The organism is Paraburkholderia sp. BGA-UO-ETr-F12 (genome assembly GCF_059567945.1).
The window spans coordinates 288,358-519,043 of record NZ_JCAQOZ010000056.1 but is presented as its reverse complement, the minus strand read 5'-3'; the positions used below and the strand labels follow the sequence as shown (position 1 = coordinate 519,043).

At 62.5% G+C, this 230,686-nt stretch carries 208 protein-coding genes, 2 tRNA genes, 5 pseudogenes and 2 riboswitches (1 of these 217 cut by a window edge); of the genes and pseudogenes, 95 read left to right on the top strand and 120 right to left on the bottom strand.

The annotated features are described in order from the left end of the window. The 3 genes from zigA to AC57B6_RS26325 form a co-directional block, all read left to right on the top strand. A protein-coding gene (zigA, locus tag AC57B6_RS26335; protein WP_028193934.1) for a zinc metallochaperone GTPase ZigA crosses the window boundary here: on the top strand, positions 1–141 show its final stretch. Its footprint begins 1,059 nt before the window's first position; only the last 141 of its 1,200 coding nucleotides appear in the window; the start codon falls outside the window, past its left edge; its stop codon occupies positions 139–141. A 184-nt stretch (positions 142–325) separates the two neighbouring features. Continuing rightward, complete coding sequence (locus AC57B6_RS26330; protein WP_028193935.1) at positions 326–772, top strand: SRPBCC family protein; 447 nt, start codon at positions 326–328, stop codon at positions 770–772. A 397-nt stretch (positions 773–1,169) separates the two neighbouring features. After that, positions 1,170–1,772 (top strand): helix-turn-helix transcriptional regulator, encoded by a 603-nt coding sequence (locus AC57B6_RS26325; protein ID WP_496422402.1) that lies wholly within the window; start codon positions 1,170–1,172, stop codon positions 1,770–1,772. 346 nt (positions 1,773–2,118) lie between these two features. Here the strand turns inward: AC57B6_RS26325 and AC57B6_RS26320 are convergent, their stop codons facing one another. The 9 genes from AC57B6_RS26320 to AC57B6_RS26280 all read right to left on the bottom strand — a co-directional run bounded on the left by AC57B6_RS26320 (position 2,119) and on the right by AC57B6_RS26280 (position 11,194). Then, positions 2,119–3,417, bottom strand: coding sequence for an L-fuconate dehydratase (locus AC57B6_RS26320; RefSeq protein WP_046571375.1), 1,299 nt, complete (start codon positions 3,415–3,417; stop codon positions 2,119–2,121). A 164-nt stretch (positions 3,418–3,581) separates the two neighbouring features. Next, on the bottom strand, positions 3,582–4,523 hold the full coding sequence (locus tag AC57B6_RS26315; protein WP_028193938.1) for an ABC transporter substrate-binding protein: 942 nt from the start codon (positions 4,521–4,523) through the stop codon (positions 3,582–3,584). 102 nt (positions 4,524–4,625) lie between these two features. Beyond that, a complete protein-coding gene (locus AC57B6_RS26310; RefSeq protein ID WP_028193939.1) occupies positions 4,626–5,651 on the bottom strand; it encodes an ABC transporter permease in 1,026 nt (341 codons plus the stop codon). Between the two features lie 19 nt (positions 5,652–5,670). Beyond that, positions 5,671–7,182 carry a sugar ABC transporter ATP-binding protein gene (locus AC57B6_RS26305; protein WP_030098957.1) on the bottom strand — a complete coding sequence of 504 codons (1,512 nt, stop codon included), beginning with the start codon at positions 7,180–7,182 and terminating at the stop codon, positions 5,671–5,673. Positions 7,183–7,502: 320 nt separating this feature from the next. Next, on the bottom strand, positions 7,503–8,144 hold the full coding sequence (locus tag AC57B6_RS26300) for a DsbA family oxidoreductase (protein ID WP_028193941.1): 642 nt from the start codon (positions 8,142–8,144) through the stop codon (positions 7,503–7,505). A gap of 140 nt (positions 8,145–8,284) precedes the next feature. Beyond that, the gene (locus AC57B6_RS26295; protein ID WP_178370303.1) at positions 8,285–8,767 is read right to left on the bottom strand and encodes a cupin domain-containing protein; all 483 of its coding nucleotides are present in this window, start codon (positions 8,765–8,767) and stop codon (positions 8,285–8,287) included. Between the two features lie 129 nt (positions 8,768–8,896). Next, positions 8,897–9,298 carry a cupin domain-containing protein gene (locus AC57B6_RS26290; protein ID WP_496422401.1) on the bottom strand — a complete coding sequence of 134 codons (402 nt, stop codon included), beginning with the start codon at positions 9,296–9,298 and terminating at the stop codon, positions 8,897–8,899. 15 nt (positions 9,299–9,313) lie between these two features. Continuing rightward, a complete protein-coding gene (gene ampC / locus AC57B6_RS26285; RefSeq protein WP_496422400.1) occupies positions 9,314–10,483 on the bottom strand; it encodes a class C beta-lactamase in 1,170 nt (389 codons plus the stop codon). 201 nt (positions 10,484–10,684) lie between these two features. Beyond that, a complete protein-coding gene (locus AC57B6_RS26280; protein WP_106352957.1) occupies positions 10,685–11,194 on the bottom strand; it encodes a DUF1993 domain-containing protein in 510 nt (169 codons plus the stop codon). 255 nt (positions 11,195–11,449) lie between these two features. Here AC57B6_RS26280 and AC57B6_RS26275 point away from each other — a divergent pair, with 255 nt between their 5' ends. Continuing rightward, positions 11,450–12,310, top strand: coding sequence for a class I SAM-dependent methyltransferase (locus AC57B6_RS26275; RefSeq protein WP_030098961.1), 861 nt, complete (start codon positions 11,450–11,452; stop codon positions 12,308–12,310). Positions 12,311–12,528: 218 nt separating this feature from the next. Here AC57B6_RS26275 and AC57B6_RS26270 read toward each other — a convergent pair whose 3' ends face one another. Beyond that, on the bottom strand, positions 12,529–13,308 hold the full coding sequence (locus AC57B6_RS26270; protein ID WP_496422399.1) for an SDR family NAD(P)-dependent oxidoreductase: 780 nt from the start codon (positions 13,306–13,308) through the stop codon (positions 12,529–12,531). A 175-nt stretch (positions 13,309–13,483) separates the two neighbouring features. Between AC57B6_RS26270 and AC57B6_RS26265 the strand changes: the two genes are divergently transcribed. The 3 genes from AC57B6_RS26265 to AC57B6_RS26255 all read left to right on the top strand — a co-directional run bounded on the left by AC57B6_RS26265 (position 13,484) and on the right by AC57B6_RS26255 (position 15,768). Further along, the gene (locus AC57B6_RS26265) at positions 13,484–14,377 is read left to right on the top strand and encodes an AraC family transcriptional regulator (protein WP_106352959.1); all 894 of its coding nucleotides are present in this window, start codon (positions 13,484–13,486) and stop codon (positions 14,375–14,377) included. Positions 14,378–14,789: 412 nt separating this feature from the next. Next, the gene (locus AC57B6_RS26260; protein WP_183796700.1) at positions 14,790–14,999 is read left to right on the top strand and encodes a hypothetical protein; all 210 of its coding nucleotides are present in this window, start codon (positions 14,790–14,792) and stop codon (positions 14,997–14,999) included. Between the two features lie 259 nt (positions 15,000–15,258). Then, a complete protein-coding gene (locus AC57B6_RS26255; RefSeq protein WP_028193950.1) occupies positions 15,259–15,768 on the top strand; it encodes a DUF1269 domain-containing protein in 510 nt (169 codons plus the stop codon). Positions 15,769–15,814: 46 nt separating this feature from the next. Here the strand turns inward: AC57B6_RS26255 and AC57B6_RS26250 are convergent, their stop codons facing one another. Further along, positions 15,815–16,714 (bottom strand): SDR family oxidoreductase, encoded by a 900-nt coding sequence (locus AC57B6_RS26250; RefSeq protein WP_496422398.1) that lies wholly within the window; start codon positions 16,712–16,714, stop codon positions 15,815–15,817. A gap of 102 nt (positions 16,715–16,816) precedes the next feature. Between AC57B6_RS26250 and AC57B6_RS26245 the strand changes: the two genes are divergently transcribed. After that, complete coding sequence (locus tag AC57B6_RS26245) at positions 16,817–17,671, top strand: helix-turn-helix transcriptional regulator (protein WP_496422397.1); 855 nt, start codon at positions 16,817–16,819, stop codon at positions 17,669–17,671. A 73-nt stretch (positions 17,672–17,744) separates the two neighbouring features. On the opposite strand, the gene AC57B6_RS26240 is transcribed toward AC57B6_RS26245, so the two are convergent. Next, complete coding sequence (locus AC57B6_RS26240) at positions 17,745–18,659, bottom strand: LysR family transcriptional regulator (protein WP_183796703.1); 915 nt, start codon at positions 18,657–18,659, stop codon at positions 17,745–17,747. 107 nt (positions 18,660–18,766) lie between these two features. Here AC57B6_RS26240 and metE (AC57B6_RS26235) point away from each other — a divergent pair, with 107 nt between their 5' ends. Beyond that, positions 18,767–21,058, top strand: a complete 2,292-nt coding sequence (metE, locus tag AC57B6_RS26235) for a 5-methyltetrahydropteroyltriglutamate--homocysteine S-methyltransferase (RefSeq protein ID WP_496422396.1) — start codon at positions 18,767–18,769, stop codon at positions 21,056–21,058. Between the two features lie 123 nt (positions 21,059–21,181). Here metE (AC57B6_RS26235) and cobF read toward each other — a convergent pair whose 3' ends face one another. Both cobF and AC57B6_RS26225 read right to left on the bottom strand, forming a co-directional pair. Further along, on the bottom strand, positions 21,182–21,946 hold the full coding sequence (gene cobF / locus AC57B6_RS26230; RefSeq protein WP_106352964.1) for a precorrin-6A synthase (deacetylating): 765 nt from the start codon (positions 21,944–21,946) through the stop codon (positions 21,182–21,184). A gap of 88 nt (positions 21,947–22,034) precedes the next feature. Then, the gene (locus tag AC57B6_RS26225) at positions 22,035–22,958 is read right to left on the bottom strand and encodes a LysR family transcriptional regulator (RefSeq protein ID WP_106353055.1); all 924 of its coding nucleotides are present in this window, start codon (positions 22,956–22,958) and stop codon (positions 22,035–22,037) included. Positions 22,959–23,101: 143 nt separating this feature from the next. On the opposite strand from AC57B6_RS26225, the gene metE (AC57B6_RS26220) reads away from it, so the two are divergent. Continuing rightward, positions 23,102–25,405, top strand: coding sequence for a 5-methyltetrahydropteroyltriglutamate--homocysteine S-methyltransferase (gene metE / locus AC57B6_RS26220; protein WP_496422395.1), 2,304 nt, complete (start codon positions 23,102–23,104; stop codon positions 25,403–25,405). A gap of 68 nt (positions 25,406–25,473) precedes the next feature. After that, positions 25,474–25,674, top strand: a riboswitch (cobalamin riboswitch). 349 nt (positions 25,675–26,023) lie between these two features. Continuing rightward, positions 26,024–27,955 (top strand): TonB-dependent receptor domain-containing protein, encoded by a 1,932-nt coding sequence (locus AC57B6_RS26215; RefSeq protein WP_496422394.1) that lies wholly within the window; start codon positions 26,024–26,026, stop codon positions 27,953–27,955. Positions 27,956–28,033: 78 nt separating this feature from the next. Here AC57B6_RS26215 and lpxA read toward each other — a convergent pair whose 3' ends face one another. Then, positions 28,034–28,828, bottom strand: coding sequence for an acyl-ACP--UDP-N-acetylglucosamine O-acyltransferase (lpxA, locus tag AC57B6_RS26210; RefSeq protein WP_253044835.1), 795 nt, complete (start codon positions 28,826–28,828; stop codon positions 28,034–28,036). A 447-nt stretch (positions 28,829–29,275) separates the two neighbouring features. Here lpxA and AC57B6_RS26205 point away from each other — a divergent pair, with 447 nt between their 5' ends. The 4 genes and pseudogenes from AC57B6_RS26205 to AC57B6_RS26190 all read left to right on the top strand — a co-directional run. After that, positions 29,276–30,781 (top strand): efflux transporter outer membrane subunit, encoded by a 1,506-nt coding sequence (locus AC57B6_RS26205; protein ID WP_281663930.1) that lies wholly within the window; start codon positions 29,276–29,278, stop codon positions 30,779–30,781. Positions 30,782–30,880: 99 nt separating this feature from the next. Next, positions 30,881–32,032 carry an efflux RND transporter periplasmic adaptor subunit gene (locus AC57B6_RS26200; RefSeq protein WP_046573056.1) on the top strand — a complete coding sequence of 384 codons (1,152 nt, stop codon included), beginning with the start codon at positions 30,881–30,883 and terminating at the stop codon, positions 32,030–32,032. Positions 32,033–32,044: 12 nt separating this feature from the next. Continuing rightward, positions 32,045–35,098, top strand: a complete 3,054-nt coding sequence (locus tag AC57B6_RS26195) for an efflux RND transporter permease subunit (RefSeq protein ID WP_496422393.1) — start codon at positions 32,045–32,047, stop codon at positions 35,096–35,098. A gap of 8 nt (positions 35,099–35,106) precedes the next feature. Continuing rightward, a pseudogene (locus tag AC57B6_RS26190) lies at positions 35,107–35,223 on the top strand (DUF296 domain-containing protein); the annotation flags it as partial. A gap of 74 nt (positions 35,224–35,297) precedes the next feature. Here the strand turns inward: AC57B6_RS26190 and AC57B6_RS26185 are convergent. Further along, on the bottom strand, positions 35,298–36,101 hold the full coding sequence (locus AC57B6_RS26185) for a lipid II flippase Amj family protein (RefSeq protein ID WP_046571404.1): 804 nt from the start codon (positions 36,099–36,101) through the stop codon (positions 35,298–35,300). 115 nt (positions 36,102–36,216) lie between these two features. Here AC57B6_RS26185 and AC57B6_RS26180 point away from each other — a divergent pair, with 115 nt between their 5' ends. Then, complete coding sequence (locus AC57B6_RS26180) at positions 36,217–37,518, top strand: UDP-N-acetylglucosamine 1-carboxyvinyltransferase (RefSeq protein WP_046571408.1); 1,302 nt, start codon at positions 36,217–36,219, stop codon at positions 37,516–37,518. Between the two features lie 402 nt (positions 37,519–37,920). Then, positions 37,921–38,169, top strand: coding sequence for a DUF1488 family protein (locus AC57B6_RS26175; protein WP_028193964.1), 249 nt, complete (start codon positions 37,921–37,923; stop codon positions 38,167–38,169). Positions 38,170–38,309: 140 nt separating this feature from the next. Here AC57B6_RS26175 and AC57B6_RS26170 read toward each other — a convergent pair whose 3' ends face one another. From AC57B6_RS26170 to psrA, 3 genes are all read right to left on the bottom strand, one after another. Then, positions 38,310–38,993 carry an MgtC/SapB family protein gene (locus AC57B6_RS26170; RefSeq protein WP_028193965.1) on the bottom strand — a complete coding sequence of 228 codons (684 nt, stop codon included), beginning with the start codon at positions 38,991–38,993 and terminating at the stop codon, positions 38,310–38,312. 101 nt (positions 38,994–39,094) lie between these two features. Beyond that, entirely contained in the window at positions 39,095–40,399 is a 1,305-nt protein-coding gene (locus AC57B6_RS26165) for an MFS transporter (protein WP_454807804.1), read from the bottom strand. 184 nt (positions 40,400–40,583) lie between these two features. Continuing rightward, the gene (gene psrA / locus AC57B6_RS26160; RefSeq protein ID WP_496422392.1) at positions 40,584–41,675 is read right to left on the bottom strand and encodes an iron-containing alcohol dehydrogenase PsrA; all 1,092 of its coding nucleotides are present in this window, start codon (positions 41,673–41,675) and stop codon (positions 40,584–40,586) included. A 101-nt stretch (positions 41,676–41,776) separates the two neighbouring features. On the opposite strand from psrA, the gene AC57B6_RS26155 reads away from it, so the two are divergent. Then, a complete protein-coding gene (locus tag AC57B6_RS26155; RefSeq protein WP_106352971.1) occupies positions 41,777–42,670 on the top strand; it encodes a LysR substrate-binding domain-containing protein in 894 nt (297 codons plus the stop codon). Positions 42,671–42,706: 36 nt separating this feature from the next. Here AC57B6_RS26155 and AC57B6_RS26150 read toward each other — a convergent pair whose 3' ends face one another. Next, positions 42,707–43,069: a translation initiation factor Sui1 gene (locus AC57B6_RS26150; protein WP_028193968.1), complete on the bottom strand. Its 363-nt coding sequence runs from the start codon at positions 43,067–43,069 to the stop codon at positions 42,707–42,709. 144 nt (positions 43,070–43,213) lie between these two features. Beyond that, a riboswitch (SAM-I-IV-variant riboswitch) is annotated at positions 43,214–43,318 on the top strand. Positions 43,319–43,362: 44 nt separating this feature from the next. Here AC57B6_RS26150 and AC57B6_RS26145 point away from each other — a divergent pair. Together AC57B6_RS26145 and AC57B6_RS26140 are read left to right on the top strand one after the other, a co-directional pair. Continuing rightward, positions 43,363–43,752, top strand: a complete 390-nt coding sequence (locus AC57B6_RS26145; protein ID WP_496422391.1) for a hypothetical protein — start codon at positions 43,363–43,365, stop codon at positions 43,750–43,752. A 25-nt stretch (positions 43,753–43,777) separates the two neighbouring features. Further along, positions 43,778–44,866: a helix-turn-helix domain-containing protein gene (locus tag AC57B6_RS26140; protein ID WP_496422390.1), complete on the top strand. Its 1,089-nt coding sequence runs from the start codon at positions 43,778–43,780 to the stop codon at positions 44,864–44,866. Positions 44,867–45,041: 175 nt separating this feature from the next. On the opposite strand, the gene AC57B6_RS26135 is transcribed toward AC57B6_RS26140, so the two are convergent. Further along, complete coding sequence (locus AC57B6_RS26135) at positions 45,042–45,947, bottom strand: NAD(P)-dependent oxidoreductase (RefSeq protein ID WP_046571417.1); 906 nt, start codon at positions 45,945–45,947, stop codon at positions 45,042–45,044. A 270-nt stretch (positions 45,948–46,217) separates the two neighbouring features. Continuing rightward, complete coding sequence (locus AC57B6_RS26130) at positions 46,218–46,844, bottom strand: GntR family transcriptional regulator (RefSeq protein WP_051743170.1); 627 nt, start codon at positions 46,842–46,844, stop codon at positions 46,218–46,220. A 62-nt stretch (positions 46,845–46,906) separates the two neighbouring features. On the opposite strand from AC57B6_RS26130, the gene AC57B6_RS26125 reads away from it, so the two are divergent. After that, positions 46,907–48,064 carry a pyridoxal phosphate-dependent aminotransferase gene (locus AC57B6_RS26125; protein ID WP_496422389.1) on the top strand — a complete coding sequence of 386 codons (1,158 nt, stop codon included), beginning with the start codon at positions 46,907–46,909 and terminating at the stop codon, positions 48,062–48,064. Positions 48,065–48,165: 101 nt separating this feature from the next. Here the strand turns inward: AC57B6_RS26125 and AC57B6_RS26120 are convergent, their stop codons facing one another. Next, positions 48,166–49,098 carry an AraC family transcriptional regulator gene (locus AC57B6_RS26120; RefSeq protein ID WP_178370326.1) on the bottom strand — a complete coding sequence of 311 codons (933 nt, stop codon included), beginning with the start codon at positions 49,096–49,098 and terminating at the stop codon, positions 48,166–48,168. 120 nt (positions 49,099–49,218) lie between these two features. Between AC57B6_RS26120 and AC57B6_RS26115 the strand changes: the two genes are divergently transcribed. After that, positions 49,219–49,968, top strand: a complete 750-nt coding sequence (locus tag AC57B6_RS26115) for an SDR family oxidoreductase (RefSeq protein WP_030098982.1) — start codon at positions 49,219–49,221, stop codon at positions 49,966–49,968. A 98-nt stretch (positions 49,969–50,066) separates the two neighbouring features. After that, positions 50,067–50,825, top strand: coding sequence for an SDR family oxidoreductase (locus AC57B6_RS26110; RefSeq protein ID WP_496422388.1), 759 nt, complete (start codon positions 50,067–50,069; stop codon positions 50,823–50,825). A 107-nt stretch (positions 50,826–50,932) separates the two neighbouring features. Here the strand turns inward: AC57B6_RS26110 and AC57B6_RS26105 are convergent, their stop codons facing one another. Next, positions 50,933–51,295 carry a hypothetical protein gene (locus AC57B6_RS26105; protein WP_496422387.1) on the bottom strand — a complete coding sequence of 121 codons (363 nt, stop codon included), beginning with the start codon at positions 51,293–51,295 and terminating at the stop codon, positions 50,933–50,935. A gap of 213 nt (positions 51,296–51,508) precedes the next feature. Between AC57B6_RS26105 and AC57B6_RS26100 the strand changes: the two genes are divergently transcribed. Both AC57B6_RS26100 and AC57B6_RS26095 read left to right on the top strand, forming a co-directional pair. Beyond that, positions 51,509–52,735, top strand: a complete 1,227-nt coding sequence (locus tag AC57B6_RS26100; RefSeq protein WP_030098985.1) for a hypothetical protein — start codon at positions 51,509–51,511, stop codon at positions 52,733–52,735. A gap of 17 nt (positions 52,736–52,752) precedes the next feature. Then, positions 52,753–55,302 carry an ATP-binding response regulator gene (locus AC57B6_RS26095; RefSeq protein ID WP_496422450.1) on the top strand — a complete coding sequence of 850 codons (2,550 nt, stop codon included), beginning with the start codon at positions 52,753–52,755 and terminating at the stop codon, positions 55,300–55,302. Between the two features lie 48 nt (positions 55,303–55,350). Here the strand turns inward: AC57B6_RS26095 and AC57B6_RS26090 are convergent, their stop codons facing one another. Both AC57B6_RS26090 and pdxR read right to left on the bottom strand, forming a co-directional pair. Beyond that, a complete protein-coding gene (locus tag AC57B6_RS26090) occupies positions 55,351–56,463 on the bottom strand; it encodes a hybrid sensor histidine kinase/response regulator (RefSeq protein WP_496422386.1) in 1,113 nt (370 codons plus the stop codon). A 259-nt stretch (positions 56,464–56,722) separates the two neighbouring features. Next, the gene (pdxR, locus tag AC57B6_RS26085; RefSeq protein ID WP_496422385.1) at positions 56,723–58,258 is read right to left on the bottom strand and encodes a MocR-like pyridoxine biosynthesis transcription factor PdxR; all 1,536 of its coding nucleotides are present in this window, start codon (positions 58,256–58,258) and stop codon (positions 56,723–56,725) included. A gap of 135 nt (positions 58,259–58,393) precedes the next feature. Here pdxR and AC57B6_RS26080 point away from each other — a divergent pair, with 135 nt between their 5' ends. Together AC57B6_RS26080 and AC57B6_RS26075 are read left to right on the top strand one after the other, a co-directional pair. Then, on the top strand, positions 58,394–59,131 hold the full coding sequence (locus tag AC57B6_RS26080) for an NAD-dependent epimerase/dehydratase family protein (protein ID WP_030098989.1): 738 nt from the start codon (positions 58,394–58,396) through the stop codon (positions 59,129–59,131). Beyond that, positions 59,128–59,649 (top strand): cupin domain-containing protein, encoded by a 522-nt coding sequence (locus tag AC57B6_RS26075; RefSeq protein ID WP_496422384.1) that lies wholly within the window; start codon positions 59,128–59,130, stop codon positions 59,647–59,649. The genes AC57B6_RS26080 and AC57B6_RS26075 overlap by 4 nt, the downstream gene beginning before the upstream one ends. A 35-nt stretch (positions 59,650–59,684) precedes the next feature. Here the strand turns inward: AC57B6_RS26075 and AC57B6_RS26070 are convergent, their stop codons facing one another. Next, a complete protein-coding gene (locus tag AC57B6_RS26070) occupies positions 59,685–60,656 on the bottom strand; it encodes a LysR family transcriptional regulator (protein WP_030098991.1) in 972 nt (323 codons plus the stop codon). A gap of 137 nt (positions 60,657–60,793) precedes the next feature. On the opposite strand from AC57B6_RS26070, the gene AC57B6_RS26065 reads away from it, so the two are divergent. Further along, complete coding sequence (locus AC57B6_RS26065) at positions 60,794–63,088, top strand: NADP-dependent malic enzyme (protein ID WP_496422383.1); 2,295 nt, start codon at positions 60,794–60,796, stop codon at positions 63,086–63,088. Positions 63,089–63,150: 62 nt separating this feature from the next. Here AC57B6_RS26065 and prpF read toward each other — a convergent pair whose 3' ends face one another. The 3 genes from prpF to prpC form a co-directional block, all read right to left on the bottom strand. Next, positions 63,151–64,335 (bottom strand): 2-methylaconitate cis-trans isomerase PrpF, encoded by a 1,185-nt coding sequence (prpF, locus tag AC57B6_RS26060; RefSeq protein ID WP_496422382.1) that lies wholly within the window; start codon positions 64,333–64,335, stop codon positions 63,151–63,153. 35 nt (positions 64,336–64,370) lie between these two features. Further along, positions 64,371–66,968, bottom strand: coding sequence for a Fe/S-dependent 2-methylisocitrate dehydratase AcnD (gene acnD, locus AC57B6_RS26055; RefSeq protein WP_496422381.1), 2,598 nt, complete (start codon positions 66,966–66,968; stop codon positions 64,371–64,373). 244 nt (positions 66,969–67,212) lie between these two features. Continuing rightward, a complete protein-coding gene (gene prpC / locus AC57B6_RS26050; RefSeq protein WP_028193986.1) occupies positions 67,213–68,382 on the bottom strand; it encodes a bifunctional 2-methylcitrate synthase/citrate synthase in 1,170 nt (389 codons plus the stop codon). Between the two features lie 287 nt (positions 68,383–68,669). On the opposite strand from prpC, the gene prpR reads away from it, so the two are divergent. Continuing rightward, positions 68,670–70,670, top strand: a complete 2,001-nt coding sequence (gene prpR / locus AC57B6_RS26045; protein WP_278499879.1) for a propionate catabolism operon regulatory protein PrpR — start codon at positions 68,670–68,672, stop codon at positions 70,668–70,670. On the opposite strand, the gene AC57B6_RS26040 is transcribed toward prpR, so the two are convergent. The 11 genes from AC57B6_RS26040 to AC57B6_RS25990 form a co-directional block, all read right to left on the bottom strand. Further along, on the bottom strand, positions 70,627–71,025 hold the full coding sequence (locus AC57B6_RS26040; RefSeq protein WP_046571453.1) for a helix-turn-helix domain-containing protein: 399 nt from the start codon (positions 71,023–71,025) through the stop codon (positions 70,627–70,629). The genes prpR and AC57B6_RS26040 overlap by 44 nt on opposite strands. Next, the gene (locus AC57B6_RS26035; RefSeq protein ID WP_144194050.1) at positions 71,022–72,191 is read right to left on the bottom strand and encodes an NAD(P)/FAD-dependent oxidoreductase; all 1,170 of its coding nucleotides are present in this window, start codon (positions 72,189–72,191) and stop codon (positions 71,022–71,024) included. Before AC57B6_RS26035 ends, AC57B6_RS26040 begins: the two co-directional genes overlap by 4 nt. Continuing rightward, positions 72,188–73,558, bottom strand: coding sequence for an FAD/NAD(P)-dependent oxidoreductase (locus AC57B6_RS26030; protein WP_496422380.1), 1,371 nt, complete (start codon positions 73,556–73,558; stop codon positions 72,188–72,190). Before AC57B6_RS26030 ends, AC57B6_RS26035 begins: the two co-directional genes overlap by 4 nt. Beyond that, on the bottom strand, positions 73,543–73,857 hold the full coding sequence (locus AC57B6_RS26025; protein WP_030098998.1) for a (2Fe-2S)-binding protein: 315 nt from the start codon (positions 73,855–73,857) through the stop codon (positions 73,543–73,545). The genes AC57B6_RS26030 and AC57B6_RS26025 overlap by 16 nt, the downstream gene beginning before the upstream one ends. Next, a complete protein-coding gene (locus AC57B6_RS26020; protein WP_496422449.1) occupies positions 73,854–75,695 on the bottom strand; it encodes an ABC transporter ATP-binding protein in 1,842 nt (613 codons plus the stop codon). The genes AC57B6_RS26025 and AC57B6_RS26020 overlap by 4 nt, the downstream gene beginning before the upstream one ends. 8 nt (positions 75,696–75,703) lie before the next feature. Continuing rightward, positions 75,704–76,660: an ABC transporter permease gene (locus AC57B6_RS26015; protein ID WP_106352988.1), complete on the bottom strand. Its 957-nt coding sequence runs from the start codon at positions 76,658–76,660 to the stop codon at positions 75,704–75,706. Beyond that, positions 76,657–77,610 (bottom strand): ABC transporter permease, encoded by a 954-nt coding sequence (locus AC57B6_RS26010; protein WP_028193994.1) that lies wholly within the window; start codon positions 77,608–77,610, stop codon positions 76,657–76,659. The genes AC57B6_RS26015 and AC57B6_RS26010 overlap by 4 nt, the downstream gene beginning before the upstream one ends. Before the next feature lie 109 nt (positions 77,611–77,719). Further along, positions 77,720–79,336, bottom strand: a complete 1,617-nt coding sequence (locus AC57B6_RS26005) for an ABC transporter substrate-binding protein (RefSeq protein WP_030099001.1) — start codon at positions 79,334–79,336, stop codon at positions 77,720–77,722. A gap of 68 nt (positions 79,337–79,404) precedes the next feature. After that, positions 79,405–80,679, bottom strand: a complete 1,275-nt coding sequence (locus tag AC57B6_RS26000) for an NAD(P)/FAD-dependent oxidoreductase (protein WP_046571461.1) — start codon at positions 80,677–80,679, stop codon at positions 79,405–79,407. Between the two features lie 60 nt (positions 80,680–80,739). Then, positions 80,740–81,408 carry a haloacid dehalogenase type II gene (locus AC57B6_RS25995; RefSeq protein ID WP_030099003.1) on the bottom strand — a complete coding sequence of 223 codons (669 nt, stop codon included), beginning with the start codon at positions 81,406–81,408 and terminating at the stop codon, positions 80,740–80,742. Between the two features lie 208 nt (positions 81,409–81,616). Then, positions 81,617–83,092, bottom strand: coding sequence for an aldehyde dehydrogenase family protein (locus AC57B6_RS25990; RefSeq protein WP_178370343.1), 1,476 nt, complete (start codon positions 83,090–83,092; stop codon positions 81,617–81,619). Between the two features lie 297 nt (positions 83,093–83,389). Between AC57B6_RS25990 and AC57B6_RS25985 the strand changes: the two genes are divergently transcribed. The 4 genes from AC57B6_RS25985 to AC57B6_RS25970 all read left to right on the top strand — a co-directional run bounded on the left by AC57B6_RS25985 (position 83,390) and on the right by AC57B6_RS25970 (position 87,346). Continuing rightward, a complete protein-coding gene (locus tag AC57B6_RS25985) occupies positions 83,390–84,274 on the top strand; it encodes a GNAT family N-acetyltransferase (RefSeq protein WP_252889862.1) in 885 nt (294 codons plus the stop codon). Positions 84,275–84,280: 6 nt separating this feature from the next. Further along, positions 84,281–85,207 (top strand): 2-hydroxyacid dehydrogenase, encoded by a 927-nt coding sequence (locus AC57B6_RS25980; protein WP_252889861.1) that lies wholly within the window; start codon positions 84,281–84,283, stop codon positions 85,205–85,207. Positions 85,208–85,397: 190 nt separating this feature from the next. Continuing rightward, complete coding sequence (locus AC57B6_RS25975; protein WP_028194001.1) at positions 85,398–86,795, top strand: aspartate aminotransferase family protein; 1,398 nt, start codon at positions 85,398–85,400, stop codon at positions 86,793–86,795. A gap of 53 nt (positions 86,796–86,848) precedes the next feature. Further along, positions 86,849–87,346 (top strand): Lrp/AsnC family transcriptional regulator, encoded by a 498-nt coding sequence (locus AC57B6_RS25970; protein ID WP_030099007.1) that lies wholly within the window; start codon positions 86,849–86,851, stop codon positions 87,344–87,346. Between the two features lie 18 nt (positions 87,347–87,364). Here AC57B6_RS25970 and AC57B6_RS25965 read toward each other — a convergent pair whose 3' ends face one another. The 3 genes from AC57B6_RS25965 to AC57B6_RS25955 form a co-directional block, all read right to left on the bottom strand. Beyond that, positions 87,365–89,647, bottom strand: a complete 2,283-nt coding sequence (locus AC57B6_RS25965; protein ID WP_496422379.1) for an LPS-assembly protein LptD — start codon at positions 89,645–89,647, stop codon at positions 87,365–87,367. A 146-nt stretch (positions 89,648–89,793) separates the two neighbouring features. Next, the gene (locus AC57B6_RS25960; RefSeq protein ID WP_144194055.1) at positions 89,794–90,210 is read right to left on the bottom strand and encodes a hypothetical protein; all 417 of its coding nucleotides are present in this window, start codon (positions 90,208–90,210) and stop codon (positions 89,794–89,796) included. Next, positions 90,203–90,400 carry a hypothetical protein gene (locus tag AC57B6_RS25955; RefSeq protein WP_028194005.1) on the bottom strand — a complete coding sequence of 66 codons (198 nt, stop codon included), beginning with the start codon at positions 90,398–90,400 and terminating at the stop codon, positions 90,203–90,205. Before AC57B6_RS25955 ends, AC57B6_RS25960 begins: the two co-directional genes overlap by 8 nt. A 338-nt stretch (positions 90,401–90,738) precedes the next feature. On the opposite strand from AC57B6_RS25955, the pseudogene AC57B6_RS25950 reads away from it, so the two are divergent. Together AC57B6_RS25950 and AC57B6_RS25945 are read left to right on the top strand one after the other, a co-directional pair. Next, positions 90,739–91,098 (top strand): annotated as a pseudogene (locus AC57B6_RS25950) (POTRA domain-containing protein); the annotation flags it as partial. Between the two features lie 17 nt (positions 91,099–91,115). Next, on the top strand, positions 91,116–91,343 hold the full coding sequence (locus AC57B6_RS25945; RefSeq protein WP_081922879.1) for a winged helix-turn-helix domain-containing protein: 228 nt from the start codon (positions 91,116–91,118) through the stop codon (positions 91,341–91,343). Here AC57B6_RS25945 and AC57B6_RS25940 read toward each other — a convergent pair. Together AC57B6_RS25940 and AC57B6_RS25935 are read right to left on the bottom strand one after the other, a co-directional pair. After that, positions 91,317–91,655: a hypothetical protein gene (locus tag AC57B6_RS25940; RefSeq protein ID WP_046571480.1), complete on the bottom strand. Its 339-nt coding sequence runs from the start codon at positions 91,653–91,655 to the stop codon at positions 91,317–91,319. The two genes, AC57B6_RS25945 and AC57B6_RS25940, sit on opposite strands and share 27 nt — an antisense overlap. A gap of 175 nt (positions 91,656–91,830) precedes the next feature. Continuing rightward, positions 91,831–92,187 (bottom strand): DUF2866 domain-containing protein, encoded by a 357-nt coding sequence (locus AC57B6_RS25935; RefSeq protein WP_127838000.1) that lies wholly within the window; start codon positions 92,185–92,187, stop codon positions 91,831–91,833. Between the two features lie 183 nt (positions 92,188–92,370). Between AC57B6_RS25935 and AC57B6_RS25930 the strand changes: the two genes are divergently transcribed. Further along, positions 92,371–94,122 (top strand): ATP-binding protein, encoded by a 1,752-nt coding sequence (locus AC57B6_RS25930; protein ID WP_496422378.1) that lies wholly within the window; start codon positions 92,371–92,373, stop codon positions 94,120–94,122. A gap of 4 nt (positions 94,123–94,126) precedes the next feature. Further along, a complete protein-coding gene (locus AC57B6_RS25925) occupies positions 94,127–94,831 on the top strand; it encodes a response regulator (RefSeq protein ID WP_496422377.1) in 705 nt (234 codons plus the stop codon). 56 nt (positions 94,832–94,887) lie between these two features. On the opposite strand, the gene AC57B6_RS25920 is transcribed toward AC57B6_RS25925, so the two are convergent. Continuing rightward, positions 94,888–95,829 carry a LysR substrate-binding domain-containing protein gene (locus AC57B6_RS25920; protein ID WP_496422376.1) on the bottom strand — a complete coding sequence of 314 codons (942 nt, stop codon included), beginning with the start codon at positions 95,827–95,829 and terminating at the stop codon, positions 94,888–94,890. Positions 95,830–95,952: 123 nt separating this feature from the next. Between AC57B6_RS25920 and AC57B6_RS25915 the strand changes: the two genes are divergently transcribed. From AC57B6_RS25915 to AC57B6_RS25855, 13 genes and pseudogenes are all read left to right on the top strand, one after another. Continuing rightward, positions 95,953–97,035 carry a tartrate dehydrogenase gene (locus tag AC57B6_RS25915; RefSeq protein ID WP_028194011.1) on the top strand — a complete coding sequence of 361 codons (1,083 nt, stop codon included), beginning with the start codon at positions 95,953–95,955 and terminating at the stop codon, positions 97,033–97,035. Between the two features lie 37 nt (positions 97,036–97,072). Beyond that, on the top strand, positions 97,073–98,062 hold the full coding sequence (locus tag AC57B6_RS25910) for a M14 family metallopeptidase (RefSeq protein WP_252889857.1): 990 nt from the start codon (positions 97,073–97,075) through the stop codon (positions 98,060–98,062). Between the two features lie 59 nt (positions 98,063–98,121). Beyond that, positions 98,122–98,466, top strand: coding sequence for a cupin domain-containing protein (locus AC57B6_RS25905; protein ID WP_030099018.1), 345 nt, complete (start codon positions 98,122–98,124; stop codon positions 98,464–98,466). A 315-nt stretch (positions 98,467–98,781) separates the two neighbouring features. Further along, positions 98,782–100,002 (top strand): porin, encoded by a 1,221-nt coding sequence (locus AC57B6_RS25900; RefSeq protein WP_496422375.1) that lies wholly within the window; start codon positions 98,782–98,784, stop codon positions 100,000–100,002. 78 nt (positions 100,003–100,080) lie between these two features. Next, the gene (locus AC57B6_RS25895; protein ID WP_106353003.1) at positions 100,081–101,439 is read left to right on the top strand and encodes an MFS transporter; all 1,359 of its coding nucleotides are present in this window, start codon (positions 100,081–100,083) and stop codon (positions 101,437–101,439) included. Positions 101,440–101,578: 139 nt separating this feature from the next. After that, positions 101,579–101,908: a hypothetical protein gene (locus AC57B6_RS25890; RefSeq protein WP_106353004.1), complete on the top strand. Its 330-nt coding sequence runs from the start codon at positions 101,579–101,581 to the stop codon at positions 101,906–101,908. Between the two features lie 282 nt (positions 101,909–102,190). Beyond that, entirely contained in the window at positions 102,191–103,663 is a 1,473-nt protein-coding gene (locus AC57B6_RS25885; protein ID WP_106353005.1) for an NAD-dependent succinate-semialdehyde dehydrogenase, read from the top strand. 217 nt (positions 103,664–103,880) lie between these two features. Further along, a pseudogene (locus AC57B6_RS25880) lies at positions 103,881–104,391 on the top strand (LysR substrate-binding domain-containing protein); the annotation flags it as partial. Beyond that, a complete protein-coding gene (locus AC57B6_RS25875; RefSeq protein ID WP_028194018.1) occupies positions 104,388–105,287 on the top strand; it encodes a LysR family transcriptional regulator in 900 nt (299 codons plus the stop codon). The pseudogene AC57B6_RS25880 and the gene AC57B6_RS25875, both read left to right, overlap by 4 nt. Before the next feature lie 183 nt (positions 105,288–105,470). Then, complete coding sequence (locus AC57B6_RS25870; RefSeq protein WP_252889855.1) at positions 105,471–106,808, top strand: MFS transporter; 1,338 nt, start codon at positions 105,471–105,473, stop codon at positions 106,806–106,808. A gap of 40 nt (positions 106,809–106,848) precedes the next feature. After that, positions 106,849–107,889 (top strand): amidohydrolase family protein, encoded by a 1,041-nt coding sequence (locus AC57B6_RS25865; RefSeq protein ID WP_496422374.1) that lies wholly within the window; start codon positions 106,849–106,851, stop codon positions 107,887–107,889. A gap of 8 nt (positions 107,890–107,897) precedes the next feature. Next, positions 107,898–108,566, top strand: coding sequence for an RraA family protein (locus AC57B6_RS25860; RefSeq protein WP_216752181.1), 669 nt, complete (start codon positions 107,898–107,900; stop codon positions 108,564–108,566). Positions 108,567–108,669: 103 nt separating this feature from the next. After that, positions 108,670–109,068 carry a hypothetical protein gene (locus AC57B6_RS25855; protein ID WP_496422373.1) on the top strand — a complete coding sequence of 133 codons (399 nt, stop codon included), beginning with the start codon at positions 108,670–108,672 and terminating at the stop codon, positions 109,066–109,068. A gap of 37 nt (positions 109,069–109,105) precedes the next feature. Here AC57B6_RS25855 and AC57B6_RS25850 read toward each other — a convergent pair whose 3' ends face one another. Next, positions 109,106–109,960 (bottom strand): AraC family transcriptional regulator, encoded by an 855-nt coding sequence (locus AC57B6_RS25850; protein WP_252889853.1) that lies wholly within the window; start codon positions 109,958–109,960, stop codon positions 109,106–109,108. Positions 109,961–109,988: 28 nt separating this feature from the next. Beyond that, positions 109,989–110,702, bottom strand: a complete 714-nt coding sequence (locus AC57B6_RS25845; RefSeq protein WP_144194064.1) for an alanyl-tRNA editing protein — start codon at positions 110,700–110,702, stop codon at positions 109,989–109,991. A 504-nt stretch (positions 110,703–111,206) separates the two neighbouring features. On the opposite strand from AC57B6_RS25845, the gene AC57B6_RS25840 reads away from it, so the two are divergent. Both AC57B6_RS25840 and AC57B6_RS25835 read left to right on the top strand, forming a co-directional pair. Beyond that, positions 111,207–111,773 (top strand): chromate transporter, encoded by a 567-nt coding sequence (locus AC57B6_RS25840; protein ID WP_496422372.1) that lies wholly within the window; start codon positions 111,207–111,209, stop codon positions 111,771–111,773. Positions 111,774–111,775: 2 nt separating this feature from the next. Continuing rightward, positions 111,776–112,348: a chromate transporter gene (locus AC57B6_RS25835; protein WP_042273601.1), complete on the top strand. Its 573-nt coding sequence runs from the start codon at positions 111,776–111,778 to the stop codon at positions 112,346–112,348. A gap of 227 nt (positions 112,349–112,575) precedes the next feature. On the opposite strand, the gene AC57B6_RS25830 is transcribed toward AC57B6_RS25835, so the two are convergent. The 4 genes and pseudogenes from AC57B6_RS25830 to AC57B6_RS25815 form a co-directional block, all read right to left on the bottom strand. Continuing rightward, the gene (locus tag AC57B6_RS25830; protein WP_106353011.1) at positions 112,576–113,343 is read right to left on the bottom strand and encodes an SDR family oxidoreductase; all 768 of its coding nucleotides are present in this window, start codon (positions 113,341–113,343) and stop codon (positions 112,576–112,578) included. Between the two features lie 17 nt (positions 113,344–113,360). Then, a complete protein-coding gene (locus tag AC57B6_RS25825; protein ID WP_496422371.1) occupies positions 113,361–113,684 on the bottom strand; it encodes a hypothetical protein in 324 nt (107 codons plus the stop codon). Positions 113,685–113,719: 35 nt separating this feature from the next. Continuing rightward, positions 113,720–113,815: pseudogene (locus tag AC57B6_RS25820) on the bottom strand (DUF1700 domain-containing protein); the annotation flags it as partial. Beyond that, complete coding sequence (locus AC57B6_RS25815; RefSeq protein ID WP_252889850.1) at positions 113,812–114,153, bottom strand: PadR family transcriptional regulator; 342 nt, start codon at positions 114,151–114,153, stop codon at positions 113,812–113,814. The pseudogene AC57B6_RS25820 and the gene AC57B6_RS25815, both read right to left, overlap by 4 nt. Positions 114,154–114,357: 204 nt before the next feature. Here AC57B6_RS25815 and AC57B6_RS25810 point away from each other — a divergent pair, with 204 nt between their 5' ends. From AC57B6_RS25810 to AC57B6_RS25795, 4 genes are all read left to right on the top strand, one after another. Further along, complete coding sequence (locus tag AC57B6_RS25810; protein ID WP_042273603.1) at positions 114,358–115,710, top strand: MFS transporter; 1,353 nt, start codon at positions 114,358–114,360, stop codon at positions 115,708–115,710. Between the two features lie 21 nt (positions 115,711–115,731). Further along, positions 115,732–116,415, top strand: a complete 684-nt coding sequence (locus AC57B6_RS25805; protein ID WP_496422370.1) for an RraA family protein — start codon at positions 115,732–115,734, stop codon at positions 116,413–116,415. Positions 116,416–116,517: 102 nt separating this feature from the next. Then, positions 116,518–117,321, top strand: a complete 804-nt coding sequence (locus AC57B6_RS25800) for a class II aldolase/adducin family protein (RefSeq protein ID WP_491563210.1) — start codon at positions 116,518–116,520, stop codon at positions 117,319–117,321. Positions 117,322–117,343: 22 nt separating this feature from the next. Next, the gene (locus tag AC57B6_RS25795) at positions 117,344–118,270 is read left to right on the top strand and encodes a 2-hydroxyacid dehydrogenase (RefSeq protein WP_178370357.1); all 927 of its coding nucleotides are present in this window, start codon (positions 117,344–117,346) and stop codon (positions 118,268–118,270) included. 58 nt (positions 118,271–118,328) lie between these two features. On the opposite strand, the gene AC57B6_RS25790 is transcribed toward AC57B6_RS25795, so the two are convergent. Then, positions 118,329–119,282, bottom strand: coding sequence for a LysR family transcriptional regulator (locus AC57B6_RS25790; RefSeq protein ID WP_144194070.1), 954 nt, complete (start codon positions 119,280–119,282; stop codon positions 118,329–118,331). 141 nt (positions 119,283–119,423) lie between these two features. Between AC57B6_RS25790 and AC57B6_RS25785 the strand changes: the two genes are divergently transcribed. Genes AC57B6_RS25785 through AC57B6_RS25775 form a run of 3 tightly spaced genes read left to right on the top strand, consistent with a single transcriptional unit; the run spans position 119,424 to position 122,900 of the window. After that, positions 119,424–120,656, top strand: coding sequence for a Zn-dependent hydrolase (locus AC57B6_RS25785; RefSeq protein ID WP_496422369.1), 1,233 nt, complete (start codon positions 119,424–119,426; stop codon positions 120,654–120,656). Continuing rightward, a complete protein-coding gene (locus AC57B6_RS25780) occupies positions 120,653–121,558 on the top strand; it encodes an HpcH/HpaI aldolase/citrate lyase family protein (RefSeq protein WP_496422368.1) in 906 nt (301 codons plus the stop codon). Before AC57B6_RS25785 ends, AC57B6_RS25780 begins: the two co-directional genes overlap by 4 nt. A 31-nt stretch (positions 121,559–121,589) precedes the next feature. Then, positions 121,590–122,900, top strand: a complete 1,311-nt coding sequence (locus tag AC57B6_RS25775; protein WP_028194033.1) for an MFS transporter — start codon at positions 121,590–121,592, stop codon at positions 122,898–122,900. 75 nt (positions 122,901–122,975) lie between these two features. Here the strand turns inward: AC57B6_RS25775 and AC57B6_RS25770 are convergent, their stop codons facing one another. The 8 genes from AC57B6_RS25770 to AC57B6_RS25735 form a co-directional block, all read right to left on the bottom strand. Beyond that, positions 122,976–123,671 carry an SDR family NAD(P)-dependent oxidoreductase gene (locus AC57B6_RS25770; protein WP_496422367.1) on the bottom strand — a complete coding sequence of 232 codons (696 nt, stop codon included), beginning with the start codon at positions 123,669–123,671 and terminating at the stop codon, positions 122,976–122,978. 45 nt (positions 123,672–123,716) lie between these two features. Then, entirely contained in the window at positions 123,717–124,484 is a 768-nt protein-coding gene (locus AC57B6_RS25765; RefSeq protein ID WP_028194035.1) for a DeoR/GlpR family DNA-binding transcription regulator, read from the bottom strand. Positions 124,485–124,633: 149 nt separating this feature from the next. Then, entirely contained in the window at positions 124,634–125,812 is a 1,179-nt protein-coding gene (locus AC57B6_RS25760; RefSeq protein WP_496422448.1) for a sialidase family protein, read from the bottom strand. A 34-nt stretch (positions 125,813–125,846) separates the two neighbouring features. After that, positions 125,847–127,271 carry a sodium:solute symporter family protein gene (locus tag AC57B6_RS25755; protein WP_030099040.1) on the bottom strand — a complete coding sequence of 475 codons (1,425 nt, stop codon included), beginning with the start codon at positions 127,269–127,271 and terminating at the stop codon, positions 125,847–125,849. Positions 127,272–127,414: 143 nt separating this feature from the next. Beyond that, complete coding sequence (gene pdxA, locus AC57B6_RS25750; RefSeq protein WP_496422366.1) at positions 127,415–129,763, bottom strand: 4-hydroxythreonine-4-phosphate dehydrogenase PdxA; 2,349 nt, start codon at positions 129,761–129,763, stop codon at positions 127,415–127,417. Beyond that, positions 129,760–130,929 (bottom strand): iron-containing alcohol dehydrogenase, encoded by a 1,170-nt coding sequence (locus tag AC57B6_RS25745; RefSeq protein WP_496422365.1) that lies wholly within the window; start codon positions 130,927–130,929, stop codon positions 129,760–129,762. The genes pdxA and AC57B6_RS25745 overlap by 4 nt, the downstream gene beginning before the upstream one ends. Positions 130,930–130,971: 42 nt before the next feature. Continuing rightward, the gene (gene dapA / locus AC57B6_RS25740; RefSeq protein ID WP_106353019.1) at positions 130,972–131,862 is read right to left on the bottom strand and encodes a 4-hydroxy-tetrahydrodipicolinate synthase; all 891 of its coding nucleotides are present in this window, start codon (positions 131,860–131,862) and stop codon (positions 130,972–130,974) included. Positions 131,863–131,940: 78 nt separating this feature from the next. Further along, entirely contained in the window at positions 131,941–133,104 is a 1,164-nt protein-coding gene (locus tag AC57B6_RS25735; protein WP_081832895.1) for a porin, read from the bottom strand. 339 nt (positions 133,105–133,443) lie between these two features. Here AC57B6_RS25735 and AC57B6_RS25730 point away from each other — a divergent pair, with 339 nt between their 5' ends. Continuing rightward, the gene (locus AC57B6_RS25730) at positions 133,444–133,737 is read left to right on the top strand and encodes a DUF1330 domain-containing protein (RefSeq protein ID WP_028194042.1); all 294 of its coding nucleotides are present in this window, start codon (positions 133,444–133,446) and stop codon (positions 133,735–133,737) included. 9 nt (positions 133,738–133,746) lie between these two features. Here the strand turns inward: AC57B6_RS25730 and AC57B6_RS25725 are convergent, their stop codons facing one another. Further along, positions 133,747–134,148 carry a DUF302 domain-containing protein gene (locus AC57B6_RS25725; protein WP_028194043.1) on the bottom strand — a complete coding sequence of 134 codons (402 nt, stop codon included), beginning with the start codon at positions 134,146–134,148 and terminating at the stop codon, positions 133,747–133,749. 160 nt (positions 134,149–134,308) lie between these two features. Between AC57B6_RS25725 and AC57B6_RS25720 the strand changes: the two genes are divergently transcribed. Beyond that, on the top strand, positions 134,309–134,686 hold the full coding sequence (locus tag AC57B6_RS25720) for a hypothetical protein (RefSeq protein WP_496422364.1): 378 nt from the start codon (positions 134,309–134,311) through the stop codon (positions 134,684–134,686). A 79-nt stretch (positions 134,687–134,765) separates the two neighbouring features. Beyond that, positions 134,766–135,605 carry a transposase gene (locus tag AC57B6_RS25715; RefSeq protein WP_496422363.1) on the top strand — a complete coding sequence of 280 codons (840 nt, stop codon included), beginning with the start codon at positions 134,766–134,768 and terminating at the stop codon, positions 135,603–135,605. Positions 135,606–135,654: 49 nt separating this feature from the next. Here the strand turns inward: AC57B6_RS25715 and AC57B6_RS25710 are convergent, their stop codons facing one another. The 8 genes from AC57B6_RS25710 to AC57B6_RS25675 all read right to left on the bottom strand — a co-directional run bounded on the left by AC57B6_RS25710 (position 135,655) and on the right by AC57B6_RS25675 (position 142,652). After that, positions 135,655–136,527, bottom strand: coding sequence for a transporter substrate-binding domain-containing protein (locus AC57B6_RS25710; protein WP_216752160.1), 873 nt, complete (start codon positions 136,525–136,527; stop codon positions 135,655–135,657). Positions 136,528–136,684: 157 nt separating this feature from the next. Continuing rightward, the gene (locus tag AC57B6_RS25705) at positions 136,685–136,894 is read right to left on the bottom strand and encodes a hypothetical protein (RefSeq protein ID WP_028194045.1); all 210 of its coding nucleotides are present in this window, start codon (positions 136,892–136,894) and stop codon (positions 136,685–136,687) included. Between the two features lie 30 nt (positions 136,895–136,924). After that, positions 136,925–137,170 carry a hypothetical protein gene (locus AC57B6_RS25700; protein WP_496422362.1) on the bottom strand — a complete coding sequence of 82 codons (246 nt, stop codon included), beginning with the start codon at positions 137,168–137,170 and terminating at the stop codon, positions 136,925–136,927. Between the two features lie 134 nt (positions 137,171–137,304). After that, a complete protein-coding gene (locus AC57B6_RS25695; protein WP_028194046.1) occupies positions 137,305–137,937 on the bottom strand; it encodes a response regulator in 633 nt (210 codons plus the stop codon). Further along, positions 137,934–139,565, bottom strand: coding sequence for a response regulator (locus tag AC57B6_RS25690; RefSeq protein ID WP_144194079.1), 1,632 nt, complete (start codon positions 139,563–139,565; stop codon positions 137,934–137,936). The genes AC57B6_RS25695 and AC57B6_RS25690 overlap by 4 nt, the downstream gene beginning before the upstream one ends. Then, entirely contained in the window at positions 139,562–141,727 is a 2,166-nt protein-coding gene (locus AC57B6_RS25685) for an ATP-binding protein (protein ID WP_496422361.1), read from the bottom strand. The genes AC57B6_RS25690 and AC57B6_RS25685 overlap by 4 nt, the downstream gene beginning before the upstream one ends. A 212-nt stretch (positions 141,728–141,939) precedes the next feature. Beyond that, positions 141,940–142,278, bottom strand: coding sequence for a hypothetical protein (locus AC57B6_RS25680; protein WP_496422360.1), 339 nt, complete (start codon positions 142,276–142,278; stop codon positions 141,940–141,942). Beyond that, positions 142,275–142,652 (bottom strand): hypothetical protein, encoded by a 378-nt coding sequence (locus AC57B6_RS25675; RefSeq protein ID WP_183796755.1) that lies wholly within the window; start codon positions 142,650–142,652, stop codon positions 142,275–142,277. Before AC57B6_RS25675 ends, AC57B6_RS25680 begins: the two co-directional genes overlap by 4 nt. Before the next feature lie 36 nt (positions 142,653–142,688). On the opposite strand from AC57B6_RS25675, the gene AC57B6_RS25670 reads away from it, so the two are divergent. Further along, positions 142,689–143,660, top strand: a complete 972-nt coding sequence (locus tag AC57B6_RS25670; protein ID WP_496422359.1) for a Dyp-type peroxidase — start codon at positions 142,689–142,691, stop codon at positions 143,658–143,660. Positions 143,661–143,730: 70 nt separating this feature from the next. Further along, entirely contained in the window at positions 143,731–144,285 is a 555-nt protein-coding gene (locus AC57B6_RS25665) for a phosphoglycerate mutase family protein (RefSeq protein ID WP_496422358.1), read from the top strand. Between the two features lie 39 nt (positions 144,286–144,324). Here the strand turns inward: AC57B6_RS25665 and lon are convergent, their stop codons facing one another. The 3 genes from lon to AC57B6_RS25650 all read right to left on the bottom strand — a co-directional run bounded on the left by lon (position 144,325) and on the right by AC57B6_RS25650 (position 147,864). Beyond that, the gene (gene lon, locus AC57B6_RS25660) at positions 144,325–146,736 is read right to left on the bottom strand and encodes an endopeptidase La (RefSeq protein ID WP_496422357.1); all 2,412 of its coding nucleotides are present in this window, start codon (positions 146,734–146,736) and stop codon (positions 144,325–144,327) included. A gap of 33 nt (positions 146,737–146,769) precedes the next feature. Then, the gene (locus AC57B6_RS25655) at positions 146,770–147,174 is read right to left on the bottom strand and encodes an Hsp20/alpha crystallin family protein (protein ID WP_244207502.1); all 405 of its coding nucleotides are present in this window, start codon (positions 147,172–147,174) and stop codon (positions 146,770–146,772) included. A 186-nt stretch (positions 147,175–147,360) separates the two neighbouring features. Next, on the bottom strand, positions 147,361–147,864 hold the full coding sequence (locus AC57B6_RS25650) for a DUF1269 domain-containing protein (RefSeq protein ID WP_496422356.1): 504 nt from the start codon (positions 147,862–147,864) through the stop codon (positions 147,361–147,363). Between the two features lie 282 nt (positions 147,865–148,146). On the opposite strand from AC57B6_RS25650, the gene AC57B6_RS25645 reads away from it, so the two are divergent. From AC57B6_RS25645 to bamE, 3 genes are all read left to right on the top strand, one after another. Further along, positions 148,147–148,665 (top strand): YhbY family RNA-binding protein, encoded by a 519-nt coding sequence (locus AC57B6_RS25645; RefSeq protein WP_496422355.1) that lies wholly within the window; start codon positions 148,147–148,149, stop codon positions 148,663–148,665. Between the two features lie 154 nt (positions 148,666–148,819). Continuing rightward, on the top strand, positions 148,820–149,275 hold the full coding sequence (locus AC57B6_RS25640) for a DUF1269 domain-containing protein (protein ID WP_496422354.1): 456 nt from the start codon (positions 148,820–148,822) through the stop codon (positions 149,273–149,275). Between the two features lie 139 nt (positions 149,276–149,414). Continuing rightward, on the top strand, positions 149,415–149,801 hold the full coding sequence (gene bamE / locus AC57B6_RS25635; RefSeq protein ID WP_444514508.1) for an outer membrane protein assembly factor BamE domain-containing protein: 387 nt from the start codon (positions 149,415–149,417) through the stop codon (positions 149,799–149,801). Between the two features lie 169 nt (positions 149,802–149,970). On the opposite strand, the gene AC57B6_RS25630 is transcribed toward bamE, so the two are convergent. The 3 genes from AC57B6_RS25630 to AC57B6_RS25620 are packed head-to-tail and all read right to left on the bottom strand — an operon-like array spanning position 149,971 to position 154,194. Beyond that, a complete protein-coding gene (locus AC57B6_RS25630) occupies positions 149,971–151,455 on the bottom strand; it encodes an efflux transporter outer membrane subunit (protein WP_496422353.1) in 1,485 nt (494 codons plus the stop codon). Further along, positions 151,455–153,074, bottom strand: coding sequence for an MDR family MFS transporter (locus AC57B6_RS25625; RefSeq protein ID WP_281663087.1), 1,620 nt, complete (start codon positions 153,072–153,074; stop codon positions 151,455–151,457). Before AC57B6_RS25625 ends, AC57B6_RS25630 begins: the two co-directional genes overlap by 1 nt. Beyond that, positions 153,052–154,194 (bottom strand): HlyD family secretion protein, encoded by a 1,143-nt coding sequence (locus tag AC57B6_RS25620; protein ID WP_496422352.1) that lies wholly within the window; start codon positions 154,192–154,194, stop codon positions 153,052–153,054. The genes AC57B6_RS25625 and AC57B6_RS25620 overlap by 23 nt, the downstream gene beginning before the upstream one ends. A gap of 191 nt (positions 154,195–154,385) precedes the next feature. Between AC57B6_RS25620 and AC57B6_RS25615 the strand changes: the two genes are divergently transcribed. Together AC57B6_RS25615 and mug are read left to right on the top strand one after the other, a co-directional pair. Next, positions 154,386–155,147, top strand: coding sequence for a CerR family C-terminal domain-containing protein (locus tag AC57B6_RS25615; protein WP_106353032.1), 762 nt, complete (start codon positions 154,386–154,388; stop codon positions 155,145–155,147). 95 nt (positions 155,148–155,242) lie between these two features. After that, a complete protein-coding gene (mug, locus tag AC57B6_RS25610; protein ID WP_106353033.1) occupies positions 155,243–155,821 on the top strand; it encodes a G/U mismatch-specific DNA glycosylase in 579 nt (192 codons plus the stop codon). Between the two features lie 30 nt (positions 155,822–155,851). Here the strand turns inward: mug and AC57B6_RS25605 are convergent, their stop codons facing one another. Continuing rightward, the gene (locus AC57B6_RS25605) at positions 155,852–157,138 is read right to left on the bottom strand and encodes an MFS transporter (RefSeq protein ID WP_496422351.1); all 1,287 of its coding nucleotides are present in this window, start codon (positions 157,136–157,138) and stop codon (positions 155,852–155,854) included. A 95-nt stretch (positions 157,139–157,233) separates the two neighbouring features. Here AC57B6_RS25605 and AC57B6_RS25600 point away from each other — a divergent pair, with 95 nt between their 5' ends. Then, positions 157,234–158,145: a LysR family transcriptional regulator gene (locus AC57B6_RS25600; RefSeq protein WP_496422350.1), complete on the top strand. Its 912-nt coding sequence runs from the start codon at positions 157,234–157,236 to the stop codon at positions 158,143–158,145. 287 nt (positions 158,146–158,432) lie between these two features. Here AC57B6_RS25600 and AC57B6_RS25595 read toward each other — a convergent pair whose 3' ends face one another. The 4 genes and pseudogenes from AC57B6_RS25595 to AC57B6_RS25580 all read right to left on the bottom strand — a co-directional run bounded on the left by AC57B6_RS25595 (position 158,433) and on the right by AC57B6_RS25580 (position 161,602). Then, on the bottom strand, positions 158,433–158,714 hold the full coding sequence (locus AC57B6_RS25595; protein ID WP_178370372.1) for a hypothetical protein: 282 nt from the start codon (positions 158,712–158,714) through the stop codon (positions 158,433–158,435). 115 nt (positions 158,715–158,829) lie between these two features. After that, on the bottom strand, positions 158,830–159,510 hold the full coding sequence (locus tag AC57B6_RS25590) for a hypothetical protein (protein ID WP_496422349.1): 681 nt from the start codon (positions 159,508–159,510) through the stop codon (positions 158,830–158,832). 165 nt (positions 159,511–159,675) lie between these two features. Continuing rightward, positions 159,676–159,838 (bottom strand): annotated as a pseudogene (locus tag AC57B6_RS25585) (transposase domain-containing protein); the annotation flags it as partial. Positions 159,839–159,922: 84 nt separating this feature from the next. Beyond that, entirely contained in the window at positions 159,923–161,602 is a 1,680-nt protein-coding gene (locus tag AC57B6_RS25580; RefSeq protein ID WP_496422348.1) for an ABC-F family ATP-binding cassette domain-containing protein, read from the bottom strand. Between the two features lie 314 nt (positions 161,603–161,916). On the opposite strand from AC57B6_RS25580, the gene AC57B6_RS25575 reads away from it, so the two are divergent. Next, the gene (locus AC57B6_RS25575; RefSeq protein ID WP_030099068.1) at positions 161,917–162,441 is read left to right on the top strand and encodes a thioesterase family protein; all 525 of its coding nucleotides are present in this window, start codon (positions 161,917–161,919) and stop codon (positions 162,439–162,441) included. 55 nt (positions 162,442–162,496) lie between these two features. On the opposite strand, the gene AC57B6_RS25570 is transcribed toward AC57B6_RS25575, so the two are convergent. The 9 genes from AC57B6_RS25570 to AC57B6_RS25530 all read right to left on the bottom strand — a co-directional run bounded on the left by AC57B6_RS25570 (position 162,497) and on the right by AC57B6_RS25530 (position 171,234). Beyond that, positions 162,497–162,883: a BON domain-containing protein gene (locus tag AC57B6_RS25570; protein WP_496422347.1), complete on the bottom strand. Its 387-nt coding sequence runs from the start codon at positions 162,881–162,883 to the stop codon at positions 162,497–162,499. Positions 162,884–162,913: 30 nt separating this feature from the next. Beyond that, a complete protein-coding gene (locus tag AC57B6_RS25565; RefSeq protein WP_028194068.1) occupies positions 162,914–164,059 on the bottom strand; it encodes a porin in 1,146 nt (381 codons plus the stop codon). Between the two features lie 93 nt (positions 164,060–164,152). After that, positions 164,153–165,781, bottom strand: a complete 1,629-nt coding sequence (locus AC57B6_RS25560; protein ID WP_496422346.1) for a 3-(methylthio)propionyl-CoA ligase — start codon at positions 165,779–165,781, stop codon at positions 164,153–164,155. Positions 165,782–165,823: 42 nt separating this feature from the next. Next, positions 165,824–166,186, bottom strand: coding sequence for a Rieske (2Fe-2S) protein (locus AC57B6_RS25555; protein ID WP_496422345.1), 363 nt, complete (start codon positions 166,184–166,186; stop codon positions 165,824–165,826). After that, positions 166,173–166,733 (bottom strand): RBBP9/YdeN family alpha/beta hydrolase, encoded by a 561-nt coding sequence (locus AC57B6_RS25550; protein WP_028194071.1) that lies wholly within the window; start codon positions 166,731–166,733, stop codon positions 166,173–166,175. Before AC57B6_RS25550 ends, AC57B6_RS25555 begins: the two co-directional genes overlap by 14 nt. A gap of 19 nt (positions 166,734–166,752) precedes the next feature. After that, complete coding sequence (locus AC57B6_RS25545; RefSeq protein ID WP_216752174.1) at positions 166,753–167,601, bottom strand: TauD/TfdA dioxygenase family protein; 849 nt, start codon at positions 167,599–167,601, stop codon at positions 166,753–166,755. Positions 167,602–167,611: 10 nt separating this feature from the next. Beyond that, entirely contained in the window at positions 167,612–168,592 is a 981-nt protein-coding gene (locus tag AC57B6_RS25540; RefSeq protein ID WP_028194073.1) for a quinone oxidoreductase family protein, read from the bottom strand. Between the two features lie 113 nt (positions 168,593–168,705). Then, a complete protein-coding gene (locus AC57B6_RS25535) occupies positions 168,706–170,025 on the bottom strand; it encodes an MFS transporter (RefSeq protein WP_106353042.1) in 1,320 nt (439 codons plus the stop codon). A 153-nt stretch (positions 170,026–170,178) separates the two neighbouring features. Further along, complete coding sequence (locus AC57B6_RS25530; RefSeq protein ID WP_252889823.1) at positions 170,179–171,234, bottom strand: beta-keto acid cleavage family enzyme; 1,056 nt, start codon at positions 171,232–171,234, stop codon at positions 170,179–170,181. A gap of 246 nt (positions 171,235–171,480) precedes the next feature. Here AC57B6_RS25530 and AC57B6_RS25525 point away from each other — a divergent pair, with 246 nt between their 5' ends. Continuing rightward, positions 171,481–172,482, top strand: coding sequence for an AraC family transcriptional regulator (locus tag AC57B6_RS25525; protein WP_030099077.1), 1,002 nt, complete (start codon positions 171,481–171,483; stop codon positions 172,480–172,482). Between the two features lie 40 nt (positions 172,483–172,522). Here AC57B6_RS25525 and AC57B6_RS25520 read toward each other — a convergent pair whose 3' ends face one another. Both AC57B6_RS25520 and AC57B6_RS25515 read right to left on the bottom strand, forming a co-directional pair. Beyond that, positions 172,523–173,362, bottom strand: coding sequence for an FkbM family methyltransferase (locus AC57B6_RS25520; RefSeq protein WP_454807907.1), 840 nt, complete (start codon positions 173,360–173,362; stop codon positions 172,523–172,525). A 344-nt stretch (positions 173,363–173,706) separates the two neighbouring features. Next, positions 173,707–174,951, bottom strand: coding sequence for a DUF1479 domain-containing protein (locus AC57B6_RS25515; protein ID WP_496422344.1), 1,245 nt, complete (start codon positions 174,949–174,951; stop codon positions 173,707–173,709). A 93-nt stretch (positions 174,952–175,044) separates the two neighbouring features. Here AC57B6_RS25515 and AC57B6_RS25510 point away from each other — a divergent pair, with 93 nt between their 5' ends. After that, positions 175,045–176,016 (top strand): helix-turn-helix domain-containing protein, encoded by a 972-nt coding sequence (locus AC57B6_RS25510; RefSeq protein WP_496422343.1) that lies wholly within the window; start codon positions 175,045–175,047, stop codon positions 176,014–176,016. A 212-nt stretch (positions 176,017–176,228) separates the two neighbouring features. Here the strand turns inward: AC57B6_RS25510 and AC57B6_RS25505 are convergent, their stop codons facing one another. The 9 genes from AC57B6_RS25505 to AC57B6_RS25465 all read right to left on the bottom strand — a co-directional run bounded on the left by AC57B6_RS25505 (position 176,229) and on the right by AC57B6_RS25465 (position 186,649). Then, on the bottom strand, positions 176,229–177,449 hold the full coding sequence (locus tag AC57B6_RS25505) for a cytochrome-c peroxidase (RefSeq protein WP_496422342.1): 1,221 nt from the start codon (positions 177,447–177,449) through the stop codon (positions 176,229–176,231). A 4-nt stretch (positions 177,450–177,453) separates the two neighbouring features. Further along, positions 177,454–178,686 carry an alkaline phosphatase family protein gene (locus AC57B6_RS25500; RefSeq protein WP_496422341.1) on the bottom strand — a complete coding sequence of 411 codons (1,233 nt, stop codon included), beginning with the start codon at positions 178,684–178,686 and terminating at the stop codon, positions 177,454–177,456. A 494-nt stretch (positions 178,687–179,180) separates the two neighbouring features. After that, complete coding sequence (locus AC57B6_RS25495; protein WP_496422340.1) at positions 179,181–179,678, bottom strand: amidase family protein; 498 nt, start codon at positions 179,676–179,678, stop codon at positions 179,181–179,183. A 272-nt stretch (positions 179,679–179,950) separates the two neighbouring features. Next, positions 179,951–180,670: a phosphonate utilization associated transcriptional regulator gene (locus AC57B6_RS25490; protein WP_028194081.1), complete on the bottom strand. Its 720-nt coding sequence runs from the start codon at positions 180,668–180,670 to the stop codon at positions 179,951–179,953. 209 nt (positions 180,671–180,879) lie between these two features. Further along, positions 180,880–181,887: a putative 2-aminoethylphosphonate ABC transporter substrate-binding protein gene (locus tag AC57B6_RS25485; protein WP_496422447.1), complete on the bottom strand. Its 1,008-nt coding sequence runs from the start codon at positions 181,885–181,887 to the stop codon at positions 180,880–180,882. 250 nt (positions 181,888–182,137) lie between these two features. Then, positions 182,138–182,377: a hypothetical protein gene (locus tag AC57B6_RS25480; RefSeq protein ID WP_406868827.1), complete on the bottom strand. Its 240-nt coding sequence runs from the start codon at positions 182,375–182,377 to the stop codon at positions 182,138–182,140. A 36-nt stretch (positions 182,378–182,413) separates the two neighbouring features. After that, positions 182,414–183,802, bottom strand: coding sequence for an FAD-dependent oxidoreductase (locus tag AC57B6_RS25475; protein ID WP_496422339.1), 1,389 nt, complete (start codon positions 183,800–183,802; stop codon positions 182,414–182,416). Between the two features lie 31 nt (positions 183,803–183,833). Then, positions 183,834–185,561, bottom strand: a complete 1,728-nt coding sequence (locus AC57B6_RS25470; protein ID WP_496422338.1) for a putative 2-aminoethylphosphonate ABC transporter permease subunit — start codon at positions 185,559–185,561, stop codon at positions 183,834–183,836. Next, entirely contained in the window at positions 185,558–186,649 is a 1,092-nt protein-coding gene (locus AC57B6_RS25465) for a putative 2-aminoethylphosphonate ABC transporter ATP-binding protein (protein ID WP_496422337.1), read from the bottom strand. The genes AC57B6_RS25470 and AC57B6_RS25465 overlap by 4 nt, the downstream gene beginning before the upstream one ends. 426 nt (positions 186,650–187,075) lie before the next feature. Here AC57B6_RS25465 and phnA point away from each other — a divergent pair, with 426 nt between their 5' ends. From phnA to AC57B6_RS25450, 3 genes are all read left to right on the top strand, one after another. Continuing rightward, positions 187,076–188,311: a phosphonoacetate hydrolase gene (phnA, locus tag AC57B6_RS25460; RefSeq protein ID WP_028194087.1), complete on the top strand. Its 1,236-nt coding sequence runs from the start codon at positions 187,076–187,078 to the stop codon at positions 188,309–188,311. A gap of 34 nt (positions 188,312–188,345) precedes the next feature. Continuing rightward, positions 188,346–189,803: a phosphonoacetaldehyde dehydrogenase gene (gene phnY / locus AC57B6_RS25455; RefSeq protein ID WP_028194088.1), complete on the top strand. Its 1,458-nt coding sequence runs from the start codon at positions 188,346–188,348 to the stop codon at positions 189,801–189,803. Positions 189,804–190,186: 383 nt separating this feature from the next. Beyond that, entirely contained in the window at positions 190,187–191,350 is a 1,164-nt protein-coding gene (locus tag AC57B6_RS25450; protein ID WP_042273624.1) for a 2-aminoethylphosphonate--pyruvate transaminase, read from the top strand. Between the two features lie 116 nt (positions 191,351–191,466). On the opposite strand, the gene AC57B6_RS25445 is transcribed toward AC57B6_RS25450, so the two are convergent. From AC57B6_RS25445 to coxB, 5 genes are read right to left on the bottom strand one after another with little or no spacing between them, the layout of a single operon-like run. Next, on the bottom strand, positions 191,467–192,897 hold the full coding sequence (locus tag AC57B6_RS25445) for a c-type cytochrome (RefSeq protein ID WP_496422336.1): 1,431 nt from the start codon (positions 192,895–192,897) through the stop codon (positions 191,467–191,469). A gap of 2 nt (positions 192,898–192,899) precedes the next feature. Beyond that, positions 192,900–193,352, bottom strand: coding sequence for a hypothetical protein (locus tag AC57B6_RS25440; protein WP_496422335.1), 453 nt, complete (start codon positions 193,350–193,352; stop codon positions 192,900–192,902). Next, positions 193,349–193,963: a cytochrome c oxidase subunit 3 gene (locus AC57B6_RS25435; protein ID WP_496422334.1), complete on the bottom strand. Its 615-nt coding sequence runs from the start codon at positions 193,961–193,963 to the stop codon at positions 193,349–193,351. Before AC57B6_RS25435 ends, AC57B6_RS25440 begins: the two co-directional genes overlap by 4 nt. Before the next feature lies 1 nt (position 193,964). Next, on the bottom strand, positions 193,965–195,977 hold the full coding sequence (gene ctaD, locus AC57B6_RS25430; RefSeq protein ID WP_106352600.1) for a cytochrome c oxidase subunit I: 2,013 nt from the start codon (positions 195,975–195,977) through the stop codon (positions 193,965–193,967). Positions 195,978–195,993: 16 nt separating this feature from the next. Next, positions 195,994–197,019: a cytochrome c oxidase subunit II gene (gene coxB / locus AC57B6_RS25425; RefSeq protein ID WP_496422333.1), complete on the bottom strand. Its 1,026-nt coding sequence runs from the start codon at positions 197,017–197,019 to the stop codon at positions 195,994–195,996. 412 nt (positions 197,020–197,431) lie between these two features. Between coxB and AC57B6_RS25420 the strand changes: the two genes are divergently transcribed. The 5 genes from AC57B6_RS25420 (at position 197,432) to AC57B6_RS25400 (ending at position 204,820) form a co-directional block, all read left to right on the top strand. Beyond that, positions 197,432–198,613 carry an HlyD family secretion protein gene (locus AC57B6_RS25420; protein WP_496422332.1) on the top strand — a complete coding sequence of 394 codons (1,182 nt, stop codon included), beginning with the start codon at positions 197,432–197,434 and terminating at the stop codon, positions 198,611–198,613. Next, positions 198,610–200,217, top strand: coding sequence for a DHA2 family efflux MFS transporter permease subunit (locus AC57B6_RS25415; protein ID WP_496422331.1), 1,608 nt, complete (start codon positions 198,610–198,612; stop codon positions 200,215–200,217). Before AC57B6_RS25420 ends, AC57B6_RS25415 begins: the two co-directional genes overlap by 4 nt. Before the next feature lies 1 nt (position 200,218). Beyond that, entirely contained in the window at positions 200,219–201,850 is a 1,632-nt protein-coding gene (locus AC57B6_RS25410; protein WP_496422330.1) for an efflux transporter outer membrane subunit, read from the top strand. A 160-nt stretch (positions 201,851–202,010) separates the two neighbouring features. Continuing rightward, entirely contained in the window at positions 202,011–202,718 is a 708-nt protein-coding gene (locus tag AC57B6_RS25405) for an MgtC/SapB family protein (RefSeq protein WP_496422329.1), read from the top strand. Between the two features lie 305 nt (positions 202,719–203,023). After that, positions 203,024–204,820, top strand: coding sequence for a thiamine pyrophosphate-requiring protein (locus AC57B6_RS25400; RefSeq protein WP_454807939.1), 1,797 nt, complete (start codon positions 203,024–203,026; stop codon positions 204,818–204,820). A 198-nt stretch (positions 204,821–205,018) separates the two neighbouring features. Here the strand turns inward: AC57B6_RS25400 and AC57B6_RS25395 are convergent, their stop codons facing one another. Continuing rightward, complete coding sequence (locus AC57B6_RS25395; protein ID WP_496422328.1) at positions 205,019–205,573, bottom strand: type 1 glutamine amidotransferase domain-containing protein; 555 nt, start codon at positions 205,571–205,573, stop codon at positions 205,019–205,021. 179 nt (positions 205,574–205,752) lie between these two features. After that, on the bottom strand, positions 205,753–207,651 hold the full coding sequence (locus AC57B6_RS25390) for an AI-2E family transporter (RefSeq protein WP_496422327.1): 1,899 nt from the start codon (positions 207,649–207,651) through the stop codon (positions 205,753–205,755). 224 nt (positions 207,652–207,875) lie between these two features. On the opposite strand from AC57B6_RS25390, the gene AC57B6_RS25385 reads away from it, so the two are divergent. From AC57B6_RS25385 to AC57B6_RS25370, 4 genes are all read left to right on the top strand, one after another. Next, the gene (locus AC57B6_RS25385; protein WP_082094441.1) at positions 207,876–208,082 is read left to right on the top strand and encodes a hypothetical protein; all 207 of its coding nucleotides are present in this window, start codon (positions 207,876–207,878) and stop codon (positions 208,080–208,082) included. 153 nt (positions 208,083–208,235) lie between these two features. Further along, positions 208,236–208,454, top strand: coding sequence for a hypothetical protein (locus tag AC57B6_RS25380; protein ID WP_030099101.1), 219 nt, complete (start codon positions 208,236–208,238; stop codon positions 208,452–208,454). Positions 208,455–208,555: 101 nt separating this feature from the next. Beyond that, positions 208,556–209,278 (top strand): PIG-L deacetylase family protein, encoded by a 723-nt coding sequence (locus AC57B6_RS25375; protein ID WP_474631306.1) that lies wholly within the window; start codon positions 208,556–208,558, stop codon positions 209,276–209,278. 53 nt (positions 209,279–209,331) lie between these two features. Beyond that, positions 209,332–210,276 carry a glycosyltransferase family 2 protein gene (locus AC57B6_RS25370; RefSeq protein WP_496422326.1) on the top strand — a complete coding sequence of 315 codons (945 nt, stop codon included), beginning with the start codon at positions 209,332–209,334 and terminating at the stop codon, positions 210,274–210,276. Between the two features lie 45 nt (positions 210,277–210,321). Here the strand turns inward: AC57B6_RS25370 and AC57B6_RS25365 are convergent, their stop codons facing one another. Beyond that, the gene (locus AC57B6_RS25365; protein ID WP_496422325.1) at positions 210,322–213,018 is read right to left on the bottom strand and encodes an ATP-binding cassette domain-containing protein; all 2,697 of its coding nucleotides are present in this window, start codon (positions 213,016–213,018) and stop codon (positions 210,322–210,324) included. A 346-nt stretch (positions 213,019–213,364) separates the two neighbouring features. On the opposite strand from AC57B6_RS25365, the gene AC57B6_RS25360 reads away from it, so the two are divergent. Genes AC57B6_RS25360 through AC57B6_RS25325 form a run of 8 tightly spaced genes read left to right on the top strand, consistent with a single transcriptional unit; the run spans position 213,365 to position 222,399 of the window. Further along, a complete protein-coding gene (locus tag AC57B6_RS25360) occupies positions 213,365–214,660 on the top strand; it encodes a glycosyltransferase family 4 protein (RefSeq protein WP_496422324.1) in 1,296 nt (431 codons plus the stop codon). Between the two features lie 7 nt (positions 214,661–214,667). Beyond that, positions 214,668–215,273 (top strand): D-glycero-alpha-D-manno-heptose-1,7-bisphosphate 7-phosphatase, encoded by a 606-nt coding sequence (locus AC57B6_RS25355; protein ID WP_496422323.1) that lies wholly within the window; start codon positions 214,668–214,670, stop codon positions 215,271–215,273. Beyond that, a complete protein-coding gene (gene waaF, locus AC57B6_RS25350; protein ID WP_496422322.1) occupies positions 215,270–216,505 on the top strand; it encodes a lipopolysaccharide heptosyltransferase II in 1,236 nt (411 codons plus the stop codon). Before AC57B6_RS25355 ends, waaF begins: the two co-directional genes overlap by 4 nt. Positions 216,506–216,529: 24 nt before the next feature. Next, positions 216,530–218,275, top strand: a complete 1,746-nt coding sequence (locus AC57B6_RS25345) for a carbamoyltransferase family protein (protein WP_496422321.1) — start codon at positions 216,530–216,532, stop codon at positions 218,273–218,275. Beyond that, a complete protein-coding gene (locus AC57B6_RS25340) occupies positions 218,272–219,288 on the top strand; it encodes a glycosyltransferase family 2 protein (protein ID WP_278495183.1) in 1,017 nt (338 codons plus the stop codon). The genes AC57B6_RS25345 and AC57B6_RS25340 overlap by 4 nt, the downstream gene beginning before the upstream one ends. Then, a complete protein-coding gene (locus AC57B6_RS25335; RefSeq protein ID WP_496422320.1) occupies positions 219,285–220,418 on the top strand; it encodes a glycosyltransferase family 9 protein in 1,134 nt (377 codons plus the stop codon). The genes AC57B6_RS25340 and AC57B6_RS25335 overlap by 4 nt, the downstream gene beginning before the upstream one ends. After that, a complete protein-coding gene (locus AC57B6_RS25330; protein WP_496422319.1) occupies positions 220,408–221,364 on the top strand; it encodes a glycosyltransferase family 4 protein in 957 nt (318 codons plus the stop codon). Before AC57B6_RS25335 ends, AC57B6_RS25330 begins: the two co-directional genes overlap by 11 nt. 39 nt (positions 221,365–221,403) lie before the next feature. Next, positions 221,404–222,399 carry a UDP-glucuronic acid decarboxylase family protein gene (locus AC57B6_RS25325; protein ID WP_028194110.1) on the top strand — a complete coding sequence of 332 codons (996 nt, stop codon included), beginning with the start codon at positions 221,404–221,406 and terminating at the stop codon, positions 222,397–222,399. A 6-nt stretch (positions 222,400–222,405) separates the two neighbouring features. Here the strand turns inward: AC57B6_RS25325 and AC57B6_RS25320 are convergent, their stop codons facing one another. From AC57B6_RS25320 to AC57B6_RS25300, 5 genes are all read right to left on the bottom strand, one after another. Next, a complete protein-coding gene (locus AC57B6_RS25320; protein WP_496422318.1) occupies positions 222,406–222,942 on the bottom strand; it encodes a hemerythrin domain-containing protein in 537 nt (178 codons plus the stop codon). 147 nt (positions 222,943–223,089) lie between these two features. Further along, on the bottom strand, positions 223,090–225,381 hold the full coding sequence (locus tag AC57B6_RS25315) for an FdhF/YdeP family oxidoreductase (RefSeq protein ID WP_496422317.1): 2,292 nt from the start codon (positions 225,379–225,381) through the stop codon (positions 223,090–223,092). Positions 225,382–225,768: 387 nt separating this feature from the next. After that, on the bottom strand, positions 225,769–226,056 hold the full coding sequence (locus AC57B6_RS25310) for a hypothetical protein (RefSeq protein ID WP_028194113.1): 288 nt from the start codon (positions 226,054–226,056) through the stop codon (positions 225,769–225,771). 267 nt (positions 226,057–226,323) lie between these two features. Further along, positions 226,324–226,623 (bottom strand): hypothetical protein, encoded by a 300-nt coding sequence (locus tag AC57B6_RS25305; RefSeq protein WP_496422316.1) that lies wholly within the window; start codon positions 226,621–226,623, stop codon positions 226,324–226,326. 81 nt (positions 226,624–226,704) lie between these two features. Beyond that, complete coding sequence (locus AC57B6_RS25300) at positions 226,705–227,571, bottom strand: glucose 1-dehydrogenase (protein ID WP_028194114.1); 867 nt, start codon at positions 227,569–227,571, stop codon at positions 226,705–226,707. A 179-nt stretch (positions 227,572–227,750) separates the two neighbouring features. Between AC57B6_RS25300 and AC57B6_RS25295 the strand changes: the two genes are divergently transcribed. Then, complete coding sequence (locus AC57B6_RS25295; RefSeq protein ID WP_496422315.1) at positions 227,751–227,981, top strand: hypothetical protein; 231 nt, start codon at positions 227,751–227,753, stop codon at positions 227,979–227,981. Positions 227,982–228,093: 112 nt separating this feature from the next. Here AC57B6_RS25295 and AC57B6_RS25290 read toward each other — a convergent pair whose 3' ends face one another. Further along, entirely contained in the window at positions 228,094–228,567 is a 474-nt protein-coding gene (locus tag AC57B6_RS25290; RefSeq protein WP_028194116.1) for a PRC-barrel domain-containing protein, read from the bottom strand. 232 nt (positions 228,568–228,799) lie between these two features. On the opposite strand from AC57B6_RS25290, the gene AC57B6_RS25285 reads away from it, so the two are divergent. Beyond that, a complete protein-coding gene (locus AC57B6_RS25285) occupies positions 228,800–229,093 on the top strand; it encodes a hypothetical protein (protein WP_144192330.1) in 294 nt (97 codons plus the stop codon). A gap of 25 nt (positions 229,094–229,118) precedes the next feature. Here AC57B6_RS25285 and AC57B6_RS25280 read toward each other — a convergent pair. The 4 genes from AC57B6_RS25280 to AC57B6_RS25265 form a co-directional block, all read right to left on the bottom strand. Further along, positions 229,119–229,194: transfer RNA gene (locus tag AC57B6_RS25280), tRNA-Lys, on the bottom strand. 115 nt (positions 229,195–229,309) lie between these two features. Further along, positions 229,310–229,385 (bottom strand) — tRNA-Lys (locus AC57B6_RS25275). Positions 229,386–229,505: 120 nt separating this feature from the next. Then, positions 229,506–229,913, bottom strand: a complete 408-nt coding sequence (locus AC57B6_RS25270; protein WP_144192331.1) for an Hsp20/alpha crystallin family protein — start codon at positions 229,911–229,913, stop codon at positions 229,506–229,508. 24 nt (positions 229,914–229,937) lie between these two features. Continuing rightward, positions 229,938–230,390, bottom strand: coding sequence for an Hsp20/alpha crystallin family protein (locus AC57B6_RS25265; protein WP_496422314.1), 453 nt, complete (start codon positions 230,388–230,390; stop codon positions 229,938–229,940). Positions 230,391–230,686: the final 296 nt, after the last annotated feature.

Sequence of the window (230,686 nt, the reverse complement as noted above, 5' to 3'; positions counted from 1 at the left end):
ATCGGCACGGGCATGGACGAGGCGTCGTTGCGCGCGTCGTTCGATGTCTGCCTGTTAAGCGATGAAGAACTTGCCCGTTCGGAAACCGCGTGGCGTGACTTTCCCGACCCGTTTCCAGACTGGACACCGCCTCGCGGATGACACGGCACAGACGGGCTCGCCGGGGGCGTTAGGCAGGCGCCGACGGAAGTCCCGGCGGCGTCGCTCAGGAAAGCTCTCGCATTGGCGTCTACGGGTTTTTCCCGATCCCGGCCTATGTCGATACCGGCGTCGCCGAACCGTCGTTGAGGTATGTTCAACCCCTCAACTGAAAGGCAAACACACCATGGCTACTGGAACAGTCCGCCTCCAACGCGTCTTGCGTGCGCCTCCTGAACGCATCTATCGGGCCTTCCTTGAACCCGATGCAATAGTCAGGTGGCTCCCGCCCTATGGGTTCACCTGCCAGGTCCACCACATGGATGCCCGCGTGGGCGGCACCCACAAGATGTCCTTCCGCAACTTCGGCACCGGCAATAGCCACTCATTCGGCGGCGAATACATCGAACTGGTGCCGTTCGAAACGATCCGCTACACGGACCGATTCGACGACTCGAACCTGCCCGGCGAGATGCATGTCACCGTTTCATTGCGGCAGGTGTCCTGCGGAACAGAACTCTCCGTCGTGCAGGAAGGCGTGCCCGAGGTCATTCCTCTGGAGATGTGCTACCTCGGCTGGCAGGAGTCGCTCGTGCAGTTGGCCAAGCTGGTCGAGCCCGTGATTCCTGGTTGACGGAGCCGGCATAGCTGCGCGCCGCCACCGGCGCGCAGCTCATCGATTCGCGCAGTGAACCGGCCATTTCGCGTAATGGCCGGCGGCAGAACAGAATTCCATCATCATCGACCTGTGCACTGCAGAACGGCTCATGCTCGACCGCTGCAATGCATCTTGCCACGATCCGCCGTAATCAAACCGTCACAGTTCGCAGGTAAATAGTCCGGCAACTGGAAATTTTTTCAGCATCCGGACGAATCTGCGCACTCATCAGGCAAAATTGACCGTATAGTTTTATCGCGCTACGCTGTCCGCGCAACCTGATCTGCTTTCTGCTGCTTTCTATCTCCCGAACATCACGCGAAATGGTGATCTCACAAGCGCGATCCGCAGGCGTAGGAGTCAGTACACAGCCATGAAAAGTGAAGTCATCGAAGACCTTGTCACCACGGCGGCGGAGTTTTCGCCCGACGCAATCTTCCTCGTCAGCGAGACGGGCCGTATCCGCCATGCCAGTCGCGCGTGCGAGGATATATTCGGCTACGCGCCGGGCGATTTCGCCGACCAGTTCATCATTGATTTCGTGGTTCCCGCCGATCAGGACGCCACGCGCCGGGAAGCCAAAGAGGTGTTGGCCGGCCGCAAACGGGTAGGGTTTGAAAACCGCTATCGTCATAAGAATGGCAGCGACGTCTACGTCACATGGTCCGCGCAGTGGCTGGAGCATGAGCGTTTGCGTGTCGGTGTCGCCCGCGACGTGACCGAACTCCGTCGCCGTGCGGCCGCGCCATCGGCACTGTTGTCCGTCCTCGCGCCGCACGAACGCAAAGTGGTTGAACTGCTGCTGACGGAGGCGACTGAAAAACAGATCGCCGAGCGGCTTGGCCTCGCCGCCTCGACCACCCATTCCTATATCACCGGGATCTTCCGCAAATACGGCGTGCGAGGCCGGGCGGGTCTGATGAGCCTGTGGCTCAAACATCTCTCCGGCGGCACCGCCCAGTCTGGCGACAGGTAAGCGCGGGGCTTCCTACGCGGCCCGAATGCCCGGGTTGTTCCCGCGCGGCACGAGCGCTCGCAAAAGAGCCGCCCGCTAAGCAAGCGGGCGGGCTCTTCCAAATGACTTTCCATGCGGAGCCCGCCGGTCTTGTACGTATTGTCCGGGCTCTTGCTGGTCTCTCTCAGGTTTCTGGCTTCGAATTTTTTGGCTTAACGATGGCGTCGCTAATACCGCCGACGACACCGAAAACCCATATATTGGAACCGATGCTACCTGAAAGAACTTGCCCAACGAAGCCTGCTAATCAGAGGGGTGTGCCCGATCCAGATGCCGGCGCGGGCCGCGCCGGCCCGCGCGTACCCTTTCATATCCGCCACGCCGGCCCCTCGGGAAAGTCATACTGATCGAGCGACGCCGCATGCATTTCAATGCTGTAGCCCGCGCGTTGCGGCGGCATATACCGGCCGTTTCGAATCACGACCGGGTCGACAAAATGCTCATGCAGATGGTCCACGTATTCGAGCACGCGGTTTTCCAGCGACGCCGACACGCAGATATAGTCGAACAGCGAAATATGCTGCACGTACTCGCACAAACCGACGCCGCCCGCATGCGGACACACGGGCACGCCGAACTTCGCCGCCATCAGCAGCACGACGATCACCTCGTTCAGACCGCCGAGCCGGCAACTATCGACCTGACAGAAGTCGATGGCCTGCGCCTGCAGCAACTGCTTGAACATCACCCGGTTATGGCAGTGCTCGCCCGTCGCGACGCCGACCGGCCGAATCCGCTGCCGGATCGCCGCGTGGCCGAGTATGTCGTCGGGGCTCGTCGGTTCCTCGATCCACCACGGATCGAATTGCGCCAGTTGCCGCATGTTCGCGACCGCTTCGTCGACATCCCATACCTGGTTCGCATCCATCATCAGCTTCAGGTTTTCGCCGATCTCCTCGCGCAGGATGCGAGCCCGGCGCATATCCTCCTCGAGATTGCCGCCCACCTTCTGCTTGAAGTGCGTCCAGCCCTGCGCGACGCCTTCCCGCGCGAGCCGGCGAATCTTGGCGTCGTCGTAACCGAGCCAGCCGGCCGACGTCGTGTAAGCCGGATAGCCGTGCGCCAGCATCTCCTTCTCGCGCTCGCCCCGGGTTTTCGCATGACGGTGCAGCATGGCGATGGCTTCCTGCGGCGTAATCGCATCGGTCACATAGCGGAAGTCGAGACAAGCCACGAGTTCTTCGGGGCTCATGTCGACGAGCAGTTTCCACACCGGCTTGCCTTCGGCTTTGGCCCACAGGTCCCAGGCCGCGTTCACGACCGCCGCCGTCGCGAGGTGAATCGCGCCCTTGTCCGGCCCGATCCAGCGCAGCTGGCTATCCGAGGTCAGCGTGCGCCAGAAAGCGCCCATGTTCGCGGCGATATCCTCGAGCGTTTTGCCGACGATCAGCGGAGCCAGCGCCTGCACCGCCGTCACGCAAATCTCGTTGCCACGGCCGATGGTGAACGTGAGGCCGTGGCCGGTAAAGCCTTTCGGCGAATCGGTTTCGAGCGTCACGTAGGTGGCGGAGTAATCCGGCGCGGCGTTCATCGCGTCGGAGCCGTCGAGCGAACGCGAAGTCGGGAAGCGGATGTCCCGCACGGACAGCCTGGTGATCGTGGGCATCTGAACACCCTCCTGTTGGACAGCGATCGACTTCAGCCTATGAGCAAAGAGACCGGGTGCGCTCACCCGGTCTCTTTGCGGCCACCCTCTCGCCCTGCCATGCAGGACGGAAGACGCAGAGGACGCGTTGCGCCCTCCTCTGTCTTCGCGCCTTGCTGCGACGCTCAGTCGTAGAGCACGGCGGCGATCTTGGGATCGCTGATATTGCTCTTGTCGTACCAGTAGAAGCCCGTGTCGACTTTCTTCGGCAGCTTCTCGCCCTTGAGCGCCTTGACCGCGGAGTCGACCACACACTTGCCGATGCCGATCGGGTTCTGCGTGATCGCGCCGTACATCAAGCCGGACGTGATGTCTTCCTTCTGTTCCTTGCCGGAATCGTAGCCAATCAGGACAAGCTTCTTGCCCGATTCCTTGACACCGATCGCGGCGCCCTCCGCCGAGCCTTCATTCGAGCCGAAAATGCCCTTGAGATTGGGGTTGGCCTGAATCATCGTCTTGGCGATTTCCGCCGACTTCAGATGGTCGCCGCCGCCGTACTGCACCGAGACGATCTTGATGTTCGGGTGCTTTGCTTTCATCTCGTTCAGGAAGCCGTCGCGGCGATCGACGCCGGTACGGCTCGTCTGGTCGTGCACGATCAGCCCCACCTCGCCCGCATCGCCGATCGCCGCGGCCATCTTGTCGGCGGCGAGCGCGGCCGCCGCAATGTTGTCGGTCGCGCAGGTAGTCAGCGGAATGTCGCTGTCGACGCCGGAGTCGAAGGCGATAACCGGTATCTTCGCGGCCTGCGCCCGCTTCAGCAGCGGAATGGCCGCCTTGCTATCGAGCGCCGCAATGCCGAGCGCCTGAGGCTTCTTCGCAAGCGCGGCCGAGAGCATGTCGATCTGCTTGTCGACCATCGCCTCGGTTTCCGGCCCCTCGAAGGTGATCCTGACGTTATGCTCCTTGGCCGACTGCTCCGCGCCGGCCTTCACGGCCTGCCAGAACTGGTGCTGGAAGCCTTTCGAAATCAGCGGGATGTAGGTGTCCTGCGCATACGCAGCATTCGCCCCGCCAACGAGCGCGCCGACGCCGACCACGACACCGATTAGTCTTCTTTTCAACATGGGGTTTCTCCTCCTAAGTGGGCCATCAACCTCCAGCCTGGGGGAGCCTCTGCGCTCCCTTTTCTTGATCTTTGACTTTGTGCCGTGTGGCGTTTGCCTTCGTCAGCTCTTCTTGCGCCGCAAAATATCGGCGTAGACCGCGAGAATGATGATGAGGCCGGTCACCACGATCTGCCATTCCTGCGCGACGGACATGATGCGCAGACCGTTGGTCAGCACGCTCATGATGAACGCGCCGATAATCGTGCCCAGAATCGTGCCCGCGCCGCCGCTCAGCGAGGTCCCGCCGATCACCACGGCCGCGATCGCTTCGAGTTCGTAACCTTGACCTAGCGCCGGCTGGGCCGAATTCAGGCGCGAGGCGATCAACAGTCCGGCAACGCCGCAAATGGCGCCGGCCAGACCATAAATCGCAATCTTCCACCGATCGACATTCACGCCGGAAAGCCGCACGGCTTCTTCGTTGCTGCCGAGCGCAAAGGTGTAGCGGCCGAGCGCCGTGCGGTTAAGCGTGATCGAACTCACGATCGCAAGGAAAAACAGGATCAGCACCGCATTCGGCACAGGCAGGTTCGGCAGCACATAGCCGATCAGCGAATCCTGCGAGATCCGGTAGAAGTTTTCCGTGTCGCTGAAATAGATCGGCTTATCCGCCGAAACGACGAGCGAAAGGCCCTTGAGCAGCAGCATCATGCCCAGGGTCGCAATGAACGGCGGTATTTTCATTTTCGCCGTGAGGGTGCCAGAAATGGTCCCGCAGATCGCCCCCGTGCCAATCGCGGCCAGCACGCCGGTCCACATCGGCAAATGCCAGTAGGTCAGAAATACGCCGCAAATCACCGCCGTGAACGTCATCAGCGTACCGACGGACAGATCGATGCCGCCGGTGATGATCACGAAGGTGCAGGCGATCGCCAGCACGCCGTTGACCGCCGTCGCCTGCAAAATTCCCAGCATGTTGTCCATCTGCATGAACGCGGGCGACGCAAAACTGAAAAAGACCAGCAGGAGAATCAGGCTCCCGAAGGCCAGCAGTTTTTGCACGGCGGTCGGCGCGAAGACGCGGGCTCTCAGGCCCGAGGCTCTCTCCTTGCTACCCAGCGCCGACGTATCCGATGGCAGTGTCATGTCATAGACCTCTCGAGGCTCACGCCGCTTTCAGGGTTTCACGCTGCGTCGCCAGTTGCATGATGCGCTCCTGGGTCGCCTCCCGGGCCAGCAGTTCGCCGGTAACGCGGCCCTCGCACATCACGACGATACGGTCGCTCATGCGCAGGATTTCCGGCAACTCCGACGAGATCATCACGATCGCCTTGCCTTGCCCGGCAAGCGAGCGCAGGAGCTTGTAGATTTCGCTTTTGGCGCCGACGTCGATACCGCGCGTCGGCTCGTCGAAGAAGAGCACGTCGCAGTCGCGCTCGAGCCATTTCGCGACGACAATTTTCTGCTGGTTGCCACCCGAGAGAAGCCGCACCTCCTGCGTCGCGGACGGCGTGCGAATGGCGAGCAGATTGATGAAATGCGCGGCTGTCCGGCGTATCTCGGCACGGCGCAGGAAAAAGTTGAGCGACAGGAATTTGCGCAAGTTGGACATCACGATGTTCGCCTCGACGTTCATGCCGGTCGCAAGACCAAAGCGCTTCCTGTCTTCCGAGAGATAGCCGATCCCGCGCGCGACCGCATCGCTCGGATTCCTGATCGTTACTTTCACGCCGTTCACGACAATCTCGCCCGATTCGCTCGGATCGGCGCCGAACACTGCCCGCGCGACCTCGGTGCGACCGGCGCCCATCAAGCCCGCAAAGCCCAATATCTCGCCTTTGTGAAGCGTGAAACTGACGTCCCTGACGAGCGGGCCGGCGTTCAGATTCCTGACTTCGAGCGCGACCTCGCCTTTATCCGCCGTACCGTGAGAAGGCGCCACGTCGGTCAAGGTTCGCCCGACCATCATGCCGATGATCGCTTCGACGCTGGTGTCTTTCGCGGAGACGGTCGCCACATATTCGCCGTCACGCAGCACGGTAACGCGATCGGCAATCTGCTTGAGCTCATCCATCTTGTGCGAGATATAGACGATGCCCACGCCCCGGCTCTTCAACTCGCGAATGATGCGGAACAGCTCGGCGATCTCGGCTTCGTTGAGCGCCGAGGTCGGCTCGTCCATGATCAGCACGCGCGAATCGAAGGACAAAGCCTTGGCAATCTCGACCATCTGCTGTCTGGCTACCGTCAGGGTGCTGACCACCGCGCGCGGGTCGAGATTCACATGCATGCGGGCAAGAATGTCGCGCGCCTGCGCGTTGAGCTTGTCTTCGTCGAGGAACAGGCCGAAACGGCCGCGCGGCTCCCGGCCGATGAACATGTTCTGGGCGACGCTCAGATGATTCATCAACTGGAGCTCTTGATGAATGATGCCGATGCCCATGGCCTGCGCCTCGCGCGGGCTCGAAAATTCGACCGGCTGGCCGTCACGGAGGATCTCACCGGCGTCGCGGGTGTAGACGCCGGCGAGGATTTTCATCAGCGTCGACTTGCCGGCGCCGTTCTCACCCATCAGCGCGTGGACTTCACCCGCCATGAGTTCGAACTGGACTTCGTGAAGCGCCCGCACACCGGGAAAGTGCTTGCTGAGCCGCTTGACGGAAATGAGCGGGGTCATGGCGCGCAAGGAACGACAATGGCGCCAGCGCCGCCGGCCCCATTGCGAGCAGCGGATTGAAAACGACATGCACGCCGCTGCGCCGGGCGTCGCCGGGTATCGCAGCTGAAATCACGGCGGAAATCGCAACGAGAAGCCAGACGCATTGCCTGGTGCCCTCAAACCGATGTGCGACGATTCTACGCCGCTGGACGGCGGTGGCTCAATTAGGCATTCCCTAATATCGGGTGCGAACGCATTGCACGCCGGAGTCCCACTATTTGAGGTCCGGCGTGAGACTGCCCAGCGCACCGAGAAAGGCGCGCCAGCGTGCCTGTCTGTTACTTTTCGGCCAGAACCTGCTGAATGACCTGCTCGAAGGTTTCCACCGGCTGGCCGCCACTCACCAGATACCGGCCGTTAAAGATGATCGCCGGCACGGACTGGATGCCCTTCGCCTGGTATTCCTGCTCTTCCGCACGAACCTCGTCGGCATAGGCGCCGCTTCGCAGCACCTCACCGGCTTCCCCGGCATCGAGCCCGACGGATCGAGCCGCTTCGGCCAGCACCTCGTGATTGCCCGGATCCTTGCCGTCGGAATGATAGGCCCGCAGCAGCGCCAGTTTGAGCGGCAACTGTTTGCCTTTGAGGCCGGCCCAATGCAGCAGGCGATGGGCATCGAAGGTGTTATAGACATGCGTGCGCGCGCCGAAATCAAACCCGACACTTGCGCCACGCTCGCGGATTGCTGCTTGCGTTTCGGCGATCTGCTCCGGCGTGCGTCCGTACTTTTTGCCGAGATAATTAACGATGCTCTCGCCGTCCGGCCCCATCTCCGGATTCAGTTCGAAGGGATGCACGGTGACCTGGGCGTCGACCGTATCGCCTAAACGCGACAGCGCAAGCTGGAGCGACGAGAGGCCGATCGCGCACCATGGGCAGGCGATATCGGAGACAAAATCGATAGTTAGCGGTTGTTTCATGACTTTCCTGACGGGAATAGGCTGTGACACGGCCGCCTCGGCACCACCCGGAAACGGCCCACAGGGTAGCCTAGCCTGAATCGCCAATATTTGCAGGACCGCGCCGCGGCCCTCAGCCGAAGCACATCCGCGCGCAGGCTTCAGTCCGGCATCCCGTCATGCTCTCCGATTGGCCTCACGGGCCAGTCCACCCAGCGGTCCGCGCGCGAGCGTTCGTACGCTTCGTTGAGCGGGTAACGAATGCGGTTGTCGTCACGCGGACGTTCGCCGATCACCATCAGCCTGACTTCGTCCTGCGTATTGTTGATGAAGGTGTGGCAGATGCCGGTGCCTGCCGGAAACGCGACGGAATCGCCTTCCGCAAGTGCATGAAGCACACCGTCGATCCAGACATGGGGCTTGCCTTCGAGCACGTACACAAACTCCTGCTCGGTGCTCTCGGCGTGCGGATAGGAGGTCCGCCGGCCAGGCAAAAGCCTTACGTGATGAATACCGATACGCGTAATGCCAAGCGCGGCGGAAAGCGGTGCGTCCAGCGCCATTTTCTCGGTATCTCCGCGATAGGAATGCGCATCCGGTTCTTCCAGTTCAGTCCAGTGTTTGATGAAATCCGGACGGCTCATCGCTTGCTCTCCTTAAGGACTACGGTCGATAACAACGGCTCGCACAAAGCACGATACGTCTTCGGTTTCGCAATCAACACTCGCGTCGCGTCGAGGTCGCTTCGAGGTCACTTCGAGGTCGCTTCGAAGTCATTTAGACACGCGGATATTGAACGGTTTCCCCGGCACCCAGGCCCAGGTCGCAATGACCTTCGCGCCTTTCGGTCCGGCCGTGGTGACGTGCACGACTCCGGCAGGCATCCGGTAACTCTCGCCCGCACGAACGACCTGAGTGGGCTGACCGTCGGCCTGCACCGTCACCTCCCCCTCGAGTACGTACGCGACCTCCGGACCGGTCGCCTTATGCCACGGCTTCGACGCGTTCGGCGGAAATTCAGCAATCCCCATGCCCATTTCGCGATCGGTTCCAGGAACGGGAACCCGTTGCAAAACGACCGTGTCTTTCGCCGCCGGCGCGCTGTCCGCAGCTTTGACCGTTTGAACGCACATGAGCGAAGGAAGGAGAAGAAGAAGGCAACGAGCGCTTTTCATCGAGGATCTTCCTGGTCATTGTTGGCCGTTGGCCAGCGACGTGAGAATCCGGTATGCAGCGCTCACCCGTTCTTCAATGGGGAAGTTCTTGTTGGCGAGGATGACGATCCCCAGCCGCTTCTGCGGAATAAATGCGATGTACGCGCCGAAGCCGTTGGTCGAGCCGGTTTTGTTGATCCAGACGTCTTCGCGAGGCGCCTGCGGCGGCGATATTGCCGTGACCGGCGTTGCGTTGAAGATCATTGCGGGTGAATTGCCGTCCAGCAACGTCTGCAGTTTGACGGGATACGGATATTGTTCCCATATCAGATCCTGGGTCATCGGCCCGGCTTTGAAGTATCCGGTATGGGTCTCCGTCACCGCACGCTGGAGCTTCGGGTCCAACGGAATCAGATTCATATTGGCTTGCACGAAGCGAATCATGTCGGCCGCCGTGGTCCTCACACCGTAGGCCTCCTCGGACAACACGCCGGGTGCCATTCTGATCGGCGCGCCCTGTTTCGTGTAGCCCTGAGCGTAGTCGTTCAAGGCACTGGCGGGAACCTTGATGTAGCTGCGCTTCATATCGAGTGCGGGAAACAGCTGATTCTCCATCAACCGGCTGAAATCCTGACCCATGCTCTTCGCGGTTATCAGACCGAGCGCGCCGATACCGGGGTTGGCATACGTCCGATAGGTTCCAGGTGCATAGGTGGGCTGCCATTGCTGGAAATACTGCATCAACTGATCGTTGTTGTGGATCGAGTCCGGCACCTGCAACGGGAGCCCGCCAGGCGTGTGCGTGCCCAGATTGAGCAGACTGACCTTGCCGAACGGGCTATTGCGCAGAGACGGCAGATACTTTTCCGACTGATCCGACAAAGACAGATCGCCGCGCACCTGGGCGTACGACGCCAGTGTCGCCGTCAAGGTCTTGCTGACAGAGCCGAGTTCGAACAAGGTGTCACGCGTGACCGGTTGCTTCGTTTCCGTCGACGCGAGGCCATAGTTGAATACGTAGTGTCTGTCACCGTCGACGATCCCGACTGCCATGCCGGCGATGTTGTCTTTCGCCATGACCGGTTGTATGGCCCGGCTCACCGTCTGACTGATTCTGCTTTGCTGATCGTCGGCCGCGCGGCTAACGGTTGCGATTGCACAGGTAAAGAGGGCGGTTGCGATAACGCTGATGGCTCTGAGGTTCATGTCCCTAATATGTCGATTTTGCGCGGGGGGCGTGAGGTCCGGGCGGACTCACCGGGAAAGAAGTATGCGTGCTCGCCGAGCCGCCGACTAACGACGATATCTTGTCCCAAGGGGAAGAAAATCTATCGCATGACATGCGATACCCCTCCTCCACCGCATGCGGCTACCCGGCTTCCTCCCGCCCGCCCCCTGCGCCTACGATCAGTAAGCGCCCATATAGTCGCGCTTGCCGATTTCGACGCCGTTGTGGCGCAGAATCGCGTACGCCGTGGTCACGTGGAAGAAGAACTGCGGCAAACCGTAGTTTTGCAGATAGGCGCTGCCGACCAGCTTCTTCTCTTTCGGCGTACCCGGACGCAAAACGATTTCCTTGTTCTCGCTACCGTCGAATTGCGCGGCATCGAGCGAGCCAATGTAGGTCAACGCCTTGGCGATGAGCGCTTGCAGGTCGGCAAACGTGACTTCGGTGTCGGGCCACGACGGCACTTCGACGCCGGCCAGTCGCGAGCTCACGCCTTTGGCGAAATCGGCAGCGATCTGCACCTGGCGCACGAGGGGGAACATATCCGGGAACAGGCGCGCCTGCAGCAGCGCGTTCGGCTCGATGTTCTTTTCGGTGACGTGGGCTTCGGCTTTCTTCAGCACGTCGGACAATGCCGTCAGCATTTGCTTGAAAACCGGAACGGATGCGCTGTAGATGGAACTTGTCATGGTCACTCTTTCGATCGATGTGGGATGCCGGCGCGGAAGATGCCGCGCCGGTCGGTTGAATCTCTGGCCGGTCGTTAGACTTGTTGACTGGAGCGGCGCAAGATTACCATTGTCCTCGCGGGAATACTCATGCGGGAGCGCGGCACCTCTGCTTCAGGCGACAAGCGGCAAGCGGCAAGCGGCAAGCGGCAAGCGGCGACAGTACCTTCAGGTCGGCTTCACGCCAGGACAAACCAGCAAACAGGATCGATACTCATGAACGACAAGCAAGATGCAGCGCCAGACAGCACCGCAGCACGCGTCGCCTTGTGGCGCGCGCTGCATGTCGAGGCTGATTCCCTGCCCCATGTGCTGGACGACATCATCGGCCTTAAGCTGCTGGCCCCTGACGAGAGCTGGCGCAGCCGCGGAGACATGGACCCGCAGTTCACGCGGCCGTTTCGCGCGTCCATCGTGGCCCGGGCGCGCTTCATCGAGGATCTGGTCGTAGAGCAGGCGGCTCGCGGAGTGAGCCAGTATGTGATCCTCGGCGCGGGCCTCGACACCTTCGCCCAACGCAGACCGGAGCTCGCGTCCCGCCTCAAGGTGTTCGAGGTCGACCCGCCCGGCCCGCAGGCATGGAAGCGTCAGCGCCTGATCGAACTCGGCTTCGGCGTGCCGGACTGGCTGCGCTTCGTACCGGTCGATTTCGAGGCGGGCGGTTCCTGGCGGGACGAACTGGTAAGCGCCGGCTTCGATGAGAGCAAGCCGGCGATCGTGGTCTCAACGGGCGTCAGCATGTATCTCACGAAGGAAGCGAACGCGGCCACGCTGCGCGAAGTCGCCGCCCTCGCTCCAGGCTCGACACTCGCCATGACGTTCCTGCTGCCACTCGAACTGGCCGATCCCGAAGTACGCCCCGGGCTCGAGATGGCGGAGAAAGGCGCGCGGGCAAGTGGCACGCCGTTCCTCAGCTTCTTCACTCCGCCGGATATTCAGGCGCTGGCCCGCGAAGCAGGCTTTAAAGAAGCCCGGCACGTCTCGGCGGCGGATCTGACGCAGCGCTACTTCCAGGGCAGGACAGATGGCCTGCGCCCGCCGAACAATGCCGAGGAACTGCTGATCGCGCATACCTAGCCGCCCGCACCCTCTCCGACCCGCACGATCATGCGAATGAGCCAGTCAGGTGAACACTAGCTACCTCGTCGGCGGATCCAGACCCGCACCCCGCGTGCGACGCCTGCTATGGCTCTGGATCGCGTTCTGGCTGCTTATGCTGGCGGTTGGGATGCAGAAGTCCCTGTGGTCCGGCAAACTGCTGGTCTGGCAGCAGCTCGTCGACTCCTGCTGCACGCCTATATAGACATGCCACCCGATACTTCAATACGTTGGGCATTCACCCAGCGGTTATCTTCGGACAGCAGCGCCGCAATCATCGGTCCGATATCGTCGGGCAGACCCGCACGGCCGAGCGCCGTCGCATCCGCCACGAGCTTGTTGATCTCAGGATTGTCGCGAACCATGCCGCCGCTGAAGTCCGTGGCGATTGCGCCTGGCGCGACGGTATTGACAGCAATTCGACGCGGACCGAGTTCCTTCGCCAGATAACGCGTCAGAACCTCGACCGCGCCTTTCATGGACGCATACGGCGCACTGCCCGGAAAAGCGATACGGGTCAGGCCCGAGGAGATATTCACGATGCGGCCGCCGTCATTGATAAGCGGCAGGAGTTTCTGCGTCAGAAAAAACACGCCCTTGAAATGGACGTTGTAGAGCGCGTCCAGTTCTTCCTCGGTTGTCTTGTCGAACGGCGCGTGGTGCGAAATGCCGGCATTGTTGACGAGATAATCGAAACGCTCGGCGCCCGACTGGGCGAGCGACGCCCGAACCTGCTCCACGAACGAATCGAACGTCGCCACTTTGCCGGTGTCGAGCGGCAACGCAATCGCTCTTTGCCCTTCCTCCGACACTAGCCCGACAAGCTTTTCTGCTTCCGCCCGATTGGCGCGATAAGTGAATAGGGAACCGACACCGCGCTTCGCGAGATGGAGCACGGTATTGCGCCCCAAGCCGCGACTGCCGCCGGTCACGATTGCGATCTTCGAAACGGCATCTGCTGATTCTCCTGCTGTCATGTTGCACTCCGCTTCAGGTGTAAGTGGACGCAAGCTTATTCCCGCCGACAGCGAGGTTTAATGCCCTAACTCCCCTACTTCTTGCCTGATCCTGCTCAGGGTTGCGCCGAATGAAACGAGAGGCAGTAACATGAACCAACGCGAATGAACCAATGCGGGCGCAAAGGAAGTTCTTATGTCGAATGCTCTAATCGAAAGTGTCAAACGCTATACCGACAAGCAGGCCGGAAAGGAGAGCCCGTTCGCGACCGCTATCGAGGGACTACTCGTGCTCCGCTCCGATCACGAAAAGCACCCCGCTCATCTGATCATGAAGCCGGCTCTTTGTGTCGTCATTCAAGGCGCCAAGTGGACGCTATTCGGTGACAGGCGCTACGACTACCGGGCAGGACAAGCTTTGGTCGTGAGCGTCGAGATGCCGGCATTCAGCAAGGTCGTGCAAGCCAGCCCGGCCGAGCCGTACCTCGCTGTCGTGATTGAATTCAACCTGGCCATCATGCGCGAAGTCATGGCATGTCTCGATACGCCGCCCACGCCGGGCGACCATCTCGGGCACGGTGTTTTTGTCACCGACTTTGACGGCCCGCTCTCCGACTGCGTGCTTCGCATGGTGCGGCTGCTCGATACGCCTGACGCTATTTCCATTCTCGCGCCGATGATCATGCGGGAAATCTGCTACTGGATGCTGACGGGGCCTCACGGCAACGAGGTCGCCACGGTGGTGCTGGCAAACAGTCATGTGCAGAAAGTCGTTACCGCGATCCATGCACTCAGGGACCAGTTCACCGAGACCCTACGCATCGACGATCTGGCGGCCATTGCGCAAATGAGCCCGTCGGCATTTCACCGGCAGTTCAAGGCGCTGACCTCAATGACACCGTTGCAATACCAGAAGCAGCTCCGCCTGCTCGAAGCGCGCCACCTGATGGCCGCGGGAACGGCCAACGCCGAGACGGCGGCCTATCAGGTGGGCTATGAAAGCGCGTCGCAATTCAGCCGCGAATATTCGCGCATGTTTGGCGCGCCACCCCGGCGCGATATAGAGACATTGAAAACGGCAACGGCCTAGCGTTCTTATGCGGTGGCGGCTTCTCGAAACCCGCCGCTGCCCGGTTTGCTGAACGGAAGAAAAGCGCATCAATCTGCGGCCCCGCCTGCACACTCGATTCCGAAAAACCGGACACGCTATGGCGCCGCCTGGTGCTGTTCTAATAGCAAGCGACGCGGGACACGAAACACCTTTTGTGGCGCCACCCGCGCCTGCATTGCCTACACTCAGATCACGCGCGTCGAAACACCGAATGAACACAGCTCCGCGATCTGGGGCTGCGCGCGGGGCCTGCCGGCATTGTCCGCACGCAAACGCTCCGAGCGTTCGCCAAGGGCGAAGCCAGCGCGATTATCGGCAAGCTCCCATAAAACAGGCCGTCATGCGGAACACGAGCCGTTTTCTTTCCGCGACGCTTACTCAGGAGATCGCAATGAACGCAAACGCAAACAACAGTGAAGATTTACGCGCCTTCGTGCAAACGTCAGAGCAGGCCGGCGAATATGTCTGGGTCATTACGCTGGTCGACTTCGGGGCAAAAAAAGTCAAACGTTCGCTGGTTTCGGACGACAGGTTCGCGATGCGCGCCGCCGCTCAGGACGCGGGCGAAGCGTATCTGAAGGGACTAGCGGCGGACCGTTAGCGAAGCGCCGGGCAACCCTGATAGCTGCCTTACAGGCTCGCCTCGTTCTGGCACGTGGACAGACGAGGTCGGACAGAAGGCCTTGAGTCGGCAGCGAAAACTGCCGCGGCGCACCATGAACGCCATGCGCGTGCGCGGGAGTTTTATCTGCGTCTGAATGTCTGAGCTAAATAACGTAGGAATCGGTCGTGATCGAGGCGGCAAGGTTTGGCTCGTCGCCTCGCATCGAGCGCCGATTATTACCGACAGGAGACCCGATATGCGGCGCATTTATTTCCTATTGCCCGATGTGCAAAGCGGGAAGTCGATCATCGACGAGTTGTTGCTGAAGCGGGTCGAATGGCGCCATATCCACGTACTCGCGCGTCCGGACGTGCATCTGGAGCAGTTGCCGGAGGCGACGCTGACGCAGCGCAGCGATCTGCTTCCCGCGCTAGCGCGCGGCACTGCCGCGGGTGGCGTGACGGGCATGCTCGCGGGACTCGTCGCGATGGCTTTTCCACCCGCCGGGCTGACGATCGCGGGCGGCGTCGTGGTTCTGATGACGCTGGCGAGCGCGGGGTTCGGCGCATGGACCGCGACCATGATCGGGATCGGCATCCCAAGCACCCGCTTGAAGCGCTTTGAAAGCGCGATCGAAAAGGGCGAGTTACTAATGATGGTCGACGTCGGCAAGGATCGTGTCGACGAAATCGAAGAACTGGTTAAGAGCCATCATCCGGAAGCGGACATAGAGGGAACGGATCCGACTATTCCGGCGTTTCCCTGAGCCGTCGCGGTCAAGCGGCGCCGCGCCAACCACTCGGCGCCGACAATCAGGGATGCGCGAAGTAGCCTGGCTGGCCGATGTCGGTGAGAAGGTCCGGACCGGTCGGCGTCCAGTCCAACACCTCGCGGGTTCGTGCGCTCGAGGTCGGCAAATCCATGCCGACGAACATACCGAACCATCCGAAATGAGCCACCGCCTCGTCCTTTGACATGGCGACAACCGGCACCCCGAGCCGCTGACCGATCAGTTCGGCAATCGCCTTGAACGGCACGCCCTCTTCAGCGATTGCATGATAGGGACCGCCGATAGCGCCGCGCTCGAGCGCGAGCCGGAAAACGCGCGCGGCATCCAGACGATACACGGCGGACCAGCGGTTGAGGCCGTCGCCCACGTACGCCGACACGCCCTTCTCGCGCGCGATGCTGATCAGCCGCGGGACAAACCCATGATCGCCTTCACCGTGAACGGACGGCGCCAGCCGCACCGTGCTCGCCCGCACGCCGCGCATGGCAAGCGCTTCTGCCGCCGCCTCCGACGCGCGAGGAAAACTGTCGGACGGTACAGGAGGACGATCCGTCTCGGTCGCCACGTTGCCGTCATGCCTCAGCGACGCCGTGCCGGACGTGACGAGCAACGGACGCTCGCTGCCTTCGAGCACGCCGCCTAGTACTTCGATCGCCCGCCGGTCTTCCTCCGCGCTCTGCGCAAAGCGGGAGAAATCGTGATTGAACGCAGTGTGGATGACTCCATCAGCCGCCGCCGCGCCCCGGCGCAAGCTGTCGAGGTCGGTCAGCGACCCATGGTGCGCCTCGGCGCCGGCTGCGGCGAGTGCCGCCGCGCCCTCTGCCGAGCGGGTCAGGCCGAGCACCTGATGGCCGTTCCCGAGCAGCTCGCGAACAATAGCGGAGCCGACGAAACCGGTCGCTCCCGTAACAAAGACTCGCATCTGAAGTACTCCCGAATCAGGTTGATTGGGAGCAATCTACGAGGCAAAATCATCCTGTTAAAGCGGTGAGATTATCCGGGTATACGTCTTAACAGGCTAAGCATGGCGCAAGTGAACGACGACGAAAGCGGCAACCGCCTCGGCAGCTATCTGAAGAACCGCCGCACCAGGCTCGATCCCGCCTCCTTCGGTATTTCCGGTGGCCGGCGGCGCACGGCCGGGCTGCGCCGCGAAGAGGTGGCGCAACGCGCCAATATCAGCGCGGCCTGGTACACGTGGCTGGAGCAGGGGCGCGGCGGCAACCCGTCGGCGGAGGTGCTGGACCGCATCGCGAAGGCGCTGATGCTGACCGAGGTCGAGCGCGAGCATGTATTCCTGCTCGGCCTCGGCCATCCGCCCGAAGTCCGCTATCGCAGCAGCGACGCGATCACGCCCCGGCTGCAACGCCTGCTCGAAGCGCTGCCCTACAGCCCGGCAATCCTAAGGACTGCGACGTGGGATGTGGTTGCATGGAATCGCGCGGCCGCGGCCGTGCTCACCGACTACGCCACCCTGCCCCCTGAACGGCGCAACATTTTGCGCATGATCTTCTGCGACCCTCGCGTGCGCGCCGCGCAGTTCGATTGGACAAGCGTGGCTCGCATGGTAGTGGGCGCCTTCCGGGTCGATGCCGCGCGCGCGGGCGCCGACGCCGAAGTGGCGCCGCTCGTCGACGAACTGTGCCGGGCAAGCCCTGAGTTCGCCGCCATGTGGCAGGACAATGAAGTGCAGAGTCACGGCGACGGCATCAAGCGTTTGCGCCACCCCGTGCTGGGGCCGATCTCGCTGGAATACTCGTCGTTCGCGGTCGACAGACGGCCGGATCTTCGGATGGTGGTCTATAACCCGGCAACCCCGGTCGATCAGGAACTGATCCGCTCACTGATCGAGAGAACGCCGGTCATTGCCGATAAGTGAGCCCGGGCATTCTTTATTGCTCGGACACGGCCACACAGCAGGAATGCGGCAGGAATGCAGCGAACCGCCCGGATTACGGTGTTTGCCCGGTTTCGATCGAGGCCGCAGCAGGCATGCGAGCCAGTTCGATGAAGGCCTTGAGGTAGTCAATTTCCGTATCGGTTTCGCGGGCGCCCAGGAAAATCTGCTTGGCGATTCCCTTTCGCCCCAGCCGCACCGGGACCAGGTTCATCTTGTCGGCATACTCCTCCACCAGCCAGCGCGGCAGCGCCGCGACGCCTCTGCCGCTGGCCACCATCTGCAACATGATGTCGGTGGTTTCGATCGCCTTGTGACGCCGGGGCGTTACGCCCGCGGGCATCAGAAACTGATTGTAGATATCGAGCCTGTCGGTCTCGACCGGATAAGTGACCAGCACCTCCCGGGTCAATTGCTCGGGTTTCACGTACTCCACGTCGGCCAGCGGATGCTCGCGATTCACCACCAGCACCTGCTCATAATCGAACACCGGCTCGAAGCGCAAGCCCGGCTTGTAAAGCGGGTCCGGCGTGACGAGCAGGTCGATTTCGTAGCCGAACAGCGCGCCGATGCCGCCAAACTGGAATTTCTGCTTGACGTCGACGTCCACGTCCGGCCAGCGCGCGAGATACGGCGACACCACCTTGAGCAACCACTGATAGCAGGGATGGCATTCCATGCCGATGCGCAATGCCCCGCGTTCGCCCTGCGCGTACTGTTTAAGCCGCTCCTCGGCCTGAACCAGCTGGGGCAGCAGGCGGTTGGCAACCGCCAGCAGATACTGGCCCGCCTGGGTCAAGCGCAAACTGCGGCCCTCACGCAACCAGATATCCGTTCCCAGTTGCTGCTCCAGCTTCTTCATGGAGTGGCTGAGGGCGGACTGCGTCACGCACAGGACTTCCGCTGCGGCGGTAAGCGAGCCGTGTTTGTCCACCGCCTGGACAATCGCCAGGTGAACTCTCTCGAGCATGATATATGAGAAAAACTAATGGTTCGTTGAATTAACACCATTTTACTTCATGAGACGCCTTAGCTAGCATGCCTCGATCCGCAACCTGATCGAATCAAGGCGACACGATGGCAACCACACATAATCTGGGCTTCCCCCGCATCGGCGCGAAGCGCGAACTGAAATTCGCGCTCGAGTCCTACTGGAAGGGCGAATCCTCGCTCGCCGAACTGAAAGCGCTGGGCGCCGAACTGCGCCAGCGTCATTGGGCGCGCCAGGCCGACCTTGACTTCGCCGCCGTCGGCGATTTCGCCTTCTACGACCAGGTGCTGGACATGAGCTTCACGCTGGGCAACCTGCCGGAACGCGTGCGGGGCTTCCATGGCGATGCGCTCGACAACACCTTCCGCGTCGCCCGCGGCCGTTCGGCCAAAGGCGCCGAAGAGCACGGCGCGTGCTGCGGCGGCGTTGCTGCCGGCGAGATGACCAAGTGGTTCGACACCAACTATCACTTCATCGTCCCCGAATTCAGCGCCGGTACCGAGTTCAAGCTCGACCCGTCGCGTCTGCTCGAACAACTGGCTGAGGCCAACGCACAAGGCGTCAAGGCCAAGCCGGTGATCGTCGGCCCGGTGACCTACCTGGCGCTGGGCAAGGCCAAGGACGACTCCGACAAGCTGGCGCTGCTGCCGCGTCTGCTGCCGGTCTACGCCGAACTGCTGGCCGCGCTGGCGGCGCAAGGCGTCGAATGGGTGCAGATCGACGAACCGGTCCTCGTCACCGAACTGTCCGCCGAGTGGCAACAGGCGTACGTCACCGCATACGACACGCTGGCGAACAGCAAGGTCAAGCTGCTGCTGGCGACGTACTTCGGCCAGTTGCTCGACAACCTGCCGCTGGCTTGCAAGCTGCCGGTGCAAGGCCTGCATCTGGATGCAATCAATGCGCGCGCTGAAGTCGCTGCCGCGATTGCACAATTGCCCCAGGACCGCGTGCTGTCGCTCGGCGTGATCAACGGCCGCAACATCTGGAAGACCGACCTCAACGGCGTGCTCGACTGGCTCGAGCCGGTCGCGAAGCAACTGGGCGAGCGCCTCTGGATTGCACCGTCGTGCTCGCTGCTGCATGTGCCGGTGGACCTTGAAAGCGAGCAGAAGCTGGATGCGGAAATCCGCTCGTGGCTCGCCTTCGCGCTGCAAAAGCTGGGCGAACTGAAGGTGCTGGCGAGCGCGCTGAACAATGGCCGCGACGCCGTCAAGGCAGAGTTGGCCGCTAACGGTGCAGCGATTGCCGCGCGCCGCGCGTCACCGCGTGTGAATAACTCGGCGGTCAAGGCTGCCCTCGCGAAGATCAGCCCGGCCCTCGGTCAGCGCAAGAACACCTACCCGGCGCGCGCCGACAAGCAGGCTGCCCTGTTGAAGCTGCCGCCCTACCCGACCACGACCATCGGCTCGTTTCCGCAGACCGGCGCGATCCGTCATGCACGCAGCCAGTTCAGGAGCGGCGCATTGGACGAAGCCGGTTACAAGGCCGCGATGCGGGCCGAGATCGAACGCAGCGTGCGCGAGCAGGAAACGCTGGGGCTGGACGTGCTGGTGCACGGTGAAGCCGAGCGTAACGACATGGTGGAATACTTCGGCGAACAGCTCGACGGCTATGCGTTCAGCCAGTTCGGCTGGGTGCAGTCGTACGGTTCGCGCTGCGTGAAGCCGCCTGTTCTGTTCGGCGACATCAGCCGCCCGAAGGCGATGACGGTGGAATGGATCAAGTATGCGCAGTCGCTCACCAGCAAACCGATGAAGGGCATGCTCACAGGCCCGGTCACGATCCTGAACTGGTCGTTCGTGCGCGACGACCAACCGCGTTCGGTGTCGTGCTACCAGTTGGCGCTGGCGATCCGCGAAGAAGTGCTCGACCTCGAAAAGACCGGCGTACGCGTGATCCAGATCGACGAAGCAGCCTTGCGCGAAGGTCTGCCGCTGCGCAAGTCGCAATGGCAGGAATACCTGGACTGGGCAGTGACGTCGTTCCGTATCGCCGCCAACGGCGTGGATGACGAAACGCAGATCCATACGCATATGTGCTATTCGGAGTTCAACGACATCATCTCGTCGATCGCCGACATGGACGCCGACGTGATCACCATCGAGACTTCGCGCTCGGATATGGAACTGCTGGACGCATTCGACAACTTCAACTACCCGAACGAAATCGGGCCGGGCGTGTACGACATTCACTCGCCGAACATCCCGACCGAAGAACACATCGTTGAACTGATGAAGAAAGCCGCCGAACGCATTCCGGCGCAGCGCCTGTGGGTGAACCCGGACTGCGGCCTGAAGACGCGCCAGTGGGAAGAGGTCATTCCGGCGCTGACCAACATGGTGGCGGCGGCGAAGAAGCTGCGCGCTTGCGTCTAACGCGCGTGCGCGGTCCGCTCCGTGCGAGTCGCGCTTGCCGCGCTTACCGCGTGAAACAACTGGCCGGCGCCGCAACCGGCAAGCCGGTTGTGTGAAAGATGGCCACCTTCCGGTGGTCATCTTTCATTTGCTGTCGCGCTTACGCAGCAGATACGTGTCCATGATCCAGCCATGGGCGCGCCGAGCCTCCGCCCTGACGCGCTCAATTTCGTCCATCACGTCGCGCAGCTTTCCCGCAATGAGAATTTCGTCGGGCGTGCCCACGTACGCTCCCCAGTAGATGTCCAGGTCTTCGTGCGCGAGATGCCGATAGGCATTCTGCGAGTCCAGCATCACGACGACACTGTCGACATTCGCGGGGAAGCCTTCGGCGAGCGCGCGGCCGTTGGTGATCGCGATCGACCGGCCAATCAGGTTCAGCGGGACCTTGTGCCGTGCGGCCAGCGCCTGGACGCTGCTGATCCCGGGAATCACGTCATAGTCGAACGCGTGCCGCCCCTCTTGCGCAATGGCCTCGATGATGCGGATCGTACTGTCGTAGAGCGATGGGTCGCCCCACACCAGGAAAGCGCCGACTTCGCCGTCGCGCAGTTCGTCTGCAATCAGGGCTTCGAACAGGCGTTGCTTGTCGCGGTTCAGCTCGTCGACTGTCGATCGGTAATCGGTGTCGTCGCGTCTGCGTTCAGGGCTAGTGGCCTCGACGATCCGATAAGCGTCACCGTCGATAAATCGCTCGATGATCTGCTTGCGCAGCGCAACGAGTTTCTCCTTCGCGAGGCCTTTATCCATCACGAAGAATACGTCGACCCGATTGAGCGCGTTGATCGCCTGAACGGTCATGTAGTCAGGATCCCCTGCTCCAATTCCGATGATCAGGATTTTTTTCATCACTTCAACTCCTGGCTAAAGCGGCGGAAGTCCCGGTCGAGCACATCCGCGGCTGATGTCAATTGATGCTGGACGCGCCTGCAAGCGCTCACGGATTGCCGGATATCAGCTCGATGCTGTCCAGTTGGGCCGCGCAGATATCCCGGACGATCCTCACGAAATCGTCGAAGTACGGCCGCCCCGCGATTGCCTTGGGTGCGACGGCATAGAGTTCGCTCCACAGTCCACCGGCGCCGACGCGCTTCGCGAGCACGTAGTCGTGGTCGACGTAATTCTTCACGCCCCAGTTCGGCAGCGCCGCAATGCCACGGCGGCTCGCCACGAGTTGCATGATCGCGATGGTCAATTCCGCGGTGCGCCGTTCGAGCTTGATCCCGGCCGGCTCCAGAATTTCGCGAATCAGATCGATACGCGATTCCGGCACGGGATAGGTGATCAGCGTCTCGCCTTGCAGGTCGTCGGGACCGACGCGCCGCTTGTTGCGCAACCGGTGTTCATTGGCGATCACGATCTGTATCTCGAACCGGAACAGCGGCGCAATGTGCAGATTGCGCCGCGCGGCGGGCTTCGAGCCGATCACCACGTCTGCCTTGCCCTCGTTCAGCAGTTTCATCGGGTCGGCATGGAACCCGGCGACCAGGTCGACTTCGACCTCCGGCCAGCGCCGGCGAAATTCATCCATGACCGGCATCAGCCAGTCAAAGCAGGTGTGGCATTCCAGCACGATTCGAAGCTCGCCGCGCACGTCGCCCTTCAGGCGAACCAGATCGCGCTCGGCGGTGGCCACCGCGGCCACCGTGTCCCGCGCCAGCGCAAGCAGCCGCTCGCCAGCGGCCGTAAAACGCAGCCCGTGCCGGGTGCGTTCGAACAGGGACACCTCGTAGTGAGCTTCCATATCGCGGATCTGATGCGACAGCGCGGACTGGCTGAGATTGACCCGCTCGGCGGCGCTCACCAGCTTGTCCGATTCGGAGATCGCAATGAGCGAACGCAGATGACGCAGTTCAAGCATGGCACCGCCCGCGCCGGTCATGACAGTACAGAAAAGAAGAGAAAAACCTGATATGAATGTGGTTCATATGATGATGAAAACATGTCGCTTGATGAATCATAGCGTGACTTGCACACTACGCGGCATTCACTCAAGGATTCCGCATGGCCCGCACTCACATATCCGGCTTTCCGCGCATCGGCGCGCATCGCGAACTCAAGTTCGCCCAGGAATCTTTCTGGCGCGGAGAATCCGACGACGCCTATCTTCGTGAAGTCGGAAAAGCGTTGCGCGCGCGTCACTGGGAATTGCAGCGCGCCGCCGGGCTGGATTTCGTCGCGGCCGGCGATTTCGCGTGGTACGACCCGATGCTGAACCTGACCGCCCTGCTCGGTGCGTTGCCGGAGCGCTTCGGCTTCGAGCCGAAGACCCTGTCGCTCGCCCAGTATCACGAACTGGCGCGGGGCAACAAGGCGCAGCCGGCCATGGAAATGACCAAGTGGTTCGATACCAACTACCACTACCTGGTGCCGGAACTCGGTCCCGACACGACATTCGACGGCGGCGTCGACTGGCTGTTCGAGGAAATCGACGAGGCACTCGCGCTGGATCTCGCGGTCAAGCCGGTGTTGATCGGACCCATCACCTATCTGTGGCTAGCCAAAAGCCGCGTGGCGGGTTTTGACCGCCTGTCGCTGCTGCCTCGGCTGGTCATCCGCTACCTGCGTATTCTCGACACGCTGAAAGCGCGAGGTATCGAGTGGGTTCAACTCGACGAACCCGCGCTCTGCGTCGATCTCGAAGCGGACTGGCTCGAAGCGTTTTCCGCCGTGTACACCGTGCTGGGCGACTCCGGCGTCAAGGTGCTGCTGGCAACCTATTTCGACACCGCCGCCGGGCACGCGCCAACCGTCGCCAAGCTGCCCGTGCATGGTGTGCATATCGATCTGGTCAAGGCGCCGCAGCAACTGGAGGCCTGGTGCTCGGCGCTGCCGGCGGACAAGGTCCTGTCGGTCGGTGTTATCGACGGACGCAACATCTGGCGCGCCGATCTGGCTGCCATTGCCGCTTCGCTCAAGAGCCTTTACGCGCAACGCGGCGACCGGCTGTGGATCGCGCCGTCCTGCTCGCTGGCCCATGTGCCGGTCACGCTCGCGTCCGAAAAGAAACTCGATGCCGAACTCAAATCGTGGCTTGCCTTCGCGACTGAAAAACTCGATGAGCTCAGCACGATTGCACTGGCGCTGCGCCACCTGGGCGCCGGGCTGCCGGGCGCCGGGCTGCCGGCAGCAGCCCGGGCGGCGCTCGCCGCAGCGACCACCGCACTCGAGTCGCGCCGCCACTCCGGAGCGGTATTCAATGTGCTGGTTCAGCGGCGTGTCGCCGCTATCGCCGAGACCATGGCCAGCCGCAAGAGCCCGTTCGCCGAACGCAGCCGTGTGCAGCGCCACTCGCTCAAATTGCCGCTCCTGCCCACCACGACAATCGGTTCGTTTCCGCAAACGCCGGCGATCCGGCAAGCGCGCGCCGCCTATCGCCGCGGCGAAATGCGCGCGCTCGAGTATCTCGAACGTATGCGGGCCGAAACGGCGACCGTCGTCCGGCGACAGGAAGAACTCGGGCTCGACGTGCTGGTGCACGGCGAAGTCGAACGCAACGACATGGTCGAATTCTTTGCGGACAAGCTCTGGGGGTATGCGCTCACCGAAAACGGATGGATCCAGAACTACGGCTCGCAATGCGTCAAGCCGCCGATCATTTACGGCGACATCTACCGGCCCGAGCCGATGATCGTGGACGCAGCCTGCCATGCGCAGTCGTTGACCGACCGCCTGGTGAAAGGCGTACTGACCGGACCGGTCACCATGCTCGAATGGTCGTTTGTTCGTGACGACCAGCCGCGTTCGACCACGGCGCTCCAATTGGCGCTCGTCATTCGCGACGAAGTTATGGACCTCGAAAAGGCCGGCATCCGCATCATTCAGATCGATGAGCCCGCCTTTCGCGAGGGCTTGCCGTTGCGTAAGGCGGACTGGTCAGACTACCTCGACTGGGCGACCCGGGCCTTCAGGATTTCGGCGGGCGGCGTTTCCGACGCCACGCAGATCCACACCCATATGTGCTATTCGGAATTCAACGACATCCTGCCGTCGATCGCCGCGCTGGATGCGGACGTGATCACGATCGAGACATCGCGCTCTTCGATGGAGCTGCTCGACGGCTTCGGCGAGTTCGCCTATCCCAACGGAATCGGACCCGGCGTATACGACACCCATTCGTCGCGCGTGCCGAGTGCCGAAGCCATGCAGCGCCTGCTCGAACGCGCCTGCGAGGTCATCCCCGCCGACCGTTTGTGGGTCAACCCCGACTGCGGCCTGAAAACCCGGGGCTGGCCGGAGACGGAAGCCGCCTTGTCCAATATGGTGCTGGCCGCCAGGGCACTGCGGCAAAGGCTTGCAGTCCAGTAAGCCAGGCGTAATAACAACAGGAAGCGTACCGCCAACGCCGTGGTGATTGACGGCAACCACTACGCATCGGTACGCTTCGCGCTGATGGTTCCCGTTATCGGGATCAAAGGGAACGCAGTACGAGCAGCCATGCTCCGAATCTGCGGCTGCCCCCGCAACTGTAAGCGGCGAGTCCGTGCCATTCATGACCACTGGAGCAGAGCACCGGGAAGGTCGGCACGTGACATTGACCCGTGAGCCAGGAGACCTGCCATCGAACCGAGGTCTGCGCAGCCGCACCGGGCGGGGTGTCCCGATGTGCAAGCACCGCTCTTGAGCGGTTGCCCGCTGCAACGACAGCCCAAGCCTCAGGATCTGTCATGTCCACTGCTGTTCAATCCGGTTCCCTAAAGGGGGAGCCTCGCGTCGGCGCGTCGTCGCCATGGATAGCGCTTTCGCCGCCTTCAGGATTGCCGCCTGGCCTGGCTCGTTCGTCCCCTGTCGCCTGAAGCGCTACGACGAACTGGAAGCCTGTTGCGCCACACATTAAATCTTTGAGCGCGGCTAAACGGCCGCTGGCCCCTTGGTCCTCCAGCTCGCCACCCATATAGAAATCAGCAAGAACGAGCCCATCTCATCATGAAGTTCCGTCGACTCATCATCACCTCTGCCCTGACCGTCTCCGCATGGCAGGTTGCACAGGCCGCGGACGACACGCCGTTGCAGCAGCCGGAGCAGACGCCGGCTGAAACCACGCTGCCGAATATTCTCGTCAGCGGCGACACGCAACATCTGCCGCAATCATTCGACCAACGCTTCGCCACCACTCAGGTTCTGACGCGCGCCGATCTCGATCGTCTTACGCCCGCCGACCCGAGTATCACGCAGGCCCTCGCCACGCTGCCCGGCGTCACCATTTCCCAAACCGGCGGACCCGGTTCTTCCGCCGCGGTCAGTATCCGCGGTTCGTCGGCCAGTCAGGTCGCGGTGTTTATCGACGGCATCCGGGTCGGTTCCTCGACCACCGGGCAAGCTGCGTGGGCCGATCTGCCGACCTCCGCGTTCGACCGCGTCGAGGTAATCTCGGGGCCGGCGGCCGCCTCGTTCGGCGCGGACGCGATGGGCGGCGTCATACAGTTGTTCACCAACCATGCATCCAATCAGCCGAATCGGACCACCGTTTCGGTAGGCGGCGGTTCGAACAAGACCTTCGATACACAGATCCGCACGTCCGGCAGTATCCCGTCCACGGGTCCGCTTTCGGCACTCTCCGGACTGACCTACTCGCTCGGCCTGCACGACTACAACACCGCCGGGATCGATGCGACCCAGCCGTACGCCTACGGTCACGAGGACGGCCGCAATCCGTACCATGCGCAGGACGTGGACGCGCGACTCGGTTACGCGCACGACAACTGGTCGCTCTCCGCGTTCGCTCTGTATCACAAGTCCGATCTGTCGTACGACAATGCCGGCGGCGCCGACCGGCAGCTCGATCATCAACTGACGACGGGCCTCGCATTTCATCTGGACGTGACGCCGACCACCCAGTTCGACCAGTCGGTGGGTTATGCGACGGACCGCCAGTTCGTCTACGCGAACAACCCAGGCATTCCGTCCGATGAGTTCGATTCGACGCGTTTGAGCACCACGACCTCGCTAACGCATCAGGAGCGCGGGCTGACGCTGTTCGGTCTGCCGCTATCCGGAGAATCAAAAGTTGCGTACGATTTCAGCCGTGAGCTGGCGTTCATGCCGGTGGATGTGCCTCAAGGCTTGCCGGCCCGCAACGATTCGTCTTTCTCGCTCCATCAGTCGGCCACGCTCGGTGCGCTGACGGTGTTCCTCGCGGGTCGCCACGACGTTGTCCAGGGTGTGTCGGTCAATACCGGCAATGTCGCCGTGGCCTATGCGATCACGCCGGTTTATACGGCGCGCCTCTCGTATGGCAATGCTTTCCGCCTGCCGACGTTTAACGATCTGTACTATCCGGGCTATTCGAACCCGAATCTGTTGCCCGAGCGCAGCGATACGGTGGAGGCAGCGCTAGACGCGTCGACCTCGCTCGGCACCTTCACGGCCGCCGTTTATGACACCCGGGTTCATGACCTGATCTCGTTCAACCCCGCGCTCAGTATGCCCGTGAACATCGGGCGCGCGCACATCCAGGGCATCGATCTGTCCTACAAGGGCACTATCGGCAAATCGACGCCGGTTAGCGTTGCGGTCGGCATAATGAATCCGCAGGACGTCACGGATCAGACGTGGCTCCCCCGCCGTCCGCGCCAGACGATTAGTCTGAGCGTGGACCACATGTGGGACGAATTCCACCTGCACGCGCTCAGCACCGGCGTCTCGCTGCTTTATGGCGGCTCGACCTTCGACGACCAGTACAACACGACCTATCTGCCGTCGTACACGCGAGTCGATCTGCGCGCCGCGTACAGGATCAATTCGCACCTCACCGTCTCCGCCAACCTGTCGAACCTGTTTAACCGGCAGTACGTCACCGCATACGGTTACAACTCGCTCGGCCGCACGGCATTCGGCAAGGTGGCGTATACGTTCTAGGCGGAACCAGGCTCACGCTTTCTGTCGTCGGGCGACAATTCTCCCGACGACATAGCCCGCGTATTGCCGCACAGGACCTTATCGAATCAAACCGCGAGTCGAGCGAGTCAGAAACTCGTAAAACGGCTGGACTTCGGCGTGAGCAGAGGCGATCTCCGCGATCTCCGGCTTCGCTTCATCAAGCGTCTTGCCGCTCCGGTACAGCAGCTTGTAGGCCTGTCGAATGGCCTGTATTGCCTCTTTGCTGAAACCCCGGCGTTGCAGCCCCGTGGTGTTCACACCAACGGGCGAAGCGTGATTGCCCTGGGCAATCACGAACGGCGGTACGTCCTGGGCGATGCCCGAACAGCCCCCCACCATGACGTGCGCGCCGATGATGCAGAACTGATGAACCGCAACCATCCCGCCAATAATTACGTAGTCGTCCAGAATTACGTGACCGCCTAGCGTTGCATTGTTTGCCAGAATGCAATGGTTGCTCACGATGCAATCGTGGGCAACATGAGCGTTGACCATCAGAAGATTGTCGTTTCCAACCCGGGTAACGCCGCCGCCCTGGACCGTGCCGCGATGGATCGTGACGCTCTCCCGGATTCTGTTCCGATCGCCTATTTCCACCAGCGTCGGCTCGCCGGCGTACTTCAGGTCCTGGTTGTCCTCTCCAATCGTGGCGAACGGGTAGACGGTGTTGTCCCGGCCAATGCGGGTATGGCCGCTTACGACAACGTGCGACTTCAGTACGGTGCCTTCACCAATCTCGACATCGCCGCCGACGCAGCAATAAGGACCAATGCGAACGCCGGCACCAATCACAGCGCCCTCTTCAATCACCGCGGTCGGATGGATGACAGCCGTTTTATCGATCACAAACATAACCTCTCAGGAATGCCACTTTCGTGGCCGTGCAATTCAGATCCGATGCCGGAGCAGTGAGCTCCCATTCATTTCTGCGATCGATTATATGGGTCTTTATTGGCGCTTGCCGATCGGCCACCGGAACGCCTTATCGCGCCGCGCGAACAGGAATGTGAACGACTTTGCCAGCGTCTCGATCCACTTCGCGGGTTCCGTATTCCGCCGGCCCTCAGGGCCCCTTCCTTACAGATGGCTGTCTGAAAGCTCGTCGAGCGGACTGACTACGTGATCTCGTGCATCCCGCGCGTCACGTGCTCCAATCGGCCATGCTAGGCTACGCGTAGATTTCTTGCCGCATGGTATAAATTCCGCCGTCCGGACAAGAAACATCGAAGTTCGGGTGGTCCGCATAATCCCATCCGCTCCCCTCGCTTAAGCTGAACGCAGGCGATATAAGGTGGATCGATGATCGACGTGAACCAGCGTATTGTCGGGCGGCGGCGCCTGTACGTCGTGCTTTGCGGCTGCGCCGCGATGACGGGCTGCATGGTCGGTCCCAACTACCGCACGCCTGCCGCACCCGCTACGGACACGTACACCGCCACGCCGCTGCCCGGGCAGACGGCCTCTTCGCCGGGGGCTGCCGGCTTGCCCCAGCGCTTTGTGCCGGGCGAGGACATTCCCGCGGCCTGGTGGGCGCTCTTTCATTGCGAGCCGCTCGATACCCTGATCCGCCAGGCCATCGTCAACAGCCCGAACATCGCCGCGGCGCAAGCCGCCTTGCGGCAGGCGCGCGAAAACTTCAAGGCGCAAGCCGGCGGCACTCTCCTGCCCAGCGTCGACGCGCAACTCGGCGCCACGCGCGAAAAACTGAACGGCATTGCGTTCGGCCAGCCTGGCGTGGTCGACGAGTTCAATCTCTATAACGCGTCGGTGAATGTGTCGTACAAGCTCGACGTGTTCGGCGGCGCGCGGCGCGAACTCGAAGCGTTGCGCGCACAAATCGATTACCAGGATTTCCAGTTGCAGGCCGCCTATCTCGCGATGTCCGCCAACATTGTGACCGCGGCCGTCAAGGAAGCATCGCTGCGCGCCCAGATCGACGCAACCGAGCGGATCGCCACGGAAGAAGACGAGCAACTCGGCGTACTCGGCAAACAGTTCGAACTAGGCGGCGTGGGCCGTACCGCCGTACTCGCGCAACAGACCCTGCTGGCGCAAACCCGCGCCACGCTGCCGCCGCTGCAACAGCAACTCGACCAGGTCCGTCATCAGCTCGCCGTGCTGGCAGGCAAACTACCCAGCGACGCCGGATTGCCCGAATTCAGGCTCGAGATGTTCTCGTTGCCCGAATCGCTGCCCGTCAGCCTGCCGTCGGCACTGGTGCGGCAACGGCCCGACATTCTCGCCGCCGACGCGTTGCTGCATCAGGCCAGCGCGCAAGTCGGCGTGGCGACCGCGGCGATGTATCCGCAGATCACGCTGTCCGCGAGCTACGGCGCGGAGGCCCTGACGCCGGCGCAGGTGTTCAAGGCCGGCAGCACGATCTGGAGCCTGGGCGCGGGCCTGCTGCAACCGGTCTTCCACGGCGGCCAATTGAGTGCGCAGAAGCGCGCGGCCGAAGCAGCGTACGAACAGGCCGACGCGCAATATCGCGAAACGGTGCTGCTGGCGTTCCAGAACGTCGCGGACTCGCTGCGCGCGCTTGATCACGACGCGACCGGCTTGAAAGCGCAGACGGACGCCTGGCGCTCCGCCAGCGATTCGCTGGATCTCACGCGCGGGCAGTACCGCGTCGGCGGCGTGAGCTATCTGTCGCTGCTCGACGCGCAACGCCAGTATCAGCAAACGGTGGTCAGTCTCGCGCAGGCCCAGGCATCCCGCTACGCCGACACGGCGGCCCTCTTCCAGGCGCTCGGTGGCGGCTGGTGGAACGAGCCGGTGCCGGCCACCGCCGCAACAACGCATTGACGTAATCCGGCGGAACATTCGCCGCACCGCTACTCGCAATACACGCAGTAAGAAACGAACCGTCCGGCGCTTCGCCTCATGCCGTGCAAGGACACAACGATGACCGAAAGAAAACCGATGACAAAGCGGATGGTGATCATGCTGATCTGTGTCGGCCTGCTGCTGGCCGCGCTCGTCGGCTTCAACCAGTTCCGCTCGTACATGATCGGCAAGTTCATGGCGAGCAACGCGGCGCCGCCCTCCACCGTCTCGGCGATCGTCGCCGGCTATCAATCGTGGCAACCGCAGCTTGCCGCGGTCGGGAGTCTGCGCGCCGTGCGCGGTGTCGACGTCACCACCGAAGTCGCGGGCCTCGTACGCGAGGTGGCGTTCCGCTCGGGGCAGGAAGCGAAAGCCGGGCAAGTTCTGGTCCGCCTCAATGCCGACAGCGACGTCGCGCTGCTCCAGTCATTGCAGGCCGCGGCCGAACTCGCGCAGACGGTCTACACGCGCGACAAGGCGCAATACGACATCAAGGCGATTGCCAAGGCGCAGCTCGACGCGGACGCCGCCGACCTCAAGGGCAAGAAGGCGCAGGTCGCGCAACAGGCTGCGCTGGTCGACAAGAAGACGATCCGCGCGCCGTTTGCGGGACGCCTCGGCATTACCACCATCAATCCAGGGCAGTACCTCAATCCAGGCGACGCGATCGTCACGCTGCAAGCGATCGATCCGATCTACGCCGATTTCTATCTGCCGCAGCAACAGCTCGGCCAGCTCGCAATCGGCCAGACTATCGTGGTCGATACCAATGCGTATAGCGGGCAAACCTTCACGGGCAAGATTCAGTCGATGAACCCGCGGGTCGACAGCGCCACGCGCAACATCCAGATCGAAGCCACCGTGGACAATCGTGAGCGCAAGCTGTTGCCGGGCATGTACGCAAACGTCAAGATCGACGCGGGCACCGCGCAGCGCTATCTGACGCTGCCGCAAACGGCCATCACCTACAACCCCTACGGCGCGACCGTGTTCATCGTCAAGCAGGGCGCGCAACCCAACGCGCAGGGCAACGCGCTTCCTGTCGCACAGCAGGTGTTCGTCACGCCGGGTCCGACGCGCGGCGATCAGGTTGCGATTCTTAAAGGTGTCGAGGCCGGCATGCAGGTCGTGACGAGCGGACAGCTCAAGCTCAAGAACGGCACGCCGCTCATCATCAACAACAGCGTGCAGCCGGCGGACAATCCGAATCCGGCGCCCCAGGAACAATAGAGAGACCGTGCGATGACATTCACCGATCTCTTTATCCGGCGGCCCGTGCTTGCGTCGGTCGTCAGCCTGCTGATCCTCGTACTCGGACTGCGCTCGCTCGCCGCCCTGAAAGTCAGCCAGTATCCGCAGACCGAAAACGCCGTCGTCACGATCAGCACCGCTTACTATGGCGCGAATGCCGACACCATCGCCGGGTTCATCACGCAGCCGCTCGAAGCCGCGATCGCCCAGGCGCAGGGCATCGACTACCTGTCCTCGACCAGCACCACCGGCGTGTCGACCATTACCGCGACGCTGCGCCTGAACTACGACTCGAACCGCGCGCTTACCGAGATCAACACGCAAATCCAGTCGGTGCGCAACCAGTTGCCGCCGCAGGCGCAGCAGCCGGTGCTGACGGTGCAAGTCGGGCAGACCACCGACGCGATGTACATGGGTTTTTACAGCGACGTGCTGCCGAGCAATAACGTCACGGATTACCTGCTGCGTGTGGTCAAGCCCAAGCTCGATTCGGTTGAAGGTGTGCAGACCGCCGAAATTCTCGGCGGCCGTCAGTTCGCGTTGCGCGCCTGGCTCGATTCGACGCGGCTCGCTGCTCATGGCGTGACGGCGAGCGACGTCTTCACGGCGCTCGGCAACAATAACTACCTCGCGACACTCGGCACGACGAAAGGGCAGATGGTTAGCGTCGACCTGAACGCGGGCACCGATCTGCACACCGTCGACGACTTCAAGCAGCTCGTCATCAAACAGAAGAACGGCGCGATCGTGCGCCTTGAAGATGTCGCGAACGTCGTGCTCGGCGCCGACAGCTATGACTTCAACGTCGCGTTCAGCGGCAAACGTTCGGTGTTCATCGGCATCAAGGTCGCGCCGGACGCCAACATTCTCGATGTGGCCAAGCGCGTGAAGGCCATTTTTCCCGGCATGCAGAAACAGTTCCCGACCGGCATGACGGGGGATATCGTTTATGACGCGACCGACTTCGTCAACACGGCGATTTACGAAGTCATCAAGACACTGGTCGAGGCATTGCTGATCGTCACCGTGGTGATTTTCCTATTCCTCGGCAGCTTGCGCGCGGTCATCATCCCGCTGATCGCGATGCCCTTGTCGCTGATCGGCACGTTCTTCGTGATGCAGCTACTCGGCTATTCGATCAATCTGCTCACTCTGCTCGCGCTCGTGCTCGCGATCGGGCTCGTCGTGGACGACGCGATCATCGTCGTCGAAAACGTCGACCGTCACATGATGGAGGAAGGCAAGACGCCGCTTGAAGCTGCGCTGATCGCCGCGCGCGAACTCGGCGGCCCGATTCTCGCGATGACCGTCGTGCTGATCGCCGTGTATGTGCCGATCGGTTTTCAGGGCGGCCTGACGGGCGCCCTCTTCACCGAGTTCGCCTTCTCGCTCGCCGGCGCGGTGACGGTGTCCGGCGTGATCGCGCTGACCTTGTCGCCGATGATGTGCTCGCGCTTCTTCCGCGCGGAGCAGGAGTCAGGGCGCTTCGCACGCTTCGTCAATCGCCAGTTCGAACGCGTTCATCGTGGCTACGGCCGTTTGTTGCACGCGACGCTCGACACCTGGCCCGTGTTTATCGTAATGGGCGCGATGCTGCTCGCCGGTACGGTCTATCTGTTCATGACGTCGAAATCGGAACTCGCGCCGCAGGAAGATCAAGGAATTGTCCTATCGCAGATCCAGGGGCCGCCGAACGCGACCATTCAGCAAATGCAGACGTACGCCGACCAGGTATTCAACATCTCCAAAGCGTTGCCCGAATACTCGCAGATGTTCCAGCTTACCGGCGCGCCGACGCTGAATCAGGGCATTGGCGGCGTGCTGTTCAAGACATGGGACCAGCGCAGCAAGGGCGCAACCGCTTTACAGCAGGAATTGCAGCAGAAATGGAATCAGATTGCCGGGGCGCGCGTCGCGGCGTTCCAGTTTCCGCCGTTGCCGGGCTCACAGGGCTTGCCGGTACAGTTCGTCATCAGCACGACCGAGCCTTTCGAGAACCTCAATGAAATATCGCAAGCCGTTCTGCAAAAAGCCCGTGCGAGCGGAATGTTCTTCTTTGTCGACAGCGATCTCAAGCTCGACAAGCCGGAAGCGACACTCGTTGTCGACCGCGACAAGGTCGCCTCGCTCGGGCTTTCGCAGAGCGACGTCGGGCAAGCGCTCGGTTCGGCGCTCGGCGGCGGCTACGTCAACTACTTCTCGATTGCCGGGCGCTCGTATAAGGTGATTCCGCAGGTCTTGCAGACCGACCGCCTGAACCCGTCGCAGGTGCTCGACTACTATCTGCGCACGCCGGACGGCAGTGTCATTCCGGCCTCGACGATTGCGCATATCGAACACAACGTCGTGCCGGAATCCATCAACCACTTCCAGCAGCTCAACTCCGCGACAATCTCAGGCGTGACCGTGCCGGGCGTGTCGCAGGGCGAAGTGCTTGCTTTTCTGCGCAAGGCGACTGCGGAAGCCGCTCCGTCGGGATATTCGGCAGATTACTCCGGGCTATCGCGGCAATTCGTGCAGGAGTCCGGCGGTTTCGTCATCACGCTGCTGTTCGCGACGATCATCGTGTTCCTCGCGCTCGCGGCACAATTCGAAAATTTCCGTGACCCGATCGTGATCCTGGTGTCGGTGCCGATGGCGCTGTTCGGCGCGCTCACCTTCATCAACGTCGGCCTGACGACGCTGAACATCTACACGCAGGTCGGGCTCGTCACGCTGATGGGGCTCGTCAGCAAGCACGGCATCCTGATCGTGCAGTTCGCCAACGAACTGCAACACGCCGGCAAATCGAAGCGCGAAGCCCTCGAAGAAGCGGCGGGTGTGCGGCTGCGCCCGATTCTGATGACGACGGCGGCGATGGTGCTGGGCGTCGTGCCGCTGGTGATTGCCTCGGGTGCGGGCGCGGCGGGCCGCAACGCGATGGGGCTGGTGATCTTCACGGGCCTGTCGATCGGCACCCTCTTCACGTTGTTCGTGGTGCCCGCGATGTATATGTTCCTCGCCGCCGATCATCATCGGGAAGCGGGTGTGCCGGAGGCGAGCTGAATCACGCGATGCCGGCCGATCCTCTACGCCTCTCTACCGGCGACGATCTGCGTGCCGCCCTCGAAGACGTCCTGCGCCAGCTCGGCGTGCTGGCGGCCTTCGTGATTCAGGGCATTGGCAGCCTGTACGGGAATTCGCGTTGGCGCAGCTCGGCCCGGGTGTCGTGTTGCCATGACGGCAAATACCACTGCGCGCCGCGCTAGATCAACTCCGCAACGCGAACGATGAGAAATGCCGCCGGCACCAACACCGCCTGCGCGCATAGCGTTCCGAGAACGCGCGCCCCGACAAGCGTGGTGATCGCTCGCCGGAAGCTGTTTTCCGAAACGCGGCCTTCAATCACGTCGTCCGTCATGACTGAAACTTGCGGGTCGATGACAACCGCCAGGACAACAGTCGCAAAACCGTTGATCACCGACGACAGATTCGCACAGGTCACACGCAATTCCGGTTTCAGATATCCCGCATAGAGCGACGCAAAAACGCCGACCGTCCAGATTGCCATGGCGAAAACGTTCAGGCCGATGACTTTCCAGGAGACGCCGGCGCCGGTTGCGAGTTGGGTGACGTTGTGCCGGGACGGGAACCGCGCGCCGTCCCGGATATAGTTGACGCCGCCGCGGCTGAAGATATGGAGCAGCAAACGCGGCACCGAGCGATTGACCTGGAAATGCTCGACCGCCCGGCTGAAATAACGCTGAAAGGTGGGAATCAGGCACGCTCCCACTACGCTCGCCACGGTGGCGGACAGCAGGAAAAGGCGAAAGTCGCCCAGCAGGCCACCTTCCATGTGACGGGCAATATCAAGCTCTACCCGCTTCGCTATGAAGGGCCCCTGAAAGGAATTCGCCGTTCGGGAGACGAGCGCGATAATGCCGAATAGAGAAAACGACACGGCTATCCGGCGTGTACGAACGCCGGCGATCCGCACCGCATATGCCAGTGTCGCGATCACATGAATGACGAAAGTAAGCCCACAGATGATCCAAAGCTGAGTGTCCATGCTGTCGCGGCGAGTTGGGCGAGCACATAGTCTACCGGAGGGCATTCACCAGCACACACAGTCGCTCAATGGCATGATATCGCCCTCACGTCCTCACTTTCGAACCCTCCCGAACATGTCCAACCTGATCGTCCACGGCGGCGTGCCGTTACGCGGCGAAATCACGCCATCCGCAAACAAGAACGCTGTTCTGCCGATCCTTTGCGCCACGCTGCTCACCGATCAACCGGTGCGGCTGATCGGCGTGCCGGAGATCACCGACGTCAAGAAAATTCTAGAGATCTTCCGTACACTCGGCAGCGAGGTGTCGGTGAATTTCTCAACCGGCATTCTCGACCTGCATCACCATGCAACCGCCTTCGATCCGGCAACACACAAGCTGCCCGAAGAGATGCGCTCGTCGATCATGCTGGTCCCGCCCCTGCTCGCGCGCTTCGGCGTGGCGCGGCTGGAGAGCGACGTAAAAGGCTGTACGCTCGGCGTGCGCGAGATCGACCCGCACGTCGAGGTGTTCGAGCGGTTTGGCGCCCATCTCACGCGCACCGACGATTCTCTGATCGTGCGTAACGACCGGCGCATGGTTGCGAACGATCACTGGCTGGACTACGCATCGGTCACGACCACCGAGAACTTTGCGCTGTGCGCGGCGGCCGCGCAAGGCACGTCGACCCTCGTCAACGCGGCATCGGAACCTCACGTACAGGAGTTCTGCCGCTTTCTTGCCATGCTTGGCGTGGGCATCGAAGGTATCGGCACGTCGCGGCTCAGCGTAACGGGCGGCGGGCGGCTCGGCGGCGGCGAGTTCCGCTTCAGCGAGGATTTTCACGAGATCGCCACCTTTCTTGCGCTCGGCGCGATTACCGGTGGCGACATCGCGGTGAAGAATTCCGCACCCGAACAATTCCCGCTGATCGACCGGACATTCGCGAAGTTCGGCGTCAACGTCGAGCATCGTAACGGTTGGTCGCGTGCGTTAAGCGACGGCCCGCTGCACGTGCGCCGCCCGTTCACACAGAATATCCTCACCAAGGTCGAAGCGGCGCCGTGGCCTTATTTGCCGGTCGACCTGCTGCCAATCTTTGTCGCGCTTGGCGTAAAAGCCGAAGGCAGTGCGATGTTCTGGAACAAGGTCTACGACGGTGCAATGGGCTGGACCAGCGAGTTGTCGAAGTTCGGCGCGCATGTGTTCCTGTCCGATCCGCACCGGCTGATCACGTTCGGCGGCTTGACACTGAGTCCGGCGCGCGTCGAGAGCCCCTACATCATTCGTGTGGCGATTGCATTGCTGATGGTCGCGGCCAGCATCGAAGGACGCTCCGAGATCATGAATGCGCTGCCGATCCGGCGCGCGCATCCGCGTTTCGTCGAAAACCTGCGCTCGGTGGGCGCTAATGTCGAGTGGACCAGCAGCGAGTGAGTTAAGGAGGGAGCGTCAGGCGGGCGGGTTAACACCAACCGCACGGGCGCAGTGCCATCGAGGCGGAAATCCAGCGGACCGGATCGTTGGCCTGCAAACCTGACCGCCCTCGCGTACGGGCAAATAAAGACGTCGGCGCCAGCCAAAGGGTATACAGTGGGGCGGTCGGTCGCCAATGCGCGGCCTCCTGTTTCGGGGCTCCAACATGCGATCACCACTCCCACGCACTTCGGCTGCAGTGAGCAGCGAGAGCGAGTACGCGATCGAACGCAGGACGCGTGCTCATGTCCTCGACACAGCGGATGCTTTGAGAGCAGAGAAGAGACGCGTCACTTACGCCACGATCGACTCCAGCGCCAGCAAGTGGCGCTACTCGGCCGTGTGCGAGAAAGGCTGATCGCCGTGCTTCAATTCCCCAACCCCAGCCGTAGCTATGATGCCTCCCGGCATTGCGTATGTTTCTGGGGATACGACGACTCGCGCGAAATCACCTTCATGGTCGACGATGCGATGCTCAGAAACCTGCAGCCCGACGTGGGCTCCGACGAGCGGTCGGTGCTGGGCGCCTTCGACAAGTCGCGCGAAAAGGTTCTCGAAATCGCCAGGAAGCAGTACGTCAGCGGTCCACAGAATCGATATTTGATTTCGTGAGCGACATGAGCGACGGCCGCGTCGCAAGGCTGCGTTGCCCGGCAACGTGTCGCTTGAAGAAGGGAGTGCCGACGCATACACCCCCGCTCCGGCCGAGCCCAACGCACTGACGGCCTGAGGTTGTCGCAGGATCACGCCTGTCAGTGCACTTCGATCTCCTCGACCTCGCGCACGCCGATCAATTCGCTGAGCATGTTGCGGTAAGCGACGAATTCGTCCGCGGACATGCGTGACAGCGAAATCGTCACGAGGTCCCGCTGTTCGTCGCTGTCCTCGTGAACGCTGATGTGCTTGAGCCGGGGGCCGTCCTCGCCGAACAGGCGGCACAGCACCGGCAGCGTGATCGCGCCCCGATCCACCTGAAGGCGCAGCGCCCGGCGCAGTTTGCCTTTCGTGCGCAACTGGCGCGCTACCGGCTTGACCCAGGTGAGCGTCGTCAGAATGATCACCGTGGCCGCTAGCGCCAGCACGTAAAGTCCGCCGCCCGCCGCGAGCCCGATGCCCGCGACGGCCCAGACACTCGCTGCCGTTGTCAGCCCTCGCACCACTTCGCCACGCAGCAGGATTGCGCCGGCGCCGAGAAAGCCGATTCCCGACACCACTTGTGCGGCTACACGCGATGGATCGAGCGCGACGTTCGGCATCGAGCGGGTGTCCTCGAAGCCGAACGCCGAGACGATCATCACGAGCGCGGACGCCACGCACACCAGCATGTGCGTGCGCAAGCCAGCCGGAAACGCAAACCGCTCCCGCTCGAAACCGATTACGCCGCCCAGCACCGCGGCAAAGAGCAGCCTTGCGATCAGTTCGATATTGCCCGGCATCGCATCCTCCTCGTTAGCTTTTTTTGTCGGCCCGATAGCGTCGGCCGTTGACTGCTGCGACTGAAACTGGATTCATCTCGCGTCCTGTGCAGGTCGGATGTTCAGAACGTGCGCCGCATGAAGTAAGTGCAAACCGAGCTGAGCAGACCGACACATACGATGTAGAGCGCGATCCACCACGGCTGCAGGTTGCCGTAGTGCAGAAGCGCCGTTGCGACGAGCGGCGTGATCGAACTGGAGACAATGCCCGAGAGCTGGTACACGATCGAGATGCCGCTATAGCGCACCCGCGTGTCGAACAGTTCGCAAAAGAGCGCGGCCTCGGGTCCGTAGACGAACGCGTAGATCACACCGAGCACGATCACGATGGTCGCGGTTACGGCGGCGAGACTGGTCGAGTAATGAAAGACCGCAAAGGCCGGCCATGCGCTCAGGCCGCAGGCCAGCGCGCCCCAGCCGAACACCTTGCGGCGGCCGATCCGGTCCGACAGGCGCGAGGCGATCGGAATCATGAACATCAGCACCAGCGCTGCAAGCGTCACGGCCACGAGAATCGCCGACTTCGCATAGTGGTGGATGCCGATCAGATAGCTCAGCGCGAACACCGCGTAGATGTTGAAAATGACCCCGTCGATATAGCGCGCACCCCAGCCCAACAGGACATTGCCACGGTAATCGGTGAATACTTCGCGCGCCGGTACTTTCGCGACCGCATGCGTGTCGCGAATCTTCGCGAACGCGGGCGTCTCGACGATGCGCAAGCGGATAAACATGCCCACGGCGACGAGCAGGATGCTGGCCATGAAAGCGGCCCGCCAGCCCCATTGCAGGAAGGCGTCGGGCGTGAGCCAGGTGGTCAGTGCGGCCACCACGCCGCTGCTCAGACACAGACCGATTGCGAGCCCGATCTGCGGATATGACGCGTACAGGCCGCGCTGTTTGCGAGGCGCGTACTCGAAAGCCATCAGCACCGCGCCGCCCCATTCGCCGCCCAGCCCAATGCCCTGCAGCAGGCGCAACAGGAGCAGGCAGGCCGGCGCCCAGACGCCGATCGACGCATAGGTTGGCAGCACGCCGATCAGAAACGTGGACACGCCCATGATGGAAAGCGTGAGCACCAGCAATGGCTTGCGTCCGAAGCGATCACCGAAATGGCCGAAGATCACTCCGCCGAGCGGCCGGGTGACAAAGCCGACCGCGTACACCGTATAGGCCAGCATGGTGGAAACGAAAGCGTTTCCGGTCGGGAAGAAAAGCCTGTCGAATACGAGCCCGGTAATCGTGCCGTAGAGGAAAAAGTCGTACCACTCGACAGTCGTGCCGATCAGACTGGCCAAGGCAACCGACTTCACAGACCTGGCGTCGACGCTTACCGCGCCGCCTCCTGCAATTTCCACTGCTTCCATTGCTTGTCTCCTGATAGTTGCCGGGCCGGTGACGTCGCCTGACGTCCGCTGCCTCGGCACATGCCTGCCGTTCATGCGGCTTTTGTTGTGCTGCAAGATACGCCGGTGCCAGACCGGATGATTCTTTCCCTCCTCACTCACCGTATGGTGATGCTGCTCCCGTTGACTCGCCGCTGCCAGAACGTCAGGCCGCGGCAGCGATGAAATTGCGTCCGCGTGGGCCGCTCAAGGCGTGCGCGATCATCCGGTCCGATTCCTCGGCGCTCACGCCATAGCTCGAAAACGAGGTACGCACGCCGAGTGCTTCGAGAAAACCGGTCAGGTAATCGCGCGCATCGGTCAGCGGACACGGAAAGACTTTCGCGAGCACGGCATCGCACGACGCGTTCTTGCCCAGCGCGAGATCCAGCACCATGGGCAGCGTGAATGAACAGGCGATGCCATGGGGCAAGCCGTGATGGATCGTCATCTCATACGAAATGGAATGCGCCAGTGCGGTCTTCGTGTTCGAGAACGCGAGCCCGGCTTTGAGCGCGGCGAGCGAAGCGCGCTCGCGTAGCGTCCGGTCCTGCAGATTGGCGACGAGAAGCGGCAGCGTAGCCAGCATGTCGCGCGCGGCGGACACGGCGAATTCGTCGGAAATCGGATTGGCATTGACGTTCCAGATGGCTTCTAGCGCATGCGACAGCGCATCGAGGCCGCTCTGCACCGTGACCGGGTGCGGCAGCGACAGCGTGAGATCCGGATCGACGATCGCGGCTTCCGGCCACGTCTGCGGAAGTTGCAGCGAATACTTGCGTTGCTTGATCGTGCGATCCCAGATCGTCGCCCACGGCGTCACTTCGCTGCCGGTGCCCGCGGTAGTCGGCACCGTGATCAGCGATTTCACGCGCGGCGGCGTGAACGGCTTGCCCGTGTCGAGCAAGGCCAGCAGTTCGTCGAACTCATTGCTTTGCGTTCCGACCATCAGCGTTTTGGCCGTGTCGAGCACGCTGCCGCCGCCGATCGCGACCACCACGGGGCAGTTCTCGTGCCTGCGCCAGAAGTCGCGGTACATGCCGGCGATATGGGTGACGTCCGGGTTCGGTTGCACGTCGTCGATCACCGCGACCACGCTGTCGCCACACAACTCGCGCACACGTTGCACGAGCCCGAGCTGCGCCGCCTCGGCGAAAGTCACGACCACCGCGCGGCGGCCGTTGAGAATGTCGGGCAGCCGCTCGATACAACCGGGGCCGAAATTCACCTCTACTGGATTCCAGAAAACACCGTTCATCGTCTCCCCTCGTTTGGTGGGTGTTCGTTACGGATGAATTATGGAAAACATCGATGTATAGTAAAAATACAAATTTTTCGATCGATGTATTGAGCCAACCTATGCGACTTACTCAATTGCGCTCGTTCTACGCCGTCGGCAAGCACGGCAGCGTGACGGGCGCCGCCCGTGCGCTGCACGTCAGCCAGCCCACCGTCACCACCCAGGTGCGGGATCTGGAGGAGAGTTACGGGGTGGAGTTGTTCCACCGCAGCGGCCGGCGGATCATGCTGAGCGCGGCTGGGGAGACGCTGTTCGCGATTGCGCAGCGGATGTTCGGCAACGAACAGGAGGCCATCGACTTTCTGAAGGAATCTGCCGGTCTGAGCACCGGGATCATCCGCGTGGGCGCGGTCGGGCCACTCCACGCCATGGAAATCGTCGCGGCGTTCCATCTGCGCTATCCGGGATTACGCGTGTCGATCCGGCTCGGCAACTCGGAGGAAACCGTGCGCGGCCTGTTGTCGTATGAAACGGACGTCGCGGTGCTGGCGCAATACGGCGCCAACCCTCTGCTCCATTACGTGCCCTATCGGCAACACCCGCTGGTCATCATCGTGCCGGCGGCACATCGGCTGGCGCGCCGGCGCAGCGTCCGTCTGGAAGAACTGCGCGACGAAGCGATGATCATGCGCGAACCGGGCTCCACGACCCGCAAGGCGCTCGAAGACGCGCTACGTCAGCACGGCATCGCGCCGAACTTCTCGCTGGAAGTGGGCAGCCGCGAGGCCGTACGCGAAGCGGTCATACTCGGACTCGGCATAGCCGCGGTGTCGGAGCGCGAACACGTCGACGATTCGCGGCTGCGCAAGCTGACGATCCACGGCGAGCAGGTGGTGACCCACGCGCATGTCGCCTGCCTCGCCGAGCGCAAAACCGCGCGGCTCGTGCAGGCGTTCCTCGAGGTGGTCAATCAGGTACTGATCGAAAAAGACGCCGAGGGCGCCCTGCGCTAGACGCGATAGCGGCCAATGAAGCGGCCAATGAAACGGCTAGCCTCCGGCCCGCTTCGCGCTGTGGCCGTGCTTCTTCAACGCTTCGACGACCCGGTCGCAATGATCGCCCTGCACTTCGATCACACCGTCCTTGACCGTTCCGCCGGAACCGCAGGCGGTGCGCAACTGCTTGCCTAGCAACGCGAGAGCCAGAGGGTCCAGCGCCAGCCCTTTAACGATCGTCACGCTCTTGCCGCCGCGGCCCTTGGTCTCGCGACTCACGCGCACTACGCCGTCGCCCGCGGCTTGTGCTTTCGCAACCGTTTTGCAGATGCATTCCGCGAGCGCCTGCCTGCATTCGGGACACATCCGGCCGCCGTCAGTGGAATAGACAAGGCCGCCTTTTGAACTGCTCTTCATGATTGGCTTATTGAAAGACACGAAAGGTCAGGAACCGCAACGAGTTTAGCAAATGCGACTGAGCCGCTTCTTGCCCGCTGCGGTATCGAACGCCAAGGAGCGCGCGCGGCCAATTGGCTGATTTGCGCACTTTTGCTATCATGTGCCCTGCATCCAGAGTCGGACGAGTCCGACGCCAACCTGCCTTCCCGGGCAAGGTGGAAGCCTTAAGGGCGATGCGGCCGATTGACGGCAACGAAGCGGGAGCGGCATAGCTTGCACCGGTTCGAACCAACTTACTTTCCGGAGCTTGCATGCGCGAAGATCTCTTCCCACTACCCGCGGTCGACCACGCAGAAAACTGGTCGCGCCATCTGCCGGGTTTCCAGCTCACCCACGTCATCCGTCTCGTCTCCATTGCAAGCATGGAGGTGGTGTCGCGCGTCGCCGCACATCTGAAAGACCAACAGGTTTGCGTCAGCAGTTTCGTGGTGCTGCGAAGCGGCAATATCCTGGATCAGAAGATCGTTTTAGACGGCATCGGCGAGCGGCAGACGCAATTGCTGCGCGAGAAGCTGCTGGCTCTCGACGGTGTATTGCGGATTCGCCTGGAACACCTGTTTGTTCGGCCGGATCCCGGCAAGGCGGTAAAAAACGATCGGCAGTCCGATCGAGCCACGCGCGAACTAGCGTATCCATGCTAGACGAAAATCAGCAACGAGCGCCGCATTGAACAACGATCCGCTGCATACTGCCCCGTCGCCTGACCGCTTGTTGTTGCCGGAGCCGCCAACGCTTGCTGCCGGCATCGTGCACAGTACGTTTAGCGTTCAAGGCGACGCCAGTCAAAGTTTTCTGGCCTGGCAGGAGCGGATGAGTCCTGTCTACGACATCCGGCCTTCCACGAGGCACGCTGAGGATACGTTCGCGGCCTCGCTGTCTCGCTACACGATCGACAATCTGAGCTTCTTCGACTTCCGCACCGGGCCGAACGTGGCTGTGCGGTCGCTAGGCCGGGTGTCGACCGAAAGCATTCGCGACATCAGCTTCAGCGTGTTTCTTGAAGGTCTGCCGGCGCAGTTCCTGGGCGGCAAGGCGCGCCGCGACGCGCCGCACACAGCGCACGTAGCGCACGCGCCGCAAGTGCCCAGTATCCTCGCACTGGACATGGATCAGCCGTGCACCATCCAGAGTTTTCATGGCCGGCTACTGCTCCTGTTCGTGCCGCGCGCCCTGGTGGAAAGATCGTTTCCGGATGCCGCCTCGCTGCACGGCCGCTCGATTCACGCCACCACACCGCTGACACGCATGCTGATCGACCATCTGGTGGCGCTGAAGCGACAAATCGTCGGACTGAGCAAGGAGGAAGCGCATCGGTCCTTCGTCACTGCGATAGAACTGCTCGCCGCAGCGTTCGGCCGTGAAGCGGGTCTTTCCGGCAATGGCCGCGCCGCCGTGCGTGCGGCTGTTTATGGACAGGTTCGACGGTATGTCGAAGCCAATCTGCACGATCCGGCGCTGTCACCCGACAGCGTGTTGGCGTCGCTGCATCTATCGCGCGCCAGCGTGTATCGCCTCTTTGAACACGAAGGCGGCCTCGCCGCTTATATCCGCCGCCGCAGGCTGCGCATGGCGGCCGATGAACTGGTGCGCTTTCCGCATCTGGAAGTCCAGGACATTGCCGCGGGGCTGGGTTTCAACGATGCGTCGAGTTTCACGCGTGCATTCCGGCGCGCGTTCGACATCGCGCCAAGTGAATTGCACGCGTACGCGCCCTTGCTCCAGCGCGGGCAAACAACACAGGAGCGTTTCAGATAGCTGTGCACCGGCGGATAGCGCATGCCAGATCGGATCGCGGTTGATCCTGCTCTTGTGCATCATGCGTTGAGCGCCGCGATAGCGGATCGCAGCAGCGCATAACGTACAGCCCGGTACGGCATGGCCGGCCGTGATTCAAACCGGCCATGCCAGGCCTGACGTTCGCGCCCATCAACTAGGCTCGACCCTCTGTGCTGCCGGCGTTTTTCCTCGCCTCGGTGCGCGCTTCGATTGCGTGCACGACGGCCGCCATATCGGCCTGACCGTGACCCAGCTCGACGGTCTCGGTATAGAGGTCAAAGCAGACATCCAGTAGCGGCGACGCGAGATTCGCATTGCGCGCCGCTTCGGCCGCGAGCCGGTTGTTCTTCAGCACGTCGAGGATCGACGCCTGCACCGTGAAATCCTCGTTCACGAGCTTGTCGACCTTCACGCGCGAAACGTTGCTCGCCATCGGACCCGCGTCGAGCACGGCCTGGAATTGCTTCATATCGAGTCCATAGCGCCGCGCCAGATGCGACGCCTCGGCAATCGCGGTCACCATCGGAATCAGAAACGTGTTGACCGACAGCTTCATCAGAAGTCCGGTCGGCACCGCCCCACAGACCACGGTTTCATGGCACATCGGCTTGAGGAGCGGACGCACTTCTTCCACGGCTGCGGGCTCGCCCGCCAGCATCGCCACCAGTTGCCCCGCTTCGGCCGGCTTGCGCGAACCCGAAACAGGTGCTTCGACATAGCGCCCTCCCGCCGCACGGATGTCGGCTTCGAGTCCACGCGAATAGTCGGCCGAGGTCGTTCCCATGTGCACGATCGTGTGCCGCGCGACGTTCGCCGCGAAGTCCGCGGTATGGCGGCCGAGCACCGCGTCGAGCGCCGTATCCGTCGCCATCATCAGGATCACGATGCGGGCTTGCCGGAACACGTCGCCGGCACTCTCCGCAACCTGCGCGCCCGCGTCGCGCAACGCAGTGCAACGTTCCGGCGTGCGGTTCCACACGATCAGTCCGATACCCGCGCGGGCGAGGTTGAGCGCCATGGGTTGTCCCATCACGCCAAGGCCGATGAATCCTGTTTTCATGCGTGTCTCCGTTTCTTATCCATGGCTTGTGGCCACGGTTGGGTGGATCGGTGCGCCCGCGGATGCAGCGCGCAGGCACGACAGCAGGGTGGCCGCTCTGGCGACCTACCTTGTGGCGCGCTCTCCGGACGGTGTCGATCGAGCCGGGCGACGCTCAGTCTATCTAAATCGTCATCATCATGACTGCCGTCGGGGCATTCGATCTGGTTACGTTCTGCGAAACGACAACGGGCGCGAACCGGCCCGGCTAGCTCGAACCCGCTCGCCGCCTCACCCTTGCCGGGCTTCGCGCAGCGCGTCCTGCATCACCACGCCGGCTGCCTCGATATGCGCTTTCGTCAGGCGCTTCGCGGTGCGCCGGTCATGGGCAAGCACGGCATCGAGGATCGCATGATGCTCCGCAAGCGAGATGCGCTGGTAGCGTTCCAGTTGCCAGACGAGCCGCAGATACCGGTCGGTCTTCCTCCAGATTGCTTCCAGCGTCTCCAGCAGATGCCGCTTGCCGCACGGCTGATAGATAGCCCGATGAAATGCCCAGTTGTCGATCGACCAGTGCTCGACCTCGTGCGCATTCTCGTCGTGCTCGAGGATCGCACGGACCGCGGCTTCGTCGTCCGCGCCGAATGCGTCGATAGCGGAGTCGAGTGCCAGCAGCTCGAGCGCGATCCGCATTTCCGTCAACTCGACCGCTTCGAGCCTAGTCATCGCGGAGACGAACGCGCCCCGGTTCGGCACGATCGTGACAAACCCGCTGGCCTGCAACTGCACGAACGCCTCCCGCACCGGAATGTGGCTGGTGCCGAATTCCTTCGCAATCAGATCCTGCCGCAACTGCGTCCCCGGCACCAGGGTGCCGTCCGCGATGCGCTCGCGCAGGCGATCGGCGAGTGAAGTCAAAGAGAGCTTGCCATCTGCAGATTTTTTCACTTTAATATATTAAAACCATATTGGAGGTCCGCGTGACGGTATCTCGCCTAAGAAATATCCCTGGTATTGGAGTCGACCGGATCGGCGACGCCGCGGATTGCCTGCGCGACCCGGACATTCTACGGCTTGAAAATCTCGATACCGACCTGCGGCCGCCGGCGCAGGCGCTGGCCAGTACCCACGAGGCCATCGACGACGACGCGGCCAACAGCTACCTGCCCTTTACCGGCCAGGCTGCCTTGCGCGCGGCGGCGGCCAGCCGGGTCGGCCGCGCCGCGGGCATCGCATATGACCCGGCGAGCGAATGCATCGTCTCCGCCGGCGGTCTGGCGGGGATTTTCAATGTGCTGCTGTCGATCCTCGAGCCGGGCGACGAGGTCGTGCTGACGGATCCCACCTACGCCGGCCTGATCAACCGCGTGCATCTGGCCGCGGGTGTGCCGAGATTCGCGCGGCTGCAAGCTGGTGCCGACGGCTGGCGGCTCGACCTCGACAGTCTTGCCGCGGCGATCGGGCCGCGCACGAAAGCGCTGCTGATCATGTCGCCTTCAATGCCGGGCGGCTACGTCGCATCGCGGGATGAATGGCTCGCGATAGCGGCACATTGCGAGCGCCATGGCATCTGGCTGGTTTATGACGCAGCAATGGAGCGCATCCTGTTCGACGGGCGCGAGGTCATTCATCCCGCCGGTCTGCCCGGCATGCGTGAACGCACCATCACTATCGGCGCGGTTTCGAAGGAGTACCGGATGATCGGCTGGCGCGTCGGCTGGATCGTCGGACCCGCGTCGATCATGAACGACGTACGTCTCGTGAGCCTCTCGAACGTGGTGTGCCAGGTTGGAATCGCGATGCCCGGCGCCACCGCAGCGCTGACGGCAACCGACGACGGCGTGGCCGCAGCGGTCGCGGAATGGGAGCGCCGTCGCGACTTCCTGATGAACGCGCTTGCTGACCTGCCGGTGATCCGTCCGCATGGCGGCTGGTCGATGCTTATCGACACCCGCAAGCTGGGTCTTGAGCCGCCCGACGCGTCGAAGCTGCTGCTCGAACGCGGCAAGGTCGCCGCTACCCCGATGACGAATTGGGGACCCGGGGCGGACCGCTATCTGCGTTTCGTTTTCTCCAACGAATCCGTTGCGCGCCTGCATGACATTCGCGAGCGCGTACGCCGGTCGTGGCAGACGTGAGGCGGTCGGATAAAGCCGAATAGGGCGGCGCGTGCGCCAGTCACCTATTAATCTGCATTCCACATCATTCGCACAATTGAAGTCTCGCCGCACGGAGCCGTTCATTGATACGGCCCAGGCAGCCCGGCCGCGGCCGCCTGCTCCTCGCGCGCATACTGCGTGGGCGGACGGCCGACGTGCCGCGTGAAGGCAACGCTGAAGGTACTGGCGGAGCTGTAGCCGACGCGTTGCGCAATCTCGGCGACCCGGCCTTCGTTACGGCGCAGCAGGTTCTTCGCGAGCGCCATGCGCCACGCGAGCAGGTACTCCATCGGCGCGACGCCCACCGCGCGGCTGAAGCGTTCGAAAAAGGTCGAGCGGGAAAGCGCGGCCTCCTTCGCGAGTTCAGCCACCGTCCACGGGTGCGTCGGGCGTTCGTGCATTCCGCGGATCGCGACCGCGAGACGGCTGTCGGATAGCCCCCGGACCAGACCCGGCGACGCATCCGTTCCCGCCATCGACCGCAGCGCCTCGATAAGCAGCACTTCGAGCAGCCGTGACAACACGACCTCGCGCGCCGGCCGCTGTTCCCGTGATTCCTCCCGTACGAGCTCCACGAGCGTGGCGAGCCGCTTTTCGCCGCGAACATGCACGAATCGCGGCAGCAACGAGACCAGCAGGTATGCGTCCGGCGAACCAAAGCTGCAGTGACCCGCCAACATGCGCGCGTCGATCGGGCTGTCCGGGGCGCCAATTCTGAATTCGCCGTTGCCCAGCGCGACGGGCAACGCTGTCTCGATCCCCGGCGGTGGCGGCTCGAGGCTCGACATCGAGACGCCGTAGGCCGCCGGAATCAGGACGAAATCACCCGAGAGGAGTTCGATCGGCTCGTGCCCGTCAATCGCGATGCGGCAGCCGCCCTCGAGAATCGCGCAATAAAGCGGCTGGCCGGCATCCGAGCGGCTGATGCGCCACGGGCTAGCGCCGAGAACGAGTTTGGAGAACCGGGCACCCGGCTGCAGCAGCATCACGACTTCGGCCAACGGATCGATCATCGCCGGACTCCTGCAAATGAAATTCGGATTTTTGATTGTAGCAAGTACGGCAGCGGCGCTCTATCGTATGGGCACATCCTCACTACCCCGGCAATCCTTTTGCCGGTAACCGGAGTTCCCATGAAAACCGTACTGATCACCGGCTGCTCTTCCGGATTCGGCCTCGAGACCGCCCGCTTCTTCCTCGCTCGCGACTGGCAGGTTGTGGCCACGATGCGCACGCCGCGCACCGATCTGCTGCCACGCTCCGAGCGCCTGCGCGTGCTGGCGCTCGACGTCACGAATCCGCAAAGCATTCGCGCGGCCGTCGAGGCCGCGGGCTCCATCGACGTCCTCGTCAACAACGCGGGCTTCGGTGCGGCGGCCCCGGCCGAACTGGTCCCGCTCGCGACTGTGCGCGAACTCTTCGAGACCAATACCTTCGGCACGATCGCCGTGACGCAAGCCGTCTTGCCGCAGTTCCGGCAGCGCAAGGCCGGCGTCATCGTCAACGTAACGTCGAGTGTGACGCTCAAGGCGCTGCCGCTGCTCGCCGCGTACCGCGCGAGCAAGGTGGCCGTGAACGCGTTCACCGAATCGATGGCGCTGGAACTCGCACCGTTCGGCGTACGGACGCACCTGGTGCTGCCGGGCCGCGCGCCCGACACCCGTTTTGGCGAAAACGCGCGCGCCCATATCCACGGCTTCGATCACGAAGCGTATGCCGGCCTCGCCCAGGACGTTGTTGCGAGGATGGGCGATACCTCTGCCCCGATCACGCATGCACAGGACGTCGCCGAAGCCGTGTGGCGCGCGGCGACCGACCCGTCGTCGCCGCTGCGCATTCCCGCCGGTGCCGACGCCGAGGCATGGGCAGCCGAGGTTCGCTGACCGAGCCGTGCCATTGCCCTGAACTGAAATCGGCAATGGCTTCCGCGCGCGATAGCGCAATACCGCAATACCGCAGGGAATACCACAAGGAGATTGTCATGCAGGACAAACCCGTCGCCCTGGTCACCGGCGCCAATCAGGGAATCGGTCTTCAGATTGCCAAGGATCTCGCGGCACACGGCTTCACTGTACTGGTCGGCTCGCGCAATCTCGAACGCGGCGAGGCTGCGGCTCAGGAGGTTGGACCGAACGCCCACGCACTTCAACTCGACGTGACGGATCAGGCCTCGATCACAGCCGCGGCCGGACGCGTGAGCAAGGAGTTTGGCCGCCTCGACGTGCTCATCCAGAATGCGGCCATTTCGAATACGGGCAAACTGCCCGGCCAGTCCGTCGAAGACTATGTCAAGAAGACCCGCCCGAGCAACGTGTCGCTCGATGAAATGCGCGTCGTATGGGACACCAATGTGTTCGGCGTTCTTGCCGTCTATCAGGCGATGCTGCCGGTCTTGCGCACGACGCCCGGCGCGCGCATCGTCAACGTGTCGAGTGGCGTCGGCTCGCTAACGGCGAACTCGGACCCGGCCTTCGCCTATCGCGCGATCTTCGGCCCCGTCTATCCGGCCTCGAAGACAGCTCTTAACGCTTTGACCGTAGCCATGGCGATTGAACTCGAGCCGGAGGGCATCAAGGTCAATGCTGTTTCCCCCGGCTTCACCCGAACGAACCTCAATGGATATGCCGGCACGGAGCCCGTCGAGGCAGGCGCTCGCGAAGCGGTGCGCGTCGCGCTGCTCGGCCCGGACGGCCCCACCGGGACCTTTACGCGCTGGGAGAACGAAACAATTCCGTGGTGAGGCAGCCTGCAATGCAGGTTCCGTGGCAACGGCCGGCAAGAAGCCTGCGATTCGTGGATCGCGGGGGCTTGCGCCGGCACTGACAGTGACGTCATCCCCCTCGTTGCCTACCTGCGCTGCATAGTTTGGGCGACAGTGGGCACGGGGGAGCGGCGATTCAACGAGCAGTTGGCCGCCAGACAGCAGGCCCCGATCAATAAGGCAACCAGCACCGCAATCACGAGTTGATAGGTCAGGATGGTTGTGAGCGCATGGGTATGGGCAAGCCATACCAGCCAGCCGAGTGGACCGAGTGCTGCGCCCAATGCAGCTACCCCGAGCAGGCCGAGGATGACTCTCATGGCAATGTCCTCTTCAGGATTTCGAACGGATACCGCACAGCGGATTATCTGCCAGAAGATCATCGCAAACAGCGAAATGCAGCAAGCATGCAGCCATCCACTACCGGCCTTGCAAACTAGAAAACCCATGAGGCTCCACGCCACTCGTTGACGCTTGCCCGCTTACCGTCGGTTAGCCGATTCGGCGATTACATGCACGGCAGGCCCCGGCAACTTTCTCGATGCGAGCGAACAGACGGACACACTGCAGCGGATTTCTCTAGAGTTGACGAATCGTCGGTCAATCCTGACTTACGACGCCGCGCTGGCCGTTCAGCGTTAGCTCAACCTAAGGAAAAACAAATGCGTACGTCTCTTCATAAGGAAATCTCGCCCCGTTTCAATGAACCGGCCGACCTGAAGCCGGCCGCCAACAGTGCGCCCTTGACGCTCAAACACATCATTCAGCCCGAAGAGATACGGGACAATCTGCCCGCCGGTCAAGGCGGCGTCGGATTTCTGTTTCACGCGACGGACTGGGATACGCTTTCATTTTCTTTCCATAATGTGAAACCCCGCCAGGCGTCGTTCGAAGAGGAACTTTGGAATGCGAAGCCTTTTATTGCATCGCCTATCTATTCGGGCTCACAGCTCATAGGGGCCAATATTGCATGTCCGGTTCCTCTCGAGTTGTGGCTTGGGAGCCCACGCGGTATCAAGCGATTTCGGGAGACGCAATTTTTTCCTGCGCTGGAACTGGCAAGACAAGCGGGCTTGAACATGGTGGCGATGGGCGCCTCCACGCCCTATGCCTGCAACTATGGCGCGCTCCCCCGCCATACAAAGCCGCCTCATATCACCACCGGACATGCCGCCACCGCAGCGATGCTGAAAGACTGGGCGGTCCACTGCTGCAATGAACTTGCGCTCGAATTCGGCAAGACGAAGCTCGCGCTATTCGGCGCTGCCGGACGGCTCGGCATTACCGCGGCTAAATACCTACTCTATAAAGATGCACCGAAGGAGCTTGTTCTGATCGATTTGCCGGACAAGGTCAACCTGCTGACGGAACAGGCCAAGGAGCTGATGGCCGCGGATCTGTCGGGACGGGTGCGGGTTTCGGTGCACACATTCAGTCAGGACACTCCGTTGCCACAGTTCGATGGTGCAATTCTCGTCAGCAGCACCAGCGTGCCCTACCTTACGGCCTCCGACCTCAAGCGGGCGCAGTTCTGGATTGACGACTCACACCCCCGGGCGGCAAGCACCGAGGCTGAACTCGCATCACGCGCCCACACGTTATATATTGAGTGCTTCGCCCGTGGCCCGGCCGGACTCAACACCCTGTTCCCGTTCAGACTGCCGTCCACCCGCGATTGCTATACCTGTTTTGCCGAAGGCTACGCGGCCTGGCAGGAAGGCATCGCTTCCGATTTCATCATCGGCAGTCCTCCTGTGTGGTCTGTTTCATATACTCACGGTCTTCTGAAGAAGTACGGGTTTTCGGTCGGACCTTTTCACGGTAAAGACGGTTCGACGATCGCCCCGAATAGCCAACTTCGTGGCAAACATGAGTTGATAGGGTCGTGAACGTGATTGGAGGCCAGATGGTGATGCCGCGCGAGAGTATGCGGGATTTGCTGGAACGAAGCCGGCTTGCAATTCGATGGGGAGGCATACTCGGCCTCCTGTGCCACCCCATTTACTACGTCGTCTGGACCTATGTGCTGCCGCAGCCGTATGACAACCTCTGGCTTCGGCTGAGTGCGGCGGCCGTCTGCATTCCGTTGATCTTTCAGGCGCGTTGGCCCAAGCGCTTTAACAACGCGCTGCTGATCTACTGGCATTGCTGCCTGATCTACGTATTGCCGTTTGTTTGTACATTCCTCGCGATCAGAAATTCGTTCTCCACCATGTGGATGATGACCGAGGTCATGATGCTTTTCATCATGGCGCTGTGTATTGACAATCCGCTTTTGCTGATGGCCTGCATCAGCGTCGGTATTTTTTCCGGTGCGCTGGCCGCGGTAGCCACCTCGCCGGCTCCGATCGTGCTGAGCGCGGCCAACCAGTCGGATCTCGCCGTGCTGCCCGTCGTCGTTTTGTGCAGCATGGCGTTCAGCTATGCAATCAGCAAAGGGCGCATCTTTGTCGAACGAAACCGGGCTTTGCAGGCCCTCGCGGGCTCGATCGCCCATGAAATGCGTAATCCCCTCAGCCAGTTGAAACACGTTCTGGATCGCGTGGAAGAGGCGCTGCCCGCCACGACGGAATCCGACCGGTCGCCGGCGCTGCCGCACGACCAGGCGGCCGTGCTTTATCGTCATGTGGCTCACGGCCAGTTGTCGATTGAGCGAGGCCTGCGCATTATCGCAATGACACTGGACGAAGTCAGCGCAAAACCCATTCGCTCGGATTACCGCGCCTATCTGAGCGCGGCGAATACCACACGTAAAGCGCTGGACGAATATGGCTTCAGCGATGAAAAGGAGCGCAGCAAGGTCAGGCTCGCGGTACTGGAAGATTTCACTTTCAAGGTCGACGAAACCGTCTATCTTTTCACCCTGTTCAATCTGATCAAGAACGCGCTTCATCACATTGCCACGCATCCTTCGGCAACGCTCACACTCACGATCGACCGGCAGTGCGTGATCGTTCACGACACCGGCCCGGGGATTTCGCCCGACATCCTGCCGCATCTGTTCGAGCCCTTCCGCACAGCGGGAAATTCGGCTGGCACAGGATTGGGACTGGCCTACTGCCAGCGCGCGATGCGCGCTTTTGGCGGCACGATCAGTTGCCGCTCGGAAGTCGGCAAATTTACGCAATTCACGCTGCAGTTTCCGGCCGTTCAGGAGAGCGAGGTTGTGGAGCACGAGCACAGGATCTTTGAACGCGCCGCGCCATTTTTCGGCGGCAAACGCATTCTCATCGTCGACGACGATGCCGCTCAACGGGCGAGAATCCGTCGCGCGCTATCGAAGGTGGGCGCGGACGTGAGCGAGGCCGCAAACGGCGAGACGGCGCTGGCCATGCTTCGGCAGGCAACGCCGTGGGATCTCGTGCTGATGGACATCAACATGCCGGGGCTGGACGGCTACACGACCAGCGAAAAGATCCGCGCGGGCCATCGAGATCCTAACTGGAATGTTCTGATCGTGGCCTACACCGTAGAGCCCAGCAATGTGGCACGCGTCCTCGCGCGGCGAGCCGGCATGGACGAACTCATCAGCAAATCCTGCAGCGTGGTGGAATTGATCAATACGCTGCAGACGCTCTTCGAGAACGGCAGCCGGCATCATCTGAAAGAGCGATTCGACGGCTTCGACGGCAAGACCATCCTGGTGGCGGACGACGACACCTACAGCAGGCTGGTTGCCAAAGGCTATCTGGAGCGATGCGGCGCAAGCGTCGTCGAGGCCGAACATGGGCAGGCGGTACTCGCCGGCCTGGCGGAGAACGACGCCATCGATGCCATCGTGATGGATCTGAATATGCCTGGCATGGGCGGTCTGGAAGTCACGGCGTTGATTCGTAATCGTGCCGACTCATATGCCAACGTCCCCATCATCGCCTTGACCAGTCAATCCGATATGGACGCCGTACAGGCCTGCCTCGCTGCAGGAATGAACGAGGTCATGATCAAGCCGGTGCAGGTCAGTTCCCTGTATGCGTCGCTTGCCAGACAGTTCGCCCAGCAACGTGCGTTGAACGCTTCAGCGAAGGCGGATCTATCGCAAACATCGGCTGGCCCGATCAGAAAACCTGCGACGATCGCGGAAGACAGTCTGCTTGACGAGAAACATCTCGAAGAACTGGTAACGCTTGATTTGCTGGATCAGTCGTTCCTCAATGGCATTGAACAGATTCGCTTGCTCGTGGCGCGACTCCCCGCCAGCGTGGCAGCTCGTGACCTCGAATCGACACACGATGCATTGCACCGCCTTCTTGGCATCAGCGGCAATATCGGGGCAAAGGCGCTGTATCAGTTCACGAGGCAGATTTATCCGCGGGTGGTAGGAGGCGAATGGCCTTCAGAACCTGACTGGCTTGAATGGATTTGCATGTTGGGTGAACGCACGGCTGACGCGCTGCAGACGTATTTCGTTTCGGCGAACGCACGTCGCGATCATCGGGACGTGCTGAGCGGTGGATAGCGGCCGAGTGTAGCCGTCGGGTGGCTCCCCGGCATCTGCGATGCGCGTTCAACTTCTGGAACGAGGAAAACTCATCGTTATCGTCGTGCCCGCACCCAAGGCGGATTCGATCCCGAGGCGTCCGCCTGACGATTGCATGATGCGGTTGCAAAAAATCATGCCCATGCCGTGCCCGCCGGACCCCGCGTAGGTCGTGACGGGGTCCTGTAACAGACGCGCCTTGATCTCCGGCGCAATCCCCGGACCGTTGTCGCGAATGCGGATCTCCGGTTCGGGCGCATCCACGACCTCGAAGCGCAACGAAGGCGCGCCTGCACCGTCGAGTGCGCGCAACGCGTTGGAGAGCAGCGAAGAGAGTACGAGTGCGACGCAATTGGGCATTGCGTGCACGACGAAATCCCCTTGTACGTCGACCTGTATGCAGTCTCTCTGCGAGGCCGTAAACGGATAGGTATCGAGCAAGCTTGCGATCAACTGCGTCGCCTTGACCTTGCGCGCTCCGGCGCCCGACGCGAACGGCTGGCCTCCGTTCTGGTGTACGGCCGCCCAGAAAGAGGAGATCAGCGTCAGGCAGTATTGCGCGTTGTTCTGCATCGACGTTGCCGCCTCGCCGATCGCCCTTTGACGCTCCGGATCGTATTGCTCGGCAACGTCGGTTTCGACGGCACGCGCAAAAAGCGAGATCGCCGCCAATGGCGTATTCAGTTCATGGGCGAGAAAAGCGAGCGTCTCATCCATTGCCGACAGGCGCTGCTGGCGCGTTTCCCGCTCGGTGTAGCGCGCGGTGGCCTGCCGCAGGACCTCGCGCAGCGTTTCGACCCGCAGCGGTTTTTCGAGAATGCGGAATACGTCACCGGTATTGACCGTCTGCAACAGCATGTCCTTGTCCGCATAGGCGGTCACAAGGATCCGCACGATTTGCGGATGCTCCTGCGCTACCTGACGCAGCAGATCGTCCCCCTGTCGCCCCGGCATGCGGAAATCGGTCACCAGTACGGCGATCTCCGCGGCGTACTCACTCAGTACTGCCATCGCCTCGTCTGCGCTGCGAGCGATACGCACGTGGTAGTCCTCACGGATCGCGCGGGCGAAGTGGTTGCGCGACATCTCGTCGTCATCGACGAACAGGATGGAAAACGGCGCTTGCATGGTGTCGCTCATCGAACTCCCGGCAGATCGAATTTGAACAGAGCCCGCTTCGCGGGTAATAAAACAATCGGATCGGATGCGCCGGATTGGGCACCCAGGCGTAGATCCGCCTTGAAGGCAAAAACCAGCGGCTATCGTAAGCGATTTTCAGAAGCGGGCAAGGCATGCAAGACGCACGGCAGTGCTTGAGCCCGCACGATTGGTCAATATCATTGATCTATCTGGCCGGCCGCGATGCCTCCAATCGGTCTGCGGCCAGGTGGATCGCCGGTCAACGCTCCAGCGCACGCGCAAGAGCGACCATCCCCGACTCGATTGCTTTACTGTCGACAGACGCGAAGCCCAATACCAGCCCCGGCGGCGCCGGACGGTCGATCGCATACAGCGACAGCGGGCGCGTCTCGAGGCCCGCGCGCGCCGCCCGGCGCGCCATGTCGGCGTCGTCGGTGCCGGGTTGAAAAAACGCCGGCGCATCGAGCCCGGCGACGATTCGCGGGACATGCAGGAGTCCGCAAAGATGCCGGTCGGCGGCCATCTTCAGTGCTTCGGCACGCTCGCCGTACAGCATGCGCATGCGCCGGATATGCCGGCCAAAATGGCCTTCCGCGATGAATTCATGCAACACCGATTGCTGATCCAGTGGCACATGCCGAGCCGTCAACGACAAGGCGGCCACGAACGGATCGACCAGACGGTCGGGCAAGATCGCATACGCGGTCCGCAGCGCGGGAAACAGCAATTTGCTGAAGGTGCCGCAGTAGATCACGTGTCCATCGTCGTCGAGACTCTTCATTGCGGCCAGAGGATTGCCCTCGAAGCGGTATTCGCTGTCGTAGTCGTCCTCGATGATCACGGCGCCTCGATCCCGCGCCCACTCGAGCAGCGACAACCGCCGTTCGAGCGCGAGCGACGGCCCCAACGGCGCCTGCCGCCCGGCCGTGACATAGGCCAGACGTGCGTCGGGGGCGTGCTGCCGCGCCCAGTCCACATTGATACCGCTGGCATCGACAGGCACGCCGACAACCCGCGCACCCGCTGCTTCGAGCACGAAACGCGCGCCCTGATAGCCCGGATCTTCAATCCACGCGGTGTCGCCCGGATCGAGCAGTAAACGCGCGCCCAGATCGATGGCCTGCTGGACACTGCCCAGCATCACGACATTTGCGGCGCTACACCTGATACCGCGCGATATCCCCACGTAGCCGGCAATCGCCTCGCGCAGCGGCCGGTATCCTTGCGCCTCACCGTCGCCCAGCAGATTTCGCCGGCTGCGGCGTACGCGTCTTGCCGCGAGCCGTGCCCACAGTTCGAACGGGAACGCATCGAGATCAGGTTGACTGGCACGAAAAGCCCGGGCGGCGCCGGGGCGCCCGCCCACGTCAAAGACGCTTCGCGCGAGCAGACGGCCACGGACCGAGAGCGCGACGGCACGCGCTTGAGCACCGCCATCGGTGTCGCGATGGTGGTTGCGAGCGCCCGACCGTCCGTCGCGCTTCCTGTTCGACAAGCGATCGCCGCTATCGGCATGCCGCCCGGACAGCTCGGGCAGTTCCGGCGCGACGAAACTGCCTCGTCCTACGGCGCCCGTCAGATAGCCTTCGGCGGCGAGTTGCGAAAACACGCCCAGTACCGTTCCGCGCGACAAACCGGATCGGGCGGCAAGATCGCGCGATGAGGGCAAGCGCGCGCCCGGCGCCAGACGGCCCGCCAGGATCGCCGCGCGCAGCTCGTCATATAGCCAGCGTTGCAGCGGCATGCCGTCCGGCCGCGGCGCCAGTGCAAGTTCAATCTGTTCCGCTCGGCGCATCGTCACTCGTTCAGATTGGCTCAGTCAATTTCGCAATAATGGATCTTTTTTGTAACCATTAAAAGCCCTATCGTCATCTCCATCGAAGGCGCCATACCGTGGCAGAGATTCACCATCGCAGACGGGAGAAGGTAAATGACACACAAGGTTTTTGTAGCTGGCGCAAGCGGCGCAATCGGCACCGCGCTTGTGCCGCTCCTGGTCGCCGCCGGCTATGCGGTGTTCGGCAGTACCCGGCGCGTGGAGCGGGCGAAAAAACTCGAGGACGCGGGCGTCACGCCGGTGGTTGTCGATGTATTCGACGCGGCCGCGTTACGCAACGCGCTGCTTCACATCGCGCCGCACACCGTGATTCATCAATTGACCGACCTGCCGCCGGGACTCGACCCGGCCCGGATGGCTCAGGCTGTGACAGCCAACGCGAGGATACGTGACGAGGGGACGCGAAACCTGGTCGCCGCCGCAGTTTCGGCCGGCAGCAGCCGCATGATTGCGCAAAGCATTGCGTGGGCGTATCGGCCCGGCGCGAAGCCTTACGACGAAAGCTGCCCGCTCGACATCGACGCGCACGGTACGCGCGGTACCAGTGTGCGGGGTGTCGCCGCACTCGAGCAACACGTGCTCCAAGCGAGGCCGCTGACTGGCACCGTACTGAGGTATGGGCAAATTTACGGCCCTGGCACCGGAGCCGATGCTGCGGCCGGTTCGAGCCCGTTGCACGTTGAAGCCGCGGCGTATGCGGCGTTGCTTGCCCTTCGACGCGGCAACGCAGGCGTATACAACATCGCGGAGGATAACGCCGAAGTCAGCAGCGCAAAGGCGAAGCGTGAATTAGGGTGGTCGCCGGACTGGCGATCGGTGCCGCACCAATGACCCCGCGCATATTGCCGGACCTGTCGGGTAGGCCCACGATGCTTGCCGCGATCGTGGCGTCCGCGCTGATGGCGGGCCCGGCAGCGCCCCGATCAGCGATCGACTGGGTTGCGAATCTTTGCGCGGGCGACGCGGCACCGTTGCTGTCTGACGCGTCGCCGGATGCCCGCGCCACGCGCCGCCCGGCTTCGACGGTCAAGGTTCTGTCGTGCGAAGCAATGCCTGACGCACCGGGCAAGTCGATAACGACGGCCATCGTCGACTTTCCGCCGCTCGGCTTTACGCCGGCGCACCGTCACCCGGGTTCGGTGACGGCCGTCGTACTGGAGGGGACGATCCGCTCGCAGTTGGAGGGCGGCGCGCCCCTCGACTACGTGAGCGGACAAACGTGGTTCGAACCGCCGCGCGCGCTCCATCTGTTCGCCGAGAATCTCGATCCGACCCACCCGGCGAGACTGCTTGCGACTTTCGTCACCGATACCGGTTGCGGGCCGCTGGTGTTACCGCCGAACCCGTGAGCCAGTCGCAGTCGATCACGCCGGGTTGACGAGTCCTAAGCTCGCGTTTGAGCGTACGTCTCCTTGCATATCTGGCGCAACGATTCGACGAACAGATTCTGCGCCGCGGAGTGTGGGCCCTCTGAACGGGTGAACAGCGCGATGGGCGGAAGCGTCCATTCGAACGAGTAAGGCACGATTGCTACACCCGCAAAACGAACCAGTTCCTCGGCAATATCCGAAGGCACGATCGACACCGCCTCTTCGCTCGAGGCAATCATTTCGCCAATGAGTTTGGACGAGTAACTCTCCACCACAGGCACCGGAGGTGCGGTGCCCGCCGCGAGAAACAGGTCGGCGACCTGCTCTCTCATCGGCGTATGAGGCGCGCCGAGAATCCAGTCCAGCGTCAGCAGCCGGCTCCAGTCGAGCTTCGTGCGCGCGAGTTTGGCCGCGAGACGCCGGTTCGCGATCAGACGGGGTTGCTGCCGGAACAGGACTTCAAAGCTCGCCTGTTTCAGGTCGACGGATGCCGCCGCCCGTCCGATCACAATGTCTACCGTATGGTCCTGCAACTGCGGCAACAGCTGATCGCTGGTGCCTTCGTGGATGGTGACGGTCAAGCGCCGCTCCATTCCGGATTGCAGCCGCTTTAGCGCGGCCGACAGCATCTGGCCGGAAATAAACGGAATTACGCCGATGTGCAGGTGCGCCGCATGCCCCGACGCAACGGCCTTCATATCGCGGGCCAGATGGTCGAGATCGTTGATCATCGCCCGGGCCCGTTCGAGCACAACCGAACCGAGCGCGGTGGGCAGCATGCCGCGCGACGAGCGCTCGAAAAGCGGCGTGCCGAACATGCTTTCCAGTTCGGCGAGGGCGTTGGTCACGGCGGGCTGACTGCTGGCCATATGTTCCGCGACGCGCGTCAGCGAGCCGTGCTGCTGGATTTGCAGCAACAGCACGAGGTGTCGCATCTTCAGACGCGCGCTCAGCCGCCTGACTATGTCGTTCGACTCAAATGTCATTGAGGGTCAAGACACCCATCACGAAAAAATGATGGGTCGATATTAAAACAAAATCATCTGCTTATGGCAGATCTCTAGAATCGCCTCAACGGATCGCGCCGGGACACGCCCGGCGCCCTCACCCAGGCGAGAACACCATGAAGCAGACAGAGACCGACCAGCAAGCCGCGTTCGACTACCACGAGTTTCCGACCCCCGGAAAGATCTCCGTAGTGGCCAGCAAACCGCTCGTGACCCAGCGCGATCTGGCGCTTGCCTACACGCCTGGCGTGGCCAGCGTCTGCGAAGCCATTGCGGCGGACCCGCTACAGGCACATCGCTTCACGAGCCGCGGCAACCTCGTCGGCGTCATTACCAACGGCAGCGCGGTGCTGGGCCTTGGGAACATCGGCGCCCTGGCTTCGAAGCCCGTGATGGAAGGCAAAGGCGTGCTGTTCAAGAAGTTCGCCGGCATCGACGTGTTCGACATCGAGATCAACGAGAGCGATCCGGACAAGCTGGTCGATATCATCGCCGGGCTGGAACCCACCTTCGGCGGCATCAATCTCGAAGACATCAAGGCGCCGGAGTGCTTCATCGTCGAGCGCAAGCTGCACGAACGCATGAAGATTCCCGTCTTCCACGACGATCAGCATGGCACCGCCATCACGGTATCCGCCGCGTTTATCAACGGTCTGAAGGTGGTGGGCAAGGCCATTTCGGAGGTCAAGGTGGTGACTTCCGGCGCCGGCGCGGCGGCACTGGCGTGTCTGGACCTGCTGGTCGACCTGGGCCTGCCGGTCGAAAATATCTGGGCAACCGATATTGAAGGTGTCGTCTATCGGGGACGTACCGCGCTGATGGACCCGGACAAGATGCGTTTCGCACAGGAAACCAGCGCGCGCACGTTGGCAGAAGTGATCGAGGGAGCGGATGTTTTCCTCGGGCTCTCGGTGGGCGGCATTCTGAGCGCGGAAATGCTGAAGACGATGGGCCCACGCCCGCTTATTCTCGCGCTGGCCAATCCAACGCCGGAAATCTTTCCTGAGCTTGCCCATGCAACGCGCGACGATGTCGTCATCGCCACCGGCCGCTCGGACTATCCGAACCAGGTCAACAACGTCCTGTGTTTTCCCTACATCTTTCGCGGCGCGCTGGACGTCGGCGCGACCACCATCACGCGCGAAATGGAAATTGCGGCAGTGCATGCCATCGCCGGTCTCGCGCAAGAAGAACAGAACGAAGTTGTCGCCGCCGCGTACGGCGCCTATGACGTCGCATTCGGTCCGCAGTATCTGATTCCCAAGCCGTTCGATCCACGTCTGATCGTGCGGATCGCACCGGCGGTCGCGAAAGCGGCGATGGAAGGCGGAGTGGCGACACGTCCGCTGCCGGACCTCACTGCCTATGTCGAACAGTTGCAGCAATTCGTCTACCACTCCGGCGCCTTCATGAAGCCGCTGTTCTCGACCGCGAGACGCCTCGTGCGCGAGGGTGGCAACGCGCGCATCGTCTTCACGGAGGGCGAAGACGAGCGCGTGCTGCGCGCCGTCCAGGTCATCGTCGACGAGAAGCTGGCGCGGCCGATTCTGGTGGGGCGTCCGGAAGTGCTGCTGGCACGCATCGAGCGATTCGGCTTGCGCCTGCGACTCGGGCAGGACGTCGAGGTGACCAACCCCGAATACGACGAACGTTTCCCCCAGTACTGGACAACGTACTGGGAATTGATGTGCCGCGACGGCATCACCAAGGAGATGGCGCGTGTCGAGATGCGGCGCCGCCTGACCTTGATCGGCGCGATGATGGTGCGGCTCGGCGACGCCGACGGCATGATCTGCGGCACGGTCGGCGCGTATCACGATCACCTGCGCTTTGTCGACCAGGTGATCGGCAAGAAGCGCGGCGCGCACACGTACGCGGCCATGAATATTCTGCTGCTGGATCAGCGTACGGTAGCGCTGGTGGACACCCACATCAACGACGATCCGAACGCCGAGCAGATAGCCGAATTTACGATTAGCGCGGCCAAACAGATGGAATGGCTGAACCTCACGCCCAAGGCGGCGTTGCTGTCGCGCTCGAACTTCGGTGCGGGCGGCGCGGCCTCGGGCGTGAAAATGCGCCGGGCGCTGGAGATCGTAAGGGAGCAGGCTCCGGAGCTCGAAGTCGACGGCGAGATGCACGGCGACTGCGCGCTCGACGAAGTACTGCGCTCGCGGATTCTGCCGACCTCGCCGCTCAAAGGCGCCGCCAATCTGCTGGTCTGCCCCAACGTGGATGCGGGCAACATTGCCTACAACCTGCTCAAGACCGGCGCGGGCAGCAACGTGGCAGTCGGCCCGTTTCTGCTGGGCGTCAACGCCCCGGTGAACATTCTGACGTCCAGCTCCACGGTCCGAAGAATCGTCAATATGACGGCGTTGACCGTGATCGAGGCGAATCGCGCCCAATAGCAGTCTTTCGATCGACGCGACAGGTATTGAATTGCATTCGTGCCGGGCTGGCAGCGCTTATCTCATGCCCCCGGCACCCTCACCCAGCCCTCCATCAAGACCCGTGCACTGCGGCTCATGATCGCCTTGGTGACCGTCCACTCGCCGCCTTCCTCGCGAGCCTCGGCCCCCACGCGCAAGGTCCCCGACGGATGCCCGAAACGCACCGCATCGCGCGCGCCGCCACCCGCCGCGAGGTTCACCAGGGTTCCGGAGATCGCCGCGGCCGTGCCGATCGCAACCGCGGCCGTGCCCATCATCGCGTGATGCAGCTTACCCATCGACATCGCGCGCACCAGCAGATCGACATCGCTCGCGGCAACCCGCTTGCCGCTGGAAGCCACGTAGTCGGCCGGCCTGGCGACAAAGGCAATCTTCGGCGTGTGCTGGCGCGTCGCGATCTCATCGATATTCTTGATCAGCCCCATGCGCACCGCGCCATGCGCGCGAATGGTTTCGAACATCGCCAGCGCCTTGTCGTCGCTATTGATCGCATCCTGTAGTTCGGTGCCCTTATAACCGATCGCGTCCGCGTTCACGAAGATGGTCGGGATGCCGGCATTGATCATCGTCGCCTTCAGCGTGCCGACACCCGGCACGTCGAGATCGTCGACCAGATTCCCCGTGGGGAACATCGCGCCGCCGGCGCCCTCTTCTTCGGCGGCCGGGTCCATGAATTCGAGCTGAACTTCAGCCGCTGGAAACGTCACGCCGTCGAGTTCGAAGTCGCCGGTTTCCTGCACGGCGCCGTCCGTGATCGGCACATGCGCAATGATCGTCTTACCGATATTCGCCTGCCAGATGCGCACAATCGCCACACCGTTATGCGGAATCCGGCTCGCGTCGACGAGACCCGCGCTAATCGCAAACGGTCCCACCGCCGCGGAAAGATTGCCGCAATTGCCGCTCCAGTCGACGAAAGCCTTGTCGATGGAAACCTGCCCGAACAGATAATCCACGTCATGATCCGGCTTGCTGCTCTTCGCGATGATCACCGTCTTGCTCGTGCTCGACGTCGCGCCGCCCATGCCGTCGATCTGCTTGCCATACGGGTCGGGACTGCCGATCACACGCATCAGCAGCGCGTCGCGCGCGGCGCCCGGCACCTGGGCGGCCTGCGGCAAATCCTGCAGCCGGAAGAACACCCCTTTGCTGGTGCCGCCGCGCATGTACGTCGCCGGAATCTTGATCTGAGGTTGGTGAGCCATAAAAGTAATGTCCTGATGAGAAAAGCTCGAAAGCCTTATGCCGCTGCCTTCGTCGATTCAAGAAAGTCCTGCGCGAAACGTTGCAGCACGCCGCCGGCTTCGTAGATCGACACCTCTTCCGCGGTATCCAGTCGGCACGTCACCGGAACTTCCACACGTTCACCGTTCTTGCGATGAATCACCAGCATGAGGTCGGTGCGCGGTTTGCGTTCGCCGATCACGTCGAAGGTTTCGGTGCCGTCGATCCCGAGCGTAAGACGATTCACGCCGGGCTTGAACTCCAGCGGCAACACGCCCATGCCCACCAGATTCGTGCGGTGAATCCGCTCGAACCCTTCGGCGACAATCGCTTCCGCACCGGCGAGGCGCACGCCCTTCGCGGCCCAGTCACGCGACGAACCCTGACCGTAGTCGGCCCCGGCAATCACGATCAGCGGCTGCTTGCGCTCCATGTAGGTTTCGATCGCTTCCCACATGCGCGTCACCTTGCCCTCGGGCTCGATGCGCGCCAGCGAACCGGCCTTCACCTTGCCGTCCTCCAACACCATCTCGTTCTTGAGCGTCGGGTTCGCGAAGGTGGCGCGTTGCGCGGTCAGGTGATCGCCACGGTGGGTGGCATATGAATTGAAATCCTCTTCCGGCAAGCCCATTTTGGCGAGGTACTCACCGGACGCGCTGTCCGCCAGAATCGCATTCGAAGGCGACAGGTGGTCGGTCGTGATGTTGTCGCCGAGCACCGCCAGCGGACGCATGCCCTTGAGCGTGCGTTCACCGGCAAGCGCGCCTTCCCAATACGGCGGACGGCGAATGTACGTGCTCATCGGACGCCAGTCATACAGCGGATCGGCCTTCTCACCGGTATCCACGGAAACGGCGAACATCGGTTCGTACACCTTGCGGAACTGCTCCGGCTTTACGCTCGAAGCAACGATCGCGTCGATCTCCGCATCCGACGGCCAGATGTCCTTCAGCCGGATTTCATTGCCCTGGGCATCGACGCCCAGCACGTCCTTCTCGATGTCGAAACGGATCGTACCGGCGATCGCGTAGGCCACCACCAGCGGCGGCGAAGCCAGGAAAGCCTGCTTCGCATACGGATGAATGCGGCCGTCGAAGTTACGGTTGCCGGACAGCACCGCCGTCGCATACAGATCGCGATCGACGATTTCCTTCTGGATCGCCGGGTCCAGTGCACCCGACATGCCGTTGCACGACGTGCAGGCATACGCGACCACGCCGAAGCCCAGTTGCTCCAGTTCCGGCAACAGACCCGCCTCTTCCAGATACAGCGTCACCGCCTTCGACCCCGGCGCGAGCGACGTCTTTGCCCACGGCTTGCGAGTCAGCCCGCGCTGATTGGCGTTACGCGCCAGCAAACCGGCGGCGATCATGTTGCGCGGGTTGTTGGTGTTGGTGCAGCTCGTGATCGCGGCGATGATCACCGCGCCGTCCGGCATCAGGCCCGGTTCGTTTTCCACCTTGCCGCTGATACCGCGCGCGGCCAGATCCGAAACCGGCAAACGGCGATGCGGGTTCGACGGACCCGCCAGCGTACGGACCACGGTGGACAAATCGAACTTCAGCACGCGTTCATACTCCGCGTGCTTCAGCGTATCGCCCCACAGGCCGGTTTCCTTCGCGTACGTCTCGACCAGCTTGACGAGTTCGTCGTCGCGGCCGGTAAGCTTGAGATACCTGATGGTCTGCTCGTCGATGTAGAACATCGCCGCCGTCGCGCCGAATTCGGGCGCCATATTGGCGATGGTCGCGCGATCGCCGAGTGTCAGGTTGGCTGTGCCCGCGCCGTAGAACTCGAGGTAGGCGCCGACCACTTTCTCCTTGCGCAGGAATTCGGTCAGCGAGAGCACGACGTCGGTCGCGGTAATGCCCTCGGCCGGCTTGCCCGTGAGTTCCACGCCGACGATATCCGGCAGCCGCATATACGACGCACGGCCGAGCATCACGCTCTCTGCTTCGAGACCGCCCACGCCGATAGCGATCACGCCGAGCGCATCCACCATCGGCGTATGCGAATCGGTGCCGACCAGCGTATCAGGAAAGGCCACGCCGTCTTTCACCTGCACCACCGGGCTCATGCGCTCGAGGTTGATCTGATGCAGGATGCCGTTGCCCGGCGGAATCACGTCGACGTTCTTGAACGCGCGCTTGGTCCAGTTGATGAAATCGAAGCGGTCTTCGTTGCGGCGATCTTCAATTGCGCGGTTCTTCGCGAACGCATCGGGATCGAAACCGCCGCACTCAACGGCGAGCGAGTGATCCACCACCAGTTGCGTCGGCACGACCGGATTGACCATCGCCGGATCGCCGCCTTGCGCCGCGATGGCGTCGCGCAGACCGGCGAGGTCGACGAGCGCGGTCTGGCCGAGAATGTCATGACACACCACGCGCGCCGGAAACCACGGAAAATCCAGTTCGCGCTTGCGTTCGATAATCTGCTTGAGCGACGCCGTGAGCATCTCCGGATCGCAGCGGCGCACGAGGTTTTCGGCCAGCACGCGCGAGGTGTACGGCAGCTTGTCATAAGCGCCGGGCTGGATCGCGTCGACGGCGGCACGCGTATCGAAGAAATCCAGCTGGGTGCCGGGAAGGCGTTTGCGGTTGGCAGTATTCATGGCGTAGGGGAAAACAGTAATGATCCGGGGACAATAGCGGCGGCGAGCAATCGGACAGTCTGTGTAGTTTAGCTTGCGGTGGCGCACCGGCTTACCGCATGTTTCGTTGACGCGCTGCAAAAAAACGGCCTTGGCTCGGGGTTCCAGCGAGCCAAGGCCCAACTTCATCGCGCCGCGCTCATGAGACGCAATGGAGGAGAAACGCTTACGGCTTTGCGATTACGTGGCTCACACGCTCGCAGCCTCAAACGCGCTTGGCGAGCGGCACGAACGGCAGGTCGTCCGGACCGGTGTAATTCGCGCTCGGCCGGATGATCTTGTTGTCGATCCGTTGCTCGATGATGTGCGCGCTCCAGCCCGCCGTGCGGGCAATCACGAACAGCGGCGTGAACATCGCCGTCGGCACGCCCATCATGTGATACGACACCGCGCTGAACCAGTCCAGATTCGGGAACATCTTCTTCGCTTCCCACATCACCGCCTCGAGCCGCTCGGCGATGTTGAACAGCTTCAGGTTGCCTGCTTCCTTCGACAGCTTCTTCGCGACTTCCTTGATCACCTTGTTGCGCGGATCGGAAATCGTGTACACCGGGTGGCCGAAACCGATCACCACTTCCTTGTTTTCCACGCGCTTGCGGATGTCGGCCTCAGCCTCATCCGGCGTCTGATAACGCGACTGGATCTCGAACGCGACTTCGTTCGCGCCGCCGTGCTTCGGGCCGCGCAGCGCGCCGATCGCGCCGGTGATCGCCGAGTAGATGTCCGAGCCCGTGCCCGCGATCACGCGGCCGGTGAAGGTCGACGCATTGAATTCATGCTCGGCATACAGGTTCAGCGACACGTGCATCGCGTCGACCCATTCCTTCGATGGTTCCACGCCGTGCAGCAGGTGCAGGAAGTGGCCGCCGATCGAATCGTCGTCGGTTTCCACTTCGATGCGCTTGCCGTTGTGCGAGTAGTGGTACCAATACAGCAGCATCGAACCGAGCGAGGCCATCAGCTTGTCGGCGATGTCGCGCGCGCCCGGCAGGTTGTGGTCGTCCTTCTCGGGCAGCACGGTGCCGAGCACCGAGACGCCGGTGCGCATCACGTCCATCGGGTGCGCGGCGGCCGGAATCCATTCGAGCGCGGCCTTGACGTTCGCGGGCAGGCCGCGCAGCGCCTTGAGCTTCGTTTTGTAGGCGGTCAGTTCGGCCTGGGTCGGCAGCTTTTCGTGAACCAGCAGATAGGCGATCTCTTCGAATTCGCACGCACCGGCGATGTCGAGAATATCGTAGCCACGGTAGTGCAGGTCGTTGCCGGTCTTGCCGACCGTGCACAGCGCGGTGTTGCCGGCCGTTACGCCGGACAGGGCGACCGATTTCTTCGGTTTGAAGGCGCCTGCGTTCGGCGTGCTGTTATCGGCTTCACTCATAATTTCGTCTCCAACTGCGGGGTTGCGTTCGTGCGGCGATCTGCGCGCCGAGCTTGTCTTAACGGGGTTCAATGCGGTGACCGGCGAAAACGGAAGCCAATAACGCAAAGAATGGGCCATGCGCGTCGCCAGCCGCTAAGTGCCTGATTTAACAAAAAATCGTTCCGTCGCAAGCTCGTCGTGAAATTTCACAAATGAAATCATTGATTTCAAATTCGAAAGACAGAGGCGCATAATAGCCGCACTAGCGATCCTCCGCGCCCCTCCTCCGACATGAGCCTTTCGCCGTGAGCACACCGCCCTTCGACCCCACACAGCGCCCCCGTATCTGGGCCGTCAGTATCAGCCGGCTACGCGATCTGTTCTTCGACATCGCCGGGGAATACGTGGAACGCGCCGATCTGCGGATCGTCGCGCGCGGCTTCGAAGACGCCGTGCATGAGATCGACGCGGTCGGCGCCGGTCGTCCCGATGTCGTGATTGCCGGTGGCTCCAACGGTGCGTATCTGAAGACGCGCGTTAGCGTCCCGGTCGTGCTGATCGGCCCGACCGGTTTCGACGTCATGCACGCGCTCACGCGAGCACGGCGCGACGGCGCGAAGGTCGCGCTCGTCACGCACGGCGACACGCCGGATGAAGTGCGGCGCTTCATTGCCGCGTACGGCATCGACGTGACATTGGCGTCGTATCAATCGGCGCAGGACGCGGAGAGTGTCGTTCTCGATCTGCGCGATCGCGGCATCGACGCCGTGGTCGGCCCGGGGCTCATCGCCGATCTCGCGGCGAGCGCGGGCATGAGCGCGGTGTTTCTGTACTCGCGCGCGTCGATACGTGCCGCGTTCGACACCGCACTCGAAGTCGCGCAGGCCACCCGCCGCGAAACGGTGCGCCGTCAGCGGCTCGACAATCTGCTGCAGCATCTGCGCGACGGCGTGGTCGCGCTCGACGCGCAAGGGCGCGTCGAAGCGATGAACCGGCGGCTCGCCGACGTGCTGGCCATCGACGCAGCGCAAGCCGTGGGCCGTGCGCTACTGGACCTCGCGCCCGATCTCGCCGGCAGCTTGCCGGATTCGGACGGCGACGCATTCTGCACGGTGCGCGGCGCGAGTTACGTCGTGCATCGCGGGCCGCTGGCTAGCAGCAACTCGGCGCCGGGCACCGTGTTGACGTTTCAGGAGTCCCGCGCGGTCGAAAAACTGGATCGCACCTTGCGTGCGCGGCAACGCGTGCAGCAGTTCAGCGCGCGTTACCAGCTTGCGGATATTGTCGGCGTGTCGGATTCCATGGAACGGGTCCGTGCGCTCGTGCGGCGCTACGCCCGATCGGACGCCACCGTGCTGATTCTTGGCGAAAGCGGCACCGGCAAAGAAATGGTCGCGCAGAGCATGCATCAATTGAGCGCGCGGCGCGACTTCGCGTTCGTCGCCATCAATTGCGGCGCGTTTCCCGAGGCGCTGCTCGAAAGCGAGCTGTTCGGTTATGAGGAAGGCGCGTTCACCGGCGCGCGCAAAGGCGGCAAGGCGGGGCTGATCGAAGTGGCCCACCGCGGCACGCTGTTTCTCGACGAAATCGCCGAGATGCCGTTGTCGCTGCAGAGCCGTTTGCTACGCGTGCTGCAGGAGCGCGAAGTCGTGCGGCTCGGCTCGACGGAACCGACTCGGGTGGACATCCGGATCGTCGCGGCAACGCATCGCGCGTTGACCGAAAGCATTGAAGCAGGCAGCTTTCGCGCGGACCTGTACTACCGGCTCAACATTCTGAGCATCGCCCTGCCGCCGCTGCGCGAGCGGCCCAACGATCTGCTGCCGCTCGCGGCGGAATTGCTGCTGCAGGCCGCGTCGCGCGAGCCGAGACTGACAGCGCGGCTGCCCGATGCCGACGCGGCGCGGCGCGTGCTTGCTCAGCTAGCCGAGCCGCTGAAGCATTACATGTGGCCGGGCAACGTGCGGGAGTTGCAGAACGTGATCGAACGGATTGCGGTTGAACTGGCCGATGGCGACGCAAACCCGGACGCAAACCCGGACAGAGACCCGGATTCGCACTCGAACGGCGCAACAAAAGCCGTCTTGACGCGCGAAGTCCTGCGCACCGTCGCGCCCGAAATCTTCGCGCAACCCCAGGCGCGCGCGAAAAAAACAGCGCTGACGTTACGCGAGCGCAGCCGTCATGTGGAGGCGGACGAAATCCGCGCCGCGCTCGCCGCGTGCGACGGCGATCGCGATGCGGTTTGCGAGGCACTCGGAATCAGCAAGACGACGTTATGGCGGAAGCTGAACGCGGCGCCGTAGCCTGACCCGCGCCACCCTGTTTTTCAGCGTTCGCTCCGGCGCGCGCAATGAACATGCTGGGCGTCATTCCGCAGCATCGTTTGAAATGCCGGCCGAAGTGGCTTTGATCGAAAAACCCCACCTCGGTCGCCACCACCGATCCCGGCATGCCCTCGAGCAACAAGGTTTGCGCCCGCTGAATCCGCAACCCGCACAGATAACGATAGGGCGATGAACCGTACTGCTGACGAAACACCGTCGCGAAGCGCGACACGCTGAGCGCGGACAGCGCGGCGAGCTGCGCGAGCGTCACCGGTTCGTCGAAATGGGCTTCGATAAACGCCCGGGCGGCATTGAGGCTGATGGACTGTTTCATGACGTCGCGATACTCGGGCGGAGCGCGGCTTCTTTCGCGAACCGGCTGACGGAAAACACGTCGAGCGGAATGGGCGTGCTACCCGTATCGACAAGCTCCGCCAGCGTCTCGCCAACACCCGGGCCGATCTGGAAACCCGAGCCGCAAAAACCGAACGCGTAGTAAAGACCGTCGACCTTGCTGCTCGGACCGATCACCGGCTCGCCGTCGGGCAGATAGCTTTCCACACCGCTCCACACGCGAATCACATGCAGCGGGGCCAGCGCCGGCACGAGCCGCCGCAACTGCGCGACTTGCCGCACGGTATTGCGCGGCAGGACCGAGGCGCGGCACGTCACGGCATCCGCTGGGCCAGCGGGACCGCCGCCGACAATGATGTTGCCGCGCGGAATCTGGCGGAAATAGATGCTCTCCTCCTTGATCGAGGTGAACACCCCCATCGACGACTTGAACACATACGGCACCGGCTCGGTCACCGCCATCTGCGGTCCGCTCGCGACGAGCGGAACGGGTTCGCCGAACTGTTCGGTGAGACGGCTCGCCCACGCGCCCGCACAGATCACGAGTTGCGCGGCCCAATACACGTCGCCGCGCGCGCTTTCCACGCGAAACCGCTCGCCGTCTTTTTCGACCCGCACGATCTCGCTGTTCTCGATCACCTGAGCGCCGAGCCGCGCGGCCGCACGGCCAAACGCAGGCGCGGCGAGACGCGGATTGGCGTGGCCGTCGAGTGGTGAAATCGATGCCGCCAGCACCTCGCGGCCTAGAAACGGAAAGCGGTTGAACAACGCGTCGCCGCGCAGCACGGTGAGGTCGAGACCATAGGCGCGGGCAGCGAGCGCGTATTGATCGAAATTCTCCACGTCCTTCTGGTGATAGCACACGCGCGTGTGGCCCACCGGCAGAAACTCGATGTCCTCGCCCAGCATGTCCTTCGAACGTTGCCAGGTACGCAGCGCGCGGTTCGCCATCTCGAGTTGCGGCAACGCGCGGCCCTGCCGGCGAATGCCCCCGAAGTTCACGCCGCTCGCCTGCTGTCCCGTGAGTCCACGTTCGAGCAGGATTACCGAGCGGTTACGCTGCCGCAGAAAGAAGGCCGTGGTCGTTCCCATGATGCCGCCGCCGATCACGATGACATCGGCTTCGTTAGCTGTTGCCGCGCTCATTCGTTCACCTCTTCGGCAAGCGCCACCGGCAGTGGTTTGACGGGCGCCTGACCGCGCAGCCGTCCCACCGACGACAAGGGCACCGAAGCCGCCGCCGCAATGATTTCCGCGCCCGCGTGGCCGCAATAACGCCCTTGACAACGCCCCATGCCGACGCGCGAAAAGGCCTTCGCACGGTTGGCTTCCTGCGCGCCGGTCGCGTGTACGACGCGGCGCAGTTCGCCGGCTGTAATCGCTTCGCAGCGGCAAACGATCGTTTCGTCCGGCAAAGACGCGGCGAATTGCGCCGGCCATGGAAAGGCTTCCCGCAGGCCCGCGGCAAAGCGGGTGAAACGCGCGAGTTCGGCGCGCAACGGCTCGACGCCTTCGACCTGCATGCCGTGATCGCGCAACGCCGCCAAAGCCGCGAGGCGGCCGGAACGCTCGGCGGCGTCCGCGCCGCGCACCCTTGCACCGTCGCCCGCCAGATAGATACCTTTGACGCTGCTGCGGCCGTCTTCGTCGATTTGCGGGAGCCACTGCTGCGCGTTGTCGTCGAACACAAAGCGGCACCCCGCAAGGTCCGCAAGCTGCGTCTCCGGACGCAGGTGATAACCGAGCGCGACCGCATCGCACGCGAATTCGAGTGGCTTGCCGCCAGGCAATGCAACCACAACGCCACTCACGCCGTCTTGCGCCGACCCTTTGATTTCCACCGGCTGCACGCCGCGATAAACCGGTACCTGCGCGCTTGCCAGCACACGCGTCAACGCAATGCCCTTCCTGAGCGCGGCCGGAATCGCCAGCAAACGCGGCAGCGCGGCCACCCGCTGCATGAAGGTCGACGTATCGAGCACCGCCGCCACCTGCGCGCCCGCCTTGACGTATTGCGCGGCCACCAGATACAACAGCGGACCGCTGCCCATCATCACAATGCGCGAACCGATCGCACAGCCCTGCGATTTCAGCGCAACCTGCGCGCCGCCGAGGCTGTATGTGCCAGCCTGGTGCCAGCCCTTCACCGGCATCAGCCGGTCCGTCGCGCCGCTGCAAACAATCAGCGAATCGAACGGCAGGGTCCGATAATGCGTGCCGCTCGCCAGATGCACCGCGCCCGGCGATATATTCCAGACCAGCGTCTCCGGCAGATAATCGATCTTCTGCTTCAGCGCATCGAAGCTCTGATGCAACGAAGCGGCGCGCTCGGCCTCAGTGCCGTACAACGTCTCGTAGCTGCGCGAAAACCCTTCCGGTTGACGCCGATAAATCTGGCCGCCGTCACGCCGGCCTTCATCGATGAGCGTTGGCCGCAGTCCCGCCTCGACCAGCGCCTGCGCGGCGCGCACGCCTGCCGGCCCGGCGCCGACGATCACTACACGCGGGGCCATACACCCTCCCCGGCTTCGGCCAGTTTCGTCACGATCGCCATGCCGGGCGCCGCGGGCGTGCTGCAGGCCCGCACGCGGTCGCCTTGCGCCGTCCAGACCCAGCAGTCCTGGCACGCGCCCATCAAACAGAAACCGGCGCGGCGGCCGTCGCCGAATTCGGAGTCGCGCAAGGTGCTCACGCCGGTCAGCAAGGCGACCATCAACGTATCGCCCTCGGCGGCCTCGCGCACGACGCCGTCCACGGTAATCGAAAAGGTCTTGCGGCCCGTCTCCGCGAGCCGTACGAATCGTCCGCTCATGCCGGGGTCGCCTCCACGGTCTGCAAGCGGTTCAGTTCCGCCGCCGGATGATGACAAAGAATCTCCGCGCCCGAAGGCAGTTTCTTCAGCGAAGGCGGCGTGACATTGCACTTCCCGTCGATGCGTACCGGGCAGCGCGCGCGGAACGAGCACAACTCGGGGACATTGGCGCTCTCGCCCATCGGCGGCAACGCGGCACAACCGACCGCGCGGCGCGCGTCGAGCCAGCCCGGTTTCAGCGCGGGCACCGAATCGACCAGCAAGCCCGTGTACGGGTGATACGGCGGCGCCGCGAGCACGTCGCGCTGCCCGGCTTCCACGCGATGTCCCGCATACAGCACGATCACTTCGTCGCAAACCGCGCGCACCGTCGAGATGTCGTGACTGATGAACATGTACGACACGCCGAGTTCGCGGCGCAATTCGGCCAGCAGATCGAGAATCGCCGCGCCGACCACCGTATCGAGTGCGGACGTCACTTCATCGCAGAGGATCAGTGCGGGATCGGCGGCAAGCGCGCGCGCCAGATTCACGCGCTGCTTCTGGCCACCGGAAAGTCCGGCAGGCGTGCGCGTGGCAAGCGAGGCGGGCAGTTTCACCAGGTCGAGCAATTCCAGCATGCGTTTTTTGGCGGCCGAACCCCGCAGATGGTGATAGAACGCGAGCGGGCGGCCCAGAATGTCGGCGATCGAATGGCTCGGATTCAGCGCGGTATCGGCGTTCTGGAACACGATCTGGATCTGCCGGTACTGCTCCGGCGTGCGGCGCGATAGTTGCGCGGGCAGCAGCGTGCCGTTGAAAAATACTTCACCGCGTGCGCGGTCGACCAACCCGGCTACCACCCGCGCGAGCGTCGTCTTGCCGGAACCGGATTCGCCGATCACGCCGAGCGCGCTGCCGCGCGGGATCGACAGGCTCACGTCGTCGAGTACGCGCACAGCGGGCGCACCAAAACGGTCGACGCGTCCGTAGCCCGCCGCGAGCCCGCGGATTTCGAGCAGCGGCGGGATATGCTTGCCGTTCTGCGGCGTTGCCAACTCCACTTCAGGACGCCGTGTAGCGGCGAGCAATTGACGCGTGTAAGCATCCACGGGTGCATCGAGCACTTGCGCGACCGCGCCGTTCTCCTTCACCGCGCCGCCATTCAGCACGACGATGCGGTCCGCCATCTGCGCGACCACCGCCAGATCGTGCGACACGTACACGGCGGTGGTGCCGAGTTCGCGAATCACCTTCTTGAAGGCCGCGAGCACCTCGATCTGCGTGGTGACGTCGAGCGCGGTGGTCGGCTCGTCGAACACGACGACAGCCGGATCGGTGATTAACGCCATCGCGGCCATCAGGCGCTGCAACTGGCCGCCGGATACCTGGTGCGGATAACGCTCGCCGATCGTCTCCGGCGCCGGCAGAGCAAGTGCGCGAAACAGTTCGATCGCTTTCGCGCGCGCTGCTTCGGCGGACATCACGTGATGCAGCAGGGCCGGTTCGGTGACCTGATCCATGATCGTGCGCGACGGATTGAAGCCTGCCGACGCACTCTGCGCGACATACGCCACGGTGCGTGCCCGCAACCCACGCCGGCCTTTGGCATCGAGCGACAGCACCTCCACGTCGCCTACGCGCACCGAGCCGCCGCTGATCGAACATCCCGCCCGCGCATAACCGAGCAGCGACAACGCGATCGTCGTCTTGCCCGAACCGGACTCGCCGATCAGCGCCAGCACCTCGCCCTTCTTCACCGAAAAACTGACACCCTTGACGATTTCCGTCACCGGCCCCGGCGCCGCGCCCGCGACCACCCGCAGCCCCTTCACCTCAATCATGTCCCGCTCGGTCAGCTCAGCCATCACGCACCTCCATGGCTACGGCCGCGACGCCGCAGGTTGTCGATCAGCAGATTCATGCCGATGGTCAGCGTCGCAATGGCGACAGCCGGCATCAACACGGCAGGCGCGCCCTCGGACAAACCACCGATGTTCTCGCGCACGAGCGAGCCCCAATCGGCATTCGGCGGCTGCACGCCGAGGCCGAGAAAACTCAGCCCGCTCAGCAGCAGCACGATGAACACGAAGCGCAATCCGAAGTCGGTGAGCATGGGATAGATCATGTTCGGCAGCACTTCTACCCGCGCGATATAGAAGATGCCCTCGCCGCGTGCTCTTGCCACCTGAACGTATTCGAGACCCATCAGGTTCACCGCGAGCGAGCGCGAAATGCGGAATGCTCCGGGTATGTAGGCCAGTGCGGCAACGGTCGTCAGCATCGTGATCGACGAGCCGAACGCGGCGATCACGACGAGCGCGAGCACCTTGCTCGGAATCGAAATCAGCGCGTCGAACAGGCGGCTCAGGATTTCATCGACCCAGCGCCCCGATACCGCGGCAAGCAAACCGAAGAACGTGCCGATCACGCTGGCGAGTATCGCCGCGGCCAGTGCCAGGCCGACCGTATAGCGCGCGCCGTAGAGAATCCGGCTCAGCATGTCGCGGCCAAGATAGTCGGTACCGAGCGGATACGCGGCGCTGTAGCTGCCGAAAATTTCCGTCGACGTCAGCGCGCCGCCCTTATACGGCGCGACCAGCGGCCCGATAAACGCGACGATCAGCCAGAACGCCACCATCACGAGGCCAATCAGGCCGAGCACGGAGAAACGATGCACCAGCCGCTTGAACACACCCTGCTTCAGCGCCGCCGCTTCGACAACCGGCGGCTCGACCACGGGCTCGCCGGCGTCGATGTCGTACAGCTCGGTGCCCGCATGGGGAATATGAGGAACGTGGGGATTGGTAGGTTGGCTCATCATCGACGCAGCCTCGGATTGGATACGATTTGACACAGGTCGGCGATCAGCACCAACGCGAGATACGCCGCGCAGAACACCATCACGCAGCCCTGCACGAGTGGCATGTCGCGGTTGGTGACGGCATCCACCATCAGGCTCGCGAGGCCGGGATAGTTGAAGATCGACTCCACGATCACCACGCCGCCGAACAGGTAAGACAGGCTCAACGCCACCGCGTTGGCAATCGGCCCAATGGTGTTGGGCAACACATGCCGCAGCACCACGCGCGCCGGTGACGCACCCTTGAGAATCGCCATTTCCACATACGACGAATTCAACTGATCGAGCACCGCGGCGCGCGTCATCCGTGACATCTGCGCGACGATCACGCAGCACAGGGTCATCACCGGCATCGCGTAGATGCGCAGCAGCGCGCCAAACGAATGCACCTCCGAGAGATACGACAGCGCGGGCAGCCAGCGCAGCTTGACGGCGAAGATCAATACCGCGATCGTGGCGATCAGAAATTCCGGCACGGCCACCGTCGAGAGCGTGAGCACGTTGAGCGTGCGGTCGAGCAGCGAACCGCGAAACATCGCCGACGAAATACCGATCACGAGCGCGAGCGGCACCGAGACCAGCGCCGTCAAACCTGCCAGCACCAGCGAATTCGGCAGGCGCGTGGCGATCAGCTCGCTGACCGGCAGATTGTTCGACAGCGAAGTGCCGAAGTTGCCGCTGACCACATGAATGAGCCACTCGAAATAGCGTTGCAGCGCCGGCTGATCGAGACCGAACTGATGCCGCAAGGCCGCGACGGCTTCCGGAGTCGCCGCCTGGCCGAGCGCCTGCTGCGCGGCATCGCCGGGAAGCAGCCCGGTAATGGCGAACACGACCGCCGAAACCAGCAGCAGCGTAAGCAGTGCGAGGCCAAGGCGCGCGGCAATGAGTCGTTGCGCGTGTGCTTTCATCGAAAGTCGCCTCCTATCCGAGGTTGAAGCCGCACGCCGCGGGAGAGCGGCGTACGTATTGCCTGTGTTGCCTGGTGCGGCCTGTTAAGGCGCACCGGACAGACCCGCTTCAGGCGTCCAGCCAGACGTTTTCCGCGAACATGAAACCCATCAGGCCGGCCAGCGGAATCGAGCCGAGCCCCTTGAGCTTCGACGTATAGGCATCGATCGAACTCTGGAACATCGGAATGCCGACGCCGCCCGTTTCATGCACCAGCACCTGCATGTCACCGTAGATCTTCTTGCGCTTCGCGTCGTCCGGTTCGCCCCGCGCCGCAAGCAGCATCTGGTCGAACTTCGGGCTCTTCCAGTTCGCTTCGTTCCACGGCGCGTCCGACTTGAAGAATTGCGTGAAAATCACATCGGCGCTGGGACGCGCGTTGACGTTGCCGAAACCCAGCGGATGCTTCATCCAATGATTGGACCAATAGCCGTCGGCCGGCACGCGCGACACCTGCAGATTCAGACCGGCTTGCGGCGCCACCTGCTGCAGGAACATCGCCATTTCAACCGACCCCTCCGCCGCCGGCGACGCAAAAATCTGCATCGGCGCGCTGCCGACTTTGGCCTTCTGGAAATGGAACTTCGCCTTGTCCGGATCGAACGTTCGCTGCGGCAACCCGGCCAGGTAGTACTTGTTGGTCGGATCGATCGGCTGATCGTTGCCGATCGTGCCGTAACCCTGGAAGATCGCCCGGCGCATCTGCTCGCGATCCTGCAGATACATCATGCCTCGCCGAAAATCGTCGTTGCCGGTGATGCCGCCTTCGTCGCGCACGATCAGGTCGGTGTACTCGCCCGTCTTCGTCTCCAGCACGCCGAAACCGCCGGCACTCTTGATCTGCGTGGTCGAGCGCGGGCTCACCGAGTTGATCAGTTGCACGTCGCCGGAGAGCAGCGCGTTGACGCGGGCCGATTCGTCGCCAATGCCGATCAGTTCGACTTCGTCGAGATGCGGCAGGCCCGGCTTCCAGTAATTCGCGTTCTTCACGCCGACCGTGCGCACGCCCGGCGAGAATTCCTTGACCTTGAACGGACCGGTGCCGATCGCCGTTTTGAAATCTTTGGTGCCGTCCTTGATGATCTGGAAATGCGAGGTGGCGAGAATCACCGGCAAGTCGGCGTTCGGGCCTTCGAGCGTGATCGTTACTTCATTCGGGCCGGTCGCCTTCACTTCCTTGATCTGATCGGCCAGCGTTTTCGCCTTCGATGCCGTCGCCGGGTCCTTGTGGCGCATGATCGAATACACGACGTCCGCCGGCCCGAACGGCTTGCCGTCGTGGAACTGCACGCCCGTGCGCAACTTGACGACCCACACCGTCGCGTCCTTCGTATCGAGCGAGGTGGCCAGCGCCATCTTCGCGCCGAGATGCGAATCGAGTTCGGTCAGGCAGTTGTAGAACATGAAGCCGCGCACGTAGTCCGTGCCGAGCGCGCCCTTGGCCGGGTCGAGCGTGTCGGCGGCCGAAGCGGATTGCGTCGCCACGCGGATCTTGCCGCCCTGCTTCGGCTTCGCCTGCGCGAAGGCCGCACCGCTCGCGCTCAACAGGCCGGCGCCCGTCACCGACATCATGCCGGCCGCCGTCATCGCGCGCAGCACCTGGCGTCGTGACGCGCCTTTTGACGTCAAGCGCTCCAACTCGGTGCCGAGTCGAAGAGCGTCATGTTGCGAGGTTTCCTTATTCATCGAACTTCTCCGCGAGGGTGACAGGGATAGCTGCGTGGTTTTTTAGTGGCAGGTACAACAAGGAACAATCAATAGAAAATATCTTTGATGCGGTAGTACGTCCCCACCAGCGGCAGGAACCAGGGTTTGCCGGTATGGCCCGGAATCGCGGGCCAATCCGGCTCGCGCCAGGGATTGCGCTCTTCGTGGCCGTCCATCACGTCGGCCATTACCTGCCCCATATGCGTCGACATCTGCGTGCCGTGCCCGCTGTAGCCCAGCGAAAAATAGATGCCGTCGTGCTGGCCGGCATGCGGCAGACGGTCGGCGGTCATATCCACGAGACCGCCCCAGCAGTAGTCGATGCGTGCTTTCGCCAGCATCGGGAACATCGCGGCCAGCCCCTGCTGCAGAATCCTGCCGCTCTTCGCGTCCGACGGCCGCTCGGATGCCGTAAAGCGCGCCCGGCCGCCGAACAGCAGACGCGAATCCGGCGTCACGCGGAAGTAGTTGTGCATCAGGCGCGTGGTGGTGTACGCGCGGCGGTTAGGAAATACCCGCGCCAGCAGTTCCGGCGGCAGCGGCTCGGTCACGACGATGAACGACCCCACCGGCGCGAGCCGCCGCCGATACCAGCCGAACGGACCGTGCCGCGACGGGCCGGTGGCAATCAGCACCTGCCTCGCGCGCACTTCGCCGCGCGCCGAGGTGACCTTGAAACCGCTGCCATCCTTCGCAATCGCGGTGACCGCCGCGTTTTCATAGAGCTTCGCGCCGCGACGAACCGCGGCGTCGGCCAGTCCGACGGTGAACTTGCCCATATGCATCTGGCCGCCGTGGCGCTGCAGCAAGCCGCCGTAAAAACTGTCCGACTGGATTTCGCTGCGAATCCGCTCACGTCCAATTAGTTCGATATCCGTATCGACTTCGCGACGGATCAACTCCGCGGTCTTCTCCAGATGCGCGAGGTGATGCGGTTTCGACGCCAGCTTCAGCTTGCCCGTCGCGCTGTAATTGCAGTCGATGTGTTCCTCGCGAATCAGCCGCTCGACCGTATCGACTGCATCCGAGAACGCGCGGTAGCAGGCACTGGCCCGCTCCACACCCAGTTGCGCGACCAGCGCGACGAAGTCCTGCGCGACACCGGTATTGACCTGACCGCCGTTGCGCCCCGACGCGCCGCCGCCTATGCGCCCCGCGTCGAGCACCGTCACCGAGGCACCTCGTTTGCCCAACGCCTGCGCCGCCGACAGCCCGGTGAAGCCGCCACCGATCACGACGACATCGGCCTGGCCCTCGACCGGACCTTCACACGCCGAGACGAACGGCGGCGCGGTGTCGAGCCAATAAGAATCGAGCTTCATCCGGTCTGTCCTTGAGATGGGCAATGAGCGAGGCGATGAATGCGCAGACAACGCTTACCGTTACAGGCCGAGTTCCGCTGCCAGTTGCGGAATGCCGCTGACTTCGTAGTACTGGTAGTACGGCGTGGACGGCTCATGCCCACGATTGACGAAGGCCTTGTGCCTGATGCCCAGGTCGTGCGCGGTCATCAGGTCGTAGCGCAGGCTGGACGACACGTGCAGCACGTCTTCCGGATTGCAGTTCAACTGGTCGAACATGTATTCGAAGCCCTGCATGCGCGGCTTGTACGACTGCGCCTGCTCGGCCGTGAAGACCGCGTGGAACGGCGCGCCGAGTTTGTCCACGTTGCTCTGGATCTGGTTGTTCGACGCGTTCGAGAGAATCACCAGCTTGTACTTCTTCGCCAGACGCGAGAGACCTTCCGGAACGTCCGGGTGTGGGCCCCAGGTCGGCACGGCGAGATAGATCTTCTCGGCTTCCTGTTCATCGAACGCGACGTTCATGCGCTTGCAGGCGCGGCGCAGCGCGTTGACCACCACGTCGCGATACGGCTTCCAGGCACCCAGCACTTCGTCGCGGCGATAGCCCGCGTAGAACGCCACGAGCTTTTCCAGGTCGTCGGCGTTCAGCAGGTGGCCGAACATTTCGCGAGTCATGTCGGCCATGCGGAATTTCGTGAGCGTGCCGTAGCAGTCGAAGGTGATGTATTTCGGTTCGAATTCGATCATGGTGCAGTCCTGTCGTGGTGGTGAACCCGGGAGCGAGTTCAGTGGCGAAAGAGAAGCTAATTCCTGTTAAAGATTTAATCAGTGCAAAAACACAGATGTTCCTGATTCGAGTGCGGCTGGTGACACAAACCATGCGTTTTGAGGCCGTCGCGCAGCACAGTCTGCGGTGGGCAGGCTGGAAGCCCCGCCCGTATTGGTGTTGCGAGATTTAAGGCCGCAGGTCGATCAGCACGCTCTTGAAGCGCAGGTTTGCCTCGTAGGCCTGACGGCCGAGGTCCTTGCCGATCCCGGAGCGCTTGTAGCCGCCGGTGGGAATCATGAAGTCGGAGGTACGGCCGTAGCGGTTGACCCAGACCGTCCCCGCCTCGAGGCCACGCACGAAGCGCAGCGCCCGGCCGAGGTCGGCGGTATGCACGCCGGCGGCAAGCCCGTAGTCGGGATGCTGGGCGAGCGCGAGCGCTTCTTCTTCGGTGTCGAAGGTCTGCAACGTCAGCACGGGGCCGAAGACTTCTTCGCGCACCGCTTCGGAATGGGCGGTGACGTCCGCAAGCAACGTCGGCGCGTAGAAGGCGCCCGCCCCAGCGTCGCTCCGCACGCCGCCGTAACGCAGCGTCGCGCCTGCCTCCAGCGTGCGCCCGACGATCCCTTCGATACGCGCCGCCTGTGGCGCGGAGATGATCGGCGACAAGGTGGTGCCGGCGGCCCACGTCGCGCCGGGTCTCAACTCGGCGAAGACCTTGCCGATGCGCTCGGCCAGCGGTTCCGCGAGGCTGCGCTCGACCAGCAGCCGCGAGCCGGCCACGCACACCTGGCCGGCATTGCCGGTGATCGAGCCGGCGATCCGGCGCGCCACATCGTCCAGGCGCGGGGCGTCGGCGAAAACGATCTGCGGACTCTTGCCGCCGAGTTCGAGCGTGACCGGCTTGGTGCCGCTTTGCGCGCAGGCCGCCATGATCGCGGCGCCGGTGCGCGTGGAGCCGGTAAAGGTGACCTTGCTGATCTTCGGATGACGCACCAGTTCGTCGCCGGTGACGCGGCCGTCGCCTTGCACCACGTTGAAGATGCCCGCCGGCACCCCCGCCTGCACCGCCAGTTCGGCCAGGCGCAACACCGAGAACGGCGTCATCTCCGAGGGCTTCAGCACGACCGCGTTGCCCGCGGCGAGAGCCGGCGCGATCTTCCACGAAGCCATCACCAGCGGGAAGTTCCATGGCGCAATCGCGCCGATCACGCCGTATGGCTCGGCGATCGTCATGCCGAGATGGTCATGGTCCGTTGCCGCCACGTCGCCGCCCAGCTTGTCGGCGAATTCAGCGTAGAAGCGAATGCCTTCCGCAGTGAACGGCACGTCCCAGCCAATCGCCTGAGCAATCGGGCGGGTCGAGCCGAGTGCCTCCAGACGGCCCAGATACGACGCATCGGCTTCGACCAGGTCGGCGAAACGGCGCAGGATCTTCGCCCGCTCGCGCGGCGCCATGCGCGCCCAGGCGCTGGTTCTGAACGCCTGCCACGCGTTCTGCACCGCGCGATCCACCATTTCGGCGTCGGCGAGCGGCAGCGAAGCGTAGGCCATGCCGTCCGAGGGGCGCAGCACCTCGATGCGAGGCTCGCCGCCTTCCACATACTCGCCGCCGATGAAATGTCCGCTGCGAACCGCGACGTCGTCCGGATTGAAGCTGTCCATGAGAAAGGTTTCCTGTGTGACTGGCTACTGGCTGTTAGTCCCGGGCGGTGCGTCCAGGGTGTGTCCGAACAACGCCGCCGCCATGACAAAATCGTAGAGCCGTGGGCGCGGCATATGTCGCCGACAAAAATCCCCGCGCAGCAGAACACGCTTGTAATGCGTGCCCAGACTGAGTGTTTTGCATCGATTCGCGCTGCGGCCCTGATGCATGGCCCGGATAAAAAGATCGTCCTAGTCACGCCACGCGCCGGATGACAAAGTGGCGGCGTAAGCCTTCAGCCATTCAGGGAGTACGGCGTGTCCGATTCGAATACCAGTTCGATTACCTATCGACCTTTCACCCAGGACGACATTGCGGCCGCGCACGCGCTGACGGTCGAGCTCAAATGGCCGCATCGCGCGGACGACTGGCGTTTCGTCGCGCAACTGGGCGTGGGTTTCGTCGCGGAAGACGCGAACGGCGTGATCGGCACGGCCTTGTGCTGGAAATACGGCGCCGACCGGGCCTCGCTCGGCATGGTGATCGTGTCCCCCGAACAGCAAGGGCGCGGCATCGGCAGAAAACTGATGGAGTTGGTGCTCGAGGAACTCGGCGGCCGCATCACGTTTTTGCACGCGACACCGGCGGGTCAGCCTTTGTACGAGAAGCTCGGCTTTCGCGCGGTCGGCACGCTCGACCAGCATCAAGGCGCGGCATTCCAGCCGCCGCTGGTTTCCCTGCCGCCCGGTGAGCGCTTACGTCCGCTCGGCTCGAGCGACACGGCGCGGCTGGTCGAACTGGCGTCGCAGGCAAGCGGCCTCGACCGCGGCGACGTCTTGCCCGCACTGCTGAACGCCGCCGACGGCATCGCCCTCGATCGCGACGGCGAACTGGTGGGCTTCGCGCTCTTTCGCCGCTTCGGGAGAGGCTTTGCGATCGGGCCGGTGGTCGCGCCCGCGTCGGAGGATTCGAGCCGCGCCAAGGCGTTGATCAGCCACTGGCTGGCGCTCAACGAAGGCGTGTTCGTACGCATCGACACGCCAGGCGAGAGCGGGCTGACCGAATGGCTCACGCAGTTGGGAATTCCGCGCGTGGATACGGTCGTCAAGATGGTTCGGCACGCCACGCCGGCCGATCTTACGGGAGCGGCCAAAATCAGCCCTTACCTGCAATACGGCATTATCAATCAGGCGATCTGCTGATTCATCATGGCCTTCCTTTATAAAGCGGACCCGGCGCGGGGCGCGCACTGGGCCAGACTCTTCGCGCAGAAAGCGCCCGATCTGCCGTTTCATATCTGGCCCGATCACGGCGACCCGGCGGCAATCCGGTACCTCGCCGCCTGGCAGCCGCCGCACGATCCGACTCGCACTTTCCCGAACCTGGAAATCGTTTTTTCGGTCGGCGCGGGCATCGATCAGTTCGACCTGTCGGGCGTGCCGGCGCATATCCCGGTGGTGCGAATGATCGAGCCGGGCATCATCGAAGGCATGGTCGAATACGTCACGCAAGCTGTGCTGACGATTCATCGCGATCTGCTCGACTACGGTCTTCAGCAACAACAGCAGGTCTGGCGCGAACTGCCGCTCAAGCCGGCCAGTGAACGTCGCATTGGCGTGCTCGGGCTCGGCGTGCTGGGCACGGCAGTGCTGGAGAAACTACAGCTATTCGGTTTCGCCTGCGCGGGTTGGAGCCGCTCGCCGCGCGAGATCGAAGGCGTCGAATGTTATGCCGGCGAAGGCACGCTGGACCCGTTTCTCGCCCGCACCGACATCCTGATCTGCCTGTTGCCGCTCACGCCGGCAACGCGCGGCCTGCTCGATGCCCAACTGTTTGCGAAGCTGCCGCGCGGTGCGTCGCTGATTCAAACCGGACGCGGTCCGCATTTGAACCAGACGGATCTGCTGACTGCGCTGGATAGCGGCCAACTAAACAGCGCGATTCTGGACGTTACGGATCCCGAGCCGCTGCCCGCCGGGCATCCGTTATGGACGCATCCACGGGTCCGCATCACACCCCATATCGCCAGCGCGACACGGCCGGAAAGCGCCGTCGACGTGGTGCTCGCGAATCTGCGCCGCCACCGCGAAGGCCTGCCGATGCTCGGCCAGATCGACCGGACCCACGGATATTGACCGCGCCGCCGCGGCGCTGAACGAAACGCCCGCGCGGCGCGGCTTTTCAGCGTCCGCAGCAGAAAATGCCGAGACCCGGTATCAAAACGCGTCGCACGCGCTTTTCGGACAATTGTTTAGGTGAGCAGGCAATCGTCGTGGGTCAGTAGTATGGAACGGTCAACAGCCCCTTCCCGCGACGAGAACCATCATGCCGAATCATTCGCTCATCGAAGCCGACCGCAAACATCTGATTCACCCGGTTATCAGCTACCGCGCACACGAAGCCCGCGGCGTCACCGTCCTCGAGTCCGCCCGCGGCGCGTTCCTGCGCGACGCGGCCGGCAACGAACTGCTCGACGCCTTCTCCGGTCTGTGGTGCGTGAACGTGGGCTACGGCCAGCAAAGCATCGTGGATGCCGCCACAGAGCAGATGAAGAAACTGCCCTACGCGACCAGCTATTTCCATTTCGGCTCGGCTCCGGCAATCGAACTGGCGCAAAAGCTGGTAGAGGTCTCGCCCGCGTCGCTCCAACATGTGTATTTCACGCTGGGCGGCTCCGATGCGGTCGATTCGGCGATCCGTTTCATCACACACTACTTCAACGCAACCGGTCGCCCGGCGAAGAAACACATCATTGCGCTGCAACGCGGCTACCACGGTTCATCGACGATGGGCGCGGGGCTCACCGCGTTGCCCGCGTTTCACCGCAATTTCGATCTGCCGCTGCCGAACCAGCATCATCTGCCGTCACCGTATGCCTACCGTAACGATTTCGCCGACGACGCCGCGCTGATCGCCGCTTCGGTGGCCGCGCTCGAAGCGAAAGTGGCCGAACTCGGCGCGGACAACGTCGCGGCGTTCTTCTGCGAACCGATCCAGGGCTCGGGCGGCGTAATCGTGCCGCCGGTCGGCTGGTTGAAAGCGATGCGCGACAGTTGCCGTAAGCTTGGCATTCTGTTCGTCGCCGACGAGGTCATTACCGGCTTCGGCCGTACGGGTCCGCTATTCGCCTGCCAGGGTGAAAACGTCGAGCCGGATCTGATGACCGTGGCGAAAGGCCTGACCGCCGGTTATGCGCCGATGGGTGCCGTGCTGATGTCTGACGAAATCTATCAAGGCATCGCGGACGGCGACGCCGAAGCGGTGGTCGGCCACGGCCATACGTACTCGGCGCATCCGGTCAGCGCCGCGATCGGCCTCGAAGTACTGCGCCTCTATCACGAAGGCGGCCTGCTCGCGAACGGCGTCGCCCGTGGCCCGCGCTTCGCACGCGGCCTCGACGCGCTGCTCGCGCATCCGCTGGTGGGCGACTCGCGCCACCGCGGCCTGCTCGGCGCGCTCGAACTGGTGTCGGACAAGGACAGCAAAGCCGGTTTCGATCCGTCGCTGAAACTGTCGGAACGGATCGCCGCCGCGGCGTATGAAAACCGCCTGATTTTCCGCGCGTTCGGCGACAACATTCTCGGTTTTGCGCCGGCGCTGTCGTACACCGAGGCAGAGTTCGATCTGATGTTCGAACGCCTCGAAAAGACCCTCGACGACGTTCTCGCGCAAGCCGATGTCCGGGCCGCGTTGAACGTCAAAATTCATGCCACTGCGTGCTAGAGTAGAGGACTCTTCGAGACCCTTTCACCCTTCGCCGGAGCGACACCGTTACGATGAGCAGCGACAGCAAGCTGGACCGGATTGATCTGCGCATACTTTCCCAGTTGCAAAAGAAAGGCCGCATAACCAACGTCGAGCTTGCCGACGCGGTCGGCCTTTCGCCCAGTCCTTGCCTGATCCGGGTCAAGCGTCTAGAGAAGGCCGGCTATATCGTCGGCTACGGTGCGCAGATCCAGCTCGAAAAGCTCGGCGACGTGCAGATCGTGTTTACGGAAGTGACGCTCGCCGATCATCGGCGCGAAGACTTCATCAAGTTCGTGAATGCGATCAAGGACGTCGACGAGATCGTCGAGTGTCATCTGGCGAGCGGCGGCTATGACTATTTGCTGAAGTTCGTCACGCGCAGCGTGAGCCACTATCAGAGCATCATCGAGGGGCTGCTGGAGCGCGACATCGGCATCGAAAAGTACTTCAGCTACGTCATCATCAAGTCGCCGTTCGTGAAAAGCCACTACCCGCTCGAAACGTTGTTCTCGCAGAATCACAACTAATGCAACGGCCGGCGTCCGTTACGGATAATCGCTAAAGCGCGAGGTCGGCTCGTTTCCCGTGCCAGCCGGCGTATAACCCGGCACGTTGGCGCGAAACTGGTTGAGCAGGCCGTTGTCGACCTGCGAAAAACCTTTGAGCTGCAGTTGCATCAGCACACGCGTGCCGGTGCTGGGCACCGTGGTCGAGGTCGCGTTGGTGTACTTCTCGAACGCCACGCCGAGCGACCAGCAATCCGTATCGTATTGAAGTCCCAGCAAACCTGCGATCAAGCGATGCGCGCTCATGTCGTAATTTACCCGCGCAACGCTGACCACGTTGTGCAGCAGCGGCCATTGCTCGGACACGATGAACTGATTGACCGGTTGATAGTCCAGCGTGCTATTGGCGCGCGTATAGCGATACGCCACATTCAATACCTGCCGTGCAGCAGGCGACCAGCCGAACCCGGCTTCGGCATTCGTGAGGTAGTGGTTGGCCTGGCTGTACTCCACCGCCTGCTCCGCTGAGAAACCCTGGCCCAGCTTGTACGACGCACCTGCTATCACGCTGGTGCGGGCGACTGTGCCAATGGGATCGCCAACGTTGAGGGTCACCTGCGGCGTGTGAAAATCGTACTGCTCCGCCAGAACGAAACGGGCTCGCTCATCGCCGCTCGCAGGATCGATGAAGCGCGTGGTCAGGGCGCCCGTGAGGCGATCGGCATCGGACACCCGGTCATTGCCGACGAAGCTGTTCGGCATGAACAGTTCCGCGAGCCCGAAGTCGGCCGTCGCCGTATCGAACAACGGCGCGAACGACTGATTGCGGTAAGGCGTGTACACATAGAACAGCCTTGGTTCGAGCGTCTGGATATACGACTGCCCGAAAAGCCGCACGCTGCGTTCGAAGCGCATTCCCGAATCGAGACTGAGGGTCGGCACGTTGATGTCGAACGTCTTAGGCTGGCCGGCGGGCGCGTTCGACCCGATCGTGGTCAGGTCATACGCGGCGAAATGCCAGGCGAGCTTGGGCGTGATGAACCAGCCGGGATGCTCGATCGGATAGCTGACGTAAGGGTTGAAAACAAAGCGGCTGCCTTGCGTCGCATCCGCCGTCGAAATCGTGAAGCGCGTCGCATCCGCTTCGGCGCCGAAGTCGAAGCCGCCCACGTTATAGCGCGCGTAATTGACATTGACCTGCGGTTCGCGGTTATAGGTCGAGTCGCTGGTAAAGGCCTGCCAGCGTTGTTCGCGAGCCAGCACGCTCCACGGTCCGTTTGAGTAGGTCAAACCCGCTTCCTGCTGATACAGCGTGGTGGACCCGGTCGGAAACGCGACACCCGATGCAAGATCGGTCACCACCGTCGAGTCGGAAACCCGGTTGTAGTTGACGTAGGCGCCGAAGCCCGAACCGAGCTTCCAGGTCTGATTCACCGCAATCGAGTAACGGTCGGTGTTGGTGATCGCGTCGTGCGGCAGCCACGCGACTGATATCGACCCTGAATCGTTCGGTTGCAGATAACGATAGTCTGCCGTCAACATCTCGCCTCGTTTCGACATGATGCGAGGCGTCAGGGTTAGATCGTAATTCGGCGCCAGGTTGAAGTAATACGGTAACGCGACGTCGACGCCATTGGTCGAACTGAACGAGAAGGTGGGCGGCAGGAAGCCGCTGCGCCGCGCGTCGGACAACGGAAACGATAACCACGGACTCGCCAGCAGCGGCACCCCCTGAAAGAACAGCACACCGTTGTGCGCGATTCCTTCATCGCTGCCGGTATCCATGTCGAACTCGGAGGCCCTCAGATACCACGCCGGGTCCGACTCGCATTGACATGTGCTGTATGTACCGTGATGCACGACCGTGCGTTCGTTATCGACCAGATCAGCGCGCTGGGCACTACCCCACCCGCCCGTCAGATAAAACCGGTACCTGGGCACGCTGATCGTGCCTTCATTCGCGTCGACATAGAAATGCGCGTCCGGACCATTGAACACATTGCCGTCGTTGACGAGTTGCACGTGCCCATATGCATCGGCCTTGTCGGTATCGACGTCGTAGTGCAGCGCATCGCCTTTGACGATCGACGCGTAGCGCCGCAGTTGCGCGTTACCTTTCAGCGAAACGTCCGTGCCGGTCGTGGTGGTCATCGAATCGGCCATCGCCGAAGTCGCGACCCCGACGCCCGCTATTAGCGGATGTTCCGTCAGTTGTGGATCGAAGCGCAGGCCCCAGACGCCATCGAGCGATTCCGGAATCGCGCCTGCGCCGGCCAGTTGCGCGTAGCTGGCAATCGGCACGCATCCAACCGCGCCCAGCATGAACGAAACGAGAGGCCTTAAACGTAGGCATCGAAATACACCGCGTAGTATCAAAACAGATAAGGATCGGAAAGGATGACAGACGCATCAAGGCAAGCAGAAGCCCCGAGCTGCGCGAGGATGAACCACCGCGAGTGCGCGCGGCACTACTGGAGCGTGACGTCGTGAGAACGGGCCCCTGCCTCACTTGCCTCACCCGCCGCGCTTGCCGCGTTCGCAGCACCACCCAGCGCCTGCAGAAGATGCGGAATCTGTTCGGCGGGCAAGGAAAACGAAAGCCCTGCGCTGCCGGATAAACGGAAGCGGATCACCACCATTTCCATACCGTGCAATCTGCCCACTTCCCAGCCCTGGCAGTGCAGCGCGAACCCCATCTCCCGATCGTTATGAATCACGCGGTCGGCATGCTCGATCGCATTCGGCAGCGCCACCAGCAGATCGTTGAGCACCGAACGATGAAGCGCCGCGGTAGGTTGATTGCCGTGTATCAGCAGATACTGGCCGTCGGCGGTGAGCTGCATGTCGCTGATCGAGTTCAGCACGAAGGTCGACGGATCAGACACGGCGTGCGCCCTCCTGCGTCGGTGTGCCCGCGACATGGTTCACAATGCGCCGCTGCGCGGCGCTCACCGTGCTGCCGGACATGTCGCGCAGCATGCGCTTCGACGCCATGGCCAAACGTGCCGAAAAAATCGGCGAAGAGCTGACGCGCAGGACAGCCGCAACAACCGCCGGGGAAAGAAATTCGATCATGACCCGTTCTCCAAATGGTGCTACGCAGGTAGCGGGAGCCGACCATTTGACGATAGCAGCGCAAGAACCACGTCAGGTTACGGGCACACTACGCTTCCTTCGGTTCTGTAACGCATTATTTCCACGCTCCCGCCGTAATCCGCGCCAGGCTGAGCAACCGGCGCAATGCACACGTTAGCAAGCCTAATGGGCGGAAAGTTTTCGGTAACAGAGAGGGGAGAAAAAACGCTCCTATACTTCCCGCTTTCCAGAGCCACGGAACCTCGTTTCGAATGCATCGCTCGCTGTCAAGCGTTCTTGTTTGCGCCTCGCGCGCTGCATCAGGACAGAACCCCAAGATGAATCTTCAAGCTTTAACGAGGCGTATCGCGAGCGCGCTCCCGCTCGCCGGCATCACGCTGACCGCCGCGCCGGCTCACGCGGCATCACCTTTCATCGTGCAGGACATCCGGATCGAGGGACTCAAACGCATCGAGCCCGGCACCCTGTTCGCCTATCTGCCTATCAAGCAAGGCAACACCTTCAACGACGACAGGGCTTCCGAAGCCATTCGCGCGCTCTATGCGACGGGATTCTTCAACGACGTCAGTATCTCGGCTGAAGGTACGACCGTCATCGTTCAGGTTCAGGAGCGCCCGGCGGCAGGCACGATCGATTTCGCCGGCATTCACGAGTTCGACAAGGACAACCTGACCAAGGAATCTTGACGTGTTCGATGGTCAACAGCCAGTTGGGCAGAGCGGAGAGCCAGAAGGCCAGTCTCGATGTTGCCGTCTGCCGCTTGCGCGGCGTGATAGACGCCGATCCGTCCGCCCCCCGGTTCATTCGGACCTTGCGCGGACGAGGCTATATGTTCGTCCCCTCGCCGGAACGGCTACCCTCGCAAGGCAGGCGCGATAGTACGCACCACACCGCGCTATTTCCGGTCCTGAGCCACGGCTAGCTTCGTGATCGGCAAGGTCATCGCGGCGTCGATCACGTCGACCAGGTCGATAGCGCCGAAATAATCGTCATACAGGCCACCGGTCGCCGCCAGCAGGCCGCCGAATCCGTAGTGGAAATCCGCCGGCACAACGGGCCTGAACCCCGAGGCGTAGTGAATCTGTGGCGAGCATCCGCCCAGATCATCCGCGTCGGCTGCGGCAGCGCTGCCGTTACCTCGGCAGAGGGCATTGACGCTCTCCGGGCGCAAACCATGGCGGATCGAAAAGCACCAGATCGACACCACAGCGAGAACGAGTATGAGAATGCGCATAAACGAAACGCTCGCAGTTTTATTCCGTGAATCAGACAGCCATAGGAGACCGAAGTTTTTTTGGCCAAATTACAATCCCTTCCCGCTGCACTGGCCGGCTGCGCTGGCCGGCTGCACTGAGCGACTGCACCGAGCCGCTTCCGGCAACGCGGTCAACAGCGAAGCCAGGCCGCGCTCAACCGCGCCGCAGACGCACGCGGTTCGCGGGCGTGGTGGGGTCGTCCGTGAGCGTATGACGCTGGCCGTTGCGATGCACGCGTACGCGCTCCCTGATCTCGGCTACCGTGGCGGCGCCTCGCACGGCGATGCAGGAATACTCGCCGTTTCTGTTGATCCACTCGACAATCCGGCAGCACTCGCCCCAAGGTTGCATGAGCGGCGCCGAAACGCGGCAGCCGCGTATCTTCACGACGTCTGTTCGCCGTGACGCGCCGGCACCGTTTTGAGCCTTGCCACGGCCTCCGGCAGCAGCGGCTGTTTTGCGGCCAGGTTGGAAACCCCGCGGCTCGACATGGTTCACAGATGAAGACATTTGCATGAGATTGCTCCACTAACACGGAACTGACCACCGGACAGGGCCTCTGCGTCAGGCCACCTTAAAAGTGCCGTGCCATCATATTCAGACAACACGCAGACACAACGAAGAAAGGATGGAGAAGTTGTGGAGATTCACCGGTAACCGCGGATTGACACAGCATTCATCTAGAATTCAGCCATGCAAAGTGAAACCATCCGAATCCGTCCCGGCCGCCCTTTCGGGACCCTTCTCTCGCACGTGCGGCAGCAGCAGCGGATCGACATACGCTTTGGCATCACCTGGAAAATGTTCCTCGCGGTACTAGTCGCATGCCTCGCGATTTCCCTGACAATGGGCTATGCCCTGCGCGTGAGCTTTGAAAACGGCTTCCTGCATTACGTCCGGGAGCGCAACGCCGGGCGCATCAAAGCCGTCATGGCGAAGGTCACGAGCGAATACTCCGCTCACGGCAACTGGAATTTTCTGCGGGACCATCCCGACGTGTGGGTCACGCTGCTCGACAGCGCCGCACACGACGCGCTGCGCGAGGAACTCGCCACGGCGCAGACAGGCAAACTGCCCGGCTGGCGAACCTTTCCCGGGAGCGGCAGCGTTCAGCAACTGCTCGGGCCGCTCTCAGGGCCGTCCGAATCGCCGCACTGGGGCATGCGCCTTCCGTCGGCGCCGCCGCCCAATCCGGATATCGCCATGGAGCGTGACCGTGTGTCGGCAAGCGGTGTCGTGAGCGGCGACAATCGGTATGACCGGGCGCCGCCTTCGGCCGCGTTGCCGCCTTTGCCCTCGTTGCCGTCCGGCGCCTCGTCGCTGCATGACGGTGGAGCGCGCGACACGCCGCCCGAGGGACCGCCCGTCACTCTCTACGACGCCCGCCACGAACTGGTGGCAAGCACCGGCCAGTTGCCGCCTCCGGGCAGTGCGATGAGACCGGTTGTCTACAGCGGCAAGGTCGTGGGCTGGCTCGCCGTGAACGGGCCCGATACCCTTTCGGACGCGGCCGACATCGCCTTCCAGGCTCAGCAGAAGCGCTCGACCTGGCAGATCGCCGGCGTTGCTGTCGTGCTCGCCGCGCTGGTCGCGCTGATACTCGCGCGCATCGTGCTCGCGCCGGTCAAACGCCTGATGAACGCGACCCATCGCCTCGCCGGCGGCGACTATACGACCCGGGTGCCCGCCGGCCGGCGCGACGAGCTTGGCCGGCTGGCAGGCGACTTCAACGTACTGGCCGACTCACTGCAGAAAGCCGAGCGCTCGCGGCGTGATTTCATCGCGGACATTTCACACGAGTTGCGCACGCCGCTCGCGGTGCTGCGCGGCGAACTGGAAGCGATCGAAGACGGCGTGCATGTGTTCAACCGCGATTCGCTCACCTCGCTGCAAACCGAGGTGAACATGCTCAACAAGCTCATCGAAGATCTCTACGAGCTTTCTCTGAGCGATGTCGGCGCACTCAGCTATCGCAAGGCGCCGACCCATGTCGGGCAACTGGCGCGAGCTTCGATCGAGGCCATGCGGGAGTCGTTCAAGGCGAAACGAATCGCGCTCGAGCTGACCTGCACACCAGAGATCGCCGACACGACGTTCGCGGTCGACCCCGCGCGTTTCGTACAACTGCTGAAAAACCTGCTGCTGAATTCATTGCGTTACACCGATCCGGACGGCCAGGTCCACGTAGCGCTTTCGCAAAGCGCCAGCGGTTGGCAACTCGACGTGCAGGACTCGCTGCCCGGGGTACCCGAGGCCGCACTCGATCACCTGTTCGACCGCTTCTATCGCGTAGACGAATCGCGCAGCCGCCAGAACGGCGGCGCGGGCCTCGGCCTCTCGTTGTGCCATGCGATCGTGACGGCGCACGGCGGTACGATCGGCGCCACGGCCTCGCCGCTCGGCGGCGTCTGGATCACGGCGCGCTTTCCGCCGGAAGGAGACTGACAATATGACCGATGGGCGTCCCGCGCACATCCTGATCGTCGAGGATGAACCCAAGCTCGCCGCCGTGCTCGAAGCGTATTTGCACCTCGACGGTTTCGCCACCACGATTCTCGACGACGGCCAGCAGGTCATGCCCTTCATTCGCTCGACGCCTCCTGCGCTGATGTTGCTGGACCTCATGCTGCCCGGGCGCAACGGCATGGATATCTGCCGCGAGCTACGGCAATTTTCCGCGTTGCCGGTGATCATTCTGACCGCGCGCATCGACGAGATCGACCGTCTGCTGGGTCTCGAGATCGGTGCCGACGATTACGTCTGCAAGCCGTTCAGCCCACGCGAAGTGGTGGCGCGCGTCAAGGCGATCCTGCGTCGGGCCACGCCTGCGGCCGCGATTGCGACGGCGGACGGCGTGCCGCAAGCGCCGCACGGTCTCGAAGTCGACGAGCAGTTTCATCTCGCCTTACTCGACGGCAAGGAACTCAAGCTCACGCCGCTGGAGTTGCGGCTCCTTGCGCTGCTGATGAAATCGCCGGGGCGCATTTTTTCGCGCGACTATCTGCTGAGTCATCTGTATGCGGATCACCGGGTGGTCACCGACCGCACCATCGACAGCCATATCAAGAACCTGCGCCGCAAGCTGCAGGGAGCCCGGCCCGACAGCGAGCCGATCGCGTCCGTGTACGGCGTGGGTTACCGTCTGGAAATCTGATCGCCGTGAGGGGATGCCTCAATGCCATCCTGATTCGCCGTCAGCGGTTCTCGAACTCAGCTCGTTTGCACCGCTACCGTTGTGTCAGGCGGCGGACTCCATTGCGCGAACTCCTCGCTCAGAAAATCGACGCATACCCGCACTTTCGCCGACTGAGCGAGCCGCGCCGGGTACACCGCCCACAGGTTCGCGGGTTGCGTGACGTCGGGAAGAATCTGCTGCAACTGGCCGCTGTCGAGCAAGGGCCGCACGTCCCACATCGAACGCAGCACTATTCCGCGCCCGGCCAACGCCCATTGCACCGCCACTTCGCCGTGATTGGTCGACAACGGTCCCGTGACCTTGATCGACGCCGCTTCGCCGCGCACCGTCAAGCGCCATAAACCGAAGGGATGGTCGCGTTCCTTGATCGCGAGACACGCATGCGAGGACAGATCGGCGACCTGCCGCGGGGTGCCGTGCCGCGCGAGATAGCCGGGCGACGCGCACAGTACGCGATGATTCGACGCGAGCCGTTTGGCAATCAGATGCGGGGCGATCTCGTCGCCGATACGGATATCGAGGTCGAAGCCCTCGCCACCCACGTCGACGAGACGGTCGAACAGATCGAGCCGCACGCTCAGTTGCGGATAGCGCTCGGAGAACCGGGCCAGCGCGGGCGCAACGAAACGGCGGCCGAAGCCGAAACTGCTGGAAATGCGCAGCTTGCCGCCGGGAATGCGGCGCGTGGTGGAGACGTCTTCCACCAGTTGGTCGACGTCGTCGAGAATCTTTTCGGCCCACGCGTAGACACGTTCGCCAGCCTCGGTAATCGCTACACGCCGGGTGGAACGATGCAATAAACGCGTACCGAGCGTAGTCTCGAGCACGTTGATGCGTTTGCTGACATAGGCCGGGGAGACCGACAGCGCCTCCGCCGCCGCGCTGAAACTCGATTTGCGCGCCACCTCGCAAAACACGCGCAAATCGCCGAGATCGGGTGACGGGACGGCATTCATAGGCGGCTGGTTTGTACACGATTCGTGCACAGTGGCTTAACTAAAGCAGTCATTTTAAGCGTAAACAGCAGGAATAAAATAACCGTCATCGAAACTCAAACGTCCCAACGGAGGAGCAGGAACATGGCGAAGACCTATCGGATCGCGGTCATACCCGGCGACGGCATCGGTGTCGAGGTGATGCCTGAAGCGATTCGCGTGCTGGACACGGTAAAAAAACGCTTCGGTATCGAGCTGGAGTATCAGCACATCGAATGGGCGAGCTGCGACTACTACGCGAAGCACGGCAAGATGATGCCGGACGACTGGAAAGCGCAACTGCAATCCGCCGACGCGATTCTGTTCGGCGCGGTCGGCTGGCCCGACACGGTGCCCGACCATATCTCGCTGTGGGGCTCGCTGCTGAAGTTCCGCCGCGAATTCGACCAGTACATCAATCTGCGCCCTGCGCGCCTCTTCGCCGGCGTGCCTTCGCCGCTCGCGGGCCGCAAGGCGGGCGACATCGATTTCTGGATCGTGCGCGAAAATACCGAGGGCGAATATTCGTCGGTGGGCGGCGTGATGTTCGAAGGCACCGAGCGTGAGTTCGTGCTGCAGGAATCCGTGTTCACACGGCACGGCAGCGAGCGCGTGCTGAAGTTCGCATTCGATCTCGCGCAACGGCGCGAACGCAAGAAGATCACCGTGGCGACCAAGAGCAATGGCATCGCAATCAGCATGCCGTGGTGGGACAAATGCGCGGCCGGCATCGCGGCGCAGTATCCGGACGTGACGTGGGACAAGCAGCACATCGACATTCTCTGCGCGCGCTTCGTGCTGAACCCGGACCGCTTCGACGTGGTGGTCGCCACCAATCTGTTCGGCGACATCCTCTCCGATCTCGGTCCTGCCTGCACCGGCACGATCGGCCTTGCGCCGTCGGGTAATCTGAATCCGGACCGCAAGTTTCCGTCGCTGTTCGAACCGGTGCACGGTTCGGCACCCGACATCGCCGGCAAGAACATCGCCAATCCGATTGCAATGATCTGGTCGGCCGCGATGATGCTCGATTTCCTCGGCAATCACGAGGGCAAGGAGCGCGAGGCGCACGACGCGATTCTCGCCGCGATCGAAGCAACGCTAATCGAAGGTCCGCATACCGGCGACCTCGGCGGGAAGGCGAACACTACGGAAGTTGGCGAGGCCATCGCGGCCAAACTCGCCTGAGCCTGTCGATCCCAATTCTCTGCGAGGTCACTTTCGAATGAGCACCGAAGCCTATCCCATCGAAGTCGCATTCCCCGATATTTCGGTTCACGAACAATCGTCATCGGGTATTGCCTACGTTCATACGTTCGACTCCGGTGAACCGGGTCCGCATGTGATGATCAACGCGCTCACGCACGGCAACGAAGTGTGCGGCGCGATCGTCGTCGACGAACTGTTGCGCCGCGCGTTAAGGCCGCGTCGTGGACGCCTCACGCTCGCCTTTGCGAATGTCGCCGCCTATCGGCGCTTCGATCCCGCGAAACCCGACGCGGCGCGTTTCGTCGATCAGGACTTCAATCGCGTCTGGACCGCGGCGGCACTCGACGATACGTCGCGCACGTCGAGCGAACTGGCTCGCGCGCGCGAAATGCGCCGGGTGATCGACACGGTCGACATGCTGCTCGATCTGCATTCGATGCATGAAAAATGCAAGCCGCTGATCGTGGCGGGACCGCTGCAAAAAGGAATCGACCTTTCGGTACGGCTCGGCACACCTGCTACGGTGATCTGCGACGAAGGCCATCCCGAAGGCCGCCGCATGCGCGATTACGAAGGCTTCGGCAACGCGGACAGCACGAAAAACGCGTTGCTGATCGAATGCGGCCAGCACTGGGAACGCAGCGCGGTTACCGTGGCGCGCGACACGACCGCGCGCTTCCTGCTGCTGGCCGGCGTGGTCGACGAGGCCGATCTGCCGGACGGCTGGCTCGCACCGTTGCCAACTGCTCAGCACATCGTGCGCGTGACGCAGCCGGTCGTGGCGACCAGCATGGACTTCCGTTTCGCGGCGCCCTATACCGGCCTGGAAGTGTTTCCGGATGCCGGCGCGGTGATCGGCTGGTCGAACGGCGAAACGGTGGTCACGCCTTACGACAATTGCATGCTGGTGATGCCGTCGCTGCGGCAATTGCGGCCCGGGGTTACGGTCGTGCGGCTGGGCAAGATCGAACGAACCGTGCCGAACGCCAGTGCGAGTACGAACTGAGACACGAACACGATTGGCCGATGAATCGGCTCGAGCACATTCAAAAAGGTAACGTGAAGATGAAGGTACAAAGCATCAGGCAAAGCGTGAATCTGCAGAATCTCGAGGACTGGGGCACGGCAGGACTGCCCGGCACGACGCCGCTTCAGATCTCCGGCGTGCAACGCGTCATCAAGGGCAGCGAAGCCGTCGACACCGGTATTTTCGAATGCACGCCGGGCACCTACCGACGCGCGATCAAGCAGGCCGAAGTCATGCACTTTCTCGCGGGGCGTGGGCACTTCACGCCTGACAACGAAGAAACCGTCCATTTTGAAAGCGGTGACACGCTCTTTTTCGAAGCCAATACAGAGGGGCTTTGGGAAGTCGAAGAGACTATGCGAAAGGTTTATGTGATTTTTTAAGCAACGCCTGAAAGAATGACCTGAGCGCCGCGTCCCGGCGCTTGCCTACCCCGCTCCCTTCTCTGCATTCCACGCCCGGCGCAGGTTGCGCCGCGGCATCCACAGCCGTTCCGGCGCCCCGCCCCCCCCAATTCGACGCGCATCTACAACATGCTCGGGTAATCCCGCGTTGCTCCTCATTATCAAACTGCTTACAGTGCCGCTTGTTCGCATAAAGAATCACAGTTCTATATACGAACAAACTGATAAAAATTTCGACGACCGGGTCGCCCAGATCCTCTCGCAGGTCAGGCAGGTCGAATTGGAGAGCTCCGCATGAATCGCAACATCACAATGACCCGGATCGCTTGCGCGATCGCAACGTTGGCCAGCACGTCCGCATTTGCACAAAGCAGTGTCACGCTGTACGGTATCGTGGATACGGGTATCGGCTATGTATCCAGCCAGGCGCCGTCTCTCGGCTCGACCTCCGGCGGCAGATCCGCCGTCAAGATGATCAACGGCGTGTGGGCCGGCAGCCGCTTCGGCCTGAAGGGCGGAGAAGATCTCGGTGGCGGCACCAAGGCCATCTTCCAGCTGGAATCCGGTTTCAATTCCACCACCGGCGCACAGCAGTATACGAACGCGATGTTCGGCCGCCAGGCCTGGGTCGGCGTGACGAACCCGACCTACGGTACGTTCACCGCGGGCCGTCAATACAGCGCGTACTACACGCTGCTGTCGCCGTATAGCCCGACCACGTGGCTGACCGGCTACTACGGCGCGCACCCGGGCGACGTCGACGCACTCGACACGATCTACCGCGCCAACAATTCGCTGGTCTATACATCACCGAAACTGTACGGCTTCACGTTCAGCGGTTCGTATTCGGTGGGCGGCGTACCGGGCAGCCTGAACCGCGGCTCGACATGGAGCGGCGCGATCCAGTACCTCAACGGTCCGGTTGGCGTCGCAGTCGGCTTCATGCGCATCAACAATTCGACGCTGGGCGGCGGTGCGTACGGCGCGGATTCGACCGTGTCGAACAACGGCGCGCAACCGGGCGTCTCGGCTGTCACCAACGGCTATCAGACGGCACAGGCGCAACAGCGCTTCGCGGTCACCGGCGGCTATAACTTCGGTAACGGATGGGACGTGTCCGCGGCATACTCGAACGTGCAGTACATTCCGGGAGTGGGCTCGAGCTTCCGCGATACGGCGATCTTCAATACGGCCGGCGTCGTGCTGCACTGGAAGCCGACGGCCGCATGGGACTTCGCGACCGGCTACAGCTACACGCGCGCCACGAAGGCGAACGGCATCACGAGTTCGGCACAGTACCAGCAGGTCAACCTGTCCGAGTACTATGCACTGTCGAAGCGCACCGGCCTCTATGCGCTGCAGGCGTTCCAGCGCACCAACGGCAACACGCTCGGCACGGCGGGTTCGGGCCACGTCATAACGGCCACCGCTACCATCGGCGACGGCTTCCAGAGCGCGCCGTCGTCGTCGCGCAGCCAGTTCGCCGCCGGCGTGGGCATCGTGCATCGCTTCTAAGCGGCGTACGATCGTAAAAGAAAGAAAAGGCTTGCCGCGACGGCAGGCCTTTCAGCATTCAGCAGTGAGGAGACCAACATGAGCCGCAGCACCGCCGTGAACGTTCAAACGTTTATCAATGACCATCCCTTCTCGCCGTTCCAGTGGCTCATCTTTTTCATGTGTTTCATCATCGTCCTGCTGGACGGTTTTGACACAGCGGCGATTGGCTTCATTGCACCGTCGCTGATCTCCGAATGGGGCATCACGAGGCCAGCGCTCGCGCCAGTGCTCAGCGCGGCGCTGTTCGGCCTCGCGTGTGGCGCACTCGGCTCAGGGCCGTTGTCCGACCGGCTCGGCCGGCGCTCGATGCTGCTCGGCTCGGTGCTGCTGTTCGGTGTGGCCTGCTTCGCCTCGGCGTTCTCGAACAGCATCGAACACCTGACCATCCTGCGCTTCGTCACCGGCGTCGGCCTCGGCGCGGCCATGCCGAACGCCGTGACGATGATGGGTGAGTACTGCCCGGATCGCCGCCGCGCGACCGTGATCAATCTGATGTTCTGCGGTTTTCCGCTGGGCGCCGCCTTCGGCGGCTTTCTCGCCGCGTGGATGATTCCGCACTTCGGCTGGCGCAGCGTGCTGCTGCTCGGCGGCGTCACACCGCTGTTGCTGCTGATCGTGCTGGTGCTGAAGATGCCGGAATCGGTCCGCTACATGGTGGCCAACAGCCAGCCGGTCGAACGGATTCGTGCCGCGCTGGCGCGTATTTCCAGCGAAGCGGCGCAGGCCGGCAGCTTCGTCATGACCGAAACCGCACCGCAAACCGGCGGCAAGGGCATGAGCGTGGTGCTCTCGCGCTCGTACATCATCGGCTCGGTGATGCTGTGGATTGCGTACTTCATGGGTCTCGTGATCTTTTATGCGTCGATCAACTGGATGCCGATTCTGCTGAAGGATGCCGGACTCACGCCGCAACGCGCGACGCTGATTTCCGCATTGTTCCCGCTCGGCGGCGTGGGCGCCGTGCTGTGCGGCGTGCTGATGGACCGCTTCAACGCGAACCGCATCATCGCGGCCTGCTACGCGCTGACGGCGGTGAGCGTGTACTTTATCGGCCAGGCGGTCGGCAATGTCGGCGCGCTGGTGTTCATCGTGTTCGTGGCGGGTGTGCTGATGAATACCGCGCAATCGTCGATGCCGGCGCTTGCTGCGGCGTTCTATCCGACCCAGGGCCGGGGCACGGGCGTGGCCTGGATGCTGGGGATCGGCCGCTTCGGCGGGATCGCGGGTTCGTTCCTCGTGGCGGAGTTGACGCGTCGCCACTTCACGTTTGGCGGCATCTTTGCGATGGTCGCGATGGCGGGTCTGATTTCGTGCGTGGCCTTGCTGATCAAACAGGCAGCACGCCCGCATGTGGCGGCGGAGGCTGGTGCGAAAGCGGAGTCGTTTGGACATTGAAAAGGTGAGTGAGGCTCGGGTGAAAAGCACCGCGCCTCACTTCCCGATACACTACGCCGTTATTTGAATCGTGCGGTTGCCGCGATGGGAAATACCACCGCTTTTGCGCCGTCGTCCATCTAACGACAGGACTCCAGTAATGAAACGCGTCGCTGTATCGGCCCTGCTCGCGCTGTGCCTCGCTCAACCTGCGGTTGAAGCCGTCGCGCAGACGGTCAGCAATCAATGTTTTGCAATCGGCGACATTGCCGGTCAGGTAGCGTCGTGGCGCGCACACAAGAAGACCAAAGCGCAAGCGCTCGACCAGGCGAAAAAATATTACACGAATGAAGCCGACCGCCAGGCGGTCTTCGACATCATCGAGAAAATCTACCGCCCCGGCGCCCCGCATATGACACCCGATCAGGCCAGCATGGCGTTTACCTCGGAGTGTGCGGACCAGCACAAGGCGCAGGCAGCGGATCATTAACCCCGGAACTCAGCGCGGCTTTACGTGCTTCGATACTACAGACGCGGGAAGCCGCCTGAAAGGGCCACACTGCGTGGCGCCGCCACAGCAGAAAATGCTGTGGCAGCCCGAAAATAACGCTCCGCGCACCGTCAACGCCCCCATGCGATGATTTCATCCACTGCGGCGTACGCGTAGCATCAATCTGCCAGTCGACCAGAATCGACCGTATGTGCGCGGCCGCGCCGCCGCATCGACGACCCACCTCGCCTCGTCCAGAAGCCCTCGAAGGAGCAACCCGATATGTCTCTCGCTTTGACTCGCCCCGACCTGATCCACCCGCACAACCTGATCGACGGCAAGTGGGTCGACGCCGCCGATCGCGCCCGCTTTCCCGTCACCAACCCGGCCACCGGCGAATTGGTCGTCGAAGTCGCCAACAGCAGCGCCACGGACGCGCGCGCCGCCACCGACGCCGCCGCCCACGCCTTCCCCGCGTGGCGCGATAAGCTGCCGCGTGAACGCGCCGAGATTCTGCGCCGCTGGCACGCACTGATCGTCGCCAATACGGAAGACCTCGCGAAACTGATGTCGACCGAACAGGGCAAGCCGCTCACGGAAAGCCGCGGCGAAGTCGCCTACGGTGCGTCGTACGTCGCCTGGTTCGCCGACGAAGCGACCCGTATTTACGGCGATCTGATCCCGCAGCAACAACGCGGCAAGCGCATGAGCGCCGTGAAGGAACCGGTCGGCGTGGTCGCGGCGATCACGCCATGGAATTTCCCGCTGGCGATGATCGCGCGCAAGATCGCGCCCGCGCTCGCCGCGGGTTGCACGGTCGTGGCCAAACCCGCGGAAGACACGCCGCTCACCGCGCTCGCGCTGGCAGCGCTCGCTCAGGAAGCGGGCTTGCCGGACGGTGTGCTGAACATGCTGTCGGCTTCGCGCGAACAGGGTATTGCGGCGGTCGCCGATTGGCTTGCCGACGCGCGCGTGCGCAAGATCACGTTCACCGGCTCCACGCCGGTCGGCAAGCATCTCGCCCGCGAATCGGCCGGCACGCTTAAGAAGCTGTCGCTGGAATTGGGCGGCAATGCGCCCTTCATCGTCTTCGACGACGCCGACCTCGACGCCGCGGTCACCGGCCTGATGGCCGCCAAGTTCCGCAACGGCGGCCAGACCTGCGTGTGCCCGAACCGGGTCTATGTGCAGTCCGGCGTATATGCACGCTTCGCCGATCTGCTCGCGCAGCGCGTCGGCGCGTTGAAAGTTGCACCCGCAACCGATCCGGACGCGCAGATTGGCCCGATGATCAACGAACGCGCCATCGACAAGATTGCCCGCCATGTAGAAGACGCCGTCAAACACGGTGCAAAAGTGCTGACCGGCGGCAAGCGCCTGGCCGAACTCGGCCCGAACTACTATGCGCCGACCGTGCTGACCGATGCACAGGACGGCATGCTCGTCTGCTGCGAAGAAACCTTTGGTCCGGTCGCGCCGCTGTTCCGCTTCGATGACGAAGCCGAAGCGATCCGCCTCGCGAACGACACGCCGTTCGGCCTCGCTGCGTATTTCTATACGCAGGACGTACGGCGCATCAATCGCGTTGCGAGCCGGCTCGAAGCGGGCGTAATCGGTATCAACGAAGGCGCGGTGTCGAGCGAGGCCGCGCCGTTCGGCGGCGTGAAGGAATCGGGTTACGGCCGCGAAGGTTCGAAGTACGGGCTCGACGATTACATGTCGATCAAATACATGTGTCAGGGCGGACTGGATTAACGGGTTCCCGCCGGTTCCTGCCGGTTCCTTCACTTAGCGCGCCATCCCCTCCCGCATCACGCCTCGCTTCACGCGGGGCGTGAGCGCTCAGTCAGCCCCCCGCCGTCACCCTTCCCTCGTCATGCACCCCATTCATGACGCTCATTTTTGTCCCTAATTTGACCGGGTTTTCTCGCGGTTCCATGGTTCGGCCATGCCTGCCGGATTCGTAGCGCCGGAGTTCTATTTCCTGCCGCCGCTTCTCACCATGCTCGAACAGAACGCGCGCGGCATCCGCATCGAGATCGCGAACTTCCCGGTAGACTGGGTCAGCGCCGCCATGCACAGCGGCAAGATCGATCTGGCGCTCGGCTATGTGCCGGGTCTCGATCCGGGTTGCGTAAGCCGGACGCTCCTTGTCGACGAACACGTCTGCGTGGTGCGGGCAGGCCACCCGCTGCGCAAACAGAAGCCGACCAAGGAGGACCTCGCGGGCTTGCGCTACGTGTACGCCAGCACCAACGCGACCGGGCACAGAATGGTCGAGCAATGGCTGGAAGAGCTGAATCTGCGCCGGGATATCGTCTTGCGCCTGCCGCATTTTGTGGTGGCGCCCGAAATCGTTCAACATACCGATCTCGCGGTCATTTTCCCGAGGAGGGGCGGACCCGGGCATTGCATGGCTCCTCGATGTGATTTACACCCTGTTCCATCGGCCTTCGGCCGACACTGAGGCGAAACCTGTATGAATCTTCGGGCTTTACAGTGCTTTGTGATCCTGGCGGAAGAACTCAATTTCAGCCGCGCGGCCGAGCGACTGCACATCGCACAGCCCGCGCTCAGCCAGCAGATCCGCTCGCTGGAGGAACGGCTCGGCACGCAACTGGTCGATCGGGCGCGGCGCCCGTTGAGTCTGACCGAAGCCGGCCACTATCTCTGCACGGAGGCGCGTCAGATACTGGGTTCGTTGGAACAGGCGAGTCTGGCGACTCAGGAGATCGGTGTCGGCCGGCGCGGCTGGCTCAGCATCGGCTTCACGCGCTCGTCCATGTACAGCATCCTGCCGCCCGCGCTCAAGGCATTTCACAACGCGTTCCCGCAGGTCGAACTCAAGCTCTTCGAGTTGCTGACCGAAGAACAAACCGATGCGCTGCGCGACATGCGCATTCACATCGGAATCGGGCGGCAGCCGCTCGCGGTTGAGGGTTGCACCTCTTATCCGCTACTGCGCGAGCGCGTCATGGTCGCGCTCGAAGCGGGTCATCCGCTTGCCGCGCGCAAGACCGTGCGGATTGCCGATCTCGCCGATACGCCGTTGATTCTGTATCCGAAGCACCAGAACGCACAGTTCAAACACTCGGTGCAAACGCTCTATCGCGATGCGGGCGTAACGCCGGTCATCGCTCACCAGGCCTACGAAATCCAGACCGCGATCGCACTCGTGGCCGCCGGTCTGGGCGTCACGTTTATCGGCGAATCCGTCGCACGGCACGGACGCGCCGACGTCGTGTTCCGTCACCTCTCCGGTCCCGGTTCGTCATACCGCTCCACGCTCGCCGCCACCTTCCGTACCGACGACGCGTCGCCTCATCTGCGTGCTTTTCTCACCTGCCTCCCCGCCCCGCTTGCCGACGCGACACTATAAGCAAAAGCCTATACAAGCATAAGCAAGCAGTCTTGGACTCCGTGTAGAGGCGTTCTTATCATGAAGGTTCTGCTTTAGCCGTCAAAATGCGCGGCTAACGGGACACTGCCGGCGTTCGATCCGGCAGGCCAACTATAGGAACGCAGCCACGGCTCCGGCCGTCGCGGCACGGTAGGAGACAGCATGACCTCATTCGACGAAACCGCAACCATGCGCAAGGTGTACGGGCGACTAATGCCCCTGCTCTTCGCGATGATGTTCTTCAATTATCTGGACCGGATCAACATCGGTTTCGCCGCGCTGGACATGAACAGGCAACTGGGTTTCAGTCCAGCCGTGTTCGGCTTCGCGGGCAGCATTTTCTTCTTCGGCTACATGCTGCTGGAAGTGCCGAGCAACCTGTTGCTGCATCGGGTCGGCGCGCGCCGCTGGATTGCGCGCATCCTGCTGACGTGGGGCGCGGTCGCGGCAGCCACCGCGTTCGTCTTCAACGATTCGAGCTTCTATGTGCTGCGCTTTCTGCTGGGCGTGATGGAAGCAGGCTTTCTGCCGGGCGTGGCGGTCTATCTGACCAAATGGTTTCCGGAGCGTTACCGTGCCCGCGCGGTGGGCGGCTACATCATCGCCGGTTCGTTTTCGGCGGTGCTGGGCGGTCCGCTCTCGACAACCTTGATGACTTACGCCAACGGCGTGTTCGGCTTGCAGGGATGGCAGTGGATGTTCATTCTCGAAGGCCTCCCGGCGATGGCGCTGGGTCTGCTGACGCTGCGCATCATGACCGAACGTCCGGCCGATGCCAACTGGCTCTCCGACGAAGAAAAACATTGGCTCGAAGCGACGCTCGCCGCCGAACGCGAGACGGTGGGCGGCAACACCCATTTTCCGCTGCTGCGCGTGGCGAGCGACATTCGCGTCTGGAGTCTCGCGTGTCTGTTCGGCTGCGCGCTGGTCGGCATCTATGGCCTGTTCCTCTGGCTGCCGCAGATCGTCAAGAGCCTCGGTCATCTGAGCAATATCGAAGTCGGTTTTCTGTCCGCCGCGCCGCCGCTGCTCGGCGTATTGGGCACCTTCCTGATCAGCCGCAGTTCCGACCGCACCGGCGACCGCAAGAAGCATCTCGCCTTTGTGTACGGCATGAGCGCGCTGGCGATCGCCGGCAGCGCTTACGCGCCGAATCCCGTGATCGCGTATGCCCTGCTGTGTCTGACCGGCCTGTTCATCTATGCGGGCAATCCACTGTTCTGGAGTCTGGCGTCGTCGTTCAGAACCGGCGCCGCGGGCGCCGCGACGATTGCGCTGATCAACACCGTCGCACAGTTCGGCGGCCTGGTCGGCCCCTGGAGCATCGGCCTGGTGCGCAATGCGACCGGCAACTTCAAGCTGGCCCTGCTGACCATCGCCGCGTTTCTGGTGGTGGCGACGATCATTGCACTCGTAATGCGCGTCGCGCCGGCCGAAGATGAAAGCACCTCGCTCGCGGCCGGCGATCCGGCGGCCGGCGACCCGGCGGCCCGCACCTGATGCAAGCATTCACAAGCACACCCAACGGGTTTTCAATATCATGATTATCGATTGCCACGGTCACTACACCACCTCGCCGCCGCAGCACGAGGCCTGGCGCGCGCAGCAGATCGCCGCGCTGAAAGACGGCGCTTCACCGCCACCGCGTCCCACGATTACCGACGACGAAATTCGCGAGAGCATCGAAACCGGCCAGATCCGCATCCAGCGCGAACGCGACACCGACCTCACGATTTTTTCGCCGCGCGCCGCCGGCATGGGTCACCATCTCGCTTCGGCCGAGGCCAACGCGGTCTGGTCGAGCGAATCCAACGACCTCATTCATCGCGTGGTGTCGCTGTTTCCGCGCAACTTTGTCGGTGTGTGCCAGTTGCCGCAGGCGCCAGGCGTGGCCCCAGCCAATTGCATCGCCGAATTGCGGCGTTGCGTGGAAGAGCTGGGCTTCGTCGGCTGCAATCTGAATCCGGACCCGTCCGGTGGACACTGGTCGGGACTGCCGCTCACGGACCGCTCCTGGTATCCGCTCTATGAAGCGATGGTGGACCTCGACGTGCCGGCGATGATTCACGTGTCCTCGTCGTGCAACCCGAATTTTCATGCGACGGGCGCGCATTACATCAATGGCGACACGTCCGCGTTCATGCAGTTGCTGCAGGGCGATCTGTTCGCCGACTTCCCGACTCTGCGCTTCATCATTCCGCACGGCGGCGGCGCGGTGCCTTATCACTGGGGGCGCTACCGCGGACTCGCGCAGGACATGAAGCGGCCGTTGCTCAGCGAGTACCTGATGAAGAACGTGTTCTTCGACACCTGCGTGTATCACCAGCCCGGTGCGGAACTGCTCGCCAGGGTGATTCCTGTCGAGAACATTCTGTTCGCGTCGGAAACCATCGGCGCGGTTCAGGGTATCGATCCGGAAACCGGCCACTACTACGACGACACGCGGCGCTACATCGACGCAATCGAATGGCTCAGTGCCGCGGATCGTCAACGTATCTACGAAGACAACGCCCGCGCGGTGTACCCGCGGCTGTCGCGTCAACTCGAACAGCAATTCGCCACACAGGGGGCAACAGTATGAATTCCGCAATCAATCCCATCGGTTGGCGCGAGTACGCATCCGCGCCCCAGGCCAATCCGGCCACGCTCGACGCGTTGCGTGAACTGGCGGTTTCGCTGCTCAGCGACAACATGGCGCGAGCTAGCGGCATGGTCGGCTTGCGGCCGTATCACCAGCCGAGGCCGATGGCCGGCACCGCGGTCACGGTCCACACCCGCCCCGGCGACAACCTCGCGATTCACCGCGCGTTCGACTTTTGCCGGCCGGGCGACGTGCTGGTCATCGACGGCGCCGGCGAACTGACTCAAGCGCTAATGGGCGAGATCATGGCCAGCTTCGCGGAGAGCCTGGGCGTGCAGGGGCTCGTGATCGACGGGGCGATCCGCGACGTCGGCGCGCTGCGTCAGCGCGACTTCCCGGTGTACGCACGTGGCGTGACGCATCGCGGACCGTACAAGAACGGACCGGGCGAAATCAACGTGCCGGTCACGGTCGGTGGAATGGTGGTTCATCCGGGCGATCTCATCGTGGGCGATGAGGACGGTTTGCTCGCGATCTCGCCTGCGGACGTCGAAGCGGTGATCGAAGGCGCGCGACGGCAGCATGCGAAAGAAACCGCGGCATTGAAATCGATCGCGAATGGATCGTTCGACCGTTCGTGGGTCGTGCCGCAGCGCGACCGGATGATGAACAACTGACTTCACGCACGGCACGGGAGCGGGCATGATGCTGAGGATACGGCCGCGTCCCACGCGTCGCGCGCCGTATCATCGGCTCAACCTTGCAGGAATTGTGTGCTCCATGGCGGAATATCTGAACGCTGCAACGCTCCTTGAACTCGCACAAAGTGCAGAAGAGCGCGCCGCCGCGCCATGCTCGTGTACGAGGACACCGCTGGACGGCTGGCAATCTCAGCCGCTGTCACTCGACGAAACGCAGTTCGAGGAAGTCGGCACGCTCGCGCCGCAAGACGATCCGGAACCCACGTTCAGCGAGTACCTGCCGGGCAAGACGAACTACTGGTCGGCCGACGCTCCCATCGCGCCGCGATACTTCCCGTATAACCGCTGCGCTGTCTGGCAGTGCACGTTGTGCAGCCGGCTTTATCTGCGCTACACGGAAGGCGGCGGCTACTTCGTCGATCGCAGGATTCGCGCCGTACAGTCGGCGCTGATCGAAGACGTCGCGCTGCCTGATTAAAGCTTGCGGTGCAGGATGCCGGCAACGCGCGTCCGCCCTAATGTCCAGGCTTTAGCGCCGCATACGTCCCCGGCGTGATCCCATAGGCCCGTTTGAAAAGCCGGTTGAGATGGCTTTGATCGTAAAACCCCACGGCCGCCGCGGCCGTTGCCGCGTTCTCTCCCGCCGCAAGCATGCGTCTGGCGGCGAGCAGCCGCACCTGCGTCGCATAGGCGTGCGGTGGCAGTCCAAATTCCTTGCAGAACGCGCGCGTCAGGTAATAACGGCTTAGCCCCACCAGTTCCGCCAGTTCGTCGACCGGGATATCGCGCTCATAGTTGGCGGCGACGTATTCGCGCACTTGCGCCATCTTGCGGGCTTCGCGGCGACCCTCGCCGAGTTCGTGCCGCGATTGCCCATAGCGCCCGACCAGCATTCCCATCGCGGCCCACCAGTTCGCCTGCCGCTCCATCATCGGGACCGAACCGTGTTCGTCGAGACTGGCATGCGCCTTGGTCAGCAGACCGGCAAGATGCGCGTCCTGGTAGAGCCCTGGTGGAATCAGCAGCGGTGTGTCGTCACGCGAATCGGGCGAGAACACCGCGCCTAGTGCCCCCAGCCCTTCCATGTCGAGATAGATGGCGCGATAGTTCCATTCGCGGCCTTCCCACACCTCCCCGCTGTGATACTCGCCGGGGCCGAACACGAGCACGCTGCCGGGTCCCGCGACGTCGGTGCCGGTACGCGTATGACATTGCCCCGCGCCGCTTTGCGTCATGACGATCACGAGTTCGTCATGCAGATGCCGATCGAATTTGTGATCGCCGTAGCGCGCGATCGCGAGACAGGCGCCGTCCAGCGCGCCGTCCCGCCAGCACACTACCTCTGGTTCGCCTTTGTCCGATGTGTCCATGGCCGCTCTCAACGCTCCGGAATGCCTGTTACACCAATTCTATTCTGACCCGGCGATTGCGACGCCCCTTGTTCTCGATCTTCACGATGCGGATCGGTCTCGATTGCGCCGTATTGGTCAGATGCGTGCCGCCGCAGGCCTGCCGGTCCAGGTCGCCGATTTCGACGATTCGCACGGTGCCGTCGGAGGTCGGCGGGGGCGCCACCGAGAGGCTGCGGATCAGACCCTGCGTCGACTTCGCTTCCGCTGCGCTGACGTAATAGGTTCGCACATCCATGGCGCTGCGGATCACCTCGTTGACAGGTTCCTCCAGCAGGCGCAGCGCGTCGTTGTCCGCTTCGGGCAGATCGAAATCCATCCGGGCAGTGCCGTCGGCATTGATCTGCGCGCCGGTCACGAGCGCCCCGGCGAAGCGCTGATAGACGAGAGCGTTAAGAATATGTGTGGCGGTATGAAGCTGGGCGACGGTGGCACGCCGGGCCGCGTCGACGGCCACGTGCACGTCGCCATTCAGTTCGAGCGGCTCGTCGAGCAGATGCCACAGCATGCCGCCTTCCGGCGCCACGCCGGTAATGTGCGCGACGCCTTGCGCGTGTGTCAGCACCGCCGCGTCCGACACCTGGCCGCCGCCGCCCGGATGCAAGGCCGTGCGCCCGAGCACGACCGCGCCGGGGCGCGAGGCGATCACGCTCGTTTCGAACTCGAGCAGGTCCGGCTGCTCATGGCAAAGATAGTGCGCCACCTTGAAGTCCCCGCAGGAAATGACTGATGACGCCCAGCATACTCAGTCTCATGGGACGCCGTCTTGGTCAAAAATGCCCTCGGCAGGTCGAATCATCGGAATAACCAGGATAATCGGGGCCGGACCGCGGCTGAGGAAGTCGCTCAAAGCCGGTAAAGGCGGTCGTATTGTCGTGAAACAGCAGGCCGCTCACACGGCGAATACGAGGCCGACGTCGGTATTGGTGAGATGCAGGTCATCGCGGATCAGCCCAGCGGCCGCCGACAGGTTGACGCGGTCGGGATACGCGATGAACGACATCGCACACCTGATCGCGAGAATACTGTGGTTGCGAGAATTGCCTGCGAACTCTCACACGTTGAGAGACCAGGATTGATTCACCCTGAAGATGCCGTCCAGAAAGAGACTCGCCGTTGATATAATTTTTCAGCGCGTACGGCAACGGGCAAGCCCTGGCAAAACATTCATCTCGCCCGTCAACCGTCAATCTGACTGGAAGATTCGATGTCCCAACAAATTGCCAACACGAGTCGACCGCCTACCCTCACCGGGCTTTTCCTTATATTCAGCCGCATCGGGCTCACCAGTTTTGGTGGCGGGTTGAGCGGCTGGCTGCTGCGCGAATTCGTCCAGGATCGCGACTGGATCGGCGAAGAAGACTTTCTGAACGGCCTCGCCATCTCGCAGGCGCTGCCTGGCATCAACGTCAAGAATATGGCGATCTGGATCGGCCACCGTCTGCTCGGCTGGCGCGGCGCGTTGCTGGCCGTCACCGGCATCATCGTTCCGCCCGCCATTCTGATTATTGTTCTCGGCACGGTTTTCGAGCATCTGCTGCACTTCCCGCTCGCTCACATCCTGCTCGCCGGTGCGGCCGCGGCGGCCACCGGCCTGTCGTTGTCGATGGGCGTGACGACCGCGCTGCGAGTGCCACGCAAACTCCTCCCTCTGCTCTTTCTCGCGGGCACCTTCGTCGCGGTCGGCATATTGCGGCTGCCGCTGGTGTGGGTCGTGATAGGCGCGGGCGGTCTGAGCGTGCTGGTCGAATACATCAGACTACGCAAAGCATAGCTATGTCGAATCGCGCTCTTCTACAGCTTGCCGCTGTTTTTGCGCCCTTGTCGTTGGTAACGATAGGCGGCGGCCAGGCCATCATCGCCGATATTCAACGGCAGGTTGTCGACGTGCACGGATGGATGACACATGCGCAGTTCGGTGTCGACTTCGCGATTTCACGCATGGCGCCGGGCCCGGGCTCGCTGCTGGCCACGTTGATCGGCTGGCAGATCGCCGGGTTCTGGGGCGCCGTGGTGGCCACGCTGGCCTTGCTCGCGCCCACCGGCTTCCTGATCTACGGGGTAACCCACGTCTGGGCACGCTATCAGGGCGCGGCCTGGCAACTGGCGCTCGAGCGTGGGTTGCGCCCCGTCGCCTCCGGCATGATTCTCGCCGCCGGATGGGTTCTGCTTAAGTCGCTGGACGGCGGCCTTCCGGCCAAAGCGATTGCGATTGCTTCAGTCGTAACGCTGCTCAGTACCCGAATCAACCCGCTCGTTCTATTGCTTTGCGGGGCCTTGCTGCTGCTCGGCATGTCCGAACTCAGTGCGAGCCTGCCAGCCATGTTCCAGGTACATACGGCGGGCTAGGCGCGGTTTTACGTTTGGTCTCATGCGCTTCACCGGCTGCACGTGAGCAGCCGTGCTGTCCACCAGGCTCGCGAGCCGCGATCGGACCTCGCTGCATGCGACTAAGACCGCGATGTGTGTCAGGCCTTCATAGTTCGCTGAGTGACCGCGGTTTGTAGGAAACCAGGATGTCGATTGTCGAGGCGGCCAATGACGACCCGATTTTCTCTACTTGCGCGAATCGGTATCTAAAGAACGGCCAGCCAGCCCCCGTCGACGTAAATGATCTGCCCGTTCACATAGCTCGACGCCGCCGAAGCCAGATACACCGCCGTGCCGACGAGTTCTTCCGGTTTGCCCCAGCGTTGCGAAGGATTGCTGCTCTTGACCCATGCGTCGAAAGCGGCATTCTCGATCAGCGGCTTGTTCATGTCGGTCAGGATGTAGCCCGGCCCGATCGCGTTCGCCTGAATGTTCGAGCCCGCCCACTCGGCGCTCATCGCACGGGTCAGCATCTTGATGCCGCCCTTCGCCGCCGTATAGGCGCCGACCGTCGCGCGTCCGGCCTCGCTCGTGAGTGAGCCGATGTTGATGATCTTGCCGCCCGTGCCGCGCGCAATCATGCGGCGTGCGGCCTGCTTCGCGACGATGAACGCGCTTGTCAGATTGGTGTCGATCACGCGCTGCCAGTCGCTCAATGCCAGTTCGACGAGCGGCTTGCGAAACTGGATGCCGGCGTTGTTGATCACGATATCGATCTGCACGCCGTCCTTATCCCACTGCGCGAATGCCTCGGCAACCGCCTGTTCGTCGGTCACGTCGAACGCGCGGCCTTGCGCATTGAAACCCTTGTCGCTCAGACGGGTGGCCGCCTGCGCAACCGTATCGGCGCGCGTGCCATTCAGAATGACGTTCGCACCGGCCGCGGCCAGCCCCTCGGCGAGCGCGAAGCCGATGCCGCGCGCCGAGCCGGTAACGAGCGCCGTGCGGCCGCTCAGATCGAATAGCTGTGTCATGTGTGTCCTTGCGATGTTCAGAAACGAGGCGCGAGTGCGCCCCTCGCGGTTCCGTCAGCGGTCGCGCGTTTGGCGGCAAGCCTCGCGGCGTTCGGCTCGATGATCAGACGCAACTCCATCATATCGTTGATAAGACCAGCCTCGGCAGCGCCCGCCCGCGCGCGCCACGTGAGAATCGCCGCAAGCCATAGCACCGGATTCTTGCGAGCGATACGGAATCCCTCCGCAAGCCAGCCGGCCACACTCCGGACACTGACCACGCGGCTGTATGGACAGGTCAGCCCGCACGCAGGTCGCGGGTATGCCGGGATTGCCGTACTGCCTGAATAGCGCAAGTTCATGACCGCTTCCTTTTCACGAAAGTGCATCGAACGTGGTATCGAATGTAGTCGGCGACGATTTCGTCGACCACCTGCTTCGGCAGACTCCGCAGTTCGTGGCGCGATTGCTGGATGAATGCGTCCTGCGTCATCGCTTTTCCCCTGTTCCTGAGGACGTACCGGACAAGGCCAGCACGCCATTGACTTCATCGACAAAACTGCGCCATTCGCTTCGCATCTCCGCCAGACTGTTACGGCCCGCCGCTGTCAGCGAGTAATACTTGCGCGGCGGCCCCGAGCTGGACTCCACGAAATACGTCGACACCCATGCCTCGGCTTGCAAGCGGCGCATCAGCGGGTAGATCGTGCCCTCGCTGATTTCCATGGTTTCCGAGAGCGTCGAGACGAGCTCGTAGGCGTAGCTGTCGCCGCCGGCAAGGACAGCCAACACGCACATGTCGAGGGTTCCCTTCTTGAGCTGCGTTTTCATTCAGTTCCATTACAAATTAGTGTGCATAGCACGGTACCGTTCTATGCACAGGACGAGACCACCCTGCGATCATTCGCGGCATTAATACAAAGGATTAGAAAACAGACTTGTACTTATTGTTTTTGGCTTCCGATAAAGGCACCAGGCCATGCGCGCAATGGCTGCGTTCATCCACTGCAACCGCCATGCCCCAAGGAGAAACCCATGACGTCCTATCGCCCCGCGGAGCCACCACCGCCTTCGGACAGCGCCCCCGCCAACATGAACCGGATCGCCGTAGCGAGTGTGATCGGCACGACCGTCGAGTGGTATGACCTGTTCGTTTTCGCTACCGCCTCGGCGCTCGTCTTCAACAAGGTGTTCTTTCCCGGCTTTGTGCCTCTCGTCGGCACCTTGCTGGCGTTCGGCACGTTCGCCTCCGCCTATCTGGCGCGAATTGTCGGCGCCGCGCTGTTCGGGCATTTCGGCGACCGTCTCGGGCGCAAGGCCATGCTGCTGGTCTCGCTCATCATCATGGGCGTTGCGACGTTCTCGATTGGCCTGCTGCCGAACTACGCGTCGATCGGAATCTGGGCGCCCATTCTGCTGCTCACCTTGCGCGTCATCCAGGGTCTCGCGCTCGGCGGCGAGTGGGGCGGCGCCGTGCTGATGGCGGTGGAACACGCTCCGGCCAACAAGCGTGGACTGTATGGTTCGTGGGTGCAGATCGGTGTGCCCGCCGGCACCCTGATCGCCAATCTGGCGTTTCTGGTCAGCAATGCCATGCTGTCTAACGAAGCCCTGCTTTCGTGGGGCTGGCGTATTCCGTTTCTCGCGAGCGCGTTGCTCGTGGGGGTCGGTCTGTATATCCGCCTGAATACATCGGAGACGCCGTCTTTTCGCAAGGTCAAGGAAGCGGACGCTCAGGTCAAACTGCCGATCGCCGAAGTACTCACGCGCTACTGGAAGCAGGTTCTGCTCGGCGGCATCGCGACCATGTCGACGGGTACCTCGTTCAACCTGATCGTTGCCTTCGGGCTTACCTACGGCACGCAGACGCTGGGCTTTTCGCGTAACGCGATGCTCTCGATTGCCTTGATTGCCTGCGCGCTCTGTATCGTGTTGTTGCCGGCGTTCGGCAAGCTCTCCGATATCGTGGGCCGCAAGCCGGTGATTATCGGCGGCATCGTCGCGGAAGCCCTGCTCGCTTTTCCGCTTTTCTGGCTGCTGGATACGCGCGAATTTTCGTTTGCATTGCTCGGCTATCTGCTGATGATGACCGCCTTTGCGGCCAACTACGGCCCTATCGCCACCTTCCTCGCCGAGTTGTTCGGTACCGAGGTGCGCTACTCCGGTCTCTCGGTGAGCTATATGCTGTCCGGACTGCTCGGCAGCGCGGCTACGCCGATTGTCACCACGGCACTGCTGTCCGCCACCGGCCGCGGTTCGTCGGTAGCGTGGTACATGATGGGCTCGGCGGCCGTCTCGGTCATCGCGCTCCTGCTGCTCACGGAGACGCTGCGCCGCGATATCTCGTCGACGGCGCGCGCCCGTGCCGCCACGGCGAGCCTTTCGTGAAGGCCTGCTATGGAGCCTGTTATGGAAACGGAAAAGATCTCGCTCATGCCAGCCACCGCGGAATCATCGTTGCTGCGCAGCCTTGAAGCCGTCAGCTTCCCGACGCTCGGGCATTTTCTGGAGAACGGCTTCGCGAATCATCGCCTGCGCGCGATGGTCCCCAACGTGAAGGTGATCGGCCGCGCGGTGACGCTCAAGCTGCTGTCGCCCGACGCCATTGCCGTGAACCGTGCGCTGTCGCAACTAAAACCTGGCGACGTGCTGGTGATCGACATGAACGGTGACCACACGCATGCGCCGGTCGGTGCGGTCACGGCATGCGCGGCGCTCAACGCCGGCGCGCGCGGCGTGATCGTCGACGGCGTGGTGACCGATCTCATCGAACTACGCGGCACGGGGCTGCCCGTATTCGCGCGAGGCACCTCTTTACTGACGACCAAGAAACGCGACACGGCGTCGAGTCTGTTCAACGAACCGGTGGTGTGCGGCGGGATCATGGTGCGCCCGGGCGACATCGTGCTGGCCGATGACAACGGCGTGCTGTTCGCGCCCGCACCGGCACTCGCCGCGGTGATCGACCTCGCGCTCGCGTCCGATCGCGCGGAGCCCACGATCCTTGCCCGGCTTAACGCCAAAGAACCGGTCCACGAGGTTCTGCAATGCTTCATGCCGGCAAATATTCGCGCCGCTAATGATCAGCATTAGAACAATGAAATTGACGGATACTGGCACGCTAACGAACACTACGTGCGCGACATATAGCGATCCAGCCACATACAGCAAGTGAGACTTTCGGAGACTTCTGCAATGCAATCCACGCCAACATCCGATCGCATAAGCGACAAACAGGCGCCGCTGGGCACCGAACAGCAGGTACGGGAGGAACTGGCGGCGCTGTACCGGCTGGCCGCGCACTTCCGCATGACCGACATGATCGACACGCATATCACGGCGCGCCTATCCGGCTCGCCGGGCGAGCCGCCGGCATTTCTGATCAACCGCTATGGCGTGCTGTTCCATGAGATGCGCGCGTCGGACCTCGTGAAGATCGATCATCTCGGCAACGTCATCGACGAACGCGCGCGCAGCGAGCCCGCGCTGTTTCGCGTGAACGCCGCCGGGTTCACGATTCATTCCGCCATTCACGCCGCGCGCGACGACCTGCATTTCGTGATCCATACGCATACGGCTGCCGGCACAGCGGTATCGGCGCAAGAACAGGGACTGCTGCCGATCAGTCAGCATGCGTTGAAGTTCTACGGCAAGCTCGCTTACCACGACTACGAAGGCATCGCGCTCGAACTCGGCGAGCGCGAGCGTCTGGTGCGCGATCTCGGCTCCTGCAAGGCGATGATTCTGCGCAATCACGGCCTGCTGGCGGCCGGCGCCACGGCAGCCGAAGCCTTCCACGAGATCTATTTCCTCGAGCGGGCCTGTCAGGCGCAAATTCAGGCGCTGGCCGGCGGCAGCGCGCTGCGCATTCCACCGCGGGAAGTGTGCGAGTTGACCGCGAGCCAGTTTTCCCGCGCAGACTCCGCGGAAATTGCGGAGCTGGCGTGGCGCGCGGCATTACGGCTGATCGACGATCCGCAATCCGACTACCGCAACTAGGCCCGCATTTCGATTCAACGCAATGACCAAACTTGTTCTGATGAGCCGTGACTACGACATGTCACATCTGGTGCAGCCGATTCAGGACGCGGCTCCCGACCTCGACGTCGTGATGCACGGCGAGCAATCCGCCGGCGATGCGGAAATCGCCGTGTGCTGGAATCCACCGGCCGGCGCGCTGGCAGCGCTGCCGAAACTGCGGCTCGTGCATAGCATCGCCGCGGGCGTCGACAACATTCTGTCGGACCCTGCCCTGCCTGCCGTGCCGTTATGCCGGGTCGTCGATCCGCAACACGCACGCGGAATGAGCGAATTCGTTACGTGGGGCGTGCTGCACTTTCATCGTCAGCTCGACCGCGTGCTCGCCAATCAGCGTCTCGACCGCTGGTTTCGCCACGACCAGCGCGATGCGTCCGAATGCGCGGTGGGCATCATGGGACTGGGCGAAATCGGCAGCCGCGTCGCGACGGACCTGCAGCGTTTCGGTTTCGCGGTGCGCGGCTGGGCGCGTAAGCCCCGTGAGCTTCCCGGCGTAACGACCTTCGCCGGTCCCGAGCAATTCAAGCCATTTCTCGAGGGGACCGACATCCTCGTGTGCCTTCTGCCTCTCACGCCCGAAACCCGCTGGATTCTCAACGCGAATACCTTTGAACACCTGCGGCCGGGCGCGAAACTGATTCACGTTGGCCGCGGCGAGCATCTGGTGCCAGCGGATCTGATCGCGGCACTCACGGGCGGACAGATCGGCGGTGCGATCGTCGACGTGTTCCCGACCGAACCGTTACCGCCTGAAGATCATTTATGGCGCGCGCCGAATCTGATCGTGACGCCTCACATGGCGTCGGTCGCAAGCTCGGCGACGATCGGCGCGCAAGTGGCGCACAACGCACGCAGGCTGATCCGCGGCGAACCGCTGCATAACCTGGTCGACGTCACGCGCGGTTATTGAGCGCGGTTATCGAACGGTCGTCGACCACGGTTATTGGGTTCGGCTGCCAGACGAAGCGCTAAAGTTCGGCGGCTTCCGTCTGGCCGTCTATGAACACATTCAACGCATCGATAAACGCGGCTTCGGCCGTGCTCAGCTTGCGGTCCTGTGACCACAGCATGTAGATATCGAGGTCGGCCACGCCGCCGTCCGGCGGCAGCCTTTGCAAGCGGCCCTGAGCGATGTCGTCGCGCACCACGTGTTCCGGCAGGCAACCAATGCCGAAGCCCGCGAAGATGAAACGCCGCACCTCGGTCATGCTCGACGATGAGCCGACCACGCGCCCCGTAAAACCCATCTCGTCACGAAAGAATGTGAGTGGCGACATGTGGTCGCCCACCTTGTCGCCGGTGAAAGAGACGAATTTTTCGCCGGCCAGGTCGGCCAGCTGAATGTCGCTGCGTCCAAAGAGCGGATGATGACGTCCGCAGAAAAGTGCATACCGTTGCCGCAAAAACACACGGCTGTCGATCCGCTTGGGCAACGCGCGCCGCGGCGTCAGTCCCAGCGTTGCGGACTTTTGCTGGAGGCTGTTCACCACGTCGGCGCTGCGCATTTCCTGGCTTTCGAGTTCGATGCGCGGATACGTGCGATGGAACTCCGCAAGAAACGTGTCGTAAGCCGGAAAATCGATGCCGCTGACGGTACTCACGCGCACCATGCCGGAGATATCGTGATCGCGATCCACCTCGGCAAGCGACAGGCGCGAGATCGTGCCGTACACGTCTTCAGCAATCTGTTTCACTTCGATACCGGCCTGCGTGACCTCGATACGCGGACCGTGGCGGTCTACGAGGCGCAACCCCAACTGCTCCTCAAGACGGCGCAACGCCTGGCTCACGGCAGGCTGCGTCAGATGCAAACGCGTTGCCGCGCGACTCACGCTGCCCTCTTTCGCAATGGCGAGAAAAGTGCGCAGCAGGTTCCAGTCAAGGCGGTCGTTCAGGTAAGTGTCCGGGCGGTCTTTGCTCACGATGAGCCTCACTGTTCACATCATCCACGAAAATTATACTGAGGATTAGAATTAGAAATTAGACTTATCATTTTTGATTACCGATAAAGGCATCACGACGAACCCGACGTGGCGATTGCGCCGCGGCTTCAGGAGTATGTGATGCTAAAAATCAATGGTGAGCGACTCTGGACGAGCCTGATGAACATGGCCGCTGTCGGCGCCACGCCCGCGGGCGGTGTGCGGCGCCTCGCGCTGACTGAGCAGGACGCGGCCGGCCGGGCGCTTTTTTCGCAATGGTGCGTCGAAGCCGGGCTTACGTTGTCGGTCGATCAGGTGGGCAATCTCTTCGCGCGGCGTGCCGGCAAACGCAACGACGCGGCACCCGTCGCGAGCGGAAGCCACCTCGACACCCAGCCGGAAGGTGGCCGCTTCGACGGAGTCTACGGCGTGCTCGCCGCGCTCGAAGTCGTACGCACGCTGAACGATGCGGACATTCAAACCGAAAAGCCCATCGAGATCGTCGTATGGACCAACGAGGAAGGCGCGCGCTTCACGCCGGCCATGCTCGGATCGGCGGCCTTCACCGGCGTCATGCCGCTCGCCCAGGCGTTGAACACGCGCGACGCCAGCGGCACCTCGGTCGAACAGGCATTGCAAACCACCGGCTACGCCGGCACGCGCGCCGTGCCCGGCATCGTCTTCGACGCCTATTTCGAAGCGCACATCGAACAGGGGCCCGTGCTCGAGGAGAGCGGCGTGCCGATCGGCGTCGTGACAGGTGGCCAGGCGATTCGCTGGCTCGACGTGCACGTGCGTGGCCAGGCCGCGCATGCGGGCACGACGCCGATGCAGTACCGCCGCGATGCGCTGTTCGCGAGCGCGGAAATGGCTGCGGAACTGGAGCGCATCGCAGCGGAGTTCTTCCCGCTGGGCCTCGCCACCATCGGCGAATTGCAGATACGCAACGCCTCGCGCAACACCATTGCCGCCGACCTGACCTTCACCGTGGACCTGCGGCACCCGGACGACGCACTCATCGGCGACATGGAAACAGCGCTGCGCGAACGCTTCGACGCGATTGCGAAGCGCCGCCGCCTCACGGTCGAAATTGGACAGCACTGGGTCAGCCCTGCCACGCCGTTCGACCCGCAGTGCATTGCGGCTGTCAGCAACGCGGTGGAGGCGCTGGATTATCCGCATCAGCGCATCATCAGCGGCGCCGGGCACGATGCGATCCATCTCGCCAAACATTGTCCGACGGCGATGATCTTTATTCCCTGTGTCGACGGTCTGAGTCATAACGAAGCAGAAGACGCGTTGCCGGAAGACGTCAGACGGGGCACGGACGTACTGCTTCACGCGATGCTGGCACGCGCCGGACAAGCCGCATGAACACCCGTCAAGCGGTGCGTGCGCCGGGCGTGCGGCGTACATGGCTCTTAGTACCCGGCAACAATGCGGCGGCCCACGCCGCTGCGCTGCGCAGCGGCGCCGACGCCGTGGTCGCCGACCTCGAAGAGATGACCTCGCCACAGGAGCGGCCTCAAGCACGCGAGCGCATTGTCATGCTGCTGCGCGAAGCAGCCGGCGCCGGCATATTCGGCTCGGTACGGATCAACACACTGGAACACGACGGCCATGCCGATCTCGCAGGCATCATGCCCGGCAAGCCACGGGCAATCTTTCTGCCGCACGCGCAAAGCACGGCCCAACTGGCCGCGCTCGACGATGCGCTCGCCGTCATCGAGCGCAAGCTGGGTATTCCGGCGGGCTCGACGGAGGTGGTTCCAGTTATCGAATCCGCGCAGGGTCTGGTCAATCTGGGCGCGCTACTGCACGTGGGAGCACGCATAAAGTGCTGCATGCTCGCGGTCGAGGACCTCGCGGCAAATCTCGGCGCACGCCGCACGCCTCGCGGCAACGAACTGCTTTACGCACGCAGCCGCTTTCTGATCGAGTGCGTTGCGGCCGGTTGCGTGCCGATCGACCTTCCCTGTACGTACCGCTCAGCACAGGTGCTCGAGCAGGACCTGGACATCTCCGCGCAACTCGGCTTCGCTTCGAAAAGCGTCGTGTTTGCCGAGCATGTGCCGGCGATTCACCGTGCGCTGACACCCTCGACGGAAGACGTGCGGGCGGCGCATGCGCTGATCGACGCGCATACCGCCCAGCAGGCGAATCCGTCTGCCGCTGATGGCTCGATATGGATCGACTACCCGGAGCGCAATAACGCGCAACGCCTGATCGCCCGTGACGCCCTGCTGCGCGCCTTCGACGACGGCCGCAACGGGTAGGGCCGGCCAACATTAGTCAACAGGATTCCCCATGTCCCATTCTGAACAGACGCATCAGCCTGTGCGCGCCGCCACCGCTGCTTTTATCGGCACGGCCGTCGAGTATTACGACTACTACACCTATGCGACGGCCGCCGCGCTCGTTCTCGGCGACGTGTTCTTCCCGAGCAGCAATCACTTCCTCAGTACGATGGCCTCGTTCGGCACGTTCTTCGTCGGCTTCATTGCACGCCCATTGAGCGGCGCCGTTTTCGGTCATCTCGGCGACAAGCTCGGCCGCAAAAAGATGCTGCTGCTGACCATGTTCCTGATGGGGATCGCCACGACCGGCATCGGCCTGCTGCCGGGCTATAGCAGCATCGGCATCTGGGCGCCGGTTTCGCTGGTGCTGCTGCGGATTCTGCAGGGAATTGCCGTGGGCGGCGAATGGGGCGGCGCGGTGCTGATGGCCAGCGAGCACGCACCGGCGGGACGCAAGACGTTCTTCGCGTCCATGCCGCAGATGGGCAGCCCGGTCGGTTTGATTCTTTCGCTGGTGTCATTCAGGCTCGTCACCTCGCTCGATCACGACAGCTTCGTGGCTTGGGGCTGGCGCCTGCCGTTTCTGGCCAGCTTCGTGCTGTTGCTGATCGGCATGGCGATCCGTCTCGGCGTCAAGGAGTCGCCCGAGTTCGAGCAGCTTCGCAAGAATCGCGAGGTGCTGAAGTCGCCCGTCAAGGAAGTACTGCGCACCGCGTGGTATCCGATCGTGATGGCGGCGATGGCCACGACGATCGGCTCCGCCGGATTCTTCTTCACCAACACGTTCATGATTTCGTATGTCACCGGTTATCTCGGCATGTCGAAATCGTTCATTCTCGATTGCCTGTTTGTCGTCACCCTCATCCAGCTGGCATCGCAACCGATTTCAGCCCTGCTGGCCCAACGCGTTGGAGAAACCCGCTTTCTGACCTGGGCGGCTCTCGTGTCCATGTTCACGCCTTACCCGATGTTCCTGCTCGTCAAGACGCAAAACCCCGCCGCGATCGTGGCAGGCATCTCACTCGCGGTAGTGGTGCTGTCCGCGACCTACGCCGTCATCGCCGGCTTCATGACGCCGGCATTTCCCACGCAGGTCCGGTACTCCGGCATTTCGATCGCCTATCAACTGTGCGCGACGATTGCCGGCGGGACGACACCTTTGATCGGCACGATGCTCGCGCAGAATTACAAGGGCGAGTGGCTGCCGCTGGCGCTATTCTTCACGGTGCTTTCGGCCGTGTCGCTGATTGGAATCGTGGGGCTTGGACGGTATCGCAAGGGGATTCGTGCGGAGGAACCGACTGCGATGCTTGTCAATTAGCGCCGGCTGGCATGGGGTGATCAGGCGCGGCGCGAATCCGCCCGGCAACGCGCCTTCGATCGACGTCATGCGCGCTTAGAGCGACGCTCCTCCGCACATCACGATCTGTTGCCCGGTAATCGCGCCCGCTTCGGCGCCGAGCAGAAAGGCGGTCAGCGCCGCCACTTCCGACGGTTTAACGAAGCGGCCGATCGGCGGCAATTTAGGCGGGGTACCGGCTCGCGCGGGATGGCTGAGCAGCGGGGTATCGGTGGCGCCTGGCGCCACCAGATTAACGGTGATGCCGCGCGGAGCAAGTTCGGCGGCCCAGGAGCGGGCCATGCCGACCAGCGCCGCTTTGGTCGCCGCGTATTGGCTGCGGGTGACAGCGCCGTTCGCGGTCCGGCTGCCGATCAGCACGATACGGCCGCCTGCAGCCAGGTTCGGCAACAACGCATTGGCAAGATATGCCGCTGCGTCGACATGAATTCGCCACATCGCCGTGCCGTCTTCGGCGGCGAGTTCGCCGAGCGGCGCCGTGCGCATGAATCCTGCCGCATGCACGAACGCGTCACAAGCGCCGATAGCGTCGACCACGGGCTCCAGCGCGGCAAAATCGGTTACGTCGACGGGAGCGATGGTCAGGCGCTCGACCTGATGCGTTGCCGGTGTCCGGCACAAGCCCGTTACACGCCACCCATCCTCCAGCAGACGTTGAACGATCGCCTCGCCGATTCCCGACGACGCCCCCGTCACCACCGCATGCCGTTGTCCATCTGCTTTCGCTGTCACTCCGCTTCTCCTTGAAAAACGGTCACGGAGAGACGTCGCGAACGCTTATCGAACCGCCACGGTCTCCACCGTCACCTCGCCCCGTTCGTCGAACAAGGCCAGTTCCTGCGGCTGAGCCGCGTTATCGGTGATCAAGGTCCAGTCGCGCTCGAGCGGCGTCCAATGCTGCTGGCTGGCGCGGCCGAGCTTGTCGGCGGTGACGAGCACGAACACGCTGGCCGCCTGACGGATCACGCATTCCTTCAGATACGCCTGCTCGGCCGTCGCCTCACACAGGCCGCGCGTTGCTGTCACGCCGTCCGCGCCGAGAAACGCCTTGTCGAAACTCAGGCGGCTCAGCGCAAGCTGTGCGAGCGGCCCGAGCGTACTCATGCTCGACGAGCGGATATCGCCGCCGATCAGCGTCACCCGCACCTTGCTGGCGGCGAGCGCGCCGACCACCAGCAGGTTATTGGTCACGACGTGAATCGAACGATGCCCGATCAATTGCCGCGCCAGCGCCGCCGTGGTCGTTCCGCCGTCGAGAAACAGCGTGTCGTCCTCCTGGACATGCAGGAGCGCGGCGCGCGCGATCGCATCCTTCTGCTCGCGAAAGCTCTCGCTGCGCTCGTCGAGTGACGCTTCCGGTTCATGCGCGCTGACCGCTGCCGCGCCGCCATAAGTGCGCAGGATCTGGCGGTCGTCCGCGAGTGCCCGCAAGTCCCGCCGCACGGTCGCCTCGGACATGCCGAAGTGCTCGCACAGCGTACCGACATCTGTCATCCCGCCCAGTACAGCGTGAAGCATCGCCTCGCGGCGTTTCGCAACTTTCATGATCTTGGATCGGAGGAACCGGTTAAGCGACAGCGCGCCAGCAGCGCGCGAAAAAGTGTGCCTAGTGTAGCGAATTTCCATTCGTACGCCGCGTCCCTTTCCGGTTCGCTCAAAACCGGCTGTTCCCCCCTGCTGCCCGACTTACGACTTCAACCGCGCACCCATGTTTCGTCAACGCTCACGTACTTGATCCGTTGACGGAAGTAAGTGAAAGCAATATGCAATGCGCCGTCTGCGGATTGCACAATCGACGGATACGAATACTCGCGGTTACGCTGCTCGGCCGAGTTGTTCGTCATGCAGTAGCCGTCGCCGATTTCCAGAGTGCGCCGACGTGTCCAACTGTGGCCGCCGTCTTCGGAAATCGCCAGTGACATCGGGCTTCGCGGCGCGCCCCAGAACGCGCTGCCGCGTGCCGACGCGCGCTGGTCGCGCAACGCGCCGCTGTCTTCGGAGTCTTCGATATCGTCGTACAGCGAGGCGCGCCGCCCGGCGGCATGCGACGCGTCGCTCTCGTTGTACACCAGCGCGAGATGGCCATTTTTCAGCGACACGAACTGGATCGACGAATTGTTGTTCGGCAACGTGGTCGCTTGCGGCGCGCTCCACGTGCGGCCATCTTTCGAGCGGCTCGCGTATATGAAGTCCGCCCAGCGGCTGCGGAACAGCGCGAGCAACGAGCCGTCTGCGAGCACCTGTACGTTCATATGCACGCAACCCACGCTATCGGGCACCTCATATTCGCGCCACGACTGTCCTTGGTCCTCGGAAATGAGCACGGCGCTGATATCGTTGTTGCCGACCCAACGCTCGCCGGGTTCGGTACGGCACAGAAACACCGGACACAACCACGCGCCGTCCGGCAGCACGACGATCGGCTGGCGCACGAAGGTGCCCGCGCGATCGAACAACGTTTCGATCGGTCCCCAGCTCATCCCGCCGTCGGACGAGATGCGCCGCCGCACAATCGCGGTGTTCTGATGTCCGGACAACTGCGCGGTATAAGTCAGCCACAAGCGGCCATCGGGCGCGGTGAACAGCACGGGATTCTGCTCGGAGCGCGTCGGGTCGTTCGACAGTTTCTCGGGCTCGGACCAGACGCCGGTACCCGCACGCAAGTGCGACATGTAGACCGACACGTCGGGAATGCCCTCCTGCGTACCGCCGAACCAGACACACAGCAGGTCGCCATCAGGCAGCGCATGCAGATTGGCCGCGTGATTCTGCACGCATGGAGACGGCAAATACGCTTCGCGGCGTTGCGCGTCGGCGTAGGTCACGCGTACGTGGCTGTCCCACGCCGTCGAGGCCGGGGTCTCTGCGAGGATGGAAGTCATCCGGGGTTCTCCTGAATACGTCACTTCAATGTGATTCACGATGCTGAAGCCGCTCGCCGCTCGCGCCGACAGGCTTGGAACCCGACGGAAACAGCAACTTTTCCAGCACGATTACGATAGCCGGCGTCACCAGCGACACATACATGTTGTCGATGCCGAACGGATTGCCGAGCAGATACCAGACCGTCGTCGAGATCGTTGCGATGATCAGCGCGGCCATTGCGCCACGGCTGCTGTTGAAGAATGGCAGATAGATGCCGATCAAGGCCACCACGGAGACCGTCAACCGCAACGCCCGCGTGAAGAACGACAGCGCGAGAATCTGCGGAACGAACAGCACGAACACGAGCGGTACGAGTCCGACCACCAGCGAAATCCAGCGCGTCATACGCAATTCGACGTCTGGCGTCGGGTTGTAACGCGGCACATAGAAGTCCTTCACCACCAGCGATGCGATCGCAAGCGCCACCGTGCACACGCTGACGAAAATCGACGCCACCAGCGAAGTCGTCACCACGCCGGCCAGCAGCGGATTCATATGCTGCAGGAACACCGGCAGCGCATAGAGGCTCTTGATGTGGGGAAACAGAAACTTGGCCGCGACGCCGAGAAAACCCAGCGCGATCGAGATCGGCACGCATAACGCCGCGGCAAGCAGCGAGGCATTGCGCGCCGCCGCCGGCGAACGGGTCGCGGAAATCGCCTGAATGATGAACTGGGTCGAGAAGATCGCGCCGGCCGTGCCGATGATCCACGCGCCGATCGTACCGTTGCTCAGCGAGCCGTTCCACGTGAAGTAATGCTCGGGCATCTGCGCCATCATCGGCTGGATGCCGCCGGTCATTTGCCACGCCACGATCACCAGAATCGCGATGCCGATCAGCTTGACCGCGCTATGCACGACGGTCAGGTACGCGACGCTCTTCAAGCCGCCCCAGGCGAAATACACGGTACTGACAATCGCCGTGATCACCGCGGCGGTGGGCAGGTTGATGCGCATCACCGTTGAAATCGCCGCCGCGCCGCTCACATAGTTGCCCACGTTCACGAGGAACAGCGCATAGATCATGATCGCGGAGACGACCAGCTTTGCACGCTTGCCGTACTTCATTGCGATGAAACCGGAGATCGTGAATTCGCCCGAACTGTAGAGGCGTTTGGCCATGAACAGGCCAAAGAACAGAAAGCCGATCGACGCGGCGATCACCGACCACGACGCCGCGATACCCGCGCTGAACGCTTCCTGCGAGGTGCCGATCGTCGACTTCGCGCCGATGAACTCCGACATCAGCAATACCGCGACGACCATGGCCGGCATCGAGCGCGACGCCACCATGAACTGCTCGGAATTGCGGCTGCGCAGCCGGACGCTGAACCAGCTGGTCAGCAGGATGTAGAGCACGACCATCCCGATGATGATCGCTGTGTCCCAGTAGCTAAAAGTTGCCATGGTGTCTCCAATGTATTTTGACGACGTCTTCGCATCGAAAATTCGGCCGCCGGGCGTGTCCCCGCCTTCTCGCCGGCCGAGAATCTGCTTCCACCGCACGAGCGGCAAGGTGTTGCCGGTTGTTACCGGTTTGCGGCCCGCGCTCAGGCTTCCTGCTCGGAGTGCCGCGTCGCGAGATCGAGTGCCTGCTTCAGCGCCTCGAGCATGCTGCGTTCGTCGGCGATCCCCTTGCCGGCGATGTCGAAGGCCGTCCCGTGATCAACCGAGGTGCGGATCACCGGCAGACCGACAGTCACGTTGACGCCAGCCTCGAGGCCCATCACCTTGACCGGACCGTGGCCCTGGTCGTGATACATCGCGACCACCACATCGAAGTCACCGCGGCCGGCGCGGAAAAACAGCGTGTCGGCGGGCAACGGGCCTTCGACGTCCCAGCCGCGCGCCTGCAGCACCTGCACCGCCGGAATGATCTTTTCCTCTTCCTCGCCGTAGCCGAACAAGCCGTTCTCGCCCGCATGCGGATTGATCCCGCAGACGCCGATGCGCGGGTTGTCGATCCCGGCGCGCACCAGCGTTTCATGCGCGCGCTCGATGGTCCGTTGCACGAGTCCCGGTTCAATGCGCCGAATCGCATCGAGCAGGCCGATGTGCGTCGTCACGTGAATCACACGCAGCTTCGGCGCGACGAGCATCATAGACACTTCGTCGATACCCGTCAGATGCGCGAGCATCTCCGTATGCCCGGGGAAAATGTGGCCGCCTGCGTGCAGCGCTTCCTTGTTCAGCGGCGCCGTGCAGATCGCGTCCAGTTCGCCGGCCGAGGTCAGTTTGACCGTGCGCGCGATGTACTGATACGCCGCATCGCCCGCGATGGCCGAGAGCTTGCCGTATGGCAGATCCGCCGGAATCAGGCCGAGATCGATGCAATCGACCACACCGCACTCGAAGCCGGCGTCCGCGGGACTCTCGATCGAGCGCACTTCGAGCGCGACGCCCGCGCGCTGGCCCGCATCGCGCAAACGCGCGGCGTCGCCGATCACGAGCGGTCGGCACTGTTCGTAGACGGAGGCATGGGCCAGCGCCTTCATGACGATTTCGGGGCCGACGCCGGCAGCATCGCCCATGGTGATGCCGATAACTGGACGATAGGTCATGGTGGTAAGTCCTTTGAGGGTGGCCTCGATAGGCAGGGCAAGGCGTTGAACGCCGGCGAGTTTTCGCCAGGCAACATGAAGCGTGCCGGGATGGCCGAAACCGCCGGCTTTGGTAACGACGTAAAGGCGGCGCCCGTTGTGATCCGCGTGCAGCAGCGGCACACCGCTTTCGATTTCTTCGACAATCCGCAACTGGCCGATGCCGGCAGCGGACAGCAACGCACGCGCGGTCTCGCCGCCGGTGGCGATCACGCTGCCGGCGAACGGCAGCGTGGGCGCAAGCAATGCTGCGAGACGCCGGGCGAACAGCAGGCCGTCGGCGACGCTGCTGCGATCGGACTGGCTCAGTGAAACGACGACGTGGCGCCCCTGTTGCAGTGCTGCGCTCACCTTGCGCGGAAGATTCGCATTCGCTTCCGTGGGCGGCTCGGCGAGCAGCGTCCGCGTGTCGACTTCGAACGCAACCAGCGCGCTGCCCGCTTCTGTTTTCAGCCGCTCGATCTGCGCGTGGGACATGCTCGACATGCTGCCGACCACGGTCAGTACCGGCTGACCCGGCGTGTGCTGCGCCGGTGTGGCGAGCTGCACCGCATCGGCCAGATTCAATGCGCACATCAGATCGCCTGCGAGCCCTGCCGAGCCGACCCAGAACACGCCGCGCAACGTTGCCGACGCGCGGGCGACCCGGTGCAGGTCGTCCGCCGTTTCGCTGTCGCACACCACGGCCTGAATCCCGGCCTCGCGCAGCGTGTCGAGCCGCTCGGCCAGCAGGGCGCTGTCCGCCCGAACCTCGGCCAGCGTGAGCGCAACCGCGTGCACGTCGTATTGCCCGAGCATCGCGGGAAGATTCGCTTCGCCACCGATCCCTTCGTTGCGCCATACCTCTGTGTCTTCCACCGCCACGCCGTTCAGCCACTGGCGTGCGTCGCGTGTCGTGCGGCCGGCGGCTGGAAACGCCGGCGCCACGATCGCCATGCCGGCGAGCGGCACAAGCGCGGCCACTTCCGCCGCGAAGTTGCCGCGCAGCGTCGAATCGACTTTCTTGTAGAGCTTCGTCTGCGCGCAGCCCAGTTCGCGCCACAGGTCAGCATGACGGTGCGCCGCCGACGTAGCATCCAGCCGGCGCGAATCGGCGTCGACAGCCAGCACGTCGAGCGCGTCGGTCACATCGTGCGGGTCGTTCGCTTCGCGCGTTGCAGCCGCCGAAGCCGAGCGTGCATCCAGCATCACGACGCTGCGCAAGCCGAGGCGCGCGCCTGTCACGGCGCAGTCGGCTGTGCCCGACAGATCGTCGCCGATGATCAGGAGCCGCAAGCGGCGTTCGCGTGCAGGCTTCATGGCAGCAGACGGCGATAGATCGCCTTCATGTCGTCGAGCGAAAGCGGTTTCGGGTTGTTGCCGAGCAGCCGTTTGACCTTCGCCGCCGCTACCGCGAGCGCATCGAGGTCGTCTTCGCTGACGCCGAACTTGCGCAGATCCTGGGGAATATCGACAGCCGCCGTCCACTCGTTGATCCGCTCGATCAGCTTGCGCGCGGCGGCCTCTTCGTTGTCGTCGTGCGCGCAGAGCGAGAGCGCATGCGCGACGTCGGCGAGCCGGCCCGCACAGGCATCCATATTGAAGGCCATCACATGCGGCAAGAGCATCGCGTTCGCCACGCCGTGCGTGATATTGAACATGCCGCCGAGCGGATACGCGAGCGCATGCACCGCGGCCGTGCCGGCCGCCGTCAACGCGAGGCCGCCGTACATCGAGCCGAGCATCATGGCTTCACGCGCCTTGATCGATTCGCCGTGCTCGTACGCTTCGACGATGTTCGCGCCGATCAGCCGCATCGATTCCATCGCGAACATATCGCTGACCGGATTGGCCTTGGTCGAGATGTACGATTCGAGCGAATGCACGAACGCGTCCATGCCGGTCGCCGCAGTAATCGCTTTCGGCAATTTCAGCGTCAGCGCCGCATCGAGAATCACGAGTTGCGGCAACAGATGACGGCTCACGATGCCGACCTTGAGGGCCTCGTCCGGCAACGTGACGATTGCATTGGGCGTGACTTCCGAACCGGTGCCGGCGGTGGTCGGCACAAGGATCAAGGGCACACCCGGTTTCCTGATCAGATCGATACCGAGCCATTCGCGCAGCGGCTGCTCATTGGTCAGGCGCACGGCAAACAGTTTGGCCGCGTCGAGCACGCTGCCGCCGCCGATCGACAGGATCGCGTGCGGCGCGAACGGTGCGATCTGCTCGCTGAACACGCTTTCCACGTTGCCGATGGTCGGCTCGGCTTCGACATCGCGCACGATCAGCACTTCGACATCTTTCTGCGCAAGTGCGGCCGTCACGCGATCGATCACACCGAGTTGCTCCATCGCGGGCTGGGTAATCAAGGCAATGCGTTTGACCGGCGTGTCGAGCAAGGCAAGTTTGTCAGCCAGCAGGTCAAGGCTGTGCGCGCCGTGCACGATGTGCTTGACGGTCTGGAAGTGATAGGTCGAGGTCATGACGGTAAGTGGTTGGCGATAGAGCGGCGTGGCCGAGGTGTTTTAACGTGACGCGTCGCGGTACACCGCGAGCGCCTGTTCGAGACGGGCGCGGGCATTGGCATCGAGCGGCTGGGCGGGTGAACGCGCCGGACCGGCCGGCATGCCGAGCATTTGCGCCGCGGTCTTCAGCACCACCGGCATCGTGCCGAGCGCGAAGGCGTCACGCAGCGCGCGCAGCGATTCCTGCGCCTTGCGTGCGGCCGCGATATCGCCAGCCTGAAAGTGCTTCCAGATCGACGTGACGACATCCGGTACCGCATTCGTGGTCGCGGCCACCGCGCCGTCGCCGCCTGCGATCAGGGTCCACAGAATCATCGAGTCGGTGCCGGTGAACACCGCGAAATCGTCGCGGCGCAGATTGATCAGTTGCAGCAAACGGTCGAAATCCCCACCGCTATCCTTGATACCGCGAATGTTGGGGATCTCGGCCAGGCGGCGCACCGTGTCCACGGTCAAGGTGATGCCGGCCTTCGCGGGGATCGTGTAGAGCATCACCGGCAAGGTGGTGGCCCGCGCGATCCGTTCATAGTGCGTGAACAGTTCCGGCTGCGTCGCGCCGTTGAAATACGGTGTGATCACCGACACCGCATCCACGCCCACGTCGAGCATCTTGCTGTTCAGATCGATCACGTCGCGCGTGGCATACGCGCCGGTACCGGCAATCACCGGCACGCGCGAGCGCGCCTGGTCGACGGCGATCTTCGCGATCCGCAGTTTCTCCGCTTCGTTCAACGCGATGAATTCGCCGTTGGTGCCGAGCACGAACAGCGCATGCACACCGGCCTCGATCAGGCGTTCGATCAGTGCGCGCAAACCCGCTTCATCGACCTCTTCCGAAGCCGTCATCGGCGTGATGAGGGCGGGAATGATCCCTTTGAACAAGACTGTCATGCTCGACTCCACTTCTACGAAGGAAGGCTCGAGGTTGTGGCTCGAGGCCTTCCTGTTTAATCAGACTGCTCGAATCGTTCAGAACTTGTGACGCAAGCCCAGCGCCGTGACGAACTGATGCGAGGTGCTCGACGCCGTAATCGGCCATAGCGCCGCGGTTGCCGCGCGGCCGGTCGAATCGATGCCGCTCGCCGCCTGCCAGCCGGCGCTGAGATACACGTCGGTGCGCTTCGACAGGAAGTAGTCGGCGCCGGCGTTCACCTGGTTGTAGTGCGCGTCGCCGGCGCCGTGCGTACGGGTGTAGTTGTAGGCCACACCGAGCAGCGTGGCCGGCGTCAGTTGATAGCGAAAGTTGGCTTCGACGTTATCGAAGGTCGCGGTATCGCCGGCAAAACGCGCCACGGGTGCGGACGCCGCGCCCGACCCCAGATCCTTGAACTTCGAGTTCGAGTAGATCAACCCAAAGGTGGCCGCCCCGAACGTGTACGCGCCGCCCACCGCCGCGATCTGAAGCGTACGCGCGGACGCGTAGCCGGAGTAGATCGGGGTATTGTTCGGCGAGATCGCCGCCGTACCGGCCGTGCCGTCGAACAGTCCGGTGTTCGGCGTAGTGGCGTTCATATAGGACGCCGCAACCACGAACGGACCGTTCGCATAGGTGGCGCCGAGCCCCCAGACGCGGTTATTCGAGAAGTCGCCGGCGGTGCCGCCAAAGCTGTACAAGCCGCTGAAGCGAAAGCCCGCATAGTCGTTACTGGTGAACTTCACGCTATTGCTAATCCGCTCATTCACGTAAAGGTTGTCCGTATTGCCCGGATGCGCGCCAAGACCGCCCGCCCACTGATTGGCCGCCGTCAGTGCACCGAGAAAATCCGCGGAGGTGTCGTTCTGCCGCCCCGCTGTCACCTTACCGAAACCGCCGCTCAAACCCACATAAGCGGCGCGCCCGAACTCACGGCCGTTCTGACCGAGCGTGCCGGCCGTGCTGCTGAAACCATTCTCGAGGACAAACAGCGCGCTCAGGCCGCCGCCCAGATCCTCCTGACCGCGCAATCCCCAGCGGCTGCCAGACAAGGTGCCGCTCGACATCTGGAGATTCGAGTGGCCTTTCTGGCTGTTCGAATAGACGAGCGACGTGTCGATCAATCCATACAGAGTAACGCTGCTTTGCGCATGCGCGCTGGTCGTGGCCGCACCGAGTACGCCCAATGTGGCCAGGACCTGGAAGGAACGCTTCTTCAATTGTGTCTCCGTGATTTTTCTTGATGGCAGGCCATGGCGCTTCGGCCACTTGCAGACGGTCGAGGCCTGTTAACGTGAGCGTTTCGCTCAATATAAACGACCGATTCGGTCAATATAATGATCGATTCAGTCGTTTGCAAGTATTTTTTTTGATTCGATCATGAAAACGATTGATTCGATCAATTTTGCGTCAACCGATCACGCAGCCGATGCAGCGGGACACAAAACAGTCGGCGGGAGGTGGCTATCGGGTAGGAGGTTGCTCGAAGTGACATAATTCCCGCGTCGTTGCTTTGCAACGCGACCACTACTTTCACGCCGCAAAACCAGGAGATTCAGATGAGCAAGGGATATTGGGTAACCGCGTACCGCGCAATCAAGGACCCGTCGAAGCTGGCCGCGTACGCACAGTTGGCAGCACCCGCGGTGGCCGCCGCTAACGGCAAATTCATCGTCCGCAGCGCGGCCGAAGAAGTTCGTGAGCAAGGTTTGAAGGAACGGACCGTCGTGATCGAGTTTCCGACCTACGAGCAGGCCGTTGCCGCCTACGAAAGCGACGCCTACAAGAAAGCGCTTGAAGCCCTAGCCGACGGCGCCGAGCGCGATCTGCGCATCGTTCGCGGCGCCGAGTAACGCGTACGCTCAGGTGGCCGCGGCGGCCTGCACAAGCGCGCCGATGCCGTCGATTGCTTTCATCAACTCCGCAGGCGCGCCATGCCGCGCCTGCAGATAGCTCGTAGCGTTATACGAGAACCACACCTCGCCGGCTTCGTCCTGCCACACCAGCACCTTGAGCGGCAGATCGAGCGCCACGCTCGGCGCGGCCAGCATCAGCGGCGTCCCGGCCCGCGGATTGCCGAACACCAGCAATTGCGACGGCGGCATCGCCAGCCCCGCGCGCTGCGCATCCGCGGCGAAATCGATACGGGCAAACAGGATGATGTGCTTCGCTTCGATCAGCGACGCAAACGCGTCGGCGCCCTGCTCGACTGTGCGTTGCGTGGGTACATTGACAATGCCGTTGTCGGCGGTGAGCGCGGACATGGATTTCCTCCGAGTGTTGACGTCTGTTATCCCCACCTTCGTTCTAGTCGCCGATTCCGCGATTTGCCAACTTCAACGAAGCGACCCGTAAGGATTTCCTGACCCGAAGTTCAGCATCGACCGTCCATTTTTTCTCGATGTCCCGACAGCCCCGGAATAAATGACCGCATACGATGCATGCATCGTCTACCGTCATTTGCCTGGGGCTGTCATGTTCCCTTACCTGTCCGAGCGCGAGAATTCCGTCGAGCATATCAACACGATGTGCCTGAATTTCTTCGACGTGTGGTGCGAAAGCAGAAGCGTGGTGCCGTTGAGGTATCTGCTAAGCGGTTGGCCGTTGACGAATAGCGACCCGGAATCCCTTCGGCGTCTCGCCACCGCGCTGCGCGATCTCCGACGGCATCATCTGTACGACGCCAGGGGCGCCTCGTTTGAAGAGCTCTGCGAACTGTCGGATTGCGTCGAGGATCTGCTGGCCCTCTCGTCGCTATCGTCGCTCTCGTCCCAGTCGACGTGGGCGGCGGGCAATGCGTAACACGTAGCGCGACCGGAGAAGCCGGGCCTCGCGCCAGTGAACAGGTAACCGGCAACAGGCAACAGGCAGGGGAGAAAGCGTGCATTTCAACGAAATCAGCGACGAGGAATGGCGGCAGTTGGCGCCGATCCTGTCGGATGCGATCATCGCTCATGGGCAACGCGGCCGGCCTCGTGTGCGGGTGCGACTCGTGGCCAATGCCGTGCTGTGGATTCTCACCACCGGCGAATCGTGGTCACGCTTGCCGGGCACTTTCCCGTCCGTGCCGACATGCCGGCGCAGCCTCGAAAAATGGCGGTCGACCGGTGCCCTCGCGGAAATGCACCGGCTTCTCTCGAACGCCGGCCGCACGTTTCGCTGCGGGCCGGACGGCCTGCCGGAACTCCGCCACGCCGCGCCGCGGACCATTGAGCGTCAACCCAGGGACGAGGGCCTCCGGCAGGTATTCTGGAAAGACCAGGCGGCGTGGCAGGCACCGGAGGCCCCACGGCGGCCGCGTCTCACGATGGATACGTTCACCCGGATCGCACAGCAGTTGCCGAATGCTTCGCACACCCGGCCTGAGCATGTCTCATCCTGCGGGCCGGCCGGGCGCCCGCAGAGCCTTCATCGGACTGTCTCGCCCTGGATGGGTCTTGCGTCGAACGGCCGATGCGAACTCGATCCGCGCGGCTACGTTATTTATCTCGTCGCCGATCCGGTCGCCAACGGCCGCTTCCGCGGCTGGGCCGAGATCGTGCGGGATGCCCGGCGGATGGCGCGCTCCGGACTGATTGGCCCAAGCTTCAGGAACAGCGAGGCGGCCCAGCAATATGCCTTCGAATGGGCGCGGCGCTGGATCGACGAGGCACTCGGCAACAATAGCGAGGACGCCGAGCTCGAGAACGATCTCTGGCAGCGAAAACTCCGCTCAGGGTAAGCGGGTGCACAGCGGTCCATTAGAGGCACGCCCGCGCGATCACGATTTCTCAGAGCATCCAGTACTCGTCTGGAATTCTGCGGTCCGCTTCGGAGAGGTAGGGATTATCCAGTTGAAAGGTCTTGCGCAACGCGGGTTTTGCGAGGCCCAGCGCATTTTGAATGTAGGGATGCGAATTAAACAGTTTCATGTAAGTCCCGTCGCGATACGCCAGCACGAGCCCCCGCTCGATCGTCTGCGCGAGCGCCGCGTGGCCCGTCGCGACGTAAAAAATAAAATCGGACCGGTACTTCAGCATCAGCCGGTTCTCGACGACCAGATCAGGCTCGAGATGCCGGCGAGCCTCCAGTTCGGCGAACGCTTCAACCACGCCTCTTGGAAAATAGTCAACCCGCCCGCTCTGGGTCATTTCGAACAGCGACTCGTAAGTCGACGTTTGAACATCCAGACCGGTTGTCCGCAGGATGTCGGTATCGATCCATCCTAGCCCCTGACAGCACGTGAACGCTTTCAGATCCGAAAAGCGCTCGACTCTGTCGAAATCGCGTTGCCGGTCCTTTCTTATGATGAATATCCGATAGCCGATCAACCCGCGATGGATCGGAATCCGCACCACGTTCAGGCCGCGTTCGGACCTCGCCTCCATGCTCGTCCAGTGCAGATTGATCGTATTGTTGCCGTTTGCCAGTTCGGCCAGCGCGCGGCCACGCTCCATGACAATGTCGGTCTGCTGCGCCGTATAGGCGGCTTGCGCCGTTTTCATCGCCAGATCGAGGACAGCGAGCGCAAACGCAGCATGCACGTCCCCACCGGGACGAATGCGTGGATAGACGATACTGAAAGGCCCGGCCGACGCGGCAGGCGTGCCAAGCGTCAAGCCCGCGGCGCCCAGCGCGGCCAGTACGAAACGCCTGCGATGCATGAATGGAAAGGTTTCTCGACACGGGATGGTGCGCCCGGATTGGCGCATCGCCGCTCAGGTGCGCACCTGAACGGTGTTTCATCGTGCCATGCGTAACGCATACTGGCAAACCGTGCTTTCCCGCTGCCGCAGCAGGCGCTTCAGTGCGCCGGCGTGATCAGTGAACCGCGCCGAACATTGCGTTGACCCCTTCCACGGGCGTCAGTCCTACGTTGAAATAGCCCTCCAGCCTCGAGGCGGTCGCGTCGTCGAGTATGAAAGGCGGCCGGATGAAGCCGGTCGAAAACGCATGGTCATACCATTCGCTCATCCACACACGCAATTCCGTCTCGTGCTTCGACAACTCCGCCGAGTGCTCCGCGCTCATTCACGACCTCCCTTGTCCGGCGCTGTCAGATCACGCCACGAGCCGCTCAAAGCCCATCCTGCCAAGATTGTCCACGGGCGGGAATACATGCCAGGTGCCGTCGCCGTGCCGGTAGAAGAACAACACGATCGGACCGCCGGGCCGGCTGACTTCGATGCAGACCCGGCAGCTCGTCCCGTCCCGCGAGGCATGCAGCGCGATTAAGCGGGCCGGCAGTGCGCCCGCGGTTGCCTGCAATTTCTCGCGCAAGCCGCGCAATGAGTCTCTCGTTGCCATCGCTTCCGCCCCTCGCGCAACTCGTTCGCGTCTGACAATCGTGGGCTAACGGGATATTTTTTTCCGTCAGGAGCAATGGATTGTGCATTCAGGAAACACTGCTTCGAGGCTCAGGATTTCCTGAATGGCGTGCGTTACTCCGTGACCAGACCGTGCCTGATTGCATATCGGATCAGCTCGGCGTTGTTGTTGAGGCCGAGCTTCTGCATCAAGCGCATCTTGTGGGTGCTGATGGTCTTGGCACTGAGCGAGCACGATTCGGCGATCTCGTTGATGGCCTGGCCGGCCGCCAGCATTTGCAACACCTGGAATTCACGGTCGGACAGAACCTCGTGCGGCGGCGCGTCGCCGGAATGGGTTTCGAAGACCATCGCATCGACCAGTTTCGGATCGATGAAGCGGCCGCCTCCGGCCAGCTTGCGGATCGCCGCGAGAAGCACGTCGGGATCGCTGTCTTTCGTCACATAGCCGGTTGCCCCGGCTCGCAGCGCGCGCGAAACGACCTGCGCCTCGTTGTGGATACTCAGCACGAGGATCGGCAAAGGAGGTTGCTCGGCACGCACGCGCCGGATCAGATCGACCCCGCTGATCCCGGGCATCGTCATGTCCAGCAACACCAGATCGAAGCGCTTCGTGCGCAGCCAGTCGAGCACTTCCGAACCTTGCGCGGCCTCGGCGGCGACGACGATGTCGGCGGTCGTCGCGATAATCTGTTTCAGGCCGCCCCGCACGACAGCGTGGTCGTCGGCAATCAGAACGTTAATCATGTGTTTTCCCCGCCTGTGAGCGGAATGTGAATGGAAATGGCTGTGCCCATGCCGGGTGCGCTGTCGATCGTCATCACGCCGCCGATCAGGCGGGCGCGTTCCTGCATGCCAAGGAGACCGTACGAATAGCCCCTGCTCGCCACGACCGGGTCGAAACCGCAGCCGTCGTCGCTCACGTGGAGGTCGAGCGCGGTCGCGTTGCTGGTCAGCGTCACGTCGACTCGCGCCGCATTCGCATGGCGCCCGGCATTGGTGAGCGAGGCCTGAACAATGCGAAACACGGCCGTAGCGCAAGCCTCCGGCAACACCGGCTCGCCGCCGTTGATGTGCAACTGGCACGGAATGCCGTTACGGCGCACAAAATCTTCAACCAGCCACTCCAGCGCCGACACCACCCCGAAGTTCAGCGCCACCGGCCGCAGATGGTTCGCGACGTTGCGGACCATCCAGATCGTTTTTTCGACAAGTTCACGCATGTCGTCGGCTTTGCGCATCGCATCGGAATCGTGGCCGAGGCGCATTTTAAGCAGCGAGACATCCATCCTCAAGGCGGTCAGCAGTTGGCCCAGTTCATCGTGAATTTCCATCGCGATACGCTTGCGCTCCTCCTCGCGAATCGCCTCCATGTACGCGGACAGTTCGCGCAACTGATTGCGCGATTCGAATAGCTCCTGCTCGATGCGCTTGCGCGCCGTGATGTCGTTCAGGCCCACGTAGATCGCCGGCGCATCGTCGAAGGTCGCCACGCGCGCCGTCGCCATGGCCCAGAACGACGACCCATCCGCTCGCCGCAAATGGACTTCGCTGTTGCTGAAGCTGCCTTCATTGCGCAGATGCGAGACCAGCCGGTCGCGATCGCCGGCATCCACGTAGAGGTCGACGATATTGGTCAGCATGCCCGCGCGCGCGTCGAGACCGAACAGTTCGCGCAGCGGTTCATTCGCGTACAGAATGACGCCTTCGGGCATCGACGTGATGCACAGCGGAATGGGGCTGGTTTCGACAATCGTGCGAAAACGCGCTTCGCTTGCCTGTAATTTCGCTTCCGCCCGGCGGCGTTCGTCGACCTGGGCGGACAGCCTCGCGTTCGATTCCGCCAGTTGCCTCGTGCGCTGCTCGACCTGCTGTTCGAGGACATCGCGCGCGAGCGACAATTCGGTCTCGGCCTGCTGGCGCACCGCCACCTCTTTGAGCAACTGGCGGTTCTGCGCGACCAGTTGCCGGTGCATCACGCGCAGCGCGAGGTGAGTTTCGATTCGCGCCATCATTTCATTGACGCGCACGGGCTTCGCCACATAATCGACGCCGCCGGCCGAGAAGCCCTCGACCATGTCGTCGCCGCCCGTCAACGAGGTCATGAAGATCACCGCGATATCGCGTGTGCGCTCATTCGCCTTGAGCCGCCGGCAGGTCTCGAAGCCGTCGATACCCGGCATCTTCACGTCGAGCAGGATCAGGTCGGGCTGCGAAAAGAGCGCGCGTTCGAGCGCCTCCTCGCCATCCAGTGCAACGAGTACCCGAAAACCGCGCTCTGTCAGGCTATCGACAACCACACCGAAATTCGCGGGTGTGTCGTCCGCGATAAGGATCGTCGGCCGTTCGCCGGCCTCTGCGTTGGCTTCGTTCATGGCTTGGGCTCGACATTCAGGTATCGTTCGACCAACTGAAGAATAGCCTTCGATTGATAGTCCCGGGCGAGCGCGCGCAACGGCGCCGTGAACGCGTGGTAACGCGGATCGCGCGCCGCCATTGTCTCGGCCCAGACAATGATTTCATGCATGTCGCCAAGGCGGGCGAGATGATGGAGCTCTTCCATCTGCTGCCTGGGCACGGCCGCGAGGCCGATCCCGGGCATATTGGCGCGCGTGGACGATACCGGCGTCGCTTGAATCCAGGTTAGTCCAAGCAATGTGGCGATCTGGGTCAGCAACGCTTCGAGATCGAGCGGTTTGGACAGGAAGGCGTTGGCGCCCGCGTCCATGCTCATCGCCCGGTTGGTTCCGGAAGGACTGGCGGACATCGCAATGATCGGGAGCTGGGCGAACGCCTCCAGTTGGCGCAGCTTGCGGGTCAGCTCGAGTCCATTCATTTCGGGCATCACGATGTCCGTGAGAATGAGTGCGGGGTGTTCGTGCTGCGCCTTCTCAAAACCCTCACGACCGTTTTCCGCTTCGACCGTGGCAAAGCCGAGACGGCCCAGCAGGTCCACCACGATCGCGCGATTGATCTCGACGTCGTCGACCACCAGCACCTTGCGGCGCGGCCCTTCATAACCCTGCACGGCATCCGGGCGCGACGCCGCGGCCGTGGCCGTATGCGATGCCGGCGGCACGTTCGCCGCCGGCAGTTCGAAGCGGAAAACGCTGCCCTGCCCGACGCGGCTTTCGACCTCGATCCGGCCGCCCATCGCACTCACGAACTCCCGGCTGATCGCCAAACCGAGGCCGGCCCCGCCGGCGCGCCGCTCGGCTGCGCCCAATTGCTCGAAGGGCTCGAAGATCGTGTTCAACTGATCGGGACCGATGCCGATCCCGGTGTCGCGCACCTCGAAACAGACACGGTTCGACGCGGACCTCGAGATATACAGGCCGACGTAACCAGAATCGGTGAACTTCACCGCGTTTGCAAGCAGGTTGAGCACCACCTGGCGCAAGCGCCGCTCATCGGCACGCACCCCCGCAGGTGCATCCGCGGCAATCTCGCAGATGAAGCCAAGACGCTTTTGCTCCGCCTTCACGCCGATGATTTCCCGAATCACATCGACAAACCCGGCCAGACGCACGTCACAGATTTCGACTCGCAGCTTGCCCGCTTCAATTCTCGCGAAATCGAGCGTGTCTTCGATCAGGGTCAGCAGATGTTCGCCGCTTTTGCGGATCGCCTCGACGCGTTCGCGCTGCCGCTCGCTCAGCATCGGATCGCGCGCCAGGATCTGCGCATAGCCAAGAATGCCGTTCAGCGGTGTGCGTAGTTCATGACTCATGTTCGCCAGGAATTCGCCTTTGGCCCGGTTGGCTGCTTCGGCCAGATTGCGGGCCTCGCGTTCAGCCGCGGCATCACGCTCGTCGCGATACGCGTAATACAAACGCGCGCTCATCGTATTGAACGCGGCCGCCACGCGGTCGAGTTCGTCCGGCTCGCGGGGCTTGCGCCGCTGGAGCATGAACGGCTGGGGCGTTTTACGGAAATCGTAGCTTTCCACCGTGCGCGCAATCGCAGCGACGTGCCGCATCACGAGACGGGACAGGATGTAGACGATGAACAGCGAGACGAGGAAGGTATTGGCGGCCTGCGTGACCAGAATCATCGCGGCGGTTCGCATTAGCTCGTCGTACAGATCGAGCAGCGTCGCCTCGACGTAGAGCTCGCCGATCTGCCGCTCCTTGCCCTGTACGCTGTAGACCAGCGGAAACGTGCGGGCGACGACCGGGTCGGCCGAGCGCTGGCCGGCGCTGATGTAGGCGGATTGTCCCGTCGCCCCCGCCTCGCGAATTTCCACGGCGCGGATGTCGGCGAGACGCAGAATGCCGTTCAGTTCCAGTTGCAGTTGGGCACGGTCCAAGCGCCAGAGGGCTTCAGCGAGACTGTCGCGATTGCTGCGGTCGATGTCCGCGAGGCGGCTCTCGATCTGCTCGACTCCAAGGTGGTAATCACGGTACAACTGCAAGCCTGTCAACAGCACAGTGACGGCGCAACTGACCAGCAGCACCGTCACGAGCAGCCGCAACACAAGGCTGCCCCGCAAGCGGCCGATCAAACTCCACCATGTGTCGAACAGATTGTGCTTCATACATCCCCGCGAGTGCTACGGTTCTAGTTTCGTCTATTCTGCACTCGTTGCCGCAGCGGAATACCGACACGTCGGGCGCCGCGTCGGCAGGTGGCAATTCAAGGTTTGCGCCTGCCTGGCCAGTCGATGGTGAGCCCGTTCGGGGTTTCCCCCGGGCTTTAGCGGCGCTCACGCGAAGTGAAACGCGCGCTGACTCCTCCGCGCAAGAGCGTTTATATCCCGTACAGGACCCGCACCACCGGCGGCGCATCGGCTACCGCCTTCACATAGATCCGGGGATATAGCACGATCTCATCGATGCAGGAAACCAGTTCGCAGAGGATCGGCCAGATGCGTCCGCCAAGCGCGTCGGGATTCGATCTGCCGAGTTCGCGCAAGCCGTCCGCCAACCGTTTCACGGAGGCGTGTCCCTTATCCGGCAACGGCCAGCTGTGCAACAGGTAACCGAGCGGAACGACACTTCGGCTTTCGCACCACGACTCGAACAGGTGCTGACACGCGGCGTTCAGGCGTTCAAACACGCGTTCGTGGTTTTCTGAATGACCGCTCATGAAAAGCCCATTGAACAAGACGACGATAAATCATCGTAGGGAGGCCGGCGGCGCCACGCAGTCAGGAAGCCCGGAAAAATGCACTTCCGGTCTGCTGAATATACCGTCAGGAAATCCTGAATGCCGCCGTCAAGGCTCTCAGGTCCGACATGCTCTGCACCCTGTCGAAATCCGCCTGACGATCCTTCCGTATGATGAATATCCCGCACCCCGATCAATCCGCAATTTTCCGGAATCCGTACCACCGACAAGCCGCATTCCGCTTCTGCGTCCATGCTGATCCAAAGCAGATGGATGGCGTTGCCATGCAGCGGCAGCGTGCCGCGATTCGTGTAAGCATATAAAGACGCGTTGCTTGCCAAGCAATGCGCCATGTACCGCTCCAACCCATCCAGCCACAGGAGTCGCCCGTGAGCCCGATATCTTCGCAGATCTCCGCCGCCCAGCACGCACTCGATACCGAGCCGCAGTACATCGATGCGCCCCTGTCGGCGGCCGCCGCGTTCCTCGTCCTCGTCGTCAAGGACGATGCCGCGTCGATCGCCACCGCCCGCTCCGTAGTCGCCAGCATCGACGACCTAGTCAAGAACGTCAGGATCCGGGCCAATCAGGCCGTGTTCACCTGCAACGTCGGGATTTCGCATCGCGCGTGGGGGCCGCTCACCGGGAAACCCGCGCCCAGCGAACTCGCGCCGTTCCGGGAAGTGCGGGGCGCCACGCACACGGCGGTGGCCACAGCGGGCGATCTGCTGTATCACATCCGTGCCGACTCCACGGACCTGATCATCGAGTTCGAGAAGATTCTGCTCGAGGCCTTCGGCGACTCCGTCACCGCAGTCGACGACGTGGCCGGCTTTCGCTACTTCGACGGACGCGACCTGCTCGAGTTCATCGACGGTACCGCGAACCCCGACGGCCTCAGCCTGCCCGCCGCGACGATCGTGGGCGACGAAGATCCGGCCTACGCCGGCGGCAGCTACGTCGTGATCCAGAAGTATCTGCACGACCTGGCGGCCTGGCGCGCGCAGACCGTGGAGGCTCAGGAGGCGATCATCGGGCGCACCAAGTTCGACAACGTCGAGTTGCCGGACGCAACAGAAGGCCAGAAGTCGCACAAGACGCTCTGCACGATCGAAGACGCCGACGGCGAGCACGACATCCTGCGCGACAACATGCCGTTCGCGATCCCCGGCCGCGGCGAGTACGGCACCTACTTTATCGGCTATTCACGTCATCTCTGGGTGATCGAGAAGATGCTGGAACGGATGTTCATCGGCAATCCTCCGCCGCTGCACGACCGGATCCTGGACTTCTCGAAGGCCGTCGCCGGCGTCACCTTCTTCGCGCCGGCCCGCAAGTTCCTGAGCGACCTGGGCGATTGACGGAGCGTTCATGTACAGAGACTATTTGTTCTACTGAGAGAACGCGCGCCGACAAGCTTACGGAGGCAACATGGCACCTGATCGAATCATGTTTATCCGGCATGCGGAGAAACCCGACGCCAGCGCCGGTCTCGGGATCGAAGCGGATGGCAAGGCCGACGAGGAAAGTCTGGCGGTTCGCGGCTGGCAGCGTGCTGGCGCGTTAGCGCGATTCTTCTGTCCGATCGACGAGACGCGTGCCGAGCGTCTCACGCCGGTCACAATATTCGCCGCGGGAAGCGGTCCCGCCAGTAAGAGCAAGCGCTCGATGCAGACCGTGACGCCGCTCGTTGCGCTGCTGCGGCAAACATCGCAGGTGAACTACATCACGACATACCTGAAGGACGATGGGGCTGCGCTCATGACGGACGTGCTGACGCAACGCGGCATCGTGCTGATCGCGTGGGAGCACAAAGTACTGCCATCGCTGATCGGACACGTGCCCGGCGCGCCCGTGGTTCCTGCTGCATGGCCGGATGAGCGCTTCGACATGGTCTGGATACTCGAGCGCGCAGAGGGCCGATGGTCATTCTCGCAACGTCCGCAACTGCTGCTCGCGGGCGATCGTGCCGAGCCGATCAGGTAGCCCTGCCGGTATGAGCGAACACGTCGCCGCGGCGGCTCGTCAGTCCGCGATGCCAGCGATACCCGAAGGCTTGCTCCCGATTAACTCGCTCAGTGCGTCGCTCACGGTTTCCAGCAGCACAAAGCGCAACTGGCTTCGTGCATCGACGGGGATGTCCTCGAGGTCCGGGGCATTACGCGCCGGCAGCAGTACCGTACCGATACCGGCGCGCAACGCGGCCAGCACCTTTTCCTTGATACCGCCCACCGGCAGAACGACACCACGCAGACTGATCTCGCCCGTCACCGCGCAATCGCTGCGCACGGCTCGGCCCATCAGCAGCGATGCAATTGCACTGAATATGGCCACCCCGGCACTGGGGCCGTCTTTCGGGACCGCGCCGGCCGGCACGTGGACATGAATGTCGCGCTTGTCGAAGGCCGCGCAATCGATATGCAACGCCTCGCATTGCGACTTGACCAGGGTCAGCGCGGCCTGGGCACTTTCCTTCATCACGTCGCCCAACTGACCGGTCAGCACCAGCCGGCCCCCGCCGGGCGTGCTGCTGGCTTCGATGAAAAGCAGTTCGCCGCCAACGGGTGTCCATGCCAGGCCGGTCACCACGCCGGGCAAACTGGTGCGCATCGCCATCTCGCGCTCAAAGCGGTGATGCCCCAATATCGACGACAAACGATCGGGTTCGATCCGTTCACGCGTGGCCGGGTCCTCGGCAACGCGCAACGCAACAGAACGGAATACCGAGCCGATCTGCCGCTCCAGGCTGCGCACGCCTGCTTCGCGTGTGTAGTCGCGGATAATGGCGCGCAGCGCCTCGTCGCTCAGTTCGCATTGTGCGGGGGTCAGCCCGCACGCCTCCAACTCGCGTGGAACCAGAAAGCGCCGGGCGATCTGAAACTTCTCGGCCTCGGTATAGCCGGGTAAATCGAGAATTTCGAGGCGGTCCCTCAAAGGCCCGGGGATACCTTCGAGCTGATTGGCCGTGGCAACGAACACGACGGCGGAGAGGTCGAACGGCACACCCAGGTAGTTGTCCCGGAAGGTGGCGTTCTGCTCGGGGTCCAGAACCTCGAGCATCGCGGCGCCCGGGTCGCCATGCACGCCATGGCCGAGCTTGTCGAGTTCATCCAGCAGCATGACGCAATTGCGCGCCCCCGCTTTGCGGATCGCCTGGACGATATTGCCGGGCATGGCGCCGATATACGTACGCCGATGGCCGCGGATTTCCGATTCGTCATGCACGCCGCCGAGACTCACCCGTACGAACGGCCGCGCGAGTGCCTGCGCAATGCTCTGTCCCAGTGATGTCTTGCCCACCCCGGGCGGGCCGAGAAAGCAAAGAATGGGCGCCTTGCCGTGCGGATTCAGCTTTCTGACGCCGAGATACTCGAGGATGCGGCGCTTGACCTTTTCCAGGCCGAAATGCGCGTCGTCGAGAATCTGCCTTGCACGGGCAATGTCGATCGGCGCCTCCGGCGCAAGCGCCCAAGGCAGTTCGGTCAGCCATTCGAGGTAGCTCACGCTGATCGAGTATTCGGACGACGCCTCCGGCATCCGCTCCAGCCGGCCGAGTTCCTTGCGGGCATGCGCTTCGACATCCGGCGGCATATGCGCGGCGTCAATCGCTTCGGCCAGCTTGCGAGCTTCTTCGCGGTTTTCGACGTTCTCGCCGAGTTCCTGCTGGATGGTCCTCAATTGCTCGCGCAGCATCATCTCGCGTTGGCGCTGATCGATCCGGCCGCGCGTCTGCTCGCCGATTTCCTGCGACAGGCGCAGAACTTCGATCCGGCCGGCGACGGCGTCGAGCACCTTGTCCAGCCGCTTGCAGAGGTCGAGCGTTTCGAGGATCTCCTGCTTACGGCCCGGCGGGATTTCGAGCAGGCCGGCCACGGTGTCGGCGAGCAGGCCAGGCGACTCGATCGCATCCAGGGCCCGCACAAGCTCGCCTCCGGCATTGGGCAGCAGCCCGATCATTTCCCCCGCGCGCTGCCTCAGAACCAGCGTGCGCGCGTCGATAGCGGAGTCGCGAAGCCTGGTATCGGGCAGCATTTCCACCCTGGCGGCCCTGAACCCGAGACCCGCCACCGGCGCGATCAGCCGGAAGCGCTCTACCCCCTGGCATATCAGGTGATGTGCACCGTCCTCCGGACTGGTGATGTAGCGCAGCACGTTGGCGACGGTGCCGATCGTGTTGAGACCGTCGAAGGAGGGGTCCTGCACCTGCGGATCGCGTTGCAGCACGATGCCCAGCGGCTGCTGGCGTTTCATCGCAGCTTGCACGTCTTCCTTGGTCTGCCCACGCCCCGCCATGAGCGGCAACACCATGCCCGGAAACAGCACGGCATTGCGCACCGGAAGCAGAATCAGGCTGTCCTTGGGAAGCGCGGGGATAGCCGACCCGTCCGGGCTCGCCGGATTGGTCTCAGGGGCCACACTGTCACTGTCCGTGCTCATCCTCGCTCCTCAAGCCGCCCGTGCCTGCCGGGCTCAATCCAGCCTCTCGAAGTCCAGCAACAGGCAACCATGTTCGAAATCGCGCCGTGCCAGGCGATAGTGCCCGGCCGGAAGCCGGATGTGTCGCTCGAAGCGGCCATACGGAATTTCCAGGCAGTGGATCACGCCCCCCGCGAAGGCCCGAGGCGTGGTTCGCTCAGCCGCGATGATCAGCATCGCGCCTTCGAGGTCCAGGCTCAAGCTATCGGGCGGCACACCCGGCAATGCGACCACGATCGCCAGCCGGCCGTCCTGCTCGTACACCTCGATAGGCGGCTCCCATACCGGCGCCCGCGCACGCTGCCCCGCTAAACGGAAGAACTGGCGATGCATGCGCTCGGCGCGCTCGAGTGCGTCGACGGCGGTTTCCCACATCATGGTATGGCGGGTGAAGGTCACGGCTGGCTCCCTGCCTGTTCTGTCAGCCCAACGCTGGCTGTCCATTTATCAAAGGCCAAGCCCGCACGCGTGTCAAGTCAGCACAGACGAATACAGCGAACGCGAGGCGCTGTGCCGGAACTGCGCGTCGCGCGCCCGGGCCGGTAACACCGCACGTGACAGCACTCGCTGCGTGTCCGAACCATGCTATCCATTCGTTGTGGTTTGGGCTTTGGACAGCGCCTCCACCAGCTTCAATTCGTCATCCAGCGAAAGATTGGTGTAGAGCACAGTCCCGCCCAGTTTCGCGAGATCGGCTTCCACTTTATCCAGCGTCACATCCTTAAGCAGCGCAAACAGCGCGGCCGCACCAGGCTGTATTTTTTGCTCCAGCGACTTCATGAAATTGTCATCGACACCGTATTCGCTCAATTTGCCCACCAACGCCCCGGATGCCGATCCCACCGCGGCGCCCAGCAACGGATTGAGAAACAGCCAACCGATCAGGCCGCCCCAGAATGCCCCTCTCAGCGCACCTGCCGCGGTTGGGTTTACCGTCTGATGTAATTTGATTTTGCCGTCGGCCGTGCGCTCAACCACGACCGCATCCTGCAGTTGCAAAAGGTATTCGCTCTGCAGTGTCTGCAACTCCTTCAATGCCTCTTCTGCAACTGCCAGGTCCTGGTAGGTAATCGCAATCAACGTAGACATGACATGACCTCAAGAGAGTGGAAGCTGGTGATCAAAACGTCAATTCGGAGATGACAGCTACGCCGTCCGCGCCTCAGGCCAGCGGGTCCAGAAGTCGACGTTGGACCCGTTGATTATAGTCAGGATGAACGCGGGCAATAGAGACCGAAATGTCGATGTACTTATCAATTCGCCCGATAGTTACTATCGTTTTCAACGCCTATTGATGCGAGCCGCCAATCGCGGCGAGAATGTCAGACAGCTAGCTCTCTCTGGTGTGGCCATACTCGTTTCATCGTCCCGATGCCCGCCCTTTCTCCGACTCCCGCCGAGCGCGCCGCGCTGCGCACCGAGGCGCAGGCGCTCAAGCCCGTCGTCCTGATCGGCGCCGAAGGGCTGACTGATGCTGTGCTCGCCGAAATCGACGTCCACCTCGCAGCGCACCATCTGATCAAGATCCGCGTGTCGGACGACGACCGCGGCGCACGCGATGCAATCTGCGAGCAGATTTGCGGCTGCCTCGATGCCGCCCCAATCCAGCATATCGGCAAGCTGCTGGTGATCTGGAAACCTGAAGCGAGCGAGTCCGATGCCATGCGCGGCGTGCATGGCGTCCGCGCGGATACCGGCGTGGCGAGGAAAGGTGCTGCGCCGCGCGTCGTCAAGGTCGTCAAGCGCTCGCCCAATGCACCGGCGATACGCCGTTCGAAGCGTCGAAAACTGCTGGTCCGCGGTAACGAGCGCGTGACCGCGGGCGGCAACGTCAAACGTGCGAAGAAACGCCAGACGAGCGCGAAGCGCCAGAGTCAGGGCCACAAATAATCCACACGCCGATGGCCCGCGAAGCATGTGCAACGCAATCTCGTGCGCATTGCACCGGTACTTCCTTTCGAGCAGTATTCATGCGTGACGCCGGTGCACTTCATCCGAAAGGCAACCTGTAACGCATGAATTTTTTCATGAGAGGTACTTTACGATGACCCAACAATTGATCGTCGCGGTTTTCAGCAACGTGACCGATGCGGAAAAAGCTGCCGCGGATTTCCGGACCCTCGAGGGAGAAGACGCGAACTTCAAGATCGACAGCGGCGTGATGGTTCAAAAAGACCTGGCCGGAAAAGTGAGCCTGCTCGGCACGAAGACGCAGCCATTCTGGGGCGTTGTAATCGGTGCCATAACGGGCGGCCTGATTGGCATGCTCGGTGGAACGTCCGGCGCCCTGCTCGGTTTCACGATAGGCGCGAGTACCGGGTTAGCCGGCGTTGCGCTTGTCGACATACTGGATCATGAATTCGTCGACTCCGTCAGCGGCGACTTCGCGCCGGGATCGTTTGCAATCATTCTCGAGGCTCGCGAAGCGACGCCCGAAGCGCTCGACAAAGTCGTTGCCGCTCATCACGGAATCGTCTACCGCAAGCCACTTGGTGCGTGAACCGGGCAAGCGCGGTGCATCGGCCTGATAGGGTTCTGGATTGACGCATCGGACATTAAACCGTCCACGCGGCCTGTTATGATCGCATCCGTTCCGGATTGATGAAAATGACCCAGACACTCGACGAAGGAGAGGTGGCATGAGCGGCTTGCGAACCATAATGAGTCTGTCGATCGTATGCGTGTGTTTGCTGGCCGGCTGCACGTCGACAATGGCGCAGCAGATTAAACCCGAGGACGTATCGGACTTCAAACCGGGCGTAACGACCGAGCAGCAAGTGCTGGCGAGACTGGGCACGCCGTCGTCAAGCTCCATCCTGCAAAATGGATCGACGTTCCTCGTATATGCATCCACCGAGGCACGGCCGCTTTCGGCGCTTTTTCTTTCGAACCTGAATCCGACAGTGGGCGGCAACAATGCCGCGCCTACCGCCACGATCAGTTTCGAGTTCGGGCCGGACGGCATATTGCGGGACTCACATACCGTTTCTTCGGGCTTCGCTCCGCAGACGCCCCGACAGCCATAAGTAAACGGGCGCGGGGGCGCTCATCCGCCTTCAGTTGATTGCTGCCGCGCGTCGCGCCCCCCGACCGAAGCTTGTTCCAGCCACCCTGGCTGACAAAGCACCGGCGCTCGCAGCCAATGCGGCAAGAGCGGATCGGGAAACCTTCTGATCGAAAAACGGCGGCGGCACACTAAGTTTGCTGCGCTTGCCAGCCTAACCCAAGGCTTTTCTGCAGCGACACAAAGTCCTTCAGCAACTCGGCCTGCCCGGCCACGACGTTCTGCTGCGCGGTGAATTCCGTGCGTTGCGTATCGAGCAGATCGATCAATGTAGCGACGCCCGCGGAATAGCGCTGCCGCATCAGCGTGGCCGAGTGCGTTGCGGATGCCTCCACCTTTTGCAACGCGACGACGTGCTCACGCTGATGCCCATAGCGCGAGAGCGATGAATTCGCGTCCTGCAACGCGCCGAGCACCGCTTTGGTATAACGCGCCTCGGCTTCATCTCGCGATGCTTCAGCCGCGTGCACGCTGCCCAGCGTGCGCCCAAAATCGAGCGCATTCCATTGCAAATAGGGCGCACCGATCCAACTGAAATTGTTCTTGCGCACGAGGTGGCCCGGATCGCCCGCGCTAAAGCCGATATCGCCGAGCAACGTCACCTTCGGGAAAAAATCGGCGATGTGTTCACCGATCTGCGCATTGCTCGATGCAAGACGCCGTTCCGCCGCACGAATGTCGGGGCGCTGTTGCAGCATCACCGACGGGTCGCCGACGGCGACCGTCTCCGGCAACACCGGCAGCGGCCGGGCGGCGGCAAGCTGTGCGTCCAGCGCGCCCGGTTCACGGCCGGTGAGCACGGCCAGGCGGTCGAGCGAATCGGTGAGTTGGGCATCCAGTGGAATCAACGTCGCGCGCGTATTCTCGACCTGCGTGCTCAGGCGTTCGACATCGATGTCCGCCGCCGTACCGCGTTCACGCCGCTGCTGCGTGAGCGTCAACATCTTCTGCTCCGTTTCCGCCTGACGCCGTGCGAGTTCAAGCCGCATCTGCTGATCGCGTAGTTCCACGTAGGTCTGCGCAACCTCGGCTGCGAGCGATACCTGGGTGTCCGCAAGATCGGCATCGACCGCTTGCGCATCCGCCGACGCCGCTTCGATCGCGCGCCGTGTGCCGCCAAACAGGTCGATTTCCCACGTGGCGTCGAATCCCGCGGTATAGAGCTGCAGCGGACCGCGCCCCGTCGAAGAGCCACTTCCGCCTGAGGAGCTCCCCGAACTGAGCGAACTCAGATCAGGCTCGCGCATGCGCACCGCGGCGACTGCGCCTGACACCTTCGGCAACTCGTTCGCACGTTGCACCTGCAATTGCGAACGCGATTCCCGCAGCCGCGCCTGTGCGATATGCACGTCGGGACTGTGCGCAAAGGCGGCGGCAATCAGTTCGTTCAACTGCGGGTCGTTGAACGCGAGCCACCACTGGTTCGGCGCGCGCGTTGCAGCCATGCCGGAGGCCGGCGTACGCACGAAGGTCGTACTGTTGCGGGCGTCCTGTGCAACCACTGGCGCGCCGTGATAATCCGGGCCGACCGTGCAAGCCGACAAGGCGGACAGAAGCGCGGCGGCAGTCAGGGCGAAACACGAGGGACGAATAAACATCATGTTGGAATAAGACATTAGTGTCCGGCAGACGAAGGCGACGGCGCATTGCGGCGCGGCGTTTTCAGAAGCAGCGCAAGCGGAATGCAGGCGAGCAGCGCGATGCCGAGCAGATAGAAGGTTTCCGAATAGGTCATCACGACGGCCTGCTGCTGGATTTGCGCCCCGAGTTGCCCAAGCGCGCGCATCTGCGAGTACGCCATGTCCCCCGTGCGGGCGAACCAGTTCGCCGCGCTCCCCGCCAGGCTCTCCTGGCCGATCAGCGAATTGGCGCTGACGGACTCGCGGATCATCGCGGTATGAAACGTGGTGCGCCGGTCGATCACGGTGCCGATGATCGCGAGGCCGATCGAGCCGCCGAGGTTGCGCGCCATGTTGTACAGACCGGCGGCGTCGCCGGAATCTTCGCGCGACACGGCCGCCATCGACGCCTGATTGAGCGGCATCATCGCGAGCATCTGCGCGGTGCCGCGTATCAGTTGCGACCAGACGAAATCGTGTCCGACACTCTGCGCGGTCAGGCTGATGTCGATCATGCAACTGATCGCGTACAACACCAGCCCAGTGATCACCAGCACGCGGAAATCGACTTTGCCAAGCAACCGCGGCAGGATCGGCATGATCATGAACGCGGGCAGCCCGGAAAGCAGCATGATCGCGCCGGACTGTTCCGCGTTGTAGCCCGCCACCACGCCGAGAAATTGCGGCACCAGATACGACACACCGTACAGCGCCGCGCCGACCGCGGACACAATCACAATCACGCTCGCGTAATTCGGGTTGCGCATCAGGCCCAGGCGCACGATCGGCTTCTTCGCGGTCATTTGCGAAGCGGCGATCAGGAGCATGCCGAAGACCGACGCGCAGGTGAGCGCGACGATCATCGAAGATTCGAACCAGCGCTCGCGCTGACCTTCCTCGAGCACGACGGTCAGCGAACTCAGACCGATCGCGAGGCCGACGATGCCGAGCCAGTCCGCCTTGAGAAACGCCTCCCAGTGCGGCCGGTCCGACGGCAGACCGACGATCAACAGGGTCATCAGCGCCAGACAGATCGGCAGATTCATGAAGAAGCACCAGCTCCAGCTGATGTTCTCCGCGAGCCAGCCGCCGACCACCGGCCCGAGCAGCGGTCCGAGCAAGACGATCAGGCCGAACATGGTCATGCCGACCGGCAACTGCGACAGCGGCAAGCGCGTACGGATGATGGTCTGCGCCGTTGGAATCAGCGCGCCGCCGGTGAAACCTTGGCCGATGCGCCCGGCGATCATCATGGGTAAGGTGTGCGACCAGCCGCACATCATTGAAAACGCGATGAACAGCGCGGAATTCGCCAGCAGGAAATTGCGCAGACCGAACACGCGCGTGAGCCATGCCGCAAGCGGGATCATCACGATTTCCGACATCAGATAGCCGGTTGAAATCCAGGTGCCCTCGGTGCCGGTGGCGCCGATTTCGCCCTGAATCTGCGGCAGCGCGGAGTTCGTGATCGAAATGTCGAGCGTCGCCATCAAGGCGCCTAGCGCGCCTGCCGCGACGGCGATCCAGTCACCTACGCTGGCACGCTCTTCGGCGTGCGGTGCGGCCGGGTTGGCGGACGTAGCGTTGCCCGGTTCAGCCACGATGATTCTCGGCATCGATGCGTGAGTCACGATCGCGCGCGGAACGCGTGTCAACATCCACGGTTACCGAGAGTCCCGGCAGGAGCACGCTGCGGGTCTCCGCACCTGTATCGATGCGAATCCGCACGGGCACGCGCTGCACGATCTTCGTGAAGTTGCCGGTGGCGTTCTCCGGCGGCAGCAACGCGAATTGCGAGCCCGTGCCGGGTGAGAAACTGTCGATCACGCCATGCAGCGTATGACCGGGCAACGCGTCGACGTGCAATTCCACCGGCTGGCCGACACGCATCCGGCCCACCTGCGTTTCCTTGAAATTGGCCAGCAGATAGGTGTTCTGCACCGGCACGACCGTCAGCATCCGCGTGCCGGGCTGCACGTACTGACCCACCCGCACGGTGCGATCGCCGACCTTGCCGCCGAGCACGCTGCGCACCACGGTGTTGTCGAGATCGAGTTGCGATTGCTGCGCGCTTGCCTCGGCCGCTTCAAGTTGTGCGCGTGCCTGCGCGAGCTGCGCGGCGGCCGAGCCGATCTGCGAGCGCGCGGCGGCGACCGCTGCGGCGTTTGCGGCAAGCGTGGCGTTTGCCTGATCACGGCTGCTGGTCAGTTCCGCCAGCCGTTCACTCGTTTCGGCGCCGGTTGCGACGAGCGGCGCATAGCGCCGCACTTCGTCGCTCGCATGGTGGGCGTTCACTTGCGCGACCTGCTGCTGTGCCTGTGCCTGCGCGATATTGGACTGCTGCTGCTTGATGTCCGCCTGCGCGCGTTCGATGTCGGCCTTGCGCGCATCGATCGTGGCCCGCGCCTGGTCGAGCGCGACCTGATACTGGCGGGCGTCGAGATGCACCAGCGGGTCGCCGGGCTTCACGACCTGGTTGTCCGCGACGTAAACCTCCGTGACGTAGCCCGCGATCTTGGGCGCGACCGTGACGCTGTCGGCCTGCAAATAAGCGTCGTCGGTGGATTCGATAAAGCGCCCCACCGTCCACCAGCGGGCGAACCAGACGGCCCCGACAATCAGCGCGACGATGCCGAGCGCGAGCAGCACCGTTCGCCGGCTGGGACGCCTGGCATTTGATGCCGGCGTATCTTCTGCCGGTAGCGGACGGGAGGGAGAACCTGCGGTGGTTGACATCTTGTTAGTCCAATTATTTCTGTCCGGCAAAATTATTCCAGTTGGTACAATTGTGTCAAGTGATATATTTCGGAAGAAATCCTCCCAGAGGTTCTGGCCGAGGCGCCCTTCCCCTCAAAGACTTACTAAGGGGCGCTCCCGTCAAAGAAATGCCTTTGGGGCGCAACGAAAAGAAACGCGGAGAGCAATGCATGAACACCGCAAAGAGGCTGCGCCGTCCGCCGGAAGGCGGCTATGCGCGCGGCGACGAGACGCGTCGGCGAATCATCGAAGCGGCGGTAGAACTGTTCGGCGAACATGGTTTTGAAGGCGCTTCGACGCGCGACATCGCGGCTCTCGCGGGCGTCAACGCACCCGCGCTGCAGTATTACTTCGAGAACAAGGAAGGGGTGTATCGCGCGTGCGTCGAAGCGCTCGCCGACGATGCGTGGAAGACCTTCGGGCCAGCTATCGCGGACGCGCAGGAAGCATTGCGTGAAAACGCCGGCACCGCGGCGCTGATCGACGCCTACATCCGCATTCAGGGAGCGGTCGCGGACGGCGTTTTCGCGAAAGGCGAGAATCGCGGCCGGCGGCTTTTCTTCGCGCGCGAGCAGGCCGGACAGGAACCCGAAAGCGCGACGCGGATTCTGGCGAGCCGGATCCGTCAGCCGCTCACCAATGCAACCGCAGCGCTCGTCGCGCGAATTTCCGGGCGCGCCGCCGATGATCCAGTCACGCTGATCCGCAACTTCAGCCTGCATGGGCAACTGGTGATTTTCCATGTCGCGCAACGCTCAACGCTGTCGATGCTCGGCTGGAAAAGCATGGACGCCGAGAACATGGAACAGATCAAGTCGACCATCCGCGACCAGACGCGCATATTGCTCGAACAATGGAGCCGGGAACGTGACGAGGGGGGTGCCGCTGCCGCGCCTCGCACGGTGAAGGAAAAGCCACGCAAGCAGCCGTGATCCCCAAACACCGCGATCAAGGCGGCATTCGTGGTTCTGACGAGAAAGGGTCCGGGTGGACTTACCTTCGAACCGCTGTCGCGCGAATGCACTCCATGAAAAGGCTTAGCCCGTCCGTGACTCACTCCGATTCGCTTCAAGGTCTTTCCGATATCCTGGCACCGGGTTTATCAGTGGTGTTTTGCGGCATCAATCCGGGTCTCCGTGCGGCGTCGACCGGCCGGCACTTTGCCGGCAGAGGCAATCGGTTCTGGCGGACCCTTCATCTGGCCGGTTTTACGCCTGGACAGATCGATCCTCAAGACGATCGCACAATCCTGCAGTACGGCTGTGGGCTGACCACCGTGGTCTCGCGGCCGACCGCACGAGCGGACGAACTGTCGCAAGGGGAATTCAAAGCCGCCGCGATCGAATTCGAGCGGAAGATCGAAGGATATGCGCCGCACTGCGTTGCCTTCCTCGGCAAGATGGCGCTCAGTGCGATGTCGGGCACGCGCGACATCGACTGGGGCCCGCAACCGGCACTATTCGGCGGCGCCCGCGTATGGGTGTTGCCCAATCCCAGCGGCCTGAACCGGACATTTAGCCTTGACGCGCTGGTGACGGCCTACCGGGAACTCCGTCTGGCCCTGGCGTCGGCCGAAGCAGGTCTGCGCGATGTTCCGCGTCAGTGAGATCTGCCCCGTTTATCAAACTGAAGATGGTCAGTTCTGGCGCGACGCTTTGGCCCGGTCAAAGAATCCGAACAGAAGCGCCGCAATCGTGAACCCCAGTACCACGATGCAAACGCCACTCCATCCGGCCCACGCCCAGGCCGCCCCCGATAGCAACGCACCGAGCGCGCCGCCGATAAAGAAAATACCCACGAAGAGCGCATTCAATCGGCCGCGCGCCGCCGGGTTGATGAGATTGATCGCGCGCCGTCCGAGCGTTTGATCGGTGATCAGACCCGCGTCGAGCGCTGCCGCGCCGGCAACTAGCAGCGCGAGTGCGAGACCGGGATGCGTGGTGACCGGGAATCCGCCCCAGCCCGCACCGGCCGCGCCCATGACGAGCACGGCCGCAATCATCAACAGATGCGCGATCAGTTGTGTGATGCGCTGCGCCCCGCGATCGCCGAGATAACCGGCGAGTGGCGTGACGATCGCCCCGCTCGCACCCGCCAGTGCAAACCCGGCGATGCCGTGCATGCCGAGCGAGAACGGGGGCTGCGCCAGCAACAAGGCGATGGCGGTCCAGAACGCGCTGAACGCGCCAAGCCCGAGCGCCGCCAGCGTGGCGCGGCGTTGCAGGATGGGTTCGGTGCGCAGCAGCGTCCACAGGGAGCGCAGCAACGCTGGATAACGGGCCGTCGCGAGCGGCCGGTGGGTCGGCAACTGGGTGTACAGGACCACGGCAAGCAGCGCGTCGGCGCACGCCTCGATGCCGAAGAACGCGCGCCAGCCGAACGATCCCGCGATCACACTGGCAAGTGGGCGTGACAACAGAATCCCGATCATCAGCCCGCTCATCACGTTGCCGATTGCCCGCCCACGTCCGTGTTCAGGCGCCATCGACGCCGCCATCGGCACGAGCATCTGAATCACGCTCGACGTCGCGCCCGCCAGCGACACCGACAGGAGAAACAGCCAACCCGACCGGGCGAGCGCCGCAATGCCGAGAAACACCGCACAGCACATCAGCGTCCGAAAAATAAGCTTGCGGTTCTCGAGCAGATCGCACAACGGCACGAGCAGAAGCAGCCCGGCCGCGTAGCCCAACTGCGGCAGCATGGCGATCAGGCCGGCGAGTTCGGGCGGCAGGTTCAGCGCGCGGCTGACGGGCCCCGTCAATGGTTGCGCCGCCGTCAGGTTCACGATGATCACACCGACCGCCGCCGCGAAAAACAGCGTGAGCGGCGCGGTCAGGCCGGCAGCCGGCGCCGGCGAAGGTACGGTCGCGGCAGACAAGGGAGGCAAGGGCCGCGCAGGCGTCTCGGCACGTTGATTCATCGTTCCACTCCGGTTGAATTAGCTCCGGCTTATCGTACGGACGACGATGTTATGCGACAATTGAAATATGTCGATAATCTTTATGCGAGTTAGTTATGAACACGCGTGACTTGCAGGCTTTCGTGGCGGTGGTCGAAAGCGGATCGATGGTGCGGGCGGCGGAGAAGCTGTTTCTCACGCAGCCTGGGCTCACGCGCCGCGTTCAGAATCTGGAGACCATGCTCGGCGCGGAGTTGCTGGACCGGCAGAGCAAACCGCTCAAGCCGACCGCGGCGGGCAATGAGGTGTACGGTCTGGCGCGCACGGTACTGCGCGCCGTCGACGACCTGATGGCCGTGGCGTCGCCCGATAGCGAATCGACCGGAGAGTTGAGAATCGGCGTCCCACCGTTTCTATCCGAACTCGCGCTCGAACGGCCCGTCGACCGTTTGCGTAGTGCCTTTCCGAAGCTGACGCTGCGCGTGACCGCCGGCTGGTCGCCGGGCTTGTTGCAGAACGTGGAGCGTGGCGCCGTGGATGCGGCCGTCGTGTTGTTACCCGTCGGCATTCCCCTGCCCGAAGCGATGACGGCCGCGCGACTCGGCGACAAACGGGCCATCGTTGTGGCGCCGCGTTCTTTCGGCTTGACCGACGAACCGACGACGCTCGCCGAGCTTTCGCGTCATCCATGGGTGTTGAACCAGGACGGCTGCGGGATGCGTTCCGCGCTGAGTCGGGCGATGTCGTCGGCCGGCTTGCAGTTCAACGTCGCGGTCGAGGCGTTTGGGTCCGAGTTGCAGCTTTCGCTGGTGGCCCGGGGCATGGGCATCGGGCTCGCCGTGCCGGAAATGCTGAAGCGCAGCGCCTACCGTGAATCGCTGCAGCGCATCGACGTGACGGACTTCCACAACGTGCTCAACGTGTGGCTCGTGCACGGCATGCTGCCCGGTCGCCTGGTGCGGCCCGTTGCGTTGATGCGCGACGCGCTTGTGGAGAAAATGGAGAGCGATGTGGAGCGCAGCGCGTAGCCGCTCAGCCTCGCTCTCTCCGGGCGGGTCTGGTTCCGTCTATCCGGCCGCGCTAACGGAATCAGTTTTAACAGCCAGCAAATCCCGGCAATGCGCGAGCGCGTTACGCACTGACGCGCCACCGGCATGCGGGCCGGATTCAACAGTCTCGCCGCCAGGGAGCAACTGGACGAAAGCGATAAGTAGATTACGGAAACGACTCGGGAACGCGCCTGCGAAATCATTTCGGCGAAGGTGCCCGCGTACGGAAACGGGCGAAATCCTCCTCGACCCGGTCTGGCCGGTTGTCACACCTTTTGGGCCGGTTTCCTCACGCACTTGTTTACCGCTGCAATGGACGGCTGCACGTTCGGCGCCGGCTCCGTCACTGCGGACGGCGTGTGTGCCTCGCCGTGCATGCCAATGCGGCAAGCGCGGGCCAAGGCGGCCGCGACGAACAGCGCAGACAGCAAGACGAACAGATCGCGACCACGTTCGGCAAACGTTCCGGCGACAAGTGGGAGTTTTTCGTGCTGAGATTTACCAGTAAAAAAGCCGGCGATGATCAGTTCGCGCGGGGCTACCTGCATAAAGGCATAATCGGCGCGACCAGTTGAACGGGAAACATCGATCTGTCACCCTCGGCGGCTACGGCCGGGGCACCGGGTCGCAGCCTGTTGATCGTTGGGAGTTTGCGGCTTGTAATCAGGTCGCGAAGCCCCACCCTTTCCGGTACTGCAAGCCGGATTCGGTGTTGTCCTTGAAGTACTTTGCATCCGTGCCCGGCGTCCAAACGTACCCGGTCTTCGCGCTATTTGGAACACCAATCCGTTTGCCATGGTCGGTCCACTTTTTCATCTTGTCGCCAAAGGCGGTAAAGAACTCGGCCGGCTTGCAGACGATGTTGGCCCACGGATCGATGATCCACTGGTCGTCACCCGCGTAGTCCATCGTCTTGATCGAACCGAACGCGGGCGTGCCCTTCATCAGGATGCAGAACTGGTGGTCTCCGGGATCGTCGATGATGGCGATCCATATGTTTAAGTTCCTGCTTTTAAAGGCGAAACAGAGAAGCCATGTCATTTCGGCGCAATTGCCGCCTCGGAGTTCCTGTTTTTTAATAATTTCACCCATCTCAGCCGGAGTGAGCGACCTATTCAAGAGACTCTTCATCTCCTGTCTCTTGCCTTGAATCGTCTGGCGTATCGTACTGGCAAGCGGCTGATTGGTATTTCTCCTTTCCGCCTGCCCTTCCTTTAATGTCAAACCCTCGGCCGGTTGTTCATCGTATCGCTTGTTATCCGACTTCTTGCCCGAATGCTCAGGGCCGTCGAAAAAAGCCCGAACCCATTTGTTCATGACGGTGGCGTTGCCCTTGGTGTACATGAAACCTCCCGTTTGTCACTCGTTCGCGGAGAGCCCCCGTCAGAGCCTGCTGGCGAGCCTGGCTTCGTCCTCCCGCCAGGTTACGAGGCAACCGTTTCCCAAGCGTTTCCTACGGTGTGCAGTGAGCGTGACACCAGTGGCGTCCTGATTGGAGATTGCGATTCTTCAGGCTGCGGAGCCGAACTGAGCGCCAACGACCCACGGTGTGAGTTCGTTGATTCGGTTGATCGGGGTCGGCGATGCGTGTACGCACGAAGCGCGGATAAGCGTCAGGATCGACGCCGTTGAGTTTTGCGATGCCAATGAGGCGGGCGATTGCGGCGGCACGCCAGAGCAGACCGAGGCCTTTTGTACGGGCGTCTTTCCGGCCGAGGCTGGCAGCTTCCAGACCGGAACTGCTTGGGGGTTCAACTCAGGCGACTACCTTCTGCTCCCCGGCCGCCTGTTCGCGCATGCGACGGGCTTCGTCGCGCAGGAACTGCTGGTAATCGTCCAGATCGCCGTCGAAGGGCTCGACGCCACCCTTGGTGACGAGCCAGAACTCGTCACATACCGCGCGCAGCAGCGACCGGTCGTGACTGACCAGCATCACCGTGCCTTCGAATTCGTTGAGCGCCATGCCTAGCGCTTCGCGTGTGGCCAGGTCGAGGTGGTTGGTCGGTTCGTCGAGCAGCAGCAGGTTGGGACGCTGCCACACGATCATGCACAACACGAGCCGCGCCTTTTCGCCCCCGCTCATCGTGCCGACCGCCTGATGGACCATGTCGCCACTGAAGTTGAAGGTGCCGAGGAAGGTTCGCAGCGATTGTTCGGTGCCGCTCTGGCCAGGCGCACGCAGGTGCGCCGGCGTGTCCCTGGCAAGGCGGATCATGTGTTCCAGCGGCGTGTCCAGAGGACGCAGCACATCGAGTTCCTGCTGTGCGAAGTAGCCGATGTTCAGGCCTTTGCCTTCGCTGATTTCGCCGGCAATCGGCGCCAGCTCATGCGCCACCGTCTTCACCAGAGTGGACTTGCCCTGGCCGTTGGCGCCAAGAATGCCGATGCGCTGGCCGGCCAGCACGGATCGGTTGATGCCCCGCACGATGACCGTCGGCGGCGTGCCCAGCGGCGCGTCGTCCGGCGCCGGATAGCCGAAACTCGCGTCCAGCATCGACAACAGCGGATTCGGGACGTTGAGTGGCTCCTTGAACTCGAAGGTGAACTCTGCATCGGCCAGCACCGGTGCGATCTTCTCCATGCGTTCGAGCGCCTTGACCCGGCTCTGCGCCTGCTTCGCCTTCGAGGCCTTGGCCTTGAAACGGTCGATGAATTTCTGCAGGTGAGCGATCTTGTCCGCTTGCCTCGCCACCGCGGCCTGCTGCAACACCAGTTGCTCGGCGCGCATTTCTTCGAACTTGCTGTAGTTGCCGCCGTAACGCACGAGTTTGGCGTTGTCGACGTGCACTGTCACCTGCGTCACCGCGTCGAGGAATTCGCGATCGTGGCTGATCACCACCATGGTTCCCTGGTAGCGCTTGAGCCACGCTTCCAGCCAGACCAACGCGTCGAGGTCGAGGTGATTGGTCGGTTCGTCGAGCAACAGCAAGTCGGACGGACACATGAGCGCGCGCGCCAGTTGCAGTCGCATACGCCAGCCGCCGGAAAAACTGTTGACAGGGTGGTCGAGCTGCGCAGCGCTGAAGCCAAGGCCCTGGATCAGTGCCTGGGCACGTGCGGGGGCATCGTGTGCGCCGGCGTCGTGCAAGGCCATGTAGGCGTGCGCCATGCGCATACCGTCGTCGCTGGCCTCAGCGGCGGCCACTTCGGCCTGCGCCGCCAGCAGTACGGTGTCACCTTCGATTACGAAGTCGGTCGCGCTTTGCTCGGTCTCCGGCATTTCCTGCGCAACCTGGCCCATCCTCCATGCGGCGGGAATCGAGAACTCGCCGCTGTCTTCGTGGAGCGTGCCGTTGAGAAGGCCGAAGAAGGAGGACTTGCCGGCGCCATTGCGGCCGACCAGGCCGACCTTTTCGCCGGGGGTGAAGGTGACGGACGCGTTATCGAGTACGACGTTGACGCCGCGGCGCAGGGTGACATTACGGACGGAAATCATAGAGGGCTACTTCGAAGAGGATAGGCATGATAGCCGACCGGGCGTGCGGGTTGACTCTTTTCTGGCCGCATGGGTGAAAAACCGCTTGCGCCTGGGAGGCGCCGGCGTGCCGAGCACAAGCGAAAGCTTACGCAAATCCATGCAACGGCGCGCGGACGCCATTGCCTATGCCGTGATTCACTGCGGCACGTCGCCTCCTTTCGAGGGAGTGTTCTACAGATTTGCTACGCCATCTTCGCCTCGGATGCAGCCTGCGCGACTACCATTCACGTTTCCATGCCGCACGCGGCGCATTCCTATCTTCAGGTTTTCGCATGAGTCTATTAATTCGTTTGCTGCTTGTGGTACTCACCAGTCGTCACCGCAGTCGGCTGCACGTGCTCGATACGTGTGTCACGCCTTTTCGTGTCTGGCTAAACGACCTCGATGTGTTGCTGCATATGAACAACGGCCGTTACTTCACGATTCTGGACCTCGCTCGCGTAGATCTGATGATGCGTAGTGGCCTATGGCGGCAATTGAAGACACGTGGCTGGTATCCGGTCGTCACGCTGGAAACGATGCGATTTCACCGGTCGCTCGAGCTTGGCAACCGTTATAACGTCCAGACTCGCGTGATCGGTTGGGATGAAAAGCATATCTTCATCGAACAAGGGTTCGTGCGCGATGATGTGCAAGTCGCATTGTCCGTGGTGCGAGCACGCTTCCTGAAGCGCAGCGGCGGCACCGTAACGACGGCGGAGTTGCTGCAGTTGGCGCAGATTACGCAGCCGTCGCCGGAATTGCCTGGATGGGTCGCGGGGTGGAGTGCGGCTGAAGGAGGTATGGCGTCGACGTAGTCTTCGCTTTCGGCCTCGCCCGGCCCCGCACCACCCCGCCCCTGACCACGGCAGATTACATGCCGCCAAATGGCTTCTTCACCGTCAGCTTGTTGGTCACTGACGTCACCCCGGGAACGCCCCGAACGATCGCCTCCACTTTGCCGATCTGAGCCGTATCCGTGACTGTGCCATTCAGTGTCACCGCGCCGTCTTTCGCGATGACACTGATGTCTCCGGCGCTGATTTCCTTGTACTTCCCGATGGCAGCATAAACCTTCCGGCGCAGCGCACGATCCGCTTTCCTGCCCATGGGCGCCGCTGCTCCCGACCCCGCCGCCGCGGATGCACCTTGCGCACTGGACGAGCTACTGGCTGCCTCACCGGCCTGGCACCACGGAGTCATGGACATTGAAACAAACAATGTAACGACAGCCAGCCCAAGTATCTTGATTGCTTTCATGGATTGCTCCGCTTGATGAAAGTGACGGAATCAGAAGTTATGGCGCAAGCCGATCATGGCCGCCGTGGTGGAGACACCCGGCGCAACCGGTGCCCCATAGATGATCGTCTGGTTCATCGTCCCCTTGTTGTCGACGTAGCCGACTTGCGCATATACCTTGGTCCGTTGCGACAGGTTGTATTCGGCACCCACCGATACTTCGCTCGAATGATTCGCTGAGTGGTTCCGGTCCTTCAGGTAGTAGTAGCCCGAGGTGATCTTGAAGTGCGGATTGAACTGGTAGCCGAGGCCACCCGACACCATTTCGAAGTCAGCGGTGCTGCTCTTCGCCGGATTCTTGCCGATGCCGTACGAGGCGGATACGGAAAACCCACTGATCGTATACATCGCGCCGAAATAGTAGAAGCGGTTATTGCTCTGGCCTGTCGCCGGCGTAGCCGGAGCCGCCGGATAGGTCAGCGGATACGGATTGGTGTCATGTCCGTTGTAGTACACAGCGGACAGGTTCAGACCGTAATTCGAGTACTTGAGCACGGCCGACTCGCGCGTGCCGCCCTGGAACTGTCCCGCGACGCCACCCGGCGCGTACTCCAGCGCAAGCGAAGCACCATAGAATTTCGGCGAACTGTACACCAGCGCGTTGCTGTCATAGAGCGCGCCGATTGGCGCATTCGTGCTGGTGCCGGCCCAGCCCGCTGCCTGGTTGATGCCGAGCCACGCAGTCAGGATGCTGCCGAAATACTGCGCGCCGCGCACATCGGTTTCCGCCATCGCGTAGATCATCGGGATGATCTGCCGGCCGGCGTCGAACGTGCCAAACGGTCCGGTCGCGCCGACCGTCGCATACTGGTTGAAAAGCGCGGTCGTGCCCGGCGTGTCGGAAAGCCCGAATTTGCCGGTCGTGGTGTTGAACGAGCCTTGCAATTTGAACGTAATCCTGTAGCCACCGCCAATGTCTTCGATTCCCTTCAAGCCCCAGTAGCTGGAATAGATACCGCCGTCCTTCAGTTGGTAGACATGCCCCTGGTTACGCGCGGTCGGCTGGAACGTCGCCGCCGACGTGCTTTGATACAGGAGTCCGTTGTCCACCACGCCGTAGAGCGTAACGGATGACTGGGCATGAGCTGACGCCGAAAAAACTATCAGCACTACCAAGCAGCTTGATTTCAATTTCATTTCGTCTCCTCCAGGTTTTATGCTCGCCGGGCGGTGCCCGGCGGCTTATGGCTTGCTGCTCTGATGAAACTGTGTTGCTGCGATTCCGGTGTCTTAGGCCGACAGGTAATGATCGCCGAACTGGTCCCGTAACTGGTTCTTCAGAATCTTGCCCGTTGCACCGAGCGGAACCGACTCGACGAACACCACAGCGTCCGGTTTCCACCACCTGGCAACCCGGTTGTCAAAGAAGCTAAGCAGTTCCTCGGCGACGAGCGCGCTACCTGGCTTCTTCACAATCAGCAGCAGCGGCCGCTCGTCCCACTTCGGATGCCGCGCGGCGATGCATACCGCTGTCGCGACTTCCGGGTGCAGGTACGCGACATTTTCGATGTCGGTCGAGCTGATCCATTCGCCGCCGGATTTGATGACATCCTTGCTGCGATCGGTAATCTGCATGAAACCGTCGGGATCGATCCTCGCGACGTCGCCGGTCGGGAACCAGCCGTCGCGCAGCGGCGGTGTGTCGTCAACGCCGAAATATTCCCGCGTGACCCAATGACCGCGCACGAGAAGGTCGCCAGTTGCGGCGCCGTCCCACGGCAATGCGTTGCCGTCCAGATCGACGATCTTCATGTCGATGCCGAACACCGGGCGCCCCTGCTTCGCCTGAAGCGCGTAGCGCTCTTCCACGGGCAGAGACACCTGGTGCGCCTTGAAACTGCAGACGGTGCCAACCGGGCTCAATTCCGTCATGCCCCACGCGTGCACGACGTCGACGCGATGACGCTCCTGGAACACTGCCGTCATTGCCGTCGGGCAGGGAGCGCCGCCGATAATCGTGCGCTGCATCGACGAAAACGAACCCGCAATTGCGTCGACATGCGCGAGTAATCCCTGCCAGACGGTCGGCACGCCGGCCGACAGCGTGACCTGTTCGTCCTCGATCAGTTCATGAAGCGACTTGCCATCCAGCGCCGGCCCCGGAAACACCAGCTTCGCCCCCACCATGCAGGCGATATACGGCAATCCCCATGCGTTCACATGGAACATCGGCACGACCGGGAAGATCACGTCGCGCGCGGAACAGTTCAGCGAATCCGGCAGCGCCGCCGCGTAGGTGTGCAGCAGGGTCGAGCGGTGGCTGTATAACACGCCCTTAGGATTGCCGGTCGTCCCGGACGTGTAGCACAGCGATGACGCGCTATTTTCGTCCAGCAATGGCCAGTCGAAAGCATCGCTATGTCCGTCGACGAGGTCCTCGTAGCACAACAGCGTCGTGGCCAGATCAAGGTCTTGAGGCATGTGCGCGCGATCTGTCATGGCGACGAAGATTTTCGGGCTTTTGACGCGCGGCGCGATGCTCTCGATCAGTGGCAGAAACGTAAGGTCAAAGAACACGACGCGATCTTGCGCATGCTCGATGATGTACGCGAGCTGATCGACATGCAGACGCGGGTTGAGCGTATGCAATACCGACCCGGCCCCGGACACGGCGAAGTACAGCTCCATATGCCGGTAGCCATTCCACGCCAGCGTGCCTACCCGCTCGCCCGGCTGGATACCGAGGCTTGCGAGCGCATTGGCCATGCGGCGCGCGCGTTGCGCAAGATCCCGGTACCGATACCGGTGGATATCACCCTCGACCCGTCGCGATACGATTTCCTGGCCGCCGTGATGGCGTTCAGCATGCGTGAGCAGCGAAGCGATCAGCAGCGGTTGCTGCATCATCAAACCTTGCATCCTTGTTCCCCTGAATGGCGATGTGTTCCCGCGCGGCACGAATCACGATGCCGCATTGCATGCCGGTGCGGGCGCGGCCCCGGCGACCGGGTTCTCGAGACTCACGAACAGCTTTCCGTCAATGGCCCGGACTGGGAATGTCGTCAGGCTCAAGCCACTGGCGCCCGGCATGCAACCGGTGCGAAGGTCGAAGCGCAGACCATGCGCCGGGCAGCTCAGCACGCACCCGTCGAGATGACCGTTTGCGACCGAAGCGCCCTGGTGGGGACACGAGTCGTCAATCGCGTGGATCGTGCCGTCGATGTTAAAAAGGACAACGCCGCGCCCATTGATGAAGGCCAGTTTTCGCTGGCCTGGTCCGATTTCATCGATCGCGCCAACCGGTATCTGATCAGACGAGTTCATGGATCAGCGCCTCCGCCATCGGCCATTCACCAAACCCCGCGGCCGGATTCAGGTGACCGACTTCGCCAAGGTCGACGAGCCGGCTGCCCCAGTCGTTCGCCATCGCCGCCGCGCGCTCGAACTGCGCGAGCGGATCGTTGCGGCTCGCACCGACGATGCTCGGAAACGGCAGCGGTTCGCGTGGAATCGGCAGCCAACCGTTCTGAGCGAGCGCATCGAAGGCCGGATAGCCTGCCGGCAGCGGCGTCTCGAGGTCGGCCGGAGCGGCGAGCAGCGCACCGTGAATCTTGCGGCTATGCTGTTGGGCCCAATGCACCGTGATCATCACGCCAGCGCTGTGCGCAACCAGAATCACGGGACCATCGATCTTCGCGAGTGCGGCATCGAGCGCCGCGACGCGCGCCGCGCAACTGAGTTTGTCGTGCTCGAGCGGCGGCACCGAGACCGCCTTGGGCAGCTTTTGTTCCAGCAGCGTTTGCCAATGCTCCGCGACGTGGTCGCGTAAGCCCGGCACCAGCAGGATGGTCGGTGTTGTATCGAGAGTCATGAAGCGGCCTCCTGGCCCATCAGTACGGCTTGTCACCGACAATTCCGGCGCGCTCCATCTTGCGGTGGCACGGCGGGTAGTCCATCACTGCATAGTGCTGCGTGCTGCGGTTGTCCCAGATCGCGATGCTGTTGGGTTTCCAGCGCCAGCGGACCTGGTACTCGGGGATATAGGCCTGGCTGACGAGATAACGCAGCAGGTCACTCGCGCCCGGATTGGCGTCCTGCCCAAAGCGCACGCGCCCCGGCGTGTGGTAGTTGGTGAAATGGGTGGTAAAGGCGTTCACGAACAACACACGCTCATCGGTCTCCGGGTGGGTGCGCACAACCGGATGTTCCGCGTCAGGAAATTGCGCCTTGAGAGCGAGACGTTTTTCGATCGGCATGGCAGCCCCGAAGCTCGCCTCGATGCTGTGGCGGGCACGCAGGTCCGCGATCTGGACCTTGATGTGGTCCGGCAGGTTCTCGTAGGCGAGGACCATGTTTGCCCACATCGTGTCGCCGCCGACGGGCGGGCACTCCACACAGCGCAGGACAGCGCCGAACTGCGGCGCCTCGCGCCAGGTGGCATCCGAGTGCCACGCGTTTTCATACCGGTCGTTGGGCTGATCCGGGTTCTTGTAGATGCGCACGAGGCCAGGATATTCCGGGTCGCTGCCGGCAACGGGATGGTCCTCCAATTCGCCAAAACGGCGCGCGAACGCAACATGCTCGGCGCGCGAGATGTTCTGATCGCGCAGGAACAGCACCCGATGTTTGAGCAGCGCCGCGCGGATTTCTGCAAACAGGCCGTCGTCGTCGATGGCATCGGCCAGATTCACACCCACCAGTTCGGCACCGATGGCGCACGTCAATTGTTCGACTCGCATGGTGCTCTCCTCAGATGACGAAGACGGACGAGCCGGTCGTCTTGCGCGATTCAAGGTCGCGGTGGGCCTGCGCCGCGTCCTCCAGCGCGTAACGCTGATTGAGTTCGATCTTGATGCGGCCCGCGGCGACATGTCCGAAGAGTTCGCCGGCGAGTGCGTCCTTCTCGGCGGGGTCGGCGATATAGTCCGCCAGCGCGGGGCGCGTCAGGTAGAGCGAACCTTTCATTGCCAGAATCTGTGGATTGAACGGCGGGATCGGCCCGGAGGCTGTGCCGACGCAGACCATCAGGCCACGGCGCCGGAGCGAATCGAGCGATGACTCGAAAGTATCCTTGCCGACACTGTCGAACACGACGTCCACGCCGACGCCGTTGGTCAGTTCGCGCACGCGCTTCGCAACGTCCTCCCGGCTGTAGTAGACGATGTGGTCGCAGCCATGCGCACGGGCCACCTCGCCCTTGGCCTCGTTCGAAACCGTGCCGATCACGTTGAGGCCCAGCAGCTTCGCCCATTGCGACACAATCAGGCCGACACCGCCGGCGGCCGCATGCAGCAGGATGGTGTCGCCCGCCTTGAAATCATGAATGCGGCGCATCAGGTACGACGAGGTCAGGCCTCGCATCGTCATCCCGGCAGCCGTTTCGCAGGAGATCGCAGCCGGCAGCTTGATGAGCGGCGCCGCCGGGACCAGGCGTTCCGTGCTGTAGGCGCCGAGTGTGTTGAGAAAACCGGTATAGGTCACGCGGTCGCCAACCGCGACGTTGGTCACCTCGGAGCCGATTGCCTCGACCACGCCTGCAGCCTCGACACCCATGCCTGCGGGCAGCGGCACGGGGTACAGGCCGGTGCGGAAGTAGGTGTCGGCGAAATTCAGGCCCACTGCCTCGTGGCGCAAGCGAACCTGTCCAGGACCGGGATTGCCCACTTCAACGTTTTCATAGCGCAATACTTCGGGTCCGCCGGTTTCATGGAAACGCACTGCTTTTGCCATATCGATTCTCCTATCCTTTACTTGAACTGCGAATTTATTTGGCGCGTGACGGACCTGCCTGTCCTGCTCTCAGGCGCACTTGTCAGGTCCAGACCTCGCGGGTGACGGTCGGGTCAGCAGCCGGCCTGTTCACGCAGGGCACTCACGCGATCGAGGTCGACGCCGTAATTCCGCTTGCCGATGAAGAAGGCGGCCGCTGCGACGAGCGGTGCGAACGGCACGAATTGCAGCGCGCCGAGCAGCCCGACCCGGTCAGCGACGATACCCGTCAGGATGGCAGCGGGGGCCAGCCCCAGCAGGTTGTTCGCGAGCGTCAGGGTGGCAAATGCCGACGCATGGATCGACGGCGGGGTGAGGTTCGCCACCATTGCACCCGAGGGGCCGGTCGCGCCCGCGCTGAAGAACATGCCGGCGCCAATCACGACGAGCTGTGCCGGACCCGCCGGCATCCGGAAACCGATCGTGAGCAGCACGAAACAGATCAGACAGAAGGCGATGGCCGTGCTCCACTTCCTTTCCCGCCCATGCTTGCTGAGCCGGTCGGTCAGAATCCCGCACACCACCATGCCGAAAGCGGTTGCCAGTACGAACATTGCCGCACTCATGGCGGCCTTGCCGGTGGACATGCCGTAGTAGCGATTCAGGAAGCTGGGCATCCACGCCCATACGGCTGCCGGGACCAGCAGATGGATGCCGCTGCCGACATAGGCGCACACGACCGACTTGGTCGAAAAGAGTCCTTTCATCAGCGCGCGCAAGCTCATGCATACACCGCGGCCCTGCGCTTGCCGGCTCACACTGGCAGGCTGCAGCCGCGCCAGCCGTTTTTCGGTGACGGCAAACCGGTAGAGAACCAGCAGCACGATCCCCAGGGCCGCCATTGCGCCGAACGCCGCGCGCCAGCCCAGGTGAGCGGCGACTGCACCGCCTAGCGCCATGCCCAGCACTGAACCAAACGCCCCGCCAGCCATGAACGCGGCCGTGAGCGTGGAGCGCAGCCGCGCCGGAAAGATACTGAGGACGACGGCGATGCCGACGCTGCCATAGGCGGCCTCACCGATACCGACGAAGGCACGCGCGAGCAGCATCTCGCCATAGTTCGTCGCGAGCGCGCAGCCGAGCGTCGCGAGACTCCACATCGCCGCCATCAGGACGATGCTCTTCACGCGGCCCCAGCGGTCGGCAAGCACCGACAGCGGAAAGGTGAGCACGCCGACCATCAGGGCGACCACACTGCTCAGCGAACCGAGCCGGGTGTCGGAAAGGTTCCATGTGGCCTTGAGCATCGGAAACACCGCATTCAACACCTGCCGCGACATGTAGTCAGAAAGCAGCAAGCCGACCGTCAGCGCGAATACCACCCACGCATACGCGCGCACGTCTTTTTGCGTCGTCGAAACATCGGCCGTCGTCGGCTCGGCATGCGTGAACATGAGTCGTCTCCTTCGTGTCCAGCTCGTTGGCGACCGCCTTTGACCAGTTGGGCAAAGGCGGCCTTTATGGATACCGTGCAACCCTCCCCGGCATACCGGGGAGCCCTACGTTGAAACGCGACATCCGCGAAGCGTCAGCGGCATTCCAACCGCTCACGCCGCGCGCAGCGGCAGATTCTTCACGCCAAGCTTGCGATTCGGCGCCATGCCGTTGGCCGCGAGCGTCTCGTCGACCGTTTCGTACTGCACGCCGATGCGGTAGATGTCGCGCGCCTCCTTGCCGGACGCAATCTCGCGCCCCAGTTCGCGCGCCACCCGCACGCACTGCTCGATCTGCTGCACCGAAGTCATCCGGTTGCCGTGCTGGTCGATGATCGTGTCTTCGATGCCGCAGCGAGGATGCAGGCCCATGGACAACGCCATCATGTTGAACGGCAATACGTTCTTGAGCAACGACTCGGCCGTGAGCGTACAGCCGTCCGGCGCGCGGTGCACGAAGTTGAAAAAGTTGAACGGGTTCGGACCGTCGAAGCCCCCGCCGATCCCGATCCACGTCAGATTGAGCGGCCCCTTGTAGGCGCCTTTGCGCACCAGTCGATCGAGTGTCTCGAGCGCATGGATGCCCGTGAGCTGGAAGTGCGGCTGGATGCCCGAGGCCTGCAGGCGGCGCAGGTGCTCCTCGACCCATGCCGGGCCGGCCGGAACCGTCATTTCGCTATAAGCGGCCATGAGCGCGGGATTGGACAAGGAGGTGCCTTCCAGGTACGCCGGATAGAGCAACTCCATGATGTTCATCTGCGTGGTGTTGATCGCCACCGTCACCTGATCCGGCCTCGGATCGAGATCGGCCAGCATGTGACGCGTATCGTCGGACAGCCACTTCGCGGCCTGGCCGTCGTCTTCCGGCGCGAACGAGATCGAACCGCCCACCTGGATGATCATGTCCGGCACGGCCGCGCGCACGCCCGCGATGAGTTCGTTGAATTTCGACAGGCGCTTGGAGCCCTTGCCATCCAGTTCGCGCACGTGCAGGTGCAGGACGGTCGCGCCGGCGTTGTAGCAATCGACGGCCTTCTGGATCTGCTCCTCCATCGTCACCGGAATGTCTTCCGGAAAGTCTTCGGGCATCCATTCCGGGCCGTAGGGAGCAGTCGTGATGACAACCTTGTCCTGGTTCTCGGGGTGCAGCGAATCGTCGAGGAATTGCATCGTGTTCTCCAATAAGGGGACGGTGTTCCGACGCTCGCGGCACGGCTGGCCGCATCAAAACTGGTCGGAACATGATGAACCGTTGAGATCGCACGATACGGCAATCCTGCGTTACACTTTTGTGATTGGGCGCCATCCTTTTAGGATTTCATGCCACTGCGCGTTAACACCAGTATGGGCGCGCAGCAGGCATTTCATGACCAGACACAGCGGCGCAGCCTGCGAGATGGGCGCGGAGACACAGCAATGGAAACGATGTTGCGCTCGGTGGCCATGAGCGGCTATTTCGATGTGACGCGGCGGGCCGGACTGAACCCCGTCGAGCTTGCACAGCAGGTCGGCATCGATACCGCTGCGCTTGCGAATCCGGACGATCGCATTCCGGCAGCCGCCGCGTGCCGACTGCTGGAACTGACGGCTGAAAAGGCGTCATGCCCGACTTTCGCGCTGCAGATGGCCGAGACCCGGCAGAAGTTCGGTACCGGAGTGGTCAATGTCCTGCTCGCGCACAAGCGCACGCTGCGCGAGGTATTGCTGGCCACGGCAGAGTACCGGCATCTGTTGAACGAAGCGCTTGCTGTGTACGTCGAGGACGTGGGCGAAACGGTTACCATCCGCGAAGAACTGGTCGTCGAGCCGGGCATCCCAACGAATCAGGCGATCGAACTCGCGGTCGGTGTTCTCTGGCGCCACTCGAGCGCCCTGCTTGGCGATCACTGGAAACCGCGCGCAGTCCATTTTGTTCATCAGGGGCCGAAGGACCTGACGTTTCATCGCCGGTTCTTCGGCTGTCCGTTGGAGTTCGGTAGCGATTTCAATGGCTTTGTGTGTGCGGCCGCCGATCTCGACTACCCGAATCCCGCCGCTGACCCGGAGCTGGTGCGATATGCCGAGAGCCTCGCGGATTCACTCAATGTGACGGGTGTCGATTCGACCGCGCTGGAAGTACGCAAGGCGATCTACTTGTTGCTGCCCATCGAACAGGCCACCGTCGAACGGGTTGCCCGCCATCTACGTCTGAGCGTTCGCACCATGCAACGCCAACTTGAACTGGCGCACACCAGCTTCTCGCGTCTGGTCGAGGAAGTCAGAGGCGAACTCGCCGTGCGCTACATGAGCAACCCACGCTACCCCATCGGGCGGGTCGCCGCACTGCTAGGCTATTCGCAGCAGGGTTCCTTCACGAACTGGTTTAATTCACGCTTTGGCGTGACGCCGCGTGACTGGCGCAACAGTCATCTGAAATGATCGCGTTGCGCGAAACACCTCGCAATGCGCATGCGCCCTTTCAGGACGTCCACCATACCTGGTTCGGATCGAACACCGGGAAGGCCGAACTTTCGGGCGCGTTACCGAGAGCGAGCCAACTTGGCGCGAGATCGGAGCGAATCATCACGCAATCGATCTCCAGAAGACAGGGGAAATGTCCCGAATTGTTCGGAACGAAAGCACTAAGCGAAAATCCGCAACGTTCGTACTCCGTGATGGCCTCGCGAAAATCGACCGAGGTCTCGTAAAGCTTCGCGATCGCCAACTCGCTTTGCATCCCAACGAACTCTCGCATGATGCCCGCTGAGGCCTGCACGATCTTGACATCGAAACCTTGCGTGTCCATTTTCAGAAACGGGCGTTCGAATCCGTACTCGGCGCGCAAGCGCCGTAGCGTGGTTTCCAGGCGCTCTGTCTTTACCGTAATGGTCTCCGCGACCGAATTCACATGGCGGAACAGTTCGACATCGTCATTCTTCGGCGCGCTCAGTGAGCTGAACTGACTTGCACGCATCACATTGAACTCTGCCTCACCGTCCGACTCCGAAATGGCTAGCTCAATTACGGTCCACTTGTCATCGCCCTCAGCGCGTTCCCGCGCGATACGGGCATCGTGCGGATTGGGTTCGAATGAAAAAATATAGCCTTTATAACCCGCCTTCTTTCTCAGCATTCCGGCGTATTCGCCCTGGCTGGCCCCGATATCGAAAACGCAATCGACATCGAGGTAGGCCAGTAGTTTTGTCAGTTGAATATGCTCCCACGTCGCATAGAGCTTTCGCTTGTCAATCACGGTGGCGTTTTTGACCATATCGAAGGACTTCTTTGGCAATCGGGCAACTCGTTGAAGCATGGACATGACAACTCCTCCTGTTCGCGCGTTGAGTGCGGTCGGAATCCTGTTGCATCTGCGGCCACGTGTAGCGAGACTTGTGGAAATACGATTGCTGCCGGTCCATATACGGCCTGCAAGGATCGAGGCGATCCGGGTTCTTCAATGGAGAATAAGGCGGTTCGTGGCATGGGCTCCGACGATGATGCTCAACAGAATAGCAGTCAGAAAGCGTGACAGCGAGTAGTCCGCAAAGCGCGTACATCCTTGTAAATTGACGAGATTTCCTCTGAAGAATTAGACACTCGCAATCAACCATAACGAGCACGCATGCATGCTCGTTATGGTGCGAGTGAGGCGTCCTTTTCGAGCTACAGGTCAAACCCGAGTTGCGCGCTGCCAAGCGGTGTCAGATCGTCAACCGTCGCGCGTCCGGTGAAATCCACTTCGAAATGATCGGCCGGGAAATCAGGCGGGCTTTCACCTTTGAGAAAGCTCGGCAACTGACGCTTCAGATAAGCGTCGTTCTTGGCGCATGCGGGCGCCGAGGCGATATACATGACATTGCTGTAACCCATGCCCTTATGTTCGTCTTCGACCGCGTGGATAACGTCGCTGTGCCAGAACACCGTGTCGCCCGCTTCCATTTTGGGAATCGACGACAGCGCCTCGAACAACGGCGCATGAAATTCCGGCTTGATGGACAGCGCCCGCCCAGGCATCGCACAGCATAGGTCGTCCTCGGCAACATCGTCCTGTAGCGCGCGTAGCAGGATGTACGCCATCGAGTTGGCAATCGGTACGAGTTGCAGCGTGCCGTCGCCCGGACCTTGCGGCGTCAGGGCGGTCCAGCCCTGGAACGTGCGAAACATCGAACATACGGCGGGCGACGCGATCTCTTCCACGTCAGGTCGGAACGCCGCGTCGAACGGATCGTAGTCTCGCCAGTTCCCCGCGAACACATGGCGATACACCTGGCGGAAATTGCTTTCGATCCAGCGCTCGACCGAGCCGCCATCGCAATGCGCCGACAAGCCGAGCGACGCGGAACCCGGTGGCCTGCGGCGCAATCGGTCGGCATAAGCCGGCACGCGCTCCGGATCGAAGTGCACGCGGCCCTCGCTCTCGTTGCGCCACAACCGGTTCAGGAATACACGTGCCTCGGTCAATGCAGCCGACTGACGGGCCAGCACTTGCGGCTTCGACCAGTACACGCCATAGATCTGCGGCTTGCTGGACGCCAGTTGTCCAAAGTACTTGTCTTCGGCGCGGTTTTCCAGGTGCTTGTCGAGGTTATTGCGATCGACATAGTGGGCAATATCCTCGTCCCAGCCCTGCACCAGCGCACGAGGGAATACCTTCCGGATCACGCATGCACCGCGCGCCTTGACGAGCGCAATCTGGTCCGCGGTGACGCGTTGTTCGGTGATGTCGGAAAACTGGATCTCGGGAATGACATCCTCACCTCGATCGCGTTGCGCGGCGATTCGCTGCGCCTCGGCGCCGATCGATTCTTCGACTTCGGCGAAGACCTCCCGGTAGTTCGGCAACGCTGCGCGCAACGTTCTTTTCGCTTGCCGGATCGCGCTCGGCAGGTCCTCGATTTTCAACGCCATGACTGTCTCCCTATCGATTGGATATGGGCGAGGATATGATGTGAACGCACTCCATGGTGATACTATTCAGCCAATTAATTTGCGTTTCCGGCCATGAAACCAGCCTATGAACACGTCGAGTTCGGCAAGGACTGTTCGCTCCGGGTTTACCATCGGCGGCTTCCGCGTATTCCGTTCGAGTGGCATCACCATCCCGAGTATGAGCTCACGCTGACAATGAACAGCCATGGCAAGCGCTACATCGGCGACTCGGTCAACGCATATGAAGCCGAGGATCTGGTCCTCGTGCCGCCGGATCTTCCCCACACCTGGGCATCGAATCGTTCGATCGACCCAGCTTCGCCACAGGTCGCCATCGTTATCTGGTTCGACGGCGATTGGGCGCGGCGTATGGCGGATCGCTGCCCCGAATACGAACCGCTGCGCAAGCTGTTACGCAGGGCCGCGTGTGGCTTGGCGTTCGAGCCGCCTGCTGGCGAATCGATGCGCGAGCGTCTGACGCAATTACTCTCGAACGAGGCACGCGAGCGCCTGAGCGCCGCCCTCGATATATTGTGCATGCTCGCCGACGCACCGGGCCAACCGCTCGCCTCGCCCGGTGCTTTCAATCATCCTGCCACGGGGCCGTCCGGCCACGAACCCGAACGGATCAACCGGGTTCTTTCGATGATCGATGCGCGCTTTGCCGAACCGCTGCGCATCTCGGAACTCTGCGCGGCTGCGAGCCTGTCGGAACGCACACTGACGCGTTACTTCGTTCAGCATATCGGTGAAAGCGTCGGCCGTTATATCGCCCGGGTTCGCATCGGGCACGCATGCCGGATGCTGTCTGATACCACTCTGCCGGTCGCCGTCATCGCGACCCGTTCGGGCTTCGCGAACATCGCCAATTTCAATCGGCAGTTCAGGGCCGCCAAACAAACCACGCCGGCTGAATATCGACGGCTGTTCACATCGGCGGGCGCGGCGGATCAGGAAGTAGATGCGCGCCTGAAAGAACGATCGCCATCGCTTCAAAGGCATCGGACATTGGCGGGTCAGCGAGACGACGGAGAGACCGGCTAACCGTGCCGCGCGCTTCAGGAATTTGCGGCGCTGGCGGACCGGCAGTACGCCAGGACGAATTGCCCGGACGTACTTATGTTCGAGACTCAGGTTGTTCGCGAAGGCTGACGCGGTTCACTCTGACGCGAAGCAGATTCTGGAAGCGAAAGCGCGGCAACTGGTGGGCGGCTTACCAGTGCCTCAGGTTGCCGCCGCTCAGAATCCGCAAGCCGTTAGCGCTTGTATCCATCGGTTAGCGTCGCAAGAAATGCAGCCACGTCGTCGATATCCTGCTCCGACCACACGGGACGCTCGCCCGCTTTACGCGTAAGCGGCTCATCGGTCGTATCGACATTCACCCGCAGCGCAACCGGCAGGTCGTTGAATTTATCGACCTTGCCGTGCGCGTCTTTCGGATACCACTTCGCCGGATTGGTGTCGCGCTGCACGTAAAAGCGCAGTGCGTCCTTCAGCGTATGAAAGCGGCCGTTGTGGAAGAACACCTGGCGCGTCGCCGTATTACGCAGCGACACCGACTTGAAGAGTCCGCAGTTGCTTTTGTCGCCCGACTGATCCGTGCGCAACGGCCCACACAACCCCATATCGAAGTACTTCGGGTCGGCGTTCGCACGCAACTCAGGATTGCGCGGCACACCGAGCGCCTGGAAGTTGAAGTCGGTGAAAAGCGGATGCGAGCCGTCGACGCCTATCTGGTCGATGTGGCAGGAGGCGCAATTGCCGCCCGTCGGACTGTCGAACAGTTTCTTGCCTCTCAACTCCTGCGCCGTCAGTTGCACTTTGCCGTCGAGGTAGTAATCGAACTTGCTGGTGTAGGGGTGGAAGCTCGGATCTTCGAGCTCGAAACGCTCGATCGCGGCCATCGCCTGGGCGAACGCTTTCGTGCGGTCCACGAAAATGTTCTGGCCAAACACTTCCCTGAAGCGGGCGGCATAGGGCGCCCGCTCCAGTTTCGCGAGGACGGCTGCCGGGTCCCGGTTGGCCATCTCATTGGGATTGAACAGCGGAAAGCTCGCCTGATCGTGCAACTGGTTAAAGCGCCCGTCCCAGCCGAAGCCGCCAACCGGTGCGTTGTCCGTCTCGCTCAGCCGCTCGGACAGGCTGGCCGCCTGCGCATGACTCCACATCGGCGTGCGGTTCAGCACGTAGCGCAAGCTCGGCACGGCGCGCGTGCCTTGCCGGTGCATGTCGGGGCCGCCGAACTGCGCGGCCAGCCCGTTAGGCGGGCCGTACGCGTGCGACGGGCTATGGCAGCTCGCGCACGACATCTTGCCCGAGCCCGACAACGACGCATCGAAGAACATCAGCTTGCCGAGCGCCGCGGCGTCGCTGTAGACGGGCTGTGCGTCGTTGGGCGTCGCGCACGCTGCTATCGGTAGCAGTGCAGCGCCCGCCAGTACAGCGCGCGCTGCGAATCGCGTTGCGGAGACCATCATCGGCTTAGAGGTTCGTGAAGATGTCGTTGCCGAATCCGACCAGGCCCGCCTGCCCTGCATAGCCCAGATAACCCAGCTGGAAGATGTCTTCAATGCTCTTGAGCATCGAGTAGTGGTTGTACTGCACCGTCGACACCGTCCCCGGCTTGATGAACCTCGAAATCATCACCGCGCCGGTCTGGTCGCCGCCAAAGCTCTGCTTGGTCAGGTTGATCGTCAAGCCCTTGTACGTCAGCGACGAAGTCTGCGGGAACGCCGGCAGATTCGGGCCGGGCTGCTGGCTACAGCAGGTTGTCCCCGCAAAGGTCAGTTGCGTTTGGCCCGCCGAAGGCTGGGTCACGGACGCGTAGCTGCTTTCGTCGAAGTTGATGATCAGCAGGCCGTCCTTCTGGAATGCCGGCGAGGCGGTAATAATCGGCACCCACTTCTGCAGGAACGTGTTCGCGCTCGTCAGGCCGCCCGGCTGGCCGTTCACGCACGGCGAATCGTGACCGTCGTCGCACAGGTTCGGCGTGATCAGGTTGAAGTTGGCGGTGGTCGAGATCGACTGCAGGTCGGTGGTGAGCCTGTTCAGATTCACGACGTTCTGGCCGCAATCGGGCGAATCGATGATTGAGTGGAAGTACATGAACGGGTTGTGACGCGTCGCGTACTGGTCGCCCTGCGGTACCACTGCACTCGGTGCTTCTCCAATCTGCGTGAGGTCGGTCGTGTTGAGCGTCGGATGACCGCACGTAGCGGCTTCGCGCGTCGGGTCGTTACCCATGTCGTCTTCATAGCCCTTCCAGGTGTAGCCGGCGGCCTTCAACTGGTCCGGCAATGTCTTGATGCTGGCCGGATACACGCAGCCCGAGCCGATCGCCTGACCATCGGGCGTCATGCCGGTCAGTGTGAAATCCTGATAGATCGGGCAATCATTATCCGTTTCCGGCGTCGGCGCCTGACCGCTGATCATCGAGATGTAGTTGTCGAGGCTCACGTGCCCGGTGCCGTAGTACTGCTGCACCAACGCGCCTTGCGATGCCAGCGTCTGCGACAGATACGGCGCCTTGCTGCTGGCGCCGAACGTGGTCGCGTAGTTTTCGTTTTCGAGCGTGATGACGAAGACGTGGCGAATCTGCTGCTGCCCGGTCTGTGCGATCGATGAAGACGATGAGCCGCATGCGGCAACGATAACGCCAATTAAGGCGGCAGAAATGGCAGCGAAAAGTGTGCGCATCCACGTGCGTTTTGACATTCCTTTCCCTTTCAATTGTGTTTTACCAACCTGATTGGTTCGATACACCTTTCTATTATTTTGTATACCGAACTAAATCAGATTGAATCGATGAACCCGCGATCACCCATCACGGCCCATTTGCAAAAAGAACCGGCGTATCCTGCGATCGGGACAGCCGTTTTTGTGCATGGCGAGGCTAACATGGCAGGTTTAACCGCACGTAGTCCATCTCGACTAGGGAGAAACGACGACTGCAGCTCCGCGGCCCACACCGTCGGCGCAGCGACAACGGCATGGCCAGCAGTTCAATCGGACCGTTCGTTGTGAATACAGCAGAGCAGATCTATCAAGCGGTGCGGGACTTCAATCATGGAGTGGACGCTTCGGGCACATGAGGGCCGCGAGCGACGGACGCGCATAACGGCTCATCAGGCCGCAGGGATCGGGCCGCCAGGATCGCGCTGTGGGCGATAGCAAAGAGGCGCCGTGCGCCGATTCCATGCACGAAGAAGTCAGCCGGTTTTACGCAGAATCGCTTCGACGCTGGCACCGATCGCAAGCAGACGCCGGTCGCCCATGTGCCGCCCCATCAACATCAGGCCAACCGGTGCCTTGCCTGCCTCATGGCAAGGCACGGATAACGCGCATAGATCGAGCATGTTGGCAATTGCCGGATTGCGCAGCAGCAGCCGATTTGTCGACGTATAGACACTTTCATCAGCCAGATCCGCAATCCGTGGGGCAACGATCGGCACAGTCGGACACACCACCGCGTCGAACGGCTGCAACTCGCCGTCAGCCTGCCGGCATAACAGCGCACGGCGCGCCTTGGTACACTGGTACTCCGCCGTACTTTGCTGGCTGCCGAAACGGATGCGGGACAAAACCCGCGGGTCATACCGATCCGCCTGCCTCGCGATCAGATCGACGTGCCATGCCCACGCCTCCGCCGCCACCAGGCCGCCGTGTTGCCCCAAGGCGGCAAGCGCGTTCCAGCTCCCGAATTCCACGTTCCGCACCAGATCCGGTCGATTTGCTAATCACGGACCGTGCACCTGCACCAGCGCCTATGCGGATATTCGCTCAAGCAATCTCGAGGCCAGTTGGGGAGACTCGGACGAGCAGTGACGCGGATGACATCTTCATCGACATGGCAGCGCGCGGTGGAGACCGTCATGGTGTTGGGGAAGGCGACGCTCGATTATCACATCCACCGATTCGACATCGTCGAACTTGGCCGGTATCGCGAGCGGGACATTGAGCGATTGCGCAAGCAAGCCGCTCAATTCACCTCGGGCACCGAACTCTGCTCGTTCGCCTCGCGGACCTGACGCGACCGCCGTATGCGTTCCCGGCCATGATCCAGGTGGCTTCGGATCAAGCTCTCAGTGAGATTCGAATCACCAGCGGCAATTGCCTCGATGATCGCTTCGTGCTCGTGAGCAGACTGCTCGATCGCTTCTTCGTCAAGCGTCAGGGCTGTTTGCCGGAACAGGCTGAGTTCGCGTACGAGACCCCGGTACGTATCGAGCAATTTCTCGTTGCCGACCGCCGCAGCCATCGTGTCATGAAACTGCAGGTTCAGGTGGCCGTAAGTCTGCGCGTCGTGACTGTTCTGCGCGCGTTTCATCGACTCGACAATCTGGCGCAGCGAGTTCAGATGTTCGGCCGAGATACCATTGGCCAGCAATCGGCCAATGTGTTCGTCCAACATGGCGCGGACCTGATAGATCTCTTCCGCTTCCTTAAGGGACAACATCTTCACCGATACGCCGTGATTCTTTTCCGTGCGCAGCAATCCCGCCTGTTCGAGCGCGCGAAAAGCTTCCCGCACCGGACCGCGCGAGACGCCCAGCCGAGTGGCCAGTTGTGCCTCGTTCAGCTTGTCACCCGGAGCGAGTTCGCCACGCAGAATCAGGCGTTCGAGCTCGTCCTGCACAAGCGTTGTCAGCGAGTGCTTTTTAAGCAACTGGATTGTACCGATCGATGGCGCGTCACTCATGGCGGACAGAGCAGAATTAATGTCCAACATTAGCAGACTGAATCGTCAACTGTCAACAAAATGACGGCTTGGTAAGGCATTTGAAGAGCGCCGCAGGAACGTCTGGAGACAGGGTCGTGCCGGCAGCGGCATAGGCGTCAGTGTAAAGATCAATTGCGGCGCGGCGCATCCGCAAGCTCTCTTTGGTCGCTTCGCGCTGATTTTGCGGGCTACTGCCTGGTCTCGCTCTTCGACGAATAGCGCTGAGCCCATTGCGCAAGGATTTTGGCGCGGTTGTTTGCCGCCCACGTGAAGTCGTTTTTGACCAGCAGGCTGGCGTAATTCGCCGGCACATTCGGCAGCGGTTTGGCCGTCCCAGGCACTGCCGTGATCGCATAGCTTCTCGCGTACAGCGAGTTCGCTTCCCGGCTCGACGCAAAGTCGGCAAGCTTTTTCGCCGCGTCCAGCTTCGTCGTGTTCTTCATGATCGCGAACGCCTCCAGATCCCAACCCAGCCCCTCCTTCGGGAACACAAGATCAATCGGTGCGCCCTGCGCCTTCAGGGTAGCCGCGCGGTATTCGAACGAGATTCCGATTGGATACTCACCTGATGCAGCCATCGTGCACGGCGCGGAACCCGAATGGTTGTACTGCGCGATGTTCTTGTCGAGCGCATCCATGAATTGCCAGCCGCCCTGCTCGCCGAACAGTTGCAACCATGCGGTCACGTCGAAATATCCCGTCCCCGAGGAGGCAGGGTCCGCCATCACGATCTTGCCCTTGTAGACCGGTTTCGTCAGGTCCTGCCAGCTCTGCGGCTTAGGCAAATGCTGCTCCGCGGCAGCCGCGGTGTTGAAGCAGATCGTCGCGCCCCATACGTCCATGCCAAACCAGTTCGGCGGCGATTTAGGGTCGCGGTACGCAGCGCTCATGGCAGGCAGATTCTTCGGCGCATACGGCAACAACATGCCGTCGCTTTCGAACTTCGCGATGCTGGTCGCGGCGAGACCCCAGATCGCATCGGCCTGGGGGTTGTTCTTTTCGGCAAGAACCTTGGCTGTGATCACGCCAGTCGAGTCACGTACCCATTTGATCTCGATGTCCGGGTTGGCTTGCTCGAATGCGTCCGCGTACGGCTTGAGTTGCTCGTCCTCGAGCGCTGTATAGACCAGCAGCGTGGTCTTGGCGACCACCGTAGCCGTGCTGCCGACCAGCAGCGCTATCGCGGCAGTCGTCATTAGCGCGATCGTACGGACACGGTGCAAAGGGCGCGCGCTGCGCTGAGCGGTGACTGTTTGCTTGAACATTTCTTACTCCCGGTATGAGGATTTTTCACAAAGACCTCACCGTCGCCGGCGTATCAATGCGCTGACGTGATGAGATTGCCGCTGACAACAGTGGCTTGTCCGCCTTTCAAACCAGAACGCTAACGAAAATGCCACCAACACCCGGGTGAGCCGCGCGGGCGACGCAACCGTCTTCGTGCTCTTACGCGACGATCTTGTGGGGTGAAATCTGCTTCACGCCCATTTCCGCGAGTGTTTTCTCGATCGCCCTTACTGCGCTGCGCATGACATCGCGGTCGACGTCACCAATACATCCGACACGAAACGTATCGACTTCAGTCAGGTTTCCCTGGTAAAGGATGAAGCCCTTGGCCCTGACCTTTTCGTAGAACGTGCGGAACTCGTAAGCCGGATCCTCCGGCGCGTGAAAGGTCGCATTCACGTTTCGTCTCCGTACTGTTAGTAGATCTGATAGATGTCACGCCTTGTCGGACTTGCCCGCCGCTTGCGCGAGACGGCTGAGCGCGACATCGAAGAACCAGGGTTTGGCGCCGGCGTCCTCCGCGCTTTCCTTGCGGCGAATCGCGTCGCGTACGACAAGTGAACCCACGTAGCGAATCGGTTCCGGCGGGAACACGCCGCGCGGCCCACGAACGAGCGGTGAACGCGTCCACGCATTGTCGAGACCGAGTACGAGCGAAGACAGGATCTCCCCGCCCATATAGCTCGGTCCGACGCCGTTGCCTGAATAGCCGAAGCCGTAGAACACGTCATGCCGTTCGTCGAGCCGGCCAAAGAACGGCAAGCCGGTGGCCGACCGATCTGACGGCCCGTTCCAGCTTGCGGCGATCGGCACCGACGCGAGTTCAGGAAAAAACCCGCTCAGATCGCGCGCGAGCGCCGCCCGATACGGCGAGGGTTGATCGAATACCGGCAGCACGCGGCCGCCATACGCAAACGTATTGCCGCCCTTGCCGAGCATCAGCCTGCCATCGGGTGTAGTGCGGTAGTAGTAGACAAAGGTCCGTGAATCCAGCACCGATAGACCGCTCCTGAATCCCAGACGCTCCAGAATTTCAGGTGCGCGTTCGGTGATGATCATGTCGCTCGATACGAGCGCAATGCTGCGCTCGAACTGCGGGAAGGTTTTTGCCATCCACGCGTTGATCGCCAACACGACGCGCTTTGCGCGCACCTCTCCGTACGTCGTGCGGACCAGCGGACCCGGCACATAACTCAGCGATTCGAAGGCGGTCTTCTCGTACAGGCGAACGCCCATCTCCAAGGCGACGCGCCGCAATCCGCGCACGAGCAAGGCGGGCTGCACCGTCGCGGCGACAGGCGAGAAATCACCCGCGAGGTGCCGCTTCGACCCTGCGCGCCGGCGGACTTCTTCGACGTCGAGGCTGACGAATGAGCCGATGCCGCGTTCATCCAACGCGGCTTTGACGGCCTCGGCGCTGCCGATCTGAGCGGCGCTCGTCGCGGTGTATAACGTGCCGTCGACGCGAATCTGCGCATCGATTCGATGCTCGCGGCAGAAGGCCGTGATCTTATCGACCGTCTGGCGAGAAGCCTCTACGAGCCGTAGTGCCTCACTTTCGCCGAACAGTCGGCGCAGTGTGAGAAAACGGGTTTCCCAGGTCAACAAGCAACCGCCGTTACGGCCACTCGCACCCGCACCGCAAATATCCGCTTCGATCAGCACGACATCCAGATGCGGATTGGCGCGCTTTAATTGCAGCGCTGTCCAAAGACCGGTAAAGCCGCCGCCGACGATACACACATCGGCGTTTACTGCGCCCTGCAAAGCCGGCGCGTCAGACGCTTCGCCGCGCAGTGCCTGTTCAAGCCAGAAAGGTCTCATCGTTATTTCCTGTTTGCTCTGCCAGGGTGTGTTATCGGTTGCGCGACGTATAGCGCCAGCGCTGCGTGCGTGCCAACAGGAAGCGATTCACTAACGCATAGAGCACACACACGAGGGTCGAGGTCACCACAATCAGCGTTGCCATCGCCGCGGCTGGCCCGATCTGTCCGGCTTCATCGAGATTCAGGATCGCCACCGACGCCGGTTGCGTACCCGGGGAGTAAAGGAAGGCAACCGCCGAGATCGTCGTCATGCCGTTAATGAAGAAATAGCGGCTAATTTCCAGAATGGCCGGCAAACATACCGGCACGGTGACGCGGAAAAACGTGACATAGAACGGCACTTTCAGCGACGCGGATACCGCCTCGAACTCGTTGTCGATCTGTTTGAGCGCGGTAATGGCGGTCAGATGGCTCGACGAGTAGTAGTGAATGATCGTGACGATGGCAAGCAGCGGCAGCGACCCGTAGAGAAAATTAAGCGGATTGGCCGGATGATTGAAGAAGAAGATATAACCAATCCCGAGTACCAGACCCGGCACACCCATCGGCAATACCGCGCACAGATTGATGACTGGGCGCAGCCAATCCATGCCGCGCGTTTTCTCGACCAGATAGGCCCCGCCAAACACCAGCATAGTCCCCGCTGTCGCGACCAGCGCCGCCATTTCCAGGCTGTTTTTGTACGCGCCGATGATGCCCGCGCCGATGAGCCCCATCCGGTAATGACTCAGCCCGAGCGTCAGGTTGTACGGCCAGAAGTGGACAAACGAGCCATAAATCGAAATCCCGACAATCGCCATCATCAGAAAACACACGACACTGCAGTACGCCAGCATCGCCAGGTCGAAACCGCGCGACCTCTTAGGTTCATATGGCACCGAGCGCGCGCCAAGCAGCGAACGCTGTTTGCGCCTGACGAAAAAGTCGGTAGCAAAGCTAAGGAGTGCCGGCAACAGCAGCAGGATGCTCACCACCGCGCTGGTATTGAAATCCTGCAGACCGACGATGAGCTTGTACACGTCGGTGGACAGCACGTTGTATGAGCCCCCGATCACGATCGGTACGCCGAAGTCGTTCACGCAGATGGTGAACACCACCATGGTCGCGCTGATCAGCCCATACTTCGCGCCGGGCAGCGTGATCGTGAAGAACTTGCGCAAACGGCTCGTACCCATCGCGTCTGCGGCTTCATACAGGCGGGCGTCCGTCAATGACAGCGCAGTAATCAGGATCATCAGCACGTGCGGCATTGCCGCGTACACCAGACTGGCGATGATTCCCGGTGCGCCATAGATGCTGTGACCGGCTGTCCAGCGCCGCAACAAACCCGCGTTGCCGAACCAGTAAATAAACGACACCGCCGACAACAGCGTCGGTGCGAGAAGCGGAATCAGGGCGATGTTGCGTACGAGTCCCTTGAGCGGCATGCAACTGCGCGTCAGGGCGTACGCGAAAGTGAAGGCGAGCGGAATCGTAATCGCCGTCACCGAGACCGCAATAAACAGCGAATGTCCGACCGAATTCCACAGTGCCGGGGTCCGGAAATACGACGTGAAATTGGCGAGACCGACGAAGCGCCCATCGCGATCCTCGACGCATCGCATGATGACCATTGTGAGCGGCGCAAGCAGGGCCAGCAGCAGAAAACATCCCATCAGCAGCATGCCGGCATGGCCGATGCGATCCTGCCAGTGAGTACGTTGCCGTACTTCGGCAAGCATCGCGTCTTTTCCCGGTTCGGTGAGTGTCGTACTCATTGCACCCTCCGCTGGTCTTCACCGAAGATCCGCACGCGGTTGCCGAGGACAGCGAGATTAAGCACCGAGCCTTCCTGCAGGTCGAATTCAGTCATATCGTGATACGACAGATCGGCCAGTACTTCGGTCCCGGGCATGCCGTCCACCTGAACGCTGACCCGGCAGAATGCTCCCAGAAATTCCAGCTTCCCGATACGGCCACTCAGCGTGTTGCCGGCTTTCGTGTCGACGCCCCGCACGACGAGATCCTCCGGACGCAGGAACAGCGACACTCGCGAACCGCCCTTGAGCGACTCGCTCACCTTCACGCAGTTCAGGCCGACGTCACCCACCTGGATCGCGCCGTTCGCACTCACGGTGGCCGGCAGAATGTTGGCCTTGCCGACAAAGTCGGCAACGAACGGCGTTGCGGGCTCGCGATAAATCTCGGTCGGTGTGCCGATTTGCTCGATCATGCCGTGATTCATCACCACGATGCGGTCGGCCATCGAAAGCGCCTCCTCCTGATCGTGCGTCACCATGATCGTCGTCACCCCGAGACGCTGTTGCAGCTGGCGGATCTCCTGACGCAAACGAACCCGCACCCGCGCATCGAGCGCGGACAAGGGTTCGTCGAGCAACAACAGACCGGGCGAAGTAGCCAGCGCCCGCGCGAGAGCGATGCGCTGCTGCTGGCCGCCGGACAGTTGACCGGGATGTTTTGGGCCGCTATCGGGCAGACCGACGAGCGCGAGCAGTTCGGCCACACGCTCGCGGATCACCGCTTTGCGCACTTTCCGGTTCGTCAGACCGTAGGCGACGTTCTCGTTGACCGTGAGATTCGGAAACAGCGCGTACGACTGAAACACGATGCCGTAATCGCGCAGCATGGGCGGCAGCATCGAAATGTCCTTGCCGGCCTGCGCGATGGTGCCCGCGCTTTGCGTCTCCAGACCCGCGACGATTCGCAGCAAGGTGGTCTTGCCGCAACCCGAAGGGCCCAGAAAACAGACCATTTCCCCCTTGAAGATTGTCAGATTGACATCCTTCAGAACCGGGGTCGAACCGAACTGCTTGTGAATCCCTTCGATGCGCAGGTAATCCGACATCGTCATCCTCCTGGAAATTACTCTTCCGCCGCCGTGCTCTGGCCCTTGCAGGTCTTAGCCGACAACGCCCGCACTTCCTTGATTTCACGGCGACTACGGCTTCGCGGTCGCGCGGTCTCCTCCCGAACCCATGGCTATCAGGCAAGAACACTCATCCGCTCGACCGACACGGCCGCCTTCTGACCCCATACGTCGATGCCCGCGAAATTTCGCCCGGCTGAGGGCTCGCGGGCCATCTACCCGTAGAGTGTATTTTGCCATCTGCATGTTGTTGACAATCTACGATTCACGAAGTTTAATGTCAAGCATGCAAAAACACTTTTCGATGCGTCCCGTGGAAACCCCTAATTCAGACCGCTCACAGCGAAACCCGGCGCATCGGAATACCGCTCTCAACCCTCACCTGATCGCTCAAAGGAAAACCTCATGAACACGAACACTCGAACGCTCAACGTAAATGGGCGTGACTACCGGTGGATGGACCAGCCTCTCGTCGTGGTCTGTGTGGACGGTTGCGAATACGACTATTTGACGGAGGCGGCTCGCGCCGGGGTCGCTCCGTTTCTGGCCCGGATTCTGGAAAATGGCGCCGCGCTCAAAGGCGACTGTGTCGTACCGAGCTTCACGAACCCGAACAACCTGTCGATCGTGACGGGCGTGCCCCCCTCCGTACACGGCATCAGCGGCAACTACTTCTTCGATCGCGAGAGCGGCGCCGAAGTGTTGATGAACGACCCGAAGTACCTGCGTGCACCGACGGTATTGGCCGCGTTCGCCGACGCGGGTGCAAAGGTCGCGGTCGTTACCGCGAAGGACAAACTGCGCCGCCTGCTTGGCAACAAACTGAACGGTATTTGCTTCTCGTCCGAGAAAGCCGATGAAGTTACCCAGGCCGAAAACGGCATCACGGGTGTGGTGGAGCTGGTGGGCAAGCCGGTGCCGGACGTGTACAGCGCCGACCTGTCCGAGTTCGTGTTCGCGGCCGGCGTGCGCCTCCTCGAGACCCGCCCCATCGACCTGATGTACCTGTCGACCACCGACTACGTGCAGCACAAGTGCGCACCGGGCAGCACCGGGGCCAACGCGTTCTACGAAATGATGGACCCCTACTTGCAACGCATGGCCGAGCTCGGGGCCACCGTCGCGATTACGGCGGACCACGGCATGAACGACAAGCATGACGCGGCCGGCAAGCCGAATGTGATCTATCTGCAGGACGAACTGGACGCATGGCTCGGTGCCGGCGTGGCACGCGTGATCCTGCCGATTACCGATCCGTATGTGGTGCACCACGGAGCCCTGGGCTCGTTTGCCACGATCTACCTGCCGGCTTCGGTCGATCAGGCTCGAGTACTGGCCAAACTGCGCGAGCGCACAGGCATCGAACTGGCGCTCACTGGCGCGGAAGGCTGCGAGCGCTTCGAGCTGCCGCGTGATCGACTCGGCGACATCATCGTGGTTTCCGGGCGGCATGTCGTGCTCGGCACCAGCGAATCGCGCCACGACCTGTCGGGTCTCAATGCCCCGCTGCGCTCGCACGGCGGCCTCTCCGAACAGACAGTGCCGCTGCTTTTCAGCCGCCCGGTGACACAGGCCGTGTCTCAGAGAAAGCGTCTGCGCAATTTCGACATCCTCGACCTCGCGCTCAACCACCTTCAATAGTCGTCAATAACCTTCTTGCACATCAGGAGACAGCATGAATGCCATCGTGGAATCGCGGCCATCTTTGCCGGTCCGTCATGAAGCCCTTCGAATCTGCGGAGAACAGATCCGGCGCGAACAGGTCATCGAGGTTCTGAATCCGTACAACGGCGAGCTGGTCGGCACCGTGCCCAAGGCTACGCTCGCCGACGTGAAGCGCGCCTTCGCGTACGCCCACGCTTACCGCGCCAGACTCACCCGCTACGAGCGCTCGCAGATCCTGCGGCGTGCCGCCGAGATCGTGCGGGAGCGCACCGAAGAGATTTCCGCGCTGATCACCGCCGAGGCCGGTCTGTGCCGGAAGGACTCCCTGTACGAAGCGGGCCGCGTCAGCGACGTGCTGATCTTCGGCGCAAACGAGGCGCTCAAGGACGACGGCCAGGTGTTTTCCTGCGATCTGACGCCCCATGGCAAGAAACGGCGCGTCTATACGTTGCGCGATCCTCTGCTGGGCGTGATTTCCGCCATCACGCCGTTTAACCACCCGATGAACCAGGTCGCGCACAAGATCGTGCCGTCCATCGCGACGAACAACCGGATCGTGGTCAAGCCGTCGGAAAAGGTGCCGCTGTCCACCTATCTGCTCGCCGACATCCTGTACACCGCCGGCCTGCCTCAGGAAATGCTGCAGGTTCTCACCGGCGACCCCAAAGAGATTGCCGACGAACTGATCACCAACGAGCACGTGGATCTGATCACCTTCACCGGAGGCGTGCCAATCGGCAAATACATCGCCGAGAAAATGGGCTACCGGCGTGCAGTGCTCGAACTTGGCGGCAACGACCCGATTATCGTCATGGAGGACGCCGATCTCGACGAGGCCAGCACGCTCGCCGTGTCGGGCTCGTACAAGAACTCCGGCCAGCGCTGCACGGCGGTCAAGCGGATGCTGGTGCATGAAGCGGTGGCCGACCGCTTTGTCGAGTTGCTGGTGGAAAAGACCCGCGCGGTGCGCTATGGCGACCCGGCAGACCCGGCCACCGATATGGGCACCGTCATCGACGAGGCCGCAGCAAAGTTCTTCGAAGCGCAGGTCAACGACGCGGTGAGCCGCGGCGCGAAACTGCTGTACGGCAACATTCGCAAAGGCGCGCTCTACTCGCCGACCGTCGTGGACCACGTGACGCCCGATATGCCGCTCGTCAAATACGAAACCTTCGGACCGGTGTCGCCGGTGATCCGGTTCCGCGACATCGACGACGCGATCCGGATTTCGAATTCGACCGACTATGGACTGTCGTCCTCGGTCTGCACGAATCGGATGGACTACATCACGCGCTTCATCGCCGAACTCGAAGTCGGCAGTGTCAATGTGCGTGAAGTACCCGGTTATCGGCTTGAACTCACGCCGTTCGGCGGCATCAAGGACTCGGGTCTGGGTTACAAGGAAGGGGTGCAGGAAGCGATGAAGAGTTTCACTCACGTGAAGACATACTCGCTGCCCTGGAGTTGAGCATCGATTTTTCCCGGTGTCTCCGGCGAACGCCGCGAACATCGGGAAGAATGATTCCGACATGTTCTCCTCCATTCGCGCACGCATCTTCGTCTGAGCGTCGCGATCGTTATGGCCGCGCCGGCGTCGGCGCACTCGCTCAATTCAAGCTTGACCAAGGTGCTTGCTCTAGCGCGCATGAACGGCCACTGCTATGGTTGCTGCTTTCACTTAACTACGTCGCATCCGGACCATGCTACGGGGAACCGCCGGACTCTCCGAGGCAGTCTCCCTAAGACATAGAATGTGTTTTTTGTGGCGTATCGACTGACTTTGTTGCAAACCTTAGCGCGAATTTCATGCGTCGATACAGGTGCCAAACGGACTTGCAGAGGAGAACTTTGATGACCAGCTCAACATATACCGCAGTGGCTGCTTCCGAAACGGGCGATCCGTTGTTGCTGACTCCTGGGCCGCTTACTACGTCGCGCACCGTCAAGGCTGCGATGCTGCACGATTGGGGCTCGCGAGACGCAAACTTCGTCGAGATCAACCGATCCACGCTCGCGCGCCTTGCCGACATCGCGAACGGCGCGGGCGAGTGGGTGACGGTGCCGATGCAGGGCTCGGGCACTTTCGCGGTCGAGGCGATGCTGACGAGCTTTGTGCCCCCGGACGGCACCGCGCTCGTGCTGATCAACGGCGCCTACGGCAAGCGGGCGAAGCGCATCCTCGAGATCGCGCGGCGCGAGACGCTGGTCTACGAGACCGCCGAGGACACGCCGCCCGACCTCGGCGAGGTCGAAGCGATTCTCGCGCGCACGCCTTCGATCACCCATGTGTTTGCCGTCCATTGTGAAACCACGGCAGGCATACTGAACCCGATCGCGCAGCTTGGCGCACTCGCGGCGAAATACGGCAAGAGTTATCTGGTGGACTCGATGAGCGCGTTTGGCGCGCTCCCCCTCGACGTGCGGTCGATGCACATCGACGCGGTAGCCGCATCGTCGAACAAATGCATTGAGGGCGTTCCCGGCCTCGGCTTTGTGATCTGCCGGCGCGAGGCGCTCGAGCGGACAAAGGGGAATGCGACTACGCTGGTGCTCGATTTGCAAGACCAGTGTGCCAACCTGGAGAAGACCAGCCAGTACCGCTTCACGCCGCCGACCCACGTGATTGTCGCGTTTCATCAGGCACTCGAAGAGTTTGTCGCCGAAGGCGGTGTGGCGGGTCGCGGGGCACGCTACCGGAACAATTGCCGGATACTCGTTGAGGGCATGCGCGCGCTCGGCTTCAGGCCGCTGCTGCCTGATGCGTTGCAGGCTCCCATCATCGTCACGTTCCATATGCCCACGCATCCGCGTTTCGTGTTCCAGCGCTTCTACGACAGCCTCAAGCAACGTGGCTTCGTGATCTATCCGGGCAAGCTCACCGTGGCTGAATCGTTCCGGATTGGCTGCATCGGCCGCATCGGCGAGCCCGAGTTGCGCGCCGCACTCGCAGCGGTCCGCGAGGTGCTGGACGAGATGGGTGTGACCGAACTCGGCGCGTCAGTCACCGGCTCGTGAGCGGCTGTCAATCGCAGCATTCGTGCAACGTTCGAAACTGGAAACACGGCGTTCTGCCCGTGAGGCGCAGCAGCGCACCGACCTGCGCCCTCAGTGACTGAAGATGCGGCGCCCCACTACTTGTGAATGGCGCCGCGCACGCTCGTCACATCGCGTGTCGTAACGGGCGGCGCCGCGTTGCCCCACGTATTGCGGATAAACGTCAATACCTGGGCCATTTCCTCATTGGTCAGTTTGTCCGCGAAGGACGGCATCTTGCGCGAAGGCGGCCCATTCTCCGTGTGCGGAGCCGCGCCGCCTTCTACCAGCAGACGCACGAGCGATGTGGTTTGGGGCGCGAGCACCGCGGGATTGCCCGCCAGGCGCGGATACTTCTGCGCGACGCCGAGCCCGTCCGCCTGATGGCAGCGCGCGCAGTAGCTCTGGAAAATGCCGGCGCCCGGCCGCTCGACGTCGCCGGTACGCAGTGCCTGCACGGTTTGCTGCGCCGCGCGCGAATGCATGTCGTAAAGCCCGGCCGGCTCACGCGCCGGCAAGCTCTTCAGGTACGCGGCGATGGCGTTCAGGTCGTCATCGCTCAGATACTGCGTGCTGTCTTCGACGACCTGAACCATGCTGCCGAACGTGACAAGTCCCCCACCGTGCCCGCTTCTCAGGAACGCTGCGATGTCCTGCGCCGGGACGCGTCCGAGACCCGCACCGGGATCGCCGGTCAGATTCGGCGCGAACCAGTGATCGTTGGTGCCGCCTGTCAGGTACAGATGCGCATTGCCGTCATAGCCGCGCTCCTCGTACGCCGGACCGCGCGGCGTATGGCAGGCGCCGCAGTGGCCGAGCGATTGCACGAGATAGGCGCCACGATTCCATTGCGCATCGTGTCCGGGTTGCTGCGCATATCGCCCTGCCGGCACGAACGCCCAGTCCCAGAACATCAGCGCCCAGCGCTGGTTGAACGGAAAAGGCAGGCGCGTTTGCGGCGCCGGCTTTGCGACGGGTTTGACGCCATGCATGAAGTAAGCGTAAAGCGCGTGCATGTCGTCGTCGTTGATCTTCGCGAACGATGGGAAAGGCATCGCCGGATAGAGCCGCTTGCCGCCGGGCGCAACCCCGTCGCGCAGCGCACGGGCGAAGTCGTCATAGGTGTAGCGGCCGATTCCATCGACAGGATCCGGCGTAATGTTCGACGAGTAGATCGTGCCGAACGGCGAGGCCATGCCCAGGCCACCGGCAAACGGAGCAGGCAGGGCCGCGGGGCCAGTCTGGCCGGCGGCGGGCGCTGCGGTGTGGCAGCCCGCGCAATCGGCCGCTTTGGCCAGATACGCGCCACGGGCCACCAGTGCGGCATCGGGCACCGCTTGTGCGGCCTGCGCAGGCGGCGCAGCCTGTTCGGCCGCACGAAGCGCCGCTGACCCGCCCAGCGTTCCCCCACAGAGCACAGCGCAACCGGCCAACAGCGCCGCGTAGAGTCGCCGGTTGCCGAGCCGGCCACCGATTCGGCCACTGATGCGGCCTTTCGCGGCCAGGAGTAAAAAAAAGCGCACGTTCATCTTCACCACCGGCACGGCGAGACAATAAGCACAGCAATATCGGTGGCGATCAGTGCGAACACGAACAGCGTGCTGGTCATCACGCCCACCCGCGCGAGGAAACCATCCAGCAGACCGGGTTCGTTGTTCGCATTGCCTGGCATTCCAGAGCGAATCCGTTTGACGAATCGGACGTTGCGCCACGCAATGATGGCACCGCAACAGCCAAGCACGAGACAGACGGCGTTGACGGCAAGAATGGCCGCATCGAGCCACGGTATCGCCGGGGCCGCGAGCGGACGCGTGTGAGGAAAGCAACTTTGTGCGGCCAACGCCTCTGTGATGCCCATCTGCACAACCCATGCGAACGGCGCGGCAAGCATGCCGATCAACACGCGCGAGCCGTGCAGACGTGGCATACCGGCGAGCGTCGACGCATGCGCCGGTGGTGGCGTGTCAATTCTGGCCGGACTCATGATGCGCCCCGCAACAGATAGGGCGTCAGATACAAGGTGGTGAAGATAAACAGCCACACCACATCGACGAAATGCCAGTACAGGCCGCCGATCGTCAGCGCGACGCAGCGCCGTTCGTCGAAGTAGCCAAACGCCGTCCACAACAACAGCAGGAACAGCACGACGATGCCCACCGCGACGTGCATCATATGAAAGCCGGTGATCGTAAAGTAAAGCGAGCTATATAGCTGCGCAGTCAGTCCGTATGGGTGGTTATGCCATTCGCGCAACTGGATGCCCATGAACGTCACGCCGAGTACAACTGCCACCGCCATCGACGCAACGCCCCAGCGTAAGCGTCGCCGCCGCACGCAGCGCTCGCAGAACCAGACAAAGCCGCTGCTCGACAGCAGGATACCGGTGTTCAGAATGCCGAGACCAAGCTTGGGCAGTCCCTCCGGCGGCCATTGCTGACCGGTTTGCGATGCAAGGTACAGATACGAAAAGATCAGATAACCGAACAGCGACCCCTCGGTAACGATCAACGTGAGACACCCCCACCAGCCGCCGGAGCGCTCGCCGGCACTGCCGACCGGCAGGGTGTAGTCGCTGCGTGCTGTGAGTGCGTCCATGTCAGTCCCCCGCGTCGGTCACGGTCTGCGGTTCGCGCTGGATCAGCGCGCGTTCGGGCCACAACCACACGACGATGGTGACCGCACACGCGAGCAATGCCGCCGCGGTAAAAATCCCGGCGCGCAGCGCGAGCCCGGCGAACACCAGCGTCGCGAACAGGCCGAGCCAGAACGGCGCATACGAGTCGTCCGGCATTTTCAGAATTACATCCGGCCTGCCTTCCAGCGCTGTGGTACCGAGCGCCTCGCGGCCTTCGCCTAGCAGAAACCCTTCATCGAGCTTCGAACGTTGACGTGGCGCCTCGCCGGCCGTCCCCTCCTCCATGCGCCCTTCCCACAGCGGGTGCCGGCTCGCGACGAATGGCAGCACCGCGAAGTTATACGGCGGCGGCGGCGACGAAACGGACCATTCGAGCGTCGGCGCATCCCACGGGTTGTCGCCGGCAACGGCACCATGCCTGATGCTATACAACAGATCGACAAGGAAAATCAGCACGCCGAACGCGAACACGAACGAACCGAGCGACGTCACCATGTTCACGGTATTCCAGCCCATATCGGGCGGATAGGTATAGATGCGCCTCGGCATACCCAACAGCCCGGCGATATGCATTGGAAAAAACGCCACGTTAAAACCGACGAACATCACCCAGAAGCCGATCTTGCCAAGCCGCTCGCTCATCATCCGGCCGGTGAATTTCGGAAACCAGAAGTAGATTCCGCCGATTACCGGAAACACGTTGATGCCGAGCAGCACGTAGTGCAGGTGCGCGACCACGAAATACGTGTCGGTCAGTTGCCAGTCGAACGGCACGGCGGCCGTCATCACGCCCGACACGCCGCCCACCACGAACAGCAATACAAAGCCGGCGAAGAACAGGAACGGCACACGCATGACCGGCCTGCCCGTCCAGATCGTCGCGATCCATGCGAACGTCGCCACCGCGCTGGGCACCGCGATCACCATGCTGGCCGAGCCGAAAAATGACAGCGCGAGCGGCGGAATGCCAGTTGCAAACATATGATGGATCCACACGACAAAGCCCACCAGCATGGTCGCCACAGTGGAGATCGCCACCGGTCCGTAGCCGACCAGAGGTCTGCGGCAAAACACCGGCAACGCATCGGAGACGATACCCATTGCCGGCAACACAACCGCGTACACCCACGGGTGCGCGAAAATCCAGAACAGGTGTTGCCAGAGCAAAGGCCGCCCGCCGTTGAGCACGTCAAAGAAATGGGTCCCTACGCGCCGGTCCAGCCAAAGCAGAAAAAACGCCAGGCTCACCGAAGGAACTGCCAGCAGGTTGGCGCCCGAAGCGGTCAACGTGCCCCACACCAGCACCGGCAGCCGGTCGAGCGACATACCCGGCGCACGCATTCGCAGCAGCGTGACGACAAAGTTGATCGAACCGACGGTGGTCGAAATGCCGAGCAGCACCATCCCGAGTGCATACACGTCGATATTGGGTCCCGTGTTGTACTCGAGGCCGGATAGCGGCACGTAGTTGAACCAGCCAGCATTCGGCGCTTCGCCAAGGGGGAAGCTCGCATAGAGAAACAGGCCCGCGAACACAAACACCCAATAGGAAAATGCATTGAGGCGTGGAAACGCCATGTCGCGCGCGCCGAGAATCAGTGGCCACAGGTAATTCGAGAAGCCGGACAGCACGGGCAGCGCGTACAGGAAAATCATCGTCACGCCGTGCATCGTGAAGAGCTGGTCGTATTGTTCGGGCGTGAGCAGCGTCGCGTTGGGGCGCGCCAGTTGCAGACGCATTAGCAGCGCTTCAATGCCGCCCGCCAGCAGAAACAGAAAGGCGGTGACCAGATAGCGCAGACCAATGGTCTTATGATCGACCGTCGAGAACCAGCCGCGCCAGCCCGGCCGCGCTTCCCATAGCTCCCGCAAGCGCTTCTCCTCAGCACTGCCTGCTTCGATACGGCCGACGCGCAACGTGCGCGACAGGCGTAACGGGTCGGCTTGCGCGGGTGACACGGTGGGTGCGGCCATCGGCTCGGCTCCTTTGTCAGTGCAGCGTGGACAGATACGCGGACAGCGCGGCGGCATCGGTAACGCTTAGCGCGATGGACGGCATCAGCGAATCCGGTTTGATCTGTTGCGCATGCTGGACCCAGTCGAGCTGATTCGCGGCGGTATTGGTCAGCGCGCCGGCGGCCAGCAGCCGGCGCGAGTCCAGGTGCGTCAGATCGGGCGCCTGCACGCCCAGCGCATCGGTGCCGCGCACCGTGTGACAGCCGGCGCAGCGCTCGCCAAAGAGCCGCTGACCCGCCGCTGCTTCCGCGCCGCTCACCGGTTGCGCGGCCTGCCCCTGAGCGCGGCGCCACGCGTCGAAATCCTGAGCGCTTTGCGCGACCACCTCGAACGCCATGTGCGCATGCTGCGCGCCGCAAAACTGCGAACACTGGCCGCGATAAGTGCCGGGCTGATCGGCCTCGATCCATTGTTCGTTGATCTGCCCGGGAATCGTCTGCGTTTTGCCGGCCAGTTGCGGCACCCAGAACGCGTGAATCACATCGGCGCTCTGCAATTCGATCTTCACCGGCTCGCCCACCGGAATATGGATTTCGTTGGCGGTCACGAGGTTGCGAGCCGGGTCGGCCGCATCGCTGTAAGCGACTTTCCACCACCAGTCGTAGGCGGTGACGGCGATTGTCAGGTTCGGCCGCCGGGCTGGTGAGGCGACGGTTTCGAGCGTCATCAGTACGTAGACAAGCGTCGCGAATAGCACGACCGACGATATCCCGGTACCGATATAGATCCACGCCATCCCGCCCCTATTCGCATATACCGCGGTGGGGTCGGCGCGCGGCCGTCGGCGCACGATGGCGATACACAACAGCACCGCCACCAGCACCGACACCGAGACGGCCAAGGTGGCGAGCATCCAGCCGAGGCGCATGGTCGGCGCGGCGGCAGGACCGGCCGCGTGCAGAAAATAGTTGAGCGGCGCGACGCCCGGCGTGCCTTGCGCGGCGGCGGGCGGCGCGCCGAACGCTACGGCGAGCCATGCCGGCACCGCCCATCTGCGCATGGCAGGGCCGCCGCGAACTATCGTTGCGAACCGTCGCCGTATCCGCATTCGTGCCGTCTCCGAGAGCTCTGGTTTCTACGGCAGGACGCGCTGAGCGAGAAGGTCCTGCGTGTGGGCAAATAGCAAAAAACAGGCCTCGCCGCAAAAGGCCGGAGTCGGCAAACGCGTGTAACGCCATGCAGGTGTGCCATCCCGAAAGCCGTGGCAGCAGGGCCAAACGGGCACATCGATTGCTGACCCACGTCGATACGCCGTAGACGCACGCAGTCGACGCAACGCACCGCCAAGGGTGCGCGTTGCGCCGGCAAAATGTCGTCCGCCGTGTGGACTTCTGGCGCGATCCGGATGCAGGTCTTGACGATCACGCTGTCACGTTTTGCGAAAAAAGTACCCTTCGTCGGAACAAATTCCAATGTCAGATCAAAGCGCCCCCTCTCAAAGCGACCAGGACCGTGAAAGAACCGGGGACCCGCCGGAGGGCACTCCCAGCGATCACCATCAGCAAAACAGCCGGGACGGCAAGGAAGGCAAAGACGGCGACTCGTCGGACACCCGCAAGCGCTCCGGCAAGAAACCTTTGATCATCCTTGGCGCGGTAGCCGTTCTGCTCGCGATTGCCGGGCTGGTCTGGTGGTTCGCGACACGCAATCAGGTCAGCACCGACGATGCCTACACGGACGGCAACGCCATCACGATGGCGCCGAAAGTATCGGGCTACGTGGTTCGGCTCGCGGTCAACGACAACGTCTATGTGCACAAAGGCGACCTGCTGCTTGTCATCGACAAGCGCGACTACCAGGCGCAGGTGGACGCGGCACGCGCGCAACTGGGCCTCGCGCAGGCGCAGTTAAACGCGGCCCAGGTACAGCTCGACATTGCGCGCGTGCAATATCCCGCCCAGTACCAGCAGGCGAAAGCGCAGATCTCGTCGGCCCAGGCGAACTACCATCAGGCGCAGGCTGCGTACGAGCGCCAGCATGCGGTCGACCAGCGCGCCACCTCGCAACAGAACATCGACACCGCCGACGCGCAGCGGCAAACGGCCAGCGCCAACGTCGAACAGGCCCGCGCGCAACTGCAAACCGCGAGTCTCGTGCCGCAGCAGATCAGACAGGCCGCAGCCGCCGTAGAAGAACGGCGTCAGCAGGTTCAGCAAGCGCGCGCGCAGCTCGAGCAGGCCGAACTCAACCTCTCGTATTGCGAAGTACGTTCGCCATCCGACGGCTGGATCACGCGCCGCAACGTGCAATACGGCACCTTCCTGCAGGCAGGCGTATCGCTCTTTTCGATCGTCACGCCGCAAGTCTGGATCACCGCCAATTTCAAGGAGTCGCAACTCGAGCGTATGCGTCCGGGCGACAAGGTGAACGTCGAAGTCGACGCCTACCCCAAGCTCGATCTGCACGGCCATGTCGATAGCATCCAGCTTGGCAGCGGCTCGCGCTTCTCGGCGTTTCCCGCAGAAAACGCAACGGGCAATTTCGTCAAGATCGTCCAGCGAGTCCCCGTGAAGATCGTGATCGACGACGGTTTGCCGCGCGATCGGCCGCTCGCGCTCGGCTTGTCGGTGACGCCGAAGGTTTACCTCAAATGAGCGCAAGCGACGCAAGCGGCTCGAATCCGCCCCAGCAGGACGGCGCGCAGTCGAACTGGCAGCCCGCCGGCAACCCCTGGTTGATTGCCGTGGTTGTCACGCTCGCCGCGTTCATGGAAGTGCTCGACACGACGATCGTCAACGTGGCGCTGCCGCATATTGCCGGCACCATGTCGGCAAGCTACGACGAAGCCACCTGGACATTGACGTCGTATCTGGTCGCCAACGGCATCGTGCTGCCTATTTCAGGATTTTTGGGCCGTGTGCTGGGCCGCAAGCGCTATTTCCTCGTCTGTATTGTCGCGTTCACGATCTGCTCGTTCCTGTGCGGTATCGCAACCAATCTCGGGCAACTGATCGTATTCCGGCTTCTGCAGGGCTTCTTCGGCGGCGGTCTGCAACCGAATCAGCAGTCGATCATTCTCGACACCTTCCCGCCCGAACAGCGCGGCCGGGCGTTCTCGATCTCGGCGGTCGCGATCGTCGTCGCGCCCGTGCTGGGCCCCACGCTCGGCGGCTGGATCACCGACAATTTTTCGTGGCGCTGGGTGTTCCTGCTCAACGTGCCGGTGGGCGTGCTCACCTCGCTGGCGGTGATGCAACTGGTCGAAGATCCACCGTGGCGCAAACGCGAATCGAAGGTGTCGATCGACTATATCGGCATTGCGCTGATCGCAATCGGTCTCGGCTGCCTGCAGGTCATGCTCGATCGTGGCGAGGACGACGACTGGTTCTCGTCGCCCTTTATTCGCACCTTCGCGATCCTGGCGGCGCTGGGAATCGCCGGAGCGATCTGCTGGCTGCTGTATGCAAAGAAGCCTGTTGTCGATCTGGACTGCCTGAAGGACCGCAATTTCGCGCTCGGCTGCGTGACGATCGCCGCCTTCGCGTCGGTGCTTTATGGCAGCGCGGTGCTGGTGCCGCAACTCGCGCAGCAGCAACTGGGATATACGGCGATGCTGGCCGGGCTCGTGCTGTCGCCAGGCGCACTGCTGATCACAATGGAAATTCCGCTTATCAGCAAGCTTATGCCCTATGTGCAAACGCGCTTTCTCGTCACCTGCGGATTTTTTCTGTTGACCTGTGCACTCGCCTATTCGCACCTGCTCGTGCCGGATATCGACTACGCCACGCTCGTCAAGATGCGCAGCGCGCAGTCTCTGGCGATCGGCTTCCTGTTCGTGCCGATTACCACGCTCGCCTATCTGACCGTGCCGCAGCGCCTGAACGACGATGCGTCGGCGCTCTTCACGATGTTTCGCAATGTGGCCGGTTCGATCGGCATCTCGCTGTCGACGGCATTGATCCGAGAGCGCACCCAGGCGCGCATGGCCCACCTGTCCGGGCATCTTTCGCCGCTCTCGCAAAACTATAACGACACGCTGCAACGCACCGCGCAAACCGTCGCGGATATGACGGGCCAGCCCTTCGCGCAGGCCTTGCAGACCGCGTCAGGACGCCTCTACGAAACCTTCATTTCACAAGCGACGATTCTGGCCTATGTCGACGTGTTCGCGATTCTCGCGGTGTTCTGCTTTCTGTGCATTCCGGTCACGTTCTTCTTTTCGCCGGCCAAAGCGGCCGGCGGTGCGGGAGGCCACTGACATGTCGCGTGTGGTCGCCGCTTTTTCGCTGCGTGTGCTGATCGTGGCGCTTGCCGGCTCGCTTGGCGCATGCACGGTCGGTCCGGATTTTCACGCGCCGCACGCCGATGTTCCCGCGCAATGGCACGATCCGCAGCAAGCGGCGTCCGCAGCAGGTGCGGCATCGCCCGAGGCGGCGGCTTCAAAACCGACCGAGGACTCCGATCCCGATCCGCACTGGTGGCGCAGCTTCGGCGACCCGACACTGGACGCGCTGATCGACCGGGCCGCCAAAGGCAATGTCGATCTGCAGGAGGCGCTGCTGCGCATCGTCGAAGCGCGCACCCAGGTGCAAAGCGCCGCCGCTCAAGGACTGCCGGATGTGCGCGCCACCGGCAGCTATGCGCGCGAACAGCTCGGTGTCAAAGGTTTCCTCGAATCGCAGGGGGTGTATAACAAAGTCGACCAACTGGGTGCGCCGAACTCGCCGGTCAATCAGCTAGCGCCGGGCGCGGGCGCCGCAGTGCAAAACGGCGCCAATAACCTTCTCGATCAACTGACAGCGCCCGTCAATCTCTGGCAGGCCGGCTTCGACGCGTCATGGGAACTCGACCTGTTTGGCCGCGTGCGCCGTTCGGTCGAAGCAGCCAGGGCACAAACCCAGGCCGCCATCGAGAGCCGCAACGACGCATTGCTTTCGCTGGAGGCGGAGGTCGCGCAGACCTATGTGCAATTGCGCGGCGCACAGGCGCAACGGCAGATCGGCGCCAACCTCGTCGACCAACAGCGCGAGATCGTGACACTCACACAGAGCCAGGCGCGGGTGGGCCTCGCCAGTGAACTCGACGTGAAAAGCGCGGCCGCGCAGCTCGCGCAAACGCAAGCGCAACTGCCCCAATTCGATCAGCAGATCGCCCAGGCGCTGAATGCGCTCTCGTATCTGCTCGGTGAGCCGCCGGGCTCGCTTGCCGGCGAACTCTCGGCGCCTGCCGCCGTGCCGCCGGTGCCGCCCGCGGTGCCGGTGGGGCTGCCCGCCACGCTGGCGCGGCGGCGGCCGGACATCCGTCGCGCCGAGGCGAATCTGCACGCGGCGACAGCCAATGTCGGGGTAGCGGTCGCCCAGTTCTACCCCGACATTTCGCTGACCGGCGAAATCGGCACGCGCGCGACCCACGCGAGCGATCTGTCGCGCTGGTCGCATCTGTTCTATTCGTTCGGCCCGAGTATTTCGCTGCCGGTGTTCGAAGGCGGCGCGCTCGTGTCGAACCTGCGTCTGTCGCAGGCGCAACAGGCTGAAGCAGCGCTGGACTACCGCAAGACCGTTCTGATGGCGCTGCGCGACGTGGACAATGCGCTCGCGGTGTACCGCACCGATCAGGACCGCCGCGCCGCGCTCGACGCGGATGTCGCCGCGCAGCAAGCCGCCTTCGAGTTGGCGCGCGAAAGCTACCGCAAGGGTCTTGTCACGTTCATCAACGTGCTCGATGCCGAGCGGCAACTTGCGCAGGCCCGCCAGCAGGACGCACAAGGCACGATGCAGGTCAGCACCGATCTGGTTGCACTTTACAAGGCGCTGGGCGGCGGCTGGCAGGACGCAGCAACAGCGGCCGCTGCACCGCGCGCGCCGCATCGGTTCGAACCGATGCCGCAGTAGCAGCACCAAGGCGACAGATACGGAGCACCGTGCGCACGGCCGGCTCGGTGACTGGCGCTTCGCCGCGAAGCACACGACCATCTTCCTGCCGCGCGTATTTCTTTCGAAGCGGGCCCCACCGGCGGCCCAATGGAGATTCCACCCGAAGAGAGGCTCGACCATGCAACTCATGCCACTTGTCCTCACCTGGCAAGACTTCGCTATCCGCCTGGCGGTGGCGCTGGCCGCCGGCACCGCGATCGGTTTGAATCGCGGCGAATCGGGCAAGCCCGCAGGCTTGCGCACGACATTGCTGGTTTGCCTCGCCGCCTGCATCGCGATGCTTCAGGTCAATGTTCTGCTGCAGCAAGCCGGCAAACCCGAACATTCATTCGTCGTGCTCGATCTGATGCGTCTGCCGCTCGGCATCCTGTCCGGCGTCGGTTTCATCGGTGCCGGCGCGATTCTGCGCAAGGACGGTCTCATCACGGGTGTGACGACCGCCGCCACGCTGTGGTTCGTCACGGTGATCGGACTATGCGCGGGAGGCGGCCAGATTGCGTTGGCCGCCGCAGGCACCGCCCTTGGACTCGTCGTGTTGCAGGTGCTGGGCGTGCTCGAACGCCATCTGCCGCGCAATCATCACGCATGGCTAACGATCGAATACGCCGCTCTATCGCACGAGCGCGACGCAGCGCTCGCGCGTCTCGAACAACAGCGCTGCCACGTGGAGTCGAAGGGCATGCGCATGAATGCAAGCAACGGACTGCTTGAGGAGCGCTTCGACGTCCGCTGGCGCGCGACGCTGAAGAACGACGCGGTTGAACGCGCGATGAACGCGCTCGTCGGCGCCAGTCGTCACGCCGCGTCATGGTCTGTCGAGGAATGAGGCCGGCCGCCATGCCGCATCACGCCGGAACGGACGTATGAACGCCGTCGGCTCGCAAGGAGGTGTATTACGCGCGGGCCGTCAACGTCGCCGGTTGGCGCACGCGAATTCTTACGTTGTCTTTACCGTTTCTACGCCGAACCAAACAAAACAGACAGGTACGCGCGTTGCTCGACGTTGGAATACGCGCACTCAACCCGTGCTGCCGGACGCTGTGGATCACGCGTATTTACCTGACCTCTGGCGCGGCATGGCGTTACGCGTTGGACGCGACTCATGCCCGTCATCCGTTTGTGGAGACTGCAATGACTCAAACCGTCGGTGATTTTATTGTAGAAAGACTGCATGCCTGGGGCGTACGGCGTATCTACGGGTACCCGGGAGACGGCATCAACGGCGTGTTCGGTGCGCTGAACCGGGCGAAGGGAAAGATCGAGTTCATTCAGGTCCGGCACGAGGAAATGGCGGCATTCATGGCCTCGGCGCATGCGAAGTTCACCGGCGAATTGGGCGTATGTATCGCCACTTCCGGACCGGGCGCCTCGCATCTGATCACCGGACTTTACGACGCCCGTATGGACCATATGCCCGTGCTGGCGATCACCGGGCAGCAGGCGCGCGCGGCAATCGGCGGCCACTACCAGCAGGAACTGGATCTGGTCTCCATGTTCAAGGACGTTGCCGGTGCATTCGTCGAACAAGCCAGCGTGCCGTCGCAAGTCCGGCATCTGGTCGACCGTGCGGTACGTACCGCGCTGTCGGAGCGCAAGGTCACGGCAATCGTGCTGCCCAACGATCTGCAGGACCTCGCCTATGAAGCGCCGGGCCGCAAACACGGCACCCTGCACTCCGGAGTCGGCTACCGCGCCCCCCGACTCGTTCCCTACCCTGACGATCTGCAGCAAGCTGCCGAGGTGCTCAACGCCGGCAAGAAAGTTGCCATTCTGGTCGGCGCCGGCGCGCTGCACGCTACTGACGAAGTCATCGCCGTCGCGGAAAAGCTTGGTGCGGGCGTTGCCAAGGCCCTGCTCGGCAAGGCCGTGCTGCCGGACGATTTGCCCTGGGTCACGGGTTCGATCGGGCTGCTCGGCACCAAGCCCAGCTACGAGCTGATGAGCGAGTGCGACACCTTGCTGATGATCGGCTCCGGTTTTCCCTACTCCGAGTTCCTGCCGAAAGAAGGCGCCGCCCGCGGCGTGCAGATCGACCTCAAGGCCGACATGCTGAGCTTGCGCTATCCAATGGAAGTCAACCTCGTGGGCGACAGCGTCGAGACGCTGCGCGCGTTGCTGCCGCTGCTCGAACAGAAGCAGGACCGCGCATGGCGCAAGAAAATCGAAGACTGGACGGCCGACTGGTGGAAGACGCTCGACAAACGCGCCCATGAAGCCGGCAAGGACGGTATGAACCCGCAGCGCAGCGTCTGGGAACTCTCGTCGCGCATCCCGGCAAATGCGATCGTTACAAGCGATTCGGGCTCATGCGCGAACTGGTATGCACGCGATCTGAAGGTCCAGCGCGGCATGATGTGCTCGCTCTCAGGCGGTCTCGCATCGATGGGCGCGGCGGTGCCCTACGCGATCGCCGCAAAATTCGCGTATCCCGAGCGGCCCGTGATCGCGCTGGTCGGTGACGGTGCGATGCAGATGAACAATATGGCGGAACTCATCACGGTGGCCAAATACTGGCAACAATGGGCCGATCCGCGCTGGATCTGCATGGTGCTCAACAACGGCGATCTGAATCAGGTGACGTGGGAGCAACGGGCGATGGAAGGCGATCCGAAGTTCGAGGCGTCGCAGAACATTCCTTCGGTGCCCTATCACCGTTTTGCGGAGTTGATCGGTCTCACCGGCATTTACGTCGACGACGCCGAGCGCATGGGCGAAGCATGGGACCGCGCGCTGTCCTCGGACCGCCCGGTCGTGATCGAGGTGAAGGCCGACCCGAATATTCCGCCTCTGCCGCCACATATCACGTTGGCGCAGGCGAAAGCATTCGCCTCGACGCTCATCAAGCGCGATCCGAATGAAGGCAACGTGATCGTCGAGACAGCGAAACAGGTACTCGACGCCGTGCTGCCGGGGCATCGCGATAAATGACGCCGGACGAATTTTCGCGTGACGCAGGTGATCTGCCTCGGTTATGTCTCGAGCACGAAGGCAGCTAACGCGCATGGCCCCTGCCGGGCGCCCTCACCGCATTGACAAATGTAAAGTCCGACGCCGACAGGTCCCGCCTCGTCGGCGTCGCGTCAGCGGGCGGATATCCCGCAAGCGCGGACAGCGGCCGTGCGCCTATTACGCGCGGCGCGGCTGACTCGAGAGTTGCTCGATCAGTTTCCTGTTGAATGCGGGCAGATCATCCGGCTTGCGGCTCGTGATGAAGTTGCCATCCTCGACAACCTGTGCGTCCACCCACGTACCGCCGGCATTGCGGATATCGTCATGCAAACTTGGCCAGCTCGTCATCTTGTGGCCCTTGACGATGCCCGCCGAGATCGGCAGCCAGCCGCCATGACAGATCACCGCCACGGGCTTGCTGGCGCCGTCGACGGCCCGCACGAATGCCTGTGCTTCCGGAATCACGCGAATCGCGTCGCTGTTCACCACGCCGCCGGGCAACACCACCGCATCGTAATCGTCGGGATTGACCTTATCGAACGTGACGTCCACGTCGACTGTTTCACCTTTGTCGACGTGCTTGAAGCCCTGAATCTTGCCCGGTTTTTCCGAAATCACGTGCACCTCGGCTCCGGCGTCCATCAGCGCGCGCTTCGGTTCGAGCAACTCGGCCTGCTCGAAGCCGTCAACCGCGAGCACCGCTACCTTGCAGCCTGCGAGTTTATTGGCCATTTCTCCTTCTCCATTGGAAAACCTACAGAAAATCAGCGACGATCACATATCCGGTCCGATGCTTCCAGACGATTCGTCGCCCGTGAAAGCCACCGCCGCACGATAGCGTGCAACAGCAAAGCTCGCAGGATTCGCCGCATGCGCCGTGCCTGCCGCGCCCGAGGAAACCGCAACTCACGTCATACATCTGTCCCGGCAGGCGTGCGACCGGCATCGCCCTGTTCGTGCTTCTCTACTCGCGTCTCCGCCTGCTTTTGCGCAGCCTGCGCGCAACGCCGCAGCAACTGCTGGAACGACGCAACAACGGGGACCGTGCGCGCCGGCACCGCGACGGACGAATAGTCACTCGTGGATTCGCCTGCCGCCGCCATGCCCAATACCACCGCACGGGACAACCGCGCCTCGCTCAAGCGAAGCACCAAGTTCCGCAGATAGGGCGGCAATTCGCTTGCGTCGAACGAAATCACGCATATCAGCGGATGCGAGGCGAGCCGGGCTTCGTCAAGCCGCCCAGCGGCAAACCGCTCATAGCTTGCCTGCGATGCGTCGAAACCGTGCCTGTTCAGCAATTGCACGGCGATGGTGACCAGCAGATCGTCCAGCTTGCCGCGACCGCCTATACACAGCACGGGTACGCGTTGCAACGGCTCGCCGTCCGCTCCGAGTGCCATCACATCGCCGGCCTCTTTCAGTCCGGCGACGACCGCATGCGTCGCCGACCGCAGCAGCCTGATCTGAGCGGCCGGCACGACACCGCGCCGGATGTCGGCATGCGCCATCCGCAGGCCGGCCAGCACGGCGGTGTCGTAATACGCCGCCAGCGAGCACGTTTTCAGCATTGCGTTGGCCTGCTGCAACGCCTCCATCGGATCGTTGGCGAGCAGGCGCTGATAGAGATTTTCTGCCGGCGTGAGCCCAGGGCGATCGCCGAACAGGACATCGAGGAATTCGAGCCGCTCGACGTGGCGGCCGAGCGTTACCGCGCACAGCATCAGCGGGGTCGAAAGAACCAATCCCACCGCTCCCCATAGCCAGCTCCAGAAAATTGCCGCGACGATCACGGCAAGCGGCGACAGTCCGTTGCCATGCCCGTACACCAGCGGCTCGATAAACTGACTCGCGACGCCCTCGGTCACGGCGAAGAGACCCACGGTGCCGACCGCCATCAACCAGCCGGGGCTGACCGCCGCGGCCATGACCGTGGCCATGAATGCCGCGATCCAGGCGCCGACGTACGGCACGAATCGCAGTAGCGCCGTCATCACGCCGAACAGCAGCGAGCCTGGCATCCCGATGATCGCAAGGCCGATTGCGACGACGACGCCGACGCCGGCATTGATCGCCAGTTGCATCGCAAAGTAGCGGCTCAGGCGGCCGGCGGCTTCGCCGATTGCCGTTGACGTGCGATGCAGGTCGCGCGAGCCGAAGAGCCGGATCATCCGGTCACGCAAGCGTTCGCGCTCAAGCAGGATGAAGATGGTGACCACCAGCACGATACCGGCTGTCGCGAGAGGACTGACCACGGGCGACAGATAGCGCTGCGCCAGATCGATCGGCGACGGCGTGGGTTCGTGCACCTCGACGGGTAGTGGCGCACTTTCATTCGCGGAAACCGGGTTGTCGGTCCTGCGCGCGTCGCGTGACGGCGGCGTAAAGCGCTTTAACGCATTCGACGTCATCGCGAGCAACGTGTCAGCGCGACCGAGCGTATTTTCCTGCACGACGTTGAGCTTGCGTTCAATAGTCCGCTGATACTGCGGCAGCCCCTCCGCCAGTTGCGCCACCTGCGCGCCGATCAGCACACCGACCGCCGACAGGGCTGAAAGCGCGAATAGCACCGCGACGATCACCGACGGCAACCGTCCAAGACGCAGCCGCCTGAGCAACCCGACGAGCGGCGCAACGATGAAGCTGAGCAGCACGGCCAATGTGATCGGAATCAGCACGCCCCGCCCGACATACAGCGCGGCGATTACGACCACGCCGCTCGCCAGCGAATTCAACGCTCGCAAACTCTGTGCAGCAGGGGCCAGTTCCGGGCGGACCGGCGACTGACGTGGGGGTATGTGGCTGTTCATGACGAGGGGCGAGCTGGGAGGGGCGCTATTCGCATAGCGAACCCTGTGCAAGCGCCGTACCTGGCGAGCGGGCGTCGCGAGCCGGAGGGCCGCCGCAGGCGCAGCGAAGAAAAGCTGTCTTTTCAGCATGCCTCCCGTCTACTGACACGCGCGATCAGGCACAGGTTATGCGCGCCCGACATCGAACTGAAGCCAGTCAACCGACCAGCATACGGAGGGAAACGATGAATACCCATGCAGGACGTTCACAAGACGAGCGGGTCGCCGCACGGAAACATCGGAAACAGCAAGCGCAAGAACAGCCGGGAGGGCCAAAAGCTGTTGAAGGGACCCAACCCGATGCAACGCATAGCAGCGGCGAATTGTCCGAAGAAGGAAGGGAGGTGTGGCGCAGAGGAGCAGGTATGGACGGAGGCGGGAAGACGCGCTGACGAATTATCCGCTCGAATGGCTATGAGGATGCAGTCCGGTTAGCTGATCTGTAACCTCTACAACAGCGCGTAGATCACGAACCTTACGTCCCGTCGCGCGAGTCCTCCGGCAATGTTCTCGCCAACGTGCCATCTTTCTTCGGAATGCGCATCATGGAAAGTCAATACAACGGATACTCCATCCATGTCTCGGCCAGCCTGATCGACGGCGAGATCGTGAGCTATGCGCGCATCTATAACTCGCAGGTCGATGCCGCTGTTGCCGAAGATACACACGAGATGGAATTCCATCTGCCGTTCGTCGACGAACATGAGGCAATGGCGCTTGCACGCGAGCGCGCCGTTGCCTGGATCGATGAACATTCGCCGTGACGTCTCCCACAGACGGAAGGGGCGCGTGCGGCGACCTGATCGGCGTAAGGCCAAAGTCTTTGCGACCCAATGCAAGGGGCCGTTTCTAGCTCGCTATGGCAATGACATTGCATGAACGCCTGCTCGTCATCTCGCCGCATCTAGACGACGCGGTTCTCAGTTGCGGCCTGCTGCTTGCCACCCGTCCGGCGGCGCTCGTGTGTACTGTTTTCGCTGGAGCACCGAGCAATAACATGACGACCGACTGGGACCAGGCGTCCGGATTCCCCGACGCGTTCACAGCGATGTCCACACGCAAAACGGAGGACGTCCACGCTCTCGCCCTACTGGGCGCCCATCCAATCCATCTTCCTTTCCGCGACGCGCAATACCACCAGTCGCCGCCTCTCGACTCGCTGGCCGCCGCTCTGGCGCAAATAGTCACGAAGGTCGACCCGGTGACAGTAGTCATTCCACTGGGTCTGTTCCATTCAGACCACAAACTGGTGGCCGACGCATGCCTCGCGATGCTGCGGGGTATCCCCGCTCCCTCGATGTACGTCTATGAAGATGTGCCATACCGGCGCATACCCGGCGTGGTGCAGTCACGCCTGGGCGAGCTTGCAAGGCGCGGCTATGCAGCGACTCCCGAGGAGAACCTCGGCGCGCAAGCAGATGCGCGGCATCGGCAAATGAAGCAAGCGGCGATTGGCGCGTATGAAAGTCAGTTGCGCGCATTCGGCCCAGACGGAAGAGCCGGTCTCGTCGCACCCGAGCGCTACTGGCAACTTCACGATAAGGAACGCACAGCCGGGATGGGCGAATGGCGCTCGAACGCGATCTGATGGGCACGGCGCTTGCGCGATTGTTCTGCCCGTCGCCAGAAGGAACGCACTGCATGGATTTGAAACGGTTTGATCAACGAATTTCCGTTGTCGTCCTGACCTGCAACCGGGCCGATGAACTGACGACGACTCTCGAGCATCTGCTTGCCCTTCCGGAAAATCCACCTATCGTTGTCGCCGACAATGGATCGAGCGACGGCACCATCGCGCTCGTCAGGAAGCGGTTCCCAATGGTCCGCGTGATCGAATGCGGCGGCAATCTCGGCGCCGCCGGCCGCAACCGCGCGGTCGCGTGCGTGCGCACCGATTACGTGGCCTTCTGCGATGACGACACGTGGTGGGCACCCGGCTCGCTCGAGCACGCCGTGCAACTGCTCGACGCGTGGCCGACCGTGGGCGTGCTCAGCGCGCGCGTGGCCGTCGGCGATGATGAAACCACCGACCCGACCTGCGCCGCGATGCGCGCGAGCCCGCTCGGCAGCGACGGGCTGCCCGGCCCTGCGCTGATCGGCTACATGGCGGGTGCGTGCGTGTTCCGCACCTCGCTGTTTCGCGCCGTGGGCGGTTACGAGCCACGACTGTTTATCGGTGGCGAAGAAGAACTCGTGGCGCTCGACGTACTGGCAACGAATCATTCAATCGTCTATTGCGAGCAAATGACGGTGCACCATCATCCGTCGGTTGTGCGCGACAGTGGCTTGCGACGCCGCATGCTCGCGCGTAACGCGGCATGGATCGCATGGTTGCGTCTGCCGTGGCCGCAAGCATGCCGCGCGACGCTACGCGCACTGGCTGCGCTCACGCGTGAAGGCAGCTTCGTGCGCGACAGCGTTGCGTTGCTGCACGGACTCATGTGGGCACTGCCGCGCCGGCGCGTAGTGCCGCCGGCCGTACTGAGCCTGCGCGAACGCGTGCATGCCGTCGAGCAATCGACGGGCGAGATGTCAGCGAAGGACCGCGCCGAGGCCGTCGTGGGCGAAACGGAAGCCCGTACTTGAGCCGATAGTGAGTTGATGCAGCGAGCGGCCGAAACGCGAAGGCGTTTAAGGAGCCGTGGCTGCACGCGGTCGATCGGCTGCCAGCTTCCTGATCTCCGCGATCAGCCTTTCCGGCGCCACCGGTTTCGGCAAATGTGCCTTAAAGCCCGCTTGTTCGGCACGCACACGGTCTTCAGTCTCGGCGTAGCCGGTCAGCGCGATCGCCGGCAAGATCGCATGCGTGCTACCGGAGCGTTCGCTTTCGAGCGCGCGTATGCGACGCAACACGTCGTAACCGTCTTCCCCGGCAAGCACAATATCGCACAACAGCAGGTTCGGCCAATCGCTCGTTTGCGTGCGTCCTAGCCAATCCAATGCTTCCGCACCCGACGACGCGAGCCGAACCCGCGCGCCATTCGTGCTCAACACCGCTTCGAGGGCGTCGCGCGCTTCTTCCTGATCGTCGATGGCCATCACAAGCAGATCGTCGAGCGGCTTCGCGCCTTCTCCACGCAGCGTCGGCGCCGCGTGCGGCCTCGCATCGGCGACGGCACGCAGCGGCAGTATCGCGACATACGCGAGCCGCCCGTGCAGTGGCATCAGCGTAAAAGCGCCGCCCGCGCTGGCGAGCGTCGCTTCCATGCGCTGCGCCGCCGACTCCGATAGCTCCGCCGGCTTGTCGCCCGACCCCAGCACGCTGAGCCACGCATGGTTGTTATGCCGCTCGACCCGCAACACGATCCGCTCGCCGGGCCGCGCCTGCACGATTTCGTTGCGGCACAATTCCGCGATCGCGGGTTGCAGAACGCCAGGATCGCCGGTCACGCGCAAATCGCTGTCGCTGAGTTCCACCTGCACGGCCACGTGCCGCGCGGCGATTTCGTCGTGCAGCGCGTCGACCGCGCCGGAGGTCAACGTGGCGAGGCTGACCGATTGCGCGGTCAGCTTGCGCTGCGCATGCTCGAGTTCACCTTGCTGCCCTTGCAGCGACCACATTTTCGCGTACACGCCGTCACGCGACAGCAGTTCCCGATGCGTGCCCTGTTCGACCACGCGGCCATGCTCCATCACGAGAATCCAGTCCGCGTCCACCACGGTGGAAAGCCGATGCGCGATCACGATCGACGTGCGGCCTTGTGCGAGGCGTGTCAATTCGGTCTGGATCGCGCGCTCGGAGCGCGTGTCGAGCGCCGACGTCGCCTCGTCGAAAACGATAATGCGCGGGTCTTTCAGAATGGCGCGAGCAATCGCGATGCGCTGACGCTCACCGCCCGACAGGCGCACGCCACGTTCGCCGACGCGGGTGTCGTAATGATCCGGCAGCCGCTCGATGAACTCGTCCAGTTGTGCGGCACGCGCGGCGCGCACGACATCCGCACGCGTGGCGGAGGGCCGCCCGTACGCAATGTTGTAGGCAATCGTCTCGTTGAACAGCACGGTGTCTTGCGGCACGATGCCGATGGCTTCGCGCAGGCTTTGCTGCGTCACCTTGCTCAAATCCTGGCCGTCGATCCGGATGGCGCCACGGTCGGGCTGATAGAGCCGGAACAAGAGCTTCACAATGGTCGACTTGCCCGACCCGCTGCCGCCGACCACGGCCAGCGTCTTGCCCGCATAGGCATGGAAATCGACATCGCGCAGGATCGGCCGCGCCGGGTCGTAGCCAAAGTCCACGTGCTCGAAGTCGATCTTGCCCACGCTCACGACCAGCGGTTGCGCGGCGGGTTCGTCGATGTCCTCGCCCACTCGCCCGCGCGCCGCGAGAATCGCGAACATGCGCTCGACGTTGACCATCGCGTCATTAGTCTCGCGAAAGACGAAGCCGAGCGTATTCAGGGGCATGCAGATCTGAATCAGGTACGCATTAACCAGAATCAGATCGCCGACACTCATGGTGCCGCCCACCACACGTTGCGCCGCGAGCAGCATGATCGCCGCAATGCCGAGCGCAATCACCGCGCTCTGTCCAACATGCAACGCGGTCAACGCACGCTGATTCGCCGTTCTGGCGTGTACCCACTGTTCCAGCACTTCGCTGAGCCGCCGTGTTTCTGTCTCCTCGGTTGCGAAGTACTTAACGGTGTCGTAGTTCAGCAAACTGTCGACCAGCCGCCCGTCCGATTTCGCCTCGAGTAAATTGACAGCGCGTTGAAATGCAACCCGCCGCCGCGTGAAAATGAACGTATAGACCGCGTAGCAGCCAAAGGTGGCGGCAATCGCCAGTGTGAATTCGCGCGCGTAGCCGCGCACCATGATCGCGACGATCGCCGCGATCTCAAAGGCCGTCGGCACGATGGTGAACAAGGCGACGCCCAGCAAAAAGCCGATACCGTCCGCGCCTTTCTGTACGTCGCGCACGATTGCGCCGGTTTCTCGCCGGGTATGAAACCGCGCGCTCATACGGTGCAGGTGCGCGAACGTTCTCTCGGTGAATGCGGCCACGGTTCGCTGCGTGACGATGCTGAAGACCACATCGCGGGCTTCGTTGAGCGCGTCGCCGAGGAAGCGCAGCAACGCATATGCCAATACCAGAAAAACGGGAAATAGTGCCTGCGCAACGGGATGGCCGAGTCCGTCGACGATATGTTTCAAAACCAGCGGAATCAGCACCACCGCCAGCTTGGCCGCCACCATCAGCAAAATCGACAGCACCGTCTGTTTGCGATAGCGCCATACGGCGCGCGCGAGCTCGGAAACGATCCGACTGGTGAGCTGGGAACGGGGTAATCGCGCAGAAGATGGCGGGTTCGGTGAATGTGTCATGGGGTCCCGGATACTGCATCTCGACGCGAACGCGCAGCAAGCCGCACGCCCGCGGCATTCGGAAAACGGCATACGTATTGCCGTTTTTGCAAATCTTCTACCTCCTCCGACCATATGCGTGGCAGTACGGAAGAAATTTCCACGCACCCAGCCTTACATCCGCGCTTGTAAAACAGGGAACGCCACAGCGTTTCTTGTCACGGGTTCGGAGGCCATTAGCGCGCTTCGCCAATCTACACGGGGCATTGCATTTCTATGCGGGCTGCAATCGGCGATTGGCACAGCGCATGCTCGGGCGCTACAAACCCCACAGCCCCCCGACTCTGCCCCTTTGCGAAGGAACGCCATGAAAATCGCTCTCGTCAGTGAACACGCCTCGCCACTCGCTGTTGCCGGAGGAGTCGACAGTGGCGGACAGAATATCTATGTCGCCAACGTCGCGCGCGAGCTCGTGGCGATGGGGCATCAGGTCGATGTTTTCACGCGGCGCGACCGCGCATTGCTGCCGCTCGCTTCCGACATGGACGGCGTGCGTGTGATCCATGTTCCCGCCGGGCCGCCAAAACAGTTGCCGAAAGAGCAATTGCTGCCGTTCATGGATGAATTCGCGGCCTTCCTGATCGAGTTCTTCCGCGGCGAGCGCGAGCCGTACCACGTTATTCACGCGAACTTCTTCATGTCCGGGCTTGCCGCGCTGAAAGTCAAGGCCGCGCTCGGCGTACCGCTGGTAACGACTTTCCACGCGCTGGGCCGGGTGCGCCGGATTCATCAAGGGGCGGACGACGGCTTCCCGGACGAACGCTTCGCGATCGAAGACGACCTCGTCGCCCGCTCGGACATTGTCGTGGCCGAGTGTCCGCAGGACGAAGCCGACCTGGTCGAACACTATGACGCCGATCCGGCGCGTATCCAGATCGTGCCGTGCGGCTTCAACGCAGACGAATTCCGGCCCGTGGAGCGCCGTGCTGCTCGCGAAGCGCTCGGCTGGCAGCAGGACGAATTCATCGTGCTGCAACTCGGCCGTCTCGTGCAACGCAAGGGCATCGACAACGTGGTGCGCGGCGTCGGGCTCCTCAAGCAGACGTTTGGGGCAAGCGCGCGGCTTTACGTGGTGGGCGGCAACTCGGACGCGCCGAACGAACTCGCGACGCCCGAGATTGCGCGGCTGCGCGCCATCGCGCACGAATCGGGCGTGGCGGAGCAGACCGTCTTCGTTGGCCGACGCGGCCGGGCGCAGCTGCGCTATTTCTACAGCGCCGCGGATGTGTTCGTGACCACGCCCTGGTACGAACCGTTCGGCATCACGCCGGTCGAGGCAATGGCTTGCGGCACACCGGTGATCGGCGCCGACGTCGGCGGTATTCGCTTTTCGGTCGCCGACGGCCTGACCGGCTTCCTCGTGCCGCCACGCGATCCGGCTGCGCTGGCCGCGCGCCTCGCCCAATTGCGGCGCGACCCCGACCTTGCACGCCGCATGGGCGAGGCCGGACTCGCGCGGGCCCGCGCAGCGTTCACGTGGAAGGGCGTCGGCGAGTCGCTCGCGCAAATCTATGCGCGCGCCGCGGGTCTCGCGCCGGCCACCGGCGACTCCGAGCGTATCGCGCTGCCAAAACGCGCTGCGGCCGGCGCAGCCTTCCGTTGACGTCCGGATGATGCAAGCCGCTGTCTTCCTCGACAAGGACGGTACGCTGCTCGACGACGTGCCGTACAACGTCGACCGTTCGCGGATGCGCCTCGCGCCCGGCGCGCGCGAAGCGCTGGCGCTACTCGCCACGTTACCCGTCGCGCTATTCGTTATCAGCAATCAGTCCGGCGTCGCGTTGGGCAAATTTGACGTTACCGCGTTGCATGGGGTCGAAGCCGAATTGCATCGTCTGTTTGCCGGGTGCGGCGCGACCTTGAGTGGCGTGTACTGGTGCCCTCACCACCCACGCGGCAGCGTCGCGCGCTATGCGGCCTTGTGCAGTTGCCGGAAGCCCGCACCAGGCATGCTGCTGCGCGCGGCGCATGAACACCGGCTCGACCTCGCGAGCAGCTGGTTCGTCGGCGATATTCTCGACGACGTCGAGGCCGGCAACCGCGCGGGTTGCCGCACGGTGCTGCTCGACAACGGTCACGAGACCGAGTGGCTCGACGGGCAGTGCCGCGTGCCGACGGCGCGGGCGGTCAATCTGCACGAGGCAGCAACGCTGATCGCGAGCCGGCGCAATGCGGACGAATACGCTGCGTGGCCGCGCGGGGAAGCCACGCGATGAATGCCCCGCTGCTACTCCCCCAACCTACGCTCGCGCATGCACGGGTACCCGATACGTCGCCGCCCGCGCGGTGGGGCGAGGACGTCAGGCGAATTCTGTGCGTGCGACTCGACAATCTCGGCGACGTCTTGATGACCACGCCCGCGCTGCGTGCGCTGCGCCACTCGGCGCCCGATCGTCATGTCACTTTGCTGGCGTCGCGCAGCGGTGTCGCGCTCGCGCCCTTTCTCGACGACGTCGACGACGTGATCGAGTACGACGCGCCGTGGGTCGCGCAGCCCTCGAGCAATGCGCGCAGTTTGCTCGACGACCATCGCATGCAGGAGCGCTTGCGTAGCGGCCGTTTCGATGCCGCGGTGATTTTCACGGTCTACAGTCAAAGCCCGCTGCCCGCCGCCATGCTTTGCTACCTCGCCGGCATTCCGCGCCGCCTCGCGCATTGCCGCGAGAATCCCTACGCGCTGTTGACCGACTGGCTGCGCGAACCTGAACCGCAGCAGCGCACCCGCCATGAGGTGGAGCGGCAACTCGATCTCGTCGGCCATATCGGCGCGCATGCGCAGGATACGGGCATGCGCTTTCGCGTTTCGGATGCCGAGCGCCGCACGCTGCAGGCGCAACTCGTTGCACGCGGCGTCGATCGAGAAGTCGGCTGGATCGTGCTGCATCCTGGGGCCACAGCCGCTTCGCGCCGCTATCCGCCCGAGCGGTTCGGCGAAGTCGCCACGCGCCTCGTCCGTGAAACCGGCGCGCCGCTGCTGATTTCCGGTGGCTCGAGCGAGCGGCCGCTGGTCGAAGCCGTGATCCGCGCCGCCGCGCCAGGCGTGCGCTCGCAGCTGCACGATCTCAGCGGCGCGCTCACGCTCGGCGAACTCGGCGCGCTGATCGAGGGCGCCAGCGTACTCGTCTCCAATAACAGCGGACCGGTGCATCTCGCGTCCGCGTTGAACACGCCGGTGGTCGACCTCTACGCGCTGACCAATCCGCAGCACACGCCATGGCAAACGCCGCAACGCGTGCTGTTTCACGACGTCGAGTGCCGCTGGTGTTATCGCAGCGTGTGTCCGCAACATCATCACGCCTGCCTGCTCGGTGTCACGCCGGGCGAAGTCGTGCAGGCGGCGCTCGACTTGCGCGCCGAGGCGGCTGTGCGCAACGCGGCTCGCGCTGCAGCAAGCGAGCCCGACCGCACCGCGGCGCCGCCTCTTGCCGATGAACCGATCGCTCCCTGAAACCCTTCTCTTTTGCGAACGACCATGTACACACTCGGAATCAATGCCGTCTATCACGATAGCGCCGCGGCCCTGCTGCGCGACGGTGTCGTGCTCGCCGCCGCCGAAGACGAACGCTTCACGCACGTCAAACATGCAAAGCGGCCCGTGCCGTTCTCGACCTGGCAATTGCCCTTCGACGCGATCGACTATTGCCTGAAGGCCGCCGGCATTACGCTGGCCGACGTCGACCATGTCGCCTACTCGTACGATCCCACCTTGTTCGGCGGCATGCCGAGCCGACCCGGCGCGACCATCGAGTTGCCGTTCGATCCGGCCAACACGCGTCTTTCAGACCCGGCCGCTTCGCCATGGGACCCACTGTTTCTCAGCTATATCGCGAATGCAAAAGGACAACTGCTCGACGGCGCGCCGCATCATCTGAAGAAACGTTTTCAGGGCGTGGATCGGGACAAGGGCTTCACGTGGCACTTCGTCGAGCATCATCTCGCGCACGAAGCGAGCGCCTTTCTCGCCGCGCCGTTCGACGACATGGCCGTACTGACCATGGACGGCCGCGGCGAAGGCGTGACCACCAGCATGGGGCAGTTTGTCGGCGGCGAATACACGCGGCTCAAGCAGGTCGAACTGCCGCATTCGCTGGGCTTGCTCTACGAAGCTGTCACTGACTGGCTGGGCTTTCTGCACTCGTCGGACGAATACAAGGTGATGGCGCTCGCGTCGTACGGCAAACCCGCGTATGTCGATGTATTCCGTGAGATCGTTCGCTATCGCAATGACGGCAGCTACACCGTCGACGCCCCGCGTCTGGTCGAACGCTTCGGCCCAGCGCGCGAACGTGGCGGCCCGCTCGAACAGCGCCACTTCGATATCGCGCATTCGTTGCAGCGCGTGCTGGAAGAGACGGTATTGCAACTGGCCGGCTGGCTGCACCGGCAGACCGGTTTGAGCAAACTCAGCATGGCCGGCGGCGTGGCGTTGAACTGCGTGATGAATTCGAAACTGCGCGACGCCGGCCCATTCGACGACGTTTGGGTTCAGCCGGCGGCCGGCGACGCCGGAACCGCGCTCGGTGCGGCGCTATGGATCGACTATCGCGAACGAGCCGCACACGGCGACCGGACACGTCGCTGGAAGATGGACCACGCATATCTCGGCCCGGAATACAGCGCAGCGGAAATCGAACAGTTCCTGAGCTGGTCGAAGGTGCCTTACCGCCGCCTCGACAACATCGCCGCCGAGACCGCCGCTCTGCTCGCGAACGACAAAGTGATCGGCTGGTATCAGGGCCGCACGGAATTCGGCCCGCGTGCGCTTGGCGCGCGTTCGATTCTCGCCTCACCGACTGATCCGCGGATGCAGGCAAAGCTCAACGAGATCAAGGACCGTGAGGATTTTCGTCCGGTGGCGCCGGTCGTGATGGAAGAACACGCGCACGAGTGGTTCGTGAACGGCAAGGTCGCGCCGTTCATGCTGTTCGTGTTCGACGTGCGCGCGGAGAAGGCGGAGCGCATTCCGGCGGTGCGGCATGTGGACGGCACAGCGCGCGTGCAGACCGTGAACCGCGCGCAGCATGCGCTGTACTACGACCTGCTGGATGCGTTCAGGCAGCGCACGGGTGTGCCGATTCTGGTCAACACCTCGTTCAATACGCGCGGCGAACCGATGGTGAATTCGCCACGCGATGCCGTGGAGTCTTTCTGGACCTCGCCGCTCGACGCGCTCGTGATCGGTCCGTTCCTCATCGAAAAAACGGGGGGACGCGTATGAGTCTGTCCGCTGCAGACGGTACGGGCGCACGGCCGGCTCAGTTGGAGGTTTCCGTAGTGGTGCCGACCTATCGCCGCCCGGAAATGTTGGCTGCGTGCCTGGACGCTTTGTGCCGGCAGGATTTTCCTGCCGGGCGCTACGAGATCATCGTATGCGACGACGGCCCCGACGACGCCACCCGCCACTGCGTTGCGCAATTCGCACGGGCGCAGGCCGGGCGCGGGCTGGCGGTGCACTATGTGCCGGTAACGCGCACCCAGGGGCCGGCCGGCGCGCGCAATTCGGGCTGGCGCGAGGCGCGCTCGCCGCTGATCGCTTTTACCGACGACGACACGTTGCCCGATCCACATTGGCTCACAGCCGGCGTCGCGGCGCTCGCGAACGGCGCAGCGGCCGCGTCGGGCGCGATTGTAGTGCCGCTGCCGGAACGCCCTACCGATTACGAGGCCGACGCCAGCGGCCTCGAACGGGCCGAGTTCGCCACCGCCAACGCCTTCGTCGCGCGCGCATTTCTCGTGAAAACAGGCGGCTTCGACGAGCGCTTCACGTCGGCCTGGCGCGAAGACTCCGACCTGCAATTTTCGTTGCTGCAAGCCGGTGGGGAAATAGTGCGCGCGCCGGATGCCGTGGTCGTGCATCCGGTCCGGCCCGCACGCTGGGGCGTGAGCATCGCGCAACAGAAGAAGAGCCAGTTCGACGCACTGCTTTACAAGAAGCACCCACGACTATTCAAAGCACGCATTCGCGCAACGCCACCGCTTTTGTACTACGCGATTCTGTGCGCCGCGCTCATCGCACTAATCGCCGGTCTGGCCCGCGATTTTCGCACCGCGCTCGCGGCGCTGCTCGTGTGGGTGGCGTTGACCAGCTACTTCTGCGTGATGCGCTTGAGCAACCGCGATCGAAGCTGGCGGCACGTCGCCGAAATGGTCTGGACGTCGGTTCCGATTCCGTTTCTTTCGATCTATTGGCGGCTGTATGGCGCCTTTCGCTTCAAGGTGTTCTTTCCATGACTGAAGCCACGTTCCTCGGCGCCCTTGCGCCACGCCGCATCGTCGTTTTCCGCGCGCTGCATCTCGGCGACATGCTGTGCGCCGTCCCGGCGCTGCGGGCATTGCGCCGTGCGGCGCCGCACGCGCATATCGCGTTGCTCGGGCTGCCTTGGGCGCAGACGTTTGTCGAACGCTACCAGGATCTCGTCGATGAACTGATCGTATTTCCCGGCGCAGTCGGTTTTCCGGAGCAGGCCGAAACGAACGCCGGGTTGCCGGGCTTTTTTTCGCGGATGCGCGCGCGGCGTTTCGATCTGGCTATCCAGTTGCATGGTAGCGGCGGCATTGCCAATGATCTGCTGCTCGAATTGGGCGCCAAAGCGCAAGCCGGCTTCGTGCAGCCTGACGAAGCGGCACGGCAGGGCTGCTTCATCGACTGGCCCAAGGATCTGCCCGAGGCCGACCGCTATCTGAAGTTGATGCAAGCGCTGGGTGCGCCCGCGACAGAGCGGCAAGCGGCGTTTCCGCTGAATGTTGAGGATAGGGAGGAATATGCCGCGCTGGTGGCGGCTCATGGCGTGGAAGCACAGCGGCTCGTGCTGATCCATCCGGGCGCGCAGTTGCCGTCGCGCCGCTGGCCAGCGGACCGCTTCGCCGCGGTGGCCGACAGTCTGGCGGGCGCCGGCTGGCAGATCGCCATTACCGGAACGGCAGCAGAAGCCCCGCTGACCGGCGCGGTATTAGGCGCGATGACCTCCCCCGCGCTACATCTTGCGGGCGCCACTTCGCTCGGCGGACTTGCCGCGCTGGTCGCGCACGCGCGGCTGGTGGTCTGCAACGACACCGGCATCTCGCACATCGCGGCGGCCGTGGCCACAGCCTCCGTGGTGATCGCCTCGGGCAGCGACACGCGCCGCTGGGCGCCGTTAGACCACGCGCTGCACCGCGTACTCGCCGACTATCCGGCATGCCGGCCGTGCATGTTCCGTGAGTGTCCGTACGGTCATCCGTGCGCGCTGAACGTGAGCGTTGCTCAGGTCGTGCAAGCGGCGCGCGCGCAGCTCGCGCAGGTGCCGGGGGCGCAACCCGGCGCGCCGAACGCGTTACACGGGAACGCCCGTCCCTTCAAGGAGACGCATCATGCTGCGTAACTGCCGCCGGCTGCGCGTTCTGACCTGGCACGTGCACGGCAATTATCTGTATTACCTCACTCAGGCGCCGCACGAGTTCTACCTCGTCACGAAACCCGGTCATCCGCCCGGTTACGCGGGCAAGGTCGGCGTGCTGCCGTGGGGCGCCAACGTCCATGAGATTCGTGCTGACGACGTGCCCAACCAGCCATTCGACGTGATTCTGTATCAGCACAAAACGCATTGGGAGTACGACCGCGAACATCTGTTGAGCGCCGCGCAGCAGCGTCTGCCGCGCGTCTATATCGAGCACGATCCGCCGCAGGACAATCCGTTCCAGCAGTGGCATTGGGTCGACGACCCCGACACGCTGATGGTCCACGTCACCCATTTCAACCGGTTGATGTGGGATTGCGGCGTCACGCCGACGCGCGTGATCGAGCACGGTGTACTGGTGCCCGCAGGCGCGCGTTATAGCGGTGAGCTGGAGCGCGGCATTGTGGTGGTGAATCATCTGGCGCAACGCGGACGGCGTCTGGGCGCCGATGTCTTCAACGCGGCGCGCACCCGCGTGCCGCTCGATCTGGTCGGCATGGACGCCGCGAGGCTCGGCGGTATCGGCGAAATCGGCAATCTCGATCTGGCCGCGTTCAGCGCGCGCTATCGCTTCTTTTTCAATCCGATTCGTTGGACCAGCCTCGGGCTCGCGATCGTGGAGGCGATGACGATTGGCATGCCGATCGTCGGCCTCGCCACGACCGAACTCGCCACCGTGATCCGCAATGGCGAGAACGGCTTCGTTCATACCGACCTGGATACGCTGGTGGACGCCATGACCGCGCTGCTGCGCGATCCCGCCGAGGCGCGGCGTCTCGGCGAAGGCGCACGGCGCACCGCGCTGGAGCGTTTCCATATCGACCGTTTTGCGCAGGACTGGCACGACACGCTGCTGAACGTCACCGCCTGACCGGTGGCGCAAACGCAGCTCAAGCAAGGACAACGCAACATGAAAGAACTTACCCGCAAGCGGATTCTGGTTACCGGCGGCGCAGGATTTCTCGGCTCGCATCTATGCGAACGGCTCGTGACGCAAGGGCACGACGTGCTGTGCGTGGACAACTTCTATACCGGCACGAAGGACAATATCGCGCATCTGCTCGACTGCGCGAATTTCGAACTGATGCGTCATGACGTGACGTTTCCACTGTACGTGGAAGTGGATGAAATCTATAACCTGGCCTGCCCCGCCTCACCGATCCATTACCAGCACGATCCGGTGCAAACCACCAAGACCAGTGTGCACGGCGCGATCAACATGCTGGGGCTCGCCAAACGGGTGAAGGCGAAAATCTTTCAGGCATCGACCAGCGAAGTCTATGGCGACGCGCGCATGCATCCGCAAGCCGAAGATTACTGGGGACACGTCAATCCAATCGGCCCGCGTTCCTGCTACGACGAAGGCAAGCGTTGCGCCGAGACGCTGTTCATGGATTACCGGCGTCAACACGGGCTCTCGATCCGCATTGCGCGCATCTTCAATACTTACGGGCCGCGCATGCATCCCGCCGATGGCCGCGTCGTGTCGAACTTCATGATGCAGGCGCTGCAAGGCAAGCCGATCACGCTTTACGGCGACGGCTCGCAGACCCGCTCATTCTGTTATGTGGACGACATGATCGACGCATTCATCCGTTTGATGAACACGGAGGGCGATCCAGAGGGACCGGTCAACCTCGGGAATCCGCATGAAGTGAGCATGCGCGAGATTGCACAGCGTATTGTAAAGATCACCGGTTCAAGCTCGCCTCTGGAATTGTGTCCGCTGCCGATCGACGATCCGTGGCATCGGCAGCCGGATATCACGCGTGCGCGCGAAATGCTCGGCTGGCAGCCGCAGACATCGCTCGACGAGGGCCTCGCTGCCACCGCGCGTTATTTCCGCGCGCGGATCGAAGCGGGTAGCGCAAGGGGTAGTGCGACGGATGCTCACGCCAAAGCATGATTCGGCCTAGAGCGTCGCGGTCTTGTCGCCCACCGACCGGCTGCCCACCGCATCAAGCTTGCTTTGCAATTCAGCCTTGCGTTTCGCAATCTTGTCGCCGAGGGTGCGCAGGTCGCATGACGATTTGCGCAGTTCGGGGAAGAGCGACTGCTCTTCTTCTTCGACGTGATGCTCCACCATCTCGCTCATCACCTTGAACGTCGCGTCGAAACCCTTGTCGCCGGCCTTCAAGGTCTCAAACTTGGAGATCAGCGTCTTAACAAGGAAATGCTCGACATAGGCTTCCTCCACGTCGATCTTGTCGCTGTCGGGTAAAGCCTGCTGAGCCGCCGGGTACAGAAGCTCTTCTTCGAGCATCGTATGAATGGAAAGCTCTTCGCAGGCGCGCTGCGCCAGCGTCGCCTTCGCTTCGAGATCGTGGTCGGCGGCTTTCCTGAAAGCCGTGAATAACTTTTCGACTGCACGATGATCGGCCTCCAGCACCGCGAGCGCGTCTTGCGAGCCTGGCTGGGTCTTTGTCTCTTCCGGTTTCGTCGCTTGCATGTTGATCTCCTCTATCATGCGGTTGCGCCGCGGCTAACGCGCCGCGGTTGACCGCTATGGCGAGCAAGCGATATGCCCATGGCAGGCTTGTTCGCCAACATAAGACTGGCGACTGTTTCCCCGTGCAGTTGTTCATCCGCGAATGCGCTAGCGGTAATGTGCGGCAATGCGAACCGGTATCGACTTTGCACCTGGCACCTTGCTTTCCTTCGCGTGGTGCCAGAGCGGCAACAGCGGATTGCACTCCGGGAAATAACCAGCAACGCAGCCCAGCGGGATGTCATAGGGGACGATCCGAAGTCCTTCGACGCGGCGGTCAACGCCGTCGTCGGCAATAGTCTGCAGGGTGACCTGTTCGCCTTCCTCGAGCGAGCGCGACGTCATGTCCGCGCGATTCATCAGGATCACCATGCGTGTACCCTTGATGCCGCGAAACCGGTCATCAAGGTTATAGATGGTCGTATTGAACTGGCTGTCGGAGCGCAGGGTCATCAGGCGCAATGCTTCCGGCTCACGCACCGTCATATCCGGGTCTTCATCCAGCGACTCCGGCACCATGAATTCCGCCTTACCGCTTTTGGTTTGCCATTTTCTTTCGCGCGCCGGCAGGGGTCTCGGAAAACCGCCAGGGGTCCACATACGCGCTTCGAAATCGTGAAAAATTGCCGGATAAGTTTCGGCGATCGCCGCACGCACACGACTGTAATCGTCGCGCCACGCATTCCAGTCCACTGTCGATTTGCCCTGCAGTGTTGCGCTGGCTATGCCCGCAACAATAAATGGCTCGGAGCGGATGTCCGGACTTACCGGCTCCGTCACTCCGTGCGAGCCGTGCATGCAACCGGTGCTGTCTTCCATTGAGACGGCCTGCTCGCCATTCGCCTGCCGATCGATCTCAATGCGACTCAGGCACGGCAGAATATAGGACACCGCGCCATGGACGAGGTGGCTCCGGTTGAGCTTGGTGGCGACATTGACAGTGAGGCGCAGACGCGCCCACGCCGGCTCGGTCCGTGACCGGTCTGGTACCGAACGCACGAGGTTGCCGCCGAGGTTGAAAACCGCAGTGACTTCTCCCTTTATCATCGCCTCGAACGCCTCGACAGTGTTCATCCCTTTTGTGCGCGGCGGTTCGAAAGAGAACTGCTGGGCCAGCTTGTCGAGCGGCGCGAGCTCAGGCTTCTCCGTAATGCCGACCGTGCGTTGCCCTTGCACGTTCGAATGCCCGCGTATCGGAGAAGGCCCTGCACCGGGCTTGCCAATATTGCCCCGAAGCAGCAGGAAATTGCACAGCATGCGCACGTTCTGCACACCGAGCCGATGCTGCGTCAGTCCCATGCCGTAATGGACAATCACGGCATTCGCCTTCATATATTCGTCGGCCGCGCGCTCGATGTCGGCGCGCATCAGTCCGCTGGCCCGCTCAATGTCGGCCCACTGAGCCTGCCGGACATAGCGAGAGAAGTCTTCAAAGCCATGCGTGTGTTCGCGAATAAAAGCAACGTCCAGCACACGCGGACGTCCGCTTTCTACCGCCGCGTCGTCCGCGCAGATGACGGCCTTGCAAAGGCCGAGAATCGCGGCGGTGTCGCCGCCTGTGCGCACCTGGTGATACTGGGTGCTGATCTGCGTATGGTCAGGCGAGAGCATCTGCACAGGCGATTGTGGATTCGCGAAGCTGACCAGGCCCGGCTCGCGCAACGGATTGAAGGTGATGATCGGCACGCCACGCTTGCGGGCGTCCTGCAGCGGGTGAAGCATTCGCGGACTGTTCGTGCCGACGTTCTGCCCGAAGAAAAACATGAGGTCCGTCTTTTCGAAGTCATCCAGCGTGATGGTTCCGACCCCGACGCCGATCGCCTCTTTCAGGCCTACGCTGCTGCTTTCATGACACATGTTCGAACTGTCTGGCAGATTGTTCGTACCATACATCCGCGCAAAGAGTTGCAACATATACGACGTTTCAAGCGATGCCCGCCCCGACGTATAGAACACCACCTGCTCCGGGTCCATCGTGTTCAGTTCCCGCCCGATCTCGTCGAACGCATCCTGCCAGGCCACGGGCACGTAATGATCTGACGCGGGGTCATAGCGTAGTGGTCCGCTCAGGCGCCCCGCTTCCTCCAGATCGTGGTCGTGCCACGTCAGAAGCTCGCTCACCGAATGGGTCTGGAAAAAATCGGCATCGACCCGTTTAGTCGTGGTATCCCATGCAGTCGCTTTTGCGCCGCTCTCGCAAAATTCGAACGTGTGCGGATCAGCCGGTTTCGCCCATGAGCAACTGACACACATGAAACCATCCGGTTTGTTCTGACGCAGCAGAATCGCGCTGTCTTTCAGCGCTACTTTCTCCTGGCTGAGAATTTTTGCGACTGCCTTTAACGACCCCCAACCGCCCGACGGGTGCGGATACGCTTCGTTTAATTTTTCCTTGTCCATGGAACGCTCCTCGCGACGGTGACATCCCGGATACCAGCAAGTGGCATTCCAAAGTCAAGCGGTACATGTCGGGGGATTCGAATAACCAGAAACGACGCCGCTGCCGGGGTCGAACGTGATATGGATGATCGCCGGACCGGGCGGCATGTGCGGGATCGCTGTCTCTGTCCGGCGGAGCTATACACTTCGTCGCCGCGCCTCCATTCGCTGCCCCATCACGGTATCTGGCCTGAGAACCTCGGGGCGCCGAACTGGTGAAGACGATCAGCAAGCATGACGCTCATCATTAGTTGGATAACTTAACGCTTACAACTGCACGCCGGGCCGGCCGATGGCACACCAGAAGTCGGGGTGCCACCCGCCGGCCGCATCGATGCCTCGCTGATCTCACTTCCCCTTCGTATCACTGCTCGCATCCGCACCCGGGGTGTTAGTCGTGTCGTTCATCGGCTTCTTCTTCGACTTTGACATGTGATGCATTTTGGTCCCGCCGCTACTCATCGCGCCTGACGCCGGACTGCCGTCGACCGTCGGCCCCGCAGTCGCGGCACCGTGCGCATTTCCCGAGCCACCTGCCGGACCGCCTCCGTTGCCATTGCCTCCACCCGTCTGCGCGAACGCTGCGCCTGACATGGTCAAAATTGCTGCTGCTAAAAATGCCTTCGAGTATTTCATTTAAGCCACCCTATTTGAATGAAACGGACGGCACATGCCGCGCTCAAAGTGACGCTACTGCACGTGCGCTACCTTTGCCGGACAGCGTGCCTGCTATTGCTGAACGAAGTGGCCACGATTGCTCCACAGCTTCGGTTGCAGCAAGGGCTATGCCGCGCGTAATCGAAACTCTTCCGCACAAATGCCCGTGGGAATTCAGCCGGGCCATCGAGATGTAAGCACTACAAAAGCGCTGCAAATCAGGCACGTTATGTCTCGTCAGGCAAATCAGTGATTCGTCGTCGTGTCGCTGGCGGCGCCAGTTTCCGGCGCTGTGTGCGTACCCGCAGCCGACGCCCGGGATTCTTTATCGCGCGTCATCTTGCTCCCTGTCTGGCCATTACCCTGCGCATTCGATGGCTTGGCCGAATGCGCCTCGGTCGAGTTCGCGCCGGGCTGAGCAAGCGGTTTATCTTTCTGGTTATAGGTGCTCGAACCGGTCTGTGCGTGGCTCGCCTCGACAAGGCATCCAGTCGCAATCACTAGCGCCAGCATGTTCGCCATGCAGCGTCGATATGAGGAATTCAAAACACTCTCCTTCAACCAGATCGCGTCTGCGAATACTCACGCCGCCCGAATGCACGATAAAAATACACACCGGCACCGCTACTAAATAATCGGCGCACCGCCGGTGACCGCGATCGTCGCGCCCGATATGTAGCTGGCTTCATCGGATGCCAGCATCACATAAGCCGCAGCGAGTTCCGCAGGTTGTCCCGGCCGCTTCATCGGAACCTGCTCGCCGAATTTCTCGACCTTCTCGGGGGGCATGGTCGACGGTATCAGCGGTGTCCAGATCGGTCCGGGCGCCACGCAATTCGCGCGAATTCCTTTCTCCGCGAGCAATTGCGCGAGTCCTCCAGTGAAGTTTTGGATCGCGCCCTTGGTGGTGGCGTACGCAATGAGACCGGGATTGGGATGGTCGGCGTTGATCGACGAGGTGTTCACGATCGAAGCGCCAGGCTTCATATGTCTTACCGCGGCCCGTGTAATCCTGAACATCGCGCCGATATTGGTATCGAAGGTCTTATCCCATTCTTCGTCGCTGATTGCATCGAGCGACGGGTAGCTCATCTGATAAGCGGCGTTGTTGACCAGTACGTCGAGTCGGCCGAATGCGGCGATCGCGCGGGCGACGATCTCGTTACAGTGATCCCGGTTCGTAATATCGCCACGCAGCAGGACCGCTTTACGGCCAGCCGCTTCTACCCAGTGTGCGGTTTCACGGGCATCCTCGTCTTCGTCGAGATACGAAATCAGGACGTCGGCGCCTTCGCGCGCGAACGCAATCGCCACAGCACGGCCGATGCCGCTGTCCCCGCCCGTCACAATCGCTGCTTTGCCTGCGAGGCGCCCTGTGCCCTTGTACGAATGCTCACCGTGGTCGGGCTTTGGCGTCATCGGACTCGTGTGCCCGGGAGTCCGGTCCTGCTGCTGTCTCGGGAACGGTGGTGCGGAACGTGATAGATCGCTCATGACTCTCCTCAATGCGGTTACATGCGCCGCCTTGGGACGAAAACCGGCGGCACATGACACATAGGCAGCAAACGGTAGACCTGGGGCGACCTGCGGCGGACATGTTTCTTGCTGCATTGTCCAGTAGTGCGCTGAACCGTCCGCCAAGGCATCGCAAGCGCGTTTGATGGAGACCGATCGTGAAGGTAAAGCGCAATAGGACTTTGGTTATCCTGATTATTCTGGCAGCCACCGCACTCGCTGGATGCAAGAAAGCGGATGACACGAGCCGGAACACCCTGAGTTCCGGCAGCAGCGGTGTGATGAGCAATTCGGCGGGGTTGAGCGGCACGCCCGGCAGCAGTGACGCCGCAAAGCGAGCCAGTGATGCCGCCACGTCCAGCGGGGCGTCGGCGTCGGCGGCGCAATGAAAGCGTGGTTCGAGCGATCCGGTTCAGGTAATCCGCTCACGCCGCCGGGATAAACCCGGCACGGCGTAAGCGGTCAATGACGGACTGGTCAGACACGCGAGGCGGCAGCGCTTTAGAGCTCGTCAGCACCAAGGGTTGGGTCGTTTTCCAGCGCTCCACGGCTCTCCAACCAATACGGCCGCCGGTTGTAGTAGCTATACGTCGATTCTCCCCATCTGGCGTCCGCCATTGTCGGCCAGTGATCCTTGTCGAAGCCGGGATCGTCCTTCAGCCGCTGTGCGGGAATATCGACGACGAAGCACTTCTCGTCGGTATCGAGCGTCAGCGCGCTCCACGGAATGGCGTGCAAGTTGGCGCCCATTCCGAGGAAACCGCCCTCGGACAGCACCGCGTAAGCGATGCGTCCGTTTCTGACGTCAAGCATGATGTCCGAAATTTTCCCGACGTGTTCGCCGTCGGAGGACATAACCTTGTTTCCATCGAGCGTTGCTGCCGCCATAATTTCCGGTCCCGGTCCCTCGCCTACGCCACTGCCGACAATGTCAGCGCCGGACTGGCTAACGCCTTGCGGGTTGATAGGGTTCATGGTCCACCTCCTCAAGAAAAGTACCGAAGGGGCGCGCAAGCGGTGTTCCCGAGTCGTTGGCCGATGTCCACGCAGTGGAAATGCGGCTGGCTTGGCACGTGTACAAATCGTAATTCTTCCCCTCCGTCATGGGGCGAATCAGGCTGGCGCCGCCTCGCCGCGGCTCATACAGACGGCACCGCTTCGTGGCCTGATTCGTGCTGCATTCTGTGCGACCCGGCAGGAGGCCATCATGAAAACACGCATTTTTACTTACGTCGAATGCCCATGCGGACATCGCGGCGCCGTCATCGAAAGTCTGGATATTGGCGATTTTCAAGGCCCGCAGTATCGGACGTGGCTGCGCGACCTGAACCATGCCGGCACCTACGAAGGCGTAGACCGGTTGTTCGCAAGGGCGAAGCCCGGCTGCCCGGCGTGCGGTCGAAGTCTCGGTCCGGAAAACATAGTTGGACGCAGCGAACTGGAGGGCTCCGGCGCAGTGCTGCGGCCAAAGGAAGACAGCGCCGGCTGTATTAGCGCGTGAAAATGGGCCCGCTTTTCGGGCGCTCTGGTAGGCCGTACTGGATTCGAACCAGTGACCAACGGATTAAAAGTCCGCTGCTCTACCAACTGAGCTAACGACCCCTGCTGCTTCTTGTTTCATTTGTACCGCGAACGGCGCGTCGTTGCCGTACCCTGGCCGTCGCAGTCTCGCGCCTTCCACAAACCGGCGGCGGCCATGAAACCGCCNCGGGCGCTCTGGTAGGCCGTACTGGATTCGAACCAGTGACCAACGGATTAAAAGTCCGCTGCTCTACCAACTGAGCTAACGACCCCTGCTGCTTCTTGTTTCATTTGTACCGCGAACGGCGCGTCGTTGCCGTACCCTGGCCGTCGCAGTCTCGCGCCTTCCACAAACCGGCGGCGGCCATGAAACCGCCGCCGGTCTTCATGCGTCAGCTCGTCTGCACCTCGATCCGTCGCGGCCGGGCTTCGTCGCGACGCGGAATGGTCAGCTTCAGCACCCCATCCTGCAGGTTCGCGTCGATCTTCGATGTATCGAAGTCCGGACTCAGCGAGAAAGACCGCGCGAAATGCGGCTCACGGATTTCGGCGTGCTGCAGCCGTAGACCGGCGGGCGTCGGCACGACCGCTTCGGCCTCGATGTACAGATTACCGTCGTGCACCTTCACGTCGAGTTTGTCCTTGGTGACGCCCGGCAGATCGGCCCACAGCGTGACGCCCTGGCTGTCCTCGAATATGTCGACGGCCGGCGTGAGCGTTATCCGGCGTGCCGGCCGGTCACCCTCGCGTCGTGTCACGGCATTCTGGTCGCGCTCAGCAACCTGAGTTCTGTCATTCATGGTTTGCTCCTCAAATCACAGGCGTTACTGGACGGTAATGCCACGTGGCCTCGACGCTTCGCGCTTGCCGACGGTAACCGACAGACAGCCGTTGGTATAGCGCGCCTGCACCCGCTCGGGATCGGCATTCTGCGGAAGCTCGATCACGCGCCGGAAACTGCCGGTAAAGCGCTCCTGTGCATAGGTGCGGGTATCGTCGCGCGTGTCGTCGTCGGCCACCACGCGGGCAGGCTTGCGCTCACCGCTGATGATCAGCAGACCCTTGTCGATCGAAACGTCGATGTCGGCCGCCTTGAGTCCGGGCGCGAACGCGACGATTTCGATCGCGTCGTCGGTCGCACCGATGTTCACTTGCGGAAAGGCCCCGAAACGGCCAGAGCGGATGCTGGACGGGAAGCCGCCGAACAGGCTGTCCATCTGCCGCTGCAGACGGTCAAACTCACTGAACAGGTCGGCGCCGGAAAAGAGATCACTCATCGTATCCTCCTTCGATTCAGCGAGGAGGCGAACGGGCCTACGCTCCAGTTCGCCTGCCAGCTTGCTGACAAACAAATCGAAACGCAGCGCGCCGGCTGTAACCGACGCATCTGCCTGAGCGAAATCAAAGATATAACTTGCGGTGAAAATTTCAAGAGGTGGTGCCGAAATTGCAGCGTGGAATGAGTTAGCCGCGACGCATGCGCCGGCCCACTGCAGCGAGAGCGGATCGTCGGTCTGCTCAGGCCCGCCGGTTCCCTGCTCATGGCCCCTGCCGGCGCGCGTTGCAATCTCCG

Coding starts and splice junctions, on each gene's coding strand:
- AC57B6_RS26330 (WP_028193935.1), top strand. CDS start 326: ATGGCTACTGGAACAGTCCGCCTCCAACGCGTCTTGCGTGCGCCTCCT.
- AC57B6_RS26325 (WP_496422402.1), top strand. CDS start 1,170: ATGAAAAGTGAAGTCATCGAAGACCTTGTCACCACGGCGGCGGAGTTT.
- AC57B6_RS26320 (WP_046571375.1), bottom strand. CDS start 3,417: ATGCCCACGATCACCAGGCTGTCCGTGCGGGACATCCGCTTCCCGACT.
- AC57B6_RS26315 (WP_028193938.1), bottom strand. CDS start 4,523: ATGTTGAAAAGAAGACTAATCGGTGTCGTGGTCGGCGTCGGCGCGCTC.
- AC57B6_RS26310 (WP_028193939.1), bottom strand. CDS start 5,651: ATGACACTGCCATCGGATACGTCGGCGCTGGGTAGCAAGGAGAGAGCC.
- AC57B6_RS26305 (WP_030098957.1), bottom strand. CDS start 7,182: ATGACCCCGCTCATTTCCGTCAAGCGGCTCAGCAAGCACTTTCCCGGT.
- AC57B6_RS26300 (WP_028193941.1), bottom strand. CDS start 8,144: ATGAAACAACCGCTAACTATCGATTTTGTCTCCGATATCGCCTGCCCA.
- AC57B6_RS26295 (WP_178370303.1), bottom strand. CDS start 8,767: ATGAGCCGTCCGGATTTCATCAAACACTGGACTGAACTGGAAGAACCG.
- AC57B6_RS26290 (WP_496422401.1), bottom strand. CDS start 9,298: ATGAAAAGCGCTCGTTGCCTTCTTCTTCTCCTTCCTTCGCTCATGTGC.
- ampC (WP_496422400.1), bottom strand. CDS start 10,483: ATGAACCTCAGAGCCATCAGCGTTATCGCAACCGCCCTCTTTACCTGT.
- AC57B6_RS26280 (WP_106352957.1), bottom strand. CDS start 11,194: ATGACAAGTTCCATCTACAGCGCATCCGTTCCGGTTTTCAAGCAAATG.
- AC57B6_RS26275 (WP_030098961.1), top strand. CDS start 11,450: ATGAACGACAAGCAAGATGCAGCGCCAGACAGCACCGCAGCACGCGTC.
- AC57B6_RS26270 (WP_496422399.1), bottom strand. CDS start 13,308: ATGACAGCAGGAGAATCAGCAGATGCCGTTTCGAAGATCGCAATCGTG.
- AC57B6_RS26265 (WP_106352959.1), top strand. CDS start 13,484: ATGTCGAATGCTCTAATCGAAAGTGTCAAACGCTATACCGACAAGCAG.
- AC57B6_RS26260 (WP_183796700.1), top strand. CDS start 14,790: ATGAACGCAAACGCAAACAACAGTGAAGATTTACGCGCCTTCGTGCAA.
- AC57B6_RS26255 (WP_028193950.1), top strand. CDS start 15,259: ATGCGGCGCATTTATTTCCTATTGCCCGATGTGCAAAGCGGGAAGTCG.
- AC57B6_RS26250 (WP_496422398.1), bottom strand. CDS start 16,714: ATGCGAGTCTTTGTTACGGGAGCGACCGGTTTCGTCGGCTCCGCTATT.
- AC57B6_RS26245 (WP_496422397.1), top strand. CDS start 16,817: ATGGCGCAAGTGAACGACGACGAAAGCGGCAACCGCCTCGGCAGCTAT.
- AC57B6_RS26240 (WP_183796703.1), bottom strand. CDS start 18,659: ATGCTCGAGAGAGTTCACCTGGCGATTGTCCAGGCGGTGGACAAACAC.
- metE (WP_496422396.1), top strand. CDS start 18,767: ATGGCAACCACACATAATCTGGGCTTCCCCCGCATCGGCGCGAAGCGC.
- cobF (WP_106352964.1), bottom strand. CDS start 21,946: ATGAAAAAAATCCTGATCATCGGAATTGGAGCAGGGGATCCTGACTAC.
- AC57B6_RS26225 (WP_106353055.1), bottom strand. CDS start 22,958: ATGCTTGAACTGCGTCATCTGCGTTCGCTCATTGCGATCTCCGAATCG.
- metE (WP_496422395.1), top strand. CDS start 23,102: ATGGCCCGCACTCACATATCCGGCTTTCCGCGCATCGGCGCGCATCGC.
- AC57B6_RS26215 (WP_496422394.1), top strand. CDS start 26,024: ATGAAGTTCCGTCGACTCATCATCACCTCTGCCCTGACCGTCTCCGCA.
- lpxA (WP_253044835.1), bottom strand. CDS start 28,828: ATGTTTGTGATCGATAAAACGGCTGTCATCCATCCGACCGCGGTGATT.
- AC57B6_RS26205 (WP_281663930.1), top strand. CDS start 29,276: ATGATCGACGTGAACCAGCGTATTGTCGGGCGGCGGCGCCTGTACGTC.
- AC57B6_RS26200 (WP_046573056.1), top strand. CDS start 30,881: ATGACCGAAAGAAAACCGATGACAAAGCGGATGGTGATCATGCTGATC.
- AC57B6_RS26195 (WP_496422393.1), top strand. CDS start 32,045: ATGACATTCACCGATCTCTTTATCCGGCGGCCCGTGCTTGCGTCGGTC.
- AC57B6_RS26185 (WP_046571404.1), bottom strand. CDS start 36,101: ATGGACACTCAGCTTTGGATCATCTGTGGGCTTACTTTCGTCATTCAT.
- AC57B6_RS26180 (WP_046571408.1), top strand. CDS start 36,217: ATGTCCAACCTGATCGTCCACGGCGGCGTGCCGTTACGCGGCGAAATC.
- AC57B6_RS26170 (WP_028193965.1), bottom strand. CDS start 38,993: ATGCCGGGCAATATCGAACTGATCGCAAGGCTGCTCTTTGCCGCGGTG.
- AC57B6_RS26165 (WP_454807804.1), bottom strand. CDS start 40,399: ATGGAAGCAGTGGAAATTGCAGGAGGCGGCGCGGTAAGCGTCGACGCC.
- psrA (WP_496422392.1), bottom strand. CDS start 41,675: ATGAACGGTGTTTTCTGGAATCCAGTAGAGGTGAATTTCGGCCCCGGT.
- AC57B6_RS26155 (WP_106352971.1), top strand. CDS start 41,777: ATGCGACTTACTCAATTGCGCTCGTTCTACGCCGTCGGCAAGCACGGC.
- AC57B6_RS26150 (WP_028193968.1), bottom strand. CDS start 43,069: ATGAAGAGCAGTTCAAAAGGCGGCCTTGTCTATTCCACTGACGGCGGC.
- AC57B6_RS26145 (WP_496422391.1), top strand. CDS start 43,363: ATGCGCGAAGATCTCTTCCCACTACCCGCGGTCGACCACGCAGAAAAC.
- AC57B6_RS26135 (WP_046571417.1), bottom strand. CDS start 45,947: ATGAAAACAGGATTCATCGGCCTTGGCGTGATGGGACAACCCATGGCG.
- AC57B6_RS26120 (WP_178370326.1), bottom strand. CDS start 49,098: ATGATCGATCCGTTGGCCGAAGTCGTGATGCTGCTGCAGCCGGGTGCC.
- AC57B6_RS26115 (WP_030098982.1), top strand. CDS start 49,219: ATGAAAACCGTACTGATCACCGGCTGCTCTTCCGGATTCGGCCTCGAG.
- AC57B6_RS26110 (WP_496422388.1), top strand. CDS start 50,067: ATGCAGGACAAACCCGTCGCCCTGGTCACCGGCGCCAATCAGGGAATC.
- AC57B6_RS26105 (WP_496422387.1), bottom strand. CDS start 51,295: ATGGGTTTTCTAGTTTGCAAGGCCGGTAGTGGATGGCTGCATGCTTGC.
- AC57B6_RS26100 (WP_030098985.1), top strand. CDS start 51,509: ATGCGTACGTCTCTTCATAAGGAAATCTCGCCCCGTTTCAATGAACCG.
- AC57B6_RS26095 (WP_496422450.1), top strand. CDS start 52,753: ATGGTGATGCCGCGCGAGAGTATGCGGGATTTGCTGGAACGAAGCCGG.
- AC57B6_RS26090 (WP_496422386.1), bottom strand. CDS start 56,463: ATGAGCGACACCATGCAAGCGCCGTTTTCCATCCTGTTCGTCGATGAC.
- pdxR (WP_496422385.1), bottom strand. CDS start 58,258: ATGCGCCGAGCGGAACAGATTGAACTTGCACTGGCGCCGCGGCCGGAC.
- AC57B6_RS26080 (WP_030098989.1), top strand. CDS start 58,394: ATGACACACAAGGTTTTTGTAGCTGGCGCAAGCGGCGCAATCGGCACC.
- AC57B6_RS26075 (WP_496422384.1), top strand. CDS start 59,128: ATGACCCCGCGCATATTGCCGGACCTGTCGGGTAGGCCCACGATGCTT.
- AC57B6_RS26070 (WP_030098991.1), bottom strand. CDS start 60,656: ATGACATTTGAGTCGAACGACATAGTCAGGCGGCTGAGCGCGCGTCTG.
- AC57B6_RS26065 (WP_496422383.1), top strand. CDS start 60,794: ATGAAGCAGACAGAGACCGACCAGCAAGCCGCGTTCGACTACCACGAG.
- prpF (WP_496422382.1), bottom strand. CDS start 64,335: ATGGCTCACCAACCTCAGATCAAGATTCCGGCGACGTACATGCGCGGC.
- acnD (WP_496422381.1), bottom strand. CDS start 66,968: ATGAATACTGCCAACCGCAAACGCCTTCCCGGCACCCAGCTGGATTTC.
- prpC (WP_028193986.1), bottom strand. CDS start 68,382: ATGAGTGAAGCCGATAACAGCACGCCGAACGCAGGCGCCTTCAAACCG.
- AC57B6_RS26040 (WP_046571453.1), bottom strand. CDS start 71,025: ATGAAACAGTCCATCAGCCTCAATGCCGCCCGGGCGTTTATCGAAGCC.
- AC57B6_RS26035 (WP_144194050.1), bottom strand. CDS start 72,191: ATGAGCGCGGCAACAGCTAACGAAGCCGATGTCATCGTGATCGGCGGC.
- AC57B6_RS26030 (WP_496422380.1), bottom strand. CDS start 73,558: ATGGCCCCGCGTGTAGTGATCGTCGGCGCCGGGCCGGCAGGCGTGCGC.
- AC57B6_RS26025 (WP_030098998.1), bottom strand. CDS start 73,857: ATGAGCGGACGATTCGTACGGCTCGCGGAGACGGGCCGCAAGACCTTT.
- AC57B6_RS26015 (WP_106352988.1), bottom strand. CDS start 76,660: ATGATGAGCCAACCTACCAATCCCCACGTTCCTCATATTCCCCATGCG.
- AC57B6_RS26010 (WP_028193994.1), bottom strand. CDS start 77,610: ATGAAAGCACACGCGCAACGACTCATTGCCGCGCGCCTTGGCCTCGCA.
- AC57B6_RS26005 (WP_030099001.1), bottom strand. CDS start 79,336: ATGAATAAGGAAACCTCGCAACATGACGCTCTTCGACTCGGCACCGAG.
- AC57B6_RS26000 (WP_046571461.1), bottom strand. CDS start 80,679: ATGAAGCTCGATTCTTATTGGCTCGACACCGCGCCGCCGTTCGTCTCG.
- AC57B6_RS25995 (WP_030099003.1), bottom strand. CDS start 81,408: ATGATCGAATTCGAACCGAAATACATCACCTTCGACTGCTACGGCACG.
- AC57B6_RS25990 (WP_178370343.1), bottom strand. CDS start 83,092: ATGGACAGCTTCAATCCGGACGACGTCGCGGTTCGCAGCGGACATTTC.
- AC57B6_RS25980 (WP_252889861.1), top strand. CDS start 84,281: ATGGCCTTCCTTTATAAAGCGGACCCGGCGCGGGGCGCGCACTGGGCC.
- AC57B6_RS25975 (WP_028194001.1), top strand. CDS start 85,398: ATGCCGAATCATTCGCTCATCGAAGCCGACCGCAAACATCTGATTCAC.
- AC57B6_RS25970 (WP_030099007.1), top strand. CDS start 86,849: ATGAGCAGCGACAGCAAGCTGGACCGGATTGATCTGCGCATACTTTCC.
- AC57B6_RS25965 (WP_496422379.1), bottom strand. CDS start 89,647: ATGCTGGGCGCGGTTGGATGCGTGCCGATTGCCAGCTACGCGCAACTG.
- AC57B6_RS25955 (WP_028194005.1), bottom strand. CDS start 90,400: ATGATCGAATTTCTTTCCCCGGCGGTTGTTGCGGCTGTCCTGCGCGTC.
- AC57B6_RS25945 (WP_081922879.1), top strand. CDS start 91,116: ATGGTCAACAGCCAGTTGGGCAGAGCGGAGAGCCAGAAGGCCAGTCTC.
- AC57B6_RS25940 (WP_046571480.1), bottom strand. CDS start 91,655: ATGCGCATTCTCATACTCGTTCTCGCTGTGGTGTCGATCTGGTGCTTT.
- AC57B6_RS25935 (WP_127838000.1), bottom strand. CDS start 92,187: ATGTCTTCATCTGTGAACCATGTCGAGCCGCGGGGTTTCCAACCTGGC.
- AC57B6_RS25930 (WP_496422378.1), top strand. CDS start 92,371: ATGCAAAGTGAAACCATCCGAATCCGTCCCGGCCGCCCTTTCGGGACC.
- AC57B6_RS25925 (WP_496422377.1), top strand. CDS start 94,127: ATGACCGATGGGCGTCCCGCGCACATCCTGATCGTCGAGGATGAACCC.
- AC57B6_RS25920 (WP_496422376.1), bottom strand. CDS start 95,829: ATGAATGCCGTCCCGTCACCCGATCTCGGCGATTTGCGCGTGTTTTGC.
- AC57B6_RS25915 (WP_028194011.1), top strand. CDS start 95,953: ATGGCGAAGACCTATCGGATCGCGGTCATACCCGGCGACGGCATCGGT.
- AC57B6_RS25910 (WP_252889857.1), top strand. CDS start 97,073: ATGAGCACCGAAGCCTATCCCATCGAAGTCGCATTCCCCGATATTTCG.
- AC57B6_RS25905 (WP_030099018.1), top strand. CDS start 98,122: ATGAAGGTACAAAGCATCAGGCAAAGCGTGAATCTGCAGAATCTCGAG.
- AC57B6_RS25900 (WP_496422375.1), top strand. CDS start 98,782: ATGAATCGCAACATCACAATGACCCGGATCGCTTGCGCGATCGCAACG.
- AC57B6_RS25895 (WP_106353003.1), top strand. CDS start 100,081: ATGAGCCGCAGCACCGCCGTGAACGTTCAAACGTTTATCAATGACCAT.
- AC57B6_RS25890 (WP_106353004.1), top strand. CDS start 101,579: ATGAAACGCGTCGCTGTATCGGCCCTGCTCGCGCTGTGCCTCGCTCAA.
- AC57B6_RS25885 (WP_106353005.1), top strand. CDS start 102,191: ATGTCTCTCGCTTTGACTCGCCCCGACCTGATCCACCCGCACAACCTG.
- AC57B6_RS25875 (WP_028194018.1), top strand. CDS start 104,388: ATGAATCTTCGGGCTTTACAGTGCTTTGTGATCCTGGCGGAAGAACTC.
- AC57B6_RS25870 (WP_252889855.1), top strand. CDS start 105,471: ATGACCTCATTCGACGAAACCGCAACCATGCGCAAGGTGTACGGGCGA.
- AC57B6_RS25865 (WP_496422374.1), top strand. CDS start 106,849: ATGATTATCGATTGCCACGGTCACTACACCACCTCGCCGCCGCAGCAC.
- AC57B6_RS25855 (WP_496422373.1), top strand. CDS start 108,670: ATGGCGGAATATCTGAACGCTGCAACGCTCCTTGAACTCGCACAAAGT.
- AC57B6_RS25850 (WP_252889853.1), bottom strand. CDS start 109,960: ATGGACACATCGGACAAAGGCGAACCAGAGGTAGTGTGCTGGCGGGAC.
- AC57B6_RS25840 (WP_496422372.1), top strand. CDS start 111,207: ATGTCCCAACAAATTGCCAACACGAGTCGACCGCCTACCCTCACCGGG.
- AC57B6_RS25835 (WP_042273601.1), top strand. CDS start 111,776: ATGTCGAATCGCGCTCTTCTACAGCTTGCCGCTGTTTTTGCGCCCTTG.
- AC57B6_RS25830 (WP_106353011.1), bottom strand. CDS start 113,343: ATGACACAGCTATTCGATCTGAGCGGCCGCACGGCGCTCGTTACCGGC.
- AC57B6_RS25825 (WP_496422371.1), bottom strand. CDS start 113,684: ATGAACTTGCGCTATTCAGGCAGTACGGCAATCCCGGCATACCCGCGA.
- AC57B6_RS25815 (WP_252889850.1), bottom strand. CDS start 114,153: ATGAAAACGCAGCTCAAGAAGGGAACCCTCGACATGTGCGTGTTGGCT.
- AC57B6_RS25810 (WP_042273603.1), top strand. CDS start 114,358: ATGACGTCCTATCGCCCCGCGGAGCCACCACCGCCTTCGGACAGCGCC.
- AC57B6_RS25805 (WP_496422370.1), top strand. CDS start 115,732: ATGGAAACGGAAAAGATCTCGCTCATGCCAGCCACCGCGGAATCATCG.
- AC57B6_RS25800 (WP_491563210.1), top strand. CDS start 116,518: ATGCAATCCACGCCAACATCCGATCGCATAAGCGACAAACAGGCGCCG.
- AC57B6_RS25795 (WP_178370357.1), top strand. CDS start 117,344: ATGACCAAACTTGTTCTGATGAGCCGTGACTACGACATGTCACATCTG.
- AC57B6_RS25785 (WP_496422369.1), top strand. CDS start 119,424: ATGCTAAAAATCAATGGTGAGCGACTCTGGACGAGCCTGATGAACATG.
- AC57B6_RS25780 (WP_496422368.1), top strand. CDS start 120,653: ATGAACACCCGTCAAGCGGTGCGTGCGCCGGGCGTGCGGCGTACATGG.
- AC57B6_RS25775 (WP_028194033.1), top strand. CDS start 121,590: ATGTCCCATTCTGAACAGACGCATCAGCCTGTGCGCGCCGCCACCGCT.
- AC57B6_RS25765 (WP_028194035.1), bottom strand. CDS start 124,484: ATGAAAGTTGCGAAACGCCGCGAGGCGATGCTTCACGCTGTACTGGGC.
- AC57B6_RS25755 (WP_030099040.1), bottom strand. CDS start 127,271: ATGGCAACTTTTAGCTACTGGGACACAGCGATCATCATCGGGATGGTC.
- pdxA (WP_496422366.1), bottom strand. CDS start 129,763: ATGAAGCCTGCACGCGAACGCCGCTTGCGGCTCCTGATCATCGGCGAC.
- AC57B6_RS25745 (WP_496422365.1), bottom strand. CDS start 130,929: ATGACCTCGACCTATCACTTCCAGACCGTCAAGCACATCGTGCACGGC.
- dapA (WP_106353019.1), bottom strand. CDS start 131,862: ATGACAGTCTTGTTCAAAGGGATCATTCCCGCCCTCATCACGCCGATG.
- AC57B6_RS25730 (WP_028194042.1), top strand. CDS start 133,444: ATGAGCAAGGGATATTGGGTAACCGCGTACCGCGCAATCAAGGACCCG.
- AC57B6_RS25725 (WP_028194043.1), bottom strand. CDS start 134,148: ATGTCCGCGCTCACCGCCGACAACGGCATTGTCAATGTACCCACGCAA.
- AC57B6_RS25720 (WP_496422364.1), top strand. CDS start 134,309: ATGACCGCATACGATGCATGCATCGTCTACCGTCATTTGCCTGGGGCT.
- AC57B6_RS25710 (WP_216752160.1), bottom strand. CDS start 136,527: ATGCATCGCAGGCGTTTCGTACTGGCCGCGCTGGGCGCCGCGGGCTTG.
- AC57B6_RS25705 (WP_028194045.1), bottom strand. CDS start 136,894: ATGAGCGCGGAGCACTCGGCGGAGTTGTCGAAGCACGAGACGGAATTG.
- AC57B6_RS25700 (WP_496422362.1), bottom strand. CDS start 137,170: ATGGCAACGAGAGACTCATTGCGCGGCTTGCGCGAGAAATTGCAGGCA.
- AC57B6_RS25695 (WP_028194046.1), bottom strand. CDS start 137,937: ATGATTAACGTTCTGATTGCCGACGACCACGCTGTCGTGCGGGGCGGC.
- AC57B6_RS25690 (WP_144194079.1), bottom strand. CDS start 139,565: ATGAACGAAGCCAACGCAGAGGCCGGCGAACGGCCGACGATCCTTATC.
- AC57B6_RS25685 (WP_496422361.1), bottom strand. CDS start 141,727: ATGAAGCACAATCTGTTCGACACATGGTGGAGTTTGATCGGCCGCTTG.
- AC57B6_RS25680 (WP_496422360.1), bottom strand. CDS start 142,278: ATGAGCGGTCATTCAGAAAACCACGAACGCGTGTTTGAACGCCTGAAC.
- AC57B6_RS25675 (WP_183796755.1), bottom strand. CDS start 142,652: ATGGCGCATTGCTTGGCAAGCAACGCGTCTTTATATGCTTACACGAAT.
- AC57B6_RS25665 (WP_496422358.1), top strand. CDS start 143,731: ATGGCACCTGATCGAATCATGTTTATCCGGCATGCGGAGAAACCCGAC.
- lon (WP_496422357.1), bottom strand. CDS start 146,736: ATGAGCACGGACAGTGACAGTGTGGCCCCTGAGACCAATCCGGCGAGC.
- AC57B6_RS25650 (WP_496422356.1), bottom strand. CDS start 147,864: ATGTCTACGTTGATTGCGATTACCTACCAGGACCTGGCAGTTGCAGAA.
- AC57B6_RS25645 (WP_496422355.1), top strand. CDS start 148,147: ATGCCCGCCCTTTCTCCGACTCCCGCCGAGCGCGCCGCGCTGCGCACC.
- AC57B6_RS25640 (WP_496422354.1), top strand. CDS start 148,820: ATGACCCAACAATTGATCGTCGCGGTTTTCAGCAACGTGACCGATGCG.
- bamE (WP_444514508.1), top strand. CDS start 149,415: ATGAGCGGCTTGCGAACCATAATGAGTCTGTCGATCGTATGCGTGTGT.
- AC57B6_RS25630 (WP_496422353.1), bottom strand. CDS start 151,455: ATGTCTTATTCCAACATGATGTTTATTCGTCCCTCGTGTTTCGCCCTG.
- AC57B6_RS25625 (WP_281663087.1), bottom strand. CDS start 153,074: ATGCCGAGAATCATCGTGGCTGAACCGGGCAACGCTACGTCCGCCAAC.
- AC57B6_RS25620 (WP_496422352.1), bottom strand. CDS start 154,194: ATGTCAACCACCGCAGGTTCTCCCTCCCGTCCGCTACCGGCAGAAGAT.
- AC57B6_RS25615 (WP_106353032.1), top strand. CDS start 154,386: ATGAACACCGCAAAGAGGCTGCGCCGTCCGCCGGAAGGCGGCTATGCG.
- mug (WP_106353033.1), top strand. CDS start 155,243: ATGAAAAGGCTTAGCCCGTCCGTGACTCACTCCGATTCGCTTCAAGGT.
- AC57B6_RS25605 (WP_496422351.1), bottom strand. CDS start 157,138: ATGAATCAACGTGCCGAGACGCCTGCGCGGCCCTTGCCTCCCTTGTCT.
- AC57B6_RS25600 (WP_496422350.1), top strand. CDS start 157,234: ATGAACACGCGTGACTTGCAGGCTTTCGTGGCGGTGGTCGAAAGCGGA.
- AC57B6_RS25595 (WP_178370372.1), bottom strand. CDS start 158,714: ATGCAGGTAGCCCCGCGCGAACTGATCATCGCCGGCTTTTTTACTGGT.
- AC57B6_RS25590 (WP_496422349.1), bottom strand. CDS start 159,510: ATGTACACCAAGGGCAACGCCACCGTCATGAACAAATGGGTTCGGGCT.
- AC57B6_RS25580 (WP_496422348.1), bottom strand. CDS start 161,602: ATGATTTCCGTCCGTAATGTCACCCTGCGCCGCGGCGTCAACGTCGTA.
- AC57B6_RS25575 (WP_030099068.1), top strand. CDS start 161,917: ATGAGTCTATTAATTCGTTTGCTGCTTGTGGTACTCACCAGTCGTCAC.
- AC57B6_RS25570 (WP_496422347.1), bottom strand. CDS start 162,883: ATGAAAGCAATCAAGATACTTGGGCTGGCTGTCGTTACATTGTTTGTT.
- AC57B6_RS25565 (WP_028194068.1), bottom strand. CDS start 164,059: ATGAAATTGAAATCAAGCTGCTTGGTAGTGCTGATAGTTTTTTCGGCG.
- AC57B6_RS25560 (WP_496422346.1), bottom strand. CDS start 165,781: ATGCAAGGTTTGATGATGCAGCAACCGCTGCTGATCGCTTCGCTGCTC.
- AC57B6_RS25555 (WP_496422345.1), bottom strand. CDS start 166,186: ATGAACTCGTCTGATCAGATACCGGTTGGCGCGATCGATGAAATCGGA.
- AC57B6_RS25550 (WP_028194071.1), bottom strand. CDS start 166,733: ATGACTCTCGATACAACACCGACCATCCTGCTGGTGCCGGGCTTACGC.
- AC57B6_RS25545 (WP_216752174.1), bottom strand. CDS start 167,601: ATGCGAGTCGAACAATTGACGTGCGCCATCGGTGCCGAACTGGTGGGT.
- AC57B6_RS25540 (WP_028194073.1), bottom strand. CDS start 168,592: ATGGCAAAAGCAGTGCGTTTCCATGAAACCGGCGGACCCGAAGTATTG.
- AC57B6_RS25535 (WP_106353042.1), bottom strand. CDS start 170,025: ATGTTCACGCATGCCGAGCCGACGACGGCCGATGTTTCGACGACGCAA.
- AC57B6_RS25530 (WP_252889823.1), bottom strand. CDS start 171,234: ATGCAATTCCTCGACGATTCGCTGCACCCCGAGAACCAGGACAAGGTT.
- AC57B6_RS25525 (WP_030099077.1), top strand. CDS start 171,481: ATGGAAACGATGTTGCGCTCGGTGGCCATGAGCGGCTATTTCGATGTG.
- AC57B6_RS25520 (WP_454807907.1), bottom strand. CDS start 173,362: ATGTCCATGCTTCAACGAGTTGCCCGATTGCCAAAGAAGTCCTTCGAT.
- AC57B6_RS25515 (WP_496422344.1), bottom strand. CDS start 174,951: ATGGCGTTGAAAATCGAGGACCTGCCGAGCGCGATCCGGCAAGCGAAA.
- AC57B6_RS25510 (WP_496422343.1), top strand. CDS start 175,045: ATGAAACCAGCCTATGAACACGTCGAGTTCGGCAAGGACTGTTCGCTC.
- AC57B6_RS25505 (WP_496422342.1), bottom strand. CDS start 177,449: ATGATGGTCTCCGCAACGCGATTCGCAGCGCGCGCTGTACTGGCGGGC.
- AC57B6_RS25500 (WP_496422341.1), bottom strand. CDS start 178,686: ATGTCAAAACGCACGTGGATGCGCACACTTTTCGCTGCCATTTCTGCC.
- AC57B6_RS25490 (WP_028194081.1), bottom strand. CDS start 180,670: ATGAGTGACGCGCCATCGATCGGTACAATCCAGTTGCTTAAAAAGCAC.
- AC57B6_RS25485 (WP_496422447.1), bottom strand. CDS start 181,887: ATGACGACTGCCGCGATAGCGCTGCTGGTCGGCAGCACGGCTACGGTG.
- AC57B6_RS25475 (WP_496422339.1), bottom strand. CDS start 183,802: ATGAGACCTTTCTGGCTTGAACAGGCACTGCGCGGCGAAGCGTCTGAC.
- AC57B6_RS25470 (WP_496422338.1), bottom strand. CDS start 185,561: ATGAGTACGACACTCACCGAACCGGGAAAAGACGCGATGCTTGCCGAA.
- AC57B6_RS25465 (WP_496422337.1), bottom strand. CDS start 186,649: ATGTCGGATTACCTGCGCATCGAAGGGATTCACAAGCAGTTCGGTTCG.
- phnA (WP_028194087.1), top strand. CDS start 187,076: ATGAACACGAACACTCGAACGCTCAACGTAAATGGGCGTGACTACCGG.
- phnY (WP_028194088.1), top strand. CDS start 188,346: ATGAATGCCATCGTGGAATCGCGGCCATCTTTGCCGGTCCGTCATGAA.
- AC57B6_RS25450 (WP_042273624.1), top strand. CDS start 190,187: ATGACCAGCTCAACATATACCGCAGTGGCTGCTTCCGAAACGGGCGAT.
- AC57B6_RS25445 (WP_496422336.1), bottom strand. CDS start 192,897: ATGAACGTGCGCTTTTTTTTACTCCTGGCCGCGAAAGGCCGCATCAGT.
- AC57B6_RS25440 (WP_496422335.1), bottom strand. CDS start 193,352: ATGAGTCCGGCCAGAATTGACACGCCACCACCGGCGCATGCGTCGACG.
- AC57B6_RS25435 (WP_496422334.1), bottom strand. CDS start 193,963: ATGGACGCACTCACAGCACGCAGCGACTACACCCTGCCGGTCGGCAGT.
- ctaD (WP_106352600.1), bottom strand. CDS start 195,977: ATGGCCGCACCCACCGTGTCACCCGCGCAAGCCGACCCGTTACGCCTG.
- coxB (WP_496422333.1), bottom strand. CDS start 197,019: ATGCGCAGATGGGCGGTGCCGGCATGGCTCGCCGTAGCGTTCGGCGCG.
- AC57B6_RS25420 (WP_496422332.1), top strand. CDS start 197,432: ATGTCAGATCAAAGCGCCCCCTCTCAAAGCGACCAGGACCGTGAAAGA.
- AC57B6_RS25415 (WP_496422331.1), top strand. CDS start 198,610: ATGAGCGCAAGCGACGCAAGCGGCTCGAATCCGCCCCAGCAGGACGGC.
- AC57B6_RS25410 (WP_496422330.1), top strand. CDS start 200,219: ATGTCGCGTGTGGTCGCCGCTTTTTCGCTGCGTGTGCTGATCGTGGCG.
- AC57B6_RS25405 (WP_496422329.1), top strand. CDS start 202,011: ATGCAACTCATGCCACTTGTCCTCACCTGGCAAGACTTCGCTATCCGC.
- AC57B6_RS25400 (WP_454807939.1), top strand. CDS start 203,024: ATGACTCAAACCGTCGGTGATTTTATTGTAGAAAGACTGCATGCCTGG.
- AC57B6_RS25395 (WP_496422328.1), bottom strand. CDS start 205,573: ATGGCCAATAAACTCGCAGGCTGCAAGGTAGCGGTGCTCGCGGTTGAC.
- AC57B6_RS25390 (WP_496422327.1), bottom strand. CDS start 207,651: ATGAACAGCCACATACCCCCACGTCAGTCGCCGGTCCGCCCGGAACTG.
- AC57B6_RS25385 (WP_082094441.1), top strand. CDS start 207,876: ATGAATACCCATGCAGGACGTTCACAAGACGAGCGGGTCGCCGCACGG.
- AC57B6_RS25380 (WP_030099101.1), top strand. CDS start 208,236: ATGGAAAGTCAATACAACGGATACTCCATCCATGTCTCGGCCAGCCTG.
- AC57B6_RS25375 (WP_474631306.1), top strand. CDS start 208,556: ATGACATTGCATGAACGCCTGCTCGTCATCTCGCCGCATCTAGACGAC.
- AC57B6_RS25370 (WP_496422326.1), top strand. CDS start 209,332: ATGGATTTGAAACGGTTTGATCAACGAATTTCCGTTGTCGTCCTGACC.
- AC57B6_RS25365 (WP_496422325.1), bottom strand. CDS start 213,018: ATGACACATTCACCGAACCCGCCATCTTCTGCGCGATTACCCCGTTCC.
- AC57B6_RS25360 (WP_496422324.1), top strand. CDS start 213,365: ATGAAAATCGCTCTCGTCAGTGAACACGCCTCGCCACTCGCTGTTGCC.
- AC57B6_RS25355 (WP_496422323.1), top strand. CDS start 214,668: ATGATGCAAGCCGCTGTCTTCCTCGACAAGGACGGTACGCTGCTCGAC.
- waaF (WP_496422322.1), top strand. CDS start 215,270: ATGAATGCCCCGCTGCTACTCCCCCAACCTACGCTCGCGCATGCACGG.
- AC57B6_RS25345 (WP_496422321.1), top strand. CDS start 216,530: ATGTACACACTCGGAATCAATGCCGTCTATCACGATAGCGCCGCGGCC.
- AC57B6_RS25340 (WP_278495183.1), top strand. CDS start 218,272: ATGAGTCTGTCCGCTGCAGACGGTACGGGCGCACGGCCGGCTCAGTTG.
- AC57B6_RS25335 (WP_496422320.1), top strand. CDS start 219,285: ATGACTGAAGCCACGTTCCTCGGCGCCCTTGCGCCACGCCGCATCGTC.
- AC57B6_RS25330 (WP_496422319.1), top strand. CDS start 220,408: ATGCTGCGTAACTGCCGCCGGCTGCGCGTTCTGACCTGGCACGTGCAC.
- AC57B6_RS25325 (WP_028194110.1), top strand. CDS start 221,404: ATGAAAGAACTTACCCGCAAGCGGATTCTGGTTACCGGCGGCGCAGGA.
- AC57B6_RS25320 (WP_496422318.1), bottom strand. CDS start 222,942: ATGCAAGCGACGAAACCGGAAGAGACAAAGACCCAGCCAGGCTCGCAA.
- AC57B6_RS25315 (WP_496422317.1), bottom strand. CDS start 225,381: ATGGACAAGGAAAAATTAAACGAAGCGTATCCGCACCCGTCGGGCGGT.
- AC57B6_RS25310 (WP_028194113.1), bottom strand. CDS start 226,056: ATGAAATACTCGAAGGCATTTTTAGCAGCAGCAATTTTGACCATGTCA.
- AC57B6_RS25300 (WP_028194114.1), bottom strand. CDS start 227,571: ATGAGCGATCTATCACGTTCCGCACCACCGTTCCCGAGACAGCAGCAG.
- AC57B6_RS25290 (WP_028194116.1), bottom strand. CDS start 228,567: ATGAACCCTATCAACCCGCAAGGCGTTAGCCAGTCCGGCGCTGACATT.
- AC57B6_RS25285 (WP_144192330.1), top strand. CDS start 228,800: ATGAAAACACGCATTTTTACTTACGTCGAATGCCCATGCGGACATCGC.
- AC57B6_RS25270 (WP_144192331.1), bottom strand. CDS start 229,913: ATGAATGACAGAACTCAGGTTGCTGAGCGCGACCAGAATGCCGTGACA.
- AC57B6_RS25265 (WP_496422314.1), bottom strand. CDS start 230,390: ATGAGTGATCTCTTTTCCGGCGCCGACCTGTTCAGTGAGTTTGACCGT.